The 219,038-nt window shown below is 66.7% G+C and carries 227 protein-coding genes, 3 tRNA genes and 1 riboswitch; of the genes, 111 read left to right on the forward strand and 119 right to left on the reverse strand.

Annotated elements, in window-relative coordinates:
• The 5 genes from BMZ21_RS24165 to BMZ21_RS24185 all read right to left on the reverse strand — a co-directional run.
• On the reverse strand, positions 1-418 hold a 418-nt coding region (locus BMZ21_RS24165; RefSeq protein WP_483065945.1), incomplete at its 3' end, for a flagellin N-terminal helical domain-containing protein.
• Between the two features lie 257 nt (positions 419-675).
• Positions 676-1,146: a hypothetical protein gene (locus tag BMZ21_RS24170; protein ID WP_091840791.1), complete on the reverse strand. Its 471-nt coding sequence runs from the start codon at positions 1,144-1,146 to the stop codon at positions 676-678.
• Positions 1,147-1,390: 244 nt separating this feature from the next.
• Complete coding sequence (locus BMZ21_RS24175) at positions 1,391-1,879, reverse strand: hypothetical protein (protein ID WP_091840793.1); 489 nt, start codon at positions 1,877-1,879, stop codon at positions 1,391-1,393.
• Positions 1,872-2,243: a rod-binding protein gene (locus BMZ21_RS24180; protein ID WP_091840796.1), complete on the reverse strand. Its 372-nt coding sequence runs from the start codon at positions 2,241-2,243 to the stop codon at positions 1,872-1,874. The genes BMZ21_RS24175 and BMZ21_RS24180 overlap by 8 nt, the downstream gene beginning before the upstream one ends.
• Positions 2,243-3,424, reverse strand: a complete 1,182-nt coding sequence (locus tag BMZ21_RS24185) for a flagellar basal body P-ring protein FlgI (RefSeq protein ID WP_425285472.1) — start codon at positions 3,422-3,424, stop codon at positions 2,243-2,245. The genes BMZ21_RS24180 and BMZ21_RS24185 overlap by 1 nt, the downstream gene beginning before the upstream one ends.
• 325 nt (positions 3,425-3,749) lie before the next feature.
• Between BMZ21_RS24185 and BMZ21_RS24190 the strand changes: the two genes are divergently transcribed.
• Entirely contained in the window at positions 3,750-4,157 is a 408-nt protein-coding gene (locus BMZ21_RS24190; protein WP_091840798.1) for a flagellar assembly protein FliX, read from the forward strand.
• A gap of 86 nt (positions 4,158-4,243) precedes the next feature.
• Here BMZ21_RS24190 and BMZ21_RS24195 read toward each other — a convergent pair whose 3' ends face one another.
• Together BMZ21_RS24195 and BMZ21_RS24200 are read right to left on the reverse strand one after the other, a co-directional pair.
• Positions 4,244-4,789, reverse strand: a complete 546-nt coding sequence (locus BMZ21_RS24195) for a 2,4'-dihydroxyacetophenone dioxygenase family protein (RefSeq protein WP_091840801.1) — start codon at positions 4,787-4,789, stop codon at positions 4,244-4,246.
• A gap of 89 nt (positions 4,790-4,878) precedes the next feature.
• Positions 4,879-5,598 (reverse strand): SDR family NAD(P)-dependent oxidoreductase, encoded by a 720-nt coding sequence (locus BMZ21_RS24200; protein ID WP_091840804.1) that lies wholly within the window; start codon positions 5,596-5,598, stop codon positions 4,879-4,881.
• 216 nt (positions 5,599-5,814) lie between these two features.
• Between BMZ21_RS24200 and BMZ21_RS24205 the strand changes: the two genes are divergently transcribed.
• The 3 genes from BMZ21_RS24205 (at position 5,815) to BMZ21_RS24215 (ending at position 8,059) form a co-directional block, all read left to right on the forward strand.
• Positions 5,815-7,029 (forward strand): NADP-dependent isocitrate dehydrogenase, encoded by a 1,215-nt coding sequence (locus BMZ21_RS24205; RefSeq protein ID WP_091840806.1) that lies wholly within the window; start codon positions 5,815-5,817, stop codon positions 7,027-7,029.
• A gap of 162 nt (positions 7,030-7,191) precedes the next feature.
• Positions 7,192-7,542 carry a hypothetical protein gene (locus BMZ21_RS30480; protein ID WP_091840808.1) on the forward strand — a complete coding sequence of 117 codons (351 nt, stop codon included), beginning with the start codon at positions 7,192-7,194 and terminating at the stop codon, positions 7,540-7,542.
• A gap of 55 nt (positions 7,543-7,597) precedes the next feature.
• A complete protein-coding gene (locus BMZ21_RS24215) occupies positions 7,598-8,059 on the forward strand; it encodes a GFA family protein (RefSeq protein ID WP_091841316.1) in 462 nt (153 codons plus the stop codon).
• Between the two features lie 3 nt (positions 8,060-8,062).
• Here the strand turns inward: BMZ21_RS24215 and BMZ21_RS24220 are convergent, their stop codons facing one another.
• The 4 genes from BMZ21_RS24220 to recA all read right to left on the reverse strand — a co-directional run bounded on the left by BMZ21_RS24220 (position 8,063) and on the right by recA (position 13,778).
• Positions 8,063-8,638, reverse strand: a complete 576-nt coding sequence (locus BMZ21_RS24220) for a hypothetical protein (RefSeq protein ID WP_143079785.1) — start codon at positions 8,636-8,638, stop codon at positions 8,063-8,065.
• Positions 8,639-8,691: 53 nt separating this feature from the next.
• A complete protein-coding gene (locus tag BMZ21_RS24225; RefSeq protein WP_244543989.1) occupies positions 8,692-9,849 on the reverse strand; it encodes a cyclic nucleotide-gated ion channel in 1,158 nt (385 codons plus the stop codon).
• A gap of 6 nt (positions 9,850-9,855) precedes the next feature.
• A complete protein-coding gene (alaS, locus tag BMZ21_RS24230) occupies positions 9,856-12,507 on the reverse strand; it encodes an alanine--tRNA ligase (protein WP_091840813.1) in 2,652 nt (883 codons plus the stop codon).
• A 185-nt stretch (positions 12,508-12,692) separates the two neighbouring features.
• Positions 12,693-13,778, reverse strand: coding sequence for a recombinase RecA (recA, locus tag BMZ21_RS24235; protein ID WP_091840815.1), 1,086 nt, complete (start codon positions 13,776-13,778; stop codon positions 12,693-12,695).
• Between the two features lie 170 nt (positions 13,779-13,948).
• Here recA and BMZ21_RS24240 point away from each other — a divergent pair, with 170 nt between their 5' ends.
• Positions 13,949-14,464, forward strand: a complete 516-nt coding sequence (locus BMZ21_RS24240) for a hypothetical protein (RefSeq protein WP_091840817.1) — start codon at positions 13,949-13,951, stop codon at positions 14,462-14,464.
• Between the two features lie 5 nt (positions 14,465-14,469).
• On the opposite strand, the gene BMZ21_RS24245 is transcribed toward BMZ21_RS24240, so the two are convergent.
• Together BMZ21_RS24245 and BMZ21_RS24250 are read right to left on the reverse strand one after the other, a co-directional pair.
• A complete protein-coding gene (locus tag BMZ21_RS24245; RefSeq protein ID WP_091840819.1) occupies positions 14,470-14,934 on the reverse strand; it encodes a hypothetical protein in 465 nt (154 codons plus the stop codon).
• A 32-nt stretch (positions 14,935-14,966) separates the two neighbouring features.
• Complete coding sequence (locus BMZ21_RS24250; RefSeq protein WP_091840822.1) at positions 14,967-15,551, reverse strand: TetR/AcrR family transcriptional regulator; 585 nt, start codon at positions 15,549-15,551, stop codon at positions 14,967-14,969.
• A gap of 86 nt (positions 15,552-15,637) precedes the next feature.
• Between BMZ21_RS24250 and BMZ21_RS24255 the strand changes: the two genes are divergently transcribed.
• Positions 15,638-16,459 carry a crotonase/enoyl-CoA hydratase family protein gene (locus BMZ21_RS24255; protein WP_091841321.1) on the forward strand — a complete coding sequence of 274 codons (822 nt, stop codon included), beginning with the start codon at positions 15,638-15,640 and terminating at the stop codon, positions 16,457-16,459.
• A gap of 10 nt (positions 16,460-16,469) precedes the next feature.
• A complete protein-coding gene (locus BMZ21_RS24260; RefSeq protein ID WP_091840824.1) occupies positions 16,470-16,889 on the forward strand; it encodes a DUF1330 domain-containing protein in 420 nt (139 codons plus the stop codon).
• 11 nt (positions 16,890-16,900) lie between these two features.
• Here BMZ21_RS24260 and BMZ21_RS24265 read toward each other — a convergent pair whose 3' ends face one another.
• The 3 genes from BMZ21_RS24265 to BMZ21_RS24275 form a co-directional block, all read right to left on the reverse strand.
• The gene (locus BMZ21_RS24265) at positions 16,901-17,374 is read right to left on the reverse strand and encodes an ester cyclase (protein ID WP_244543990.1); all 474 of its coding nucleotides are present in this window, start codon (positions 17,372-17,374) and stop codon (positions 16,901-16,903) included.
• Positions 17,375-17,500: 126 nt separating this feature from the next.
• The gene (locus tag BMZ21_RS24270) at positions 17,501-20,623 is read right to left on the reverse strand and encodes an efflux RND transporter permease subunit (protein WP_091840827.1); all 3,123 of its coding nucleotides are present in this window, start codon (positions 20,621-20,623) and stop codon (positions 17,501-17,503) included.
• A 9-nt stretch (positions 20,624-20,632) separates the two neighbouring features.
• On the reverse strand, positions 20,633-21,778 hold the full coding sequence (locus BMZ21_RS24275) for an efflux RND transporter periplasmic adaptor subunit (RefSeq protein WP_091840829.1): 1,146 nt from the start codon (positions 21,776-21,778) through the stop codon (positions 20,633-20,635).
• 300 nt (positions 21,779-22,078) lie between these two features.
• On the opposite strand from BMZ21_RS24275, the gene BMZ21_RS24280 reads away from it, so the two are divergent.
• A complete protein-coding gene (locus tag BMZ21_RS24280) occupies positions 22,079-22,843 on the forward strand; it encodes a class I SAM-dependent methyltransferase (RefSeq protein WP_091840831.1) in 765 nt (254 codons plus the stop codon).
• Here BMZ21_RS24280 and BMZ21_RS24285 read toward each other — a convergent pair.
• The 13 genes from BMZ21_RS24285 to flgB all read right to left on the reverse strand — a co-directional run bounded on the left by BMZ21_RS24285 (position 22,804) and on the right by flgB (position 33,074).
• Positions 22,804-23,016, reverse strand: coding sequence for a hypothetical protein (locus tag BMZ21_RS24285; protein ID WP_091840834.1), 213 nt, complete (start codon positions 23,014-23,016; stop codon positions 22,804-22,806). The genes BMZ21_RS24280 and BMZ21_RS24285 overlap by 40 nt on opposite strands.
• A 6-nt stretch (positions 23,017-23,022) precedes the next feature.
• Positions 23,023-23,307, reverse strand: a complete 285-nt coding sequence (locus BMZ21_RS24290; protein WP_091840837.1) for a hypothetical protein — start codon at positions 23,305-23,307, stop codon at positions 23,023-23,025.
• Positions 23,304-23,798, reverse strand: a complete 495-nt coding sequence (locus BMZ21_RS24295) for a hypothetical protein (RefSeq protein WP_091840840.1) — start codon at positions 23,796-23,798, stop codon at positions 23,304-23,306. The genes BMZ21_RS24290 and BMZ21_RS24295 overlap by 4 nt, the downstream gene beginning before the upstream one ends.
• Positions 23,795-24,346, reverse strand: coding sequence for a hypothetical protein (locus BMZ21_RS24300; protein WP_091840842.1), 552 nt, complete (start codon positions 24,344-24,346; stop codon positions 23,795-23,797). Before BMZ21_RS24300 ends, BMZ21_RS24295 begins: the two co-directional genes overlap by 4 nt.
• Entirely contained in the window at positions 24,343-24,672 is a 330-nt protein-coding gene (locus BMZ21_RS30070; RefSeq protein ID WP_143079786.1) for a hypothetical protein, read from the reverse strand. The genes BMZ21_RS24300 and BMZ21_RS30070 overlap by 4 nt, the downstream gene beginning before the upstream one ends.
• Positions 24,673-24,884: 212 nt before the next feature.
• Positions 24,885-26,945 (reverse strand): caspase family protein, encoded by a 2,061-nt coding sequence (locus BMZ21_RS24310; protein ID WP_091840848.1) that lies wholly within the window; start codon positions 26,943-26,945, stop codon positions 24,885-24,887.
• 96 nt (positions 26,946-27,041) lie between these two features.
• Positions 27,042-29,546 carry a cell cycle histidine kinase CckA gene (gene cckA, locus BMZ21_RS24315; RefSeq protein WP_091840850.1) on the reverse strand — a complete coding sequence of 835 codons (2,505 nt, stop codon included), beginning with the start codon at positions 29,544-29,546 and terminating at the stop codon, positions 27,042-27,044.
• 84 nt (positions 29,547-29,630) lie between these two features.
• A complete protein-coding gene (flhB, locus tag BMZ21_RS24320) occupies positions 29,631-30,698 on the reverse strand; it encodes a flagellar biosynthesis protein FlhB (protein WP_091840852.1) in 1,068 nt (355 codons plus the stop codon).
• Positions 30,699-30,710: 12 nt separating this feature from the next.
• Positions 30,711-31,469 carry a flagellar biosynthetic protein FliR gene (gene fliR, locus BMZ21_RS24325; protein ID WP_091840855.1) on the reverse strand — a complete coding sequence of 253 codons (759 nt, stop codon included), beginning with the start codon at positions 31,467-31,469 and terminating at the stop codon, positions 30,711-30,713.
• A gap of 77 nt (positions 31,470-31,546) precedes the next feature.
• Positions 31,547-31,813 (reverse strand): flagellar biosynthesis protein FliQ, encoded by a 267-nt coding sequence (gene fliQ, locus BMZ21_RS24330; RefSeq protein WP_091840857.1) that lies wholly within the window; start codon positions 31,811-31,813, stop codon positions 31,547-31,549.
• 40 nt (positions 31,814-31,853) lie between these two features.
• Positions 31,854-32,186 carry a flagellar hook-basal body complex protein FliE gene (gene fliE / locus BMZ21_RS24335; RefSeq protein WP_091840860.1) on the reverse strand — a complete coding sequence of 111 codons (333 nt, stop codon included), beginning with the start codon at positions 32,184-32,186 and terminating at the stop codon, positions 31,854-31,856.
• Positions 32,187-32,265: 79 nt separating this feature from the next.
• The gene (gene flgC / locus BMZ21_RS24340) at positions 32,266-32,676 is read right to left on the reverse strand and encodes a flagellar basal body rod protein FlgC (protein WP_091840862.1); all 411 of its coding nucleotides are present in this window, start codon (positions 32,674-32,676) and stop codon (positions 32,266-32,268) included.
• A gap of 11 nt (positions 32,677-32,687) precedes the next feature.
• Positions 32,688-33,074, reverse strand: a complete 387-nt coding sequence (gene flgB, locus BMZ21_RS24345; RefSeq protein ID WP_091840864.1) for a flagellar basal body rod protein FlgB — start codon at positions 33,072-33,074, stop codon at positions 32,688-32,690.
• A 219-nt stretch (positions 33,075-33,293) separates the two neighbouring features.
• On the opposite strand from flgB, the gene BMZ21_RS24350 reads away from it, so the two are divergent.
• The gene (locus BMZ21_RS24350; protein ID WP_091840867.1) at positions 33,294-34,688 is read left to right on the forward strand and encodes a flagellar biosynthetic protein FliO; all 1,395 of its coding nucleotides are present in this window, start codon (positions 33,294-33,296) and stop codon (positions 34,686-34,688) included.
• Between the two features lie 116 nt (positions 34,689-34,804).
• Entirely contained in the window at positions 34,805-35,563 is a 759-nt protein-coding gene (gene fliP, locus BMZ21_RS24355; protein WP_244543991.1) for a flagellar type III secretion system pore protein FliP, read from the forward strand.
• A 9-nt stretch (positions 35,564-35,572) separates the two neighbouring features.
• Here the strand turns inward: fliP and BMZ21_RS24360 are convergent, their stop codons facing one another.
• On the reverse strand, positions 35,573-38,974 hold the full coding sequence (locus BMZ21_RS24360; protein WP_091840871.1) for a hypothetical protein: 3,402 nt from the start codon (positions 38,972-38,974) through the stop codon (positions 35,573-35,575).
• A gap of 88 nt (positions 38,975-39,062) precedes the next feature.
• On the reverse strand, positions 39,063-40,007 hold the full coding sequence (locus BMZ21_RS24365) for a LysR family transcriptional regulator (RefSeq protein WP_091840874.1): 945 nt from the start codon (positions 40,005-40,007) through the stop codon (positions 39,063-39,065).
• A 141-nt stretch (positions 40,008-40,148) separates the two neighbouring features.
• Here BMZ21_RS24365 and cnbZ point away from each other — a divergent pair, with 141 nt between their 5' ends.
• Positions 40,149-40,910: a 2-amino-5-chloromuconate deaminase CnbZ gene (gene cnbZ / locus BMZ21_RS24370; protein ID WP_091840877.1), complete on the forward strand. Its 762-nt coding sequence runs from the start codon at positions 40,149-40,151 to the stop codon at positions 40,908-40,910.
• Positions 40,911-40,968: 58 nt separating this feature from the next.
• Complete coding sequence (locus tag BMZ21_RS24375; RefSeq protein ID WP_167561732.1) at positions 40,969-41,934, forward strand: Bug family tripartite tricarboxylate transporter substrate binding protein; 966 nt, start codon at positions 40,969-40,971, stop codon at positions 41,932-41,934.
• A gap of 9 nt (positions 41,935-41,943) precedes the next feature.
• On the opposite strand, the gene BMZ21_RS24380 is transcribed toward BMZ21_RS24375, so the two are convergent.
• The 4 genes from BMZ21_RS24380 to fliL are packed head-to-tail and all read right to left on the reverse strand — an operon-like array spanning position 41,944 to position 44,868.
• Complete coding sequence (locus BMZ21_RS24380) at positions 41,944-42,741, reverse strand: MotE family protein (protein WP_244543992.1); 798 nt, start codon at positions 42,739-42,741, stop codon at positions 41,944-41,946.
• Positions 42,738-43,184, reverse strand: a complete 447-nt coding sequence (locus tag BMZ21_RS24385; RefSeq protein WP_091840884.1) for a DUF6468 domain-containing protein — start codon at positions 43,182-43,184, stop codon at positions 42,738-42,740. Before BMZ21_RS24385 ends, BMZ21_RS24380 begins: the two co-directional genes overlap by 4 nt.
• A gap of 16 nt (positions 43,185-43,200) precedes the next feature.
• Positions 43,201-44,322: a flagellar motor switch protein FliM gene (gene fliM / locus BMZ21_RS24390; protein WP_091840886.1), complete on the reverse strand. Its 1,122-nt coding sequence runs from the start codon at positions 44,320-44,322 to the stop codon at positions 43,201-43,203.
• A 30-nt stretch (positions 44,323-44,352) separates the two neighbouring features.
• On the reverse strand, positions 44,353-44,868 hold the full coding sequence (fliL, locus tag BMZ21_RS24395) for a flagellar basal body-associated protein FliL (protein WP_091840888.1): 516 nt from the start codon (positions 44,866-44,868) through the stop codon (positions 44,353-44,355).
• A gap of 289 nt (positions 44,869-45,157) precedes the next feature.
• Between fliL and flgF the strand changes: the two genes are divergently transcribed.
• Genes flgF through flgH form a run of 4 tightly spaced genes read left to right on the forward strand, consistent with a single transcriptional unit; the run spans position 45,158 to position 48,527 of the window.
• A complete protein-coding gene (gene flgF / locus BMZ21_RS24400) occupies positions 45,158-45,901 on the forward strand; it encodes a flagellar basal-body rod protein FlgF (RefSeq protein WP_091840890.1) in 744 nt (247 codons plus the stop codon).
• A gap of 19 nt (positions 45,902-45,920) precedes the next feature.
• Positions 45,921-46,709 carry a flagellar basal-body rod protein FlgG gene (flgG, locus tag BMZ21_RS24405; RefSeq protein WP_091840892.1) on the forward strand — a complete coding sequence of 263 codons (789 nt, stop codon included), beginning with the start codon at positions 45,921-45,923 and terminating at the stop codon, positions 46,707-46,709.
• 15 nt (positions 46,710-46,724) lie between these two features.
• Positions 46,725-47,756 (forward strand): flagellar basal body P-ring formation chaperone FlgA, encoded by a 1,032-nt coding sequence (flgA, locus tag BMZ21_RS24410; RefSeq protein WP_167561733.1) that lies wholly within the window; start codon positions 46,725-46,727, stop codon positions 47,754-47,756.
• 30 nt (positions 47,757-47,786) lie between these two features.
• A complete protein-coding gene (flgH, locus tag BMZ21_RS24415; protein WP_091840897.1) occupies positions 47,787-48,527 on the forward strand; it encodes a flagellar basal body L-ring protein FlgH in 741 nt (246 codons plus the stop codon).
• Positions 48,528-48,724: 197 nt separating this feature from the next.
• Here flgH and BMZ21_RS24420 read toward each other — a convergent pair whose 3' ends face one another.
• Genes BMZ21_RS24420 through BMZ21_RS24455 form a run of 8 tightly spaced genes read right to left on the reverse strand, consistent with a single transcriptional unit; the run spans position 48,725 to position 55,782 of the window.
• Entirely contained in the window at positions 48,725-49,411 is a 687-nt protein-coding gene (locus tag BMZ21_RS24420; RefSeq protein ID WP_244543993.1) for a class II aldolase/adducin family protein, read from the reverse strand.
• Entirely contained in the window at positions 49,408-50,265 is an 858-nt protein-coding gene (locus BMZ21_RS24425) for a VOC family protein (RefSeq protein ID WP_091840903.1), read from the reverse strand. The genes BMZ21_RS24420 and BMZ21_RS24425 overlap by 4 nt, the downstream gene beginning before the upstream one ends.
• A gap of 40 nt (positions 50,266-50,305) precedes the next feature.
• Positions 50,306-51,163, reverse strand: a complete 858-nt coding sequence (locus tag BMZ21_RS24430) for a VOC family protein (RefSeq protein WP_091840906.1) — start codon at positions 51,161-51,163, stop codon at positions 50,306-50,308.
• On the reverse strand, positions 51,160-51,906 hold the full coding sequence (locus BMZ21_RS24435) for an ABC transporter ATP-binding protein (protein ID WP_091840909.1): 747 nt from the start codon (positions 51,904-51,906) through the stop codon (positions 51,160-51,162). The genes BMZ21_RS24430 and BMZ21_RS24435 overlap by 4 nt, the downstream gene beginning before the upstream one ends.
• Positions 51,906-52,676, reverse strand: coding sequence for an ABC transporter ATP-binding protein (locus BMZ21_RS24440; protein WP_091840912.1), 771 nt, complete (start codon positions 52,674-52,676; stop codon positions 51,906-51,908). The genes BMZ21_RS24435 and BMZ21_RS24440 overlap by 1 nt, the downstream gene beginning before the upstream one ends.
• Positions 52,673-53,692, reverse strand: a complete 1,020-nt coding sequence (locus tag BMZ21_RS24445; RefSeq protein ID WP_091840915.1) for a branched-chain amino acid ABC transporter permease — start codon at positions 53,690-53,692, stop codon at positions 52,673-52,675. Before BMZ21_RS24445 ends, BMZ21_RS24440 begins: the two co-directional genes overlap by 4 nt.
• A complete protein-coding gene (locus BMZ21_RS24450; RefSeq protein ID WP_091840918.1) occupies positions 53,689-54,558 on the reverse strand; it encodes a branched-chain amino acid ABC transporter permease in 870 nt (289 codons plus the stop codon). The genes BMZ21_RS24445 and BMZ21_RS24450 overlap by 4 nt, the downstream gene beginning before the upstream one ends.
• A gap of 21 nt (positions 54,559-54,579) precedes the next feature.
• The gene (locus BMZ21_RS24455) at positions 54,580-55,782 is read right to left on the reverse strand and encodes an ABC transporter substrate-binding protein (RefSeq protein WP_091840920.1); all 1,203 of its coding nucleotides are present in this window, start codon (positions 55,780-55,782) and stop codon (positions 54,580-54,582) included.
• A 255-nt stretch (positions 55,783-56,037) separates the two neighbouring features.
• Between BMZ21_RS24455 and BMZ21_RS24460 the strand changes: the two genes are divergently transcribed.
• The 5 genes from BMZ21_RS24460 (at position 56,038) to BMZ21_RS24480 (ending at position 60,676) form a co-directional block, all read left to right on the forward strand.
• A complete protein-coding gene (locus tag BMZ21_RS24460) occupies positions 56,038-56,754 on the forward strand; it encodes a GntR family transcriptional regulator (RefSeq protein ID WP_091840922.1) in 717 nt (238 codons plus the stop codon).
• Positions 56,751-57,491: an SDR family NAD(P)-dependent oxidoreductase gene (locus BMZ21_RS24465; protein ID WP_167561734.1), complete on the forward strand. Its 741-nt coding sequence runs from the start codon at positions 56,751-56,753 to the stop codon at positions 57,489-57,491. Before BMZ21_RS24460 ends, BMZ21_RS24465 begins: the two co-directional genes overlap by 4 nt.
• A gap of 27 nt (positions 57,492-57,518) precedes the next feature.
• Positions 57,519-59,024 (forward strand): 2-hydroxymuconic semialdehyde dehydrogenase, encoded by a 1,506-nt coding sequence (locus BMZ21_RS24470; RefSeq protein ID WP_091840926.1) that lies wholly within the window; start codon positions 57,519-57,521, stop codon positions 59,022-59,024.
• 93 nt (positions 59,025-59,117) lie between these two features.
• Complete coding sequence (gene hpaH, locus BMZ21_RS24475; protein ID WP_091840928.1) at positions 59,118-59,900, forward strand: 2-oxo-hept-4-ene-1,7-dioate hydratase; 783 nt, start codon at positions 59,118-59,120, stop codon at positions 59,898-59,900.
• 14 nt (positions 59,901-59,914) lie between these two features.
• On the forward strand, positions 59,915-60,676 hold the full coding sequence (locus tag BMZ21_RS24480) for an HpcH/HpaI aldolase family protein (protein WP_091840930.1): 762 nt from the start codon (positions 59,915-59,917) through the stop codon (positions 60,674-60,676).
• Between the two features lie 98 nt (positions 60,677-60,774).
• On the opposite strand, the gene dksA is transcribed toward BMZ21_RS24480, so the two are convergent.
• The 4 genes from dksA to BMZ21_RS24500 form a co-directional block, all read right to left on the reverse strand.
• Complete coding sequence (gene dksA / locus BMZ21_RS24485; protein WP_091840932.1) at positions 60,775-61,197, reverse strand: RNA polymerase-binding protein DksA; 423 nt, start codon at positions 61,195-61,197, stop codon at positions 60,775-60,777.
• 333 nt (positions 61,198-61,530) lie between these two features.
• Positions 61,531-62,904 (reverse strand): MBOAT family O-acyltransferase, encoded by a 1,374-nt coding sequence (locus BMZ21_RS24490; RefSeq protein WP_091840934.1) that lies wholly within the window; start codon positions 62,902-62,904, stop codon positions 61,531-61,533.
• A 95-nt stretch (positions 62,905-62,999) separates the two neighbouring features.
• Complete coding sequence (locus BMZ21_RS24495) at positions 63,000-64,076, reverse strand: tartrate dehydrogenase (protein ID WP_091841329.1); 1,077 nt, start codon at positions 64,074-64,076, stop codon at positions 63,000-63,002.
• 70 nt (positions 64,077-64,146) lie between these two features.
• A complete protein-coding gene (locus tag BMZ21_RS24500) occupies positions 64,147-65,121 on the reverse strand; it encodes a tripartite tricarboxylate transporter substrate-binding protein (protein WP_091840936.1) in 975 nt (324 codons plus the stop codon).
• A 170-nt stretch (positions 65,122-65,291) separates the two neighbouring features.
• Between BMZ21_RS24500 and BMZ21_RS24505 the strand changes: the two genes are divergently transcribed.
• The 3 genes from BMZ21_RS24505 (at position 65,292) to BMZ21_RS24515 (ending at position 67,173) form a co-directional block, all read left to right on the forward strand.
• Positions 65,292-65,999 carry a GntR family transcriptional regulator gene (locus BMZ21_RS24505; protein ID WP_244543994.1) on the forward strand — a complete coding sequence of 236 codons (708 nt, stop codon included), beginning with the start codon at positions 65,292-65,294 and terminating at the stop codon, positions 65,997-65,999.
• Between the two features lie 29 nt (positions 66,000-66,028).
• On the forward strand, positions 66,029-66,628 hold the full coding sequence (locus BMZ21_RS24510; protein WP_091841332.1) for a Crp/Fnr family transcriptional regulator: 600 nt from the start codon (positions 66,029-66,031) through the stop codon (positions 66,626-66,628).
• 137 nt (positions 66,629-66,765) lie between these two features.
• The gene (locus BMZ21_RS24515) at positions 66,766-67,173 is read left to right on the forward strand and encodes a VOC family protein (protein ID WP_091840942.1); all 408 of its coding nucleotides are present in this window, start codon (positions 66,766-66,768) and stop codon (positions 67,171-67,173) included.
• A 114-nt stretch (positions 67,174-67,287) separates the two neighbouring features.
• On the opposite strand, the gene BMZ21_RS24520 is transcribed toward BMZ21_RS24515, so the two are convergent.
• From BMZ21_RS24520 to BMZ21_RS24535, 4 genes are all read right to left on the reverse strand, one after another.
• Entirely contained in the window at positions 67,288-67,803 is a 516-nt protein-coding gene (locus BMZ21_RS24520) for a winged helix-turn-helix transcriptional regulator (protein WP_091840944.1), read from the reverse strand.
• A 154-nt stretch (positions 67,804-67,957) separates the two neighbouring features.
• Positions 67,958-68,470, reverse strand: a complete 513-nt coding sequence (locus BMZ21_RS24525) for a DUF3237 domain-containing protein (protein WP_091841334.1) — start codon at positions 68,468-68,470, stop codon at positions 67,958-67,960.
• Between the two features lie 11 nt (positions 68,471-68,481).
• Positions 68,482-68,925 (reverse strand): nuclear transport factor 2 family protein, encoded by a 444-nt coding sequence (locus tag BMZ21_RS24530; protein ID WP_208862367.1) that lies wholly within the window; start codon positions 68,923-68,925, stop codon positions 68,482-68,484.
• A 142-nt stretch (positions 68,926-69,067) separates the two neighbouring features.
• Positions 69,068-69,724, reverse strand: coding sequence for a TetR/AcrR family transcriptional regulator (locus BMZ21_RS24535; RefSeq protein ID WP_143079789.1), 657 nt, complete (start codon positions 69,722-69,724; stop codon positions 69,068-69,070).
• A 53-nt stretch (positions 69,725-69,777) separates the two neighbouring features.
• Here BMZ21_RS24535 and BMZ21_RS24540 point away from each other — a divergent pair, with 53 nt between their 5' ends.
• Positions 69,778-70,503, forward strand: coding sequence for an NIPSNAP family protein (locus BMZ21_RS24540; protein WP_091840952.1), 726 nt, complete (start codon positions 69,778-69,780; stop codon positions 70,501-70,503).
• A gap of 12 nt (positions 70,504-70,515) precedes the next feature.
• Here the strand turns inward: BMZ21_RS24540 and BMZ21_RS24545 are convergent, their stop codons facing one another.
• A complete protein-coding gene (locus BMZ21_RS24545; protein WP_091840955.1) occupies positions 70,516-70,809 on the reverse strand; it encodes a hypothetical protein in 294 nt (97 codons plus the stop codon).
• A 64-nt stretch (positions 70,810-70,873) separates the two neighbouring features.
• Here BMZ21_RS24545 and BMZ21_RS24550 point away from each other — a divergent pair, with 64 nt between their 5' ends.
• The 6 genes from BMZ21_RS24550 to fabF all read left to right on the forward strand — a co-directional run bounded on the left by BMZ21_RS24550 (position 70,874) and on the right by fabF (position 76,429).
• Entirely contained in the window at positions 70,874-71,545 is a 672-nt protein-coding gene (locus BMZ21_RS24550; protein WP_091840957.1) for a CerR family C-terminal domain-containing protein, read from the forward strand.
• Positions 71,542-72,498, forward strand: coding sequence for an HlyD family secretion protein (locus BMZ21_RS24555; protein WP_091840960.1), 957 nt, complete (start codon positions 71,542-71,544; stop codon positions 72,496-72,498). Before BMZ21_RS24550 ends, BMZ21_RS24555 begins: the two co-directional genes overlap by 4 nt.
• Positions 72,495-73,427, forward strand: coding sequence for an ABC transporter ATP-binding protein (locus tag BMZ21_RS24560; protein ID WP_091840963.1), 933 nt, complete (start codon positions 72,495-72,497; stop codon positions 73,425-73,427). Before BMZ21_RS24555 ends, BMZ21_RS24560 begins: the two co-directional genes overlap by 4 nt.
• A gap of 5 nt (positions 73,428-73,432) precedes the next feature.
• A complete protein-coding gene (locus BMZ21_RS24565; RefSeq protein WP_342029053.1) occupies positions 73,433-74,575 on the forward strand; it encodes an ABC transporter permease in 1,143 nt (380 codons plus the stop codon).
• 73 nt (positions 74,576-74,648) lie between these two features.
• The gene (locus BMZ21_RS24570; protein ID WP_091840966.1) at positions 74,649-75,152 is read left to right on the forward strand and encodes a winged helix-turn-helix transcriptional regulator; all 504 of its coding nucleotides are present in this window, start codon (positions 74,649-74,651) and stop codon (positions 75,150-75,152) included.
• Positions 75,153-75,163: 11 nt separating this feature from the next.
• Positions 75,164-76,429 (forward strand): beta-ketoacyl-ACP synthase II, encoded by a 1,266-nt coding sequence (gene fabF / locus BMZ21_RS24575; RefSeq protein ID WP_091840969.1) that lies wholly within the window; start codon positions 75,164-75,166, stop codon positions 76,427-76,429.
• A gap of 185 nt (positions 76,430-76,614) precedes the next feature.
• Here the strand turns inward: fabF and BMZ21_RS24580 are convergent, their stop codons facing one another.
• Positions 76,615-77,604, reverse strand: coding sequence for a zinc-dependent alcohol dehydrogenase family protein (locus BMZ21_RS24580; RefSeq protein ID WP_091840972.1), 990 nt, complete (start codon positions 77,602-77,604; stop codon positions 76,615-76,617).
• Between the two features lie 103 nt (positions 77,605-77,707).
• Here BMZ21_RS24580 and BMZ21_RS24585 point away from each other — a divergent pair, with 103 nt between their 5' ends.
• From BMZ21_RS24585 to BMZ21_RS24595, 3 genes are all read left to right on the forward strand, one after another.
• Positions 77,708-78,604 carry a LysR family transcriptional regulator gene (locus tag BMZ21_RS24585; RefSeq protein WP_091841339.1) on the forward strand — a complete coding sequence of 299 codons (897 nt, stop codon included), beginning with the start codon at positions 77,708-77,710 and terminating at the stop codon, positions 78,602-78,604.
• A 66-nt stretch (positions 78,605-78,670) separates the two neighbouring features.
• Complete coding sequence (locus BMZ21_RS24590) at positions 78,671-78,928, forward strand: type II toxin-antitoxin system Phd/YefM family antitoxin (RefSeq protein WP_091840975.1); 258 nt, start codon at positions 78,671-78,673, stop codon at positions 78,926-78,928.
• A 3-nt stretch (positions 78,929-78,931) separates the two neighbouring features.
• Complete coding sequence (locus tag BMZ21_RS24595; protein ID WP_091840977.1) at positions 78,932-79,339, forward strand: type II toxin-antitoxin system VapC family toxin; 408 nt, start codon at positions 78,932-78,934, stop codon at positions 79,337-79,339.
• A 60-nt stretch (positions 79,340-79,399) separates the two neighbouring features.
• Here the strand turns inward: BMZ21_RS24595 and BMZ21_RS24600 are convergent, their stop codons facing one another.
• Positions 79,400-80,929, reverse strand: coding sequence for an acyl-CoA carboxylase subunit beta (locus BMZ21_RS24600; RefSeq protein WP_091840980.1), 1,530 nt, complete (start codon positions 80,927-80,929; stop codon positions 79,400-79,402).
• A 118-nt stretch (positions 80,930-81,047) separates the two neighbouring features.
• The gene (locus tag BMZ21_RS24605) at positions 81,048-82,427 is read right to left on the reverse strand and encodes an aminotransferase-like domain-containing protein (RefSeq protein WP_091840982.1); all 1,380 of its coding nucleotides are present in this window, start codon (positions 82,425-82,427) and stop codon (positions 81,048-81,050) included.
• Between the two features lie 98 nt (positions 82,428-82,525).
• On the opposite strand from BMZ21_RS24605, the gene BMZ21_RS24610 reads away from it, so the two are divergent.
• The 4 genes from BMZ21_RS24610 to BMZ21_RS24625 are packed head-to-tail and all read left to right on the forward strand — an operon-like array spanning position 82,526 to position 84,493.
• The gene (locus BMZ21_RS24610) at positions 82,526-83,122 is read left to right on the forward strand and encodes a LysE family translocator (protein WP_091840984.1); all 597 of its coding nucleotides are present in this window, start codon (positions 82,526-82,528) and stop codon (positions 83,120-83,122) included.
• A 56-nt stretch (positions 83,123-83,178) separates the two neighbouring features.
• Positions 83,179-83,490, forward strand: coding sequence for an ArsR/SmtB family transcription factor (locus tag BMZ21_RS24615; RefSeq protein WP_091840987.1), 312 nt, complete (start codon positions 83,179-83,181; stop codon positions 83,488-83,490).
• Positions 83,487-83,828 (forward strand): SRPBCC family protein, encoded by a 342-nt coding sequence (locus BMZ21_RS24620; protein ID WP_091840990.1) that lies wholly within the window; start codon positions 83,487-83,489, stop codon positions 83,826-83,828. Before BMZ21_RS24615 ends, BMZ21_RS24620 begins: the two co-directional genes overlap by 4 nt.
• A 56-nt stretch (positions 83,829-83,884) precedes the next feature.
• Positions 83,885-84,493: an ATP-dependent Clp protease proteolytic subunit gene (locus BMZ21_RS24625; RefSeq protein ID WP_091840993.1), complete on the forward strand. Its 609-nt coding sequence runs from the start codon at positions 83,885-83,887 to the stop codon at positions 84,491-84,493.
• 170 nt (positions 84,494-84,663) lie between these two features.
• Here BMZ21_RS24625 and BMZ21_RS24630 read toward each other — a convergent pair whose 3' ends face one another.
• Genes BMZ21_RS24630 through BMZ21_RS24640 form a run of 3 tightly spaced genes read right to left on the reverse strand, consistent with a single transcriptional unit; the run spans position 84,664 to position 86,878 of the window.
• Entirely contained in the window at positions 84,664-85,053 is a 390-nt protein-coding gene (locus BMZ21_RS24630; protein ID WP_091840995.1) for a DUF1801 domain-containing protein, read from the reverse strand.
• A 5-nt stretch (positions 85,054-85,058) separates the two neighbouring features.
• Positions 85,059-85,847 carry an ATP12 family chaperone protein gene (locus tag BMZ21_RS24635; protein ID WP_091840997.1) on the reverse strand — a complete coding sequence of 263 codons (789 nt, stop codon included), beginning with the start codon at positions 85,845-85,847 and terminating at the stop codon, positions 85,059-85,061.
• Between the two features lie 32 nt (positions 85,848-85,879).
• Entirely contained in the window at positions 85,880-86,878 is a 999-nt protein-coding gene (locus BMZ21_RS24640; RefSeq protein ID WP_091840999.1) for a P1 family peptidase, read from the reverse strand.
• A 241-nt stretch (positions 86,879-87,119) separates the two neighbouring features.
• Here BMZ21_RS24640 and BMZ21_RS24645 point away from each other — a divergent pair, with 241 nt between their 5' ends.
• Positions 87,120-87,788 carry a Spy/CpxP family protein refolding chaperone gene (locus BMZ21_RS24645; protein ID WP_167561735.1) on the forward strand — a complete coding sequence of 223 codons (669 nt, stop codon included), beginning with the start codon at positions 87,120-87,122 and terminating at the stop codon, positions 87,786-87,788.
• Between the two features lie 204 nt (positions 87,789-87,992).
• Here the strand turns inward: BMZ21_RS24645 and BMZ21_RS24650 are convergent, their stop codons facing one another.
• Positions 87,993-88,238 (reverse strand): hypothetical protein, encoded by a 246-nt coding sequence (locus BMZ21_RS24650; RefSeq protein ID WP_091841005.1) that lies wholly within the window; start codon positions 88,236-88,238, stop codon positions 87,993-87,995.
• A 282-nt stretch (positions 88,239-88,520) separates the two neighbouring features.
• Here BMZ21_RS24650 and BMZ21_RS24655 point away from each other — a divergent pair, with 282 nt between their 5' ends.
• Positions 88,521-89,237 (forward strand): MgtC/SapB family protein, encoded by a 717-nt coding sequence (locus tag BMZ21_RS24655; protein ID WP_091841008.1) that lies wholly within the window; start codon positions 88,521-88,523, stop codon positions 89,235-89,237.
• A 9-nt stretch (positions 89,238-89,246) separates the two neighbouring features.
• Here BMZ21_RS24655 and BMZ21_RS24660 read toward each other — a convergent pair whose 3' ends face one another.
• Positions 89,247-89,753, reverse strand: coding sequence for a DUF3060 domain-containing protein (locus BMZ21_RS24660; protein ID WP_167561736.1), 507 nt, complete (start codon positions 89,751-89,753; stop codon positions 89,247-89,249).
• Positions 89,754-89,952: 199 nt separating this feature from the next.
• On the opposite strand from BMZ21_RS24660, the gene BMZ21_RS24665 reads away from it, so the two are divergent.
• Both BMZ21_RS24665 and BMZ21_RS24670 read left to right on the forward strand, forming a co-directional pair.
• Positions 89,953-90,891 carry a heparin lyase I family protein gene (locus BMZ21_RS24665; RefSeq protein ID WP_167561737.1) on the forward strand — a complete coding sequence of 313 codons (939 nt, stop codon included), beginning with the start codon at positions 89,953-89,955 and terminating at the stop codon, positions 90,889-90,891.
• A gap of 234 nt (positions 90,892-91,125) precedes the next feature.
• On the forward strand, positions 91,126-92,094 hold the full coding sequence (locus BMZ21_RS24670) for a hypothetical protein (RefSeq protein ID WP_143079791.1): 969 nt from the start codon (positions 91,126-91,128) through the stop codon (positions 92,092-92,094).
• A gap of 90 nt (positions 92,095-92,184) precedes the next feature.
• Here the strand turns inward: BMZ21_RS24670 and rpsD are convergent, their stop codons facing one another.
• Both rpsD and murI read right to left on the reverse strand, forming a co-directional pair.
• Positions 92,185-92,802 (reverse strand): 30S ribosomal protein S4, encoded by a 618-nt coding sequence (rpsD, locus tag BMZ21_RS24675; protein WP_091841016.1) that lies wholly within the window; start codon positions 92,800-92,802, stop codon positions 92,185-92,187.
• A gap of 185 nt (positions 92,803-92,987) precedes the next feature.
• A complete protein-coding gene (murI, locus tag BMZ21_RS24680; RefSeq protein ID WP_091841344.1) occupies positions 92,988-93,845 on the reverse strand; it encodes a glutamate racemase in 858 nt (285 codons plus the stop codon).
• Between the two features lie 148 nt (positions 93,846-93,993).
• Between murI and BMZ21_RS24685 the strand changes: the two genes are divergently transcribed.
• Positions 93,994-94,920: a bifunctional helix-turn-helix transcriptional regulator/GNAT family N-acetyltransferase gene (locus tag BMZ21_RS24685; protein ID WP_091841018.1), complete on the forward strand. Its 927-nt coding sequence runs from the start codon at positions 93,994-93,996 to the stop codon at positions 94,918-94,920.
• Here BMZ21_RS24685 and BMZ21_RS24690 read toward each other — a convergent pair.
• The 3 genes from BMZ21_RS24690 to BMZ21_RS24700 form a co-directional block, all read right to left on the reverse strand.
• Positions 94,844-95,341: a hypothetical protein gene (locus tag BMZ21_RS24690; RefSeq protein WP_091841020.1), complete on the reverse strand. Its 498-nt coding sequence runs from the start codon at positions 95,339-95,341 to the stop codon at positions 94,844-94,846. The genes BMZ21_RS24685 and BMZ21_RS24690 overlap by 77 nt on opposite strands.
• A gap of 10 nt (positions 95,342-95,351) precedes the next feature.
• Positions 95,352-96,362: a hypothetical protein gene (locus BMZ21_RS24695; protein ID WP_091841022.1), complete on the reverse strand. Its 1,011-nt coding sequence runs from the start codon at positions 96,360-96,362 to the stop codon at positions 95,352-95,354.
• Positions 96,363-96,458: 96 nt separating this feature from the next.
• Positions 96,459-97,775 carry a flavin monoamine oxidase family protein gene (locus BMZ21_RS24700; RefSeq protein ID WP_167561738.1) on the reverse strand — a complete coding sequence of 439 codons (1,317 nt, stop codon included), beginning with the start codon at positions 97,773-97,775 and terminating at the stop codon, positions 96,459-96,461.
• Between the two features lie 357 nt (positions 97,776-98,132).
• Here BMZ21_RS24700 and BMZ21_RS24705 point away from each other — a divergent pair, with 357 nt between their 5' ends.
• Positions 98,133-100,400: a TonB-dependent hemoglobin/transferrin/lactoferrin family receptor gene (locus tag BMZ21_RS24705; protein ID WP_091841027.1), complete on the forward strand. Its 2,268-nt coding sequence runs from the start codon at positions 98,133-98,135 to the stop codon at positions 100,398-100,400.
• 274 nt (positions 100,401-100,674) lie between these two features.
• Here BMZ21_RS24705 and BMZ21_RS24710 read toward each other — a convergent pair whose 3' ends face one another.
• From BMZ21_RS24710 to BMZ21_RS24725, 4 genes are all read right to left on the reverse strand, one after another.
• Entirely contained in the window at positions 100,675-101,475 is an 801-nt protein-coding gene (locus BMZ21_RS24710; RefSeq protein ID WP_091841029.1) for an RNA methyltransferase, read from the reverse strand.
• 76 nt (positions 101,476-101,551) lie between these two features.
• On the reverse strand, positions 101,552-103,729 hold the full coding sequence (locus tag BMZ21_RS24715; protein ID WP_091841032.1) for a methyl-accepting chemotaxis protein: 2,178 nt from the start codon (positions 103,727-103,729) through the stop codon (positions 101,552-101,554).
• Positions 103,730-103,855: 126 nt separating this feature from the next.
• Positions 103,856-106,372: a methyl-accepting chemotaxis protein gene (locus tag BMZ21_RS24720; RefSeq protein WP_143079792.1), complete on the reverse strand. Its 2,517-nt coding sequence runs from the start codon at positions 106,370-106,372 to the stop codon at positions 103,856-103,858.
• Positions 106,373-106,506: 134 nt separating this feature from the next.
• A complete protein-coding gene (locus tag BMZ21_RS24725) occupies positions 106,507-107,649 on the reverse strand; it encodes a dipeptidase (RefSeq protein ID WP_167561739.1) in 1,143 nt (380 codons plus the stop codon).
• 412 nt (positions 107,650-108,061) lie between these two features.
• Between BMZ21_RS24725 and BMZ21_RS24730 the strand changes: the two genes are divergently transcribed.
• The 8 genes from BMZ21_RS24730 to BMZ21_RS24765 all read left to right on the forward strand — a co-directional run bounded on the left by BMZ21_RS24730 (position 108,062) and on the right by BMZ21_RS24765 (position 115,624).
• Positions 108,062-108,979: a branched-chain amino acid ABC transporter permease gene (locus tag BMZ21_RS24730; RefSeq protein ID WP_091841039.1), complete on the forward strand. Its 918-nt coding sequence runs from the start codon at positions 108,062-108,064 to the stop codon at positions 108,977-108,979.
• A 5-nt stretch (positions 108,980-108,984) separates the two neighbouring features.
• Positions 108,985-110,367 (forward strand): high-affinity branched-chain amino acid ABC transporter permease LivM, encoded by a 1,383-nt coding sequence (gene livM / locus BMZ21_RS24735; protein ID WP_091841041.1) that lies wholly within the window; start codon positions 108,985-108,987, stop codon positions 110,365-110,367.
• Complete coding sequence (locus BMZ21_RS24740; protein ID WP_091841044.1) at positions 110,367-111,203, forward strand: ABC transporter ATP-binding protein; 837 nt, start codon at positions 110,367-110,369, stop codon at positions 111,201-111,203. The genes livM and BMZ21_RS24740 overlap by 1 nt, the downstream gene beginning before the upstream one ends.
• Positions 111,200-111,931, forward strand: a complete 732-nt coding sequence (locus BMZ21_RS24745; protein WP_091841047.1) for an ABC transporter ATP-binding protein — start codon at positions 111,200-111,202, stop codon at positions 111,929-111,931. The genes BMZ21_RS24740 and BMZ21_RS24745 overlap by 4 nt, the downstream gene beginning before the upstream one ends.
• A gap of 28 nt (positions 111,932-111,959) precedes the next feature.
• Positions 111,960-112,313, forward strand: a complete 354-nt coding sequence (locus BMZ21_RS24750) for a DUF6867 family protein (protein WP_091841347.1) — start codon at positions 111,960-111,962, stop codon at positions 112,311-112,313.
• Positions 112,314-112,459: 146 nt separating this feature from the next.
• Positions 112,460-113,575, forward strand: a complete 1,116-nt coding sequence (locus BMZ21_RS24755; protein ID WP_091841050.1) for a branched-chain amino acid ABC transporter substrate-binding protein — start codon at positions 112,460-112,462, stop codon at positions 113,573-113,575.
• Between the two features lie 190 nt (positions 113,576-113,765).
• Positions 113,766-114,416 carry a glutathione S-transferase family protein gene (locus BMZ21_RS24760; protein WP_091841052.1) on the forward strand — a complete coding sequence of 217 codons (651 nt, stop codon included), beginning with the start codon at positions 113,766-113,768 and terminating at the stop codon, positions 114,414-114,416.
• A gap of 113 nt (positions 114,417-114,529) precedes the next feature.
• Entirely contained in the window at positions 114,530-115,624 is a 1,095-nt protein-coding gene (locus BMZ21_RS24765; RefSeq protein WP_091841054.1) for a GGDEF domain-containing protein, read from the forward strand.
• Between the two features lie 51 nt (positions 115,625-115,675).
• Here the strand turns inward: BMZ21_RS24765 and BMZ21_RS24770 are convergent, their stop codons facing one another.
• Both BMZ21_RS24770 and purB read right to left on the reverse strand, forming a co-directional pair.
• A complete protein-coding gene (locus tag BMZ21_RS24770) occupies positions 115,676-116,236 on the reverse strand; it encodes an RBBP9/YdeN family alpha/beta hydrolase (RefSeq protein ID WP_091841056.1) in 561 nt (186 codons plus the stop codon).
• Between the two features lie 43 nt (positions 116,237-116,279).
• Complete coding sequence (purB, locus tag BMZ21_RS24775) at positions 116,280-117,587, reverse strand: adenylosuccinate lyase (RefSeq protein ID WP_091841058.1); 1,308 nt, start codon at positions 117,585-117,587, stop codon at positions 116,280-116,282.
• A gap of 181 nt (positions 117,588-117,768) precedes the next feature.
• On the opposite strand from purB, the gene BMZ21_RS24780 reads away from it, so the two are divergent.
• Complete coding sequence (locus BMZ21_RS24780; RefSeq protein ID WP_091841060.1) at positions 117,769-118,119, forward strand: DUF1428 domain-containing protein; 351 nt, start codon at positions 117,769-117,771, stop codon at positions 118,117-118,119.
• 126 nt (positions 118,120-118,245) lie between these two features.
• Here the strand turns inward: BMZ21_RS24780 and rpe are convergent, their stop codons facing one another.
• From rpe to BMZ21_RS24800, 4 genes are all read right to left on the reverse strand, one after another.
• Positions 118,246-118,926, reverse strand: coding sequence for a ribulose-phosphate 3-epimerase (gene rpe, locus BMZ21_RS24785; protein ID WP_091841063.1), 681 nt, complete (start codon positions 118,924-118,926; stop codon positions 118,246-118,248).
• Between the two features lie 52 nt (positions 118,927-118,978).
• The gene (locus BMZ21_RS24790) at positions 118,979-119,656 is read right to left on the reverse strand and encodes a glutathione S-transferase family protein (RefSeq protein WP_244543995.1); all 678 of its coding nucleotides are present in this window, start codon (positions 119,654-119,656) and stop codon (positions 118,979-118,981) included.
• Positions 119,657-119,703: 47 nt separating this feature from the next.
• Positions 119,704-120,702 (reverse strand): hypothetical protein, encoded by a 999-nt coding sequence (locus BMZ21_RS24795; protein WP_091841065.1) that lies wholly within the window; start codon positions 120,700-120,702, stop codon positions 119,704-119,706.
• 105 nt (positions 120,703-120,807) lie between these two features.
• The gene (locus tag BMZ21_RS24800; protein WP_091841068.1) at positions 120,808-121,251 is read right to left on the reverse strand and encodes an Lrp/AsnC family transcriptional regulator; all 444 of its coding nucleotides are present in this window, start codon (positions 121,249-121,251) and stop codon (positions 120,808-120,810) included.
• 139 nt (positions 121,252-121,390) lie between these two features.
• Here BMZ21_RS24800 and BMZ21_RS24805 point away from each other — a divergent pair, with 139 nt between their 5' ends.
• The 3 genes from BMZ21_RS24805 (at position 121,391) to BMZ21_RS24815 (ending at position 124,098) form a co-directional block, all read left to right on the forward strand.
• A complete protein-coding gene (locus tag BMZ21_RS24805; protein ID WP_091841071.1) occupies positions 121,391-122,443 on the forward strand; it encodes an ornithine cyclodeaminase in 1,053 nt (350 codons plus the stop codon).
• A gap of 12 nt (positions 122,444-122,455) precedes the next feature.
• Positions 122,456-122,662 (forward strand): arginine deiminase-related protein, encoded by a 207-nt coding sequence (locus BMZ21_RS24810; RefSeq protein ID WP_143079805.1) that lies wholly within the window; start codon positions 122,456-122,458, stop codon positions 122,660-122,662.
• Between the two features lie 188 nt (positions 122,663-122,850).
• Positions 122,851-124,098, forward strand: a complete 1,248-nt coding sequence (locus BMZ21_RS24815) for an NAD(P)/FAD-dependent oxidoreductase (RefSeq protein ID WP_091841073.1) — start codon at positions 122,851-122,853, stop codon at positions 124,096-124,098.
• A gap of 3 nt (positions 124,099-124,101) precedes the next feature.
• Here the strand turns inward: BMZ21_RS24815 and BMZ21_RS24820 are convergent, their stop codons facing one another.
• The 4 genes from BMZ21_RS24820 to BMZ21_RS24835 form a co-directional block, all read right to left on the reverse strand.
• Entirely contained in the window at positions 124,102-124,974 is an 873-nt protein-coding gene (locus tag BMZ21_RS24820; protein WP_091841075.1) for a bile acid:sodium symporter family protein, read from the reverse strand.
• A gap of 122 nt (positions 124,975-125,096) precedes the next feature.
• Entirely contained in the window at positions 125,097-125,507 is a 411-nt protein-coding gene (locus BMZ21_RS24825) for a DUF3574 domain-containing protein (RefSeq protein ID WP_091841078.1), read from the reverse strand.
• A 65-nt stretch (positions 125,508-125,572) separates the two neighbouring features.
• On the reverse strand, positions 125,573-126,805 hold the full coding sequence (locus BMZ21_RS24830) for an FAD-binding oxidoreductase (protein ID WP_091841080.1): 1,233 nt from the start codon (positions 126,803-126,805) through the stop codon (positions 125,573-125,575).
• The gene (locus BMZ21_RS24835) at positions 126,802-127,128 is read right to left on the reverse strand and encodes a cupin domain-containing protein (protein ID WP_091841083.1); all 327 of its coding nucleotides are present in this window, start codon (positions 127,126-127,128) and stop codon (positions 126,802-126,804) included. The genes BMZ21_RS24830 and BMZ21_RS24835 overlap by 4 nt, the downstream gene beginning before the upstream one ends.
• A gap of 118 nt (positions 127,129-127,246) precedes the next feature.
• Here BMZ21_RS24835 and BMZ21_RS24840 point away from each other — a divergent pair, with 118 nt between their 5' ends.
• Positions 127,247-127,933 carry a GntR family transcriptional regulator gene (locus BMZ21_RS24840; protein WP_167561740.1) on the forward strand — a complete coding sequence of 229 codons (687 nt, stop codon included), beginning with the start codon at positions 127,247-127,249 and terminating at the stop codon, positions 127,931-127,933.
• A 129-nt stretch (positions 127,934-128,062) separates the two neighbouring features.
• Positions 128,063-128,578, forward strand: coding sequence for a flavin reductase (locus BMZ21_RS24845; RefSeq protein ID WP_091841089.1), 516 nt, complete (start codon positions 128,063-128,065; stop codon positions 128,576-128,578).
• Between the two features lie 15 nt (positions 128,579-128,593).
• Here BMZ21_RS24845 and pcaB read toward each other — a convergent pair whose 3' ends face one another.
• A complete protein-coding gene (gene pcaB, locus BMZ21_RS24850) occupies positions 128,594-129,964 on the reverse strand; it encodes a 3-carboxy-cis,cis-muconate cycloisomerase (RefSeq protein WP_091841091.1) in 1,371 nt (456 codons plus the stop codon).
• Positions 129,965-130,131: 167 nt separating this feature from the next.
• Here pcaB and BMZ21_RS24855 point away from each other — a divergent pair, with 167 nt between their 5' ends.
• Positions 130,132-130,584 carry an SRPBCC family protein gene (locus tag BMZ21_RS24855; protein WP_091841093.1) on the forward strand — a complete coding sequence of 151 codons (453 nt, stop codon included), beginning with the start codon at positions 130,132-130,134 and terminating at the stop codon, positions 130,582-130,584.
• Between the two features lie 3 nt (positions 130,585-130,587).
• Here the strand turns inward: BMZ21_RS24855 and BMZ21_RS24860 are convergent, their stop codons facing one another.
• On the reverse strand, positions 130,588-131,931 hold the full coding sequence (locus BMZ21_RS24860) for a methyl-accepting chemotaxis protein (RefSeq protein WP_167561741.1): 1,344 nt from the start codon (positions 131,929-131,931) through the stop codon (positions 130,588-130,590).
• A 336-nt stretch (positions 131,932-132,267) separates the two neighbouring features.
• Between BMZ21_RS24860 and BMZ21_RS24865 the strand changes: the two genes are divergently transcribed.
• The 11 genes from BMZ21_RS24865 to BMZ21_RS24915 all read left to right on the forward strand — a co-directional run bounded on the left by BMZ21_RS24865 (position 132,268) and on the right by BMZ21_RS24915 (position 143,189).
• A complete protein-coding gene (locus tag BMZ21_RS24865; RefSeq protein ID WP_091841098.1) occupies positions 132,268-132,780 on the forward strand; it encodes a (2Fe-2S)-binding protein in 513 nt (170 codons plus the stop codon).
• A 98-nt stretch (positions 132,781-132,878) separates the two neighbouring features.
• Positions 132,879-135,242 carry a xanthine dehydrogenase family protein molybdopterin-binding subunit gene (locus tag BMZ21_RS24870; protein ID WP_091841100.1) on the forward strand — a complete coding sequence of 788 codons (2,364 nt, stop codon included), beginning with the start codon at positions 132,879-132,881 and terminating at the stop codon, positions 135,240-135,242.
• Between the two features lie 17 nt (positions 135,243-135,259).
• Positions 135,260-136,063, forward strand: a complete 804-nt coding sequence (locus BMZ21_RS24875; RefSeq protein ID WP_091841102.1) for an FAD binding domain-containing protein — start codon at positions 135,260-135,262, stop codon at positions 136,061-136,063.
• A gap of 22 nt (positions 136,064-136,085) precedes the next feature.
• Positions 136,086-136,673, forward strand: coding sequence for a LysE family translocator (locus BMZ21_RS24880; RefSeq protein WP_244543997.1), 588 nt, complete (start codon positions 136,086-136,088; stop codon positions 136,671-136,673).
• A 51-nt stretch (positions 136,674-136,724) separates the two neighbouring features.
• Positions 136,725-137,645, forward strand: a complete 921-nt coding sequence (locus tag BMZ21_RS24885; RefSeq protein WP_091841354.1) for an AAA family ATPase — start codon at positions 136,725-136,727, stop codon at positions 137,643-137,645.
• A gap of 120 nt (positions 137,646-137,765) precedes the next feature.
• A complete protein-coding gene (locus tag BMZ21_RS24890) occupies positions 137,766-138,140 on the forward strand; it encodes a nuclear transport factor 2 family protein (protein ID WP_091841105.1) in 375 nt (124 codons plus the stop codon).
• Between the two features lie 243 nt (positions 138,141-138,383).
• Positions 138,384-139,583, forward strand: coding sequence for a vWA domain-containing protein (locus BMZ21_RS24895; protein ID WP_091841108.1), 1,200 nt, complete (start codon positions 138,384-138,386; stop codon positions 139,581-139,583).
• Between the two features lie 141 nt (positions 139,584-139,724).
• On the forward strand, positions 139,725-140,051 hold the full coding sequence (locus BMZ21_RS24900) for an XdhC family protein (RefSeq protein ID WP_091841110.1): 327 nt from the start codon (positions 139,725-139,727) through the stop codon (positions 140,049-140,051).
• 12 nt (positions 140,052-140,063) lie between these two features.
• A complete protein-coding gene (locus BMZ21_RS24905) occupies positions 140,064-140,693 on the forward strand; it encodes a LysE family translocator (RefSeq protein WP_091841113.1) in 630 nt (209 codons plus the stop codon).
• A 4-nt stretch (positions 140,694-140,697) separates the two neighbouring features.
• Positions 140,698-141,390: an XdhC family protein gene (locus BMZ21_RS24910; protein WP_091841115.1), complete on the forward strand. Its 693-nt coding sequence runs from the start codon at positions 140,698-140,700 to the stop codon at positions 141,388-141,390.
• Positions 141,391-141,575: 185 nt separating this feature from the next.
• On the forward strand, positions 141,576-143,189 hold the full coding sequence (locus tag BMZ21_RS24915; RefSeq protein WP_091841118.1) for an NTP transferase domain-containing protein: 1,614 nt from the start codon (positions 141,576-141,578) through the stop codon (positions 143,187-143,189).
• 4 nt (positions 143,190-143,193) lie between these two features.
• Here BMZ21_RS24915 and bcsS read toward each other — a convergent pair whose 3' ends face one another.
• Positions 143,194-143,937, reverse strand: coding sequence for a cellulose biosynthesis protein BcsS (gene bcsS, locus BMZ21_RS24920; RefSeq protein WP_143079794.1), 744 nt, complete (start codon positions 143,935-143,937; stop codon positions 143,194-143,196).
• 152 nt (positions 143,938-144,089) lie between these two features.
• Here bcsS and BMZ21_RS24925 point away from each other — a divergent pair, with 152 nt between their 5' ends.
• Together BMZ21_RS24925 and BMZ21_RS24930 are read left to right on the forward strand one after the other, a co-directional pair.
• Positions 144,090-144,359 carry an usg protein gene (locus BMZ21_RS24925; protein ID WP_091841123.1) on the forward strand — a complete coding sequence of 90 codons (270 nt, stop codon included), beginning with the start codon at positions 144,090-144,092 and terminating at the stop codon, positions 144,357-144,359.
• Between the two features lie 81 nt (positions 144,360-144,440).
• Complete coding sequence (locus BMZ21_RS24930) at positions 144,441-145,037, forward strand: exopolysaccharide biosynthesis protein (protein WP_091841126.1); 597 nt, start codon at positions 144,441-144,443, stop codon at positions 145,035-145,037.
• Between the two features lie 9 nt (positions 145,038-145,046).
• Here the strand turns inward: BMZ21_RS24930 and BMZ21_RS24935 are convergent, their stop codons facing one another.
• The 6 genes from BMZ21_RS24935 to BMZ21_RS24960 all read right to left on the reverse strand — a co-directional run bounded on the left by BMZ21_RS24935 (position 145,047) and on the right by BMZ21_RS24960 (position 152,510).
• Positions 145,047-147,233 (reverse strand): putative bifunctional diguanylate cyclase/phosphodiesterase, encoded by a 2,187-nt coding sequence (locus BMZ21_RS24935; RefSeq protein ID WP_091841129.1) that lies wholly within the window; start codon positions 147,231-147,233, stop codon positions 145,047-145,049.
• A 142-nt stretch (positions 147,234-147,375) separates the two neighbouring features.
• Positions 147,376-148,125 (reverse strand): proteasome-type protease, encoded by a 750-nt coding sequence (locus BMZ21_RS24940; protein WP_091841132.1) that lies wholly within the window; start codon positions 148,123-148,125, stop codon positions 147,376-147,378.
• A gap of 81 nt (positions 148,126-148,206) precedes the next feature.
• Positions 148,207-149,034 carry a transglutaminase family protein gene (locus BMZ21_RS24945; protein ID WP_091841134.1) on the reverse strand — a complete coding sequence of 276 codons (828 nt, stop codon included), beginning with the start codon at positions 149,032-149,034 and terminating at the stop codon, positions 148,207-148,209.
• Positions 149,035-149,339: 305 nt separating this feature from the next.
• A complete protein-coding gene (locus tag BMZ21_RS24950; protein WP_091841137.1) occupies positions 149,340-150,281 on the reverse strand; it encodes an alpha-E domain-containing protein in 942 nt (313 codons plus the stop codon).
• A gap of 85 nt (positions 150,282-150,366) precedes the next feature.
• Positions 150,367-151,782, reverse strand: a complete 1,416-nt coding sequence (locus tag BMZ21_RS24955) for a circularly permuted type 2 ATP-grasp protein (RefSeq protein WP_091841139.1) — start codon at positions 151,780-151,782, stop codon at positions 150,367-150,369.
• Between the two features lie 107 nt (positions 151,783-151,889).
• Positions 151,890-152,510, reverse strand: a complete 621-nt coding sequence (locus tag BMZ21_RS24960; protein WP_091841142.1) for a TetR/AcrR family transcriptional regulator — start codon at positions 152,508-152,510, stop codon at positions 151,890-151,892.
• Between the two features lie 123 nt (positions 152,511-152,633).
• On the opposite strand from BMZ21_RS24960, the gene BMZ21_RS24965 reads away from it, so the two are divergent.
• Positions 152,634-153,650 carry an NAD(P)-dependent oxidoreductase gene (locus BMZ21_RS24965; protein WP_244543998.1) on the forward strand — a complete coding sequence of 339 codons (1,017 nt, stop codon included), beginning with the start codon at positions 152,634-152,636 and terminating at the stop codon, positions 153,648-153,650.
• Positions 153,643-154,650: a hypothetical protein gene (locus BMZ21_RS24970; RefSeq protein WP_091841145.1), complete on the forward strand. Its 1,008-nt coding sequence runs from the start codon at positions 153,643-153,645 to the stop codon at positions 154,648-154,650. Before BMZ21_RS24965 ends, BMZ21_RS24970 begins: the two co-directional genes overlap by 8 nt.
• Positions 154,651-154,690: 40 nt before the next feature.
• Here BMZ21_RS24970 and radC read toward each other — a convergent pair whose 3' ends face one another.
• Complete coding sequence (gene radC / locus BMZ21_RS24975) at positions 154,691-155,419, reverse strand: RadC family protein (protein ID WP_091841148.1); 729 nt, start codon at positions 155,417-155,419, stop codon at positions 154,691-154,693.
• Positions 155,416-156,240 (reverse strand): type I methionyl aminopeptidase, encoded by an 825-nt coding sequence (gene map, locus BMZ21_RS24980; protein ID WP_091841153.1) that lies wholly within the window; start codon positions 156,238-156,240, stop codon positions 155,416-155,418. The genes radC and map overlap by 4 nt, the downstream gene beginning before the upstream one ends.
• A gap of 125 nt (positions 156,241-156,365) precedes the next feature.
• Here map and BMZ21_RS24985 point away from each other — a divergent pair, with 125 nt between their 5' ends.
• The 4 genes from BMZ21_RS24985 to gpt all read left to right on the forward strand — a co-directional run bounded on the left by BMZ21_RS24985 (position 156,366) and on the right by gpt (position 161,002).
• The gene (locus BMZ21_RS24985) at positions 156,366-157,217 is read left to right on the forward strand and encodes an FkbM family methyltransferase (protein ID WP_091841156.1); all 852 of its coding nucleotides are present in this window, start codon (positions 156,366-156,368) and stop codon (positions 157,215-157,217) included.
• A 126-nt stretch (positions 157,218-157,343) separates the two neighbouring features.
• Positions 157,344-158,108: a competence/damage-inducible protein A gene (locus BMZ21_RS24990; protein WP_091841158.1), complete on the forward strand. Its 765-nt coding sequence runs from the start codon at positions 157,344-157,346 to the stop codon at positions 158,106-158,108.
• Positions 158,109-158,555: 447 nt separating this feature from the next.
• The gene (locus BMZ21_RS24995) at positions 158,556-160,382 is read left to right on the forward strand and encodes a methyl-accepting chemotaxis protein (RefSeq protein ID WP_167561742.1); all 1,827 of its coding nucleotides are present in this window, start codon (positions 158,556-158,558) and stop codon (positions 160,380-160,382) included.
• Positions 160,383-160,492: 110 nt separating this feature from the next.
• Positions 160,493-161,002, forward strand: a complete 510-nt coding sequence (gene gpt, locus BMZ21_RS25000; protein WP_091841164.1) for a xanthine phosphoribosyltransferase — start codon at positions 160,493-160,495, stop codon at positions 161,000-161,002.
• Positions 161,003-161,138: 136 nt separating this feature from the next.
• Here gpt and BMZ21_RS25005 read toward each other — a convergent pair whose 3' ends face one another.
• Positions 161,139-162,041 (reverse strand): DMT family transporter, encoded by a 903-nt coding sequence (locus BMZ21_RS25005; RefSeq protein ID WP_091841167.1) that lies wholly within the window; start codon positions 162,039-162,041, stop codon positions 161,139-161,141.
• A 239-nt stretch (positions 162,042-162,280) separates the two neighbouring features.
• A complete protein-coding gene (locus BMZ21_RS25010) occupies positions 162,281-163,351 on the reverse strand; it encodes a serine hydrolase domain-containing protein (protein WP_244543999.1) in 1,071 nt (356 codons plus the stop codon).
• A gap of 120 nt (positions 163,352-163,471) precedes the next feature.
• Here BMZ21_RS25010 and BMZ21_RS30075 point away from each other — a divergent pair, with 120 nt between their 5' ends.
• A complete protein-coding gene (locus tag BMZ21_RS30075) occupies positions 163,472-164,290 on the forward strand; it encodes a hypothetical protein (RefSeq protein ID WP_143079795.1) in 819 nt (272 codons plus the stop codon).
• A gap of 44 nt (positions 164,291-164,334) precedes the next feature.
• Here the strand turns inward: BMZ21_RS30075 and BMZ21_RS25015 are convergent, their stop codons facing one another.
• From BMZ21_RS25015 to BMZ21_RS25030, 4 genes are all read right to left on the reverse strand, one after another.
• A complete protein-coding gene (locus BMZ21_RS25015) occupies positions 164,335-165,084 on the reverse strand; it encodes an AAA family ATPase (RefSeq protein ID WP_091841173.1) in 750 nt (249 codons plus the stop codon).
• An 806-nt stretch (positions 165,085-165,890) separates the two neighbouring features.
• Positions 165,891-166,388, reverse strand: coding sequence for a DUF3859 domain-containing protein (locus BMZ21_RS25020; protein WP_167561743.1), 498 nt, complete (start codon positions 166,386-166,388; stop codon positions 165,891-165,893).
• 118 nt (positions 166,389-166,506) lie between these two features.
• Positions 166,507-166,722: a DUF4167 domain-containing protein gene (locus BMZ21_RS25025; protein WP_208862369.1), complete on the reverse strand. Its 216-nt coding sequence runs from the start codon at positions 166,720-166,722 to the stop codon at positions 166,507-166,509.
• A gap of 417 nt (positions 166,723-167,139) precedes the next feature.
• Entirely contained in the window at positions 167,140-167,544 is a 405-nt protein-coding gene (locus BMZ21_RS25030) for a hypothetical protein (RefSeq protein WP_143079796.1), read from the reverse strand.
• A gap of 178 nt (positions 167,545-167,722) precedes the next feature.
• Between BMZ21_RS25030 and BMZ21_RS25035 the strand changes: the two genes are divergently transcribed.
• A complete protein-coding gene (locus BMZ21_RS25035; protein ID WP_091841360.1) occupies positions 167,723-170,398 on the forward strand; it encodes a phosphoenolpyruvate carboxylase in 2,676 nt (891 codons plus the stop codon).
• A gap of 94 nt (positions 170,399-170,492) precedes the next feature.
• Here the strand turns inward: BMZ21_RS25035 and BMZ21_RS25040 are convergent, their stop codons facing one another.
• Complete coding sequence (locus BMZ21_RS25040) at positions 170,493-171,017, reverse strand: hypothetical protein (protein WP_143079797.1); 525 nt, start codon at positions 171,015-171,017, stop codon at positions 170,493-170,495.
• Between the two features lie 486 nt (positions 171,018-171,503).
• Here BMZ21_RS25040 and BMZ21_RS25045 point away from each other — a divergent pair, with 486 nt between their 5' ends.
• The 3 genes from BMZ21_RS25045 to BMZ21_RS25055 all read left to right on the forward strand — a co-directional run bounded on the left by BMZ21_RS25045 (position 171,504) and on the right by BMZ21_RS25055 (position 173,896).
• Positions 171,504-173,084: an AMP-binding protein gene (locus BMZ21_RS25045; protein WP_091841185.1), complete on the forward strand. Its 1,581-nt coding sequence runs from the start codon at positions 171,504-171,506 to the stop codon at positions 173,082-173,084.
• Between the two features lie 29 nt (positions 173,085-173,113).
• Positions 173,114-173,749 carry a DUF1190 domain-containing protein gene (locus BMZ21_RS25050; RefSeq protein WP_167561744.1) on the forward strand — a complete coding sequence of 212 codons (636 nt, stop codon included), beginning with the start codon at positions 173,114-173,116 and terminating at the stop codon, positions 173,747-173,749.
• A gap of 60 nt (positions 173,750-173,809) precedes the next feature.
• Positions 173,810-173,896 (forward strand) — tRNA-Leu (locus BMZ21_RS25055).
• Positions 173,897-173,976: 80 nt separating this feature from the next.
• On the opposite strand, the gene BMZ21_RS25060 is transcribed toward BMZ21_RS25055, so the two are convergent.
• The 10 genes from BMZ21_RS25060 to BMZ21_RS25105 form a co-directional block, all read right to left on the reverse strand.
• Positions 173,977-174,399 carry an STY0301 family protein gene (locus BMZ21_RS25060; RefSeq protein WP_143079798.1) on the reverse strand — a complete coding sequence of 141 codons (423 nt, stop codon included), beginning with the start codon at positions 174,397-174,399 and terminating at the stop codon, positions 173,977-173,979.
• 14 nt (positions 174,400-174,413) lie between these two features.
• Positions 174,414-174,815 carry a BPSL0067 family protein gene (locus BMZ21_RS30080; RefSeq protein WP_143079799.1) on the reverse strand — a complete coding sequence of 134 codons (402 nt, stop codon included), beginning with the start codon at positions 174,813-174,815 and terminating at the stop codon, positions 174,414-174,416.
• A 293-nt stretch (positions 174,816-175,108) separates the two neighbouring features.
• Complete coding sequence (locus BMZ21_RS25070; RefSeq protein WP_091841192.1) at positions 175,109-175,435, reverse strand: NIPSNAP family protein; 327 nt, start codon at positions 175,433-175,435, stop codon at positions 175,109-175,111.
• 92 nt (positions 175,436-175,527) lie between these two features.
• On the reverse strand, positions 175,528-176,751 hold the full coding sequence (locus BMZ21_RS25075; protein WP_091841195.1) for an MFS transporter: 1,224 nt from the start codon (positions 176,749-176,751) through the stop codon (positions 175,528-175,530).
• Between the two features lie 178 nt (positions 176,752-176,929).
• The gene (locus BMZ21_RS25080; RefSeq protein WP_091841198.1) at positions 176,930-177,889 is read right to left on the reverse strand and encodes an ABC transporter substrate-binding protein; all 960 of its coding nucleotides are present in this window, start codon (positions 177,887-177,889) and stop codon (positions 176,930-176,932) included.
• 43 nt (positions 177,890-177,932) lie between these two features.
• Positions 177,933-178,676 carry an ABC transporter permease gene (locus BMZ21_RS25085; RefSeq protein ID WP_091841201.1) on the reverse strand — a complete coding sequence of 248 codons (744 nt, stop codon included), beginning with the start codon at positions 178,674-178,676 and terminating at the stop codon, positions 177,933-177,935.
• Positions 178,677-178,773: 97 nt separating this feature from the next.
• Positions 178,774-178,870: riboswitch (TPP riboswitch) on the reverse strand.
• A 59-nt stretch (positions 178,871-178,929) separates the two neighbouring features.
• Positions 178,930-179,577, reverse strand: coding sequence for a TenA family protein (locus tag BMZ21_RS25090; protein ID WP_091841204.1), 648 nt, complete (start codon positions 179,575-179,577; stop codon positions 178,930-178,932).
• A gap of 58 nt (positions 179,578-179,635) precedes the next feature.
• Positions 179,636-180,808: a hypothetical protein gene (locus tag BMZ21_RS25095; protein WP_091841207.1), complete on the reverse strand. Its 1,173-nt coding sequence runs from the start codon at positions 180,806-180,808 to the stop codon at positions 179,636-179,638.
• 245 nt (positions 180,809-181,053) lie between these two features.
• Positions 181,054-181,425: a VanZ family protein gene (locus BMZ21_RS25100; protein WP_143079800.1), complete on the reverse strand. Its 372-nt coding sequence runs from the start codon at positions 181,423-181,425 to the stop codon at positions 181,054-181,056.
• A 115-nt stretch (positions 181,426-181,540) separates the two neighbouring features.
• A tRNA-Asn gene (locus BMZ21_RS25105) sits at positions 181,541-181,615 on the reverse strand.
• 192 nt (positions 181,616-181,807) lie between these two features.
• Here BMZ21_RS25105 and BMZ21_RS25110 point away from each other — a divergent pair.
• Positions 181,808-181,881, forward strand: a tRNA-Cys gene (locus BMZ21_RS25110).
• A gap of 10 nt (positions 181,882-181,891) precedes the next feature.
• On the opposite strand, the gene BMZ21_RS25115 is transcribed toward BMZ21_RS25110, so the two are convergent.
• Positions 181,892-182,200, reverse strand: a complete 309-nt coding sequence (locus BMZ21_RS25115; RefSeq protein ID WP_091841213.1) for a hypothetical protein — start codon at positions 182,198-182,200, stop codon at positions 181,892-181,894.
• A gap of 291 nt (positions 182,201-182,491) precedes the next feature.
• Between BMZ21_RS25115 and BMZ21_RS25120 the strand changes: the two genes are divergently transcribed.
• The 10 genes from BMZ21_RS25120 to BMZ21_RS25165 all read left to right on the forward strand — a co-directional run bounded on the left by BMZ21_RS25120 (position 182,492) and on the right by BMZ21_RS25165 (position 192,039).
• On the forward strand, positions 182,492-184,099 hold the full coding sequence (locus BMZ21_RS25120) for an amino acid adenylation domain-containing protein (protein WP_143079801.1): 1,608 nt from the start codon (positions 182,492-182,494) through the stop codon (positions 184,097-184,099).
• A gap of 130 nt (positions 184,100-184,229) precedes the next feature.
• Positions 184,230-184,922 carry a class I SAM-dependent methyltransferase gene (locus BMZ21_RS25125; protein WP_091841219.1) on the forward strand — a complete coding sequence of 231 codons (693 nt, stop codon included), beginning with the start codon at positions 184,230-184,232 and terminating at the stop codon, positions 184,920-184,922.
• Positions 184,923-184,987: 65 nt separating this feature from the next.
• Complete coding sequence (locus BMZ21_RS25130; protein WP_167561745.1) at positions 184,988-185,914, forward strand: class I SAM-dependent methyltransferase; 927 nt, start codon at positions 184,988-184,990, stop codon at positions 185,912-185,914.
• A 2-nt stretch (positions 185,915-185,916) separates the two neighbouring features.
• A complete protein-coding gene (locus BMZ21_RS25135) occupies positions 185,917-186,870 on the forward strand; it encodes a glycoside hydrolase family protein (RefSeq protein WP_143079802.1) in 954 nt (317 codons plus the stop codon).
• A gap of 23 nt (positions 186,871-186,893) precedes the next feature.
• A complete protein-coding gene (locus BMZ21_RS25140; protein ID WP_091841227.1) occupies positions 186,894-187,565 on the forward strand; it encodes an acetyltransferase in 672 nt (223 codons plus the stop codon).
• A gap of 1 nt (position 187,566) precedes the next feature.
• Positions 187,567-187,806 (forward strand): acyl carrier protein, encoded by a 240-nt coding sequence (locus BMZ21_RS25145; protein WP_091841230.1) that lies wholly within the window; start codon positions 187,567-187,569, stop codon positions 187,804-187,806.
• Complete coding sequence (locus tag BMZ21_RS25150) at positions 187,796-188,536, forward strand: SDR family NAD(P)-dependent oxidoreductase (protein ID WP_091841233.1); 741 nt, start codon at positions 187,796-187,798, stop codon at positions 188,534-188,536. The genes BMZ21_RS25145 and BMZ21_RS25150 overlap by 11 nt, the downstream gene beginning before the upstream one ends.
• Positions 188,537-188,547: 11 nt before the next feature.
• On the forward strand, positions 188,548-189,312 hold the full coding sequence (locus BMZ21_RS25155) for a GNAT family N-acetyltransferase (protein ID WP_167561746.1): 765 nt from the start codon (positions 188,548-188,550) through the stop codon (positions 189,310-189,312).
• Between the two features lie 108 nt (positions 189,313-189,420).
• Positions 189,421-190,965 (forward strand): tetratricopeptide repeat protein, encoded by a 1,545-nt coding sequence (locus BMZ21_RS25160; protein ID WP_091841239.1) that lies wholly within the window; start codon positions 189,421-189,423, stop codon positions 190,963-190,965.
• The gene (locus tag BMZ21_RS25165; protein ID WP_091841242.1) at positions 190,966-192,039 is read left to right on the forward strand and encodes a class I SAM-dependent methyltransferase; all 1,074 of its coding nucleotides are present in this window, start codon (positions 190,966-190,968) and stop codon (positions 192,037-192,039) included.
• A gap of 194 nt (positions 192,040-192,233) precedes the next feature.
• On the opposite strand, the gene BMZ21_RS25170 is transcribed toward BMZ21_RS25165, so the two are convergent.
• From BMZ21_RS25170 to BMZ21_RS25180, 3 genes are all read right to left on the reverse strand, one after another.
• Positions 192,234-192,743 carry a hypothetical protein gene (locus BMZ21_RS25170; RefSeq protein ID WP_091841245.1) on the reverse strand — a complete coding sequence of 170 codons (510 nt, stop codon included), beginning with the start codon at positions 192,741-192,743 and terminating at the stop codon, positions 192,234-192,236.
• A gap of 247 nt (positions 192,744-192,990) precedes the next feature.
• Positions 192,991-193,581, reverse strand: coding sequence for an acyloxyacyl hydrolase (locus BMZ21_RS25175; protein ID WP_091841248.1), 591 nt, complete (start codon positions 193,579-193,581; stop codon positions 192,991-192,993).
• A gap of 136 nt (positions 193,582-193,717) precedes the next feature.
• Positions 193,718-194,029: a hypothetical protein gene (locus BMZ21_RS25180; RefSeq protein WP_091841251.1), complete on the reverse strand. Its 312-nt coding sequence runs from the start codon at positions 194,027-194,029 to the stop codon at positions 193,718-193,720.
• A 351-nt stretch (positions 194,030-194,380) separates the two neighbouring features.
• Between BMZ21_RS25180 and BMZ21_RS25185 the strand changes: the two genes are divergently transcribed.
• From BMZ21_RS25185 to BMZ21_RS31025, 4 genes are all read left to right on the forward strand, one after another.
• Positions 194,381-195,505, forward strand: coding sequence for a helix-turn-helix transcriptional regulator (locus tag BMZ21_RS25185; protein WP_091841254.1), 1,125 nt, complete (start codon positions 194,381-194,383; stop codon positions 195,503-195,505).
• Positions 195,506-195,635: 130 nt separating this feature from the next.
• Positions 195,636-196,277 (forward strand): protein-L-isoaspartate O-methyltransferase family protein, encoded by a 642-nt coding sequence (locus tag BMZ21_RS25190; protein WP_091841257.1) that lies wholly within the window; start codon positions 195,636-195,638, stop codon positions 196,275-196,277.
• A gap of 240 nt (positions 196,278-196,517) precedes the next feature.
• Positions 196,518-197,909 carry a TolC family outer membrane protein gene (locus BMZ21_RS25195; RefSeq protein ID WP_244544000.1) on the forward strand — a complete coding sequence of 464 codons (1,392 nt, stop codon included), beginning with the start codon at positions 196,518-196,520 and terminating at the stop codon, positions 197,907-197,909.
• Between the two features lie 300 nt (positions 197,910-198,209).
• The gene (locus BMZ21_RS31025; RefSeq protein ID WP_091841367.1) at positions 198,210-198,788 is read left to right on the forward strand and encodes a PopZ family protein; all 579 of its coding nucleotides are present in this window, start codon (positions 198,210-198,212) and stop codon (positions 198,786-198,788) included.
• A 182-nt stretch (positions 198,789-198,970) separates the two neighbouring features.
• On the opposite strand, the gene BMZ21_RS25205 is transcribed toward BMZ21_RS31025, so the two are convergent.
• A complete protein-coding gene (locus BMZ21_RS25205) occupies positions 198,971-199,186 on the reverse strand; it encodes a hypothetical protein (protein WP_091841260.1) in 216 nt (71 codons plus the stop codon).
• A gap of 10 nt (positions 199,187-199,196) precedes the next feature.
• Positions 199,197-199,682 (reverse strand): pyridoxamine 5'-phosphate oxidase family protein, encoded by a 486-nt coding sequence (locus BMZ21_RS25210; RefSeq protein ID WP_091841263.1) that lies wholly within the window; start codon positions 199,680-199,682, stop codon positions 199,197-199,199.
• Between the two features lie 131 nt (positions 199,683-199,813).
• On the opposite strand from BMZ21_RS25210, the gene dps reads away from it, so the two are divergent.
• From dps to BMZ21_RS25240, 6 genes are all read left to right on the forward strand, one after another.
• A complete protein-coding gene (gene dps / locus BMZ21_RS25215) occupies positions 199,814-200,293 on the forward strand; it encodes a DNA starvation/stationary phase protection protein Dps (RefSeq protein ID WP_091841266.1) in 480 nt (159 codons plus the stop codon).
• Positions 200,294-200,428: 135 nt separating this feature from the next.
• Positions 200,429-203,257, forward strand: coding sequence for a valine--tRNA ligase (locus BMZ21_RS25220; protein ID WP_091841268.1), 2,829 nt, complete (start codon positions 200,429-200,431; stop codon positions 203,255-203,257).
• A 69-nt stretch (positions 203,258-203,326) separates the two neighbouring features.
• Entirely contained in the window at positions 203,327-204,955 is a 1,629-nt protein-coding gene (locus BMZ21_RS25225; protein ID WP_091841271.1) for an alkaline phosphatase D family protein, read from the forward strand.
• A 171-nt stretch (positions 204,956-205,126) separates the two neighbouring features.
• Positions 205,127-205,708 carry a YqaA family protein gene (locus BMZ21_RS25230; RefSeq protein WP_091841274.1) on the forward strand — a complete coding sequence of 194 codons (582 nt, stop codon included), beginning with the start codon at positions 205,127-205,129 and terminating at the stop codon, positions 205,706-205,708.
• Between the two features lie 147 nt (positions 205,709-205,855).
• Positions 205,856-206,800 (forward strand): hypothetical protein, encoded by a 945-nt coding sequence (locus tag BMZ21_RS25235; protein ID WP_091841277.1) that lies wholly within the window; start codon positions 205,856-205,858, stop codon positions 206,798-206,800.
• On the forward strand, positions 206,787-207,461 hold the full coding sequence (locus BMZ21_RS25240; protein ID WP_091841279.1) for an SH3 domain-containing protein: 675 nt from the start codon (positions 206,787-206,789) through the stop codon (positions 207,459-207,461). The genes BMZ21_RS25235 and BMZ21_RS25240 overlap by 14 nt, the downstream gene beginning before the upstream one ends.
• A 148-nt stretch (positions 207,462-207,609) precedes the next feature.
• Here BMZ21_RS25240 and BMZ21_RS25245 read toward each other — a convergent pair whose 3' ends face one another.
• Entirely contained in the window at positions 207,610-208,233 is a 624-nt protein-coding gene (locus tag BMZ21_RS25245) for a DUF938 domain-containing protein (protein ID WP_091841281.1), read from the reverse strand.
• Positions 208,234-208,326: 93 nt separating this feature from the next.
• Here BMZ21_RS25245 and BMZ21_RS25250 point away from each other — a divergent pair, with 93 nt between their 5' ends.
• The 4 genes from BMZ21_RS25250 (at position 208,327) to BMZ21_RS25265 (ending at position 212,888) form a co-directional block, all read left to right on the forward strand.
• Positions 208,327-209,604, forward strand: coding sequence for a hemolysin family protein (locus BMZ21_RS25250; protein ID WP_091841284.1), 1,278 nt, complete (start codon positions 208,327-208,329; stop codon positions 209,602-209,604).
• A gap of 328 nt (positions 209,605-209,932) precedes the next feature.
• Positions 209,933-210,751, forward strand: coding sequence for a chromate resistance protein ChrB domain-containing protein (locus BMZ21_RS25255; RefSeq protein ID WP_091841287.1), 819 nt, complete (start codon positions 209,933-209,935; stop codon positions 210,749-210,751).
• 10 nt (positions 210,752-210,761) lie between these two features.
• Positions 210,762-212,159: a chromate efflux transporter gene (gene chrA, locus BMZ21_RS25260; RefSeq protein WP_091841290.1), complete on the forward strand. Its 1,398-nt coding sequence runs from the start codon at positions 210,762-210,764 to the stop codon at positions 212,157-212,159.
• Between the two features lie 96 nt (positions 212,160-212,255).
• A complete protein-coding gene (locus BMZ21_RS25265; RefSeq protein ID WP_091841292.1) occupies positions 212,256-212,888 on the forward strand; it encodes a pyridoxamine 5'-phosphate oxidase family protein in 633 nt (210 codons plus the stop codon).
• Here BMZ21_RS25265 and BMZ21_RS25270 read toward each other — a convergent pair.
• From BMZ21_RS25270 to BMZ21_RS25285, 4 genes are all read right to left on the reverse strand, one after another.
• Complete coding sequence (locus BMZ21_RS25270) at positions 212,885-213,196, reverse strand: hypothetical protein (RefSeq protein ID WP_091841294.1); 312 nt, start codon at positions 213,194-213,196, stop codon at positions 212,885-212,887. The genes BMZ21_RS25265 and BMZ21_RS25270 overlap by 4 nt on opposite strands.
• Positions 213,197-213,287: 91 nt before the next feature.
• Positions 213,288-214,484, reverse strand: coding sequence for an FAD-dependent monooxygenase (locus BMZ21_RS25275; protein ID WP_091841297.1), 1,197 nt, complete (start codon positions 214,482-214,484; stop codon positions 213,288-213,290).
• A 36-nt stretch (positions 214,485-214,520) separates the two neighbouring features.
• Positions 214,521-214,775, reverse strand: a complete 255-nt coding sequence (locus BMZ21_RS25280) for a zinc-finger domain-containing protein (protein ID WP_091841300.1) — start codon at positions 214,773-214,775, stop codon at positions 214,521-214,523.
• A gap of 160 nt (positions 214,776-214,935) precedes the next feature.
• Positions 214,936-215,910: an acetyltransferase domain-containing protein gene (locus tag BMZ21_RS25285; RefSeq protein ID WP_091841303.1), complete on the reverse strand. Its 975-nt coding sequence runs from the start codon at positions 215,908-215,910 to the stop codon at positions 214,936-214,938.
• Positions 215,911-216,167: 257 nt separating this feature from the next.
• On the opposite strand from BMZ21_RS25285, the gene BMZ21_RS25290 reads away from it, so the two are divergent.
• Together BMZ21_RS25290 and cysE are read left to right on the forward strand one after the other, a co-directional pair.
• The gene (locus BMZ21_RS25290; protein ID WP_091841305.1) at positions 216,168-216,935 is read left to right on the forward strand and encodes an alpha/beta fold hydrolase; all 768 of its coding nucleotides are present in this window, start codon (positions 216,168-216,170) and stop codon (positions 216,933-216,935) included.
• A 173-nt stretch (positions 216,936-217,108) separates the two neighbouring features.
• Positions 217,109-217,957, forward strand: coding sequence for a serine O-acetyltransferase (gene cysE, locus BMZ21_RS25295; protein ID WP_091841308.1), 849 nt, complete (start codon positions 217,109-217,111; stop codon positions 217,955-217,957).
• Between the two features lie 153 nt (positions 217,958-218,110).
• Here cysE and BMZ21_RS25300 read toward each other — a convergent pair whose 3' ends face one another.
• Positions 218,111-218,422 carry an Rdx family protein gene (locus tag BMZ21_RS25300; protein WP_091841311.1) on the reverse strand — a complete coding sequence of 104 codons (312 nt, stop codon included), beginning with the start codon at positions 218,420-218,422 and terminating at the stop codon, positions 218,111-218,113.
• A 199-nt stretch (positions 218,423-218,621) separates the two neighbouring features.
• Here BMZ21_RS25300 and BMZ21_RS25305 point away from each other — a divergent pair.
• The coding region (locus tag BMZ21_RS25305; RefSeq protein WP_143079803.1) for a GTP-binding protein at positions 218,622-219,038 on the forward strand (417 nt) is incomplete at its 3' end.

Here is a 219,038-nt window from a genome sequence, read left to right on the forward strand (position 1 = left end):
CGTTGTCGTCGACCAGCTTCTTGTCGAGGGCAATGTCCTTCAGGCTCTTGCTGGTGGCGACGACTTCCGCCTGGGTGGCGATCGCCGTGCCGGCCTTGGTCGGCCTGTTCTGGGCCGCGTCGGCCTGGGCCTGCTTGAGCGTCGACTGCAGCGAGTTCACCAGCTTGGTGATGCCGTCGATACCCTTGGAGGCGGCCTGAATGGTCTGGATGCCGTTCGAGATGCCGTCGAGCAGGCCGGTCAGCTGGCTCGAACGATCATTCAGCGAGGCGGCGGTGAAGAAGTTGACCGGGCTGTCGATCGCGGAGTTGACCTTCTTGCCGGTGGCGAGACGGTTCTGGATCTGCGCGGACTGGGCGGCGGTCGATTGCAGCGTCGAGAGATTGTTGCGGACGCCGGCAGAGAGAGAAACGGCCATTTTATAATACCTTCCTGGTATGATGCCTTCTGGCGTCGAGACCGTTCTGGCCGCGACCGAAAGACGATGCAGCCGATTTCGTAACGAGCGGTGAATCCGGATCGGCGAATTGCCCGCAATTTGGGCGAAGTTGCGAACTAGTTAACGAGTGTAAAATACTGCCGTGGCCAGGCTTGTGCGATCGGATCTGGCTGGACGAACGAAAAACGCCGCCGGCCAATACCAGCGGCGTCGAATGATGAGTGAGGTCGCTAAGCCTAGGCGAGGCGCTCGACCTCGTGACTGCGAGGAGCTTCCGCCTCGCGATTACGCTCGACGATCTCGCGCGACCAGATGCGCAGCTTCAGCAGCGTCTCGTCAGGGAGTTGCTCGACAACTTCGCCGGTGTCGCGGTTGGTCTTGCGCAGGATGACGCTGCGCGTCTTGGGCTCGATATCGAGGCGCCGCTCGATCACGTCCCGCAATTCCTGCTGGCGGCGCTGCTCATCGAAGCGGCGTTGCTGGGCGGTATCGTCCTGCGCGCTCTGCTGGCGCTGCGCGTCGGAGCGGCGCTCCTCGGCACGGGCCCGGATGTCGAGCTGGACCGGTTCGCCGGCGGGGACCGAACGGACGGTCTTCTCCGGGGGGAGCTCGACCGGCGTCGCGCCGTTCTGGACGGAAATGTCGGTGCGGATCGTTGCCTGGACGGCACCGGTCGCGAACGTCTTTGGTGTCGCGCCGAAATCCATTCTGGACTCCTCTCGCAAGGGCGGACTTCTTCCAAGCCTGAGAGGATGCGGCAGAGAGTTGAATCCGCCGTTAGAGAAATTGGTAAATTGCAATGCGTTTTGCGCAATTCCCGCGCCTAGACAGCGTTAATGCTGCTTAGATCGAGTCTCGGTTCAGATTAACCATGCAGTCTTTCGCCTGCGGCGAATTCCTGATCTGGACATGCCGCAAGTGCTCGGATGTTTCTTCTTGCGGGCGGGGGGCTCACAGACTCTTCGAAATCACCATCGGGCCGGCATTGGGCCGCGCGAAGACTCCGGCGCCGACGGTCGCGGTCGGGCCGTAGCCGGGCGCCCTGTTCTGCTTGTTGGTGTCGACGGCCAGGTCGCGCATGATCGATTCCGAGATCGCCCGGGCCGTCGCCAGCACGGTCTGATTGAGGTCGATCAGCTCCTGGAAGGCGAGATGGGCGCTCTTCAGGCGCTTGACCCGCTCCGGGGCGAAGCGGGCGAGCGCCACCGCGTTCAGTTTCACCTGCTCGACGCCCTTCATATAGACGCCGGCGAGCTCGGCCTTGCGTGCTTCGCGCTCCATCGCATCCTTGAGGCGTCCGGCCTTGACCAGCCCGGTTTCCTCGCCGACGACATGGGAGAGCGCGCTCAGCGTCTCCATCACGGCCTCGATCAGGCGTTCGGCCTCGATGGCGTTCGAGACGCGCGGGCGTTCGTCGACGACGCGCATCCGCTCAAGCATTGCCGGCTCCCGCCGACGTGGCAGCGGACTTGCCGGCCGAAGCCTGGACCTGGATCAGGTCGCGCATGATCTGGTCGGAGAGGCCGACGCCGCCGGATTTCTGGATCTGCTTGGCGTATTCCTGCGTCAGCATCGACCGCCAGACGTCGCCGCCCGTGCCGTTCTCGCCGAGCGGGCCTTCGGTCCCGCTCGAGCTCATCATGGTCTGGGTGAAGTTCTCGAGGAAGACGGTCTCGAAATCGTCGGCGGTCTTCTTCGCCTTGGTGTTCTGCGTGGAGCTGAGCGCGTCGGCGATGCCGCCGGCCAGCTTGGTGGCGGCGCCGATGGCGAGCTTGGCGGCAGGAGCGGCGAGGAGGGCACTCATTACATCACCTCGATGTCGGCTTGCAGCGCGCCGGCTGCCTTGATGGCTTGCAGGATGGAGAGCAGGTCGCGCGGGCCGATGCCGAGCGCGTTCAGCCCGTCGACCAGTTCGCGCAAGGTGACGCTCTCCTTGACAAGGGCGAGCTTGTTGTTGCCCTCGGTGTCGACCTTGACGTTGCTGCGCGGGACGACGACGGTCCGGCCGTTGGAGAGCTCGTTGGGCTGGCTGACCTGCGGCTCCTCCGAGATCGTCACCGTCAGGTTGCCCTGAGCGACGGCCACGGTCGAGACGCGGACATCCTTGCCCATCACGATGATGCCGGAGCGCTCGTCGATGACGACACGGGCACCCTGATCGGGCTCGACCCGAAGCTGTTCGATATCGGTGAGCAGGCGGATCATGTTGCCCTGGAAGCGCGGCGGGATCTGCAGCACCACGGTCGACGGGTCGGTCGGCTCGGCCGAGTCGCCGCCGATGAAGTCGTTGATCGCGGCGGCGATGCGGCGGGCGGTGGTGAGGTCGGGATTGCGCAGCGACAGGCGCAGCGTCTTCAGCTTGTTCAGGGCGAAGTCGATCTCGCGCTCGACCAGGCCGCCATTGGCGATGCGCCCGACTGTCGGCACGCCGCGGGTGATCTTGGCGGCGTCGGCTTCAGCCGAGAAGCCGGCGATCGCGACCGGGCCCTGCGAAACGGCGTAGACCTCGCCATCGGCGCCGAGCAGCGGGGTCGCGAGCAATGTGCCGCCCTGCAGCGACTTGGCATCGCCCAGCGCCGAGACGGTGACGTCGAGGCGTGTGCCCTGGACGGCGAAAGGCGGCAGATTGGCGGTGATCATCACCGCCGCGACATTGGCGGTGCGCATGCTGGCGCCGCGGGTGTTGACGCCGAGGCGCTCCAGCATCGCCTGCAGCGACTGCTTGGTGAAAGGCGCGTTGTTGAGCGTATCGCCAGTGCCGTTGAGGCCGACGACGATGCCGTAGCCGAGGATCTGGTTGCTGCGCACGCCCTCGACCGAGGCGAGGTCCTTGATGCGCGAGAGCGCGGTGCCCATGCCGCCGCTGCCGGCGAAGGCGGTGCGCGAGACGCCGGCCTCGGCCGCGCCGTTGCGCGTCGGAGCGTGGCTGCTGACGCCATTGCCGCCCCGAGCCAAAGGCGGCGCCGGAGCAAGATCGGCCGCCATCGCGGCGCCAGCCAGCAGCAAGGCTGCGAGCGGCGTCAGCAGATGGTGGAGGCGGAGGAAGCTAGGCATATGGCACCGGGTGAATCTGATGTCGCCAAGCCGTTGCGAAGAGCGTGCCAATTCGGGAGAAAGCGAAAACGCTTTTTAATCAGTATTTTAGAGATGGGACGTCAGATTGCTCATGGCGTGGCGGCCGGTGCAAAGCTGCCGCCCCCGGCAAATCCTGCCGGGCGGTTTACCGCTCCTTAACCACGTTGCCGGCACAAGGAAGCGGGTCGGGCAGCGTCCCTGCAGCGCCTTTTCGGGCCGACCTTGCGAGAGCGTGATGATCCGCATCGACCAGCGCAGTCCGATCTCCTCGACGACGTCGACCAGTCGCAGCGGCACGACCGGCGGCTCGAGCTTCCGCCTGCCGGCCCGCGAGAGCGCCGGCGCGGCACAGGGCGCGGCCGTCAGCCATGCCGGTTCGCTCGACGGTTTGCTCGCGGTTCAGGCCGAGGAGGACGGGCAGGAGCGCAAGCGGCGCCAGGCCCGCCGCGGCCATGACTTGCTCGACGGGCTCGACCGGCTCAAGGCTGCCCTGCTGGCTGGGCGCGTCGCGCCGGCGGAGCTGGAGCGGCTGAAGGCGATGCTGTCGGCGCGGCGCGAGGCGACCGACGATCCCCGCCTCGACGAGGTCCTCGCCCATATCGAGTTGCGCGCGGCGGTCGAGCTGGCGAAGCTCGGGCGCTGAGCGAGGGGCATCCCCTTCTCCCGCGAGGGGAGAGGGGAGGCGCGCTTCAATCGGCGACCCCTTGTTCGAATGAACGGCGAGCCAAATCAGCGGATGAACTGATCGGCGTACTCCGCCCCGAGGCCGTTGGTGGCGTAGTGCGCCCGGCATTTGTCGAGCCGGGTGAAGACGTCGTCATAGCCGAGGCATTTGCCATCAGGATCGACATAGATCATCGCGCCGTTGACCTGGAACATGGTGATCATCTCCTCGACGTCGGGATCGACCACCAGCGTATGGGTCTCGCCGGGCGCCTCGTAGACATAGGAGCCCTCTGTCGCGGTCCAGTCATGCTCAAGATAGCGCCACTTTCCCCGCAGCACATAACCATGGACGGGCTGGGGATGGCGGTGGCGCGAGAGCACGCCGGCGCGGCGCACGCGCAGCAGGTTCATCCAGTAGCCACGCGTCACCGAGAGGCACAAAGGACGGAACCAGACATTGTCGTCGACCGGCACCCAGACGCGCTCATCCTCCGGGATGACGTTCGGCACGATCAGCTCCGGCGGGGAATCCTTGGGCTGGGGATGTCGATAGGGCGTCCAGCGCTCTTCGGTGCTGACCTGGACGGGGACCGGGCTGACCTTGTTCATCGCTGTTTCCTCCGGTTGAGTTTCTGATTCAGCTGGCTGGGCGATCGATTCAGGAAACGCTGCCAGATCGTTGATCTTTGTCACGTCTTTCAGACGGCGAGATAGCCGCCGTCGACCGGCAGAATCGTGCCGGTGATGAAGCGGGCGGCATCCGAGAGCAGGAACAGCACGGCCCCGCCGACATCGCCCGGCTCGCCCCAGCGGTTCATCGGGGTGCGCGACAGGATCGGGGCGGAGCGGGCTGCGTCCTCGACGAGAGGCCTGGTCAGTTCGGTCGCGATCCAGCCGGGCGCGACCGCGTTGACACGGATACCGTCCTGCGCCCAGGCGGCGGCGAGCGACTTGGTCAACTGGCCGACGCCGCCCTTCGAGGCGGAATAGCCCGGCGCATAGGCCGAGCCATGGAAGGTCAGCATCGAAGCGGTGTTGACGATCGCGCCTTTGCTCGCGGCGAGCTTGTCCTTCGCTGCTAGGCACATGCGCATCGAGCCGGTGAGATTGACCTCGAGCGTTAGCCGGAAGGCCTCGATCTCGAATTCCTTGCCGCCGCGCTGGATCATGCCGGCGCAGTTGACCAGCGCGTCGATGCGCTCGCAGCCGGCGACGATCGCTGCGACCTGCGCATCGCTGGTGACGTCGAGCCGGGCATGACGGATCGCAGCATGGGTGGGCGTCGCCGCGACCTCCTCCTGCGTGAGACCGGTGGCGAGGACCTGGTAGCCGGCCTCGGCGAGTGCAAGCGCGGCGCCGGCGCCGATGCCGCGGGTGCCGCCGGTGACGAGGGCGAGGGGAGAGGAGGAGCTTGTCATGGCTCCAATCTAAATCGGTTCGCAACATTGCCAACTGCGTTGCACAGCGGGGCGCCCTGCGTCGGGGCGCGGGGGACATCGGTCACGCCCCGCCCGTTGCCCAAAAGGCCGGCTTCCCCCTGGCAGCGGAACCCGCTAGGAAGCGCGCGGGCTGGTAGTGGCGCTAAGCTGCTGCCTGCAATCGTTCCAGACTGACCAGAGCAGGGGTCGCATCACATGAGCAAGATCAAGGTCGCCAACCCGGTCGTCGACATGGACGGCGACGAGATGACCCGCATCATCTGGCAGCACATCAAGGACAAGCTGATCTTCCCCTATCTCGACCTCGAGCTCGATTATTTCGACCTTTCGGTCCAGAACCGTGACGCGACCGACGACCAGGTCACGATCGACGCCGCCAACGCCACCAAGAAGCATGGCGTCGCGGTGAAGTGCGCCACCATCACGCCGGATGAGGCGCGCGTGAAGGAGTTCAACCTCAAGTCGATGTGGAAGAGCCCGAACGGAACGATCCGCAACATCCTGGGCGGCGTGATCTTCCGCGAGCCGATCATCTGCAAGAACGTCCCGCGCCTGGTGCCCGGCTGGACCCAGCCGATCGTCATCGGCCGCCATGCCTATGGCGACCAGTACCGCGCGACCGATTTCAAGTTCCCCGGCAAGGGCACGCTCTCGATCAAGTTCGTCGGCGAGGACGGCAACGTCATCGAGAAGGAGGTCTTCAAGGCCCCCGACGCCGGTGTCGCGATGGCGATGTACAATCTCGACGACTCGATCCGCGATTTCGCTCGGGCGTCGCTGAACTACGGCCTGATGCGCAAGTATCCGGTCTATCTCTCGACCAAGAACACCATCCTCAAGACCTATGACGGGCGCTTCAAGGACATCTTCCAGGAGATCTTCGACGCCGAGTTCAAGGCGGAGTTCGACAAGCTCGGCATCACCTATGAGCACCGCCTGATCGACGACATGGTGGCGTCGGCGATGAAGTGGTCGGGCGGCTATGTCTGGGCCTGCAAGAACTATGATGGCGACGTGCAGTCCGACACGGTGGCGCAGGGCTTCGGCTCGCTCGGCCTGATGACCTCGGTGCTGATGACGCCGGATGGCAAGACCGTCGAGGCCGAGGCCGCCCACGGCACAGTGACCCGCCACTACCGCGAGCACCAGAAGGGCAAGGAGACCTCGACCAACTCGATCGCCTCGATCTTCGCCTGGACCCGCGGCCTCGCCCACCGCGCCAAGCTCGACGACAATGCCGAACTCGCCAAGTTCGCGACCCTGCTCGAGAAGGTCACGGTCGACACCGTCGAGGCCGGCGACATGACCAAGGACCTGGCGCTGCTGGTCGGCCCCGACCAGAAGTTCCTCTCGACCACCGGCTTCCTCGACAAGGTCAGCGACAACCTGCGCAAGGCAATGGCGGCGTAAGCGACTTCCAGCGCTTACCTGCGATACGAAGCCCGGCCAGTCTGGCCGGGCTTTTTTCGTTGGGTGCGGTTCCGTGCGATGCGGAGAACGGAGCCTCCGATAGCGAGGTAATCAACCTTCGCGTGTAAGCTGTGCGCGATCCTTTTCAACTTGCGAGCGCGTATGAAAGTCCTCTTGAAATCCGGAGACTGGGAAAAATGGGGCACGATCGCCTATAGCTTGGTAATGCTGGTCGGCCTGGGCCTGATCTTCGGTGGGCTCTTTTGGCGTCATCAGTCGGATCAAAGCCGGTTGGCCACCGAGACGCACATTCCCGCAACCATCCTGTCCGTGCGGGAGATGAGGGGCGGCCCGCGCGCTTGGATTGCGTTTACGCGCATGGAGAACGGCGTTGCAATCCCTTGCCGGACCGAGGTCAACCTCGGACCTTACAGCGTCGCAGTCGGACAGGTCATATCCGTCGTTCCCCGTCCCGACTCCTGTGGTGAGCCGGCCGTCGCCGTGAGACGATAGGGCCGCATTGCGTCCCAGTCTCGAAGATGTCGAGACGCGTTCGAGGGCCGGCACGATGACAACAACGCCTCCTACTCTCACCGGTGGCTGCCAGTGCGGCGCGGTGCGCTACCGGCTGCTGAAGCCGCCGCACAAGGTTTCAGTCTGTTTCTGCCGGATGTGCCAGAAGGCGGTCGGCAATTATTTCGGCGCCTTCGCCTCCTCGCGCATCGAGAACGTCGTCTGGACGCGCGGGACGCCTTCGGTCTTCCGCTCGTCGGAGGTGGCCGAGCGCGGCTTCTGCAGGGAGTGCGGCACGCCGCTGAGCTTCAGCTATCCGGCCGCTGGCACGCTTGCGCTCGCGGTCGGCAGTCTCGACGATGCCACCGCCTTTTCCCCGACCCATGCCTATGGCGTCGAGGGCAGGGCCCCCTGGTTCGACGCGTTATGCCGCCTGGAGGGCACACGGACCGAGGACGACATCCCGGCGGATGAGCTGCCGGGTTATCGCTCGCGCCAGCATCCCGATCATGACTGAGCGCTACTCGACCAAAAGCTCGCGCCGCGCCAGCACGCGCGAGCCGGTGAGGGGCGCGTCCATCACATAGCGCAGCTCATAAGCCCCGGGCTCGGCCGGCGCCTCCAGCGTGCTCTCGACATTCTCGGCCGGGAAGAAATTCGGCCCCTGCGCCTCGGGCGGTGCATCCGGCTTGACCAGCACGACGCGGTCGCGGTCGCCATTGGGGCCGATGCCGCGCACGGGCAGCGGATTGCCGCGCGCGACGCGGGCAGGGGCGGCGAGCGTTGCGGCCGGCTCGGTCGTCACCAGCGGCTGGCGCAGCAGGACGACCGGCTTGCCGTCGCTCTCACCAAGCAGGCGCCATTCGAAGCTGCCGACCTCGCCCGGCGCCGGCAGCGACAGCGCCGGGACCTGGCCGAGCGGAGAGGCGACGATCGCCGCGTCCGGCGGATCGCCCGGCCGGCTGATGGCGAGGCGGGCATTGGCCGGGGCGCGGCTGACGAACACCGTCGCCATGGCGCCGGCCATCAGCGTGCGCGGCGCCGAGAGATTCGGGCCCTGCGGCTGGCGCTGCTGCGGCCGCGGCTGCTGGGCCATGGCAGGGCTGCCTGCGCAGAGGAGCAAAGCGAGGATCGTGCGGCGGGTCGGCATCATGCTGCTGCAAGTCGATGGAGATGGGCGGCGAGTTCCGGGTGACGCAGCATGAGCAGGCGAAAATCGGCAGGATCAAGGACGAGCAGCTTGGTCGCGACAGTGGCATGCGCCGCGATGCCGCCCTCTGCAGCCGCGAGCTCGGTCAGGCAGAGCTCGCCGAAATAGCAGCCTTCGTCGAGCCGGCGGCTGCCATCGGGCTCGACGAGCTCGACCTCGCCGCTGGCGACGAAATAGAGCGAGTGCGCCGGCTCGTGCGGGCGCAGCACGACGCCGCCACCGCGCACGGTCCGGGCGCGCAATGCGTTCATGATCTCGGCGATCTCGGCGGCGTCGAGCCCGCTGAAGAGCGGCACGCGCGCCAGCATGCTCCAGGTGACGACGAACTCACGCCGGTGGATCTCCTGGGCGAAGGCGGTGGCGATGATGCCGACCGGCAGCGCCAGCATGACGAGGCCCATCACGGCGGTCAGCGACGCGACGACCTTGCCGAGCGGGCTGACCGGGAAGGCATCGCCATAGCCGACGGTGGTCAGCGTCACGATCGCCCACCACATCGCGTCTGGAATGGTGCCGAACTTGTCCGGCTGCACGTCGTGCTCGACGAAATGCATCGCGGTCGCCGATAGCAGCATCACGCCGATCAGGATGACGACGCAGGCGGCGAGCGCCTTGCGCTCGGCATGCAGCGCCGCGCCGAGGGAAGCCATGCCGGGCGAATAGCGGCCGAGCTTGAAGAAGCGCAGCAGCCGGAACAGCAGCAGGATCTTGAGATCGCCATAGCCGAGCAGGGCGGCATAGAGCGGCACGGTGGCGAGGAAGTCGAGCAGGGCCGGCGGTGACAGCGCATAGGCGCGCCGCGCCGCCCAGTCGCTCAGCCCGCGGTAGCGCGCATGCTCGGGTGCGACCCAGAGCCGGACCCCATATTCGAGCGTGAACAGCACGGTCGAGACCAGCTCGATCCCATGGAACAGCCGTTCATGGGCGGTGGCGAAGCGCGGCACCGATTCCAGCACCAGCGCCGTGATGTTGACGACGATCAGCGCCACCAGCCCGCCATGGACGAGCCGCGCCGAGAGATCGTCGCCCGCGCCCCGGTCGATGATCAGATGCGCCCGCCGCCGCCAGCTCATGCCAGGCTGCGGGGCGGCGGACATGGTCGTTCAGCCCATCGCGGCGGCGACGGCTTCAAGCGCAGCTTCAGCCTGCGTGCCGTCCGGGCCGCCAGCCTGGGCCATGTCGCGGCGGCCGCCACCGCCCTTGCCGCCGAGGCGTTCGGAGGCCGCGCGCACCAGCGCGACCGCGTCGAAGCGCTCGGTCAGATCGGGTGTGACGCCGACGACAACGCCGGCCTTGCCGTCCTCGGCGACGCCGACGATGGCGACGACGCCGGAGCCGACGCGGGCCTTGGCCTCGTCGGCCAGGCTCTTCAGGTCCTTCATCTCGACGCCGGTGACGGCGCGGGCCAGGAGCTTGGCACCGGCAATCTCGCGGATCGGATCGCTGGCCTCGCCGCCACCGCCCATGGCGAGCTTCTTGCGAGCCTCGCTCAGCTCGCGCTCGAGCTTGCGCCGCTCCTCGACCAGGGTCGCGACGCGCGCCGGCAATTCAGCGATCGGCGCCTTCAGCAGGCCGGCCATCTCGTCGAGCGCGACGCTCTCCTCTCGCAGATGGCGACGGGCCGCCTCGCCGGTGAGCGCCTCGAGCCGGCGCACGCCGGCCGCGACGCCGGCCTCGGACAGGACGGTGACGAGGCCGATATCGCCGGTGCGGCTGGCATGGGTGCCGCCGCAGAGCTCGACCGAGAAGGCCTTCGGCGTCTCGGCATCGCGATCGGTGCCCATCGACACGACACGAACCTCGTCGCCGTATTTCTCGCCGAACAGCGCGCGCGCGCCGGAGGCGATGGCGTCGTCGACCGACATCAGCTTGGTGGTGATCGGCTCGTTCTGCAGCACGAGCCTGTTCGCCATCGCCTCGACTTTTGCCAGCTCCTCGCGCGAGATCGGCTTGGGGTGGCTGAAGTCGAAGCGCAGCCGTTCCGGCGCGACCTGCGAGCCCTTCTGCGCGACATGGTCGCCGAGCACGCGGCGCAGCGCCTCGTGCAACAGATGGGTGGCCGAATGGTTGGCGCGGATGGTGCCGCGCCGGCCATGGTCGACCGTCAGCTCGGCCGGCTTGCCGAGCTCGATAGCGCCGGAGACGACTTTGACCTGATGGGCGAAGACGTCGCCGAGCTTCTTCTGGACGTCGGTCACTTCAGCCTTGAAGCCGTTGCCGACCAGTGTTCCGGTATCGCCGACCTGGCCGCCGGATTCGCCATAGAACGGCGTCTGGTTGAGGATGACGGTGCCGCTCTCGCCTTCTTTCAGCGTCGCGACCTCGGCATTGTCCTTGACCAGCGCGGTGACCACGCCCTCGGCGCTCTCGGTGTCGTAGCCGAGGAACTCGGTCGCGCCGACGCGCTCGCGCAGCGGGAACCAGAGCGTCTCGGTCGCGGCCTCGCCGGTGCCGGCCCAGGCGGCGCGCGCCTTGGCCTTCTGCTGCGCCATCGCCGCATCGAAGCCCTCGATGTCGACGCCGACGCCGCGGGCGCGCAGCGCATCCTGGGTCAGGTCGAGCGGGAAGCCATAAGTGTCGTAGAGGGTGAAGGCGATGTCGCCCTTCAGCTTGTCGCCGGAGCCCAGGGCCTGCGTTTCCTGGTCGAGGATCGAGAGGCCGCGCGCCAGCGTGGTGCGGAAGCGGGTCTCCTCCAGCTTCAGCGTCTCCGAAATCAGCGCCTCGGCTCGGATCAGCTCGGGATAGGCCTGGCCCATCTCGCGCACCAGCGCCGGCACCAATTTGTGCATCAGCGGGTCCTTGGCGCCGAGCAGCTGCGCATGGCGCATGCCGCGCCGCATGATCCGGCGCAGCACATAGCCGCGGCCCTCGTTAGAGGGCAGCACGCCATCGGCGATCAGGAAGGCGGAGCAGCGCAGATGGTCGGCGATGACGCGGTGGCTCGCGCTCATCGGCCCGTCGGAGGGGACGTTGGTCAGATCGGCGATGGTGCGGATCAGCGTCGCGAACAGGTCGATCGCATAGTTGTCATGCGTGCCCTGGAGCACGGCGGCGATGCGCTCGAGGCCCATACCGGTGTCGATCGAGGGGCGGGGCAGGTTGGTGCGGATACCGCCCGCGGCCTCCTCATACTGCATAAACACGAGGTTCCAGATCTCGATGAAGCGGTCGCCATCCTCGTCGGGCGAGCCCGGAGGGCCGCCGGGGATGTGGTCGCCATGGTCGTAGAAGATCTCGGAGCATGGGCCGCAGGGGCCGACATCGCCCATGCGCCAGAAATTGTCGGAGGTCGCGATGCGGATGATGCGCGAATCCGGCAGGCCGGCGATCTTCTTCCAGAGCGTGTGCGCCTCGTCATCCTCGGAGTAGACCGTGACGGTCAGCTTGTCCTTGGGCAGGCCGAATTCGCGGGTGACCAGGGTCCAGGCATGGGTGATCGCCTGTTCCTTGAAATAGTCGCCGAAGGAGAAGTTCCCCAGCATCTCGAAGAAGGTGTGGTGGCGGGCGGTGTAGCCGACATTGTCGAGGTCGTTGTGCTTGCCGCCGGCGCGCACGCATTTCTGCGCCGTGGTGGCGCGCGCGTAGGGACGCTTCTCCTGGCCGGTAAAGACGTTCTTGAACTGCACCATGCCGGAATTGGCGAACATCAAGGTCGGGTCGTTGCGCGGCACGAGCGGGCTCGACGGCACCACTTCATGGCCGTTCGACTTGAAGTAATCGAGGAAGGTCGACCTGATCTCGTTGACGCCGCTCATCGCAATCTTGGCTCTGTTCTGGTGGGGCCGGCCGGCCCGGCGCAGTGGTTCTAGTCAGCCCATGTGCGCCTGTCCAGAAAGCGCCCGCAAGGACGCCATACCGGCAAGCTGCTGACCATAAAACGGAAACGGGCGGCCCGAAGGCCGCCCGTCGACTTAACTACTCCAAGCGCGGGTTTGAAGGCTCAGGCTTCGCCCTCGTCGAGGTCCTCGGCAGTCGGATCGGCGTTCTCCAGGATACGCTCGGCGACCAGGCCGGAATTCTGACGGATCGTCGTCTCGATCTTGGCGGCGACGTCGGGATTGGCCTTGAGGAAGGTCTTGGCGTTTTCGCGACCCTGCCCGAGGCGCTGGCTGTCGAAGGAGAACCAGGCGCCGGATTTCTCGACGATGCCGGCCTTGACGCCGAGATCGACCAGTTCGCCGGCCTTCGAGATGCCCTCGCCGAACATGATGTCGAACTCGACCTGCTTGAAGGGCGGCGCGACCTTGTTCTTGACGACCTTGACGCGGACCTGGTTGCCGGTCGCTTCGTCACGCTCCTTCAGCGTCGAGACGCGACGGATGTCGAGGCGGACCGAAGCGTAGAACTTGAGCGCATTGCCGCCGGTGGTCGTCTCGGGCGAGCCGTACATCACGCCGATCTTCATGCGGATCTGGTTGATGAAGATGACCATGCAGTTCGAGCGCGAGATCGAGGCGGTGAGCTTGCGCAGCGCCTGGCTCATCAGGCGGGCCTGCAGGCCGGGCTGGTTGTCGCCCATCTCGCCCTCGATCTCCGCACGCGGCGTCAGCGCCGCGACCGAATCGACGACGAGCACGTCGATCGCGCCGGAGCGGACCAGCGTGTCGGTGATCTCGAGCGCCTGCTCGCCGGTGTCGGGCTGCGAGATCAGCAGGTCGTCGAGGTTGACGCCGAGTTTGCGGGCATAGACCGGGTCGAGCGCGTGCTCGGCGTCGACGAAGGCGCAGACGCCGCCCTTCTTCTGGGCTTCGGCGATGGTGTGGAGCGCGAGCGTGGTCTTGCCGGAGGATTCAGGGCCGTAGATCTCGACGACGCGGCCGCGCGGCAGGCCGCCGACGCCCAGCGCGATGTCGAGCCCGAGCGAGCCGGTCGAGACCGTCTCGATCTCGATCGCCTGCTGGTTCTTGCCCAGGCGCATGATCGAGCCCTTGCCGAAAGCCCGTTCGATCTGCGAGAGCGCCGCATCGAGCGCCTTGGCCTTGTCCATCGAAGAGCCTTCCACGAGCCTGAGATTTGCCTGATTCACGACGTGCGCTCCTTATGGCAGGGGCGCGACCACATCTCAATCCGCGCCATGGAGATGACTATGGTCATGGTTTGTTCTCTCTCGCAAGTTCTTTTTTTGTTCTTGCTCCGGCGCGCCCCGGTTGTGCTCCGGCCGGATGATCGCGACCGGCTCTCAGGGTATAAGGCGTCATGCGCAAGTCCCTGATCAAGCTCCTCCTGATCCCGCTCGACCTCGTCGTCGGGTTCGTCATTCTGCTCGACGAACTGCTGCGGCCGCTCTACCGGCCGCTGATCGCCTGGTTCGCCTCGCTCAGGCTGGTGGGGCGGCTGGAAGATGCGATCGGGCGGTTGCCGCCCTATGGCGCGCTGGTCGCGCTGGCGATCCCCTTCGCCATCGTCGAGCCGCTGAAGCTGCTCGGCCTCGTGTTCCTGGCGCGCGGGGCGCTCACGGCCGGCATCGTCACGACCGCGGTCGGCCATCTCGCCGGCTTCCTGCTGGTCGAGCGCGTCTACCATGCCGGGCGAGCGCAACTCCTCACCATTCCCTGGTTCGCGCGGATCATGGGCTGGATCGATGCGATCCGTCAGGCGGTGATCGGGCGGATCAAGGCCAGCGCTGCCTGGCGGGGGGCGGTCGAACTCGTGCAGGTGGTGCGTGAGCGCCTGCGGGGGTTCAGGGGCTGGCTCGCCAGCCTGCGCGTCTGATGCGCTCAATCCTCCGGATCGGCCTGCCAGGCGGCGGCGAGCCGTTCCAGCTCCAGCGTGTAGCAATACAGCGCGAAGACGATGGCGAGCAGCAGGCCGGAGCGCCAGACCAGGCTGAAGCCGTCGCCGAGCTTGGTCAGCTCCGGTAGGTGACGCAGGAAATAGAGCGAGGCGAGCGCACCGCCGACGATCGCACCGAGGCGGGCGGCGAAAGCCAGCAGATGGCCGAGAGCCAGGCTGTGGAAGCCTGTGGGTACCGGCAGTCGGTACAGGCGGCTCCAGTAGCAAAACTGACCCAGCAACGCCGCCAAGCAGATCTGAATCAGGATCTCGGTCGGTAGCATCTGCTGCTCGCCGATATGCGCGACCAGCACGCGGAAGGCGATGTGGATGTGGAAGAGGATCACCAGCGCGCAGGCTGTCTGCACGATCAGCAACAGCGTGTAGGCGAGGACCGGCCTTTGCGTCATGCGGCTCACGATAGAGGGCCGTCAGGCGCCGATCAAACCGCCTGGCTTTGCGCCGTCGAAGCGAGCGAGGCGGCGGCGCGGCCGGCGGCCTCGACATAGGCGGGGTCGCGATGGACGAGCATGACCGAGAAGGCGCCGTCCATGAGCAGCACGACCTGGCGGGCGAGTTCGGCGGGGGCGACGGCGCCATGCTCGGCGCAGGCGCCGGCGAGCCAGCGCTCGAAGCCGGCCTTGTGGCGCGCGCCGATCCTGATCGCGGGATGGCCGGGCAGGTTGGCGAGCTCCGCGGCCGTGCGCAGGAAGCCGCAGCCCTTCCAGCGCGGATGGCGGGCGGAGCGTGCTAGGTTCTGGAAGATCGCCTCGATCTTCTGCGGCAGGCCACCCTCGGCCTTGTCGAACCAGCCGGCCATCAGCTTGAGGTTGGGCTGGTCGCGCGCCTCGAGATAGGCGGCGACGAGCTCGTCCTTGCTGTCGAAATGGTAGTAGAGCGTGCGCTTGGTGACGCCGGCCTTCTCAGCCACCGCATCGACGCTGACGGCACGGATGCCCTCGCCGTAGAAGAGCTTGCTGGCGGCCTCGATGATGCGGGTGCGCGTCGGCTTGTCGGGTTCGGTCATGCCTCGATGTATACCGTACAGATAGTATACATCGTCAAGCCGCGAGTGCAGCTTTGATCGGTCGAAACCGGAAGAAGGCCAAGGCCATGCCCGATAATGATCCCATCCTGATTCAACAGCGCGAGGCGATTGCGACGCTGACGCTGAACCGGCCCGAGAAGCTGAATGCGCTGAGCTACGGTTTGATCGACCGCCTGCTCGAAGTGCTCGATGCGATCGAGGTCGATCCTTCGGTCCGGGCGGTGATCCTGACCGGCGCGGGCGAGCGCGCCTTTTCGGCCGGCGGCGACATCCATGAATTCTCGCGGAGCGTCGCGGCCGGGCCGGAGCAGGCGGTGCGCGATTTCGTTCGCCGCGGGCAGAAGCTGACGGCGCGGCTGGAGGCCTTCGGCAAGCCGGTGATCGCGGCGGTGAACGGGCTCGCCTATGGCGGCGGCTGCGAGGTCACCGAGGCGGTGCCGCTCGCCATCGCCAGCGAGCGGGCGATGTTCGCCAAGCCGGAGATCAATCTCGGCATGCCGCCGACCTTCGGCGGGACACAGCGCCTGCCGCGCCTCGCCGGCCGCAAGCGCGCCATGGAGCTGCTGCTGACCGGCGATCCGTTCACGCCGCAGCGGGCGCTCGATATGGGGCTGATCAACGCGGTGGTGCCGCATGAGGAGCTGCTGCCGGCGGCGCAGGCGCTGGCGCAGCGCATCCTCAGGCATTCGTCCCTGGCTGCGGCGACCATCCTCACGGCGGTGACTCGCGGCATCAACGCCAGCATCGCCGAAGGGCTGCTGATCGAGAGCGAGCAGTTCGCCCGCATCGTGCCGACGGCCGATCTGCGCGAGGGGCTCGACGCCTGGATGGCGCGGCGCCAGCCGGTCTATTCCGGCGACTGGTCGCAGGTCGCCAAGGTCGGGTGAGGGAGCGGGCATGAGCGACCATTCGAGCTTCAGCCGCGAGGCCTTCGCCGCCTTCCGTGCCGATGACCGTCCGGGGCCGGTGCAGATGCTGAACCTGATCCGGCTCAATGCCGAGGCGCAGTATCCGGACGGACCGCATGGCGGCGGCCGCGAGGCATTCGCGGCCTATGGCCGGATCAGTGCGCCGGTGCTGACCCGGCTCGGCGGGCGGATCATCTGGCGCGGCGGCTTCGAGCAGATGCTGATCGGCCCGCGGGGCGAGCGCTGGGACATCTGCTTCATCGCCGAATATCCCAGTGTCGAGGCCTTTGCGGCAATGTTCCGCGATCCGATCTATCGCGAGGCGATGATGCATCGGCAGGCGGCGGTGAAGGATTGCCGCCTGATCCGGTTGGCGGCGCGGGAGGCGGGGGTGACCTTCGCCGGATAGGGCAGGGTCGCTCAGCCCTGCTTCAGGCGCCCGATCAGGCCGTGAATGTCGCCGAGCACGAAGAGGTCGCGCACCAGCCCGTCCTCGAAGGTGAAGGCCGGTGCGCCATGCCACCAGACATGGCGGCCGCTCGGCGGCACTCCGAACATCTCGCGGCGATGGAAGCCGTGGAAGCGCAAGCGCCCGAAGACGCGGTTGCCTTCCTCGACCATTGCCAGGATGTCCGAGGTGTACGCGTCGAGCGCGCCGGTGACCCAGTCGACATAACCCGCGAATTCGCGATGGCCGCGCAGGACCGGGCCGAGCGAGCCGCGAAAGGTGAAGTCCTCGTGGAAGATCCGCGGGATCAGCGACTTGTCGGCGTGGTCCCACATCTCCTTGTAGAAGACCCGAACGATCTCCTTCTGCGGCGAGAGCGTAACGCCGGCGAAGTCGAGGGCGGGCTCGTCGGGCGGCGCCTCGCGTCCCTGCGGCATCTCAGTCATGCTCGTCTTCTCCCTCCGGCGCGGTCCTCGAAAGCCCGCCTGATCAAGCTCGGACGAAGATGCACTGGAGGGCACAGCAAATTTCGCAAAGCGCCTTTGGCAGACGGCCCATGCCGAGCGCGCTGATCACCCCGCCGCGTGGGGCGTTTCCGCCGGGGCGGGTACGGCCGGTCTCTTGCCGCCCAGCCTGCGCGACAGCCCTTCCATGAACAGGAAGATCACCGGGGTGATGAACAGCGTCAGCACCTGCGAGACGATCAGCCCGCCGACGACGGCGAGGCCGAGCGGCTGGCGCAGTTCCGCGCTGGCGCCGGCGCCGATCGCGATCGGCAGGGCGCCGAGGATCGCCGCCAGCGTCGTCATGATGATCGGCCGGAAGCGGCGCAGGCAGGCTTCGCGGATCGCAGTGTCCGGCGGCTCGCCGGCGCGCTGCAGTTCGAGCGCAACGTCGATCATCATGATCGCGTTCTTCTTGACGATGCCGATCAGCATCAGGAGCCCGATCACGGCGATGACCGAGAGGTCGAGACCGAAGAGCTTCAGCGTCAGGAGCGCGCCGAGTGCCGCCGCCGGCAGGCCGGTCAGGATGGTCAGCGGGTGGATGAAGCTCTCGTAGAGGATGCCGAGCACGATATAGATCGTCAGCACCGCGCCGGCGATCAGCAGGCCCTGATTGCCGAGCGACTGCTCGAAGGTCTTGGCGACGCCGGCGAAGCTGGTGCCGATCTGAGCGGGCAGGCCGAGTTCGGCCTTGATCGCGTCGATGCGCTGCACGGCTTCGCCGAGCGCGCGGCCGGCCGGCAGGTTGAAGGAGAGGGTGACGGCCGGGAGCTGGCCGAGCTGGTTGACGGTGAGCGGGCCGGCCTTGCGCTCGATCCGGGCGAAGGTGCCCAGCGGGACGAGCGCGCCCGAGGAGGAGCGGAAGCGGACCTGGTCGAGCCGGTCGTTCGACCACTGGATGTCGGGATTGAACTCGATGATGACCTGGTAGCTGTCGCTGGTGGTGTAGATCGTCGAGATCTGGCGCACGCCGAAGCCGGAATAGAGGCTGGAGCGCAGCACGTCGGCGCTGATGCCGAGCGACTGCGCCTTGGCCCGGTCGACGACGAGGTTGGCGAGCAGGGCCTTGTTCTGCAGGTCGGTGGTGACGTCGACGAAGAGCGGGTCGTGCTGCAGCGCCTCCAACATCTTGCCCGACCAGTCGGACAGAGCGGCCTGGTCGATCGACTGCATCACGAACTGGTACTGGCTCTTCGATGACCGCGCGCCGATGTTGAGGTTCTGCACCGGCGACATATAGGTCGCGATGCCGGGGATGGCGGCGAGCTGTCGACGCAGTTCGCTAAGCATCTGCTGCAGCGGCGGGCGCTGGTCTTTCGGTTTCAACTCGACGAAGAGCCGCCCAGCATTGAGGCTGCTCGACTGGCCGCTGGAGCCAATGGTCGAGGCGACATGGCTGACATAGGGCGAGCTGCGGAAGACCTCCTCGACCTTTTGTTGTAGCGCCGACATGGCGTCGAAGGAGATGTCCTGGCGCGCCTCGGTCGCGACCTGGAGCTGGCCGATATCCTCCTGCGGGAAAAAGCCCTTGGGGATGGTCACCACCAGCCAGGCGCTGGCGGCGACGCTGGCGAGGAAAATCATCAGGACGGTGCGCCGGTATGTCAGGCTGAGGTCGAGCCCGGCGCGATAGGCGCCGAGCACGGCATCGAAGCCGCGTTCGAGGAATGCGAGCCGGTCCTTCTTGCCGGGTTCGGCATGGCCGGCTGCGCCGGCGCCGAGGCGGGCACACATCATCGGCGTCAGCGTCAGCGAGACGAAGGCCGAGGCGAGAATTGCGACCGTGACGACGACGGCGAACTCGTTGAAGACGCGCCCGATCACGCCGCCCATCAGCAGCACCGGGATGAAGACGGCGACCAGCGAGAGCGAGATCGAGATGATGGTGAAGCCGATCTCGCTCGAACCCTTCAGCGCCGCGTCGAAGGCCGAGAGCCCATCCTCCTCCATGTGCCGGACGATGTTCTCCAGCATCACGATCGCATCGTCGACGACGAGGCCGACCGCGAGCGTCAGGCCGAGCAGCGAGATGTTGTCGATCGAGAAATCGAGCAGGTACATCGCCCCCAGCGTGGCGATCAGCGAAATCGGCACCGCGACCGCCGGGATCAGCGTCGCGGTGAAGCGGCGCAGGAACAGGAAGATCACCGCGACGACCAGCACGATCGTCAGCCCCAGCGTGAACTGCACGTCCTCGACCGCCTGGCGGATCGAGGCGGAGCGGTCGTTGAGCAGGCCGAGCGTCGTCGCCGGCGGCAGCAGCGACTGCATCTGGCCGATCGCCGTCTTGACCTTGTCGACGACATCGACCGTGTTGGCGTCAGGCTGGCGGAAGACGGCGACGACGAGGGCGCGCGAGCCGTCATACCAGCTGGCGAGCTGCAGGTTCTCGACGGAATCGATCACCTTGGCGACGTCGCCGAGCCGGACCGGGCGGCCATCGCGGGTGGCGATGATGATGTCGGCGAAATGGCCGGCGTCGGCGAGCTGGGTCTGCGCCTCCAGCGTCAATTGCTGCGGGCCGGACTGCATGGTGCCGACCGGGGTGTTGACGTTGGCGGCGGTGATCGCCGCCTGCAATTCGTTGATGCCGATGCCGCGGGCGGCGAGCGCGGTCGGATCGACCTGGATGCGCACCGCGTATTTCTGGCTGCCGAAGATCTGGACCTGCGCCACGCCCTCGACCGTGGAGAGGGTGGGGGAGAGCACCTGCTGGACGAAGGCGTCGATCTTGGAGAGCGGGGTGACGTCGCTCTTCAGCGCCAGCAGCAGGATGGGGGCGTCGGCGGGATTGAACTTGCGGTAGCTCGGCGGCGTCGTCATGTCGACCGGGAGCTGGCGCTGGGTGCGGGCGATCGCCGCCTGGACGTCGGCCGCCGCTGCGTCGATGTCGCGGTCGAGCGCGAACTGGATCGCGATCGAGGTATTGCCGAGCGCGTTGGTGGTCGCGATCGAATCGATGCCGGCGATGGTGGCGAACTGCTTGATCAATGGCGTCGCCACCGAGGTCGCCATGATCTCGGGCGAGGCGCCGGGCAATTGAGCGGAGACGTTGACGACCGGGAACTCGGCGCGCGGCAGCGCCGCGACCGGCAGGGAGCGCCAGGCGAACAGGCCGCCGAGAATGAGCGCGCACGACATCAGGATCGTCGCGACGGGATGGCGGATGCAGAAAGCAGAGACCGACATGGCGCGCCCTCAGGGCTTGGCGGTTTGCGGGGCGGTCAGCCTGATCCTGGCGCCGGGAGAAAGCCGCGACTGGCCTTCGGTCACGACCTTCTCGTCCTGCGACAGGCCCGAGGCAATCGCGACGATGCCGTTCTCGTTGGAGGCGACCTTGACGGTCCTGGCCTCGACTGTGTCGTCGGCTTTGGCGACGTAGACGAACGGGCCCTTCTGCCCCTCCTGCAGCGCGACCGAGGGGACGGTGACGGAGCCCGGCAGCATGCCGAGCTGGACGACGACATCGACATATTGCCCCGGCCAGAGCCGATGCGGATCGTTCGCGAACAGCGCCTTGACGCTGACGGTGCCCGACGGGATGTCGACGGCGGAATCGATGAAGGAGAGGTCGCCGGTGGCGAGCTCCTCCCGCGTGCCGGAAGCGTAGGCGGTGACCTTCGCCGGCATCTGCGCCTTGGCCGCTTCCTGTAGCAAGGTCAGATCGCGTTCCGGCAAAGTGAAGGTGACCCGGATCGGGGCCAGCTGCGTCACCGTCACGAGGTTGCTGCTGGCATCGTTGGCGCGCACCGCATTGCCGGGCGTCGCGGCGATGGCGCCGAGCCGGCCGGAGATCGGAGCAGTGATCGTGGTGTAGCCGAGCCGGACCCGATCGAGCGCGAGCGTCGCTTCGTCCGCCTTGACGGCGGCGGTGGCGACGGCCTCGTCGGCGGTCGCCTGGTCGAGCGCCTGCTGCGTGCCGGCGCCCTTGTCGACCAGGCTCTTCTGGCGGGCGAGGTCGGCGCGCTTTTGCGCCACCGTCGCCTTGTCGCGCTCGACATTGGCTTCGTCGCGGGCGACCTGCGCCTTGAGCTCGCGATCGTCGAGGGTGAAGAGCAGGTCGCCCTGCTTGACCTCCTGGCCTTCCTTGACGTGCATATCGGCAATAATGCCGTCGAGGCGGGACTTGACCGCGACGATGGCGACCGGCTCGGCGAAGCCGATCGAGCGGCGCGTCACCGGAATGTCGGCGCGGCCCGCGAGCACGGTCGTGACCGGGCTCGCGATAGGGCCGGCGCGGCGCTCGGCATGGGCCTGCTCAGGGCCGTCCTGCGGCCTGATCACGCGCCACGCGGCAAAGACGGAGACAGCCACCAGAAGGGCTATGATCGCGTAACGTTTCATTGGTCACCACGGCGCAACGCTGTCCACGCGCTACTTTACCGCCTCCCGCCGCAGGGGGCCTGTCCGCCGCATGAACTCTTCGTAATGCTCGCGCGCCGGGGGGCGCGGCGGCTGGCCCGGCGCCTCGTCGTATCCGCGAGAGAGGGCGCAGCAGGGCAGCGCGTCGATGCCGGAGCAGGCGCCCGTTGATCATGCAGAATTCGTTGACCGGATAGTCGCCAATCCCGCGTAGCGGACGACGATTGTTTAATCTGTCCGCGCTATCAGCTGCACAGTGATCGCTTGAGAAGGTTAGAGTGGATGGCTGCGCTGACTCCGGACGAATTCCGATCGTCTATCGATCTGGAAAAGCGCAAGTTTCACATGAAGTCCTATTTCGAGAGCAGCTTCTACCGGCAGTATCGCTCGGCGAACATGGCGCTGCGCACGCTCGGACGCAGTCCGCGCGTCCTGTCGCTGGGCGCCGGTGGCGCTTTCGTGGAGGAAATCGTCCAGAAGCATCTGGACGCCTCCGTCTTCGTCGTCGATTTCGCCGAGACCTTGGCGATCGAGAGCGATCTCTACGGGAATTTCGCGGGGATGTTCGCCGGCGACATCTCCGCGCCCGACTGGGTCTCGCCGCTTGAGTCAGTCGATGCGGTGTTCTGGTTCGACAATATCGAGCATCTGCGCATCGACCCGACCAGGATCCTGCGCAAGCTGCGCTCGGCGCTGTCGGAGAACGGCCAGATCTTCATCACCACCGACAATTTCGCGCGGCTGCGGAACATCCTGAAGCTGATCTTCAACCGCTCGATCGTCGCCCTGCCGAAGGACCTGTTCGCGGAGGTCGATTTCGAGCACGAATACGTCCACCGGCGCGAATACACCCGGCCGGAGCTGGAAGCCTGCCTGCGCGAGGCCGGCCTGAAGCTGGCCGAGGTCGAGATGCTCTGGCAGAGCCCGTCGGAGAGCTTGAAGAAGCTGCCGTTCCGGAGCTTCGAATACCTGTTCCCGCGCTTCCGTCCGCATATGCTGATCCGGGCTCAGAAGGCCGAGCAGGACGTCCGATTGACGACGGGCTGACCGAATTCCACCGTGTCCTGCTCGCGTGGGTCCCATCTTTCATAGGTCTTGAAACCGGGCTTCAGCCGCCATTCCAACCTGACCGAGCAGGAGCCCTTGCCATCCGTGGTCAGCCAGATGGCAAAGGTGTGCGTGCGCTCGGCGGTGAGACGCACGAGCGTCCCTGCGTTCACGACCTTCTAGCGCCCCTTTACCCGTCCTTCGACGTCCTCGCCAAGAACGCCTTGCTGAGACAGCCCTGGTCGCCGTCGCCCGAGGCCATCGCGGCGAACTTGCTCCGCAACTTTCCCGTCCTTGCCGAGCGTGAGATAGATCGTCCGGACGATCTCGTTCGGCTCGCCATCGATCTCGGGCTCTGTCCACGCGAGATAAAGCTGGAAACGCGCCTCCTGAGCGAGCGCAGGACGAACTGCGCCCAACAGAACCAGGCAGGCGAACGTCACAAGCGCGACGTAGCGGCTCATAGAACCTCGCAGGTGGCTTGCTCAACCTTGGGCTGGCTGTATCGGATCGGGATGTCGCGGCGGCGGGCCCAGCCCTCATAAGCGGTGAAGCCGGACTTGAGCCGCCATTCGAGCGTGACCGAGCAGGAGCGTGTGCCGTCGGTCCGCAGCCAGATGGCGAAGGTGTGCGAGCGTTCCGCGACGAGGCGCAACAGCGTGTTCTCGTTGAGCACTTTCCAGCGCGCGCGAGCGTCGAGGTCGTCGCCGAGCGCACCCTCGCGAACGCGCCCGCGTCCGCCGCGATTGCGATTGACTTCCTCCCTGACCGCGCCGCCCTTTCCGAGGATGACCGTGAGCGTGCGGCTCGCCAGCCGGGTTCTTTGCTCCGGCGCGATCTCGGGGAGCGTCCAGGCCAGCGAGAGCCGGAAACGGGCCTCCTGGGCGAGGGCAGGACAGGCGGCCCCGATCAGGGCAAGGCAGGCGGTCGCGGCAAGGGCGAGATGCCGGCTCACAGCACGTCGCACCTTGCATTCGGCCAGCTCGGCTCGGTGAAGCGGACCGGCGGCTTACCCGGCTTCTTCGAACCCTCGTAGAGTGTGTGGCCGGGCTTCAGCCGCCACTCCAGGGTTGCGGTGCAGGACTGGTCGCCCTGGGTCCGCAACCAGATCGCGTAGGTGTGGGACGGGCGGGCCACCAGTCGCAGAAGCGTCGTTTCGTTGACGACCTTCCAGGCCTTGCGACGCGAGGTGCCGTCGCCTTCGCCGAGATCATTTTCCGTCTGCGTTACGGTCGAGCCCGCCCAGCCGTTTCCGACCCATGCCTCGAGCCGCTCCTCGATCTTTCCGTTGTCGCGCAGCGTCACGGTATAGCTGCGCCGGCTGAGCACCGAGCGCGTGCGCGGTTCGACATAGTTGGTGATCCAGGTCACCGTGATCCGAAAGCTCGCCTCTTTCGCCGAGACCCCCGACGGCCAGAGCAGCAGCGGCCCGAGCAGCCCGATGAAGGCGGCGCCGCGCAGGGTTGCCGAACCGGCCGAGATGACATGTCGAGTTAGCCTCACAGCACCTCGCACGAGGTTTTCAGGTCTGTCGGCTGCGAGAACAGCATCTTCGTTGCGCGCTTGGGGGCCCATGTCTCGTAGAGGCTGAAGCCGGGCTTGAGGCGCCATTCTGCCGAGACAGTGCAGGAGCGGCCACCATCGGTACGCAGCCAGATCGCATAGGTATGGGAGGGCCTGGCGGTGACGCGCAACAGGGTATGCTCGTTGAGGACCGTCCACTGCGTCGCAAAGCGGCCCTTCATGTCCTCGCCGAGCTCGGTCGCGCGCGAGGCGTGGCGGACCTGGCCGGCGCGCTGTCCATACTGCCGCGTGAACTCCTCGCTCACGCTCCCGCCGCCGCGAAGCGTCACCAGATAGGTGCTCGACGTCGGCCGCGAACGCTTCGTCGGTTCGACCTCGTGCTGGATCCATGAAATGGTCGCGCGGAACCGGACGTCCTGCGCCTGCGCGGCCGATGTCGCCAGCAGCGCCGCGCATGCGGTCGTCAGAGGTCCGAGTGCGCGGCAGCGTCCGGCCCCGGCGCGCCTCGCCCGCGCGCTCATTCGCAGAAGGACTGGCCGTTGAAGTTGAAGCAGCGTCCGCGTGCGGCAGGGGCGGGCGCACGGGCCGGAGCGGGCGGGCGCGCGGCCGCCGGGCGGACGGAGCGCTCCTGCGCGACGCGCTTGGGCTTGGGCGCGACGCAGTCGCCGTCCGAATCCAGCCGCTCGCCGCGCGGGCAGCTCTTGGCGACGCAGACGCCGTCGCGCTCGACCTGCCGTGCCGTGCAGGTCAGCGGGCAGATGCGGCCGCTCTGGCGCTTGAGGATGTCGAGGAAGTCGGTGGTCGGGGTGCCGGGAACATCGAGATTGGCGAGCCGCGCGAACTCGCGGACGGCGCGGCTGGTGGCCTTGCTCGTCCATTCGCCGTCCGGCTTGCCGCTGTAGCAGCCGACGCGGCCGAGCTCGAGGTTGATCGTGCGCGTCAGGCCGGCCAGGTCGATCACCGCCGGCGCCTTGGCTAGCTCCAGCGCACCACCGGGCAAGGCGGCCAGGCGCGGGCCCTCGTCGGGGCGCGCCGGAGCCGCCGCAGCCGCGCTCTGGACACGCTGCAGTTCCTCGGTGGCGCGCCGCCGCTCGGCCTCCAGCTCGGCCATGAGCCTGATGCGCTCGCGCTCACCGGCCTCGCGAATCTCCTGCTCGGCCTTGAGCCTCGCCGCGAGTTCGGCGGCAGCGCGCTTGTTTTCCTCTTCCAGCTTGGCGAGCCTTTCGGCGATGCGGCGGTCCTCGTCCTGCTTCTGGCGGTTGGCGTCGGTCTCCGCCGCCTTGAGCTTCTCGGTCTGGGCGAGGGAGAGGCGCTCCCGTTCGAGAGCCTGACGCTCGCGCTCCTTGTCGTCCCGGGCGCGGCGTGCCTGATCGTCCGTCCGCGCCGCCAGTTCGGCCTGAGCCTTGCGATTGTCGGCTTCGAGCTGCGCCAGGCGCTCGTCGAGCTTGCGGCGCTGCTCGGCCTGCTGCCTGGCCGCGTCCTCCTCGGCCTTGCGGCGCTGCTCGGCCTGGGCCGCAGCCAGCCGGTCCTGCTCAGCCCTGGCGGCGGCCAGGCGGGCGGCTTCGGCCTGGCGCGCGCTCTCGGCCGCCGCGGCGGCCTTGCGCCGCTCTTCCTCGTAGGTCGCGAGCTGGCGGCGTAGCGCCTCCTCGCGCTGGGCGCGCTCGACGGCCTCGATCCGGGCGCGCGCGGCATCGGCCAGATAGCTCTTCGGGAAGCGCGCGACGAAATCGCGCAGTGCCGGGCCGTCCTGGCTGTCGCGCAGCTTGGCCCAGGCCTGCTGGTCGGTTTCGCTGCGGTTGAAATAGAAGTCGCCGAGCAGGGAGATCGAGAGTTCCGGCGTCTGGCGGCCACCGGTACGCTGGTTCACGCCGGCGGCGACGCGCCGGAAGAGCTGGCCCACCTCCAGCCCCGGCTCGGCCAGCTGCTCGACAAGCGCGGCGCTGAAGGGGCTGTTGCGGCCTTTGCCATCCGCGGCGACATCGTTCGCCTGCGTCGCGTATGCGACGACCATGCCCCGGTTCTGGGCGATGCGGGCAAGGCCACGGCCGATCGACGAATCCCGCGAGCGGCCCGAGCTGGTGATCCGGTCGGCCAGCGGGTTGTTGCGGCACGCGTCGAGGATGAGCAGGCGCACGCCCTTGGCGTTCTGCAGCGCATCGATGACATCGGCGACCCGGGTCGTTTCGTAGGGGATGGAGAATTCGTCGCTCGGCGCGCTGTCGACCGGCAGCAGGAAGTTCTCGCCGCGAAACTGCAGGCCATGGCCGGCATAGAAGAAAAGGGCGGCGTCGGCGCCATCGGCGGCGCGGGCAAAGCGGCCGAGGGCCTCGCCCATGCCGCGACGGTCGAGATCGCGCCCCTCGATGACCTCGAAGCCGACAGCCCTCAACGCCGCCGCCACATCCTGCGCATCGTTGCCGGGGTTGGGCAAAGCCGGAGCGGCGCGATAGGCCGAATTGCCGATGACCAGCGCGACGCGCCGCTCGCCCGTCTCGGCTGCGACGGCGCCTGCCAGGCCGCAGAGGAAGGTCAGCGCGACCAGCAGAAATCGGAAAGAGATCTGTCGGGATGTCGGCACGGCCGCGAGTCCAGCTTATGTAATGAACATGTTTTAGCTGTTGGCGCGGTCAGTGCAATATCCGCTTGTGGGTAGAGGCTGCGACGGTCTCTATGCTCAGGCCATCGCCGCCTTCACCGTCTCGACGAGCTGCTTCATCGTGAACGGCTTGGGCAGGAAGTGGAAATCCTCCCCTTCCGGCAGGTTCTTGCGGAAGGCCTCCTCGGCATAGCCGGAAACGAAGACGACCTTGGTCGTCGGGCTGCGCTTGCGCAGTTCGCCGAGCAGGGTCGGGCCGTCCATCTCGGGCATGACCACGTCGGAGATGACGAGGTCGATCTTGCCCTCGTGCTTCTGGAACTGGTCGAGCGCCTCGACGCCCGAGGCGGCCTCGTGGACGGTGTAGCCGCGCGAGACCAGCATGCGGGCGTTGAGCGCGCGCACCGCGTCCTCGTCCTCGACCAGCAGGATGACGCCCGCGCCGGTATGGTCGGCGGCAGCCTTCTTCGGGGCTTCCCTAGCTGCGGCCTCGGCGGCGATGTCCTCTTCGGTCGGGATGTAACGCGGCAGGAAGATGCGGAAATTGGTGCCGCGTCCGACGACGGAATCGCAGAAGACGAAGCCGCCGGTCTGCTTGACGATGCCGTAGACCATCGACAGGCCGAGGCCTGTGCCCTTGCCGACATCCTTGGTGGTGAAGAACGGCTCGAAGATCTTCTCCAGATGCTCCGGCGAGATGCCGGTGCCGCTGTCCTCCACCTCGAGCAGCACGTAATCAGTCGCGGGGAGGGCGTCGTAGCCGAGCTCGCCGATCTCGGCCGCCGGCACGTTGCGGGTGCGGACCTGGAGCTTGCCGCCATTGGGCATGGCGTCGCGCGCGTTGACGGCGAGGTTGACCACGACCTGCTCGAGCTGGCCGAGATCGGCCTTGACCGGCCAGAGATCGCGGCCCTGGCGGACGTCGAGCGAAATCTTGTCGGCGACGACGCGCTTCAGCATCAGCGAGAGGTCGGAGAGCACGTCGCCGAGCGCCAGAACCTGCGGGCGCAGCGTCTGGCGACGCGAGAAGGCGAGCAATTGCCGGACCAGGGAGGCCGCCCGATAGGCGTTCTGCTTGATCTGCATGATGTCCGGGAAGGACGGGTCGGTCGGCTTGTGGCTGGCGAGCAGGAATTCCGAGGCGTTGATGATGACCTGCAGCACGTTGTTGAAGTCGTGCGCGATGCCGCCGGCGAGCTGGCCGACCGCCTGCATCTTGCCGGCCTGGTCCATATTGTCCTTGAGCTTGCGCTCGGCCGTAGTCTCCAGCGCATAGACGATGGCGCGCTCGCCATCGGCGTCCTCGCTGGCCGGAACCGGCGATAGGTAGAGCCTTGCCGAGCGGCCGTCCTCGCCGGCGAGCGCCACGTCGAGCGGGGCGATCTCGCCCTTGCCGGCGAGCGCCGCGTCGAAGGCCTGAGCGAAGGCGCCGTTGCCATTGACCAGCTCCTGGATGGTCGCTGGCTGGTTCTGGCCTTGCATCAGGCGGGCGAAGGACGCGTTCGAGCGCAGGATCGCGCCGTGGCGGTCGACGGTCGCGATCGCCATCGGCGTCGCATGGAAGAAGCGGGCGAAGCGCGCTTCGGCATCGGTGTGGCGGTCGGCCCCTGCTTCGCCGGCGGCGCGATTGAGCACGAGGGTGCGCGAGGCGCCGGCGCGCCCGTCCTGGCCGAAGGCGACCTGGTGGTGCAGCCGGACCGGTAGCGACTGGCCGTTGCGGCGGCGCAGGTCGACATCGAGCACCTCGATGCGGACATCGCCGGGCTGGCCGCGAATGGCCTGGATCAATGCTGCGGCGTTGGGCGAGGCGATATCGTCGAGCTGCAGGCCGCCGGAGCCGAAGCGGGCGAGATCATAGTCGAGCCAGCCGGCCAGCGTGGCGTTGAGGTAGGGCACTTCGCTGTCGGCGTCGATCGAGAGGAAGCCCGCCGGCGCGTGGTCGAGATAGTCGATCGCGTGCTGCAATTCCTGGAAGGCGTTTTCCTGGCGCTCGCGCTCCGGCGTGACGTCGGCGACGCTCCATTTGCAGGCCGGGCGGCCGGCGCGGGTGATCGGCGTGACGCGCACCCGGTACCAGCCGACGGCACCGCGCTCGTTCAGCGCCGGTTCGAGCCGGATCTCCTCGGAGAGGCGGCGGCCGGCGCGGGCGGCGGTGGCGAGGCGGTAGATCGCCTCGGAGACCTCGGCGCGGCCCTTGAACAAGCGCTCGACCGGGGCGATCTCGCTGGCGTTGCGAGCGCCGGCGAAGGCGAGGTAGGCCTCGTTGGCGTAGACGATGCGATTCTCACCCTCGGTGACGACGACGCCGTCCTCGGCGCTGTCGACGATCGCCTTGGTGAGGTCGTTGCGGGCCGAGCGCCCGGCGAACTGGACCAGCCCGATCGCGAAGGCGAACAGGCAGAACACCCCGACGACCGAGAGCAAGGCGAGCAGGCCGAGGATAAGCGGCTGCGCCCATTCATTGGCGATGAAGCCGAGCGCGATCGCGGCGCCGACCAGGAGGCCCGCAACCAAAAGAATGATGCCGACATGGCCGGGCCGGTCGGAGCGGTCGATCGCGCTCGGTGCCGTGCTTGCGCTCATTGCAGCGGGTCCGTTTCCTTCAGTCGCCCGTCGGTGATGGGTCGGCGCCGGGCATAGCGTAGAGAGATGTGCCCGACCAGCGAGTTAGGCGCGCCGACGCTTCAGGCGCAAGACGTATCCGATCACTTCGGCCACCGCCTGGTAGTGTTCGACAGGAATTTCATCGTCGACGTCGACGGTGGCATATAGCGCGCGGGCCAGAGGCGGGTTCTCGACGATCGGGATGCGGTGCTCGCCGGCGACCTCGCGGATCTTGAGTGCGATCGCATCGACGCCCTTGGCGAGGCAGAGCGGTGCGCCCTGACCGTTCTCGTATTGCAGGGCGATGGCGTAGTGCGTCGGGTTGGTGATGATCACCGTCGCCTTGGGGACCTGCGCCATCATGCGGGAGCGCGCGCGCTGGGCACGCAACTGCCTGAGCTTGGCCTTCACCTCCGGATTGCCTTCGGTGTTCTTGTATTCGTCCTTCAGCTCCTGCTTGGTCATGCGCTGGCGTTGGTACCAGGTGAAGCGCTGGTAGCCGAAGTCGCCGATGGCGATGACGGCGAAGATCGCGAGCACGCCGGCCATCAGCTTGATCGTCAGCACGAGCACGGCGGGCAACAGCGCGTGCACGTCCATCTGGGCAAAGCCCTGCAGACGGTCGCGCTCGCCCCAGAGCACGATCCAGACGCCGACGCCGACCACCAGGATCTTGGCGAGGCCCTTGGCGAAATTGACCCAGGCCTCCTTGCCGAAGATGCGCTTGGCGCCGGCCATCGGCGAGATCCGATCGAATTTCGGCATCATCGGCTCGGTGGTCCAGAGCGGCTTGTGCTGGATCAGGGCGCCGACGAAGGCGGCGATGAGGATAAAGCCGAGCGGCAGGGCCATGATGGCAAAGCCCGTCATCACGCCTTTGCTGGTCACGTGGAAGAGCGCGCCCGCATCGTCCGAGACCTGATGGGCGTTCATGAGGAAAGAGCGCAGCGAGAGCGTGGCGTCCCGGGCGGAGCTGCCGGCAGCGACCAGCAGCGCCAGGGTGAAGCCGCAGAGCACGAAGAAGGTGCCGATCTCCTGGGATCTCGCGACGTCGCCCTTCTCGACGGCTTCGTCGAGCTTTCGCTGGGTCGGTTCTTCTGTGCGATCTTCGTTCTCGACGTCTCCCGCCATCGCTCTGTGTCCTTACAGGCCGATGAACTGGCGCAGGAAGGCGCCGAGATCGTCGAGGAAGACGCCCATCATCACCCCGACCGAGGCCAGCAGCACCAGCATGCCGCCAAGGATCGAGGCGGGGACAGCGAGGAAGAAGACCTGGAGCTGCGGCATCAGCCGCGCCAGCACGCCGAGGCCGAGATTGAACAGCAGGCCGAAGACGATGAACGGCGCCGAGATCTGCACCGCGATCGAAAAGCCCTGCGCCATCGCCTTGACCGCGAGCGTCATCACGTCGCCGATTTCGGGGAAGCCGCCGGGCGGCAGCAGGCGATAGCTCTCATGGATGGCGGCGAGGGCCAGATGATGCAGGTCGGCCGCCAGGATCAACGTGATGCCGAGCATCGAGAGGAAGTTGGCGAGCGAGGGGTTCTGCAGGCCGCCGGTCGGGTCGACGGTGACGGCAAAGCCGAGGCCGAGCGTCTGGGCGATGATGAAACCTGCGGTCTGGAGTGCCCCCATCAGCAGGCGCGCGCTGGCGCCGATGACGAGCCCGACGAGGATCTCGCTGATCAAGAGCCCGCCCAGGGCCGCCGGGGTCTGGGGAATCGTGATCGTGCCGCGCGCCATCGGCAGGATCACGAGCGCGACGAAGAAGGCGAGGGCGAGCCGGCCGCGCGAGAGGATCAGGCGCTCGCCGATCCCCGGCATCAGCATGACGAGCGTGCCGACGCGCGCGAAGACCAGCACGAACAATGCGCTGATCTCGGGCAGAACGGAGATCTGCATCGGGCGGACCCGGCTCCCGCGCCAGCAAGGCGCGCCGGCCGGACTCCACGACGAGGAGGCGCTGGCTGGCGCTGGACTCATTCGCCCGTGGCGATTCGGACGGCGACCCTGCCCATATAACCCGCCAGAGCATCGCCCATGAACGGCAAAAACAGCAGCAAGGCGGCGAAGACAGCGATGATCTTGGGGACGTAGACCAGGGTCTGCTCCTGGATCTGGGTCAGCGCCTGAATAAGCGAGACGACGAGGCCGACCACGAGCGCGATCAGCATCAGCGGCGCGCCGGCCTTGAGGAAGACGACGATGCCGTCGCGGGCGACGTCGAGGATGGCTCCGGAGGTCATCAGCTTGCGTTCCGTTTTTCGCGTTCGGGGGATGGCGGCGTCAGACCGGCATCCGCATGATTTCCTCATAGGCGGCGATGACGCGGTCGCGTACGGCCACCAGCGTCTCGATCGCCGCCTCGCTCTCGGCCACTGCGGTGACGACGTCGACGACGTCGGAGCGGCCGGCGGCGACCTTACCGACTTGGGTATCGGCCTGGCGGGCGCTCTGCGCCGTCGAATCCAGCGCCTTGCTGACCAGCGAGGAGAAATCGGGCAGGCCGGCTCCGGCGCCGTCGAGGCCGCCGACCGAGGCCGGCTTCTTCAACAGGGCGCTCGTGCCCATTCCCTGCATCGAGGCATAGGCGCCGGCGGCAAAGCTCGAAGTGGTCATCGGTTTGGCTCCGCTGAGTGATTGGCGCGAACTCCTCTCGCTCGGCTGCCGTCAGCCGAACGGAAAGCGCGCTGGCGCGTCAGGCGCGCAGGATGTCGATGGTGCGCTGGATCATCCGGCGCGTGGACGAGATGACGTTTAGGTTCGCCTCGTAGCTGCGCTGGGCTTCGCGCATGTCCATCGTCTCGATCAGCGAGTTGACGTTGGGCAGCTTGACCTGGCCGCTGGCGTCGGCCGCGGGGTGACCGGGATCGTATTTGCTGCGGAAGTCGCTGCGGTCGCGGCTGACGCGGCCGAGCTCGACGACCTGGGCTTCGAGCTCGCGGTCGAGCTTGCCCTGGAAGGTCACGATCTTTCGCCGATAGGGGTCGGTGCCGGCGCGCTCCGGCGACGAATCGGCGTTGGCAAGGTTCTCGGCGATGACGCGCATGCGGCCGGCCTGGCCCTTCAGGCCGGAAGCGGCGACGGCGAGACTCTTGAGCAGGTCCATGATGAGGCTCCTTACCGGCCTTTGCCGATCGCGATCTTCATCAGCCCGAGGCTCTTGCTGTAGAGCGAGGCGGCGAGCTGATAGTCGGACTGGTTCTGCGCGACCTTCATCATCTCGTCCTCGAGATTGACGCTGTTGCCGCTCGGCGTGGTCTCGAAGCGCTTGGGATCGCGCGGGTCGAAGCCGCCGTTCTGGCCGGAAAGGCCCAGATGCTGCGGCGAGGTCTGCGCCAGCGTCACGCCGCCATTGCCGGCCGGGGACGGGGCACGCAGGTCATGCGGCTTGAAGCGCGGCGTATCGGCATTGGAGACGTTTTCGGCGAGCAGCTTCTGGCGCGCCTGGTGCCAGTGCATCCGCGTCTTCAGCGCCCCCATCAGGCCAAGGCCGTTGTTCGCCATGCCGCAATCTCCCGTCGGCTCCTGCCGAAGTGGGAAATTATTGCCGGGTGCATGGTTAATACCGGGTTAATTCACAGGGATCTGCACGATGGGGTTAACCATCCGCTAACCATGTTTCCCGAACTGGCGGGGCTTATGATATAGCCAGCTCCGTCTATCCGCCTGATCGCCCTTACAAAGAGCGGTCGGCGGCTGTCGCGTCGCTTCATGAGGCAGACCTTGCAGACTCTGTTTGGCTTCGAACTTTCCTCCGGCTTGCGTTGGATCATCGCCTTCGCCGTGGTGCTGCTCCTGGTCGCGCTGCTCGGCTTCTTCCTGCGGCGCATGAGCGGTGGTCGGCTGAAGTTCAAGGGGCAGGGCGGAGGCCGCACGCGCCAGCCGCGCCTCGGCGTGGTCGACGTCTACGATCTCGACCGGCAGCGCCAGCTGATCCTGGTGCGGCGCGACAATGTCGAGCACCTCGTGATGATCGGCGGCGCCTCCGACGTGGTTGTCGAGACCAACATCGTGCGGAGCGGCGGACGCGTCGCGGCGCCCCTGCCGAGCGAAGGCCTGGCGGAACGTCCGCTGGCGTTCGAGCCCGAATCGCGCCCGCAGCCCGCCGAAGACACCCGGCCGGCGTCGCCTCCGCCGGTGACGGCTCCGGCGGTACCGGTCGATCCCGTGCCGCCGCCGCGGCCGGTCTCGCCGCCGCCCCCGGCTCCGCCGCGCGCAGTCGTCCAGCCTCCGGTTCAACCGCAGCCGCCGCGGCCGGCCCAGGCGCCAAACGCGATTCCTCCGGCCGTCGCCGCGGGCGCTGGTGCCGGAATCGGCGCGACTTTGGCGCGCGATCCCGCTCCTTCCGCCAGCGCCAGCGAGCTCGGCGACATGGCCCGCCAGCTCGAAGAAGCGCTGAAGCGTCCGTTCTCGGCGGTGCGGCCCGGCTCCACTCCTGCGCGCACCGAGCCCGAGGCGCCGCCGGCGCCCAAGCCCGTCGTGCCGCCGCCTGCTCCTCCGGTACAGCAGGCTCCCGTCAAGCCTCCGGCGCCGACACCCGGGCCGGCGCGTCCGGCACTCGACATGGAAGCCGAGCTCGAAATGGCGCTGGGGCTGAAGCCTGCGCCGGCGCGTCCGGCCGCGTCTGAGGCGCCGCTGGTCGCCCCGCCGGTCTTCGCGCCGCCGAAGCCGCCCGCTCCCGCGCCGGTGAAGCTGGACGAGAAAAAGCCTGAGCCGGCGAAGGAGCAGGTGCTGCCGGTATCGGTCTCGGAAGCGGACAAGCCCGGCAAGTTCACGCCCGTCTTCGACGACGTGCTCGGCGCGGTCGAGAACGCCGCCAAGGCCGAAGGGCAGGGCAAGAACCAGCCCAAGCCGAACGAGCAGAAGCCTGCCGAAGGCAAGCCGGCCGAGGTAAAGCCTGCGGAGTCCAAGTCGACGGAAGCCAAGTCCACGGAAGCAAAGTCGGCGGAAACCAAGCCGGCGGATGCAAAGCCTGCCGACGCGAAGCCTGTCGAGGCCAAGCCTGCCGACGAGCCGAAGGCGGCCGCCAAGCCGCCCGAGGACGATCCGTTCTCGGTCGATGCGATCGAGGCCGAATTCGCCCGCCTGCTCGGGCGCGATCCCAAGCCGAAGGGCTGAGCCTGTTCCCCGGTGCGAAGGCGCCGGGGGATAGCCGCCGAAACCCTCTTCGCCCGGCAGTGAGCCTTGCTCTAGCGTTCCTCCTGCCCGCGCCGTGATTCGGGCGGGGACGGATGATGGGCAGGCGGATACCCACGGGACGCAGACTGCGCTGGTTGGCGGCGTTCGCAGCCGGGCTCGGCGCGCTCGGGATCGCCGCCGTGGCGCAGGCCCAGACCCTCTCGCTCGATCTCGGCCAGGGCGGCGTCACCGAGCGGGCGCTGCAGCTGATCGCCGCGATCACGGTGCTGTCGCTGGCGCCGTCGATCCTGATCATGGTGACCTCGTTTACCCGCATCGCCGTGGTGCTGTCGCTGTTGCGCTCGGCGCTCGGCACCCAGACCGCACCGCCCAATGCGGTGATCATCGGGCTCTCGCTGTTCCTGACCGGCTTCGTGATGGCGCCGACCCTGAAGGAGGCCTATCGCGTCGCAGGTGCGCCGCTGATCGCCGGGCAGATGCAGCCGCAGGAGGCGTTCGAGCGCGGCATCGTGCCGTTCCGCGAGTTCATGCTGAAGCATGTGCGCGAGAAGGACCTGGCGCTGTTCATGGAGATGTCGCGCGAGCCGAAGCCGGAGCGCCCGGAAGACATCCAGATCCAGGTGCTGGTGCCGGCCTTCATGATCTCGGAGCTCAGGCGCGCCTTCGAGATCGGCTTCCTGCTGTTCGTGCCCTTCCTGATCATCGACCTCGTGGTCGCGTCGATCCTGATGTCGGTCGGCATGATGATGCTGCCGCCGGTGACGGTGGCGCTGCCGTTCAAGCTGATCTTCTTCGTGCTGGTCGACGGCTGGGGACTGGTTGCCGGCTCGCTGGTGAAGAGTTACGGCAGCTGAAGCATCCGCTCAGCCCTGCCCCGGCCTTGGCCCGGCATTGGCGGCATCGGTCTCAGCCGGTTTCCGCCGCTCGCGCACGGTGCTGGAATAGGCCGGGTAGCGCTTGCGGTACTCCTTGAGGAAATCGCTCATCGTGTCGGAACCGGCGGCGGCGCGCGCGGCTTCGCGGATATCGGCGGCACTGGCCCGGCTGGCACCTGTGACGAAGCCGAACAGCCTGGCGTCGGCGCCCTGCGCCATCTTGGCGGCGAACTTGGTGCGCAGCCGGTCGAGCGAGAGCGCCTCGTCCGCCATGACATAGCCGATCGCGGCGCGCATCACGTCGGCGCGCTCGCCGTCGCCGAGCGGCGCCTGGCCGCGCCAGCTCTCGCCGAGGATGCGCTCCAGCGCCTCGCCGGCCTCGCGCCAGCGCCGGCCGTTCCAGAGGATGTCGGCGCCCAGCCGGTCGACCTCGGGGCCGCTCTCACCTTCTAGCAGATCGAGCGCCTGGTCGGTGCGCGACAGGTCGGAGAGCGCCTTGGATTCCAGCAGCAGGCGGGCACGCTTCACATCGGCCGGCAATTCGGCGAGCCGGGTCGAGACGATCGCCTGCAGCGCCTCCGCCGGCTTGCCGTTCATCAGCCGGATCATGGCGAGCCGTGTCGCGACGGTTGAGCGCGCGGCGCCGGTCAGGCGGCGGTCCATCTGGTACTGCAAGATCTCGCTGGCCTGGTCGAGCAGATCGAGCTCGACCAGCCGGTCGGCGAGCAGGCGGGTGATCTCGTCGCCGCGCCGGCCGATCGGCAGGTAGTCCTTGAAGTCGTAGAACAGCGCCAGGGCTTCGAGCCGCGGCAGCTTCTCCAGATCGGGATCGCTGAACAGCGCCTCGAAGCGCTGGGCGGTCTCGTCGTGCAGCAGCCGCGTCGCCGGATGTTCCGGGAAGACCTCGGTGGCGCGCCGCGCCGTCTGGAAGGCGTCGCGCCAGCGCTGTCGCTCGGCATAGAGGCGGCCGAGCTCGGCCAGGGCCTCGATCTCGATCTCGCCGCCCCGCCAGATCGCCGAGACGGTCTCGAGCCGGGCGATGGCTTCGTCGGCCGAGAAATCCGCGCGTTTCTCGGCGCGGGCGAGCTGGACGGCGCGCAACTGCGCCTCCGCTGCGATCGGCCTCGTCTTCGCATCGAAGAGCGGCTTGTAGCCGTTGATCGCCGCCTCCGGCCGACCGCTGACGTCGTCGAGCCTGGCGCGCAGCAGCGCCAGCTCCTCGGGATTGACCAGCTCCTCCGGCATGTCGGCGAGGCGGCCGATCTGCTTTTCCGCCACCGTGGTCTCGCCACTGGCGAATGCGGCCCGGGCCATCGCCGGGCGGAACTCGGCCTGGAGGTCGGCGGGATAGCGGTCGAGGATGCCTTCGGCCCGGCGGAAGCCGGCGAGCGCCTGGGCATTGCGGCCGAGCCTCTGTTCCGAGAGCGCGCGCCAGAGCCCGGTCTCGGCCTCGTCGCGGATCGGCGCCGCGTCGAACGCCTTCAGCGCCTCGGCGCTGCGATGCATGCGGGTGGCGATTAGGCCGCGCAGGAACAACGCTTCGCGATTGCCACGCATCGACGCATCGTCAGTCAGCAGCGCATTTAAGGGGCCGGCGGCTTCCGGCAGCATGCCGTTGGCGGCAAGGAAACGAGCCAGTGCCAGGCGGGTTTCGGATTTGCGGCCACGCGAAGCACCGGCTGTGTCACGCAGCATGGCGGCGGTGCGGTCGCGGATCTCAGGGGTGTGCAGGGCCGACCAGGCCTCGCTGTCGAGCAGCGGGCGGGCCGGTGCCTGTTCGCCCTTCTTCTCCGCCTCTTTCGGCTTGTCCGTGTCGAGGCTGACGATCAGCCCGGTCTGCCGGCCGATCCGGACCTCGTCGGTGTCGGCGCGCACGGCAAGATCATCCGCGACAGCGCTGACGACGACACCATGGGCACTCTGCGGCAGGCCGAACTCGAGGAAGCGATAGGGCTTGGCGACCGCCCGAGTCGGCCCGAGCGCAGTCGCGACGGCGAGACTGGGGCCGCCTTCGCTGTTCTCCAGCCAGTGCACGCCGGTCAGGCCCGGCACCGGTACAGCGACGATGGTCTGGCCGCGCTCGTCGGCGTCGCGGCGGGGCGTGAGGGCGCCGGCCGGCTTGCCGGCCTTGTCGCCGAAACTCAGCGACCATTGCGGGCCGTCGTCGGAAAGCCGCACGATCTGCTGGCGGCGCGTCTTCAGCCTGACGAGGGTGACCTTGGCCTCGCGCGTGACGGTGACGCCTTCGATCAGCGCCGGCAGCACGCCTTTGAGCTTGTCGGGATCGAGCGTGTCGCGCGTGTCGAAGACGAGCGTGATCCGGCCCGGTTCGGTAAAGGCGGCGGCGCCTGTCGGCCGCGAGAAGCGGAAATCGATGCGACCGCCATCGCCGTCGACGGCAGAGGCGATCTCGACATCGCGGGGAGGGCCGCCCGCCGCGATGGCGACCGCGGGCTTGGGCTGGGCCGCCGGCGTCTCGGTTTTCGGAGCGGGAGACGGCGGCGCCCCCGCGGTCTTCTGGTCGGGAGCCTTGGGGTCCGCCGCCTTGGCTTCGGCCGGCGCCGCAGCCTGAAGATCGGCCAGCGATAGCGGGTTGGCGGCGCCGGGGTGAGGCAGGTCGACGGTCCAGCCGGCCTCGTCGCGGAAGCTGCGGAGCTGGCGGTCCTTCGGCACGCTGAAGACGAGTTGCGTGCGGTCGTCCGCGATCGTCGCCTTCTCCAGCGTGAAGTCGGCTGGGAGCAGGCTGCGGATCTCCGACGGCGTCACCGCCAGCGCCTGGTCGAAACTCAGCGTCAGCTTGCCGTCATCGAGGCCGGAGGTGAGCATGGCTTCGGGCGGCGCCGAGAACATCAGCCGGTCGAGCGTCGGCAGCCGGGCGGTCCGGAAGCCGAGCGGCTTCGGCGCCGGAACCGGCATGCGGGCGATCTCGCGGGCGCGCGCCTCGGCCAGGCGCAGGCGCTGGGTGAGCTCGGCCAGGACCTCGGGCGGCAGACCGGGCAACTGGCCGGTCCAGTTCTCGGGCAGCAGGTCGACAAAGGCCTTGTCGCCGGCTTCGAGCAGATTGGCGCGATAGGGGCGGGCGAGCGCCAGGCGCAGGCCGCGCCCGTCGGGGTCGATCCTGATCACGGAGACATAGGCCGGCAGCTCGCCGGCAAGCCGGCTCGGATCGAGTTTCACCGGCTGGCTGAAGCCGATCACGACGACGCCGTTGGCGGTGCGGACCCGTGTGGTCACCGGCTCGTCGAAGGTGAAGGCGATGCGGCCGAAGCCGGCGCGCATGGCTTCGCCCCGCAAGGTCGCGGTGGCAGCCGTTGCCGGCGCGGCAAAGCCGGCAGCGAGGCTCAACGCCGCCAGGCCGATGCCGAAGCTCAGGGACCGCAGGATACGCACGACCGCTACTCAACCCGACGCGATAGGAAGAGCGGCGACAGGCTGCTCCAACCTGCGCGGAGGCTAGCCCGTCAAGGATAACGGGGGGTTAAGGAAGGGCCGCGTCTGGAGAGGGCGCCGCTCCCTGGATATGACCTATCGAGTAGGTCCGCGCACTGCGCGCCAGGTGCCGCGACAGGGCCCGCGCCGCTGGCGACAGCGTGCGGCCGTTGCGCACGCAGATCTTGAGGCAGGCCTTGCGCAGATTGCGACCCTGGAGCGGAACGGCGACCAGGCGTCCTTCGACGACGTCGCGCCGCGTCGCACAGCGCGTCAGGACGCTGACGCCGAGGCCGGCTCGCGCGAAGGAGCGCAGCGACTGGATCGAGTTGGTGACCAGCGCCGGCTTGAGCGCGACGCCACTGGCCGCGACCATGTCGTCGACGAGGCGGCGCAGGCCGAAGGTCCGGTCGGGCAGGGCAAGGCGCATCTCGCCGATCTCCGCGATCCTGACCGAGTGCCGCCCAGCGACGGCATCGCCGGGATGGGCGGCAAGGACCAGTGCGTCGGCGATCTCGGCGAGCGAGAGCACGCTGCGATGCAGGATCGGATTGAACGCGACGATCACCTCGGCCTCGTCGTCGAGCAGGCGCTGCACCAGCTGGTCTGAACTCGCCACCATGATGTCGAAGCTCACCGATGGATGGGCGGCCGAGAATTCGGCAAGCGCGGGATAGACGAAATCGTCCATCGCGCCCTCGACCGTCCAGACGCGGACATGCCCACGCTTCATGCCCTGGAGCTCGTCGACCGCGGCGCGCGCGGTCTGGACGCTGTCGAGGATGGTACGGGCCGTCTCCAGCACGGCCGCTCCCGCCGTGGTCAGCCGCATGCCGCGGGCCCTGCGCTCGAACAGGGCCGTGCCGTACTCCTCCTCGAGGCTGGCGATCTGGCGGCTGATCGCCGAGGGCGCGACGCTCAGCGCATCGGCCGCCTCGCGGATCGAACCGTGATCGGCGACGAGCGCGAAATAGCGATAGCGGGTGAGCGACATGGCAACTGGCCGCGGTCGATGCGAGGGTCTGGACCGTAGATGAGCGTTGCCGGATCGGCAACGAACTCTCCGCGAAACCGCACTGGCTGAGCCGCCTGCCCGCCCTCTACCACTAGGAAAACCAGGCAAGGAACCGACCCGATGTACTCCACCCGCACCAGCCAGGACGGCAGCTACAGGTTCATCCCGGCCGTCTATCAGTATTCCGGCGGGGTCGCGGCCGAGCCGGGCTTCCGCATCGAGCGGGCGCAACTGGCGAGCCCGGTTGCGCTGGACAAGGGCCTTGCGCTGATCGAGGCGCATCTTGAGCGGATCGACCGGCCGCTCACGGCGCTCTGCGCCTGCGAGCTGCGCTCGCCGGAGCCCTTCTCGGAAGGCGGCTTCGACGCCTTCAACCGGCTCTATGCGTCGCGGCTCGATCGATGGGGCATCCTCCAGGGGCAGGTGAATCCGGTCGCCCGCACCAATATCTGCCCCGAGATCGACAAGCCGGAGACCGTCTCGCTGCACGCCTTCAGCTATACCGTTCCGGATGCCGCGGCGAAGGCGAGCTTCGTGGTGGCGGGCAGCGGCGAGGCGCCCGAAGGCGGCGCGAGCTACGCCCAGGGTACGATCCGGCCGGGTGACGCCTCGCCCGAGGGCGTGCGGGCCAAGGCAAAATGGGTGATGGGTGAGATGGAGCGTCGCCTCGCCGGGCTCGGCCACGATTGGCGGGATGCCACGGTCGCGAACATCTACACGATCCGCGACATTCATCCGCTGCTGGCGGATGTCCTCCTGCCGATTACCAGCCTGGGCCGCGCCGTCACCTGGCACTTCTCGCGGCCGCCGGTGGCGGTGCTCGACTACGAGATGGATGTGCGCGGCCTGCCGCGGGAGATCGTAATCGAGGCGTCTGCCTGATCGCCACAGTGATGTGATGCGTTGCCAGAAATCGAACGGTCAAGTGGAGACGGTCCCGATGGTGCTCGATCGACGTGCGCTTCTCCTGGCGGGATTGACCCTGCCGACGCTGGCAAAGGCACAGTCTGTCTGGAAGCCGGAACGGCCGGTGCGTCTCATCCTGCCGTTCACGCCGGGCACTTCGATGGATCCGGTGGCGCGGCTGGCGCAGGAGAGCCTCAAGGACACGCTCGGCCAGAGCGTCGTGGTCGAGAACATCGCGGGAGCGGCGACGGTCATCGCCGGCGCCGAGACGCTGAAATCGCCGCCCGACGGGCACACCATGCTGATGATCGCCAACAGTTTCGCGGCGAACATCACGCTGCGGACACGAACCGCGGATTGGCAGCGCGCCTTCGTCCCGGTGGTGCAGGCGACGGTGGTGCCGCATGTGCTGACGGTCGCGCCGGCGCTGAAGGTGGACTGGGCCGGCTTCGTGAAGCATCTGCGCGACGGTGGGGGATCGATGACCTATGGCTCGCCGGGGATCGGCACCTCGCCGCATCTGGGTGCCGAGCATGTCCTGCGGCTCGTCGGCGGCAAGGCGGTGCACGCGCCCTATAACGGGACTTCGCAGCTTTTCGTCGACCTCTACGCCGGCCGGATCGATTTCGCGCTCAGCAACCTGCCCGATGTCGTGCAGCCGATCGCGGAGGGCAAGCTCGTCGCGCTCGCGGTCACCTCCGAGCAGCGGGTGCGGGAATTGCCTGATATCCCGACCTTCGCCGAGCTCGGCCTGCCGGGCCTGCTGTCGGACAGCTGGTTCGGCATCATGGTCCGCCGCGACACGCCGTCGGCTGCCCGCGAGGCGCTGGAGCGCGCCTGGCTCACGGCCCTGGCGCGCCCTGATGTGCGCGAGCGCCTGCAAGGCTTGGGCTTCACGGTGCTGGCACGGCCAGGCGCCGAGTTCGAAAAGGTGATCGACCGCTACGTTGCGACCTATGCGACGATCATCAAGGAGAGCGGCATCACCGTCCAGCAGTGACGGGCGGGGTCAGCGCTTCGGCGCGGGCTCGATCGCCGGCAACTCGTTGCCGGCCGGCGTCGGGGCCGGAGCGCGCTCGGTGGCGACAGCAGGGCGGCCGCGCACCGAGAGGGCGACGGTAAGGCGCTCGGCTGCTTCCGGCGACATGGCCGCGAGCACGTCCGACATCTTGCGCGGGCTCATCTGCTGGACGACGGGAACCAGGATGTCGAGCGCCAGCCGGTCGAAGACGCGGGCGGCGTCCTTCGGCTTCATCGTCTCGTACATGATCACCAGGTTCTTGACCGCCTGATTGGCCTCGCTCTCCTGCTTGCGCGGGCCTTCGACCTTATCTTCCAGCGCCTTGAGGTCATCGACCCGGCCGCCGAGCTTCTTTTCGGCCGTATCGAGCAATTTCTCGCGCATGTCGAGCTCGCGCATGCGCGCCTCGATTTCGTCGCGGCGCTGGCCGAGGCGTTCGAGCAGGGCTTTCTCGGCCGGCGAGACCGGCTGGGCGGTGCCGTTCATCAGCCCCGCCTTGTTGCTGGGATTGGCGTCGCGCTTGGCCTGTTCCTCGGGCAAGGCCTTCGGTTTCGGCGGGTCGATCGTGCCGGTGGTCTCGGGGTCCATCAACAGGTCGGGCTGATGGGCCTTGGCGATGATCCTGGCGAGGCCCCCGGCCTCCTTCTCCGGCTTCGCGGTGAACACCGGGGCGCTGGCGGGCACCTTCCCCGGATAGGGCTCCCCCGACCAGGCGAGCAGCTTCAGCGCCAGGAGGCCCATGGCGCCGAGGATGACGGCCGGGATGAGGCGGGGCGTCTGGATCACGCAGCCTGGCCCTCGAGCCTGCGGGCGGCGCGGGCGCGGATCGCGGCGGCCGCGTCGGCGGTGCTGGCCATGCGGGAGAGGGCGGGCTTTTCCGCGACGGGCTCGGCCTTGGGCGCGACCATGGTCGCGGCGCTGACGATCTGGCCGATGCGCTCCATCACGGTCTGGCCGGCCTCGATCTGCTGGGCGAGGTCGGCGGCATAGCGCTCGGCGGTCTGCAGGCGCTCGGCGAGGGTGCGATCGCAATCGCCCAGCGTCAGCTTCAGGCCGGCGATGGCGCGCTCGGCCGTGTCGGTGGCGGAGATCAGCGCGCCGATGGTCTGGCGCATCGCGCTCTCATCGGCCTTCAGCCGCTCGATGCGCTTGGAGAGCACGAAGCAGGTGACGATGGTGGCGACCAGCAGGCAGGCGACCAGGGCATCGGCGATCAGGGTGATGGTCATGGGCTGGTCTCCCTGATCAGGTCGGGCTGAGATGGCTGGTGTCGAAGGCGGCCATGGTCGTCTTGGAGCGCCGCAGCGGGCTGACGACCTGGACGGCGATCTTGTCGTCGACGCGGCCGATCCGGCCCTCGCTGACGATGAACTCGCCGCAGCGCAGCGAAGCGACCGAATCGGGACGGGCGTCGAACATCAGCGTGTCGCCGATTTCGAGCTTCATCACCCGCTTCAGGGGCATGGTGCATTCGTGGAGGACGCATTTCACGGCGACGTCCGCCTGCCAGACCTCGGTGGCGAGGTGGTTTTCCCAGATCGGGTCGCGCCCGAGCTTCTCACCCATGAAGCTCTCGAGGAGCAGCTCACGGATCGGTTCGATGGTGGCGTAGGGCAGGAGCAGATGGAGCGAGCCGCCGCGTCCTTCCATGTCGAAGCGCAGTTCGACGCGGATCGCGGCATTGGCCGGGCGCGAGATCGAGACGAAGCGCGGATTGGACTCGATCCGGTCGATTCTGAAGTTCACCGGCGAGAGCGGCCGGAAGGCTGCCTCGGCATCGCTGAGCACGACGCCGATCACGCGGCGCAGCAGGCTCATCTCGATCGAGGTGAAGGGGCGTCCGTCGACGCGTGCCGCCGCCTGGCCGCGCTTGCCGCCGAGCATGGTGTCGAGCACCGAATAGGTGAGGGCGGACTCGATGGTGACGAGGCCGAAATTGTCCCATTCCTCGGCCTTGAACACCGCCAGCATCGCCGGCAGCGAGATCGAGTTGATGTAGTCGCCGAAACGCACCGAGCGGATGCCTTCCAGCGTCACCTCGACATTGTCGCTGAACAGGTTGCGCAGGCTGGTGGAAAGCAGGCGGACCAGACGCTCGAAGATGATCTCGAGCATCGGCAGGCGTTCATAGGTGACCGAGCCCGAATCGACGATCGCCTGGATGCCGTTGCGGCCGCCCTTGCCGTCATCTCCGATGGAGAAGCCGAGCATGGTATCGATCTCTTCCTGATTCATCAGGCGATCGATATTGGCCTCTGCCTCGCTACCATCGTCCTCGATGATGTCGGACATGGTGGCCCACTCGGCCGCCATGCCTTCCGGCGTCAGCGGAACCTTGTCCTTGTCTTCGAGATCGTCGTTGGCCATGGCGGTCTGCTTTGCGCGATCGGGCTGCCGCTATTGCAGCAGCAATTCCTTGAAGAGGACGGCGTCGACCTTGGCCGGGTAGACGGTGACGTTGACCCGGCGCAGCAGCTCTTCCTTCAGGCGGTACATGCCGGCCGAGCCGTCGAGGTCGGAGGGGCGCAATTCGCGCATGAAGACCTGGAAGGCGTCCTCGACGCGCGGCAGCAGCGGCTTGACCTGGTCGGCGGTCTTGGGATCGGCGATCTCGAGCGCGACCTTGATCCTGACGATCGGCTGGCGGTCCTGCTGCGGGCCGGCGCTGATGCCGATCATCATGTCCTTCATCTCGACGAAGGTGATCAGCTTCTTGGCGGCCGCGGCAGCCTGCTCGGCGGTCACGTCGTCGGCCGGCTTCTTCTGGAGGAAGAAGAACCAGCCACCGCCGCCGAGCGCGGCGACGAGCGCCAGGGCGCCGCCGATGATGACGAGCTTCTTCTTGCCGGACTTCGGCGCCTCATCGGCGCCGCCCTCAGCGGCTTCCTCGTCCTTGTTCGCCTTCTTCGCCATCTCGGCCCGCCCACTCGGGACGGGCGCCGCCCCGGCCCGTCTCTCTGGCGTTAACCTTCGCCCGATCACGGTTAACGGCCCGTTAAGGGCGGCAATTCTTGCCGGGTCGTTTCTGCCGCGCGGGCGGTTTCCGTCCAGCGGTGGTGAAGGCCCGCTTTCAATCTATCTTCAATGATATCAATAATTTGTCCGGATTAACCATGCTGGCACGTCGCTTGCCACCTGTTTGCCGTGGCCACCGCGCTGGGGAGCGTCGGGGCGGCCACGGGACAGATCGGGAGCAGGAGCCGTGGAAAACGCGCTTCTCGTCAGCCTGTCGCGCCAGATGGCTCTGGCGCGCGAGCTCGACGTCATCGCCAACAACGTCGCCAATGTCGGCACGAACGGCTTCAAGGCCCGTTCCGCCCGCTTTGCCGAGTATATCTCGCCGACGGCGCGGGCCGACACCTTTCCGACCATGGATCGGCGGCTCTCCTATGTCATCGACAAGGGCACGCCGATCGACCTGTCCGGCGGCATGATCGAGCGCACCGGCAACCCGCTCGACGTCGCCCTGCAGGGCGACAACTACCTCGTCGTCCAGAGCGCGCAGGGCGAGCGCTACACCCGTGCCGGCTCACTCGAGATCAACGGCCGCGGCCAGCTCGTGACCCAGGCCGGCCAGCCGGTCATGGGCGATGGCGGGCCGATCGTGTTCGGCTCGACCGAGAGCAATGCCCGCATCGCCACCGACGGCACCGTCACCTCCGACCAGGGCCAGCGCGGCAAGCTCCGGATCGTGCGCTTCGACAATCCCCGGGCGCTGGCCAGCGACGGCGCCAACCTGTTCTCCTCGACCGCTGCCGCCCAGCCCGCCGGGCCACAGGCGCGGCTCGAGACCGGAGCGATCGAGCGCTCGAACGTCAAGGCCGTGGTCGAGATGACCCGGCTGGTCGAGGTCCAGCGGGCCTATCAGACGCTCTCGGCGATGATGGGCAAGACCGACGAACTACGCGCCAAGGCGATTTCGCGCCTGGCCGATCAGCAAGCCTGACGCGGAAGGAGCCTGATCCATGCGCGCACTCTACACCGCCGCCACCGGCATGATGGCCCAGGAACTCAACGTCCAGGTCATCTCCAACAACATCGCGAACGTCCGCACCACCGGCTACAAGCGCCAGCGCATCCATTTCCAGGACCTGCTCTACGAGCACGTCCGCCGCGCCGGTACGCAGACCTCGGACCAGAATACGCAGGTTCCGGCCGGCACCTTCGTCGGCTCGGGCGTCAAGACCGCCTCGACCGGGCGGGTGATGAGCCAGGGCAACCTGTCCCCGACGGAGAAGGAATACGACGTCGCCATCCGCGGCGAGGGCTTCTTCCGCATCCAGATGCCGGACGGGCGCACCGCCTATTCGCGCGACGGCTCGTTCGATCTCGACAGCCAGGGCCGGCTGGTCACCCGCGACGGCTATCTCGTCCAGCCGGGCATCACCGTCCCGAACAACGCGACCGGCGTCTCGATCAACGCGCAGGGCACCGTCGAGGTGAGCCTGCCCGGCCAGACCGCGCCGCAGCAGCTCGGCCAGATTCAGCTCTCGCGTTTCATCAACAAGGTCGGCCTCGAATCGATCGGCGACAACCTGTTCGTCGAGACGGCCGGCTCCGGCCCGGCGATCGACGGGCTCGGCGGCGAGGAAGGCTTCGGCACGCTGCAGCAGAACTATCTGGAAGAAGGCAACGTCCAGGCGGTCACCGAGCTCTCCTCGCTGATCGCGGCCCAGCGTGCCTACGAGATGAACTCGAAGGTCATCTCGGCCGCCGACCAGATGATGCAGTCCACCACCCAGATCATGCGCTGACGGAGGATGAGCCAGATGATCCGCTCCGCTTTCATCGTCGCGGCCCTGACGGCGTTTCCCGCCATGGCGCTCGCCCAGGCTCCGGCTCCGGTCGAAGAGCGCGCACCCACGGCTGCGCCTGCTGCAGCCGCCAAGCTCAAGCTGAAGGCCGATCTCACGCTGTCGCGCGACATCGTCGGCTTCGGCGACATTATCGCCGGACTCTCGCCGCAGGATGCGGCCTTGCCGGCCTTCCGGGCGCCTGCGCTCGGCGACACCGGCACCATCCAGGTCGCCCGCATCGTCGACGCCGCGGTGAAGCACGGGCTCTTGCGCGATGCCCAGGATCTCGACAGCCAGGGCGTCGCCCAGGTGGTCGTGACCCGCGCGGCGCGCCGGATCACCGGCCTCGATGTCGAAGCCGCGGTGAAATCGGCCCTGCTCGAGCGTTTCGGCTTCGACGGGCGTGCCTTCGCGCTGCTGCTCGACGGTGGCGCGCCGTCCGTCGTGGTCGAGCCGGAACTGACCGGAGACCTCGCGGCCCTCGACCTGAACTACGATGCGCGCACCCGCCGCGTCACCGGCCGGCTGACCATGCCGGGAAGCGCCGCGACCAGGCTGAAGCCGGTGCGCGTGTCGGGCCAGCTGGTCGAGACGGCCGAAGTGGTGGTGCCGCTGCGCACCATCGCCCGCGGCGAGACGCTCAAGCCCACCGACGTCACGGTCGAGCGCCGGCCGCGCGATGCGCAGTTCAACGACGTGCTCGGCGAGATGAAGGCGGCGGTCGGCAAGGTCGCCAAGCGGACCCTGATGGCCGGCTCGGTGCTGCGCAGCGGCGACGTCCAGCGCGAGGAGGTCGTCGGGCGCGGCGACATCGTCACCATCCTCTACGAGGCGCGCGGCATCGTGATCAGTATGCGCGGGCGCGCCAGCGAAGCCGGCGCGGTCGGCGACACCATCGCGATCACCAACATCCAGTCGAAGCGCGTGCTGCAGGGAACCGTCACCGGTCCCGGGCGCGTCAATGTCAGCCCGCATGGCGGCGGCCAGATCGCCGCCGCTCGCTGATCCCCATTGCTCAAGTTGCGGACCGTTGCCATGACCTCGACCAGCCCTCTCGCCCTCCCAGCCGTGCTTGGCCTCAGCCTGATGCTGGGCGCCTGCGGCGCCGTCGACCGGCTCGCCAATGTCGGCCAGGCGCCGGCGCTGTCGCCGATCGAGGACCCGACCGCAACGAAGGGCTACAAGCCGGTGCAGATGCCGATGCCGGCGGTGGAGCACGCCTCCTACGCGCCGAACTCGCTCTGGCGCACCGGCTCGCGTGCCTTCTTCAAGGACCAGCGCGCCCGGCTCGTCGGCGACCTCGTCACCGTCAAGGTCAAGGTCACCGATCGGGCCCAGCTCGACAACACCACCAAGCGCAGCCGCAAGAACGGCGAGGATCTCGGTGCCGAGAATTTCTTCGGGGCTGAGAGCAAGTGGAAGAAGAATGCCGATCCCAGCTCGTTCCTGAAACTCGACTCGGATTCTTCCAGCGAGGGCTCGGGCTCAGTGCGCCGGGCCGAGCAGCTCGCCACCAATGTCGCTGCCGTCGTCACCCAGACGCTGCCGAACGGCAACCTCGTCATCGAGGGCAAGCAGGAGATCAGGGTCAATTTCGAGGTGCGCGAACTGATCGTCGCCGGCGTGATCCGTCCGGAGGACATCGAATCCGACAACACGATCGATTCGGCCAAGATCGCCCAGGCCCGCATCGCCTATGGCGGCCGCGGCCAGATCACCGATGTGCAGCAGCCGCGCTACGGCCAGCAGGTGATGGATATCCTGCTGCCCTTCTGAACCGATCCCGAGTTTCCGGCGCGACGGCAACGCTCCCCACGTTCCATGCCTTCGCGCCGGCCCGGCGGTCTCTCCCGAGCCGCCATTCCTCCCGGCCGCCCGCCACGCTCCCCAAGCTACAAAAGCTGGCGGCCAGAAGCCCCGCGCCCTCCCGCGCGGGGCTTTGCTTTCCAAGATTGGATGGGCCTCGCCGGTGCTCAGCGCTGCGGCGTCGTCAGATAGGCCCACATGCGGTCGAGGATGGCGCCGGACCAGGTCGCGCGCTGGGCAACCTCTGCCTCGCCGAGGATGACCCCGCCCTCGGCGATCCCTGCCGCTCGCGCCTCGAACTCGACGCGCGCCGCGTCCTCGAGATACCAGGTCAGCACCACCGCCTCTTCCAGGCTTCCGCCGGCGGTGACCGCGCCGTTTCCGCGCATGACGATGGCGCGGGCCGCAGCCATCTGCTCTGCGAGGGCGGCGGCCTGCACGTCATCGCGCAGCAGTTGCGGATCGTCCCAAAGTGGCGGCTGCGGCGCGAAATAGCTGCCGAAGCCGTGCCGTGGCTTCGGGGTGATCCGGGCGGTGCCGAGCGTCATCACCCTGGGAGGCATCGAGCGCACGACGCCGCCGACCTCCGGCCGCCGCCGATAGATCTCGCGATGGATGCGGACCTCGCCGAGCACCCCATCGGGCAATGGCCCCTCGAGCGGGACGACGCTGCAGCTATCCTCATCCCCGACCAGTCCGAGCGGCTTGGCCGGGGAGACGAGGAAATGGCCCTGGTCGAGGCGCATGCTGCAATGGCCATAGGCATGGACGAGGCCATGGCGCGCCAGCGCACGCCCGGCCTGCCGGACCAGATTCTCCTGGGCGGCGCTCGGCCGCGGCGATGTCGGGCTCACTTGTTGAATTCGGTGATGTTGGGCTTGGCGCCCCATTTGCAGAAGCCCTTCGGCTCGAACATGAACTGGCGCTCGCGCCAGAGCAGCTCGTCGGCGATCTCGCGCACGCCGCTGGAATATTCGAAGACCATGCCCTCCGGCCCTTCGAAATAGAGGAATTTTGCCGAGGAGGTCGGGTGCCGGCCGGGGCCGAAGACCATGCGCACCTGCCGGTCCTTCAGGAACTGGTGCGAGCGCATGATGTCGTCGCCGGTCTCGACCTGGTGGTTGATGTGCTGGATGCCGGGCTTCGCCGAGGGAAACAGCGCGATGGTGTGATGGACCTCGTCAATGCGCAGCAGCGGCGCGTCGCCGATGCGGTCGGAGACCTGCGCATTGGTGACCTTGGTCCAGAAGGCTTCGTCGCGGGCGAGATCGCTGGAGCAGAGGCCGACATGGCTGAAGCCGGTGATGCCGGCATCGCGCGCGCCGTGATAGCGCCGCCCGCTATAGGCCGGGCGCCAGGCGAGCTCGATCGGATTGCCGGTCGGGTCGCGGAAGGCGATGAAATCGTGGACCTTGCGCAGCGCCGCCTCCGAGGCGGTGCCGCGCCGGACGGGATGGCCGAGGCTTTCGAGCTGGGCTGCGGCTTCATCGAGATGAGATTGTTCTTCCACCTCGAAACAGACGACCTGGTCGCCCGGGTCGCCCTCGAAATAGCAGAGCGTGTGCTCGCGCGCGTCCGACTTGAAATAGACCGAGCCCTTGGCGCGCTCGGCGACGTCGAGGCCGAGGTATTCGGTGGCGAAATGGGTCGCGCCCTCGAGGTCGCGGGTCCCGAGTCGGACATAGGAGACATCGGCTAGCTTGATCATGGTCGCTCCCTCCTGCCGGCGCGGCGCCGGCGAAGACGCTTCACTGGTATTCCGGAATCTGCGTGTCGCTGCCCCAGGCGCAGAAGGATTCGCGCTTGCGCGGGAACTGCCGGGCGCGGCGAGGGGAGGCGAGGCGCTCGCCTTCCGCGACATAGGAGAAGTTGACGCCGTCGGGGCCGGCGACGCTCAGGAAGAGCTGCTGCGAGGCGGTGCGCCGGCCGGGGCCATCCATGATGCGTGCCTGGGCGCCACGCAGATGGTAGGCGTTCTGCATGACGAGATCGACGTCCTCGACGCCGAACTCGACGGAGAGGATGCCCTTCTCCTGCGAGGGGTGCACGGCGATGCGGTGATGCGCCTCGTCGAAGCGGATATAGGCGGCGTCGCCGACCCAGTCGCTGACCTTGCCGCCGAGCAGTCTGGTCCAGACCTGCTGGTCGGAGGCATCCGGCGCGCCGCGCAAGGCGATCGCTTCCAGCCCGGTGATGCCGGCATCGCGCGGGCCGTGATAGCGCCAGCCGGACTCCAGCGGCCTGACCACAAGCTCGATGTCGTAGCCTGCCGCCATCCTGAAGGAGACGAACTGCCGGACTTTTCTGATCGCGCAGGCCTCGGCATCGCCAGGCGTGGTGGCGAAGCCGGCGCCCTGCAGCAGCTTTTCGGCATGGGCCAGCGCGTCGGGATCGCGCAGCTCGAAGCCGATCGCCTGGCCGGCATCGAGCCCGTCGACATAGACCAGCGTGTGGTCGCGATAGTCGGAGCGGAAATAGGCTGATGTCTCGGTGCGGTCGACGAGCTGGAGACCGAGGATGCGGGAGGCGAAATCGGCGGCGCCCTTCAGATCGGCGGTGCCGAGCCGGACATAGCGCAATTGCTCGATGGTGATCGCGTCGCTCATAGCCCGAGATGCTCTTTCTGGAGGTCCTTGTCGGCCAGCAGGGTCGCCGACGGTCCGTCGAAGACGACGCGGCCATGGTCGAGGACCAGCGCCCGTTCGGCGAGCGTCAGCGCCATGGCAAGGTTCTGCTCGGCGATCAGCAGGGTGTAGCCTTCGCCGCGCAGGCGCCCGACCGTGCCGATGATGACCTCTTCGATGGCGCGAGGCGAGAGGCCTTCGCTCGGCTCGTCGAGCACGATCAGATCGGCCTGCGTCAGCAGGGCCCGCGCGATCGCCAGCAATTGCCGCTCGCCGCCGCTGAGCGCGCCGCTGGAGAAGGAGCGCCGCTCGGCAAGGCGCGGGAAGTCCTCGTAGATGCTCTCCTTGACCCAGCGCCGGCTCGGCTGCTTGCGCGACCACAGCGCCGCCATGGTCAGGTTCTCGTCGACGGTGAGATTGGCGTAGACGCCGCGCCCCTGCGGCACCAGCGCGACGCCGAGCCGGGCGATGCGGTGCCCCGGCCAGCCGGCGACGTCCTGGCCCTTGATCGCGATCCGGCCGGAGATCTGCGGCTCCAGCCCGAACAGGGCCGAGCAGAGCGTGCTCTTGCCGGCACCGTTGCGGCCGAGCAGCGCCACGGCCTCGCCATGCGCCAGCGAGAAATCGACACCGTGCAGGACGCGCACGCCGTCATAGCCGGCATCAAGCCCGGCGACTTCGAGATAGGTGGCGGCTGCCGATTGTTGCTGTGCCTGCGCGGACATCATGCGGCCTCCCCAAGCGAGGCGCCGAGATAGGCGGCCTGCGCACCCTCATGCGCCTTGATCGCGTCGGGCGTATCGCAGGCGATCAAGCGGCCGAGATCGAGCACGGCGACGCGGTCGCAGACGCGAAAGACGATATCGAGATCATGCGCGATCAGGATGGTGGAGAGGTCCTCGCCGAGCGTTCGGACGACCTCGATCAGGTGCTCGCCCTCGGCGCGCGACAGGCCGGCGGTGGGCTCGTCGAGCAGGAGTACGCGCGGGCGCATCGCCAACGAGACCAGCACGTCGACGATGCGCTGCTCGCCGTAGGACAGGCCCGCGACCGGCAAGCCGGCCCGATCGCGCAACTGGGCGCGCGTCAGCAACGCGTCGGCGGCTTCATCCGCTGCGGCGACGGCCTTGCGGCTGCCGAACCAGCCATAGCCTTCGCCGCTTCGGGACCGTGCTGCCAAGGCAAGGTTCTCGCGGACGCTGAGCTCGGGGAAGGCCATGCTCTTCTGGAAGGTCCGCACCAGCCCGGCGCGGACACGCATGTCGGGCTTTGCCCGGGTGATGTCCTCGCCGGCGAAGGCGACGCGGCCCTGATCGGGGATCAGGAAGCCGGTGACGATGTTGAACAGGGTCGTCTTGCCGGCGCCGTTGGGGCCGATCAGGCCGAGGCATTCGCCCTGACCGAGCGTGACCGAGACATCGCTCAGCACCTTCAGCCCGCCGAAGGACTTGGCGACGCCCTCGATCGCGAGGGCGGGAACGGCGTTCGCGCTCATGAGCGGCCCTCCGCATCATTGCGCCGTCCAAAGGCCGCCTTCAGCCCGGCGACGACGCCCTTCGGCATGATCATCACGGTCAGCACGAAGACGAGGCCGACGATGAGCTGCCAGCGATCGGTGTAGGACGAGACATAGGTCTGGATGCCGAGATAGATCGCCGCGCCGATGAAGGCGCCGTAGAGCGAGCCGACGCCGCCGATCACCAGCATGATGATCATCATCGCCGACATCGTCCAATGCACGGCATTGGGGCCGACATACTGGTTGACGAAGGGATAGAGCGCCCCGGCCGCACCGGCGATGGCGCCGGAGGCGAGCAGCGCCATCAGGCGGATACGCGGGATCGAATAACCGAGCGCGCTCATCCGGAGCTGGCGCTCGCGGGTGCCGAGCAGGGCCCGGCCGATCGGCGCATCGACGAAGGAGCGGGCGGCAAGGAACGCGACGAGCGCCAGCACCAGTGCGGCGAGATAGAGCGCGACGCCGTTGTTGAGCGGGATCGTGGCGAAGCCGGTGTGCAGGGTCAGCACCGGGAAGCCGCGCAGGCCGTCGGCACCGCCGGTGACCTCCCGCCAGTGGAACACAACCTCCCAGACGATCTGGCCGACGATCAGGCTGAGGATCAGGAAGAATAGGGCGATGGTGCGCATCACCACGACGCCCATCAACAGCGCCGCCGCCATGCCGGTGGCGATGCCGACGGCGAGCATCACCACGACATCGGCGCCGAGCGTCTGCGCCGCGATCGCCGCGGCATAGGCCGCGCCGCCGAAGAAGACGGCATGGCCGAGCGAGACCAGCCCGCCGAAGCCGACCAGCAAATCGAGGCTGAGCACGGCCGTGCCGATGATCAGGATCTCGGCGAGGAAACGCAGCTGGTAGTCGCCGGCGAAGAGCAGGGGAGCCGCAGCGGCGAGCGCAAGCAATGCCAGCCTCGCGGCCATCGGCAGGCTGCGCCGCTCACTGGCGGGGCGCGCTTCCACGCGGCCGGTCCCGTCGGTGATCGAGCTCATACCTGCCTCACCTTCCTGGCGACCAGGCCTTCGGGCAGCGCGACCAGCAGCGCGGCCATGACGGCAAGGGCGACGACGTTTGAGAATTCCGGCACCCAGACCTTGGAGAAGGTCATGGCGAAGCCGAGCAGGAGCGCGCTCAGCACGGTGCCGCGGAAGGTGCCGAGCCCGCCGGCGACGACGACGATCAGCGCCAGGATCAGCACCTCCTCGTCGAGGCCGGGATAGGCGGAGAGGATGCCCGCCCCGAGCGCGCCGGAAATGCCGCCGAGACCCGCCGAGATCACCAGCACGGCGGTGAAGATCCGGCGCGTGTCGAGACCGAGCGTCTCGACGAAGCCGCGATCGGTAACGCAGGCCCTGACCACCGCGCCCCAGATGGTGCGGTCGATCACGAACCAGAGCGCGAAGGCGAGCGCCGCGCCGAAGCCGATGATGAAGAGCCGGTAGATCGGGAACGGCATGTCCATGATGAAGACGACGCCGCGCAGCGCTTCCGGGATTTCCGCCGAGAGGATCTGCGCGCCGAAACCCCAGCGCATCAGGTCGGCGAAGATCACCGACAGGCCGTAGGTCAAGAGCACCTGCATCAGATGGGTTCGTGCGTAGAACTGCCGGAACGGGAAGCGTTCCAGCAGGAAGCCGGCAAGGCCGGCGGCTACAAAGGCAACCGGAAAGGCGAGCCACCAGGGCGCGCCCGAAGCCAGCCAGTAGACGCCGATATAGGCGCCGAGCAGGAAGAAGGAGCCGTGGGTCAGGTTGACGAAATTCATCAGGTTGAGCACCACCGACAGGCCGAGCCCGGTCAGCAGCAGGAGCATCGAGAACGACAGCGCGTTCAGGCTCTGGACGGCGTAGAAGCCCACGGGAAAGCTCCTTCGTAGACCTCAGGCCACCGGGCCCGGATCGCGCACGGCCTTGTAGGTGTGAATCACCTGGTTGACCGGGCCGCCGGTGCTGTCCTTGATCTCGTTGACGTAGATGTCGAGGATCGCCTGGTTGTTGCGCGGATCGAACGGCATCGGCCCAAACACCGTCTCGACCTCCTTGGCGAGCAGCGCCTCCTTGACCTTCTCCTTGTTGGAGAGATCGCCCTGGACGCGCTCGATTGCGGCCTTGATCACCTGGCCGGTGACATAGCCGGCCGTGCCCATCTCGCCGGGCATGGCGTTGCGGGCGGCCTGATAGGCCCTGGTGAAGGCGGCCGAGCTCGGCGCCGTCGGCGACTGGTTGCAGGTGTTGAGCCCGCCCAGAGCCGCTTCCTTGACGGCCGAAACCACGTCTTCCTGATCGAACAGCGCGCCGCTGCCGATCAGCTTGACCTTGCCGTGCAGGCGATACTCGCGCATCTGACGCAGGAAGCGCACCGCGTCCGAGCCGGCGAAGAAGGAGAAGATGAATTCGGGCTTCTCGGCCGCGATCGTCGTCAGCAGCGGCCCGAAATCGGTGGTGCCCAGCGGCGCCCAGAGCTGCTTGCCGACCTTGCCGCCCTGCTGCTGGTAGCTCGCGACGAAATCGCCGACGGATTCGCGGCCGGCGGCGTAGTCGGCGGCGATGGTCAGGCAGCCGGACTTGCCGAGCTTCTCGAAAGCCCACTGGCCGGCGGTGTGGCCGAGCATCCAGTTGGTCTTGGTCGGCCGGAAGACGAAGGGGCTTGCCGCCTTGCGGGCAAGATCATTGGCCGAGCCGGCCGAGATGAAGGTCAGTGCCTTGGCCTCGGTCACCACGTCGCGGACGGCGAGCGCCACCGCCGAGGAAATCACCCCGGAGACGATGTCGACATTGTCCTGCCCGAGGAGCTTGCGGAACTTGCGCACGCCCTCGTCGGGCTTGGCCTGATCGTCCTCGACGATCAATTCGACGGCGCGGCCGGCGAGCTTGCCGCCATTCTCGGCCAGGAACATCTGCATGCCGGCGCGCATGCTCTCGCCGAGCGCCGTGAACGGCCCCGACAGCGAGGTCACCATGCCGATCTTCAGCGGCTCGCTGGCGCTCTGCGCCAAAGCCGGCGCGCCGATCGCGCCTGAGAGGGCGGTAGCGCCCGCAGTCGCGAGGAAGCTGCGGCGGGACAGCGGAAAGCGCTCGGTCATGGGACGTCCTCCAACGGGGCGATCTTGGTGCCACTCGATTGGCCGGCATCCGATCAGAACGGCTTTGGCCTGTCAATATTATTTCGATATTTTTTCGACGGACTGAATCCGCCTCCGCGCGGTCTCTTATAGAGAACCCCTTTAATTATAGGAATTAAAGAGATTTTGGTCGGCAATGATCAGTGCCATCAGGATTGTAATTTCGAAATTTGATGCTAGAGAGAGCTATCGACAACAGGAGCTGCGTGCTTCGGAATGTCCGCATCCGACAAGACCCTGGCCGACAGGACCTACCGCCAATTGCGCGGCGATATCGTCAACGGCCGGCTCGCGGCCGGTAGCAAGCTGAAGCTCGAAGGCCTGGCGCAGGACTACGAGGTCGGCATGTCGCCGCTGCGCGAGGCGCTCGCCCGCCTGATGGGCGACCTGCTCGTCGTCTCGGAAGGGCAGCGCGGCTTCTGGGTGGCGCCACTTTCGCTCGACGAGCTCGACGACGTGTCCCGCGTCCGTGCCCTGATCGAGACCGAGGCGCTCAACGCCGCGATCCGAAATGGCGATGCGGCGTGGGAGCGCGACGTCGCGGCAGCGTTCGAGGCGCTGGCGGCGGTCGAGGAGCATCTCCCGCATACCAGCGAGGCGCTGCCGCCGGAACAGCTTGAAACCTGGGAAGCGCGCAACCGCGCCTTCCATGCCGCTCTGGTCTCGGCCGCCGGCTCGCCGATGCTGATCAAGCTGCGCGACCTGCTCTACCAGCAGTCCGAGCGCTATCGCCGCGTCTCGCTCAACGTCTCGCGCGGTTGGCGCAACGTCCATGACGAGCACCGCGCCATCTACGACGCGACGATGCAGCGCAACGCGCTGCGGGCCTGCCGGATGACCGAGCTGCATCTCTCCCGCACGGCCGAAGAGGTGCGCAAGGCGATGGCCGCGCTGGCGCAGGACGACGACCAGGTTTCCGGAGGCAAAGCGTGAGCGGTTTTGATCTGAGCGGGAAGACCATTCTGGTCACTGGTGCGGCAGGCGGTATCGGCGCGGTGACGGCGCAGGTCCTGGCGGGCCTCGGCGCCAGGCTCGTCCTCACAGACCGCATCTCCTGCGAGGCGACGATCGCGGGGCTCGGCGAGAAGGCGGGCGGCGCCCGCGAGATCGTCATCGACCTGCTCGACGGCGATGCGCCCCGGCGCCTGTCGGAACTGGCCGGGCCGATCGATGCCGCCGTCCTCGGCGCCGGCATCTACCGCCCACTCGACTGGGATGACGATGGCTGGGACGAGGTCGCCGAGACGACGCTCTCGCTCAACCTGATGGCGCCGATGCGCCTGGCGCGCGAGCTCGTGCCCGCCATGGCGGCGCGTGGCGGTGGACGGGTTGTCCTCGTCGGCTCGATCGTCGCGGCGACCGGCGGCTCCTTCCCCGGCGTCGGCCCGCATTACGCGGCGTCGAAGGGCGGCCTGCACACGCTGGTGCGCTGGCTCGCCGCCCGCTTCGGAGGGCAGGGCGTGCTGGTCAACGGCGTTGCGCCGGGGATCACCGACACGGCCATGGTCGGCGTCCACGATCTCTCGGGCGCGCTGGCGAAGCATCCGCTCGGCCGGGCCGCCCGGCCGGAGGAGATCGCCTGGCCGATCGCCTTCCTCTGCTCACCGGCGGCGAGCTTCGTCTCCGGCGCCATCCTCGACGTGAACGGCGGCGCGATGATGCGCCCATGACGACATGACCAGACCGGGAGTGAGACGATGAACAGCGCCGTTCCGCGCTACCAGGGCGCTGCCGCCAGCGCCGAGACCGCCCGCCTGTCGCATTTCATCGACGGGCGCTTCGTGCCGGCCGGTCGCAGCAGCTTCGAGAACCGCCACCCGGCGACGGGCGAGCTGATCAACCTCGTGCCGGAGGCCGATTCGGCCGCGATCGACGATGCGGTCAAGGCGGCCAGGCGCGCGCTCAAGGGCCCGTGGGGCAAGATGAGCGAGCAGCAGCGCTCGGCCATCCTGCGCAAGGTCGCCGACGGGATCATGGCCCGCTTCGACGACTTCCTCGCCGCCGAGGTGCTCGACACCGGCAAGCCCAAGAGCCTCGCCTCGCATATCGACATTCCGCGCGGCGCCGCGAACTTCAACGTCTTCGCCGACCAGGTGCTGACGCTCTCGACCGAGACCTTCCGCATGGCGACGCCGGACGGGGCAGGGGCGCTGAACTATGCGATCCGCGGGCCGCGCGGCGTCATCGCCGTAGTCTGCCCGTGGAACCTGCCGCTGCTGCTGATGACCTGGAAGGTCGCGCCGGCGCTCGCCTGCGGCAACACCGTCGTGGTCAAGCCCTCCGAGGAGACGCCGACCACGGCGACCCTGCTCGGCGAGATCATGAACGAGGCCGGCGTGCCCCCCGGCGTCTACAATGTCGTGCACGGCTTCGGCGAGGACAGCGCCGGCGAATACCTGACCAGCCATCCGCTGGTGGATGGCATCACCTTCACCGGCGAGACCCGGACGGGCGAGGCGATCATGCGCGCCGCGTCGAGGGGCGTCCGTCCCGTCTCGCTCGAGCTCGGCGGCAAGAACGCCTCGCTGGTCTTCGCCGATTGCGACATGGACAAGGCGATCGAGGGCGTCGGTCGCGCCGTCTTCGCCAATTGCGGCCAGGTCTGCTTGGGTACCGAGCGCGTCTACGTGGAGCGGCCGATCTTCGATCAGTTCACCCAGCGGCTGAAGCAGGCGGCTGAAAAGCTGAAGCCGGGCAACCCGTTCGAGGCCGCGACCACGCTTGGCCCGCTGATCAGCCAGGTCCACCGCGATAAGGTGTTGTCCTACTACGCCAAGGCGAAGGCCGAGGGGGCTGAGATCGTCACCGGGGGAGGCATCCCCGAGCTGCCGGCGCCGTATTCCGCCGGCTCCTTCGTCGAGCCGACGATCTGGACCGGTCTCTCCGAGGCTTCGGCGGTGATGCGCGAGGAGATCTTCGGGCCATGCTGCAACATCGTGCCCTTCGACGAGGAGGATGCCGTGATCGCGCTGGCGAACGACAGCTCCTACGGCCTCGCCACCTCGATCTGGACGCAGAACCTGACGCGGGCTCATCGCGTCGCGGCGCAGGTCGAGGTCGGCATCACCTGGGTGAACTCCTGGTTTCTGCGCGATCTGCGCACCCCCTTCGGCGGCTCGAAGCAATCAGGCATCGGCCGCGAGGGCGGCGTGCACTCGATGGAGTTCTACACCGAGCTGCGCAACGTCTGCGTCAAGCTCTGAAGCTCCCGACGCTTTCACCCGCCACACCTGGCGGTCGCTTGCGACTGCCGTCTCCACACGCGCGATCAGCGCAACAGGTCATAGGAAGCGTCCATGCTGACGGAAGCCCAGCGCGCGCAGGTGGTGCGCTCCCTGCTCGAGAGCCATCGCACCAAGAAGCAGGGCGAGCGGCCCTCGCAGATGTTCCCGGAGATCGAGATCGCCGATTCCTATGCGATCTCCTCGGCGGTGGCGCAGGAGCGGGTCAAGGCCGGCGCCCGCATCATCGGCCACAAGATCGGCCTGACCTCGAAGGCGATGCAGGCCTCCTCGAAGATCGACGAGCCCGATTACGGCTATCTCTTCGACGACCTTCTCCTGAACGACGGTGCCAAGGTGAAGTTCGAGAATTTCTGCGTGCCGCGCGTCGAGCCGGAGCTGACCTTCATCCTGAAGGAGCCGCTGAAGGGGCCGGGCATCGGGCTGATCGACGTGCTGCGGGCGACCGAATATGTCGTGCCCTCGATCGAGATCATCGATGCGCGGGTCACCGAGCCGCGCAAGATCTTCGACACGGTCGCCGACAATGGCGCCGCCGCCGGCATCGTGCTGGGCGGGCGGCCGGTCCGGCCTGAAGATGTCGACCTGCGCTGGGTCGGCGCGATCTTCTACCGCAACTCCGAGATCGAGGAGACCGGCCTCGCCGCCGGCGTGCTCGGCCATCCCGCCATGGCGATCGCCTGGCTCGCCAACAAGCTCGCGCCCTTCGACATCACCCTACAGCCGGGCGACCTGATGCTGTCGGGTTCCTTCACTCGGCCGGTCTGGGCTAACAAGGGCGACACGCTGCATGCCGATTTCGGGCCGCTCGGTAGCGTCTCCGTGCAGTTCGTCTGAAGGATCGCTCGCCAATGGATCTGCCCCGCAACACCTTCAAGGCCGCGCTCGCCCGCGGCGAACTGCAGATCGGGCTGTGGAGCAGCCTGTGCAGCCCGATCGTCGCCGAGCTCATCGGCCATAGCGGCTTCGACTGGATCCTGGTCGACACCGAGCACTCGCCCAACGAGCCGCCGGCGGTTCTCGCCCAGCTCCAGGCGCTGCAGGCCGGCACTGCGACGCCGATTGTGCGCCCGGCCTGGAACGATCCGGTGCTGCTGAAGCGCCTGCTCGACATCGGCACGCAGGCCGTGCTGGTGCCCTTCGTCCAGACTGCCGAGGAAGCCGCCAAGGCGGTCGCCGCCTGCCGCTATCCGCCGGCCGGCATCCGCGGCATCACCGTGAGCGGGCGCGGCAGCCGTTATGGCCGCGTGCCCGACTATCTCAAGCGCGCCGATGCCGAGATCTGCGTGCTCGTCCAGGTCGAGACCGGCGAGGCCTTGGCGCAGCTCGAGGCGATCGCCTCGGTCGATGGCGTCGACGGCGTCTTCATCGGCCCGGCCGATCTCTCCGCCTCGCTCGGCCATATCGGCAACCCCGGCCACCCCGAAGTCCAGGCCGCGATCAAAGGCGCGGTCGAGAGGCTTACGGCCGTCGGCAAGCCGGCCGGCATTCTGACGCCGTCCGAAGCCGATGCACGGCGCTATATCGAATGGGGCTATCGCTTCGTCGCGGTCGGCTCGGATCTCGGCCTGCTGACCAAGCACGCCGACGCGCTGGCGAAGGCGTTCCGATAGGCAGCACCCCCCGCCCTGACCGGACATCAGCCTTCCATGCAAAGAGGCCCCGCAGTTGCCTGCGGGGCCTCTTTGCATGAGCGCGATGCGCGCATTCCTCAATCGTCCCGGAACACCCGCTCATTACGCTCGTGGCGCTCCTGCGCCTCCAGCGAAAGCGTCGCGATCGGGCGGGCTTCCAGGCGCTTCAGCGAGATCGGCTCGCCGGTCTCCTCGCAATAGCCGTAGGAGCCGTCCTCGATGCGGGAGAGCGCGGCGTCGATCTTCGAGATCAGCTTGCGCTGGCGATCGCGGGCGCGCAGCTCGATGGCGCGATCCGTCTCGGAGGAGGCGCGATCGGCGATGTCCGGATGGTTCTCGCTCTCGCTCTGCAAGGTGACCAGGGTCTCCTTGGCCTCCTTGAGAATCTCGTCCTTCCAGGCGAGCAGTTTGCTGCGGAAATACTCCCGCTGCCGCTCGTTCATGAACGGCTCGCTGTCGGAGGGCTTGTAGTCAGGGGCAAGACTAATCTGCTTCGACATGGCAGGCCTTCTGCATGAGCGTTCGATGGCCTCGCCGGCTTTGCCGTGTCGAGGCCGCCGATTTGGCGCCCTTATAGCGATTGGTCACACCGGGAACAATCGCTTTCGCGCAGCCGTGAACAAGCTGGCAAAGCGCTGGAAAATCAGCGCAATCCGGTACCGCAGTGGCGATGCCGGTGCCAGGCCATGCCGGAGCCTGCCGGGATGGCCGGGTCTGGCCGGGATCGTTGCCCGGCTCTCGATTCTCAGGGCGGGAGCGTGCGGGTCGCCTGGCAGGGTGCATGCCGGCTCGCGACGCGCTTCGCAGCATCCTGGTGCTGCCGCCGGGACGCCTCAGAACTGGAAGTAGATGAACTCGTAGTTGGCGTCGTCGCCGATCTTGAACAGGACCAGCACGAAGAGGATGGCGGTGAGGACGGCGAGCCAGCGCGCCGGCGTCGCCTTGTGCACCGCTGCCCAGGCGGTCGGGCCGATCATCGCGACCGCGATCGCCGGCAGGAAGGCGCGCCATTTGAAGCCGGAGCCGATGGGCGAGAGGCCGAGGAGCCCCTTGTAGATCGCCAGCGCCGCATCGAAGGAGGTGGCGCGGAACAGCACCCAGCAGACGGCGACGAAGAGGAACGTCAGCGCCCAGCCGAGCAGCTTGGGTATCGGCAGCCCGGCGCGCCGCCAGAGCACGCCGATGGCGAGCACGACGCCATGCGCCATGCCCCAGGCGACGAAGTTGAGGCCGGCGCCGTGCCAGAGGCCTCCGAGCGCCATGGTGGCGAACAGCGCCCAGAGCTGGAGCGGCAGGCCATGCCGCGAGCCGCCGAGCGGGATGTAGAGATAGTCGCGCAGGAAGCGCGACAGCGTCATGTGCCAGCGTCGCCAGAAATCCTGCAGGCTCGTCGCGCGATAGGGCACATCGAAGTTCTGCGGCAGCACGATGCCGAAGAGCAGGGCAAGGCCCAGCGCCATGTCGGTGTAGCCGGAGAAGTCGAAATAGATCTGGAATGTGAAGGCCAGCGTCCCCTGCCAGGCCTGCGCCATGCTGACCACTTCGCCGGCTGCCGCCGCCGCGAAGACTGGATTGGCATAGTCGGAAAGCGGGTCGCCGATCAGCACCTTCTTCGCCAGGCCGATCGTCAGCAGCATGATGCCGCGGGCGATGCGCTCGGCCGCATCGGACCTGAGGTAAGGCCGCTCGTCGAACTGGTGCATGATCTCGCGCCAGCGCACCAGCGGCCCGGCCAGCACCTGGGGGAAGAAGGCGATGTAGAGCGCGTAGCGCACGAGATCGTAGCGCGGTGCTTCGCCGCGGCGCAGATCGGTCAGGTACATCACGTGGTGGAAGGTGAAGAAGGAGATGCCGAGCGGCAGCGCGAGGTCGAGCCGCGTCGTGGGCAATCCCGGAATCATCGCAGCGAGATCGGCGAAGAAGTTGAAGTATTTGAACAGCGCCAGGATCGCGAGATTGATCGCGATGGCCAGCGTGATCAGGCCGCCGGCCCTGGTCTTCTGGAAGGCTTCGGCGATCAGCCAGTTGAGCAGGATCGAGAAGCCGAGCAGCGGCACGAAGCGCCAGTCCCACCAGCCATAGAAGGCGAAAGAGAGCACCGCCAGCAGCGGCAGCCGCCAGGCCGGCGCGAAGCGCTCGACCAGCCAGTGCAGGGCGAGTGCGAGCGGCAGGAAGCCGAGCAGGAAGGCGAAGGAGTTGAACAGCATCGAGCGGGCGAGGGCGGGAGAGCGCCGCCTTAGACGATTATCGCCGCCCTGTCATGGTCAGGACGTCGCACGCCACACTCGCCCGCGCCCGTCGCTCAGATGTTGTCGCCCCTGAGCGCCTCGCAGACGGCCTGCGTTACCTGTGCCGTCGTCGCGGTGCCGCCGAGATCGGGCGTGTGCAGGGCAGGGTCGGCGGTGACGCGCTCGACCGCGCGCATCAGCCGCGCCGCCGCGGCTCTCTCGCCGAGATGCTCCAGCATCATCGCCCCGGTCCAGAAGGTCGCGACCGGGTTGGCGATGCCCTTGCCGGTGATGTCGAAGGCCGAGCCATGGATCGGCTCGAACATCGAGGGCGTCTTGCGCTCGGGGTTGAGATTCGCGGTCGGCGCGATGCCGAGCGAGCCGGCCAGCGCCGCGGCGAGATCCGAGAGGATGTCGGCATGGAGATTGGTCGCGACGATGGTGTCGAGCGTCTCCGGCTTCAACGTCATGCGCATGGTCATCGCGTCGACCAGCATCTTGTCCCAGGCGACATCCGGGAATTCGCGCGCCACTTCGGCGGCGATCTCGTCCCACATCACCATGCCGTGGCGCTGGGCGTTCGACTTGGTGACGACGGTCAGCAGCTTGCGCGGCCGCGAGCGGGCGATCTCGAAGGCGTAGCGGAGGATCCGCGTCACGCCGGCGCGGGTGAACATCGCGACATCGGTCGCGACCTCCTCGGGCAGGCCCTTGTGGACGCGCCCGCCGACGCCGGAATACTCGCCTTCGGAGTTCTCGCGCACGATCACCCAGTCGAGCTCGGGGCCTGAAACATGGCGCAGCGGGCTGGTGATCCCCGGCAGGATGCGGGTCGGGCGGACATTGGCGTATTGGTCGAGGGGCTGGCAGATGGCTAGCCTGAGGCCCCAGAGCGTCAGATGGTCGGGAATGTCGGGCGCGCCGACGGCTCCGAAATAGATAGCGTCGAAAGCGCGCAACCGATCGGCCCCGTCGGACGGCATCATCACGCCATGCCTGCGGTAGTAGTCGGAACCCCAGTCGAAGGCTTCGATGTCGAGGCGGAAGCCGCCATCGCGCTCGGCGCAGGCATCCAGGGCCTGGAGCCCGGCGGCGATGACCTCGGGGCCGATCCCGTCCCCGCCGATGGCGGCGATCCTGTGCGTGCGCATGCTCTTGTCCGATGCTGTCATATTGCTGTGAGAGTTCGGCGCCCTATAGGACGGGACGCCGCCCTGGTGGCTACTGCGCCGTCACGCCGGCATTGCGGATGACCGGCACCCATTTGTCGATCTCGCTGCGGACGAGCTCGCCGAGCGCCGCCGGGGTCTGCCCGGCCTCGTCGGGCAATTCGGCGCCGAGATCGAGGAAGCGCTTGCGCGTCGGCTCGTCCTTGAGCGCGGCGCGGGCGGCGGCGTTCAGCCTGTCGACGATCTCCTTCGGCGTGCCCTTGGGTGCGAACATCGCGTTCCAGCCGGTGGCCTGGAACTGCGGCAGGCCCTGCTCGGCCGAGGTCGGGACATCGGGGATGACCGACAGACGGCTCTTGACCGCGACGACCAGGCCCTTGCCCTCTTTCGCCTGCACGCTCGGAACGATCGCGACGGTCTGGTCGCAGACATAATCGACCTGGCCGCCGAGCAGTGCGTTCAGCGCCGGGCCGGAGCCGCGGAAGGGGACGTGCTGCGGTTTGGTGCCGAGCAGCGAATCGAGGAAGAGGCAGGTCAGATGCGAGGTCGAGCCGACCCCGCCGGAGCCATAGTTCAACTTCTCGGCGTTGGCCTTGAGATAGGTGACGAATTCGCGGAAATCCTTGACCGGCAGGTCCTTCTTGGCGACCACCAGCATCGGCGTCGAGGCCGAGTTCATCACCGGCTCGAAATCGGTACGCGGGTCATAGGCAAGCCTGGGATAGAGCCCGACGCTGGCCGCCTGCGTGCCGAGATTGCCCATCAGCAGCGTGTAACCGTCCGGCGTCGCCTTCGCGACGCGGGCCGCGCCCGTGGTGCCGCCGGCGCCGGCGACGTTCTCGACCACGACGGACTGGCCGAGCGTGCGGCCCATATGGTCGGCCATCAGCCGGGCGACGATGTCGGTGGTGCCGCCGGCCGCGAAAGGCACGACCAGGGTGATCGCGCGGGTCGGGTAGGGGGCCTGAGCCATCGCCGGAGACGTCGCCGCCAGCCCGAGCGCCAGCGTCAGCAGCATTCGCTTCATCGGTTCTCTCCCTGTGCGAGCGCCGATCGGCGGCGCTTCGATCTGCTCTCCCATTTATCTTCCATGGAAGTTTGCATGGCTGATCGTCGCGACAGGGATGCACGCTGTCAAGCTTCCATTCTTGCTTGCATGGAAATAATCAAATGTGCTCAATCGGCCGTGGAGGAACCATGGCCGAGCTTGCGCGTCCCGATGTCGTTGAAGTTGGAGCCAGGCGCGGTTCGCTGGTCGACGAGGCCTATGCGGCGCTGAAGCAGGCGATCCGCGACACCGATTTCCCGCCGGGCTATCAGGGCTCTGAGCAGGAGATCGCGGTTCGCCTCGGCATGAGCCGCACGCCGGTGCACGAAGCGATCATCCGGCTGCAGGAAGACGGGCTTGTCCGCGTCCTCTCGAAGCGCGGGGTGCTGATCTGCCCGCTGGCGCCACAAGACATTCGCGAGATCTACGAGGTCGTGATTGCGGTCGAGTCGATGGCGGCGGAGCTGCTGGCGGGGTTGCCGGAGGCGACCCGCGCAACCGCTGCCGACGAACTGGAGGCGGCGACGGCCGCGATGGACGCAACGCTGGCTCAGGGCGACCTGCCGGGCTGGGCCGAAGCCGACGAGCTGTTCCATCGCCTGCTGGTCGAGCATTGCGGCAATGGCCGCCTGCGCCGCATCGCCCAGACGGTGACCGACCAGGCCCATCGCGCCCGCATGCTGACGCTGAAGCTGCGTGCCACGCCGACCGGCTCGGCGCAGGCGCATCGCACGATCATCGCGGCACTGCGTGCAGGCGATGCGGCGGAGGCACATCGCAGCGCGAGGGGGCACCGTGTCGCCGCCCGCGACGAGATCGTGCCCTTGATCGAGCATATCGGCCTAAGGCAGCTTTGAACGATGCCGCGCTGCTGCGGGACCGCCGAATGACGACGGATGCCTTCTTTGCGAAAATCCGGACCTATGCTGCGCTGTCGGAGGCGGCCGAGCGCGCCTGGACTGCCCTTCTGCGACCCAGGCACTATCGAAAGGACGACATCTTCATCAGGGCAGGGGATGTCCCGACCAGCTGCGCCTTCGTCGTCGAGGGTCTGTTCTACCAGCACTATGTCGGCCCGGATGGCGACCTGATCGTCAAATATTTCTTTCCGGAGAACCGCATCGCCGCCTCGGTCAGCGCCACGCTGCTGGGCGAGCCGAGCCTGTTCACCATCACCGCGATCGAGGACAGCACCGTTCTCGAATACGACTTCGCGGCCTTCAGGGCGCTCGCCGCGACGTTCCCCGATATCGCCGCCTTCTACATCCGCTACATGGAACGGCACTGGATCATCGAGAAGGAGCCGGGCGAGATCTCGTTCCGACACGATGATGCCATGAAGCGCTATCGCGACTTCATCCGCCGCGAGCCGGAACTGCACCGGCGGCTGAAACAGCACCACATCGCTGCCTGGCTCGGCATCACCCCGGAAAGCCTCAGCCGCCTGCGGCGCGCCATCGCCTACGGCCGGATGGAGCGCGGCTGAGGCGTTTCTTACCAAACATCAATTCGCCGGCGCCGCATCGCCCCTAGCACTCGCCATCAAGCAGCCGCGATGACGGTCATCGCGGCGCTTGTCGGACAGAGCGGGGCGCGCAGCGCGACGCTCGCGGGAGATGGCAAATGGTCAAGATGATTTTCGTGAACCTGCCGGTGGCGGAACTGGCGCGTGCCAGGGCCTTCTACGAGGCGCTGGGCTTCGTCAACAACGCCCAGTTCAGCGACGAAGGCTCCGCTTGCATGGTCTGGAGCGAAGCGATCCATGTGATGCTGCTTACCCATGCCAAATGGCAGGGCTTCACCAGCCGCCCGATTCCGCCGGCGGGCATGAGCGAGGTCATGCTGGCGGTCTCCTGCGAGAGCCGCGAGGCGGTCGACCGGATGAACGAGGCGGCGGCCAGCCATGGCGGCACCGCCGACGTCAATCCACAGCAGGATCTCGGCTTCCTGTTCAATCGCAGCCTGGCCGACCCCGACGGCCATGTCTGGGAGGCCGTGTGGATGGATCCGGCTGCGATCCCAGCGGGCTGAGACGCAGGTTCGCTCTTGTAAGGACCTTCCAATAGCCAAACCGGTCGAAAAGCCCGGCGGGGGACCGCCTGGCTTCTTTCAATCCGGTGCCAGGCGGCCGGTGAACAAGTCGCATCACCGCGGCTTGAAGTCCGCCCATCGCTTGTCCCGCTCAGCCGCATAGGCCTCGTCGAGGGTCGAGGTGAGATCGTCGCGGCGCATCACCTCGCCGCAGTTCTGGCAGGTCGGTCCAAGGCCAGGGTCGGCACCGCACGGATTGTGCACATAGCGGACCGCGACCTTCTCCTCGCCGGATTTGAGCCAGGTCTCGCCCCAGGCCCGCAGCGCCAGCAGGACAGGATGAAAGGCCAGGCCCATGGGGGTCAGGACGTATTCGTGCCGGAGCGGCCGCGTGCTGTAGGCGCGCCGCTCCAGCAAGCCCAGCGTCTCCAGCTTCTTCAGCCGGGTCGCCAGCATCTGCGGGGTAACGTCGGCCTGGCACTGAAGCTGCTCGAAGCGGCCATTCCCCATGAACAGCTCCCGCAGGATCACCACGGTGAAGCGATCCCCGACGAGCGCCTGGGCGCGTGCGACCGGACAGAGCGTCTGATCGGCCCCCGATGCTCCGGCTTCCATCGTGCAGCTATCCATCGGTCGCTCCCAATATGAAAACCATAGGGATCAAGGTCGGCTTGGCAATACATCAGCCAACAATCGCGGGCTCGCTCGCAGCCATCGTCCATGCGAGGGCGCAGCTCGGCACCGGACACTGCGCAGCGCTGTCCATGCACTGCGCAGCTGCGCCTCACAGGATGCGGTACATCCGATGATCGATGCGGCCCTGACCGTATTCGCCGTAGCCGACGGTGACGATGCCGCAAAGCCAGGCATAGCGCTCGTCCGATGTCTCGAACCTGGGCGTCGGGCGCACATAGCTCTCGTCGAAGGATATCCGCTCGCCCCTGGCCAGACGCTGACGGCCATCCGCCGGGAATTTGAGGATGCCGTGCGACTCGTAGTGGATGAGAACGCCATCATCGGTGCGCAGGGTTGCGCGGACATCCATGCGGCTGATGCCGTCTGCGCCGAGGGAGACCCAGTCGCCGCCGCCCGGCAGCATCTGGCCACGCAGCCGAGGCCCTTCAAGGCGGCCGCCCTTGACCACGAAGGTCAAGCGCGTGCCGACGGGCGTCGGGATCACCTGGCCGATTTCCAGATCGATGCTGAGATCGAACAGATGCTCGACCGGCAGCGCGTCGACCAGCGCCCGATCGAACAACGGCGCCACGCGGTCGGCGGCAGATGCTTCTTGGTTCATGGCCGTGTCCATCATGCCGCTTCGAACGCCGCCTTGACCTCAGCGAAATTGAAGAAGGTGTCCTTGCTCCTGACGAGCCCGTTGTGGTCGACCTCGACGACATCAAGGGCTCGGAAGCCTCGGCGATCCTTCCCGTCCGGCTTGAACGTCAGCGTCCAGTCGAGCGTCCAGTGACGGTCACCGAGCAAGAGCCGGTGCGTCTCCACGCCGAACTCGGGGTAACGCTCGAAAACCTGCGAGAACGCGGCGCGCAGTGCATCGCGACCTCGAACTTGGCCGACACGGCCATGGGCCTGGAAGGTGGAGTCCTCGGCATGCAGGGCGAGGATGGCATCGACATCATGGGACTTCCAGGCAGCCGCGTATCGCTCCGCGATCTCCGCAACGTTCAAATCGGCATGTGTGGACAAGGCGTCCTCCGGGGTTCGAGCGCGGCCGTCCGCGCTCCAGAACACTACCTATGATTTTCATAGAAGCAAGTGACTATGAAAAGAAAAGTAAATGTCGGCCGACCGCGGACGCGCGTTTCGGACCGTGGCGCTGGCGTGCGCGACATGGCATCGGCTAACTGGACTGGGACCGCCTCAGGCGTGGCACTCAGCTTGCGGCTAGTAACGAGCGAAGCCTTTGCCAGCTTCGCCGCAGTGGTTCGGAGGTCTGCGAGGCCTTCGCCATCGTGATTCCGCCCGTGAATGTCGCCACGACGAGCGTTGCGAGGCCGTCGGCGTCGCCTGGCCCGGCCGGGTCTTCGGAAGCGCGATGGGGAAGGCGCTCGGCTATGACCGCGCGCCATCGCGCATAGATCGCATCCATTTCCAGCCTGAGATCGTCGTCCTGCCGCGAGAGTTCGACGGCCAGGTTCCCGAGCGGGCAGCCGGACACCTTGCCGTTGGCGTCCAGCTCGTCGATCACCGACAAGAACACCGCATCGAGGCCGGAAATGGCGCTGGGTGCGCGGCGGAGCGGATCGATCCAGGTGGCTTCGATCGACGCTGCGACACGCTCGCGAATGACGGCGAGGCCCAATGCTTTCTTCGTCGGAAAATGATGCGAGAAAGCCCCGCCGGACACACCCATTGCGGCCTTCAGGTCGCCGATCGAGGTCGAGCCGAAGCCATGGACGGTGAACGCCTCGAACGCCTGGTCGATGATCGCGTTGCGCAGGCCATCGGGATCGTTGCGCTGTGCTCGGCGTCCCATGCCCTTCTCCCGTTCGTCCGATATCGAGCTCCCCGAAAAATAGGCGATTGACAAAACAGGTCAACTGTCCTGTAAAACAGGACAGTTGACCTGTTTGGAGGAATCCGGTGTCCATCCTTTTCGAGCTGCGGCGCTATCGGCTGAACCCGGGCGCTTTCGACGAGCTGCTCACCCTCTTCGAGCGCGAGTTCGTCCACACCCAGGAAGCTGTCGGAATGGACGTCCCGGCGATTTACCGCGACACTGGCGATCCAGACGCCTTCGTCTGGCTCCGCTCGTTCGAGAGCATCGATGCGCGCGCACAAGCTCTCGCGACCTTCTACACCGGCGATGTCTGGGACCGCTTCGGCCCTGCGGCGAACGCGACGATGGTCAACTCGGACAATGTGCTGCTGCTTGCTCCCGGCAGGCTCGATCCGGCACTGCTCCCAAGATCCGGCGCCGACCGAGAAGACGCATCGGGCACGGCCGGAAAAGGTCTGATCACCATCTCGATCTGCTCACTCGCCCCCGGCCGCGAGCAGGAATTCGCGACCTTTTTCGAGACAGAGGCGAGACCGCTCCTCGAGCAGGCGGGCGCCAGGATCGACGGGACTTTCGTCTCCGCAGCAGAAAGGAATTCGTTTCCCCGGCTTCCCGTGCGCGAAGGCGAACCCGTGTTCGTCTGGATCGCGGCCTTTGCGGACGCAGCGGCCGAAACAGCCTATCAGTCCAGGCTCGAGCGGGCAGCAGCGTGGCGGGATGCGGTGTTTCCCGCTCTGGACCGACGGCTATGGCGCCCGATCGAGACGGCGCGGCTCATCCCCACCGGGCGCTCGCGCCATCGCTGGTAGGCGATGCCAAGCTCACGGGCAGCGCAGGTGAAAAGCAGCTGACGGCTGGGCCTGCGCTGCGGTGACGACGATGTCCGTGTCGTCGGACGATACCTGCGCCACCGCTTCGATGGACCGCCGCAGGGGGTCGAAATTTTCTCCCGCCGCGCTGCGATGCCTGCGCCGGCTCGGCTGCAGAAAGATGTCCCGATGAAGCTGCCCCAGCGGCCTCTCGGGCCAGGTAATGGACCGGCTGCGTCGCACTGGCGGACCGCGCAGGCTGGAGAGAATCTCTTTGCGGATCGATACAAGGACGCCCGGATCCAATAACGCTCTCCTTGATTCAATCAATCGATTGATTAAATTCAGAAGCCATGCTATCGGCCTCGCCATGGCACGTACATCCATTCTCAAGGACGCCGAGGGCACGCGGCAGGCGCTGATCCGCGCCGGGCTCGACCTGTTCGGCCGCAATGGCTTCGATGCGACCTCGACGCGTGAGATCGCCCAGGCGGCGAAGGTCAACAGCGCCGGCATCGCCTATCATTTCGGCGGCAAGGATGGGCTCAGGCAGGCCTGCGCCGAGGCGATCATCGCCCGGATGCAGGCCGTGCTGGCAGGTGGGGCTCCCACGGTCTCGATCACGATCGATGCGGCGGATCGCGACGTCGCCACCGAGCAGCTGCTCGCGCTGATCGACCGGGTCGTCGCCTTTCTGACGACGGTTCCAGAGAGCGAGGTCGTCGCTCGCTTCGTCGTGCGCGAGATGCTGACGCCGAGCCCGGCCTTCGAGACGATCTATGGCGGACTGTTCGAACCGGTGCATCGCCGGGTCTGCCAAGTCTGGGCTGCAGCGACGGGTATGGAGCCGGAGGCGCCGGCAACCAAGCTCGCCGTCTTCGCCGCGATCGGCCAGGTCTTCTATTTCCGCATCGCGCGGCCGGCGGTCACCCGGCGCCTGGGCTGGGACGCGATCGGCCCGGAGGAGGCGCGCGCCATAGCTGAAACAGTCAGGCGCTCGGTTCGCGCCAGCATCCTCGCATGCAGGGGAGAGGCGTCATGATCCTCGATTTCATCTGCTCCTTCGCCATCGCCGCTTCGCTCGGAATCTGCGCGCCGCCGACCACTCGCGTCGTCGGCTATGTCGAGGGCGAATATGTCCGCCTCGGCCCGATCGACACGGCGCGGATCGAGAACGTCTCGGTCCGCCGCGGCGAGCGCGTCGCGCCCGGTGCGCTGCTTGCCGAACTGCAGGCCGACGATGCCCGCAACGCTGTCGCCGAGAGCGAGGCGCGGCTGGTGCAGGCGCAGGCGCAGCTCGCCAACCTGCTCAGCGGCAAAAGGCCGGAGGAGATCGCGGTGATCGAGGCGACAGCCGTCTCCGCCAAGGCGCAGGAGCGCGAGGCCGAGCGGGCGCTGGAGCGGCGGCAGGATCTCTTCCGGCGCGGCGTCTCGACCCAGGCCGATCTCGATCAGGCCCAGACCGCGCGCGACGTCGCCGCGGCGAATGTGCGCCAGAGCGCCGCCAATCTCGCCGTCGCCCGGCTGGCGGCGCGCGAAGAGGAGATCAAGGCGGCGCAGAACCAGGTGGCGCAGGCGCAGGCCGCGCTCGACCAGGCCAAGTGGCGGCTCGGCCAGCGCAAGCTGATGGCGCCGGCGGCCGGGATCGTCACCGATCTGGTGCGCCATCCCGGCGAGCTCGCCGGCCCGTCGGCGCCGGCGTTGACGATCCTGCCCGACGGTGCGGTCAAGCTGATGCTCTACGTGCCGGAGGCACTGCTGTTCGGCACCAGCGTTGGCACGCAGCTCGACGTGCGCTGCTCGGGCTGTCCACAGGGGATGGCGGCCACCGTGTCCTATGTCTCGCAGGAGCCGGAATTCACCCCGCCGGTGATCTATTCGGCCGAAACGCGGCAGAAGCTGGTCTATCTCGTCGAGGCGCGGCCCGAGGGCGCCCCTGCGACGCGGCTCCAGCCTGGGCAGATCGTCGACGTCATGCTGCGGGGGCGGCGGTGAGCGAGCGCAACGTCATCGACGTGCGCGGCCTGACCAAGCGCTTCGGCACGCGCACGGTCGTCGACAATGTCGATCTCGCGGTCAGGGAAGGCGAGATCGTCGGCTTCCTTGGGCCCAACGGCTCCGGCAAGACCACGACGATCCGGCTGATCTGCGGCCTGCTCACGCCCGATGCCGGGGAGGGGACGGTGCTCGGGCTGGATGTCCGCACCCAGAGCGCCGAGATCAAGCTCCAGGTCGGCTACATGACGCAGAAGTTCTCGTTCTACGAGGACCTGACGATCGAGGAGAACCTGACCTTCGTCGCCCGGCTCTATGCGCTCAAGCCGGTCGAGGATGCCGTGGCGCGCACGCTCGACAGTCTTGGCCTGACCTCGCGCAAGGACCAGCTCGCCGGCACGCTGTCGGGGGGCTGGAAGCAGCGCCTCGCACTCGCCGCCTGCATCATGCACCAGCCGAAGCTGCTTTTGCTCGACGAGCCGACCGCCGGCGTCGACCCCAAGGCGCGGCGCGAGTTCTGGGATGAAATCCACCGCCTCGCCGGCGACGGGCTGACCGTGCTGGTCTCGACCCATTACATGGACGAGGCCGAGCGCTGCCACCGCATCGGCTACATCGCCTATGGCCGCATGCTGGCGACCGGCACGGTCGACGAGGTGGTGAAAGGCTCGGGCCTTTCGACCTATGTCGTCCATGGCGCACTGAAGCCGGCCGAGATCGCCGCGCTGGCGAAGACCGATGGCGTCGAGCAGGTCGCGCCCTTCGGGACGACATTGCACGTTGTCGGCACCGACAAGGCTAGGCTCGAAGCCGCGCTGGCGCATCTCAAGGACCGTCCCGGCATCCGTGTCGAGCCCGACGCGACCAGCCTGGAGGATGTCTTCATCCAGTTCATGGCGAAGGCGCAAGCCGAGGGGAGGGCGGCATGAGCACGATGGCGCTGGCATCCCTGTTCTCGCCCGGCCGGCTCGGCGCGGTGCTGGCCAAGGAGTTCGTCCAGATGCGGCGCGACCGCATCACCTTCGCGATGATGCTGGTGGTGCCGATCGTCCAGCTGCTGCTGTTCGGCTACGCGATCAACAACGATCCCAAGGGCTTGCCGGCGGCGGTTTTGGCGCTGGGCCAGGATCGCTACACCCGTTCGGTCGTCGCGGCATTGGAGGTCTCCGGCTATTACCGCTTCGCCAAGCGGCCGGAGAGCGCGGCGGAGGCGCAGAGCCTGATGGCGCGCGGCGCGATCTCCTTCCTCGTCACCATTCCCAGCGATTTCGGCATGCGGGTCGAACGCGGGGACGAGCCGCGCATTCTGGTCGAGGCCGATGCGACCGATCCGGCGGCCTCAAGCAATGCCGTCGGTGCGCTCCAGACCATCGCCAGCCGGGCATTGACGCGGGCGCTCGGTACCGAGGAGCTCAAGCGCGAGCAGAGCGAGAGCGCGCTCTCGTTCGTCATCCACCGGCGCTACAATCCCGAGGGCATCACCCAATACAACATTGTGCCCGGCCTGCTCGGCGTCATCCTGCAGATGACCATGGTTATGATGACGGCGATGGCGCTGACCCGCGAGATCGAGCGCGGCACCATGGAGAACCTGCTGGCGATGCCGGCGACGCCGGGCGAGATCATGCTCGGCAAGGTGCTGCCCTATCTCGCGGTCGGCAGCATCCAGGTCGCGGTGGTGCTCTCGGCGGCGAAGCTGCTGTTCGGCGTGCCCTTCCTCGGCAGCCTCGGACTGCTCTTGACCAGCGTCACCATCTTCGTGCTGGCGCTGGTGCTGCTCGGCTACACGATCTCGACCATGGCGCGCACGCAGCTCCAGGCGATGCAATTGACCTTCTTCTTCTTCCTGCCCTCGCTGCTGCTGTCCGGCTTCATGTTCCCCTATGCCGGCATGCCGCTGTGGGCGCAGTGGCTCGGCGAGATCTTCCCGCTGACGCATTTTCTGCGCGTCGTCCGCGCCATCATGCTGAAGGGGGCGGATCTCGGCGATATCGGGCTGGAGGTGTTCTACCTCTCGATCTTCGTGCCGCTCTATGCCGGCATCGCGCTGCTGCGGTTCAGGAGCACGCTGGATTGACGGGCGGGGCGCCGTGCGTCGTTCGGCGTTGTTGCTTGCAAAATAATAGTGACTGCTGTAGCGAGCCTGGGCCATGCAACCCAAGCTCGCTCCTCTCACCGAATGCCCCTGCGCACTTGCCGTCGAGACCGTCGGTGAGTGGTGGAGCATCCTGATCCTGCGCGATGCGCTGCAGGGGCTGACTCGCTTCGACGAGTTCGAGCGCAGCCTCGGCATCGCGCCGAACATGCTGACGCGCCGGCTGAAGCATCTCACCGAGAGCGGGCTGTTCGAGCGGCGGCTCTATAGCGAGCGGCCGAAGCGCTACGAATATGTCCTGACCGAGAAGGGCCGCGACGTCTTCCCGGTCGTCGTGGCGCTGATCGGCTTCGCCAATCGGCATCTTGCTCCCGAAGGCGCCTCGCTGCTGCTGGCCGAGCGCGGGACCGGCCGGCCAATCACCCCGATCGTCGTCGACGCGGCGACCCTGCAACCAGTCACCGCGGAAAGCGCTACCGTCATCGCCGGGCCGCGCGCCAGCAACGACCTGCGCGAGCGCCTCGCGGCGCGCCAGGCCGCTACGCGAGCCAGATCGTAATAGGAGCCGCCATGCGCCGCATTGTCGTCACCGGACTGGGCGTCGTCTCGCCTCTGGGCTGCGGCACCGAGCTCGCCTGGCAGCGCCTGCTCGCCGGTCGCTCGGGCTTGCGCCGCCTGCCGGACGCGGTCGCCGAGACCCTGCCGGCCAAGATCGCTGGCATCGTGCCGGGGAAGGCCGAGGACAATGAGGGTGGCTTCGATCCGGATGTCGCGATCGCGCCGAAGGACCAGCGCAAGATGGACCGGTTCATCCAGTTCGCGCTGGTTGCGGCCAAGGAGGCGCTGGCGCAGGCCGGTTGGCAGCCGCAGGACGAAGCCGAGCGCGAACGCACCGCGACCGTGATCGCCTCCGGCATCGGCGGCTTTCCGGCGATCGCCGAGGCGGTCCGCACGACCGACCAGCGCGGTGTGCGCCGGCTCTCGCCTTTCACCGTGCCATCCTTCCTGGTCAATCTCGCGGCCGGCCATGTCTCGATCGATCATGGCTTCAAGGGGCCGATCGGCGCGCCCGTCACCGCCTGCGCCGCCGGCGTCCAGGCGATCGGCGATGCTGCCAGGATGATCCGGGCCGGCGAGGTCGACATCGCACTCTGCGGCGGCAGCGAAGCCTGCGTCGATCTCGTCTCGCTCGGTGGCTTCGCCGCGGCGCGGGCGCTTTCGACTGGGTTCAACGACGAGCCGGAGAAGGCCTCGCGTCCTTTCGACCGTGATCGCGACGGCTTCGTCATGGGCGAGGGCGCCGGGATCCTGGTGATCGAGGCGCTGGAGCATGCACAGGCGCGTGGCGCGACGATCCTCGCCGAACTGACCGGCTACGGCACCAGCGCCGACGCCTATCACATCACCTCCGGCCCCGAGGACGGCTCGGGCGCACGCCGGGCGATGGAGACGGCGCTGAAGCAGGCGGGTCTCAAGCCCGGCGATGTCGCCCATCTCAACGCCCATTCGACTTCGACGCCGGTCGGCGATCGCGGCGAGCTCGCCGCGATCAAGGCGGTGTTCGGCAGCGAAGGCGGCATCGCGATCAGCGCGACGAAATCGGCGACCGGTCATCTGCTCGGCGCCGCCGGCGGGCTGGAGGCGGTCTTCACCATCCTCGCTTTGCGTGACCAGATCGCGCCGCCGACGCTCAATCTCGAGAACCCGGACGAGGATGCCGCCGGGCTCGACCTCGTGGCAAAGACGGCGAGACCGATGGCGATGGAGCACGCCATCTCGAACGGCTTCGGCTTCGGCGGCGTCAATGCCAGCGTGGTGTTCAGGCGCTGGGCCTGAGAGGGTTCCGGAGTTCGCAAAAAAAGCGCGAGTCGTCCCGGGCGACCGCAGGGAGACCCGGGACCCATGCTGGAATCTCAATCGGAAAGGCTCAGGCATGGATCCCGGATCGGCGCTGCTTCGCGGATTGTCCGGGATGACATCCGTTTTGATGGCGAAGCCTGGCGGGTTGGCGATTCAGACCCTCAAAGCGTCACCACGACCTTGCCGAACTGCTCGTTCGATTCGAGGTAGCGATGCGCCTCGACGATCTGCTCGAACGGGAAAGTTCGGGCGATGATCGGCTTCAGCGAGCCGTCGTTCAGGCCGTCCAGGATGAAGGCCTTGGCGGCGGCGAGCCGAGCCGGGTCGCCTGCGATTTCGTGGACGAGATAGCCGCGCAGCGTCAGGCTCTTGCTCAGGACGTTGAAGAGCGGGAAGGGCGTCGTCTGCGGGCTGAGGCCGCCATACTCGAACAGGATGCCGCCGCGCGCCATCGCGGCAGTCAGTGGGATGAAGGCTGGGCCCCCGACCGCGTCGAACACCACCCTGACGCCGTCTTCGCCTGCGATCTCCTTCAATCGGGCTTCCAAGCCATCTTCGGCCAGGGCAATGACATGGGCGGCGCCGGCCTCGCGCAGCGCCTGCGCCTTGCGCGAAGTCCGCGTCACCGCAATCGCGATCGCGCCGATCCGGTTGGCGATCTGGATCGCGGCGAGGCCGACGCTGCTCGACGCGGCGGTGATAACCACATGCTCGCCCTGTGCGAGCCGGGCGATGTCGACCAGCGCGCCATAGGCGGTCAGGTACTGCATCCAGCTGGCTGCAGCCGCCTCCCAGCCGAGCGTCGGCGGGTGCTTCACCACCAATTCGGCCGCGACGGTGACGAGTTCGCCATGCACCGGCGAGCTCACCATCGAGCGCGGTGGCACCAGGCTGACGGCATCGCCCGGCGAGAGGCCTTCGACGCCGGCGCCGATGCTCTCGATCAGGCCCGCGGCTTCGAGGCCGATGCCGGATGGAAACCGCGCCTGCTCGATATAGCTGCCCGAGCGAAACAGGACCTCGGCCCGGTTGAGGCCGAGCGCCTTGGTCCGAATTCGGACTTCGCCAGAGCCGGGCGGCGGGACGTCGATGTCCTCGATGGTCAGAACCTCGGGGCCGCCATGGCGGTGAAAGCGGATCGTGCGGGCCATGCTCATGACTCCAAAACAGAGCGAATGAATGAGCTATGGCAGCGCGCCGTCCTGCGATAAATTGCGCGCCACGATCGATAATCGGAACCGTTGATTTCGGATGATGGACCGCCTCACCAGCATGGCCGTATTCGTCAGGGCGGTCGATCTCGGCTCCTTCGCAGCGGCAGCGGCGGCGCTCGGCCTGTCCGCGCCGATGGTCGGCAAGCATGTCCGTTTCCTGGAAGAGCGGCTCGGCGTGCGCCTGCTCAACCGCACGACGCGGCGGCAGAGCCTGACCGAGTTCGGCCTTGCCTATTACGAACGCTGCCGGACGGTCCTCGCCGAGGCCGAGGCGGCCGATGCGCTCGCCGCCGACCAATTCGGCGAGCCGCGCGGCAAGCTTCGGGTGGCGCTGCCGGTGCTGTTCGGCCGGTGCTGCGTCATGCCGATCCTGCTCGACCTTGCCCGCCGGCACCCGCAGCTGGAACTCGACCTTGCCTTCGGTGACGGCTTCGTCGATCTCGCCGAAGGCGGGCATGATCTCGCCATCCGCACCGGCGAGCTGCACGATGCGGCGCACCTCGTGACGCGCCGGCTCGCCCGCCAGCATATGATCGTCTGCGCCGCGCCGTCCTATCTCGACGCCCGGGGAACGCCGACGCGGCTGGCCGATCTCGCCGATCATGACGCGCTGATCTATCGCCGTTCCGGTGGCGTGCGTCCCTGGCTGTTCCCTTGCGAGGATGGGCCGGCGGCGGAGGTGATGCCGCGGCACCGCTTGCGGTTCGACGATCTCGAGGCGATCGCCGATGCGGCCTTGCTCGGCATGGGGCTCGCCTGGCTGCCGTCCTGGCTGGTGCGCGAGCGCCTGAAAGCCGGCGCGCTCGTCGAATTGCTGCCGGGCGAGGGGCGACTACCCTATGACGTCCACGCGCTCTGGCTGCAGACGCCGCACCTGCCGCCGAAGGTGCGCGTCGCCATCGACGCGCTGGCGGCGGAGCTGCCGGGACTGATGTGAGGCGCTTGCGCAGCGGCTGGAAAAGACTAGTTATCTGACTAGGTTGATTTGAGCGTGGAGGGCGGAATGAAGAGCTGGCCGGTGCAGGATGCGAAGGCGCGCTTCAGCGAGTTGCTCGAGACCTGTCTCAAAGAAGGCCCCCAGATCGTCAGCAAGCGAGGTGCTGACGCCGCGGTTCTGGTCCCGCTGAAGGAGTGGGAACGGCTTCAGCGAAGTGCGAAGCCGACATTGAAGGACTTATTGCTCGCGGACGAGGCTCGGGTCGATCTGGATTTGCCCAGGCGTGGCCGGCTCCGCCGGCGCGAGCCCGGCGAGCTGGTGTGAAACATGTATCTCCTCGATACCAATGTCGTCTCCGAACTGCGCCGCCTGCGGCCGCATGGCGCCGTGCTGGCTTGGCTGGATGGCGTGGCCGATGCCGACCTGCATCTGTCCGCGGTCACCATCGGAGAGATACAGGCCGGTATCGAGATGACTCGTGAGCAAGACGTTGCCAAGGCGGCGGAGATCGAGGCTTGGCTGGATCAGGTCGCGCGGACCTACAACGTCCTCGACATGAATGCCGACGTCTTTCGCGCCTGGGCAAGGCTGATGCACCGAAAGTCGGGTGAGATCATCGAGGACGCGATGATCGCAGCAACCGCCTCCGTCCACGGGTTGACGGTGGTCACGCGCAACACCCGCGATTTCGAGGGGCTGAACGTCCCGCTCCTCAACCCGTTTGCAGCCACCTGAGCGGTGATCAGCTTCGGTTTGCCGGGGCTGATGTGAGGCGGCCCCGGCGTCAGGTTCCGCTCAGAGCGGGATGTTGTCGTGCTTGCGCCAGGGACGCTCGACGCTCTTGGTGCGCAGCATGGCGAGGGCCCGCGCGATCCGGCGGCGGGTCGAATGCGGCATGATCACCTCGTCGATATAGCCGCGCTCGGCCGCGACGAAGGGGGACATGAACCGGTCCTCGTACTCCTTGGTCTGGCGCGCGATCGTCTCGGCGTCGCCGCCGCGGAAGATGATCTCGACCGCGCCCTTGGCGCCCATCACCGCGATCTGCGCCGTCGGCCAGGCATAGTTGACGTCGGCGCCGATATGCTTGGAGGCCATGACGTCATAGGCGCCGCCATAGGCCTTGCGCGTGATGATCGTGACCAGCGGCACGGTGCATTCGCTATAGGCGAAGAGCAGCTTGGCGCCGTGCTTGATCAGACCGCCATATTCCTGCGCCGTGCCGGGCAGGAAGCCGGGAACGTCGACCAGCGTGACGATCGGGATCTCGAAGGCGTCGCAATAGCGCACGAAGCGGGCGCCCTTGCGGCTGGCGTCGGAATCGAGCACGCCGGCCAGCACCATCGGCTGGTTGGCGACGATGCCGACGGTGCGGCCCTCGATCCGGGCGAAGCCGGTGACGATGTTCCTGGCGTAAGCTTCCTGGATCTCGAAGAAATCGCCCTCGTCGACGACCTTCAGGATCAGCTCCTTGATGTCGTATGGCTTGTTCGGATTGTCCGGGACCAGCGTGTCCAGGCTCATGTCGACGCGATCGGGCACGTCGAAGCTCGGCCATTCCGGCACGCCGACGGTGTTATTGGCCGGCAGGAAGTCGATCAGGCGGCGCACCTGCAAGAGCGCCTCGACATCGTTCTCGAACGAGCCGTCGGCGACCGAGGATTTGCTGGTGTGGACCTTGGCGCCCCCCAGCTCTTCGGAGGTCACGGTCTCGTTGGTGACGGTCTTCACCACCTCGGGGCCGGTGACGAACATGTAGCTGGTGTCACGGACCATGAAGATGAAGTCGGTCATCGCCGGCGAATAGACGTCGCCGCCGGCGCAGGGACCCATGATCACCGAGATCTGGGGGATGACGCCCGAAGCCTGAACGTTGCGCTTGAAGACCTCGCCGTAGCCGCCGAGCGCCGCGACGCCCTCCTGGATGCGGGCGCCGCCGGCGTCGAACAGGCCGACGATCGGCGCGCGCATCTTCAGCGCCATGTCCTGGATCTTGATGATCTTCTGGGCGTGGGTCTCGGAGAGCGAGCCGCCGAAGACGGTGAAGTCCTTGGAGAAGACGAAGACGGTGCGGCCATTGACCGTGCCCCAGCCGGTGACGACGCCGTCGCCGGGGATCTTCTCGGCCTTGTCCATGCCGAAATCGACGGCGCGGTGCTGCACGAACATGTCGAACTCCTCGAAGGAGTCCTTGTCGAGCAGCAGCTCGATGCGCTCGCGGGCAGTGAGCTTGCCGCGCTTGTGCTGCGCCGCGATGCGCTTTTCGCCGCCGCCGAGGCGTGCGCCCGCGCGCCGGTCTTCGAGCTGTTCGAGAATGTCCTTCATCAAGAGCCTCCCGGGGCGCAGTCTTTAAAGGTCCTGTTCCCGCTTAAGCGGCGCTGCGGGCGAAGTCCATTGCGGCCTTCGCAGCATGCGGCTGGCGTTTTGTGCACCGCGGTGTCGGTCACGGCATCGCCCGGCTCTGCGGGCCGCTGCCGCCATCGAGAAGCAGGGTCCGCAGGCCTGCGAGTGCATCCTGCAGCCTGTCGAGCTTCGGGCCGCCGAGACTGAGCCGCACGCCCCATGACGGTGCGTGCGCATCGGCCAGGAAAATCTCGGGAGCCGGCAGGAGGATGCCCGAAGCGGCGGCGCGCGCCGGCAGCGCCGTGGCCCGCTCCGGTGCCATCGGCAGCCAGACATGGAAGCCATTGCCCGAGTTCAAGGCGGTCCCGGGCGGCAGCAGCTCGCGCGCCAGGGCGACGCGACGGCTCGCCTCATCGCGAATCGAACGGGCGACCGAAGCGGCGGTGTCCTCGCTGAGCCAGCGCTCCATGATCAGGCAAGAGAGCAGGGACGCCATGGTGCAGGTCGCGGCAAGTTCGGCGAGGGCGTGCGCCAGCCAGGGCTCGGGGACGAGCAGCGAGCCGATGCGCAGGCCCGGGCTCAGCACCTTCGACAGGCCGGAGACATGCAGCGTCCGCTCCGGCGCGAGCGCGGCGATCGCGATCGTGCCCGGCTTGGCGAGGGCGGCGTGAATATCGTCCTCGATGATCACGGCATCATGGGCGCGGCAGAGCCTTGCGATGTCCTGACGCCGGGCTTCGCCCATCGTCGCCGTGGTCGGATTGTGCAGGGTCGGCGTGATGTAGAGCACGGCGCGCCGCCCCGCCGTTTTCGCCTCATGCAAGGCCTTGTCGAGCGCCTGCGGGACGAGGCCCTGCTCGTCGATGGCGAGGCCGGTCAGCCGCAGGCCACGTCGGCGGGCCAGGGCGATCGCCCCGGGATAGCTCAACGCCTCCGTCAGCAATTCGGTGTCCGGCCCACAGGTGATCGCGAATGCGATCGCCAGGGCATGCTGGGCTCCGTGGCAGATCAGCAGCCGCTCGGGGGCAGCGGCAATGCCTGTCGGCGCGAGCCAGCGGGCCAGCAGAGCACGATGGTCGAGCCTGCCGGCGGGCGCCGCATAGGCTCCGAAGCTGTCGGCATCGAGCCGCCTTGCGAGGTCGGACAGGCTGGCGGCGAGCAGGCGGTCGCTCAGCTGCTGCGGGGGCACGTTCACGCTGAGATCGATCGTGCGACCGGCCGCTCGGGGCAAGCCGGCGACGAACATGCCGCGGCCGCGGACGCTACGCACCAGGCCGCGACGTTCGAGCTGGGCATAGGCCTTGGTCACCGTGCCGATGCCGATATCGAGCTGCCAGGCGAGGGGGCGGTGAGCCGGCAGGCGCGCGCCCGATGGCAGCGAGCCGTCGGCGATATCGCGAGCGAGGGCCTCGACCAGCCTTTCGCTGGCCGAGCCACGGCCCTCCGCGAGGCGCGGTTGCCAGGGTGAAGCGAGGAGCATGTGACCTAACAAATTGCGTCACGGGACACTTTTCACTCTATGCAAGAAGTGTCACATCCACAATCACCAGCGCGACGCTTGCTAACGCTGGACCGGACATGACACCGCAATTGCTGCTCGCCTTCATCGGCTATGCCTTCGTGACCTCGATCACGCCCGGGCCGAACAACACGCTGCTGCTCGCCTCCGGCGCCAATCACGGTTTTCGTGCGAGCCTGCCGCTGCTGCTGGGGATCAATCTCGGCTTCTCCGGCCTCGTCCTTGCGGTAGGCCTCGGGCTAGGGGGCCTTTTCAGCGCGATCCCTGTCCTGCACGACATCCTGCGCTATGCGGGCAGCGCCTATCTTCTTTATCTCGCCTGGAAGATCGCGCGTTCGGCTCCGCTGGAGCCCGGCGCAGAGGCGGCGGCGCCGCTCAGCTTTCCGGCGGCCGCGGCGTTCCAGTGGGTCAATCCGAAGGCCTGGATCATGGCGGTCGGAGCGGTTGCGGCCTACACGCCGACGGAGGGCTACTTCCTCAATCTCGCGATCGTCGTGATCGCCTATGCGCTGGTGAACGGGCCCTGCATCGCGGTCTGGGCCATCGGCGGCACGCTGCTGCGGGGCCTGCTCTCTGACCCGGCGCGGCAGCGCGTGTTCAACGTCGTGATGGGGCTGCTGCTGGCTGCTTCGCTCTACCCCATTCTGGCGAGCTGACAGGCGCTTTCGTCAGCCGCTTGCGAATGAAATAAGTATATGCTTATGTGTCTGACATGGAGCAGGACATCTTCAAAGCGCTGGCCGATCCGACCCGGCGGGCGATCTTCGAGAAGCTCGCTGTCGGCGGCATGAACGCCAGTGCCTTGCGCGAGGGCATGGCGATCAGCCAGCCGGCGATGTCGCAGCACCTCGCCGTACTGCGGACCGCCGGGCTGGTGCGCGAGGAACGGCAGGGGCGCTTCGTCAATTACGAAGTCGACCCGAACGGCCTTGCCCTGATCGCGCAATGGCTGGCGAAATACCGGGCCTACTGGCCGGCGCGCATTGATGCCCTCAAGGATCTGCTGCGGGACATGGACCAATGAGCGAGAGCGAGACGCAGGAGCGCACCAAGGAGCTGGTGTTAGCATATCAGCTCGATGCGCCGCCCGAGAAGGTCTGGCGGGCGCTCAGCATTCCCGCCTTCCGCGAGCGCTGGCTGCCGGCGCAGGTCGAGGCGTTGTCCAGCGTGCCGGGCGAAGAGCTGCGCTACCGCTTGAGGGAGGACGAGCCGCCCTTCCTCGAGAGCGTCGTGACCTTCCAGCTCGCGCCGAACGACGCGGGGACCGAGCTGCGGATCATCCATAGCCTGACCGATGCGCGGTTGAGCGCGTCGCCGGCACCTGCAAACAGCAACCAGCCGCTGATGCTGCGCGCCGCCTGACGGCGCGGGCCCAGTCCGCAAGCACCATCAACAATCCGGAACTGAGGAGGTCGTCGATGCACGGCACGATGCAGCTCGTCCCCATGGTCGTCGAACAGTCGACGCGCGGGGAACGCTCCTTCGACATCTACTCGCGGCTGCTGCGCGAGCGGATCGTCTTCCTGAACGGCGAGGTCAACGATGCCAGCGCCGCGCTGGTCTGCGCGCAATTGCTGTTCCTGGAGGCTGAGAACCCGAAGCGGCCGGTCCATTTCTACATCAACTCGCCCGGCGGCGTGGTCACCAGCGGCCTCGCGATCTACGATACGATGCAGTACATCGGCTCGCCGGTGCATACGCTCTGCATGGGCACGGCCCGCTCGATGGGCTCCTTCCTCCTGATGGCGGGCGAGCCGGGCGAGCGCGCGGCCTTGCCCAATGCCAGCCTGCATGTCCACCAGCCGCTCGGCGGGGCGCAGGGGCAGGCGTCCGATATCCTGATCCATGCCGAGGAGATCCAGAAGACCAAGCGGCGGATGATCCGGCTCTATGCCGAGCATTGCGGACGCAGCGAGGAAGAGGTCGAGCGCACGCTCGACCGCGACCGCTTCATGACCGCCGAGGAAGGCAAGGACTGGGGGCTGATCGACCGCGTGCTGACCGAGGCTCCGGCAGTGGAGGCATGAGGTATTTGCGGGATGTTGGTTCGGGACCTTTTCCCGTGCGCGAGTCGTCCCGGGCGTAAGGCCCGGAACCTCTCTCGGAAAGGCTCAGGCATGGGTCCCGGATCGGCGCCGCTTCGCGGCTTGTCCGGGATGACATGAAATGAGCAGAGCGACTTTGGCCGGGCAGACCGTCAGGCGTTCGGCTTGCTCGGATCGCCGAGCTCGCGGTTGAGGTCGACCGCGGCGCGCACGAGCTCGGTCGCGATCTTCGTATCGACCGCATCGCCCGCGCGCAACACCATGGTCGCGAGCTCGAACTTGCCGCCCGGCTTCAGCCGCGGCTCGATATGGCGCAGGCGCTTGCCGCGCCAGAAGCCGAAGAGCACGCGCTCGGCCTCGGCCCGGATCAGCAGCACCGGCCCGTTCGAGAAATAGACCAGATGCGTCCACTTGATCCGCTCGTCGAGCGGAGCTGCCGCCTTCACGGCAGCGCGCAGGGCCTCGACCGCCTTGAGTCGCCAGCCATCGAGCTGGGCGATATAGTCTTCCGGGTTGTCAGCCTTGGGCGCGCCCGGGATCATCGCCTCTAGCCCTTCGTCAGCAGCAGCACGGCGGCGTCGTATTCCTTGCGGCGGATGGCGCGGCGCTCGGCCGCTTCCTCGTCCTGACCCCAGATCTCGATCTGGTAGTCCTCGTCGAGATGGGCGGCGGCCCAGGCCGCCTCGGCGTCGATCAGCCGCTCAGTCAACGCGAGCATCAGGATGGTCGAGCCGGTCAGCGTCATGACGTTGTGGGCGCCGGCGAGCGCGACCGGGGAGGTGATCACGGCGACGCGCTTGGCCACGGCGTCGAGCACCGTCTGCGGCTGCTGCGTGAAGATCACGCCCTGCGCCATGACGAAGCGACCGCCGATACGGTCTTCGAGCGCCACGATCAGCGGGTTCCAGACCGCATCCTGCCGCTCGACCAGCGCTTCGGGCTCGCCGGCGCGATAGCAGAGCGCATCGCTGCCGGCATAGCGGACGATCTCGGCGCGGACGGCCCCATGCTGGTCGGCCACGCCGTCGAGCGCCGAATTGACCAGCCGGGTCAGCGGCATGCGGGCCGGGTCGATCTCACCGGTCTGGGCGTCCCATTCCGCCGCCAGCGCTTCGGCGACAGTGCGCGATGCTACGGCTAGCGGCTTGCGGGCCGGGGTGCGGGCGGTGCGGCCGTCGAGCGCGACATGGAACAGGTCGTCACGCTCCAGCACGCCCGCCTTCTCGTAGAAGCGCTTGGGCAGCGGGTTGCGCATCGCCTGCTGGGCGGCGGCGACGGGATCGGGCTGGCGCTGGCCGGCTGCACCGAAGCGGGCGAGGAAATCATCGGTCGACATGGGCCGGGGTCTAACACGACGCCGAGCGCTGGTCAGCCACCGAACCTGTCGCGCCAGGCCGGCTTGGCGCCCGCAAAGGGCAGGGCGCTGGCTGAGTATACCGCCCGCGCCACGGCGCGCGCCAGCACGTCGGCGGCGGTGGCACAGAGTTCGGTCAGGGCATAGGCATCCGACGGGGCGCCGCTATGGCCGGTCGCGGCGGCGAAGACGACGTCGCCGTCGAGCGGGGCGTGCACGGGGCGCAGTGCCCGCGCCAGCCCGTCATGGGCGCAGAGCGCCATACGCTTGGCCTGTGCCTTGGTCAGCACGGCGTCGGTCGCGACCAAGGCGATGGTGGTGTTGGCGCCGGGCCCACCTTTGAAACGCAGGCCGAGGTCCTCAGGTGGGATCGTAGTCGGCCAGCCGCGGCCGCCGAACTCGGCGCCTTGCTCGTAAGGCGCGGCCCAGAAATGCGGGCTATCGCCGATCGTCGCCGTGCCGACGGCGTTGACCGCGACCAGCGCGCCGACGACCTGGCCGGTCGCCGCCCTCGCACTGGCCGAGCCGAGCCCGCCCTTGAGATTGGCTGTGGTCGCGCCGAAGCCGGCGCCGACGCTGCCGAGCGTGAACTCGGCCGCAGCGGCGGCGCTCGCAGTCTCTGCAAGCGCGCGATAGGGCGCCTCGCCCTCGCCGCGGGCGAAGGGCTTGTCGCCGCCATTGGCGAGGTCGAACAGGATCGCCTGCGGCACGATCGGCACGCGATACCCGCCGATCGGGAAGCCGCGTCCTTGCCGCGCCAGCCAGCTCAGGGCGCCATCGGCAGCGGATAGGCCCCAGATCGAGCCGCCGGAGAGGACGATCCCGTCGACATGCTCGACCGTCATGCCCGGCTCGAGCAAGGCCGTGTCGCGCGTGCCGGGCGCGCCGCCGAGCACGGCGACGGAAGCGATGCTCGGCCGCTCGAACAGGGCGACGGTGACCCCGGTCGCGGCAGCGGAATCCTCGGCATTGCCCACGAGGACGCCCCGAACATCGGTGATGAGATTGCGCATGGCTGAAGCTCGTTGCGGATTCGGCGCGGTGATCATTGCCGGCATGCTGCGCCGATTCGGCGTAGCGCGGCGACCCTGATGGAACTTACCGCTCGTCGGCGCGTCGTGCCGACATTACGATCTTGTCATGCGTGCGCCATGGCCGGGTCAGGCCGTCCGAGGCATCGTGGCGACATCGCGACCCGGCTTCGAGACCCGCAAAGCGACCCGTTGTTGTAGACACCACAATCGGAGACCTCGCATGAAACGTATCGCCCTCATCGTCGCCTCCAGCGCTGCGGCTGTCGCTGCGACCCTGGCGATCGCACAGCCGCAGCCGATCCCGCCCGCTCCGGGCAGCAATCCGCCGGGTCAGCAGCAGAACGAGACGCGCGGTGATCGTGCGGATCGCGGTGACCGCACCGACCGGCGCGAGGAATGGCGCCAGCGCCGCGCCGAGCGGGCGACCGCACGGATGAACGAGCGCCTCGCCCAGCTGCGCACCGACCTCAAGCTCAAGCCCGAGCAGGTGCCGGCCTTCGAGAAGCTGGAAGCGCTGATCAAGCGCAATGCCGAGCAGCGCCAGGAGCGCTTTGCCAAGATGCGCGAGCAGCGCGAGACCTTCCGCGACGCCGACATCATGGAGCGGCTCGACATGATGGCGAACCGCCAGGGCGAGCGCGCGGCCCGCAGCAAGGAGATGGCGGATGCGGTGCGCCCGCTCTGGTCGACGCTGTCGGACGAGCAGAAGACCGTGGCACGCCGGGCCGTGCGCCAGGCGATGTCGGAAGGCCGCGAGCGGATGCGCGAGATGCGTGGGCGCTCGATGGAATGGCATGGCCGGGGCGGCGATCGTGACCGCTATGGCGATGACGATCGGGGACCGCGCCGCTGGCGCGACCGCGGCCATGACGACGACGATCGCGGCTGATTGCCTGCTGTCGGAAATGAGAAGGGCGGCCGCGGGGCCGCCCTTTTTTGTTTGAGCCCCTCAAGCCCTCATCTTGAGGAGATCGCGTCAGCGGCCGTCTCGAAGGATGCTCCAGCTGGTTCCGGAGCTTCCTGGACGATCCTTCGAGACGCAGCCCGAAGCCTGCTCCTCAGGATGAGGGCTCGAGGTGAGTATTCGGACTGCTCAGGTGCCGACGGCGTCCTTGACGCATTTCGTCGTGAAGCTGGTCTTGGCGGCGCCCGCCAGCTTCTTGTCGGCCGCCTGCTTGTCGCAAGCCGCGCCGGCGTCCTTCTCGCATTTGGTCACGAAGCTGGTCTTGGCCGCACCGGCGAGCTTCTTCGCTCCGGCCTGCGCATTGCAGCTCGGGCTCTGGGCGACGGCGGCACTGGACAGGCCGATGGCGAGGGCAGCGAGGATAAGCGTCTTCATGGCGGGATGATCCCTGTGGCGGGACAAGGATGCTAACCTGAGTCGCGACGCAGCGTCATCGCGCAGGCAGAATGTGCAGGTCGTCGGTCCAGCGCGCCGATTTCGCGAATCGGGCCAGAGCGTTGCCGCGCTCGGCTGAGAGGTTGAATCAATGCCCGAGGCGCAAGCGACCGCGCCTGCCGGCGAGATCGGGTCCCCTTCATTGAACCGTCACATCCTGCCCGCTATAGGCGGCCGGGTTGCGGCAGTCGGAAGCGCGCCGCCGTTACCGGGGGCAGGCGCATGCGCTTCATCCAGACCTTCGAGCTCTATCCCTTCCTCGATTCGGTCGTCAGCCTGCTTGCCGCCTTCGTGCTGGGCGCGCTGATCGGGGCCGAGCGTCAATATCGCCAGCGAACCGCGGGCCTGCGCACCACCGTGCTGGTCGCGGTCGGCGCCGCCGCCTTCGTCGATCTCGCCGTGCGGCTCGCCGGGGCGGATGGCGCGATCCGCGTCATCGCCTATGTCGTCTCCGGCATCGGCTTCCTGGGCGCCGGCGTGATCATGAAGGAGGGGATGAACGTCCGCGGCCTCAACACCGCGGCGACGCTCTGGTGCGCGGCCGCGGTCGGCGCCTGTACCGGCGCCGACATGGTGGCGGAAGGGGCGCTGGCGACGGTCTTCGTCATCGCCGGCAACACCTTGCTGCGGCCGCTGGTCAACGCGATCAACCGCATCCCGATCAACGAAAAGGCCTCGGAGGCGACCTATGAGGTCGTCGTCACCACCAATCCGGAAGCGCTGCCGTCCGTGCGCGAAAAGATGGTCGAGCTGCTCGAGCAGGCCAATTACCCGGTCGGCGACGTCAAGACCGTCGAGCGCGGCGAGGATGCCATCGAGATCGTCGCGACGCTGATCAGCACGGCGGTCGAGCGCAAGGAGCTCGATGCCGTCGTCGAGCGGATCGAACGCGTGGCTGGCGTGACCCACGCGACCTGGGAGAGCAGCACCAGCGATTGAGCGCTGCCCTCAGCGCCTGACGATGCGGTTCTCGACGCCCGAGGTCGAGATGCTCGGCTCCCGGACATCGGCGGCGGACGTCCAGCTCAGGCTGTTCTTGACGCCGCCGACCTGGATCTTCGCCGGTCCGGTCAGCTCCAGATCGATCGTATGATCGGCGCCTGAGACATCGATCTCGGCCGCGGTCTCGCCGGCGTGGACCTTGGTCGAGACCGTGTTCTCGGCCGTCTCGACGGTGAGGCTGCCGGTCGAGCCGCCGTTCGCCTTGTTCTGAGCGCCGCTGACCGCGAGCGAGGTGGAATCCTCGAAACTGACCTTGTGGCCGCTGCCGTGGATGCCGATCGCGCCGCAGCTTCCCTTGAGCTCGACCGTATGGCCCTGGCCGGTGATGGCGACATCTTCGCCATTGCAGGTGAAGTCGCGCGACTGGCCGACGCCGGCGATGCTGATTTCGCCTGCAACAGCGAGTGTCGGGGCGGCGAGCACAACGAGCAGAATGGGAAGGGTCGGTTTCAAGGGCCTTCTCCTTTGGCGACCACCAGGCAGCCCAGGGCGGCTGCCATCAGCCTGCCTGACGGCGAACTATGGCCGTGATGAGGAGGCTCCCGAGCAGGCGGGTGGCGCTCGCTGTCGGGTGCGCCGGCGCAATCGGAGGTTGATCGGCGTGGGAACGACGGTAACGTCCGCTCCGTGGCATTCGGGAGGCGGGGACGGAATGAAGCCTATCGCGCAGGACTGCAGCCTGGCAGCTGCGGCTCTCCTTTTCGGCTTGGTTCTTGCCCCGGGCGCGAGCCTCGCAGACGGCCCGCTCCCTGCGTTCCGGACGAGCTTCGCGACGAACTGCCTGAGCTCGAAAGACTGGAAGATTTCCGGGCAGCTCGACAAGGCGGTGCGGGCCGATCGCATCCGCTGCGTCGACGCCGAGCGGGCCGGGCAGGAGAGGCCGGCGCTCGCGATCACGGTGAAGCCCGGCGACGCCTACGACCCCAATCCCGGCTCGACGCCGACCGAGCGGTCGGAAGTCCAGATGACCGCCGAGCTGATCCGTTTCGACGCGACGAGCTGGTACAGCTTCCGTTTCCGGGTCGAGAGCCCGTGGGCGCCGCGGCGCAACCGCACGGTGATCCAGCAGATCAAGCAGAACATCGACCTGCGCTACGAGAAGGGCCGGGGCGGCGAGGAGATCTGCGACGCCGCGAACCCGCTGTTCAAGATCGAAGTCGACTCGGACAACGGCAAGCCGGTGTTCCGGACCAAGACGGCGGGGACCGAAATCTGCGGCGACAGTGTCGGCCAGGCGCAGCTCTGCGGCGACTGGCCGGTCGAGCCGGATCGCTGGCACCGCGTCAACGTCATGATCCGGCCGAGCCAGCAGGCAGGCGACAGCCGCCTCAGGCTCTGGCTCGACGGGCGCGCCTGCCCGGAGTTCCGCGGCGTGCTCGGCTATCCGCGCTATGGCACGGTGAAGGACGGCAAGCCCTTCATCGACACGCAGCCGCGCTTCGGCATCTATCGCGACGCGCTGCCCGATGTCAGCCAGACGATCCTGTTCGACGACATCGCCTTCTGGACGCAGGACCCGGCCGGCCATCCGGGCTGGGACGGGATCGCCGATACGCGTCCCGATCAGCCGATGGTGCAGGCCAATCGCTAGCTCGCATCGCGGCTAGAGCGGTCATCCACCATGCAGGATCGCCCGCGCCCTCGACCGGGTGCGAGGCGGCGGTCCTCCCTTGCCGGAAGAGCGACATGCCAAAATGAGGAGTCCACATTCCGGCTCGATGCTCTAGCATTCCGTTGGGTCCGGGGCGGATCGATCGTGGAAAAACGGCTTCGTTAGACGGCTGCTGCGTATCGAGACCGAATATGCTTCACGTGGAGTCTCGTCATGGGCAACATCGCGCAGTTCACGCCGGTCGACTACATCAAGCGCCTGCATAGTCTTTCAGTTCCTGGTTATGATGGAACTGTCGCAATAACGCGATACATGTCGGCTAATCCTGCCTATGGCGGTAATGCCCGCCCGGCCGACTTGCTGAACGCAATCGCCGCCGCGGTGAAGAAGCGTACCGATCTGGCAGCGAAGACGAAGGTCGACGGCTATGCTCGCGTCTTCACCGGGCAGGGCGATCCCGACGGTTTCATCAATGTCATGAGCCTCGTCGTCGAGCTGCGCGAGGAGCTCATGAAGACCAAGGCCCTGGCCGAGCCGCTGAAGAAGGGCAACTATCTGCAGGAGCTCTGCGACAGGGGCGTCTTCGGCATGGACTGCATCGGCTTCGTCGGGACGTACATGTCGGAATCCTGCCTCGAGCCGAGCTATCCCGGCGGGCGACCGCTCGACTACACGGCCAAGTTTCCGCCGATCAAGGATGTCGACGAGATCGAGCAGTACAGCGTCGTGATGAAGGCTGACGGCCAGCATATCCAGATGATCAACGACTATGAGCTTCTGGCGAACGGTACGCTGAAGGTCGATCTCTGCCAGTCGGCCAGCTGGGCTGGTCCATTTGATTCGAAGAAGGGATACGGGCCGCAGTTCAATGGCGGCGTCCTGCTCCGCCCCGGGGGCGGCAGCTACCTCCCCGTCGAAGCATTCCGGGCCGCGATGGCCAAGTTCAAGCAGCAGAACAGCGATCCCAAGGCGATCGTGGCCAAGGAGAAGGAACTCCGCAAGGAAATGACGGAAACGAACCGGAAGTTCGGCTTCTGTGGTGGCGCGATCTTCCAGCTTGGCGGAGACGGCAGCCCGCCGAACCCGGTTTCCGGCTCGGTCTATATCGGCGTGATGAAGGGCGGCGGAATCCGGATCAAGACACCGCGGGACTGGTCGGCCGTGGAATACCAGCAGCGCTGAGACAGCGAGCCGATAAAAAAGGAGAGGGCGATGTTTCGCCCTCTCCTGAAACGTTGACAGCAGCCGGACCGTGCAAACCGGTCCGAACGATCAGCGCGAGTAGAACTCGATGACCAGGTTCGGCTCCATCTGCACCGCATAGGGCACGTCCGACAGGGTCGGGGTGCGGGTGTAGGTGGCGGTCGACTTGGTGTGGTCGGCGTCGATGTAGTCAGGCACGTCGCGCTCGGCGAGGGCGGCCGACTCGATGACGATGGCGAGCTGGCGCGAGCTCTCCTTGATCGCGATCACGTCGCCCGGCTTGACCTGGTACGAGGCGATGTTGACGCGCTTGCCGTTCACGGTGATGTGGCCGTGATTGATGAACTGGCGGGCGGCGAAGACGGTCGGGACGAACTTGGCGCGGTAGATCACCGCGTCGAGACGGCGCTCGAGCAGGCCGACCAGGTTCTCGCCCGAGTCGCCCTTGAGGCGGATCGCCTCGGCGTAGTAGCGGCGGAACTGCTTCTCGGAGATCGAGCCGTAGTAGCCCTTCAGCTTCTGCTTGGCGCGCAGCTGGGTGCCGAAGTCGGACGGCTTGCCCTTGCGGCGCTGGCCGTGCTGGCCGGGGCCGTATTCGCGGCGGTTGACCGGGGACTTCGGGCGGCCCCAGATGTTCTGACCGAGACGGCGGTCAATCTTGTACTTCGCCTCATGGCGCTTCGACATGTCGCGTGTCCTCTATGGTTCGCGAGTTGAGGACCGCGCCCTCCTCCTCCCCGTCTCCGGGGCGACAGATCCGGCTCGAGAAGACGAGCGGATCACGGGTGCGGAAAAAGCCACGCGGCCCCATGAGGAGCCGCGCGACGCCGGCTTACAAGCACTGCCGGCGTGATTTGTCAAACCTTTCCGCGTCAGAGCGGCAGCGGCTCGGTGTCGATGCGCGCCAGGCCGAAGCCGGCGAGCGCGATATGGGCCGGGCCGGAGAGGCTGGTACCGTCGGTGAAGACGGCGACCGTCGAAGCCGCCTCCGGGCGCGGCTGCGCCGGTCCGAGCAATTGCTCCGTGCGCCGCGCGATCGCAGGGGCGGGGTCGATCCATTCGACCGGCCAGGGCGCAAGACGCTGCAGGCGCGGCAGCAGCAGCGGGTAATGCGTGCAGGCGAGCGTCACCACATCGGTGCGCCGGCCGTCGCGTGCGAAGAAGCAGGGCGCGATCTCGGCGGCGATCATGGCATCGTCGACCGGCTCGCCCTTCAGCGCCGCTTCCGCCAGGGCGGCGAGGTTGCCGGCGCCGACCAGAATGACCTCGCAGCCGGCGGCATAGCGCTCGATCAGGTCGTGCGTGTAGTCGCGGGCGACGGTGCCGGGCGTCGCCAGCACCGAGATCAGTCCGCTGCGCGTGCGCTCCGCCGCGGATTTCACTGCCGGGACCGTGCCGACAAAGGGGATGGCGAAGCGGGCCCGGAGCGCCGGCAGCACCAAAGTGGAGGCGGTGTTGCAGGCGATGACGACGAGATCGGGATGGAAGCGGTCGACCAGACGCTCCATCACAGACAGTACTCGATCGACCAGCGCCTGCTCGCCGAGGCGGCCATAGGGGAAGGCGGCATCGTCCGCAGCGTAGACGATGTCGGCATCGGGGCGCTGGCGCATAACCTCGCGCAGCACGGTGAGGCCGCCGAGACCGGAATCGAAGACGAGGATGGTCGGGGTTCGCAAGCAGAGCACCGGCGCGGCATAGCCGGCTCCGGCCAGAAGATCGACCCGCATCGCACTCATACCCGTCGCGCCCGGTAAGCTCTCGATTGGACGCCTGGCGAGTTAAGGAGCGGTGAACGCTTCGCTACGCGCCGTTTGATAATTTAGTTGACTCTGTCCGTTAATTGGCATTTCTCATCGCGGGATGAGTAGGTCAGCCATGCCCGCCACAGACACGCCTGCCATCGCGGCGATCCGCCGTTTCGGCCGCTTCCACACCCGCTTCATCGGAGCGCTGGGCGGCGACCTGCATGGCTCCGGATTCGGGCTGACGGAAGGGCGCGTGCTCTACGAGCTGGCGCAGCGCGATGGCTGGCGGGCCTGCGAACTGGCGCGTGAGCTTGGGCTCGACCCGGCCTATCTCTCGCGATTGCTGAAGCGCTTCACCGCACTGGGCTGGCTGGAGCGGGCGAGGGCGGACGGCGATGGGCGCGCCTATGAGCTGAAGCTGACGGCCGCAGGGCACGACGCCTTCGCGCCGCTCGACGAGGCCTCGCGCCGGCAGGCCGACATGATCCTGTGCCGACTCGGCACGGGCGAGCAGGCGAGCCTCGTCTGCGCGCTGGAGCGGGCGCAGACGCTGCTGTCGGGCGCCGCCGGCCCGCAGCAGACGGTTGTGATCCGCGAGCATCGTCCGGGCGATATCGGCTGGGTGATCTCGGCGCATGGCCGGCTCTATTCCGAGGTCTATGGCTGGGACATCAGCTTCGAGGCGCTGGTCGCCGAGATCGCGGCGAAGTTCCTGCACGAGTTCAAGCCGGGGCAGGAGCGCTGCTTCATCGCCGAGCTCGATGGCGAGCCGGTCGGCTCGGCTGTCGTGGTGCAGGAGAGCGAGGAGGTGGCGAAGCTACGGCTCGTGCTGGTCGAGACGCGGGCGCAGGGGCTCGGCCTCGGCAAGCAGCTGGTGCGCGAGGCGATCGCTTTCGCCCGTACGGCCGGCTATCGCCGCATGGTCCTGTGGACGAACGACATCCTGCACGCCGCCCGCGCCATCTACATCGCCGAGGGCTTCAGGCTGGTGGCGGAGGAGCAGCATCACTCCTTCGGGAAGGACCTGGTTGGGCAGAACTGGGAGCGCGATCTGTAGCGCTAGGCCAGAGCAGCAGGAACAGCAGGGAGGCGATCGAGAGCGCGCCGCCGACCGGCGTCATCGTCTCGAGCGGCGCCGGCAGGCGCGCCTGCATCAGCATCGGCAGCACGGCATATTCGAGCAGCTCGATCGCAGCCATCACGGCGATGACAGGCAGGACCGGAAAGGCGGTGTCACGAATGCGCTGGATCGCAAGCGCCAGCAGCGTCCAATAGAGCAGGATCTGGATCGCGGCGTTGGGGATTGGCTCGACGAAGAGGCGTGGGTCGGCGTCTTCCGCCCAGGTCAGGCCGAGAAGCCGCTCGGCGATGACGGCGACGACGAGCAGCAGCGCGCAAGCCAGCAGCAGATAGCCCGCGAATGTGCCTCGCCCGAGCCTGCCATCGAGCCGCCACAGGCAGGAGAAGCCGGAGAGCATGCGTTCGCCGTCACTGCACCGAGGTCAGCGCCGCCCGCTGGAAGTCGGTGCGGCGCTGCTGGTGCAGCGCGCCGTCTCCCGTCGTCACGACCGAGAACATCACGAAGCCGCCCTGCTTGCGCGGCAGCACATAAAATTCGGAATACTTGGCATCGCCGCCATTCTCGCAGGACGAGAAGCCGCGCAGCACGCTCGCCCCTTCGACGGTGTCGGTGGTCCGGCCCGAAGCGAACCGGCCCTGGCAGCCGCGCGCGTCGGCGGCGGAGACCGCGGCGGCGACGTCGACATCCTTCTGGTTCGGATTGGAGAGGACGCGCACGAGCCCGGTCGCGCCCTTGGCCTGCCAGCCGGCGCCGTTGCCGCCGATGCCGGAGGGCGCCTCCGCGCCGCTCAGCACCTTCGGCTCGGGCAGTTGTGCCTTGAGCAGGAAATTGGTCGCGAGCGTCACCGCCTCGAGCTGGATCGCCGGATCGGTTGCCGCGGTGGTCGTGGTGCCGCCGCCCTGCGCGGGCGCCGGCGTGCCGGGCGCGACCTTCAGGCTGGCGTTGGCCTTCACGCAGTCGAGCAGCGCCGGCATGATCTCGGCGGTCGCGGTCAGGCGAAAGGTGTAGCGCGCGCCGAGCATGTTGGCTTCGAGGAACTGCGCGCCGCGGAAGGCGCGGACGATGTTTGAGTTCGCCGGCATGGTGACGACGACGAGCTGCGGCTGCACCGCCTTGGCGTTGATGCGGACGATGTCGTTGCGGTCGAAGGCCATCTCCATCGGCAGGTCCGTGCCGGGCTTCAGACCCCAGGAGCGGTTGGAGAAGCCGAGGTTCCAGCCGTAATTGCCGTTGAGCGAGGCGTGCATGGTGACGCCGCTCTTGTAGCTCGCCGAGACCGCGCAATGCGAGAACACGCCGGTTTCGTTGTTGGTGAAGGCGCCGCCGGCCCAGTTGCCGACCGAGAATTTCGCATAAGGCCCGGCAGCCAGCACAGGCGAGGCCAGCAGGACACCGGCAAGAACGAGCGACAGGCGCATTATCAGGCTCCGCATCGATCCCCAGCGCAGCCATGGTGGCAAAAACCTGCCGGGTTGGGCAAGCCTTGTCCGTGCCAGAGCCGGTCTCGGGAGCGCCTAGACCTTGAGGCGGGCCACCGCCGCGGCGGCTGTGCGCCCGGCGAGAGTCGCGCCGCCCGCGGTCATGGCGCCGCCGTCGGCGGTCGCCTCGCCGGCGAGCCAGAGCTTGCCGCCGATCGGCTCGGCCAGGATCTCGCGCGCATCGGCATGGCCCGGCCGGCAGACGGAATAGGAGCCGTGCGAGAACGGGTCGGTCCACCAGGCCGGGAAGGAGACTGGGCCGGCCGCCTTGCGGAATTCGGTCCCGACCATCGCGGCGAGCAGGTCGACGACCTGCTCGCGGGCGGCAGCGGGGCCGGCGCTCGAGAGATCGCGGGCGAAATCGCCGCCGCAATAGCCGATGACCAGGTCGCGATCGTCGGGGAAGAGATCGAAGCTGATCAGCCGCTCCGCCGAGCCGGCCTCGAAATAGGTCGTACCCGGGACGATGCCGAAACGATCGCCTGCGACCTTGAGCGCGATCTTGGTGAGCGCGCCCATGCCGATGCCGGCGAGTGCGTCACGGGTGCGGGCGGGAAGCTGGGGCGTGAAGCGGATCGCGCCCGATTTCAGCACGCCGACCGCCACGGTGACGATGCAGGCGCGCGCCCGGAGCGTTCCCGCGGCGGTGGTGATGGCGACGCGCGAGCCGCTCCAGTCGATCGCCGTGACCGGCTGGCCGAGGCGGATGTCGAGACCTTCGGCATAGCGGGCGACGAGATTGCCGTAGCCGCTCGGCACGACGTAGTCCTCGCCCGCCCAGAGCCGCTGATAGTCGCGGGCCGAGATGCGCGCCGATTCCTCGCCGATCGAGAGCAGCATGCCGGAGGCCGCGACCGGCGCGAGATCGGGGCCGAGATCGGCCAGCACCTGCGCGACCGAGAGGTCGCGATCGTCCAGGTCGGCATTGTCTAGCCGCCGGTCGATCTCGCCGAAGGCGCCGCGGCGGCGGGCACGGTCGCCGGCGGGCATGGGCTTGCCGCTCTGGAAGAGCTGGAAGCCGCCGCCGCGGCTCTCGCTCGGGGTCTGTACGCCGAGCTCGCGGGCGATCTCGGTCCACGGGTTGCGCTCGGCCCAGTGGATGAACATCGCCCCGGCGTCATAGGCCGGGCCGAGCGAGGAATCGGTGAAGGTGCGCCCGCCGAGGCGATCGCGGGCTTCGAGCACGACAACGGAGCGCCCGGCGGCCTGGAGCTGTTTCGCCGCGGCGATGCCGGCCGCTCCGGCGCCGATCACCACCGCGTCCGGCTCGGCGGCGCGGGCGGGCGAGTGCGCGCTGGCGGCGCTCATCGCCAGCGCGCCAGCGCCTGTCAGCAATGTCCGGCGGTCGAGCATGAACAAAAGTCCGTGTGTCTGCGGCGGGCCGATGATGCCAGCCGCTTTTCGCGCTGCAATACACGAGCACGCGCGTGGCGGGAGCAGGGCCATCACAGCTTTGCGAGGCCGATCGCGTGTCCGTCTCGGCCGCTCTCCGCCTTTCAGTTTAGACCAATGATAAACTCAGTTTAGAATTCCAATAAATAAGTAATCTATCACGCAACCGCGAGTCTATTGACAGTTAAATTGAGCTTTAATAACCGCTGATGGTGAAAGTAAGGCGCAAGGCCTAGTTTTCATGGATTATAAAAAGCATTTCGACTTGGCAAGTCAGTTTGACGGGTCGATCTGCTTCTCAGCGACAGGACATGGGCGATGGGGACGAATGGCAGTGGGCTGCGCCGGGGCGTAGCGCTTGGAGCCTTGATGCTGGCGGCAGCGCCGGCGCTGGCGCAGCAGCAACGCAATTCCGCTCCGCCCGCGGCCACCGAGCAGCTGCAGCTCGACCAGATCAACGTGCAGGGCGAGCGTGAGGCTGCGCCGCTGCTGCAAGGGCCGACGACCACGACGACGACGCGCGCCGAGCTCGACCGCCAGCAGGTGCAGAGCCTGACGGACCTGTCGAACCGGGTCGAGGCGGGCATCACCTTCAATCGCCAGAACGGCTCGCTCAACATTCGCGGCCTCGACGGCGCGCGCGTGCTGACGACGATCGACGGCATCCGCCAGCCCTTCCTGATCGACACCCGCATCAACCGCGCCGGCACGAACGCCTTCGACTTCGACTCGCTGTCCTCGCTCGACCTGCTGCGCGGCGGCAGCGGCGGCGCCACGCTGGGTGGCGGCGCGCTGGGCGGCGCGCTGGCGGTGCGCACGCTCGACCCCGAGGACATCATCCGCAATGGCCGCTCCTATGGCGCGCTCGCCAAGACCGGCTATGACAGCACCGATCGGGCCTGGTTCGGCAGCGCTGCCGCGGCGGCCCGCATGGGCGGCACTTCAGTGCTGCTGCAGGGCGGTTTCCGCAACGGCAACGAGATCGACAGCAAGGGCAATGACAAGTCGATCGGCGCGACCCGCACCGCGCCGAACCCGGCCGACTTCAACCAGTACAGCTTCCTCGGCAAGATCTACCAGCAAGTCGGCGAAGCCCATCGCTTCGGCATCACCGGCGAGTTCTTCAAGCGCGCCGACCGGATCCAGACCCGGACCAGCACGGTGTCGCTGACCGGCAATTTCCGCCCGGGCGCCTATCAGACCGGCGAGGATGTCGAGCGCAACCGCGTCTCGCTGACCTATGACTACAAGCAGCCCGGCGGCCTCCTGATCGACGAGGCGCACGCCAATCTCTACTGGCAGCGGCTGAAGCGCAACGACCTGGTCAGCGCCTATCGCTACACCAGCATCGTCGGGCCCTATGGCCGCGACAACGAGAACGAGCAGACCGCCTACGGCTTCAATGGCCACGTCATCAAGAACCTGCAGACCGGCGGGCTCTCGCATCGCGTCCTTCTCGGCACCGAGCTTCGCATGTCGTCGCTGAAGCAGTATTCCTCCGGCGTGGACAACTGCCCGGCGCGGCCGGCGAGCGGCTCCTATACGGGGGCGTTCACCACCTGCAACAACCTCTTCACCAACCAGTCGGACCAGCCCGACATCGATGGGCGGCTCGTCGGCGTCTACGTCCAGGACGAGATCGGCCTGCTTGAAAACCGCCTGCGCGTCACGCCCGGCGTGCGCTTCGACTGGTATGAGGAGAAGCCGCAGTCGACGCCGGCCTATTCGGCCGGCGGCTCGCGCCCGGTCGGCCTGCCGCCGTCCTCGAGCGACTCGGCCTGGTCGCCGCGCATCAGGCTGGAATACGACATCCTGAAGAACGCGCCTTGGGTGAAGGATGTCACCGTGTTCGCGCAATGGGCCAAGAGCTTCCGCGCGCCGACGGCAGATGAGCTCTATGGCCGGTTCGGCGGACCAAGCACCTATCTGCGCGCCGGCAATCCGCTCCTGCGTCCGGAGGAGGGCAATGGCGTGGATGTCGGGCTGCGCTTCGGCGACAAGCAGCTCGGCGGCTCGATCACCTATTTCCACACCAGCTACCGCAACTATATCGAGCAGTACCAGCAGCAGGCCGCGGGCGTGGGCGGGCTTTACCCGCAGGGCGGCATCGTCGGCCTGCGCAACATCCCGCGCGCCGAGATCCAGGGCGTCGAGGTCAACGGGCAATACGGTTTCGCGCCGAACTGGCTGGTGCGCGGCTCGTTCGCCTATACCCGCGGCCGCAACAAGACCGACGACATCTTCCTGAATTCGATCCCGCCGATGCAGGGCATCGTCGCCATCGCCTACGGCACGGATCGCTGGGGCGCCGAGGTCTCGGCAAAGATGGCCGGCAAGCGCGACGACGTCTCGACGGTCCAGGCTGGAACCGGCTTCAAGGCACCGGGCTATACGATCTTCAACGCGTCGGCCTGGTGGCGCCCGATGCCGGAGATCGCCGACCTCGAATTGCAGATCGGCGTCTACAACATCTTCGACCGCAAGTACTGGGATGCCGCCAACGTGCCGCTCTCCCGCCCGCAGCCGCGCGACTACTACAGCGAGCCCGGCCGCACCGTGAAGGCGACGCTCAAATACCAGTTCTGAGCGTCGGAGGTTTCGAGGCCTGACTTAGGCCGGTCCTTCGGGGCCGGCCTTTTTTCGTCGGGCAAGTTGAATCAAGACTTCCGAAGCAGCGAATGCCTCGATCGGGGAGAGAGTGGCTCGCAATGGCATGGGATCGGAGCGGATCATCGTCGTGGATCCGTCCGATGCCGGCACATCGACATTCGGTCCTCGCCCAGGATGACGACAGTGGTTCGGTGGAAAGTCAGCCCGCTTGCGCCGCCGCAGGACCTGCGGCGGCGGAGCCATAGGATGATCAGGCTTTCGGCTCGCTGCGGCCGGCTCTCGGTCCCTCGGCCAATGATTTGAACACGCCGCGCAAGGTCCGTGCCTCCTGCTCGGTCATGTCGAGCCGGTGCAGGATGTCGCGCAGATTGGCGGTCATGATCGGCTTCTTGCCGGGTGGAAAGAAACCGCAGCGATCGAGCTCGCCTTCGAGATAGTCGAACATCGACAGGACGGTAGCGCGGCTTGCCGGCGGGGAGGGGTTGTTCTCGCGGAAGGGCGGCTCGCCGCCACTCGCCTTCAGCCATTCATAGCCGCAGAGCAGCACGGCCTGCGCCAGGTTGAGCGAGGCGAAGGCGGGGTTGACCGGAAAGGTCAGGATCGCGTCGGCGAAGCTGATCTCCTCATTGGTCAGCCCGATGCGCTCGCGCCCGAACAGGATGCCGACGCGTTCTCCTGTGCCGATGCGCTCGGAGAGGCCGGGCATCGCCTCGGCCGGCGTGACGACACGCTTCATCTGGCCGCGCTCGCGCGCCGTCGTCGCCAGCACATGGTTGAGGTCGGCGATCGCCGCGGCGGCATCGGGGAAGAGCCGGGCATTGTCGAGGATATGGGTGGCGCCGGAGGCAGCCGCCGTCGCGCCCTTCTTCAGGCCGCCGCCGCTCGGCCAGCCGTCGCGCGGCGCTACCAGCCGCAGCTCGGTCAGGCCGAAATTCGCCATGGCGCGGGCGCACATGCCGATATTCTCCGCGAGCTGCGGTTCGACGAGGATGACGATGGGGGCCTGTCCCGCGATGGACGGGCGTGTGCGGTCGGTGCCGGAACCGGTCATGTGATCAAGGCTGCGTCCTGAAAGAGCGCGCAGCCATGCGCCGGCTGTGCCGCTCCCGTCAACCGCTTCGCCGGGATCAGGCGCGGCGGCGCTCGCGGGAGAAGTCGACGACCGGGCCGCCCCGGCCGCTGTCATGGGTCCGGAAGGCCGCAACCAGGCTGTTCAACCGCTCGATCTGCTGCCCCAGCGCCGTGGCCGACGCGGCGCTCTGCTCGGCGAGCGCGGCGTTCGCCTGGGTCATCTCGTCCATATGGGCAATGGTCTGGCTCATTTCGTCGATTCCGCTGGCCTGCTCGGACGAGGCCGAGGAGACCTCGGTGACCGTCGTCGCGACGCGTTGCGAGGCCTCGACGATCTGGCCGAGCACGGCGCCGGCCGAGCGCACCAGCTCGACGCCGTCGCTTACTTGCGTGTTCGAGGCCTTGATCAGCGCGGAAATGCTCTTGGCGGCGTCCGCCGAACGCTGGGCGAGGGTGCGCACCTCGCTGGCGACGACGGCGAAGCCCTTGCCGGCATCGCCGGCGCGGGCGGCTTCGACCGCGGCATTTAGCGCCAGCAGATTGGTCTGGAAGGCGATCTCGTCGATGACTGAGGTGATGTCGGAGATCTTCTTCGAGGCGTCCTCGATCCGGGTCATCGCCTGGACCGCGTCGTCGACGATGGCGCCGCCCTTGCGGGCGATGCCGCTCGCCTCGTGGGAAAGATTGGCGGCCTGGCGCGAGGCGTCGGCCGCGGCCTTGACCGAGGCGGCGAGCTCCTCGGTCGTGGCGGCGCTCTCCTCCAGCGAGGAGGCCTGTTCCTCGGTGCGCTTGGAGAGATCGTCGGCGCCGCTGGTGATCTCGCGGCCGGCAATCGCGACCTCGGCCGAGGTCGCCTTGATCGCGTCGACGGTGGCGGCGAGGCGCTCGATCGCGCTGTTGAAGTCCTGCTTCAGCGTCTCGTAGTCGGGCGCGACGGCATCCTCGATCCGCACGGTGAGGTCGCCCTGCGAGAGACGGGCGAGCGCATCGGCCAGCAAGGCGACGACTTCGCGCTGCTCGGCGAGCAGCGAGCCTTGCGCCGCGGCGGCCTCCTCGCGCTGCCGCGCAATGGCGAGGTTCTGGCGCTCGGCTGCGGCCCGGCCCTCGCTTGTCTCGGCCTCCAGCCGCTGCACGGCAAGCCCGTTATCCTTGAACACCTGCACGGCCTGCGCCATCTGGCCGATCTCGTCGCGGCGCGACAGGCCGGAAATCGCGACCTCGTAGTCGCCGGCGGCGAGCTTCAGCATGGCATCGCGCAGGCGGCGCAGCGGTACGGCGGTGGTGCGGCCGACGATGTAGGCGGCGATCAGCCCGAGCACCAGCGCGGCCGCGATCGTCCCCAGGATGATCCCTTGCGTCCAGCGCTGCGCTTCGGCGAGGCGGGCGCCCGCCTGGGCCTCCTCCGTAGAGAGCCGGGTTTCGAGCTCCTGCAGCGGCGGCGCGATCAGGTCGAATTCGCCGGAGAGCTTCTCGCCGGCAAGCATGAAGTCCTTCTCGGCCTTGCTCCAGGCGGGAACGATCTCGGCATAGGCCTTGAAGGCCGGCTCGATCTCGGCCTTGGCTTCGGCTGGAACGCCCTGGCGGCCGAGCGCGCGCTCGAAGCGGCCCTGCTCGACCTCCCATTGCCCGAGCAGGCTCTCGTCGAGGGAGAGTCGATAGGCGGCGTCGATGCGGCGCAGGGCCGCGAGGATGCCGGGAAGGCGCGCAAGGTCGGGCGAATCAGAGCCCATGCTGTTGGATCGGACCTTGGTCTCCAGAGCCTCGGCGGCGTCTTCCAGCCTGGCGGCGAGACCGTCCGGAGCAGCCGAGCGGAGGGCGAGCTGCATCGTGCTGATCGCCTGGAAATCGGCTTCGATCGCCTTCATCGGCGTATCGAGCGCGGCGATGCTGTCGCGCACGCGCTCGGCGCCATTGGCGTTGCCGAGGCGCGCGATCGCCTCCTTCAGTGATTCAAGACCGGTGCCGAAGTCCTTGAGATCGGTGGCTTCCTGGCGGAAGCGGACATCGCGGCTCTGCGCTTTCAGCGCGAAGCTCGCAGCACGCACCTCGCGCGAGCGGGCGGCGAGGGCGGAATAGGCCTTGTAATCCTCGAAGGCGGCGGTAAGCCGGCCGCTGCCGGTCCAGGATGCGGCGCCGATCAGCACGAGGCCGAGAACGAAGACGACGCTGACCAGCGCGATCCGGAACTGGATCGTCAGGCGCGATGCGGCCGAGCGCGAGTGTTCGGTAGACAACGCAATGCCCTCACGCCTGTCGAGATCGGGCGAGAGCCTGCCAAAACAGGCTTAATGTTCCCCTAAACGAAGACGGGCGCGGCCTCGCGGCTGCGCCCGCTTTTTCTATGAGACGGCCTGCGTGCCTCAGAACTCTTCCCAGCCGGACTCGTCCGAGCGGGTATTGACCTGCCTGCGGGCGGGAGCCTGGCGCGGCGCTGCCTTTTTCTGTTCGGCGATCGCAGCCGCGAGTTTGCGCAGCCGCTGCGGCTCAGCGCCCTGGCCGGTGGCGATCGCCGCGAGGTCGGCGGTGCGCAGGGGCGGGGGCGCATAGGGAGCGGCCGCGGCCGGTGCCCTGGCAGCCGGCGCAAGCTCGTCGCCGGTCCTGAACGTCGCGACCAGTGCATTGAGCTCGGCGATCTTGCCGGCGAGCGCATTGGCCGAGGCGGCGCTCTGCTCGGCGAGCGCGGCGTTGGCCTGGGTCATCTCGTCCATATGCGCGACGGTCTGGCTCATCTCCTCGATGCCGTTCGCCTGTTCGGCCGAGGCGGTCGCGACCTCGGAGATGGTGGTCTGGACGCCGCGCGAGGCTTCGACGATGCGGGTCAGGGCATCGCCGGCCTGACGGACCAGCTTCACGCCGGCCTCGACCTCATTGTTCGAGGAGGAGATCAGGCCGGAGATGTCCTTGGCCGCCTCGCCGGAGCGCTGGGCGAGGGTGCGGACCTCGGAGGCGACGACCGCGAAGCCCTTGCCGGCGTCGCCGGCGCGGGCGGCCTCGACCGCGGCGTTGAGCGCCAGCAGGTTTGTCTGGAAGGCGATGCCGTCGATCACCGAGACGATCTCGGAGATCTTCTTCGAGGCCTCCTCGATCCGGGCCATGGCGGCGACCGCCTCGCCGGCGATCACGCCGCCATCCTGTGCGACCTGCATCGCCTGGCCGGCCTGGCGTACGGCCTGCTGCGAAGACTGCGCGGATGCCTTGACCGAGGCGGCGAGCTCCTCGGTGGTCGCAGCGCTCTCCTCCAGCGACGAGGCCTGCTCCTCGGTGCGCTTGGAGAGATCGTCAGCGCCGGTCGATATCTCGCGGGCGGAGAGGCCGACATCGGAGGCGTTGGCCTGGATCGTCCGCATCGTGGTCGAGAGCCGCTCGGCGGTCTGGTTGATCGCCTCCTGCAGCGCGGCGAAGCGGCCGCGATAGCCGGTCGTCACGCGATGGGTGAGGTCGCCGGCGGCGAGCGACTGCATCGCATCGGCGAACTCGGTGGTCGCGGCATCGACGACGGCGTTGATCTCGTTGACGCCCTCGACCAGCTCGCGCAGCGGGCCCTCGACATCGCCGGCCTCGGCCTGGCCGGAGAAATCGCCGGCGCGGGCCGCCGCGACGATGCCTGCGACCTCGCCGACGAGGGTGCGGACCTTGGCCGCCTGCTCGGCGTCGGCCAGCATGGCAACCTCGCGGTCGCGCCGGTTGGTTTCGAGCGCGAGCGCGTTCTGGCGATAGTCCTCGAGCGCGCCGCTCAGCGTGCCGATCTCGTCGGGGCAGGGCGGGGCCGGGATCTTCTGGGCGAAGTCACCGGCCTGCATGCCGGCCAAGGCGGTCTGCAGCTGGACCAGCGGCCGGGCGATGCGGCGCTGCACGCCGCGCCAGCTCACGACGCAGATGGCGAGCAGGGCGAGGAAGAGGCCGCCGGTGATCGCGAGCCGGGTCCAGGCCCGCGTCAGCGTCGCCCGGGTCACGTTCTCCATCTCGTCGAAGGACTGGCCTACGGCCGCGAGGATGGTGTTGAACGGGCCGTTGCACTGCTTGGTCCAGTCCTCGGCGCCGACGACCGGGCTGCTGCCCTGGCCGACGCGGCCGAGCTGCTCGTCCATCAGGCGGTTGGCGGCGGTGACCTCGCTGTTCATGGCGCCGACCTTGCGCACAAGCTCTGGGCTGACGCCCGGGCGCGCCGCCAGCTGGGTCAGCTGCGCGACGCTGGAGTCGGACGCGCCGCGCATCTCGCCGAGCCGACGCAGCTGCGCGGCGTCCATCGGCTTGTTGCTGCCGAAGACGGGGCGGAGCAGCGAGCACTGCGTGCCGTAGCTCGAACGCACGCGCCAGCCGGCCGCCTTGAAGTTCTGCAGGTCGGCGAGCGCCGGATCGGACATGCGGACTGCGGTCGAGGTCGCGTCGGAGGCCGTCGTCATTGCGGTCTCGATATCGCCGACGCCGTTGTACCAGGGCATCGTCGCCGCAAGGCTGCGCTGCGCCTTCGGCTTGCCAGCCTCGGCGTACATCTCCGGCAGCTTGGCGGCAGTCGCCTTCTCCTTCTGGTCGATCGCGTCGGCGAGCGCCTTGCGGTCGGCGAGATCGGTGCTGCGCAGCAGGGTCATGGCGCTGGCGAGCGCGTCGCGATTGGCCTGCTCGATCTTCTTCAGCGTCGGCGCCGGATCGTCGGCGACCTGGATCGCGGTCTGGGCCTGGCCGCGATTGGAGCGGATCGTGTTGCCGGCGTTGAGGAGGGCTTCGTCGGCGGCGACGAGCTCGACGAGCCGCCTGCTGGTCAGGACGTCATCGACGGCCTGCCCGGCGAGAAAGGCTAGCGCGCCGAGGCCGGGCACGCACAGGCAGGCCATGGTGGCGACGAGGTAGTTCCTGATCGAAGCGGGGAAAAGATTCACTGGCACTGTCCGGGCTGTTCTGGCGCGGACAGGGAGGAGTTAGCGCTCCGCCCCCGTTCGCAATGTCGGGTCCGGCAGCGTTGCCAGCATACCTTTAAAATTTTGCCTCATTTCGGCCTTGCCGATTGCCGCGCTCAGCGCGCGGCAGCGCTCGCGACCGAGCGCATCACCCGGAGCATGTTGCCACCGGCGAGCTTGGCGAGGTTCTCATCCGACCAGCCGCGCCGGATCAGCTCGGCGATCACGCGCGGGAAAGTCGAGGCATCCTCGAGGCCCTCGGGATTGAGGCCGCCGAAGAAATCGGAGCCGATACCGACATGGTCGTTGCCGATCCGCTTGGCGAGGTATTCGACATGGTCGCAGTATTCAGCCAGCGTCGCCTTCGGGCGGGGGCCGGCGGTGCGGACGATCTCGGCCTCGGCCTTCTTGTAGTCGAGCCCGTCCGGCGTCTTGCCGTACTGATCCTTGGCCGGACGATGCCAGTCGCGCGAGGCCTGGCTGATGAAGTCGGGCACGAAGGTCGCCATCACCAGCCCGTCGTTCCCTGCGACCCGGTCAAGCACATCGTCCGGGACGTTGCGCGGGTGGTCGCAGAGCGAGAAGGCGTTGGAATGCGACCAGACCACCGGGGCCGTGCTGACGTCGAGCACGTCGTGCATCACCTTGGGCGAGACATGGGCGAGGTCGACGATCATGCCGAGCCGGTTCATCCGGCCGATGACTTCCTTGCCGAAGGCGGCGAGCCCGTTGTGGCGCGGGGCGTCTGTGGCCGAGTCGCACCAGTCATGAGTGTCGTTGTGGCAGAGCGTCATCAGCCGGACGCCGAGATCCCAATAGGCGTCGAGCGCGTCGAGCTCGTTGTCGAGCGCCGAGCCGTTCTCGATCGTCATGAACAGGGCGATGCGGCCTTCCTTCCTGGCGGCCTCGACGTCGTCGGCCGACAGGCCCGGCCTGAAGACATCGGCATGGCGCTCCCAGATCCGGCGCATCAGCGCGATTTGCGCCAGCGCGAAGCCGGCGGGCTTGGGGTGATTCGGCGGGACATAGGCCGCGAAGAACTGCCCGGCGAGCTTGCCGGCCTGCATGCGCGGGATGTCGGTGTCGGTCTCGGGATGAACCTTGCCAAGGTCATAGGCGGAGAGATCGCCCTTCGCCGTCCGGTCGAGCCGCACGACATAGGGAAGGTCGTTGTGGCCGTCGATCAGCGGGACGCGGTCGAGCAAAGCGAGCGCCATGTCATAGGCGGCATCGGTGACGGGAGCGGCGGCGAGGACCATGGCGCACCTGGGAAGCAGGTTTCGGGAAGCGGGATTCGCAAGGGGTGATCGTGGCAGCGCCCGGTCACCGGCGCGAGGCCAAAAGCGCATGCCTTGAATGCGATCGAAGCCGCCATTCCGGTATCTCGCGCTGGGGTGGTGCGACATCGGGACCATAAGGGGCCGGTATCGCAGGATCGTGTACTGCATGCCGAGCAATCATCTTGCGCCGAATGCGCGCAGGGCCGCAGCATTGGCTGCCTATTGCATATGCAATGTGACGCAGATTGCTTTTGACAGAAATGTGGCGCGGAGTGATTGTCGAGCGCGCAGACGGTTGGTAGCTCTGCGCCGTAATCGCATCCCGCATGCGCCGGTATCATATCGCGCAAAAAAGAACGGGTAACTGATTCGAGGGGTTAGGCGTCGTTCAATGGAAGTATTCGTCCAGCAGCTCATCAACGGGCTGACCCTGGGGTCAATCTACGGCCTCATCGCCATCGGCTACACGATGGTCTTCGGCATCATCGGCATGGTGAACTTCGCGCATGGCGACGTCTTCATGCTGTCGGCGTTCATCGCGTTGATCTTCTTCATGCTGATCTCGGCCTGGTTCGGGGCCGGCCTGATCGTGCTGGCGCTGATCTTCGTCCTGATCCTTGCGATGTTCTTCACCTCGCTGTGGAACTGGACGATCGAGCGCGTCGCCTACAGGCCGCTGCGCGGTTCGTTCCGCCTGGCGCCGCTGATCTCGGCGATCGGCATGTCGATCTTCCTGATGAACTTCGTCCAGGTCGTGCAGGGGCCGCGCAACAAGCCGACCCCGCCGATGCTGAACCAGTCGATCCTGCTGATCGACAGCGCGACCTATCCAGTCTCGATCTCCTACAAGCAGATCGTCATCATCGTGACCACGATCGTGCTGCTCGCAGCCTTCTGGTACCTGGTGCAGAAGACGCCGCTCGGCCGGGCCCAGCGCGCCTGCGAGCAGGACCGCAAGATGGCTTCGCTGCTTGGCGTGGACGTCGATCGCACGATCTCGATCACCTTCGTGATGGGCGCGGCGCTCGCGGCGGTCGCCGGCGTCATGTACCTCGTGCTCTACGGTGTCGTGAACTTCGCCGACGGCTTCACGCCCGGCGTCAAGGCCTTCACCGCGGCCGTGCTGGGCGGCATCGGCTCATTGCCCGGCGCGGTGCTCGGCGGGCTGCTGATCGGCCTGATCGAGGTGATGTGGTCGGCCTATTTCACCATCGACTACAAGGACGTCGCCGCCTTCTGCATCCTCGCGGTCGTCCTCGTGTTCATGCCCTCCGGCATCCTCGGCCGGCCGGAAGTCGAGAAGGTCTGACGCTCATGGCAGGAGAGGCATCGACCCCGGCCAAGCGCCAGGCTGACATGATGAAGGCATTGAAGGAGGCGGCCTTCGCGGCGCTGGTCACCTTCGGCCTGTGCATTCCGATCATCGCCTGGGGCACGCGCCAGAATCTCGACAACCAGCTCGTGCTCGATCCGCGTTGGGACGCGGTGGCCTGGGCCGTGGCAATCATCTTCGTCGGCCGCTTCCTGATGGCGCTGCGCCAGCAGAAGCGAGGTGAAGGCAAGTCGGCGGTGCGGCTGCTGCCGCATGGCACGATCGGCTTCTTCCAGCGCCATTCGCGAATCTTCTCGGTGTTCGGCCTGGGCTTCCTGCTCACCTTCCCGATCATCGCGATCACCCTCGCGGGCTGGGGCGGGGCGCTGAAATGGATCGACAATTTCGGCGTCCAGATCCTGATCTACGTCATGCTCGGCTGGGGGCTGAACATCGTCGTCGGCCTCGCCGGCCTGCTCGACCTCGGCTATGTCGCCTTCTATGCGGTCGGCGCCTATTCCTACGCGCTGCTCGCCAAGAATTTCGGCCTGTCCTTCTGGATCCTGCTGCCGCTCTCCGGCATCCTCGCCGCCTTCTGGGGCATGCTGCTCGGCTTCCCCGTGCTGCGGCTGCGCGGCGATTATCTCGCCATCGTGACGCTGGCCTTCGGCGAGATCATCCGCCTCGTCCTGATCAACTGGACGGACTTCTCGAACGGCTATGCCGGCATCTCCGGCATCCCGCGGCCGAGCTTCTTCGGGATACCGTTCACGGCCGGCGATGACGGCTTCGCGGCGGTATTCGGGCTCGAATTCTCGCCGCTCTACCGGACGATCTTCCTCTACTATGTCATTCTGTGCCTGGCGCTGCTCACCGCCTACGTCAGCCTGCGCCTGCGCCGTCTGCCGGTCGGGCGCGCCTGGGAGGCGCTGCGCGAGGACGAGATCGCCTGCCGCTCGCTCGGCATCAACACCACCAATACCAAGCTGACGGCCTTCTCGCTTGGCGCCATGTTCGGCGGTTTCGCCGGCTCGTTCTTCGCGGCGCGGCAGGGCTTCATCTCCCCTGAATCCTTCGTCTTCATGGAATCGGCGGTGATCCTCGCCATCGTCGTGCTCGGCGGCATGGGCTCGCTCTGGGGCTGCGCCATCGCCGCGATCGCGATGATCGGCGGCACCGAGCTCTTGCGCGAACTCGACTGGCTGAAGCAGATCTTCGGTCCCGATTTCGACCCGACCAAGTACCGCATGCTGATCTTCGGCTTCGCCATGGTGGTGATCATGATCTGGAAGCCGCGCGGGCTGATCTCGACCCGCGAGCCGACCGCCTTCCTCAAGGAGAAGAAGGTCATCTCGGCGGACATGGTCCAGGAGGGGCACGGCTGATGACGACCAAGCCGCTTCTTCAGGTCGAGCATGTCACCATGCGCTTCGGCGGCCTGACCGCCGTCAACGACCTCTCCTTCGAGGCCCGCAAAGGCGACATCACCGCGCTGATCGGCCCCAACGGCGCCGGCAAGACCACGGTGTTCAACTGCATCACCGGCTTCTACAAGCCGACCGAAGGCATGATGACGCTGACGCAGGACAGCGGGGACAGCTATCTGCTCGAGCGCATGCCGGACTTCCGCATCGCCTGGAAGGCCAAGGTCGCCCGCACCTTCCAGAACATCCGCCTGTTCGGCGGCATGACGGTGCTGGAGAACCTGCTGGTCGCGCAGCACAACCCGCTGATGATCGCCTCGGGCTTCACCTTCCTCGGCGTGCTCGGCATCGGCGGCTACAAGGCGCGCGAGAAGGAAGCGATCGAGAAGGCCAAATTCTGGCTGGAGAAGATCAATCTGATCGATCGCGCCGACGACCCGGCCGCCGACCTGCCCTATGGCGATCAGCGGCGCCTCGAGATCGCCCGGGCGATGTGCACCGATCCTGTGCTGCTCTGCCTCGACGAGCCGGCCGCGGGCCTCAACCCGCGCGAGAGCCTCGACCTCAACAATCTGCTCCTGTCGATCCGCAAGGACCACGGCACGGCGCTGCTCCTGATCGAACACGACATGTCGGTGGTGATGGAAATCTCTGATCATGTCGTGGTGCTCGACTACGGCACCAAGATCGCGGACGGCACGCCGGCCGAAGTCCAGGCCGATCCGAAGGTGATCGCGGCCTATCTCGGCGTCGACGACGAAGAGGTCGAGGCGGTGGAAGCGGAGGTCGGCCTATGAGCGAAGCAGGGGCGCTTCTCTCCGTCCGCGGCGTCAAGACCTATTACGGCAAGATCATCGCGCTGAAGGGCGTCGACGTCGACGTCCGCCAGGGCGAGATCGTGACCATGATCGGTGCCAACGGCGCGGGCAAGTCGACGCTGATGATGACGATCTTCGGCACTCCGCAGGCGCGCGAAGGTACCATCACCTATGAGGGGCGCGACATCACCAAGATGCCGAGCCATCAGATCTCGCGCCTCGGCATCGCGCAATCGCCGGAAGGCCGCCGCATCTTCCCGCGCATGACGGTGTTCGAGAACCTGCAGATGGGTGCGGCCGTCGCCGGCATGCAGCATTTCGACGAGGATCTCGAGAAGATCTGCGCGCTCTTTCCGCGCGTGAAGGAGCGGCTGCAGCAGCGCGGCGGCACGCTCTCGGGCGGCGAGCAGCAGATGGTCGCGATCGCCCGCGCGCTGATGGCGCGGCCGAAGCTCCTGATGCTCGACGAGCCCTCGCTCGGCCTCGCCCCGCTGATCGTCAAGCAGATCTTCGAGGCGATCAAGGAGCTCAACCGCAGCCAGGGGCTGACCGTGTTCCTGGTCGAGCAGAACGCCTTCCATGCGCTCAAGCTCGCCCATCGCGGCTATGTCATGGTCAACGGCGTCATCACCATGAGCGGCTCCGGCAAGGAGCTGCTCGCCAATCCGCAGGTGCGGGCGGCCTATCTCGAAGGCGGACGGCATTGAGCGCCGCGAGCTTGAACGGAGCACGATGATGCAGGGCATTCTCTACGAGGAGCCGACCATCTGGCTCTTCCTGCTAGTGACGGTGGTGATGGGCGGCTGGGCCGCCTGGATGGCCGGCCGGGCAGTAGCGATCACCTGGCGCCCGCCGGTCCAGCTCGTCTTCTACACGCTGATCCTCGGGCTGGTGATCCGCTTCATCCATTTCGCTTTGTTCGAGGCGACGCTGCTGACGCTGCACTACTACATCGTCGACACGCTGGTCCTGTTCGCCTTCGCCGTCGCAGGCTGGCGCTACAACCGGGCACGGCAGATGACGACGCAGTATCGCTGGCTCTACGAGCGCACCGGGCCCTTCAGCTGGAGGGCTCGCGAGAGCTCCTGACGCCGCGCAAACACCACGAAAGTTCACCGGGCTTGCCGCGTGACAGCACCTCGAAAAAGCGCAAGACTGCGCATTCCGGTGGCACCACGCGCCGAGACGGGACGGCTAGGCCGACCCGTAATATACTCACAGGGGAGTCACAACGCATGAAGAAGCTGCTCTTGGGCGGTATTGCCCTTGGCGCGGTCCTCGCCTTTTCGGGCGTAGCGAACGCACAGATCAAGCTTGGCGTCGGCGGCCCGATCACGGGGCCGAATGCGGCCTTCGGCGCGCAGCTGAAGAACGGGGCGGAACAGGCTGCCGAAGACATCAACGCGGCCGGCGGCATCCTCGGCCAGAAGATCCAGGTCGTGGTCGGTGACGACGTCTCGGATCCGAAGCAGGGCGTCTCCGTCGCCAACAAGTTCGTCGGCGACGGCGTCAAGTTGGTGCTCGGCCACTTCAACTCGGGCGTCACCATGCCGGCGTCGGAAGTCTATGCCGAGAACGGCATCCTGATGATCAGCCCGTCGGCGACCAACCCGAAGATCACCGAGCGCGGGCTGTGGAACGTGTTCCGCACCTGCGGTCGTGACGATCAGCAGGGCTCGGTGGCGGCCGAGTACATTGCCAAGAATCTCAAGGGCAAGAAGATCGCCATCGTCCACGACAAGACGACCTATGGCCAGGGCCTCGCCGACGAGACCCGCAAGGGCCTGACCAAGGCCGGCGTCAAGGACGTGCTCTATGAAGGCGTCAACGCCGGCGAGAAGGACTTCTCGGCGCTGATCTCGAAGCTGAAGTCGACGGGTGCCGACTACCTCTACTGGGGTGGCCTGCACACCGAGGGCGGCCTGATCGTGCGCCAGATGCGCGACCAGGGCCTGAAGACCGTTATGATCTCCGGCGACGGCATCACCACCGACGAGTTCGCCACGATTGGCGGCCCGGGCGTCGAAGGCACGCTGATGACCTTCCCGCCGGATCCGCAGAAGCGTCCCGAGGCGGCTGCGGTCCTGAAGAAGTTCGAGGCCCGCAAGTTCAAGCCGGAAGCCTACACGCTGTACAGCTACGCCGCTGTCCAGATCATGGCCGAAGGCGCCAAGCGCGCGAACTCGGTCGATCCCAAGAAGATCGCTGCGGCGCTCCACGGCGGCCAGCCGGTCGACACGGTCATCGGCAAGATCGGCTTCGACAAGAAGGGCGACATCACCCGCCCGGACTACACCGTCTACACCTGGAAGAAGGGTGCCGACGGCAAGATCGGCTACGTCGAGAACTGATCGGCGCTGATCGCCGCAAGGCATGAGACGAGCCCGCTCCGGAGCGATCCGGGGCGGGTTTTTTTAGGGCTGCCTTCCATCGGATCACGGGGCCACGAAGCAGAAAAAGAACGCGCGGATTGTCGGGACCCGCGATGGCTTTTCGTCCTTTGGATGCCAAGCCCGTCAAGCAGTCCGTGGGAGCCTGCCGATGACCGTCACAATCACCGCCTTTGAACGCTCGCCCGACCGGGGCAATGGCCTGGCGCGCGATATGCGCGTGCGTTGGGCGCTTGAGGAGGCCGGCCAGCCCTACGAGGTCCGGCTGCTGTCGTTCAAGACGATGAAGGAGCCCGCGCATCTCGCGATTCAGCCCTTCGGGCAGATTCCGACCTATGAGGACGGCGAGCTCACCCTGTTCGAGTCGGGGGCGATCGTGCTTCATGTCGCGGAGCGCGGTCCCGGCCTGCTGCCGGACGAGGCGAAGGCCCGGGCGCGGGCGATCATGTGGATGTTCGCGGCGCTCAACACGCTGGAGCCGCCGATCTTCGACCGCAGCCTGGTCAGGATCCTCGAGCGCGACAAGCCCTGGTACGAGGAGCGCCTGAGCGCCCTCGACGAGATCATACGCAAGCGGCTAGAGGGCCTCTCCAGCCATCTCGGCGATGCGGATTGGCTCGACGGTGCATTCAGTGCGGGGGATCTCCTGATGGTGACGGTGCTGCGCCGGCTGCAGGGTTTGGGCCTGCTGGAGGAGCGGCCGAACCTTGCCGCCTATGTCGCCCGCGCCGAGGCGCGGCCGGCTTACCAGCGCGCTTTCGAGGCTCAGCGAGCAGTGTTCGCGGCCTCATCGGCGGGTTGAAGCAGCGCTGGGACGGGACGTCGCGCGGCTCTGCCGGTGCGGGATTTGAAGCTAAATCGAAGCCGGGTTCTTAACGTCTGTCGAGTATCGAGCCCTCGAGACGTGGGAGCGCGATGTTCAACAAGCAGAGTCATCCCCTGCCGGCAGCGGTCGAAGCCGAGATCATTTCTCGTCTGTTCAACGCTCTGCCCCAGATCGGCTTCGTAACCACCTGTTTCGTCGCCGGGACGATTTTCATCGCCTGGGAAACCGGCGATGCCTGGACGTGGGCGATCCTGGGCGTCGCGATCGCGACGAGCGTCGCACGCATCGCTGGCATTCTGGCCTATCGGCGCTGGGCGCCGAAACCGATGACGCTGGAGCAGGCGCGGCGCTGGGAGCGTGCCTATTCGCTTCCGGCCCTCGCGTTCACGGTCGGCATTGCCCTTCTGACCGTCAGGGTCTTCGCTGCCGGCTGGACCAATGGTGAAATCCTCGCGGTCGGCCTGACGATGGCGCTGACGGCCGGCTCCTGCGCGCGGACCTTGCGCTACTGGCTCTGCGCAACGCTTTCGACCATCGCGTTGACCGTGTTGATCGTGATGCTTCTTCTGTCTGCCGATCCGGTCCGGATCGGCATTGCCGCATTGTTCGCGCTCTACCTGTTTTCGATCTTCGAGTCGTCGCGCCATATCGTCGGCCAGGTCGAGGCGCTTCTCATCGCAGAACGGGAACTCGAGGCTGCGGCAAGACGAGATCCCCTGACCGGCCTCGCCAACAGGCGCGCTTTCGACGAGGCGCTCGCCGAGGCTTCAGCCACCGGGGGCTTCGCTTTGCTGCTGCTCGATCTCGATGGCTTCAAGGCGGTGAACGATCGCCTGGGCCACGCCGCCGGCGACGAACTTCTGCACCAGGTCGCGGCACGGTTGTCCGGCATGCTGAGGACTGGCGACCTGCTGGCACGCCTCGGCGGGGACGAATTTGCCGCGATCTTGCCCACCGCCGACACGGCTGCGGTGAAAGCGATTGCCGATCGGGCGGTGGCGCTGGTCGGGCTACCCTACGCCGTGCTTGGCGCGCCGGCGATCGTCGGGATCTCGATCGGCTTCGAGGTCGTGGAGATCGGGCACGCCGTCGATGGACAGCAGGTCAAGGAGGCGGCAGACCGCGCGCTGTATTCTGCCAAGGCGGCGGGCAAGGGCCAGGCGGTCTTTGCCAGAGCCGCCTGAACCTGAGGAGCGAGGCTCGCTCCTTTGACGGCCAGCACAGCCCTGCGTCGATCAGATCGCGGTCAGGTTCTTCATGAAGCCGGCGAAGCGCAGCAGCCCGTCCGGCCAGGGACCATGGCCGGATTCGGTGTTGATATGGCCGCTGTCGCCGGCATCCACGAACTCCGAGCCCCAGGCTTCGGCCAACGCCCTGGCCTCGTCCGGCGTGCAATAGGGGTCGGTCGCGCTGGCGATCAGCACCGAGCGGAAGGGCAGGGGCTTTTGCGGGATCGCGCTGAAATCGTCGGCCATGCCGGGGATGGCGCGCTTGGCGCGCTCGGAGGCCGGGGCGACCAGGAAGGCGCCGGCGACCTCATGCGGTTTCAGATGCTCGGCCGCATGCGCGACGGCGCTGCAGCCGGCCGAATGGGCGACGATGACGACGGGCTTCGTCGCGGCGCGCACGGCGGCGACGATGCGGTTTGCCCAGCCGTCGCGGGTCGGCTTGTACCAGTCCTCCTGCTCGACGCGGCGGGCGGTGGGCAGCTTGGCTTCCCAACGGCTCTGCCAATGGTCGGGGCCGGAGCCCGACCAGCCGGGGACAATCAGGATGTCGGTGTCGGAGGTTTTCATAGCCGCTAGATAGCGCTCGGTTCCGTGAAATCCAGCAGGCGCCTCACGCTTCCCCGAACACCCGGCGGAAGATCGTGTCGACGTGCTTGAAGTGATAGCCTTCGTCGAACATCGCCTCCAACTGCGCCACGGAGAGCTTGGCGGTGACGTCCTTGTCGGCCTTGAGGTTTGTGAGGAAATCCTCGCCATGCTCCCAGGTGCGCATCGCATTGCGCTGGACCATGGAGTAGCTGTCCTCGCGGCTGGCGCCGGCCTGAGTCAGAGCGAGCAGGACGCGCTGCGAATTGTGCAGGCCGCCGAGCTTGTCGAGGTTCTTCCTCATGTTCTGCGGATAGATCAGCAGCTTGTCGACGACGCCGGTGAGGCGGGCCAGCGCGAAATCGAGCGTCACAGTCGCATCGGGGCCGATCATGCGTTCGACGCTGGAATGCGAGATGTCGCGCTCGTGCCAGAGCGCGACGTTCTCCAGCGCAGGCGTCACCATGCCGCGCACCAGCCGGGCGAGGCCGGTCAGGTTCTCGGTCAGGACGGGGTTGCGCTTGTGCGGCATCGCCGAGGAGCCCTTCTGGCCCGGCGAGAAATACTCCTCCGCCTCGTAGACCTCGGTGCGCTGGAGATGGCGGATCTCGGTGGCGAGGCGCTCGACGCTGGAGGCCACGACGCCGAGCGTGGCGAAGAACATGGCGTGGCGGTCGCGCGGGATGACCTGGGTCGAGACCGGCTCGGGCGTCAGCCCCATCTTCTGCGCGACGTATTCCTCAACCTGCGGGTCGATATTGGCGAAGGTGCCGACGGCGCCGGAGATGGCGCAGGTCGCGATCTCGGCGCGGGCGGCGACCAGCCGGGCGCGGCAGCGGTCGAACTCGGCATAGGCCTGGGCGAGCTTCAGGCCGAAGGTCACCGGCTCGGCATGGATGCCGTGCGAGCGGCCGATGGTCGGGGTCAGCTTGTGCTCGAAGGCGCGGCGCCTGATGGCGGCGAGCAGGGCGTCGACATCGGCGATCAGGATGTCGGTGGCGCGCGCCAACTGCACCGAGAGCGTGGTGTCGAGCACATCCGAGGAGGTCATGCCCTGGTGGACGAAGCGCGCCTCGGGGCCGACGATCTCGGCGAGATGGGTCAGGAAGGCGATGACGTCATGCTTGGTGACGCGCTCGATCTCGTCGATGCGGGCGACGTCGAAGGTGGCGTCCCTGGCCTTGGCCCAGATCGTCGCCGCCGCTTCCTTGGGCACGACGCCGAGCTCGGCGAGCTTGTCGGTGGCGTGCGCCTCGATCTCGAACCAGATGCGGAAGCGCGTCTGCGGCTCCCAGATCGCGACCATCTCGGGGCGGGAATAACGGGGGATCATAGCGGGCTCGCGACGTGACGATGAAAGGCTCGCCGGCTCGCTAGCACGGACGGGCCGCCGACGGAATGCCGCAGGCCCGCTGCTGACAGCTTCGGACCCCCGTCCTGCCTAGCGTCCGCGCCGGCTGGGCGGGACGCTCTTCGGATTTGGAGCGCCGACAGACCCAAGGAGGAAAAGACCGATGTCCTATGTCGATGGTTTCGTTGCGGCCGTGCCTGCCGCCAATCGCGACGCTTATGCCGAGCACGCCCGGAAGATGGCGCCGATCTTCAAGGAATTCGGCGCGACGCGGGTCGCCGAGAACTGGGGCGACGATGTCCAGCACGGCAAGCAGACCGACTTCTATCGCGCCGTCGCGGCCAAGGAGGACGAGGTCGTGGTCTTCGCCTGGGTCGAATGGCCAAGCAAGGAGGCGCGCGACGCCGCCTGGCAGAAGATGATGGAGGATCCCCGCATGGCGCCGGGCGCCAACCCGATGCCCTTCGACGGTGCCCGGATGATCTATGGCGGCTTCGCCGGTATTGATTTGTAGAAGACGCCGTCATTCTCGGGCGGAGCGTAGCGCAGACCCGAGAATCTCATGACGAGAAGGCGCCGGCTGGAGCCTCTTTCGGCTTGAGATGCTCGGGGCAAGCCCGAGCATGACGCGTGGCCACTATCAGACCCAGTCGCCGCGCGCCGCCTCCGCCGCCTTGCGGATGGCGGCGATGTTGCCGGCATAGGCCGAGGGGCCGCCCTTGAACACCGCCGAGCCGGCGACCAGCGTATCGGCGCCGGCCTTGATACAGAGCGGCGCCGTCTCCGGTGTGACGCCGCCGTCGATCTCGAGCGCGATCGGCCGCTCGCCGATCAAGGCGCGCACCTGCGCGATCTTCTCGACCACCGAATGGATGAAGCTCTGGCCGCCGAAGCCGGGGTTGACCGTCATCAGCAGGATCAGGTCGACATCGCCGATCAGCGGCTCGGCCGCGCTCGCCGGCGTGCCCGGGTTGAGCACGATGCCGGCCTGCTTGCCCTGGGCCTTGATCGCCTGCAGCGTCCGGTGCGGATGCGCGCCGGCCTCGACATGGAAGGAGATCAGGTCGGCGCCGGCCTTGGCGAAGGCCTCGATGTAGGGATCGACCGGCGCGATCATCAGATGGACGTCGAAGAACTTCCTCGTATGCGGGCGGATCGCCTTCAGCACGTCGGGGCCGAAGGTGATGTTGGGCACGAAATGCCCGTCCATCACGTCGCAATGGATCCAGTCGGCGCCGGCCTCGTCGACGGCGCGGACCTCCTCGCCGAGCTTGGCGAAGTCGGCGGAGAGAATGGAAGGGGCGATGCGGATCGTGCTCATGCGGCGTGGTCTAGCGCCGCGCTGCTGCTCTCGCAATCGCGAAAGGCTGCCGTCAGGCCCGCTTCAGCGGAAACGACAGGCGTCGGTCGGCCTCGGCGATCTCGACGGCGGCCTGGGTGAAGGCGGGACGCAGCTTCAGCCGCTCAAACCAGCGTGACAGGCCGTCGAACGGCGCGAGCGAGGGGCCGCCGAGCCGAAGCGAGAACAGCACGCTCATGAACAGGGCGATATCCGCCACCGAGACGGCATCGCCGAAGAACTCGCGGCCGGCGAGCCGGTCTTCGAGCTCGGCATAGTGCTTTTCCAGGGCGTGCTCGGCGATCAGCGCATCGGCTTCCTGAGCGAGGCGCCTGGTCTGGTCGCTGCTCGGCGGGCTGGTGCGGTGCATCAGCGGCTTCAGCGCCTGCAGCATGATCTCGTCGGCATAGAGCTCGTCGAGCCGGCAGCGGGCGCGGGCGCCGGGGCAGACCGGCAAGAGCGGCGGCTCAGGATAGGCGTCTTCGAGATATTCGAGGATTATCGTGGAATCGTAGAGCACGATTCCGTCATCGTTCAGCACCGGGACCTGCCGCTTGGGGTTGAGAGCGACGACTTCGGGATGCTTGGGGTCGTAGCCGGTCGTCTGGTTGAACGGCACCATGATGCGCTCGAAAGCTAGACCTTTCTCGCGCAGCGCGATCTCGACCTTGCGCGAGAACAGGCTGAGCGGCCCCGAATAGAGCGTGATCATAACAGGAACTCCGGTTTTGCTTGCCGGAACTCTGACAAAGCTTGCAGTCAGCTCGCGTCAGCAGGGGCTTCCCTGCGCCTGATCCGCGCTGCGACACCGCGCAGCAGCCAGGGCAGCAGATAGATCGGGAACTGGGCCAGCGCGAAATACAGATAGGTGGTCGGCGGCACGCCGGCGCCGAGCGCCGCAACCAGCAGGCCCATGTTCCGCTGCCCGGTGCCGTAGCCGATCATGAAGCGCTCGGAGATCGGGAAGCGGCGCAAGGCGAGCCAGGCGCTGGCGAGGCCGACCGCGGAGACCAGGAAGGCGACGGCCAGGAACAGCGCGACCTGGCCCGGCCGGTCCATTGCCGCTTTGGTCACTCCGTCCATCGCCGCGATGGCGAAGACGAAATACATCAGCACGCCGAAGCCATCGAGATTGGGCTTGAGCTCCCGGATGCGCTCCGCCCCGAGCCAACGCCTTATCGCGAAGGCGACGGCCATGCCGCCGCCGATGAACATGACGAGCCGCAGGGCCAGCGCCAGCCGGTCGAGCGGGACGGCGGCCCCCGCCAGCCAGTCCACCAGGAACGGCGCAATGATCGGGCTCACGATGGTGGTGACGATCACCCCTGCGATGATCAGCGAAGGCTCGAAGCCGTAGAGGATGGCGACCGCAGGCGACGACATGATCGGCGGCGCCGCGCCCATGATAGCGATGCCGAGCAGAAGGCCGGGGTCGAGCGCCTCGCGCCCGAGCACAGCGAGGGCTGCGGCGATCAGCAGCGCGGGGACGAACAGCAGCCAGAGGCAGGTCACGACCAGCTTGGCCGGCCGGCGCACCAGGCCGCCGATGACGCGCAGGTCGGCGCGCATGAACACGACGGTGGTGAAGCAGAAGATCGTGATCGGCAGGAGCGGGCGCGCCGCCGCGGAGAATTGCGGCAGAGCGAGGCCAAGGAAGATCGAGAGCGCGAAGCCCTGCGTGCCGTAGCGGCCGAGCAGAGCGAGGGCGGAGGCGAGGGCGGCGAGCATCGAGACCGGAGAAGCGAAACGGGGCGCCACACTGGCCGATCCGAAGGGCGGCGTCATCTGGGGGCGGCGCAGGGCGGTACGTCGTCAGTGCGCGACCGTGGCCACAAACCGGCGTCCACTTCGCTCGGAATTGCTCTAGACGCTGCTCAGCAACAGGCTGGTTTCGCTGTTCGCGACACCGTCGATCATCCGCACCTCGCGCAGGACCCTGTCGAACTCGGCGAGGCTGCCGGCGCGGATATTGGCGACCAGGTCCCAATTGCCGTTGGTGGTGTGCAGCGTATAGACCTCCGGCAGCCCGCGCAGCTTGCGGATGACCTGCGTCGTCGACTTGCCGACGACCTCGACCATCATCACCGCATGCACGGCATTCTCATCGTAGTCGTCGCGGACGCGGGCGGTGAAGCCGAGCAGCGTTCCCGTCTCGAGCAGCCGTTCCAGCCGGTTCTGGACGGTGCCGCGGGCGACCCCCAGCACGATCGCAAGCTTGGAGAGCGAGGCCCGGCCATCGGCCCGCAGATGCGTGATCAACGCGCGATCGAGCGTGTCGGGGACATATTTGGCGATCTCTGCGACCATCGAGGCTCCTGACCGAAAGAGCAATTCAGGTAAGCAATCTGTTCAATTGATTGTCGAAAATAACACAGTTCTGATCTTTCGGCCAACATGCCGCCAGCTGTAGAATCGCCTCTCAACAGCACGGGACCTGGCACTGCCGATGACCGCATTACCTCCCTCCGCGAAGGCGATGGTGCCGTTCGTCAGCGTCGACAACATGATGCGCCTCGTCCATCGGGTCGGCATCGAGACAATGCTGCGCGAGCTCACTGACCGCATCGAGGAGGATTTCCGGCGCTGGGAGAGCTTCGACAAGACACCGCGCATCGCCAGCCATTCGCGCGACGGCGTGATCGAGCTGATGCCGACTTCGGACGGCACGATCTACGGCTGCAAATACGTCAACGGTCATCCCAAGAACGTCGCCTCCGGCTTGCAGACGGTCACTGCCTTCGGCCTGCTGGCCGAGGTCGCCAGCGGCTATCCAGTCCTGCTCACCGAGATGACGCTGCTGACCGCGCTGCGCACCGCCGCCACCTCCGCCATGGCGGCCCGGTACCTGGCGCCGAAGGGCGCCCGCACCATGGCGATGATCGGCAATGGCGCGCAAGCCGAGTTCCAGGCGCTGGCGATGAAGGCGGTCATCGGCATCGAGGCGGTCAGGCTCTACGACATCGATCCCGCCGCCACCGAGAAGACGCGGCGCAACCTGCAGGGGAGCGGGCTGTCGGTCACCGCCTGCGGCACCGCGCAAGCAGCCGTCGAGGGGGCTGAGATCATCACCACCTGCACCGCCGACAAGCAGTTCGCGACGATCCTGACCGACAACATGGTCGGGCGCGGCGTCCACCTCAACGCCATCGGCGGCGACTGCCCGGGCAAGACCGAACTCCACCGCGACATCCTGCTGCGCGCCGACACCTTCGTCGAATACCCGCCACAAACCTGGATCGAGGGCGAGATCCAGCAGATGGACAAGGATTATCCGATCACCGAGCTCTGGCGCGTCGTCACCGGGCAGGCGCCGGGCCGGCGCGATCCCACGCAGATCACGCTGTTCGACAGCGTCGGCTTCGCGATCGAGGACTTCTCGGCGCTGCGCTATCTGCGCGAGCGCATCGCCGGCACGGACCTCTACCAGAACCTCGACATGATCGCCGATCCCGACGAGCCGCGCGATCTCTTCGGCATGCTGCAGCGCGCTGCCGACTGACCTTCCAATGCGATCGAGCTCCAGGGCCGGAACGGGCGCGTCCTCGCCTTCCCGACGATGGCCTTTTCCGCTTTGACCTCCGAACAGCTCCGCATCATCGGCGAGAGTGCGCGGCCGCTGCCGCTCGCGCTCCCGACGATCGAGCGGGCCGGTGGTTCGACCCGCTGTACGATCGCCGGAGTGCATCTGAATCCGCGTTCTTTCCCGTCATCGGAATGACGAGTGCAAGCCTGTGCAGAAAATTGCGCAGGATCAGCTTGGATTCCCACTCGGGTCGCTGCACTGCGACAAGTGCGGCAGAAGCTGCGAAATTTTGCCGGTTTATCCGCAACATTCAACGAAATGGCTGACAGCGCTGCGGCTGGCGCTATTCTTGCTGGCGGGGAAGGCTGGCGGAGACAGGGCCGATGCGTACGGACGCGATCGTTGTTGGGGCGGGCATCGTCGGGATTTCGGTGGCGCTGCATCTGCAAAAGGCAGGCCGCTCGGTGCTGCTGGTCGATCGCGGTCAGCCCGGCGGTGAGACCAGCTACGGCAATGCCGGCCTGATCCAGCGCGAAGGCGTCTACCCCTACGGCTTCCCGCATGATTTCGGCGCGCTCATCCGCTATGCGATGAACAACACCATCGATGCGCACTACCATTGGAACGCGATCCCCAAGCTCGCCCCCTTCCTGTGGTCGTACTGGATGCATTCGCGCGCCTCGCAGCACGAGGCGATCGCCCATAAATACGCGACCCTGATCGAGCATTGTGTCACCGAGCACGACGCGCTGGCGCAGGAAGCCGGCGCGACCGATCTCCTGCGCCGCAAGGGCTGGATGAAGGTCTTCCGCACGCAAGCGCAGCAGGATGAACGGCTCGCCGAGGCCGAACGCTGGAAGCGCGATTACGGCTTGAACCATCGCGCACTCGACGTTGCGGCCTTGCGGGCCGAGGAGCCGCATCTCGACCAGAGCCTGATCGGCGGCCTGCATTGGACCGATCCGGTGACGGTGATCGACCCGCTCGGCCTGTCCAAGGCCTATCTGGCGCTGTTCGAAAAGCTCGGCGGGCGCTTCGCCCAGGGCGATGCCGGCACGCTCGCGCAGGACGGCGATCGCTGGAGCGTGACACTGGCCGATGGCACCAAGGCGCTCGGCATGGACGCGATCGTGGCGCTCGGCCCCTGGGCCGACGTGCTGACGAACCGGCTCGGCTACCGTCTGCCGCTGGCGGTCAAGCGCGGCTATCACATGCATTACAAGCCGCTCGGCAACGCCGTGCTGAATCATCCGGTGCTCGACACCGAGCGCGGCTATTTCCTGGCGCCGATGCGCCAGGGCGTGCGCCTCACCACCGGCGCCGAATTCGCCAATCGCGGCGCGCCGAAGACGCCGGTGCAGCTCGCCCGGGCCGAGCCGATCGCTAAGACCCTATTCCCGCTGGGCGAGCGGCTCGACGCCGAGCCCTGGCTCGGCAATCGGCCGTGCACGCCGGACATGATGCCGATCATCGGTCCGGCGCCGAAGCACAGGAACCTGTGGTTCTCCTTCGGCCACGCCCATCACGGGCTGACGCTGGCAGCGGTGACCGGCCGCATGGTCGCCGAGATGGTGAGCGGCCAGAAGGTCTTCGTCGATCCCACGCCGTTCGCGCCGGCGCGGTTCGGCTGAATCTCAGGCGGGGCGCAGCGCCGCGTTCCGCCGCACCAGCCAGACGGCGAAGGCCGAGGCGGTCACGTACATGATCAGGCTGTAGATGCCGGGCACCACGGCTGCGGCCGGATTGCGCAGCACGTTGAGGGCGATGAAGATCGCCAGCGCAGCATTGTGGATGCCGATCTCCATGGCGATCGCCACCGCCTGGCCCTTGGGCAGGCGCAGCGCCAGCGGGGCGAGGTAGCCGGTGAGCATGCTGACCAAGTTGAAGGCGAGGCAGGCGCCGCCGACCGCGATCAGGCTCGGCAGCAGTGCCTTGCGCTCGATATAGATCGCACCGGCGATCAGGATGGCGAGGACCAGGATCGAGAAGATCTTGATAGGTTTCTCGGCGCGAATGGCGAAGCGTTCGGCGCGCGCCCGCAGCAGCATACCGAGCGCGACCGGGATCAGGATGATCGCGCCGACCTCGATCACCTTGCGATGCGGCGGCGGCACGTACTGGCCATTGCCGAGGAAATAGCTCAGCGAGAGATCGAGCACGATCGGCAGCGTCAGCAGGCAGAGCAGGCTGTTGACCGCCGTCAGCGTGATGTTGAGAGCGACGTCGCCGCGGGCGAGGTGGCTGTAGATGTTGGCCGTCGCGCCGCCCGGCGCGGCCGCGAGCAGCATCAGGCCGACGGCATGATCGGGCGACAGCTTGAGGCCGATCGCGATCGCGAAGGCGGCGAGGGGCAGCAGCAGGACCTGAAGGAAGAGACCGAAGCCGACCGCCAGCGGATAGCGTGCAACACGGCGGAAGTCCCCGATCGTCAGGCTCAAGCCCAGTCCGAGCATGACGATGCCAATGGCGAGCGGCAACAGCAGATCGGTCACGATCGAACCCTGCATTGCGCGCTTCCCCTTGTCGGCCTTTTCTATGCCGTTGCGTCAGGCTAGTTGAGGAATGGATCCTACGCCACTGACTGGGTTGGATCTTTTCGTAGCAAGGTTTCCGATTCTTTCGATGATGCTCAGAAAGACGCGCAGACCGGCTTGAGGATCACTCCGACCGATTGCTGGTGGAAGCGGTGCTTGTAGGCTTCGGCGATGGCGGCGAGCTTGTCACGATTCGCAGGTTCATCCGAGATCGCGATCTGGACGAGCTTGCTGGGCTCGCGGATCAATCGGCCACGCTCGCGGTCACGATATTGCCCGCTGGCGTCGAGAATGGTCAGTCCGTCAGGGAAGCGCGGCGTCAGCTCTTCATCGACGAAGCGGCGGAAGGCCGCTTCGCTGATGCCGATACGGTCGCCGATCTTGCGGCCGAAGAGCAGCTCGGCTGAGAGCATTGCCTGTTGGCCGGACAGGCAGGAATGGGGCGCAAGGCCGGCGCAGCCGGCGAGGGTGCTTGCAATCAGAAGCGCAAAGCTGAGTCGGATCATGGCCTTGCCCCTGTCGGCTGAGAGATCGATTCAGTCAGCCGAGCTATGCGCCGGGCATTGCCGCCTCAGAAGCGCTGTGGGCTGAAATGGCCGACGTCGATCGCCGGCGAACGGCCGGCGATCAGCGCGGCGACGAGATCGGCCGTCGCGGTCGACTGGGTCATGCCGTAATGGCCATGGCCGAAGGCGTAGACGACATTGGGGTTGCGGCTTGCCTTGCCGATCACCGGCAAGGAATCCGGCAGCGAGGGGCGGAAGCCCATCCAGACCCTGCCGCTGTCGAAAGCCGGCAGGCCGTCCACCAGCCTCGTTGCCTTGTCGTAGAGCGCCCTTGTGCGGGCATGGTTGGGCGGCGCCTTGAGACCGCCGAACTCGACCGCACCGCCGATGCGCAAGCCGCTTTCCAGCGGGGTCATGACGAAGCCGTCATCCTTGAAGCCGATCGGGCGGCTGGTCAGGCCGGTCACGCCCGGGAAGCTGACATTGTAGCCGCGCTCGGTGTCGAGGGGGATGGTATCGCCCATTGCCGCTGCTAACGGCTTCGACCAGGCGCCGGCCGCGACGACGACGCGATCGACGACGCGCTGCCAGCCATCGGGGCCGACCAAGGCAGGGCGCTCGCCCAGCGAGATGTTGGTGACCTTCGCCTTCTCGAAGCTGGCGCCGCGCGCGAGCGCCGTCTCGAACAGGGCCATGGTGAGGGCGAGCGGGTCGCTGATATGGGCGCAATCGGGATGGAAGGCGGCGCCCGCGAAGCGATCCCTGAGCGCCGGCTCGAGCTGGCGCAGCTCCTGCGGGGGCAGCATGTCGACGGCGATGCCGGCGGCGCGCTGGCGCCGGGCGAGCGCTTCGAGGCCGGCGGTGTCGCCCGGATTGCTGTAGGTGTAGAGCGCGCCGCGGCGATGGATATGGTTGCTGATGCCGGCCTTTTCGGCACGCGCCAGCCAGGCCGGCAGCGCCAATTGCTGGATCGCGATCATGCCGGCGATCGAGCGCTCATAGGCGGCCGGGCGGGCCGCGAGCAGGAAACGCGCCAGCCAGGGCAGCAATTGCGGGAGATAGCCGAGGCGGATCGCCAGCGGCCCGAGAGGATCGAGCAGGAAGCCCGGCACCTTGCGCAGCATGTTCGGGCTGGCGATCGGCAGCACGTCGGTATGCGCGATGATGCCGGCATTGCCGCGCGAGGGACCGAAGGCCGGTCCCTCCTTGTCGAGGATCAGGACCTCGTGGCCCTCGTCGAGCAGGGCGTGGGCGGTCGCCGTGCCGACGATACCGGCGCCGATGATCGCGATCTTCATGGGGTGGGCAGCAGCTTGAGGGCGGCCGGCTGCTTCACCTCGATCTCGACGAAGGCGATCGGGTGGGGCGAGCCGTTCATCACGTCGTGCTGGATGCCGGCCTCGCGCATATAGGCCTGGCCCTGTGCCAGCGGCACGTCTGTTTCCTTGGTGCCGTCGTGGATGCGCAAGGTCCCGGCGACCAGCATGATCACGAAATAGGGCCAGCCATGACTGTGCCAGCCAGTGACCGCGCCGGGTTCGAAGTCCCAGCGGGTGATCCGGACGGTGTCGTCGTCCTGCTGAAGCGTGGCGACGGCGGGGATCGTGCAGGTGAACGCCATGTCGCCTCCATGCGCGGATTATTTACCGTCGATCGGCCGGCTTGCCCGCCTTGCGGTTCTGGTGAAAGTTCTGATATATCAATGCTGTCCGACGCGTCAAGCATCACGGGGGCTGCCCATGACTGAGGATGCCCGCGTTGCCGGCGAGGATTCCGTCGGCGGCCGCGCCTCCGCCAGCCTGTCCGACCTGGCCTATCGCCGCCTCGAGGAAGCGATCGTGACGCTGTCGCTGCGGCCGGGCGCAGTGCTGACCGAGGCGCAGATGATCGATCTCGTTGGCGTCGGCCGCACGCCGGTCCGCGAGGCGTTGATCCGGCTGGCGCAGCAGGGGCTGGTCGAGATTTTGCCGCGCAAGGGCGTCGCCGTCACCGCCATCGACGCGATCGACGTGATGGCCGCGCTCGATGCCCGCGAAGTGCTGGAGCGCCTGATCGCGGCCGAGGCGGCCAGGCGCGCCGGCCCGTCCGAGCGCAGTGCCATCCTGGCCAAGGCCCGGGCGATGCGCGAGGCGGCGCAGGCCGACGACGTCAACGCCTATATGCGCCTCGACAAGGAGCTCGATACGCTGGTCGCGGCGGCGGCACGCAGCCCTTATGCCAGCCGGGCCGTCGAGCCGCTGCAGGCGCTGATCCGCCGAGCCTGGTATTTCTTCGACCGGCAGATCGATCTGGTGCCGGCCGCGCAGCATCATGTGATCCTTGCCCAGGCGGTGGTCGCAGGTGAGGCGGAGGCGGCCACCGAGGCGAGCGATGCGTTGATGGGACATCTGCGTGCCGGGCTGCTCGCCGCCCTGAGGCGCGAGTGAGCGCGTTCCGCCAACGTGATATATCTTAACCTTCCTGCAGAATCGCCGGGAATGTCGACAATTGATGCAACTGGCCTTTTACACCTGCGCGCTTAGATAAAAGGCGGTAACCTCGCGCAGAGTTGGGCGATGAACAGCATGGTCGATGCCGCCTTACGCGCCGCGCTCCCCGATGCGCAGGCCTTCCGCGAGGCGATGGCGCAGGTCCCGAGCGCTACTCATATCGTGACGACCCTCGGCGCTGCCGGCCGCTCGGGGCTGACGGCGACTGCGTTCAGCTCGGTTTCGGTTGCGCCGCCGACCGTTCTGGTCTGCATCGAGGCCGCCAGCCGGACGCTGGCGGCGATCGAGGAGAGCGGCATCTTCTGCGTCAACACGCTGGCGGCGGCCGATCATGAGCTCGCCACGGTGTTCTCGGGCCGGCGCGGCCTGACAGGTGAAGAGCGCTTCGCTATGGGCGAATGGGGCGAGCTTTCGACCGGGGCGCCCGTGCTGGCGAGCGCGCTCGCCAGCTTCGATTGCCGGGTGGCGGCGGTTCACCGCGTCACCACCCACCGCATCCTGATCGGCCAGGTGGTCGCGCTCGGCGGCGGCGGCTCCGGCCCAGGCCTGGTCTACCGCCATCGCCGTTTCGGCGGCTTCTGAGGCAGGCCTCTCGGCTCAGCCATTGCCGCCCATGTATTCCCGTTCTTCCTCGTAGAGCACGAGGATCCGGTCGATGATCGCATCGGTCGCGCCGCGATAGGTGGTCGGGTCGAACAGGTCGTCGAGTTCCTCGCCGGTGAGCCTGCCTGCCAATGTCGGATGCTCGGCCAGGACATCCCTGAGATGGCGGCCGCTGGCGATGCAGTCGCGGCTGGCCTCCTCCAGCAGATGATGGGCCTCGCCGCGGCCGATCGTCTGCGCCAATGCAAGCGAGACGCGTTCGGCCATGACGAGGCCGTTGGTGAGGTCGAGATTGTACTGCATCTGCTCCGGGAAGACCTGCAGCCCCTCGACCAGGGCGACCGCATGGTTCAGCGCTCCGCCCGCGACCAGAAAGAGCTCGCGCAAGGTCGGCCATTCGGCATGCCAGCCGCCCATAGCGCGCTCATGCTCCTGCGGCATCGCCGCGAGCATGGTCGCGACCAATCCTGGGGCGCGCTTGGCCGCGGTCAGGATCAGCGTGCACAGGACCGGATTGCGCTTGTGCGGCATGGCGGAGGAGCCGCCTTTGCCCGGCGCCTCCGGCTCGGCCAGCTCGCCGATCTCGGTCTGCGCCATCAGGGCGATGTCCCCGGCCATCTTGCCGAGATGGCCCAGCAGCAGGCCGAGCTCGGTCGCGATCCGGGCCGGGCGCCGGCGCTGGGTGTGCCAGGGCACGCGCACGGCGCCGATCGAGGGCATGATGCGGGCGAAGGCTTCCGAGACCGCATCGGCCTTGTCGCCGAGCGAGGCGAGGCTGCCGGCGGCGCCGCCGAACTGATGCGCCGACTCCCCCCAGATCATGAAGTCGTCATGGAAGGAGACGATCGGGTCCAGCCAGTTGGCCGCCTTGAGCCCGAATGAGATCGGGACCGCATGCTGGAGGAAGGTGCGGCCGATCATCGGCGTGCGGCGATGATCGCGAGCGAGGGCGGCAAGGGCATGGGCGAGGCGGGCGGAGCGGGCGAGGATCAGCTCCTGCGCCGCCCGGTACTGCTGGGCCTGGCCGGAATCGATCACGTCCTGGCTGGTCGCGCCGTAATGCACCCATTTCGCCGCGTCGGCATGGGCAGCGGCGACGCGGGCCGTCAGTGCCTTGACCAGTGGGATCGCCGGATTGCCGGCGAGCGTGGCGGCCTTGCCGATCGCGGCGATGTCGTAGAGTTCGGCCTTGCACTGCGGAGCGATCGCCTCGGCTGCGGCGGGCGGAATGACCCCGACCTCCGCTTCGGCCCGGGCGAGGGCAGCCTCGAAATCGAGCATGCCCTGCAGCGCGGCGCGATCGTCGAGGACGGCTGCCATCTCGCGGTCGGCGAAGAGCTCGCCATAGAGGCCGGCCTCAGCCATGTCGGCGCGCGCCCTGGTGCGGAGCGGTCATTGCAACCCACATCCCAGCTTCGTCCTCTTGTGCGCGCCGGTCATTTCCGGCCATGGATTAAGGGAACTTGGATAGACCCGAGGCGGGGCCGGCTGCAACCTGCCGGCCATCCTGGGAACGGTGAGGAGCTCAGCCCATGGCGATGACGATGAACGGCGAGGCGACGCTGCCCGCGGCCAAGCAGGTGGTCTGGGAAAAGCTCAACGACGCCGAGGTGCTGAAGGCCTGCATCCCTGGCTGCGAACAGCTCAACAAGGATGACGACACGCATTTCTCGGCGGTGGTGAAGGTCAAGCTCGGCCCGGTGAAGGCGACCTTCAAGGGCAAGGTCGAATTGCAGGACCTCGACCCGCCGAACGGCTATCGCATCGTCGGCGAAGGCGAGGGCGGCATCGCCGGCTTCGCCAAGGGCGGCGCCAAGGTCATGCTCGAGGATGCCGAAGGCGGGCAGACCCTGCTGCGCTATGAGGTCGATGCGCAGGTCGGCGGCAAGCTGATGCAGCTCGGCTCGCGCCTGATCGATTCGGTCTCGAAGAAGCTGGCAGACGAGTTCTTCGCCAATTTCGCCAAGGCGGTCAGCGAGGGCTGACGATCACGAGGCCCGCCGGAGCGCTGCCAGCGCCTCGCTGACCGTCGCCTCGGCCGCGCCGACCTGGAGGGCGATGTCGGCCGCGGCGGCATTGGCGCGTTCCAGCGCCTTCTCGGTCGTGCCGAGGCTGTCGTTGACGCGGGTCGCGCTGCCGATCGCCTCGTCCGAGCCGTGCGCGACCTCGGCGGCGTGCCGGGCGATGCCGCCGGTGACGCTGCTCTGCTGGGCGACCGCGTCCGAGATCGCCTCCGAATCCGACTTGATCTCGCCGATGGTCGCGCCGATCGAGGCGGCACGGACGCCGCAGGCTTCGGCGCTGGCCGAGAGTTCGGCGATCTGGGCGGCGATCTCCTGCGTCGCCGAGGCGGTCTGCGTCGCCAGCGACTTCACCTCGGCCGCCACCACGGCGAAGCCCCGGCCGGATTCGCCGGCGCGGGCCGCCTCGATGGTGGCGTTGAGGGCGAGGAGATTGGTCTGCGCGGCGATGTCGGCGATCATGCCGACAACGGTGCCGATGCTGCTGGTGACGTGGCGCAGCCGGGCGATCGCCTCGTCCATCGCCTCGGCATCGGCGACGGCGCGGTTGGCGATCTCGAGGCTCTGGCGGGCGCGCTGGCCGATCTCCGCGATGTTCGCCGACATTTCCTCGGTCGCGGCCGCGGTCTGCATCGCCTTCTCGCGGACAAGCAGCGATGTCTGGGTGACCGAACCGACCTGATCCTTGATGAAGCTGCTGGCCGCCGAGGTCTCGCCGGCGGTTTCGACAAAGAGATCGACCGCCTTGCTGATCGCGCCGTCGAGCTGGCCGATCCGCGAGGTCAGCGTCGCGGCGACCTCGTCGAGCGCGACGCCGCGGCGGCGGGCCTCCGCCGCCTCGAATTCGCGGTCGAGCGACATGGCGGTGTTGACGTCGTAGGTCAGCACCCGCTCGATGATGAAGAGGTCGTGCGGGATGTCGCGCCGCGAGAAGACGAGGCGCGTGCGGCTCTCCTGCAGGAAGATCCGGAACAGGGTGAAGGCAATGGAGGCGCGGGCACGGGCGCCGACCTGGCCGTGCCGCTCGAGAATGGTGAGCCGCTCGAGCGAATCGCAATAGCGCTGGTCGAAATCGCCGTCGAAGAGCAGGCGGAAGTGGTCGGCTTCGGCGGCGTAGAGCTCGGTGGCGGCCGGCTCGACCGCGAGCTTCAGCATCGGATGGATGGCGAAGGCGCGCGCGAAATCCTGCTCGACGACCTCGGTGATGACCCGCTCGACAATGACGCGATAGCGGCGCAGGCGCTGCCGCTGGCGCTCGTCATAGCCGATCGCCTTGAGGCGACGCTGGACGTGTTCGAGGATCGAGGCCAACCGCGCCATCCGTGAGCGCGACGATCGGAGATCGTCATTCCAGTCCACGAGGTTGCATGGGCGTGGTTAAGAATCGGCAAAGGGGATGACGCCGCGGTGGTGCATCGCGAAGCGGCTGTTCAGGTGTCCTTCGTCAAAACCATGCAAAAACATCGCCAAAACAGCAGGCTTCCGGAATGGCGGTGCGCTTGACCGCGGAAAATCCCGGGTCCACATTGGTTTTTGAAGTTGTTCCAAGGAAATTCTCCGCCGGCCCGTGACGGGCCGGCGCATGGATCGTGCGGTCTTCGAGATGTCGTGGGCCGTTCAGAAAACAGGCTTTCGGAGGAGTGCCCCATGGCCAATCTGTCCATGACGGTGAACGGCAAAGCCGTCACCGCGACTGTCGATCCGCGCACCCTCCTGGTGCAGTTCCTCAGGGAAAATCTCCGGCTGACCGGAACGCATGTCGGCTGCGACACCAGCCAGTGCGGCGCCTGCGTCGTGCATCTCGACGGCAAGGCGGTGAAGGCCTGCACCACGCTGGCGCTGTCCTGCGAGGGCGCCTCGGTGACGACGATCGAGGGGCTGGCCAATGGCGGGGCGCTGCATCCGATGCAGGAGGCCTTCCGCGAGCATCACGGCCTGCAATGCGGCTTCTGCACGCCTGGGATGATCATGGCGGCGGTCGATATCGTGAACCGGCGCGGCAACCACCTCGACGAGAAGACGATCCGCGAAGATCTCGATGGCAATATCTGCCGCTGCACCGGCTACCACAACATCGTCAAGGCGATCGCCGCCGGCGCCGAGGCAATGGCGGGAGGCTCGACCAAGGACCGTGAGCCGCCGCGGCAGGCCGCCGAGTAAGCGCCGTCTCGGGCCGCGCCGTGATGCGGGCCTTGCCGATGTGATCCAGCCATAGTCGCTTCAACGCCCAATAAGAGGCGTCACGCCAGGAGGAATCCATGTCCGCTACCGGAATCGGCGCTTCTGTCCGCCGCAAGGAAGACCATCGCTTCATCACCGGCCAGGGTCGCTATACCGACGACATCAACCGGCCGGGCCAGGCCCACGCCTATTTCCTGCGCTCGCCGCATGCGCATGCAACGCTGAAGACGATCGATACGAAAGCTGCCGCGGCGATGCCGGGCGTGCTGGGGATCTTCACCGGCGATGATCTTGCTGCCGACAAGGTCGGCGGGCTGATCTGCGGCTGGATGATCCACAACAAGGACGGCTCGCCGATGAGGGCAGGCCCGCATCCGGCGCTCGCCCAGGGCAAGGTCCGCTATGTCGGCGACCATGTCGCGGTGGTGGTGGCCGAGACGCTGGCCCAGGCGCGCGACGCGGCCGAGGCGATCATCGTCGACTATGGCGTGCTGCCGGCGGTGGTCGACACCGCGACCGCGGCGAAGTCCAAGACGCAGGTCCACGCCGAGGCGCCGGACAATACGGTGTTCAACTGGCATCTCGGCGACAAGGGGGCGACCGATGTCGCCTTCAAGGCGGCCAAGCACGTCACAAAGCTCGACATCGTCAACAACCGGCTGGTGCCGAACCCGATGGAGCCGCGCGCCGCGGTCGGCGATTACGACCAGGGCGAGGGCGCCTTCACCCTCTATACGACGAGCCAGAACCCGCATGTGGCGCGCCTCGTGCTCTCGGCCTTCATCGGCATCGCGCCGGAGAATAAGCTGCGCGTGATCGCCCCCGATGTCGGCGGCGGCTTCGGTTCGAAGATCTTCATCTATGCCGAGGAGACCGTCTGCGTCTGGGCGGCGAAGAAGGTCGGCCGTCCCGTGAAATGGACCTCGGACCGGACCGAAGCCTTCCTCTCCGACGCGCATGGCCGCGACCATGTCACCCATGCCGAGCTCGCCATGGACGGCGACGGCAAGATGCTGGCGATGCGGGTGCACACCACCGCCAATCTCGGCGCCTATCTCTCGACCTTCTCGTCCTCGGTGCCGACCTATCTCTACGCGCCGCTGCTGTCGGGCCAATACGACATCCCGGCGATCTATTGCGAGGTCGACGCGGTCTACACCAACACCGCTCCAGTCGATGCCTACAGGGGCGCCGGCCGTCCGGAAGCGACCTTTGTGGTCGAGCGGCTGGTCGAGGTCGCGGCACGCGAGCTCGGCAAGGACCCGGCCAAGTTCCGCACGCAGAACTTCGTCAGGAAGTTCCCGCACCAGACGCCGGTGATCATGATGTACGACACCGGCAACTACAGCGCCTCGCTGAAGAAGGCGCTGGAGATCATCGACTACAAGGGCTTCGGCAAGCGCCGGCGCGATTCCGCCCGCAATGGCAAGCTGCGCGGCATCGGTTTCTCCGCCTATATCGAGGCTTGCGGCATCGCCCCGTCGGCTGCGGTCGGCTCGCTCGGGGCCGGCGTCGGCTTATGGGAATCGGCCGAGGTCCGGGTCAATCCGGTCGGCACGATCGAGGTCCTGACCGGCTCGCACAGCCACGGCCAGGGCCATGAGACGACCTTCGCCCAGCTCGTCTCCGATCGGCTCGGTGTGCCCCTTGAGAATGTCTCGATCGTCCATGGCGACACCGACAAGGTGCAGATGGGCATGGGCACCTATGGCTCGCGCTCCGGAGCGGTCGGCATGTCCGCCATCTTCAAGGCGATCGACAAGGTGATCGCCAAGGGCAAGAAGGTCGCGGCCTATGTGCTGGAGGCCGACGAGGCCGATATCGACTTCAAGGATGGCAACTTCACCGTCAAGGGCACCGACCGTAAGCTCGATTTCGGTTCCTGCGCGCTGCAGGCCTATGTCGCGCACAAGTTCAACGGCCAGGACCTCGAGCCGGGCCTGAAGGAGGGGGCGTTCTACGACCCGACCAACTTCACCTTCCCGGCCGGCGTCCATATCTGCGAGCTCGAGATCGACCCCGACACCGGCGTGACCAGGATCGAGCGCTGGGCCGCGGTCGACGATTTCGGCAATGTCATCAATCCGATGATCGTCGAGGGCCAGGTCCATGGCGGCATCGCCCAGGGCGTCGGCCAGGCGCTGCTCGAAGGCGCCCGCTACAACGCCGACGGCCAGCTCGTGACCGCGAGCTTCATGGACTACTGCATGCCGCGCGCCGACGATCTGCCGTCCTTCGAGGTCGGCATGACCGTCACGCCCTGCCCGTCGAATCCGCTGGGCATCAAGGGGTGCGGCGAGGCCGGCGCCATCGCCGCGCCGCCCGCGGTCATCAACGCCATCACCGACGCGCTCGGCCATGAGGACATCGCCATGCCGGCGACGCCGCAGGCCGTCTGGCGCGCCGCGCAGAAAACGCTCAGCCGCATGGCTGCCGAGTGATCTGAAAGGACGAGACCATGTACGCCTTCAACTATCACCGCCCGGCGACCGCGCGCCAGGCCGCCAGCCTCCTCGCCAAGAAGGAGGACGCCAAGCTGCTCGCCGGCGGCCACACTTTGCTGCCGACGATGAAGCAGCGCCTGGCCTCGCCCGGCGCGCTGGTCGACCTGTCGTCCTGCGCCGACCTCAAGGGCATCGCCCGCAAGGGCCGCAACCTCGTCATCGGCGCGATGACGACCCATGCCGAGGTCGCATCGTCCCCCGAGGTACAGCAGGCGATTCCGGCGCTGGCCTATCTCGCCAGCCATATCGGTGATCCGCATGTGCGCCATCGCGGCACGATCGGCGGCTCGGTCGCCAACAACGACCCGGCGGCCGATTATCCGGCAGCTCTGCTGGCGCTCGGCGCGACGGTGGTGACCAACAAGCGCAAGCTGCCGGCGGACGAGTTCTTCAGCGGCCTCTACGAGACTGCACTGGACGAGGGTGAGATCATCATCAAGGTCTCGTTCCCGGTCGCGTCCAAGGCAGGCTATGCCAAGTTCCGCAATCCGGCCTCGCGCTATGCGCTGGTCGGCGTCTTCGTCGCCAAGCGCGGCAGCGAGGTCGCTGTCGCCATCATCGGCGCCGGCGAAGGCGGCGTCTTCCGCTGGCCGGAGGCGGAAGCGGCTCTGAAGGCGCGCTTTGCGGTGAAATCGCTCGACGGGCTCAAGCACACCGCCAAGGGCATCAACGGCGACATCCACGCCGATGCCGAATACCGCGCCCATCTCATCGGCGTGATGGCGAAGCAGGCGGTGGCGCAGGCGACGGGGAAATAGGTGGCGCCGCCGGCCAGGTCGGGTGCGCTTCTGGGAGTTCCTGCTGACCGCGGTCATCGCCGAGCTCACGCCCGGGCCGAACATGGGCTATCTCGTCGCGCTCAGCCTGGCGCGCGGTCAGCGCGCGGGACTTGCCGCGGTTGCCGGTGTAGCGCTCGGTCTTGCGCTCCTCGGCTTGGCGGCGGCGTTCGGGTTCGCCTTCGTCAGCGCGCAGGCGCCGCTCGCTGCGCAGGCTCTGCGCTGGGCCGGCATCGCCTATCTGCTCTGGCTCGCCTATGACGCTTGGCGCGATCCGCCGCCCGGGGCGGGTGACGAACTCGGCCCGTCCTTTCGGCGCGGCCTCGTTACCAATCTGCTCAATCCCAAGGCGGCAATCTTCTATGTCGCGGTGATTCCGCTGTTCCTGCCGGTGCCGGCACCGCGCGACCAGCTCCTGCTGCTCACCGGTTGCTTCGTGGTGATCGCAACCGTGATCCACGTCGCACTTGTGCTCGGTGCCTCCGCCTCGCGCGCGCTGCTCTTCCATCCATCGCGCGAGCGTGCGATCCGTCGCGGCGCGGCAGTGGGAATGGCGCTTGTCGCGCTATGGTTCGCTTGGTCGACGCGCTGATCCGCGTCCGGCCGTGTCGCTCGTCGAGATGAGTTTCTAGACTGGATGCCGATGTCCGCAAGCCGCTCCCTTCCGTCTTCCATCGACGCCACGCTGTCCCTGCTGCAGTCCCAGGGCTATGTCGCCGACCGGGCGCTGGCGACCGTGCTCTTCCTGGCGCTCAGGATGAAGCGGCCGCTGCTGCTCGAGGGCGAGGCCGGCACCGGCAAGACCGAGATCGCCAAGGTGCTGTCCGCCGCGCTCGGGCGCCGGCTGATCCGGCTGCAATGCTATGAGGGGCTCGATCTCGCCTCGGCCGTCTACGAGTGGAACTATGCCGGCCAGATGATGGCGATCCGTCTCGCTGAGGCCGGCGGCGTCGCCGGCGACCGCGAACGGCTGGAGAGCGACCTGTTCTCCGAGCGCTATCTGGTCAAGCGCCCGCTGCTGCAGGCGCTGGAGCCGCAGGAGGGCGGGGCGCCGATCCTGCTGATCGACGAGCTCGACCGCACCGACGAGGCCTTCGAGGCCTTCCTGCTCGAAGTGCTGGCCGATGCGCAGGTGACGATCCCCGAGCTCGGCACGATCAAGGCAGCCGAGCCGCCGATCGTGATCCTGACCTCGAACCGCACCCGCGAGATTCATGACGCGCTGAAGCGCCGCTGCCTCTATCACTGGGTCGGCTATCCCGACGCCGCCCGCGAGCTCGCGATCCTGAAGGCGAAGGCGCCGGGCGCTCCCGCCAAGCTCGCCAAGCAGGTCGTGTCCTTCGTGCAGGCGATCCGCAAGGAAGAATTGTTCAAGGCGCCGGGCGTCGCCGAGACGCTCGACTGGGCGAGCGCACTGGTCGAGCTCGACGCGGTGGCGCTCGACCCGGCCATCGTCTCCGACACGCTCGGCGCGCTGCTGAAGTACCAGGACGACATCCAGGCGATGCAGGGTTCTAAGGTGGGGGAACTGCTCGACCAGGCCAAGCAGGCGGCGCGGGGATGAGCTTTCGCCGTCATTCTCGGGCGAAGCGAAGCGCAGACCCGAGAATCTCAGGCAAGATGAAACTGGTTTCCGAGGTGCTCGGGACGAGCCGAGCATGACGCGCTACGACGGGAGCAAGCGATGAACGACGACATCAAGGCGATCGAGGCCGCGACCTGGACCTATCTCGATGGGCTCTACGAGGGCGATGTCGACAAGCTCGCCTCGGTCTTTCATCCGACCAGCGCGCTCACCCAATCGCTCGACGGCGAGCTCAAGGTCGTGCCGCGCGCGCAGTGGTTTGAGGCGGTGCGCGGGCGCAAGTCGCCGCAGGAGACCGGACTGGAGCGCGGCGACCATATCCTGGCGATCGATCTGGTGGGGCCATCCATGGCGCTGGTCAAGGTCAAGTGCCAGATGCCGCCGCGTTATTTCACCGACCTTCTGTCCTTCCTGAAGGTCGACGGCAAATGGGTCGTGGCCCAGAAGGTGTTCATGACCGAGACAGCGGCGTGAGCTGCTGTCCTGTCAGGAAGGGCGCGGGGAACCCCTCTCCCGAGTGGGGCAGGGGCAGGGGTGAGGGACCGCCGCCGACGAGGGCAAGACGGTTGCCGCCGCGCCTTCCGTGGAAAGGGCAGGCCCGCATCCGGCGCTCCGCGCCACCTTCTCCCCTCCGGGAGAAGGAAGAGGGCGGCTCGTGCTTCATCGGCGATGCGAGACGTGGATGCTCGCCACAGGGTCGAGCATGACGGTGGAGAGATGACCGGCAAGCTGCCCGAGAACGTCGCCTATTTTGCCCGCGCTTTGCGCGGTGCCGGCCTGCGCGTCGGGCCGGGCGCCGTGGTCGAGGCAGTCGAGGCGCTGGCCGATGGCGCGCTGGGGCAGCGCGACGACGTCTATTGGGCGTTGCATGCGATCTTCGTGAAGAAGCACGAGGATTCGGCGGTCTACGACCAGGCCTTCCGGCTATTCTGGCGCCGGCGCGGGCTGATCGAGAAATTGATGGCGCAGATGTCGCCGGTGACGCCGCGGGTCGACGGCGAGCCGCAGAAGCCGGAAGCCGGCGCCCTGCGCGTCGCCGAGGCCTTCACCCCGCCGCCTCGGGAGGAGGAGCCCCCGGTCGAACTGACTGAGCTTAGCGCCAGGCTCACCGTCTCCGAGCGCGAGACGCTGAAATCGCGCGACTTCGCCCAGATGAGCGCAGCCGAGATCGCCAGAGCGCGCCAGCTGATCGCCGAGCTGCGATTGCCCAACGATGCCGTGCCGACGCGGCGCTTCCAGCCCGCCCATGTCGGGGCGCGGATCGATCCGCGCCGCACCTTCCGGCGCTCGCTCAGGGGTGGCGGCGCCTCGATCGACCTGGCCTTCCGCGAGCGCGCCGAGGTCCATCCGCCTGTTGTCGCGCTCGTCGACATCTCCGGCTCGATGGCGGAGTATTCGCGGATCTTCCTGCATTTCCTGCATGCCGTCACCGAGCAGCGCCGGCGCGTGCATTCCTTCGTCTTCGGCACGCGGCTGACCAATGTGACGCGCATGCTCCGCGCCCGCGACCCGGACGAGGCGCTGGCGCTCGCCGGCAAGGCAGCGCCGGACTGGGAGGGCGGCACGCGCATCGCCTCGGCGCTGCACGCCTTCAACAGGGTCTGGTCGCGCCGGGTGCTCGCGGGCGGGGCGGTGGTGCTGCTCTTCACCGACGGGCTGGAGCGCCATCTTGGCCCGGATCTTTCCTTCGAGATGGACCGCCTGCATCGCTCCTGCCGGCAGCTGACCTGGCTCAACCCGCTCTTGCGCTACGACGCCTTCGAGGCGCGGGCCAGCGGCATCCGAGCGATGCTGCCCCATGTCGACCAGTTCCGGCCGATCCACAATCTCGCGGCGATGGCTGATCTCTGCGCCGCGCTGTCCTCCGACGCACGGCAGATCACAGATCCGCGCCAGTGGTTGAAGAAGGCAGGTTGAGGCATGATCTGTTTTGGAACCAGCCCTCATCCTGAGGAGCGATCGCAGATCGCGTCTCGAAGGATGCTCCAGTCGCCTCCTGAAGCATCCTTCGAGACGCCGCTGGGCCGCCCTCAGGATGAGGGCTGAGGGAGGCAATTCATGATCAGCACCGACACCGACATCCTCGCCACCGCCGAGGCCTGGGCCAAGGCCGGGCGCGGCGTCGCGCTCGCCACCGTGGTCGAGACCTGGGGCTCGGCCCCACGGCCGGTCGGCTCGCATCTCGTCATCGACGGCGAGGGCAATTTCCTCGGCTCGGTCTCCGGCGGCTGCGTCGAGGGCGCGGTCGTCGCCGAAGCGGGCGACGTCATTGCCGAAGGCAAGCCGCGCACGCTCGAATTCGGCGTCGCCGACGAGACGGCCTGGCAGGTCGGCCTCTCCTGCGGTGGGCGGATCAAGGTCTATGTCGAGCCGGTCCGGGCGTAAGGGAAACCGTCGATGGCCTCCTGGGAAACGCTCCTCGCCTTCGCGACGGTGACGCTGCTGATCGCCTATTTTCCAGGTCCGGCGCTGCTCTATACGGCGGCGCAGACCATTGCCCATGGCCGCAAGGCCGGGCTGATGGCGATGCTTGGCATCCATCTCGGCTGCTATGTCCATGTCGTCGCCGCGGCCTTCGGCCTGTCTGCCGTATTCAAGCACGTGCCTGAGCTCTATCTCGCAGTGAAGATCGTCGGCGCGCTCTACCTGGTCTGGCTCGGCATCGGCATGATCCGCTCCAGGCTCGGCGGCGAGGTGCAGGCGGTCGCGCCGGCCAAGACGGTCCGGCGCGCGCTGATCGATTCCTTCATCGTCGAGGTGCTGAACCCGAAGGTCGCGCTGTTCTTCATCGCGCTCCTGCCGCAGTTCGTCGATCCCACGGCGGCGCTGCCGGTCTGGGCACAGTTCCTGATCCTCGGCACCATAGTCAATTTCGCCTTCTCGTCGGCCGACCTCGTTACCGTTCTGGCCGCCAGCCTGGTGATAAGGACGATGAAGGCGAGCCGCGCCGGCTTCGCCTTCGGGCGCTGGCTCGGCGGCTCGCTGATGATCGGGCTCGGCCTCAAGCTCGCCACCGACAAGGGTTGACGCCGTGGATATCAAGCTTCTCTCCACGCTCAACAGCGAGCGCGCCGCCCGCCGCGCGACGGTCCTCATCACCGAGCTCGGCTCGGGCGAGCAGCGGCTGGTCAAGGAGGCCGATCTCGCCGGCGATGAGATGGCGGAGGCGCTCGACAATCAGTTGCGCAGCGGCAAGAGCGGCACTGTCGAGGTCGACGGCAAAGCCTGGTTCCTGACCGTGCAGGCGCCGCCGCCGCGCATCATCGTCACAGGCGCCGTCCACATCTCGCAGGCGCTGGCACCGATGGCCAAGCTGCTCGATCTCGACGTCACTGTCATCGATCCGCGCACCGCTTTCGCCACGCAGGAGCGCTTTCCGGACGTGACGCTGCTGGCGGAGTGGCCGGAGGAAGCGCTGCAGAGCGTGCCGTTCGACGGCTATACCGCCTTCGTCGCGCTGACGCATGACCCCAAGATCGACGATCCCGCCTTGCAGGCGGCGCTGCGCTCGAGCTGCTTCTATATCGGCGCGCTCGGCAGCCGGAAGACGCATGGCAAGCGGCTGGAGCGGCTCGCCGCGGCCGGCTTCGGCGAGGCCGATGTGAAACGCATCCATGCGCCGATCGGGCTCGACATCGGCGCGGTCTCGCCGGCCGAGATCGCGCTCGCGATCCTCGGCGAGATCGTGCAGGCACTGCGTGGCCCGCGCCGCAAGCCGGTTTGAATGTAGCGACTTGGCTGTTCCCCGGGTTCATTCGCGAGTCGTCCCGAACGGAGCGCAGCGGAGATCCGGGACCCATTCCGGAACCTCTTTCGGAAAGGCTCCGGAATGGATTCCGGGTCTCCCTGCGGTCGCCCGGTACAACCTGAGAGGGCGGGCGGAGGACGGACTTTGAGGATGATAGTGCGATGAAGTTCGGTCCCATTCCCATCGCTGAAGCCGCCGGCGCGGTCGCGGCCCATACGGTGCGCGCCGGTGAGGCGATCGTGCGCAAGGGCGCGACGATCGGCGAGGAGGATGTGCGCAAGCTCGCCGCCGCCGGCCTGACCGAGGTCGTCGCGGTGCAGCTCGAAACCGGCGACATCGACGAGAACGCGGCCGCAGAACAACTGGCGCGGGCGCTGGCCGGCCGGGCGGTGGTGACCGAGGCGCCGTTCACCGGCCGGGTCAACCTGTTCGCAGCTGCGCCGGGCGTGCTGCAGATCGATGCGGGCGTGATCGATGCGCTCAACGCCGTCGATGAGGCGATCACGGTCGCGACCCTGCCGGCCCTGAAGCCGGTGGTCGCCGGCGAGATGGTCGGCACGGTCAAGATCATCCCCTATGCCGTGCCGGAGAAGCGGATCGCCGAGGCGCTCGAACGGCTCGGCGCCGCCAAGCCGATCGCGATCGCCGAATACAAACTGACATCGGTCGCGGTGATCTCGACGCTGCTGCCGGGCCTCAAGACCAGTGTGGTCGACAAGACGCTGCGGACCATCGCCGAGCGGCTGGAGCCGGCCGGCGCCGCGATCGAACGCGACGCCCGCGTCCCGCATGAAGGCCCGCCACTGGCGCAGGCGATCCGCGAGGCGGTCGCCGGGCCGGCCGATCTCGTCGTCGTCTTCGGCGCTTCCGCCATCACCGACCGGCGCGACGTCGTGCCGAAGGCGCTGGTCGAAGCGGGCGGCACGGTCGAGCATCTCGGCATGCCGGTCGATCCCGGCAACCTGCTGATGCTGGGCGAACTCGACGGCAAGCCGGTGATCGGCGCGCCGGGCTGCGCCCGCTCGCCCAAGGAGAACGGCTTCGACTGGGTGCTGCAGCGCTGCCTCGCCACGGTGCCGGTAACGCGCGCCGAGATCCAGAAGATGGGCGTCGGCGGGCTCTTGATGGAGATCGTCTCGCGGCCGCAGCCGCGCGCGCCCGGCCGGGGCGAGGTGGCTCCGATCGCGGGTATCGTGCTGGCGGCCGGGCGCTCGACCCGGATGGGCGCCGGCAACAAGCTGCTGCAGGAGGTGCGTGGCAAGCCGCTGGTGCGCCATGCCGTCGAGGCCCAACTCGCCTCGCGCGCCGCGCCGGTCATCGTTGTCACCGGTCATCAGCAGGACGAGGTCCGTGCCGCACTCGCCGGGCTCGACGTCACGCTCGTGCACAATCCGTCCTTCGCCGACGGACTCGCCGGCTCGCTCAAGGCCGGGCTCGCGGCGCTGCCGAAGGATGTGCCCGGCGTCGTCGTCTCGCTCGGTGACATGCCGAACGTCACCGCCGGGGTGATCGACCGGCTGGCCCAGGCCTTCGCCGACCGTGCCGATGCGCTCGCCGTGGCGCCTACGCTACTCGGCCAGCGCGGCAACCCGGTGCTGTTGGCGCGAAAGCTCTTCCCGGAGGTCGCCAAGCTCGATGGCGATCAGGGTGCACGCCGCCTGCTCGATGCCGCCGGCGACGCGGTCGAGGAGATCGCGCTCGACGATCCCGCCATCGCGCTCGACATCGATACACCCGAAGCGCTTCGGGCTCTGACGGGGCAGGGGCCGCGCTGAGGGCTCACCGCTTCCAGAGCAGCCCGAGCGTGACATAGGCGCCGGCCTTGTCGTCGCGCGTCTTCTGGACGCCACTGGCGAGGCGCCAGTCGAGGCCGAAGAGCTGCAGGCCAGTGAGATGCAGGCCGAGCCGGAGCTTGTGATAGTCGCGCTCGCGGTATCCCTCTATCTCGGGGCCGAAATAGAGCTCATCCATCAGCCGCCAGCCCCCGGCCAGGCGCGCCCAATAGCGGCTGCGGTCGCCGGGGATCGCATAGGCATTGGCCTGCACGAGCCAGTTCTCGGCGAGTTTCGACCAGAGGTCGGCCTGCAGGCGCAACATGCCGCGTTGCTCGAAGCTGCGCTCGCCGCGGTTCTCGCTGTAGCGCGCCTCGATCTCGGGACCGGCCGAGAACGACAGGAAGGTATCGTCGATCCGCCATTCATAGCCGAGCAGGGCGCTGAACTCGGTCTTGTAGAGGCGACCCTGCGTCGGCTTGCGCCGGGCCGGCTCGACGCTTTCGCCCCATTTCAGGCCGAGGCGGAAGCCACTGGCATCGAGCCCGCCGCTATTGCCAAACGCCCATTTCAGCCCGACGGAGCCGTAGGTCTTGCTGGCGTCGGCTTCGAGCGAGCCGAAGATCGCCAGCGAGAGCGGGCTGCGCTCCATCAGCGCCGGATCGGCCTTCCGGGGCGATGAGGCGACCGCAACCGCCGCGCCAATGGCGCGGGCGAGCACGCCCGAACGCTTCGCGACCCCCAACGCCACGCCCACGCCCCCTCCGTCGCATACTCAGACGGCGCCAGTACACGTCATGAGTGTGGCAGTTGGCAGAATTCCTGCAAGTGTTTGTTAACCATCGCGGCGCAGCCTGATGGCAGCCGGCTCATCGTCTTCCTGGGTCAAGGAGGGTATAGGTCATGGTTTCGCAGGATTTCCTTCGCCAGTTGGCGGGTTACGGGCTGACGACCGCCAAGATTCTCTACCGGATGCCCGACCACCCCGACTTCCTCCAGACCTATGTCTGGCAGGACTACGACCTCGCCCCGCGTTTTCCGGAACTGCACCGGTTCCTCGATTTCTGGCGGCGCGAGCTCGACGGGCCGCTGCATTCGATCACGGTGGCGCATTCGCAGCTCATCCGCCCGGCCGAGATCGTCAATGTGAACGGCGTGCTGACCTTGCACTGACGGGCATGCAGCCGGTGGGGTTGTTGGCCTGGCGCGGGGCATGCTAGGCCGCAGGCCCTGCTCATCGCCTGGCGAGCCTGCTTGTCCTCCCCTTTGCGCACTTCCGGATTGCTGATCGCGCTGACCCATCTGCCGGGTCCGCGCGTGGCCATCCGCGACATCGTCGCGGCGCTGCGCGACCGGGCCTATGCGCTGCTGGTCGTGCTGCTCGGCCTGCCGAACTGCCTGCCGATGCCGCCGCCGATTCCGCTGGTCTGCGGCCTGGTGCTCGCCTTCGTCGCCGCGCAGATGCTGATGGCGCGGGCGACGCCCTGGTTGCCGCAACGGCTGCTGAACCGCAGCATCGCCCAGACGGACCTCGCGCGCGCTGTCGGACGCGCCTTGCCGCCGCTGATCCGGCTCGAGCGTTTCTCGAAGCCGCGGCTGACCATGCTCGGCGGCCCTTTCGCGCTGCCGGTGCTCGGCGCGGTGCTGCTGTTCCTGGCGCTTGGGCTGATCGTGGCCGCGCCCTTCATCGGCCAGATCCCGCTCGGGCTCGCGGTCTGCCTGGTCGGGCTCGGCCTGGTCGAGCGTGACGGCGTGCTGATCATTGCCGGGGCCGTGGTCGGCGCGGTCGGTCTCGCTTTGTCGGCGGGCTTCGCCTATGCGCTGGTGAGCTGGCTGGCGAGCTTCTTCTGAGCGTTTCGCTCAGGCTGCGAGCGCCTGCTCGAACGGCCGGTCGAGTGTCAGCAGGCGGTCGATCTCCTCGGGCGGCACGCCCTTGGAGAACAGGAAGCCCTGCAATTCGTGGCAGCCGATCGCCTGCAGGAAGCGGTGCTGCTCGGCCGTCTCGACGCCCTCGGCGCAGACGCGCAGGCCGAGCGCCCGGCCGAGATGCACGACCGAATGGACGAGGATCGCCGACTCGCCGGTCGCCTCCATGTATTCGAGGAAGGAGCGGTCGATCTTGATCTTGTCGAAGGCGAAGCGGCGCAGATAGATCAGGCTCGAATAGCCGGTGCCGAAATCGTCGAGCGCCAGGCTGACGCCATGGGCACGCAGGTCCATCATCGCGGCTTCGGCAGCATCGGCATCCTCGACCACGACGCCCTCGGTCAGCTCCAGCTCGAGCCGCTCGGGGTCGAAGCCGGTTTCCTCGAGGACGCGGATCACGCTCGCGACGAAGTCCTTGTGGCGGAACTGAATCGGCGAGACGTTGACGGCCAGCTTGATGCCGGGCCATTGCCGGGCCTGCTCGCAGGCGCGGCGTAGCACCCATTCGCTGAGCGGCACGATCAGGCCGCGCTCTTCGGCGATGCCGATGAACTCGGACGGCGGGATCATCCCGTGCTCGGGATGCGGCCAGCGCACCAGCGCCTCGACACCGACGATGCTGGAGCCGTCGATCGAGACCTGCGGCTGGTAGTGCAGCAGCAGCTGGTCGCGGGCGATGGCGTTGCGCAGATCCTCTTCGACCATGCGCTTGAGATGCAGCGCCCGGTTCATCTGCGGCTCGAAGAAGGAGTAGCGGTTCCGGCCTTCGTTCTTGGCCTGATAGAGCGCGGTGTCGGCAAGGCGCAGCAGCGTGCTGCGGTCGGCGCCGTCGCGCGGTGCATGGGCGATGCCGATCGAGCAGCCGATGCTGACGGCGACGCCGCCGATCTCGAAAGGCTCGGTCAGCGCGTCGAGGATGCGCTGGCCGAGCACGGCACTGGCGTTCGGCGCCTCCATATGGGTCTGGATGATGCCGAACTCGTCGCCGCCGAGGCGAGCCACCGTGTCGCCCAGCCGCAGGACGGTGGTCAGGCGCTTGGCGGCCTGACGGATCAGCTCGTCGCCGGCATTGTGGCCGTAGGTGTCGTTCACGGCCTTGAAGCGATCGAGGTCGAGCAGCAGTACGGCGAGCCCGCTCTTGGTCCGACCAAGCTGGGCGATCTCCTGGTCGAGCCGGAGGTCGAAGGTGCGCCGGTTGGGCAGGCCGGAGAGTTCGTCCTGGCCGGCGAGGCGATGGATCTGGCTCTCGCGTGCGGCGATCTGCTGGGCGGCGCTCCGCAGGCGATGGAAGACATAGGCGAACAGAGCGACGAACAGCAGGACGACCGCGCCGAGTGCCCAGGCGAACTGGTGGATCATCGCATCGCCCGGCCGCTCCGGCGTCCAGCTCAGCCAGGCGTTGACGGAGCCGTCGGGCGAGGCGATGTCGCGCCGTCCCAGCGGGTTGACGGGGCGTTCGGTCACGACTGCCAGCTGGGGGAGGCGATAGCGCAGGCCGATCTCGTTGAGTTGGGCCTGCGTCACCTTGCGATAGCCGACGATGAAGGCTGCCGCCTCGGGAAACTGGGGACGGCCGGTCTGCTCGCCCTTGCGCAGGTCGGCGGTCATGACGCCGACGGTGTCGGCGCCGTTCTGGATCAGCCTGGCCGTGACCGGACCTTCGCCGATGCCATGTGGTTCCGTCTGAGCCGTGCCGCCAGGCAGGTCCGGCCTGATCCGGACCAGGGCGTCGTAGTCGGCCTGGGTTGCGGTTTCGCCATGTAGGACGCCGGCGAGGATGCGGCCGGAGGCGGTCACCAGATAGGTGCCGTCGAAATCGAGGAAGCGATTGCTGACCTGGGCGAAGGCCCATTGCAGTGTGACGCTCGGCAGGAGGCTGTTGAGGATCGGCTGCAGCACGCCCGCGGCCTGCAGATTTTCGAAGCGCAACTGGCGCAGGCGCACCTGCGTCGCCAGTGCCGTCTCGACACGGTCGCGCTGGCGGGTAGCTTCGAGCTGGTTGGTGTCGTTCACCATGGCCGACATCACGCCGAGTACCGCCGCCAGAACCAGCGCGAACGCACCGGCCAAGGTCGCCAGCGTGCGTGTCAGCATGCGTGCCGACGATTCGGTGTTCGTCATCTTAACGTTCGTCGGCAAGACTCAGACCTGTAGCGGCACGCTGACAGCGGACCTTGGCAGGGGAATCTTGCTATCCGGTTTCCAGAACCGCCGAGAAATCAGCGAAGCTGCGGATTCTTCAGCCGAAATCGCCGCGCCGAGACTATTCGCCGGTCGGCTCGTAGGGCGGGCGCGGGATCGCCATATGGGCGGCGCGTAGAGCCGCCGACCAGCGCTCGCGCAGATCATGGAAATAGGGCTCGCCGGCCTCGATGCGGCGGTTCAGCTCAGGCGCTGCAGCATCGCGCCTGAGCACGATGATATCGATCGGCAAGCCGACGCCGAGATTGGAGCGCATGGTCGAATCCATCGAGATCAGCCCGACCTTGAGCGCGTCGTAGAGATGCGACCTGAAGGTGACGGCGCGGTCGAGGATCGGCTTGCCGTATTTGTGCTCGCCGATCTGCAGGAAGGGCGCGTCCATGCCGCATTCGATGAAGTTTCCGGCCGAATAGACCATGAAGAGCCGCATCGGCTGGCCGACGATCTGGCCGCCGAACAGCAGCGACATGTCGTATTTGAGACCGGCCTCGCGCAGCGCCTCGCCATCGGTCTCGCGCACGATGCGCACGGCGCGGCCGACGAGCTGTGCGGCGCGGAACATCGAGGGCGCGTTCTGCAGCGTCTCGGCCTCGCCCGTCTCCGGATTGGGAATGCCTTCGTGGAGCAGGCTGACGATCGACTGCGTGAGCGAGAGGTTGCCGGCGGTGGCGAGCGCCATCGTCCGCTCGCCCGGCCAGGAGAAGACGTGCAGCTTGCGGAAGGTCGAGATGTCGTCGAGCCCGGCATTGGTGCGGGTGTCGGCGATCATCACGAGCCCGTCCTGGACGAGGATACCGGCGCAATAGGTCACGATGATCTCCGCAGCGCGCCGACATGGCACGCGAGAGGCTGGGTATCAGGCCGCCATGACAGCGGCAATGCGGTGGTGCCGCTACTGCCCCTGGAAACGGGGCTTGGCTGCCTGGGCGCTGACCTCGATCAGGAGGCTCTCGCCCTGACCGCCCGTACGGGCGCCGCGGACCGGGGCGGCGTCGGCGAAGTCGAGCCCGGCGGCGACGCGCACATGGGTGTCGATCGGGCAGAGTCCATTGGCGGCATCGAAACCGATCCAGCCGTAATCCGGCAGCCAGGCCTCGGCCCAGGCATGGGCGCCGTCGGCGTGAGGCAGGGTGTCCGAGGCCGCAACATAGCCGGAGACATAACGCGCGGGTGCGCCGAGCAGGCGGGCGCAGGTCATGAAGACATGGGCGACGTCCTGCGGGATGCCTTCGCCGGCCTCGACGCAGGCGGCGGCGCCGATGCCGAGATGGTCGGCGGTCGGCACGCAACGGATCTCGGCGTTGATCGTCTCCATCAGGGCGTGCAGCTTGGTGAGGTCGCTGCCGTCGCGACTGGCAGCCTTGTCGGCGAGTGCACGCAAAGCCTCGCTGCCTTGCGTCAGGTGGGTGTCGCGCATGAACACGTCCGGCGGCACCTTCTCGGTCACGCCGCGGACCACGCCGGCAAGGTCGACGGTCTCGACCAGGCCGTTGATCTCGATCGTGTAGTCGTCGATCGACCCTTCGGCCGAGAAGTCGTGGGTGATGTTACCGAACGGGTCCTGTCCGGCATGCAGGCGCCCATCGATATTGGGCGCTATGCGCCATGACATGACATGCTGCCCGTCATGGTCGCGCGGGGTCAGCCGCAGAACCTGCCTGAGCTGGCGCACCGGCTCGGCATAGGAATACGCGATGCTGTGGGAGATCCGGATCCGCATGCGGTGAGGAATCCAAATTCGAGCGCGGAAGGGAAGCTCTAAGAGCCTCTAACAGAATCTGAGCAGGTCTGGACGTCGGCAATTCGTCCGATCCGCCAGGAGCGGCGTGAAGCCGATACCGTTGGTATCGGCAAGCGACGCGACGCCGCGGGCGGGCGAATTCCCGGCGCCGGAGGTGGGCCTTGGAGGGCCGCCTGCGGCGTCGGACCGACTTGCCGATATCGAAGGATATCGGCTGCGCGTTCCTCCTGGCATTCGGCTCCTCCAAGACCCATCCAGACCTGCTCAGATTCTGTTAGAGACTCTTATTGCAGGTATTGTTCGACAATGACGTTTCCGAGGCGGTTGTTCTCGGTGATGAAGTCCTCGATGAACTCGTGCAGCCCGCGCTGGAACACTGCTTCGATCGGCGTGTTGGCGAGATTGGTCAGGGTCTTGCGCGCCTGGCGCTGGGCCGGACCGTGCCGGTTGTAGGCGTCGCCGATCTGGTCGAGGAAGCGCGAGATGTTTTCGTAGCAGCTCGCCAGCGAGCGCGGCATGCGCCGGTTGAGGATCAGGAGGTCGGCGATCAGCACGGGCTTCACCGCCTGGCGATAAACCCAGTGATAGGCTGTGAGCGCCGAGACCTCGCGCAGCATCGTCGTCCACTGGAAATAATCGAGCGATCCGCCGACCTGCTCGGTCTCCGGCAGCAGCACATGGTATTTCACGTCGAGGATGCGGGCAGTGTTGTCGGCGCGCTCGACATTGACGCCGAGCCGCGAGAACCAGTAGCCGTCGTCGCGCAGCATGGTCCGGTAGGCCGAGCCGTCGAAGGTCAGCGAAACATTCTTCACCCAGTCGAGGAAGCGGGCGAACTCCTCGCGGTCCATGCGCTTGCGCTCGAAGCGCTGCAGTTCGAGCCAGGCGCCGTTGAGCGCGTCCCACATCTCCGAGGTCAGCGCGGTGCGGACCGCGCGGGCGTTGGAGCGGGCGAGGGCGAAGCAGTTGCGGATCGAGGTGGGATTGTCCGGATTGAAGCTGAGGAAATCGCAGACATTGCGCTCGTTCGCCTCGCCATAGGCCTTGGCGAAGGTATCCTCGCAGCCGGCGGTGGCGACCGCACTCTGCCATTCGGTGCCGGCGCCGCCATAGGCGGAGGGGAGGTTGGTCAGGCGGGTCGTGGCGTCGAGGATGCGGGCGAGGTATTCGGCCCGTTCGACATAACGCGAGACCCAGTAGAGGCTGTCGGCGGTACGGGAAAGCATGATCAGGTCCGGTCTCTTGGCGTGATGTAGTTCGCGCGAGCGCCTGGCGTCGGGGGCAGGTTGGATCGAGGTCGCTCCCGTTCGCTCATGCATCGAGAACCCATGTGTCCTTTGTGCCGCCGCCCTGGCTGGAATTGACCACGAGCGAGCCCTCCTTGAGCGCGACGCGGGTCAGCCCGCCCGGGACGCAGGAAATGCCGTTGGCTCCCGACAGCACATAGGGTCGCAGATCGACATGGCGCGGCGCAACGCCCGAGGCGACAAAGGTCGGGCAGGTCGAGAGCGCCAGCGTCGGCTGGGCTATGAAGCCCTCGGGCTGCGCCTTCAGCTTCTTGCGGAAGGTCTCGATCTGCTGCTTGCTGGCATGCGGGCCGACCAGCATGCCGTAGCCGCCGGAGCCGTTGACCTCCTTGACGACGAGCTTGTCGAGATTGTCGAGCACATAAGCGTTGGCCTCGCGCTCACGGCAGCGGTAGGTCGGCACGTTCTTCAGGATCGGCTCCTCGCCGGTGAAGAACTTCACGATCTCCGGCATGTAGCTGTAGACGGCCTTGTCGTCGGCGACGCCGGTGCCGACCGCGTTGGCGAGCGTAACGTTGCCGGCCTTGTAGGCGCCGATGATGCCGGGCACGCCGAGCACCGAGTCGCTGCGGAAGACAAGCGGGTCGATGAAGTCGTCGTCGATGCGGCGGTAGATTACGTCGACGCGCTTCGGCCCCTGCGTCGTGCGCATGTAGACGACGTCGTCCTTGACCAGCAGGTCCGAGCCCTCGACCAGTTCGACGCCGAGCTTGTCGGCCAGGAAGGAGTGCTCGTAGAAGGCCGAATTGTACTGGCCGGGGGTCAGGAGGCAGATCGTCGGATCGGAGGACGCCGAGTGCGGGGCGACCGAGCGCAAGGTCGCCAGCAGCTGGTCGGGATAATTGTCGACCGGCGCGACGCGGTGGGTGGCGAACAGCTCCGGGAAGAGCCGCAGCATCACCTCGCGGTTCTCCATCATGTAGGAGACGCCCGACGGCGTGCGGGCATTGTCCTCGAGCACATAGAAAGTGTCGGCGTCGACGCGGACGATGTCGATGCCGGCGATGTGGCAGTAGATGCCGTGCGGCACCTGGAAATCGACCATCTGCAGCTGGTAGCAGGCGTTGCGATAGACCAGCTCCGGCGGGATGATCCCCGCCTTCAGGCACTCCTTCTTCCCGTAGACGTCGGCCAGGAACATGTTGAGCGCGGTGACGCGCTGGCGCAGGCCCTTTTCCAGCTTTGTCCATTCCGGCTTGGTCAGCACGCGCGGGATGATGTCGAAGGGGATCAGGCGCTCGGTCGATTCCTCGTCGCCGTAGACGGCGAAGGTTATGCCGATCCGGCGGAAGAACAGCTCGGCCTGTGAGCGGCGCAGCGCCAGCATCTCGGGTGGCGCCTCCTTCAGCCAGCGATCGAGCTCGCCATAGGCCGCCCGCAGGCCGCCTTCTCCCCCGGTCATCTCGTCGAATGCGACCATGCAGCCGTCTTCCCCTGTTTCGGCTAGCCTATGCGTATTCGCTCGCGTTCGGAAAGGGGTTCTTTGCCAAGCACTTTGGCTAGACTTGCCTCTTTCTTGGGCAGAGATCAGCTCGCCGCAGCAGCGGCCGGCGCGCCAATGGTCGCCGCGATCAGGGTCGCCAGCGTCGCCGCGGCCCGTGCTTCGGTGACATGGCCGCGTAGCAGCTCGATCGAGATCGCCTCGCCTGCGCCGAGGATGCCGACGCAGCGCAGCTGCAACTCGTCAGCGGGAAGGTGGCCTGCACACCGGGCAAAAGCGCCCTGCCAGATCCCGACATAGCGGGCGGTGAGCTCGCGCTGCACCGCCTCCATCGTCTCGCTGCCTCTCAATGCGGCCGAGAGCGCGTACCATTCGGTGCCGACCTCGCGGGCGCAGCTCATATAGGCTGCGGCGATCGTCGCGGCCACGGCACCGAGCTCGTCGGCGGTCGCCTTCAGCGTCTCCACGAGAATGGCGGTCTGCCGATCGTCGATGCGCCGGAAGAGTTCGGCCATCAGCGCCTCGCGCGTGCCGAAATGATCGTAAGCGACAGGCTTGGTAACCCCTGCGCGTTCGGCCACCCGTGCCAGCGTCAGCGCATCGGTGCCCTCTTCGCGCACCATTTCCTGGGCGCAATCGAGCAGCTGCTCGCGGCGTTCCTGCTTCGGCAGCTTGCGGCTTGAGGCGACGGCGAAGGGCTCTGGCATGGCGATTCAAGAATCCCGGCGAAGGCGCGCTTGACAAGAGGGAAATTGCATTCCTACTTATAGTAAGTTACTTCTAGTAATAAAGCTGGCGCTTCGGCGTTGGCTTCGTGACGGAGGCCTCCTGTGCCCAATATCCAAAATCCAGTCCTCATCATCGGCGGTTCCGGCGTCGTCGGCGCGCAGGCCGCTGCGGCGATCCGCCGTCTGCATCCCGGCCTGCCAGTCACGATCGCCGGCCGCGACCTCGGCAAGGCGCAGGCCGTCGCCGAGAAGCTCGGCGTCGAGGCGCTTACCGCCGATCTCTCCAAGCCCGATCTCGGCCTGCCGGAGAGCGGCCGCTTCAGCGCCATCATCGTCTTCGTCAAGGACGATTGGAGCAACGGGCTGCGTTTCGCGCAGCGCCAGGGCATCCCGCATCTCAGCGTTTCCAGCGGCGCCTTCGAGATCGGCATCGAGGCCGCCGGCTTCATCCATCAGCCGCAGGCGGCGCCGGTCGTGCTCGCCAGCCAGTGGCTGGCTGGCGCGGCGCTGTTTCCGGCGCTGGAGTACGCCAAGGCGTTCCGTTCGATCGATCGGATTCATGTCGGGGTGCTGCTCGACGAGCATGATATGGGCGGGCAGGCGGCGCTGGCCGATTACGAACGCATCACGCAGTCGGGCTCGGCGACGTTGACGCTGAAGGACGGCCGATTCGCCTGGATCGCGGGCGAGGAGGCCAAGGCGCGCTATCGCAGCGTCGACGGCGTCGAGCTGCCGGCCACGGCCTATGGTCCGCTCGATGTACTCAGCCTCGCCACCGCGACCGACGCGAAGGATATCCGTTTCGATCTGGCCTTCGACGTTTCGGCCAGCCGCCGGGCCGGCGGGCCGTTCTCGACCGAGAGCGTGATCACGATCGAGGGCGTGCTGTACTCCGGCGAGCGCGCCGCCCGGACCTATGAGGTCGTGCATCCGCAGGGCCAGGCGCCGCTGACGGCGCTCGGCGTCGCGCTCGCAACCGAACGCGCGCTCGGGCTAGCCGGCGGCGAGGCATTGAAGCCCGGCCTCTACTTCCCCGACAGCATCATCGAGCCGGCCTATTGCCTCGCCCGGATGAAGGAATTCGGCGCGGTCTTCACGGAGCGCAACGCCAATGGCTGAAGTCGTTTTCGGCCCCGTCCTCATCCTGGGCGGCTATGGCAGCGTCGGCTCACGCACGGCCCGCGCCCTGCGTCAGCTTCATCCTGAACTGCCGCTGGTGATTGCCGGGCGCGACACAGCGAAGGCGGAAGCGCTGGCAGCAGAGCTTGGTCACGCAATCAGCGCTCCGCTCGATCTCGAACGCGACGATCTCGGCCTGCCGGCTGATCTCGAGCCGGCGGTCGTGCTGACGGCGGTGCGCGATCTGTCGCTGCGCACGCAGAACTGGGCCGCCGCGCAGGGCGCGGCCTATATCGCGCTCTCGGACGGCGTCTTCGAAATCGGCCCTGCGATCGCCGGCTTCATCCGCCAGCCCAAAGCTGCGCCGGTCGTCCTGCTCGGACACAGCATGGGCTCGGTGCCAGCCCTCGCGGCACTGCACGCCGCATCCGATTTCGAGCGCATCGAGGCGATCGAGGTCGGCCTCGTCTTCGATCCGGCCGATCCGCTGGGGCTGGCCTCGCAGGAGGACATGGAGCGGATCGGCGCGATCGGCCCGGCGCCTCTCGTCAGATCGCAAGGGCTGTGGCGCTGGATCGGCGCGCCGCAAACCGAGCGCAGCTTTACCGGTATCGACGGCCGCACACATCAGGGCGCGACGGTCGGCCTGGTCGACGTCTTCAGCCTGTCGGCGAGCGCGGCCAAGAGCGTTCGCGTCGATTTCGCCGAGGGGCAGACGGCGAGCACCTTGCGTGGCGAGAAGCCCTCGCATGAGGTGATCATCGAGATCGCGGGGCAGCGCAAGGATGGTCGCGAGGGCCGCTTCCGCTGGGAGCTCGTCGACCTGGACGGCTATGCCGCGCTCAGCGCCAAGGGCATCGCCGTGGTGATCGAGGGCCTGTTCGGATTGGCCGGCAAGCCGCGGCCGACCTCGGGGCTGCATCTGCCGGAGACGCTGGTCGATACGGGGCACCTGATGCGGCGGCTGGCCGGGTTCGGCATCGTCATGCGGGAGACGTGACCGGCCACGTCAACCCCGGCGTGCTGCGCCTGGGGCAGCCTCAGATCAGCCCCAGGCCCTTGAAGCTGGCATGGCCGTCGCGGCCGACGATGATGTGGTCGTGGATGGCGATGCCGAGCGGCTTGGCGATATCAACCAATTCGCGGGTCATGCGCATGTCGGCGCCGGACGGTGTCGGGTCGCCGGAGGGGTGGTTGTGCACCAGGATCAACGCGGTCGCCGAGAGCTCCAGCGCGCGGCGCATCACCTCGCGCGGATACACCGGCGTGTGGTCGACCGTCCCGGTCTGCTGCACCTCGTCGGCGATCAGAGCGTTCTTCTTGTCGAGGAAGAGAATGCGGAACTGCTCGCGCTCGGCGAAGGCCATGGCGAGGCGGCAATAATCGATCACCGAGGACCAGGAGGACAGAACCGGCTTCTTGGCGACCTGGCCCTTCATCGTGCGCTTCAGCGCTGCCTCGACGATCTTGAGGTCGAGCGCAACACTCTCGCCGATGCCCTTGACCTCCGTGAGCCGCGAGATGGGCGCGCCGATCACCTCCGCGAAGGAGCCGAAGTGCTGGATCAATTGCTTGGCGAGCGGCTTAACGTCGCGTTGCGGGATCGAGCGGAAGAGCAGGAGCTCGAGCAGTTCGTAATCGGGCAGTGCGCCGTCGCCGGCGTCGAGGAAGCGCTGGCGCAGGCGGTCGCGATGGCCGAGATGATGCGGCAGGGCATCGTCCGGGGCAGCGGCAAGCGGGGCTGATTTTCCGTTGCCGCTGGTCTTCATGGGCGCGGCGCGAGCGGGTTGTCGAGGCCGGCGGGCGAGAGCGTGAAGATCTCGCAGCCCGTATCGGTGACGCCGACCGTATGCTCGAACTGGGCCGAGAGCGAACGATCGCGCGTTACCGCCGTCCAGCCATCGGAGAGCACCTTCACGCTGGCCTTGCCGAGATTGATCATCGGCTCGATGGTGAAGAGCATGCCGGGCTTGAGCTCGACGCCTTCGCCGGGGCTGCCATAGTGCAGGATGTTCGGCGCGTCGTGGAAGACCTGGCCGAGGCCATGCCCGCAGAAGTCGCGAACCACCGAGCAGCGCTCGCCCTCGGCATAGCGCTGGATGGCGAAGCCGATATCACCGGTGGTCGCCCCCGGGCGCGTGGCGCGGATGCCGCGCAGCAGGCTCTCATAGGTGATTTCGACCAACCGCTCGGCCTTGCGCGGGATATCGCCGACCGCAAACATCCGGCTGGAATCGCCGTGCCAGCCATCGACGATCAGGGTGTAGTCGATGTTGATGATGTCGCCCTCGCGCATCGGCTTGTCGTCGGGGATGCCGTGACAGACGACGTGGTTGACCGAGGTGCAGATCGACTTGGTGTAGCCGCGATAGAACAGTGTCGCCGGGTAGGCGCCGTTGTCCATGGCGAACTGGAAGGCGAGGTCGTCGAGTCGCTGCGTGGTGACACCCGGCTTGACCTCGCCGGCGAGCATGTCGAGTCCGCGCGCGGTCAGCTGCCCGGCCTTGCGCATTGCCGCGAAGGCTTCGGGTCCATGCAGCTTGATGGCGGGATCGCGCCGCCCGCGCGAGATCGATTCGTTCAGGGTCATTCCGGAAGGCCGCTCCTTGGCTTCCTTATCTATTGGGTTTGGGGTGCGGTGCAAGGCGGATGCGCCGCCGGGATCGCCGACGAAGCCGCTGGCGCCATCCGCGCTTGGGGTGTATCAGCCCGCCGATGGCACTCAATGAGATCAGGTCGGTCGAGGACCAGCCTTTCGGCACTTTCGCGCCGCAGGGGCTCATCGCCCGCATCATCGGCTGGACGCGCTGCGCCTCCGGCTCCTTCCTCGGTCGCAAGCTCGCCTTCGCGCTGCGCCGCCTCGGGCTGAACCGGCTCAAGGGCCAGCCTGTCGACATCGAGGCCCTCGGTGCGCAGATGCGGCTCTATCCCGAGGGCAATGTCTGCGAGAAGCGTGTGCTGTTCACGCCGCAATATTTCGATGCGCAGGAGCGCGAGCTCCTGGCCGCGCGCATCCGCGACGGTTTCAGCTTCATCGATGTCGGTGCCAATATCGGCGCCTACTCGCTGTTCGTCGCGGCGCGGGCGGGGCGGAGCGCGCGCATCCTCGCGGTCGAGCCGCAGCCCGACATCTTCGCGCGGCTGACCTACAACATCGCCCAGAACCCGTTCGGCACGGTCAAGGCGGTCGCCTGCGCGCTCGCCGACAAGCCGGGCGAGCTGACGCTCTTCCTCGACCCCGCCAACAAGGGCGAATCGAGCGTGCGCATCCTGCGCTCCAGCAATGCGAACTCGGTCCGCGTGCCGGCGACGACCCTGCTCGCTCTGGTGCAGAGCGAGGGCTATGAGCGGATCGATGCGATCAAGCTCGATGTCGAAGGCGCCGAGGACCTGATCCTCGAACCCTTCCTGCACGATGCGCCCGAGGCGCTCTGGCCCGGCTTCATCATCGTCGAGGATTCGCGCGGCCGCTGGCAGGCGGACCTGCCGGCCCTGCTGGAAAGCAAGGGCTACAGGCTGATCGCCCAGACCCGGCTCAACCTGGTCTACGAGCGCACGACCTCGTGAGCCGCTGCGCCGCGCGCGCATGGCCGCTCCGACTGGCGCGGTGCTTGAGCACTTGTGCGCAAGCGGCTTAGCTCGCTGGCGTATCGGGGCACGCATGCGGCGAAATCAAACAGCAAGGAAAAGCCCATGACGGCAGAGCCATCGCCCGCCTTCCAGCCGGTGATCACCGCCGCGATCCTTGTGATCGGCGACGAGATCCTGTCCGGACGGACCAAGGACAAGAACATCGGCTACATCGCCGAGTACCTGACCAATATCGGCATCGAGCTGCGCGAGGTCCGGGTCGTGCCCGACCTGACCGACGAGATCGTCTCGGCGCTCAACGCGCTGCGCTCGCGCTACACCTATGTCTTCACCACCGGCGGCATCGGCCCGACCCATGACGACATCACGGCAGATGCGGTCGCGGCCGCCTTCGGCGTGCCGATCGATTACGACCAGCGCGCGATCGACATGCTGCTGGAGCGCTTCCCCAAGGATCAACTCAACGAGGCCAGGATGCGGATGACGCGCATTCCGGCCGGCGCCGACCTGATCGCCAATTCCGTGTCGAAGGCCCCGGGCTTCAAGATCGGCAACGTCCATGTCATGGCCGGCGTGCCGGCGATCATGCAGGCCATGCTCGACGTCGTCGGACCGACTTTGAAGACCGGTGCCAAGATCCTGTCGGAGACGGTGCAGGCGGGCCTGCGCGAGGGCGATATCGGCACGCCGCTCGCCGAGATCGCCAAAGCCCATCCCGACTGCTCGATAGGCTCCTACCCGTTCTGGTCGGAAACCGGGCCGGACACCAATATCGTCGTCCGCTCGCGCGATCCGGAGAAGCTGGCGCTGGCAACGGCAGCCGTGAAGGCGATGGTCGAGGCAGAGCGGTCGCGGCTGCGCCATTAGAGACGTCGCGTGCTGGGCGGAACCATCATTCCCGCGCGCGTTGCGATGCGGCGGGAGTGACATTGTCGTTCTGACCAAAAGCACTCTGGCTCAGGTCAATTCAACCCAGGCGAGCGAACTTCTCGATGGTTGTGTCGTATAAAAATACACTTTTTACGAGTATGACGTACTGCTCATGAACGATCGAGTGCCGCGCTACTAGTCCAGCCGGTCAGTATTCCCGGCAGCCACCGCCGCGCGTCCTGGATATCGAGGCTTAATCTTCCATACAATCTGCATGTTACTGTCTCATTTGCATACACACGAAAGCTCTTGCCTTGGGAGCCAGCGCAGGTGCAAGCGTTTTCGTCAGGCTCCAGCGCTGCCGTATCAAGCATTCGCGCTGTCATTATCAGTCCGTAAACGAATTAATTGCATTCTTGACCTGTTCAAATGGGGGCAAGAGGCATGCGGCTCAATCCTTTCAGGAGCGGCGCCTCGCGCCGCGACCTCGCGGCGGAAATGGCGGCGCTGAACCGCTCGACGGCGGTGATCGGCTTCGCGCTCGATGGTACGATCCTCGACGCCAACGAGAACTTCCTGAAGGCGATGGGCTATACGCTCGATCAGGTACGCGGGCGCCATCACAGCATCTTCGTAACCAAGGAAGAAGCCGCAAGCGCCGAATACAAGGACTTCTGGGCGCGGCTGGCGCGCGGCGAATACGAGGCGCGGCAGTTCCTGCGCGTCGGCGCCGATGGCCGCGAGCTCTGGATCGAAGCGAGCTACAACCCTGTCCTCAACTCCAGCGGCAAGCCGGTCAAGGTCGTCAAGTTCGCGACCGTCATCACCGACCAGAAGAACCGGGAAGCCGACATGGGCGGGCAGGTCTCGGCGATCCGCAAGGCGATGGCAGTGATCGAGTTCACGCTCGACGGCCATATCCTCGACGCCAACGAGAACTTCCTTGCCGTCACCGGCTATTCGCTCGACGAGATCAAGGGCAAGCATCATTCCATGTTCTGCGACGCGGCTTATCGCAGCTCGGCGGAATACCGCGCCTTCTGGGAGAAGCTCGGCCGCGGCGAGTATGATTCCGGCCAGTACCAGCGCTTCGGCAGGGGCGGCCGCGAAGTCTGGATCCAGGCGAGCTACAACCCGATCATGGACGCCAAGGGGCGGCCGCTGAAAGTGGTGAAATACGCCACCGACATCACCGAGCAGAAGGCGGCGCGCCAGCTCGCCAAGGCGGTGGGCGAGGCGCAGAGCGTGATCGGTCGGGCCAAGGACAAGGACCTGACCCCGCGCATCGAAATGGCCGGCAAGGAGGGCGAGGTCGCCGTCCTCTGCGGCGGCATCAATGAGCTGATCGAGACGATGGCGCAGATGATCAGCGCCGTCGGCGTGATCTCCGGCAAGGTCGGCGCTGCTGCCGACAAGATGGCGAGCGAGAGCGTCGAGCTCGCCGAACGGGCCGAATCCCAGGCGTCGAGCCTGCAGGAAACGGCAGCGACGACCGAGGAGCTCGCCGCCTCGATCAAGACCAGCGCCGGCAATTCGCGCCAGGCGGCGGCGCTCGGTGACGAGGCGAAGACCGTCGCCTCGCGCGGCGGGGCGATCGTCACCGATGCGGTGGCGGCGATGGGCCGGATCGAGCAGGCCTCGGCCTCGATCGCCGACATCATCTCGATGATCGACGAGATCTCCTTCCAGACCAACCTGCTCGCTCTCAATGCCGCGGTCGAGGCGGCGCGGGCCGGCGATGCCGGGCGGGGCTTCGCGGTCGTCGCCTCGGAGGTCAGGGCGCTCGCCGGCCGCTCCAGCGAGTCCGCCAACGGCATCAAGTCGCTGATCGCCAATTCCAGCGAGCAGGTCCGCTCCGGTGTCCAGCTGGTCAAGGATGCCGGCCGCACGCTCGACGAGATCGTCGATGCGGCCAACCGGGTCGCCGGCACCATCGCCGAGATCTCGAGCGCGGCGACCGAGCAGGCCAATGGCGTCGAGGAAATGGCCAAGACCGTCGCCCATATGGACGAGATCACCCAGCGCAACTCGCTGATGGCCGACGCCAGCTCGAAGCTGTCGCGCGACCTGCAGGGCGAGACGCAGGCGCTGGCGGCGCTGGTCGGCGCCTTCCGGCTCGGCGGCGGCGACCAGCCTGCGCGACTGGCCGCGGATCTGCGCTCGGTCCTGCCGGCGATGAAGGCTGCAGCCGCGCCGGGCAAACCCGTGCCGTTCCCGCGTGCCAGGGTGGCCAATGGTGGCCGGGGCGACGACGGCTGGGCCGAGTTCTAGGCGATTTAGGAGCTGCGCGGCGGGGATTATCGCTGCACGGCTCTTGCCAGCGCCGGCCGAATGCGCTTTGCGGAAAGCCTCTTGTTCAGACTGCCGCAGGACCCGCCGCCATGGCTGACGCTTCCGCCAACAAGGCCTTTCCCGTCTCCTGGGACCAGTTCCACCGTGATGCCCGCGCGCTCGCCTGGCGCCTGTCCGATGCCGGCCCGTTCGAGGCGATGGTCTGCATCACCCGCGGCGGTCTGGTGCCGGCGGCGATCATCTGCCGCGAGCTCGGCCTGCGCCTGATCGAGACGGTCTGCATCGCTAGCTATCACGACTACAAGAACCAGTCGGAGCTCAAGGTGATGAAGGAGATCGCCCCCTCGATCCGCGCCATCGGCGACGGCAAGGGCAAGGGCGTGCTCGTCGTCGACGACCTGACCGACACCGGCAAGACCGCCCGGGTCGTGCGCGAGATGCTGCCGAACGCGCATTTCGCCACGGTCTACGCCAAGCCGGCCGGCGTGCCGGTGGTCGACACCTTCGTCACCGAGGTCAGCCAGGACACCTGGATCTATTTCCCCTGGGACATGGGCCTGGCCTATGTCGAGCCGATCGCCAAGGACCACAAGGGCTGAGGATATCCTCAGCCCTCATCCTGAGGAGCAGCCTTCAGGCTGCGTCTCGAAGGATGCTTCAGGAGGCTCCGGAACCAGGTCGAGCATCCTTCGAGACGCCGCTGCGCGGCTCCTCAGGATGAGGGCTGCGATTGGTTCACGCGCTGCTCGGCGCCCTCAGCGCCACCACCATGCCGGTGACGGCGAGCGCCATGCCGGCGATCTCCAGCGTCGACGCCTGCTCGCCGAGCATGATCGCGCCCGACAGCGCCGTGACCACCGGCACCAGCGGCAGGAACAGCGCTGCGCGGGCGGCGCCGAGGATCGTGACCGCTTCCGTATAGAGGAAGAGCGCGACCGCGCCGACCAGAACGCCCTGATAGAGCGCCTGCAGCGCGATCGCCGGCAGCGGCACCGAGAGCAGGTTGACCGGCTGGACCAGCGCCAGCAGCGGCAGGAGCGGCACCGAGAGCAGGCAGGTTGCCATGGTGACCTCGACCGCGTCCGCCCCCCAGCGCCGGGCGAGCAGTCCGAACACCGACCAGAGCAGGGCGATCAGGACAAAGAGCAGGTCGCCGATCCAGGCGCCCTCGCGCGTCGGGGTGTTCGCCATCGCCTCGAAGGAGAAGACCACGATCCCGGCGACGATGATGGCAAGGCCGATCACCCTGAGCGGGCTGATCCGGTCGCCGAGGACGAAGACGGCGAGCAGCGCGGTCGCGACCGGGATCAGCCCGGGCGAGATCACCGAGGAGTGCAGCGCCGGGGCGAAATGCGCGCCGCCGACCAGGATCAGGCTGTAGCTCGGGCCGACGATGGCGGTGAGGATCAGCGCCCGCTTCCAGCCGAGCTTGCCGACCGGGAAGGGTTTCAGTCGCGCGATGGCGAAGGGCAGCAGCACCAGCGAGGCGGCGAGGAAGCGCAGGATCGTGACGTCGCCGGCCGAGAGCCCGTCGACCACCGATTGCCGCGAGACCACCGACTGCACGCCCCAGATCACGGCCGAGAGGATGCCGAAGGCAAAGCCGATGGCGAGGCGGGAGGAGGCGGGATTGGACACTGTTCAAGGCCTTGCGGGAGCAGGGCGGCTTATGGGCTCAAGCGGGAGGTTGCGGCAAGGGTGGGCGCGGCGGGAGGCTCTACGCCGGACGCATGGGCGGGAATCGCGGGGAACCCTTCTCCCCTCGGGGGAGAAGGTGGCAGCGCGAAGCGCTGACGGATGAGGGAAGGATGGCTCACCCGGTCGAACCGCCCTCATCCCCTGCCGGACCTTCTCCCCCGAGGGGAGAAGGGAGCCGCCTACTCCACCGCCGCGACCAGCCGCTCCAGGAAGCCGTCGATCGCGGCCTTGTCGATCCAGCGCAGCACGGCGACGAGTTCGTGCTCGGGGTCGATCCAGATCAGGTTGTTGCCCGCTCCCTGCGCGCTGAAGCCGCTCGCCGGCAGCTTGGGGTTGGCCGCCGGGCCGCGGTTCAGCCACCAGAGGAAGCCGTAATTCGGCAGGGTCGGCGAGGGCACGACCGATTGCGCCAGCCACGCGGGCGGGATCAGTTCGCGCCCGTCCCAGACGCCGTTCTGCGCGATCAGCTGGCCGAAGCGGGCATGGTCGCGGGCGCTGATGAAGAGGCCGCCGCCCCAATGGCCGCCGCCGGGGACCGACTGCATGCGCTGCCCGTCGATCTCGACCCACGAGGTCTCGTAGCCCTCCCAGCGCCAGCCTTGCGAGGCGCCGACCTTGTCCATGATGCGCTCGCGCAGCACGTCGGGAAGCGGCTTGCGGAAGCGGCGCAGCAGCGCGTAGCCGAGCGCGTTCACCCGGACGTCGTTGTATTCGTAGAGGCTGCCGGGCTCGCGCAATTCGCGGCGCTGGCCTTTTCGGCTGTTGTCGGCGCCGATGCCGATCTGCCTGAAATGGTCGACCTGGTCGGATTTGCCGAAGATCTCGCCCTGCCATTCGCTGTTCATGTTGAGCAGATGGCGCCAGGTGATCTTGGCGTTGTGCGGGCTGGAGAAATACGGCCCGTCGACGCTTTTGCCGACCGGCTCGTCGATATCGGCGATCAGCCCGTCGGCGACGGCAAGGCCGGCCAGCACCGAGAGATAGCTCTTGGCGATCGAGAAGGTCATGTCGGCGCGCTCGACATCGCCCCATTCGGCCACGACCCTGCCGCCCTTGAGCACGACGCCGGCCGGCCCGCCGCGCGGCTCGACCGGCCCGACGATCTCGGTCCACGGACCCGTCTCGTCCCATTCGCGATTCCCGACATAGGCGCCGTCCGGATAGAACATGCTGTGCGGCCAGGGGGAATCATGCGCCTGCGCGAAGTCGACGGCGGCCTGGAGGCGGGCGGGGGAGAGGGAGCTGGACAAGGCGGGGACTCGGGGAGATGAGGGCTAATGAGACAGGCTTAGCATTGGCTCTGGGAGACGTCTTCGCCTGCTGGCGCAGGTCGAACCTCATAGGGCGGAATAGCAGCTAGCAGTGGAAATTTGGCACTTTGGATGCGTCGGAAACGAAATGAGATTGCAGCTCAACAAGTGCTAATCCATTATCTTTCTGTTGGGATTAACCTGTTGCGAGAGCATCCTGTGATAGAATACGCAACAAAACATTTTCTCGTAATTTCTGCGATCGCTACGATATTAGGTGCGGCTATGGCCGCTTTGTTCGCCTATGGTTATTTAATAGTATTTGGCTCTGGGCTGGTCTGGATATTAGAGTATTCAGATTTATTAAAACTCGCTCTGATTGGAGTGCTTTTTGTTCTGGCTTATATCTCAATCATAACTGTTTTCGCTCAAGAAATTCCAAAAATAATGAACTATAATAATAAATTACTAAGGAATATTGTCTTGATTTTGTTAATATTGGCATTGTTATTAATTTATATTTTGCCGGAATATAAATTATTTATTGATGGCGATGTTTGGATTAAACTTAGAATTATAGCGGTTTCCTCCTTGATTGTATTCTCAATGATATCACTGCTTATGACTATTGATATTACCAGTAGACTGATCGAAGGTCGGTTTATTGCTTTACAGATGTTTATAAGCTTTGGCGTTAGTTTTATGCTTGTTGTATTTATTTTTGGGGTTTGCCGAGGTTTGTACGTAAAAACTTCTAAGGAATCTTTTGTTGAAATTTTAGCCAGAGATAAAGGCAACGTCGAAACGCTCTATAAGAATAGTAAAATAATCATGATGTTATCGCATCATGCGATATTCCAGACTTCAGATAGCATTATAGTCATTCCAGCATCTGATGTTGTTCGGATCACGGCGGGAAGCAAAGGGTGGTCGCATTAGCCCTCATGATGGCGAGCAGGCAGTCCAAATCGCGACCGAGACCCTCACTCCTCCATCATCGTTTCCACGAATGTCGCCGGGTCCAGGCAGAACTCGCGGATCAGGCGGAAATGCTGGGTCTGCTCGATCGTCACGGGATCGAGCCCGTATTTGGTCAGGCCGAGCAGGCGGGCGCCCGGATAGGCCATCAGGATCGGGGCGTGGGTCGCCATGATCACCTGGCACTGGCCGAGCCGGTCCATGCGGCGCAGCAGCTTGAGGAATTCGATCTGGCGGGCCGGCGACAGCGCCGATTCCGGCTCGTCGACAATGAAGATGCCGCGGCGCTGGCAGCGCTCCTCGAAGAAGCGCAGAAAACCCTCGCCATGCGAATGGGAGAGGAAATCGGGGCCGTCCGCGCCGCCGACGGCGTCGAGATAGCGCGCCACCGAGAAGAAGCTCTCGGCCCGGAAGAACCAGCCATCGGTGACTTTCGGCAGCCAGCTCGCCTTGAGCGCGCTGGAGAGCCGGCCGCCCGTGGCTTCGCGCGCCAGCGCATGGTCGACCGGGCGATAGCCCTTGCCGCCGCCGGCCTCGTCATAGCCGGCGAGCACGGCGATGCCTTCGAGCAGCGTCGATTTTCCGGTGCCGTTCTCGCCGACGATGATGGTGATCGGCTTGTCGAAGGAGAGCTCGAAGTCCTCGCGCAGGAAGGGCAGGCACCAGGGATAGGCGTCGGCGTCCGGCACGGCGTCGCGGTCGAGCCAGATGCGCCGGAGAAAAGGCGCGGGCAGGCGGGTCTGGGTTCGTCGCATCGGGGCTCGCGGGCGGGGGTGGGGCAGTCAGTGGGTACCATGTTTGACGAAACCGCGAGTCATCCCGGACAAGCGGCGAAGCCGCGCCGATCCGGGATCCATGCCTGAACCTCTATCGGGACTGTTCCGGAATGGGTCCCGGGTCTGCGCTGCGCTCCGCCCGGGACGACCTGCGCTGAAACAGTGAAGGCCACGAAACGATCGACCATGCGTGATGCCCCGCCGGCTCGGCGCCGCGAGGGTTCGATTGGTCGCCATCCGAGGGAGGGCGCGGGGTCAAGGCGGCGTCGCAGTCGACGGCTGCGTGCCGAATGTCGATGTCGAAATGTCGAGGCAGCGCCACTGGCCACTGCCCAACCCCGCGCCGCGGTTCTCTTCAGGTGTTCTCGCCGTCTGGTTACGTCCGGCAGGACTGGGAGGGCCTCTCCCATCGACGAAAACCCCTCCGTGGTGGAAGGAGTCGGCTCGGATCGCAGAAGTGGGTCGCACTTGTGCCGAACCGGGCTCCTTCGGGCTCGCAAGGCCCTGTCGCCACGAAACACCGCTCTCCCGCCCGGCCTCATGATGCCTCGCGAAGCCCCCTCGGTTCGGGCGGGACAGGAGGAAGCATAAGCCGGGTTTCGGGGGCGGGGATTGATAGGTGAGTTATCCCCGCTTCGCCCGGCCGTCATGTTCGCCCTTATGGCGGGCATCGGCGTCTTGAACTCCGCATTGCAGGAAGACGTGGATGGTCGGGACAAGCCCGACCATGACGGAAAGGCGTGGGACCCCAGGCAAACACGCGCGGCGGCGCCGGCCTTGCATGGTCAGCCTATGCCGCAATCGGACTTGGGCGCGCCGGGGGGCGGCAGCGTGACGCTGAAATCCTTGCGGGCGATCTCGTCTCCACGCAACGAGACGATCATCGTCCACGGGCCGGGCGCCATTTCCCAGTCATGCTCGAAGGTGAAGCCGGCATGGCTGAGACCATCAACCACATAGCTGGGAAAGCGCGTCTCGGCGCTCTGCCTGCCGTCGGGGCGCGTCAGGTCCGGGTGCAGAACCCGCACCTCGACACGGTCCGGCATGCGGAACGGCGGCGTGGGAACCAGCCTCACCGTGATTCCGAAATTCCGGCAGAGCCGAGCCTCGATCTGGTCGCTGCGCTCGATATAGCGCAGCTTCTGCATGGCGCGGACCGGTTCCAGAGCACGTTGACCGGCTTCCGGCTGGCTGTCGACGAGGCGCCCGGCGACCACGCCGAAGTCGACGATCTCAGCCTTGGGGCCGGCAACCGCAGGCCCCGCCATGGTGATGAGCGCCATGGCAGCGCCAGTCGTCGCGATCCGTCGCATTCGCATGATCACGTCAAAGCGCGATCTGATGGAGAGATTGTGGCGGGGGCAGCGCGGCATCGCCCGACACGGCGCGAGCCCCGGCTTTTCAGGCTGCCGAGCCGGTGATCAGGCGCAGATAATGCTCGGCATGCTGATAGTAGCGCTCGGCCTCGATCCGGTCGCCGGCGAGGGCCTTGGCCTTGGCCAGAGCGAGGTAGCGCTCGTAACTGGCCCGCGCGGATGAGCCCCGCCTTGGCTGCGTGGCGTTGGTCCGGGGGACATGATCGTCGAAGGCGGTGGATCCGGGTTGGCGCGTGGGCATGACCGGCCTCCTCATCCCAGCATCTTCCTGACGATGCGCCGCAGCTCCTGGCGGCTGAGGCCGCAGGGCTCCGGCTTCCAATCAGGGGCGGATTTCGGCGTAAGCGTGGTGGCGATCGCGTCGGCGACGTACCTGGTCTCGGGTGACTTCAGTTCGGTTGATACTAGCATTGATATCCGTTTGCCGCTCGGCCGGGGCCGGGCGGTCTCGTGTGTGAAATCGCCGGGCACGCTGTGCGTGCAGCGATGGTGCTGCCGAGGGCAGCAATCGGTTTTCGACGATAGGAGTAAGGCGCGCCGCAGGGTCCAATCAGAGGAGCCAGTCGGTCAATCGTCGCCTCTACATTCTGTCTATAGAAACAATGCGGCCAAAACAAGTTGGCCAGCGGCGCTTTTATTTTTGGGGCCCGCCGAGATCCTACGGGAAATAGTTGGTCGGCACAGTCGCCGTACGATGGCGGCAGGGTCCATTGAGATTTTTCGCGATGGCCGTCATGGCAGCATCCACCGACAGGAACGGCCCTTTCCGGATATCGGTCAGGCGCGCGACCTGGTCCTGCCCTAGAACGATCCAGCAACTGCCATGCGGGTCGCGAATGATCGAGCAGATCGAGCGTTCGAGCAGGTCGGAGACGCCCCAGTTGCCGGAGAGATCACGCCGCACCGTCGTATCCATGAATTCCTCCGGGTCCATGCCGATATGGCTATGGAAACGGTGATTGTAAGGGCGGGCTGCGGATTGCGACGCAGGCGTCACGTCCGCCATCGCGCTGCTGAGCCGCATTTCATTTCGCAGTTGCAGCAAAATCCAAATCCTGCTCACCTGCTCCCGCTCATCACACGATTGAAAAGCGGAGAGCGGCGTGGCGGGTGCGGAGGAATTGTCGCCATCGGCGCTGGCGGGCGAATTGTCGGCGGCGATCGTGCAGGCGCGCTCGGATGCGCGCGAGGACCCGTTCGGCAATCCGGTGCTGCGCGTCACGCTCTGGCTGACCCGCAAGATGGATCGCGGCGAGGTGACGCTTGCCGATACCGCCGCGCTGATCCGCCAGCTCGGCCGCGCAGCCCTCGCCGACCGGGCAGCGCGCGTCGCCGCCTATGTCGGGCTGGAGCGCAACGAGAGCGAAGCCTATGCCGCGCTGGCCCGGCGTGTCGCGGACGAGGCGAGCGCTTCGGCGCAGCCCTTCGAGGCCTATGCGGCGGCGCTGGCGCGGGTACGCTTCGCCGCCGTCTTCACCGCGCATCCGACCTTCGGCATGAGCCGGGCGGTGGCGCATGCGCTGGCCGAACTCGCCTCGAACGAGGGCGAGGCGACGGCGCTGAGGGCCGCTGACCTGTCCTTCCGGCCGGATGCGGCGATCACCCTGCAGGACGAGTTCGAGCAGGCGCGCTTTTCGGTGCGCAACGCCCGCGATGCGATCGATCGGCTGAATGCCGCCTTCCTGGCCGAGGCGAGGGCGCGCTGGCCGCAGCGCTGGCGCGAGCTCAGGCCGCGCGCCCTGCTGCTCGCCTCCTGGGTCGGCTGCGACACCGATGGACGCACCGATATCGGTTGGTGGGACACGCTGCGCTACCGGCTGGAATCGAAGCGCGGCCAGTTCTTCCGCCTGCTGGAGAAGCTGCCGGAGGCGCCGGCGACCGCCGAGGTGAGGGCGCTGGTCGAGGATGCGCTCGCCGCGGTGGAGCGGCAGCTGGCGCTCTGCCCGCCGCTCAACAGCAAGCCGGAGATCGCGGCCCTGCAGGCATTCTCGCTGGCGCTCGTCGGCGAGCGGGAGGCGGCGCTGCCGGAAGCGTCGAAGCTGGTGGCGGCGCTCGACAAGGCGATCGTGCTGGCCGAGGACGAGGCGACGGCGGAAGCTCTGATCCTGGCGCGGGCGGGCGCCATCGCCCACGGCGTCTCGATCGCGCTGCCGCATTTCCGGCTGAACGCCTCGCAGCTTCACAACGCCATGCGCGGGGTGATCTCGCTCGACGAGGAACCGGCCCAGCCGGCACAGCGGCGCGCCTTCCTCGCAGCCGTCAACCAGGCACTCGCCAAAGTGAAGCCGACGCCGGTCGATTTCGGCGCGCTGGCGGTCGAGCGCGCCTCGGCGGCGCGAATGATGATGATGGTCGCGCAGATCGTGAAGCATGTCGACGGCTCGCGGCCGGTGCGCTTCCTGATCGCCGAAACCGAGACGGGCTACACGCTCCTGTCGGCGCTCTATCTCGCCAGGCGCTTCGGCATCGCCGATCTCGTCGAGATCTCGCCGCTCTTCGAGACGTCGGACGCGCTCGAACAGGGGCCCCGCATCATCGACGAGGCGCTGCGCAGCCCGCATTGGCGCGACTATCTCAAGCGTCATGGCCGGCTCTGCGTCCAGTTCGGCTATTCCGATTCCGGCCGCTATATCGGCCAGGTCGCGGCGACCTTCTGGGTCGAGCGGCTGAGGAGCCGCATCCTCGAGCTGCTGCAGCGCTACGGGCTCACCGATATCGAGCTGGTGATCTTCGACACGCATGGCGAGTCGGCCGGGCGCGGCGCCCATCCCGACAGCCTCAGCGACCGGCTCGCCTATCTCGATCCGGAATGGCCGCGACGCGCCTTCGCCAAGGCCGGCGTCAAGGTCACGCGCGAGACCAGCTTCCAGGGCAGCGACGGCTATCTGCTCTTCGGCACCAAGGGGCTTGCGGGCGCGACGGTGGCGCGCATCGCCGAAGCCGTCTTCGCGGACGCGGCTGCCGGCGCAGACGATCCGATCTATGCCGAGCCGGACTTTGCCACCGAGTTCTTCCAGACCGTGCGCGAGGAGATGACCCATCTCGTCGACGATCCCGGCTATGCGGCGCTGATCGGCACGTTCGGCCCCTCTCTGCTCGACAAGACCGGCTCGCGCCCGGCGGCACGGCAGAGCGATGCCGGCGGGCCGACGGTGATCCGCCATCCCCGTGAGCTGCGCGCCATTCCCAACAATGCGATCCTGCAGCAGCTCGGCTGGCTGGCGAACAGCGTGCACGGCATCGGCCAGGCGGCAGCGCGGGCGCCGGAGCTGTTCGCCAGCATGCGCGAGAGCTCCGAACGCTTCGGCCGGGCCTATCGGCTTGCGGCCAATGCCATGGCGAACAGCGATCTCGACGTGCTGCGCGCCTATCTCGACACGCTCGATGCCGGCTCCTGGTTCGACCGGGCCCGGCGTACCGAGAAGGAGGGTCGCCGCGACGAGTTGCTCGCTGTCGCCGAGACGCTGGCGCGGCTCGATCTTGCGCCTTCGCTGCGAAGGCTGTTCTGGCGCTTCGCATCCGATCGGCTGAAGCTGAAGGAGGCGGCGGGCGAGCCGCCGGCGATGCCGGTCCGGCTGGTGGCGCTGCATACGCTGCGCCTCTCGCTGCTGCACCGGATCTGGCTGTCGGCGACGCATATCCCGGACTTCCGGCCATATGCCGGGGTGACGCGCGAACTCCTGCTCGAGCGTATCCTGCGGCTCGACATGGCCGGGGCGCTCGCGCTGCTCGGCCAGATCTTCCCGCTCAATCCCGACCCGGCGCTGGGGCTCGATTTCGGCGAGCCTGCCGGCCCTCGCGAGGGCGGCGCCTATGCCGCCTTCCATCGCGACGTGGTCGAGCCGATGCGGGAGTGCTTTGGGCTGCTACGCGAGGTCTCGGGCGCGATCCAGCATGAGATCGGGGCGTTTGGGTGAGGGGTGTGGGCGTCATGGTCGACCTTGAGCCGACCATCTCCTGAAAGAGATTCCCGGGTCCGCGCTGCGCTTCGCCCGAGAATGACGAATTGTCTCAGCGTGTCCGTTCCGAGAGCTCGGCCGAAGCGCTGATGTTGCGGTCGGAGATCGACTGGACCGGCTCCCAGACGGTGTGGCTGTCCCGCGGGGTCGAGACCAGATATTTGAGCTGGCTCTTGGCCTTGGCCGAAAGCAGCGGGCTCGACTGGAAACTGGCGAAGTTGGAATAGGCGCGCGAGCCGCCGTCGAAGACCACGACGCGATCCTTCAGGACGATGATGTCGCCCTTTTTCAGCGTCTCGTCCTTGAGGTACCAGAACGGGTCGTTGGCATACTCCATCGGCTTGACGAGCTTCGGCTTCGGGCCGTCCTTGCCGGCATCGAGCGTCGTCCCGGCCTTCTTCTGCTTTGGCCGCACCGTCATGTGCAGCGAATTGTCGGGCACGGGCGCGTAGGTCGGCCGCTGCGGGACGCCGAACAGCGTCTCCCAGAACCCCGCCGCGCTAGCAGGCGAGGCGAGGGCGACGGAAGCCGCTGCGAGTGCAGCAGCGGCGATGATCGGTTTCGACATGGTCGGCACGGCTGCAATCCCCAGCTCCGCAACCGGAGATAGCGATGAACGTCCCCGATCTCAATGACGGAAGCGCGACGTGATGAACGGCTTCTTCGTCAAATTTCAGCGATTGCGCGGTAGCCATTTCGAGATTGGTGATCGGGAGCCGGATTCGGGCGATTCCTTGCTGCAATGCAGCGTGTTAGCGGCGTTTCGCACATCTCAGTCATGCGCCGGCAAAGGGGTCAAGGCTGTGGATGCTCGAGCGCCGCGGGCAAGACCGCAAGGGTCGCGAACGCGAAGGCCGGGCGCTCGCGCCACGCCGACGCGTTCGGCTGTCACAATGAGGGGCGATGACAGGAGCAGGCGCAGTCGAGGCATCGCAGCAGTCTCCAGTCGCGGCACAACCCAGCGTGCCGGATGATGATGGGGAAGTTGCCGCCAGCGGATTGTATCGCGGCCCGTTCGCCTTAGGTTGCGCGCAAGAGGAACGCTGAAGGGAGCACGAGCCGAATGGCCGCGACCGAACTGCGGGCACAGCCCTTCGATGTCGAAGCCGCCCGGACCACGCTGTTCCAAGCGCTGCTGGCCGCCGCGGGCAGGCACGGCAAGAGCCGCATCGCGCTGGAGGATCCCGAGCGCAAGCCACTCAGCTATGGCAATCTGGTGCTGGGCGCGCTGGTGCTCGGCCGCAAGCTTTCGGCGCTGACCAGGCCCGGCGAAAAGGTCGGGCTGATGCTGCCCAACGTGCAGGGCATGGCGGTGACGCTGTTCGGGCTCTCGGCGTTCGGCCGCGTGCCGGCGCTGCTCAACTTCACTGCCGGTCTGAAGAACCTCACCGCGGCCTGCGAGATCGGGCCGATCTCGACCATCGTCACCTCGCGCCGCTTCATCGACCAGGCCAAGCTCGACGACATCGTCGAGGCGCTGGCGCCGGGGCGGCGGGTGATCTATCTCGAAGACGTCCGCAAGGAATTGACCAGCCTCGACAAGGCGATCGGTGCGCTCGCCTCGCTGGCGCCCGGGCTGGCGCTTCGCAGCCATGCGGCGAAGCCCGACGATCCGGCCGTGGTGCTGTTCACCTCCGGCACCGAGGGCAAGCCCAAGGGCGTGGTGCTGAGCCATGCCAATCTGGTCTCCAACGCCAACCAAATCTTCCAGCTCGCCGCCGGCTTCCTCAGCGAGCGCGACATCGTCATGAACCCGCTGCCGGCCTTCCACTCCTTCGGGCTCACCGCAGCGCTGCTGATGCCGCTGACCCACGGCATGAAGGTCGTGCTCTATCCGAGCCCGCTGCACTACAAGCAGGTGCCCAAGCTGATCGGCGAGACCGGGGCGACCTTCCTGTTCGCCACCGACACGTTCCTTCAGGGCTACGCACGCGCCGCCGACGAGGGCGACCTCAAGAGCGTGCGCTATGTCGTCGCCGGGGCCGAGCGGGTGAAGCTGGAGACACGCAAGCTCTGGGAGCCCTATGGCACCACCATCCTCGAAGGCTATGGCTGCACCGAATGCTCGCCGGTGCTGGCCTGCAATACGCCGGTGGCGATGCGCGACGGCACGGTCGGGCGGCTCCTACCGGGTATCACGGCGAAGCTCGTGCCGGTCGAGGGGATCAGCGAGGGCGGGCGGCTCTGCGTCAAGGGGCCGAACGTGATGCTCGGCTATCTCAACGCCGACAATCCCGGCGCGATCATGCCGCCGGAGGGCGGCTGGCACGACACCGGCGACATCGTTTCGATCGATGACGGCTTCGTCGCGATCAAGGGCCGGGCCAAGCGCTTCGCCAAGCTCGGCGGCGAAATGGTCTCGCTGGCAGCGGTCGAATCGATGGTAGCCGGCCTCTGGCCCGGTCACAATCACGTGGTCGTGGCGCTGCCCGACATGCGCAAGGGCGAGCAGCTCGTGCTCGTCACCGAGAAGCCCGACGCCGAGAAGAAGGCGCTGCAGGACGAGGCCAAGCGCCAGGGTTTCCCGGAGCTATGGCTGCCCAAGGCCATCCTCGTTACGGCCACGATTCCAGTGCTCGGCAACGGCAAGATCGATTATGGTGGCACGCGCGAGCTCGCCATCATGATGAGGCCGCTGCTGTGACGCCACAATCGCATGCTCTGGGAAGCCGCATGATCACGCTTCTTCCCCTCGTCTTCGCCCGCGCGGCGGCCTTCGCCGTGGCCGGGATCGCCCTTGCACCTGCCGATCTTGCCGCCCAGGCCGCCGGCCAGACCTATGTTCGCCGCGACGAATGCATCGAAGCCGGCAAGCTCTCGGCCGAACAGTGCGAGCACGCCTATCGCAACGCCCGCGCCGAATTCGAGCAGAAGGCGCCGCGCTATGCTTCGCGCAGCGCCTGCGAGCGCGTCCATAAGCGCTGCGGCGCCCAGGTCTCGACCACTGGCGGCTGGGACGCGCTGGCGCGTGGCGGCGGCGGGCAGTCCTACGTGCCGCGCTTCGTCGGCATCCGGGTCACTGGCGAGGGCGCCCAGGGCAAGGCCTTTCCGATCATCGAGGGCACGGGCAAGGTCGCCTTCTCGGCGCGTCAGGTCGCGGCGCTTGACGACCAGGTCGCGGCCCGCCGGGCGGTGATGGGCGGCGGCGGCCAGCACCAGCAGGCGAGCGGCCCCTATGTCCGCCGCGGCGACCGCGACGATACGGTGCGCGTGCCGATGCAGGAGAAGAAGATCGGCTCCGACGTCGCGCCCGGGCTCTATGTCGATCCGGACGGGGTCGAATGGTACAAGCCGGCACATCGGCGCTGAGGACAGGTGCGCAACCGGCGCTTGTCGCCGGGCGCTGGTATCGCTAACCAGTCTCGCCGCGCGGACGTGGCGAAACTGGTAGACGCAAGGCACTTAAAATGCCTCACCGGAAACGGTATGCGGGTTCGATCCCCGCCGTCCGCACCATCATGCCCCTTTGCGGGAGGGCCAGCCCGAGACGAAGAGGCCAGCCCATACGCGCGGGAACCCTTTGGCCCACCGGAAGCCTACTTGCAGTCCAGCTGCTCGATCCGCGGCAGGCCCGACAGGCGGACTTTTGGATTGTAGGTGACGGAACAGCTCTTCGTGCCGGCCGGAAGCTCCTGGGCCAATGAGATCGAGGTGCCGGCATAGCCGCATTCGATCCAGGTTCGGCGCTCGGACGTGCTCGCGAACTGCCAGGTGGAGACCTCGCGATCCCTGACCTTCCGTGTCGCATCCGGGGCCAGGCTGACCTGCTCGCTCGGCTGGCCGTCATAGAAGGTGACCTGGCTGACGCGATGCGGCGTCTTGCTGCGCAGATCGCGCCAGCCCGGAATGGCCGCGGTGAGCTGCTGCTGCGTCTCAACTTCGGCCGGGCATTGCGGCGCCGCGAGCGCCTCGCCGGCGAGGACCACGAACAGTCCCGCTGCCATCAAAATCCTGCTCATGCCGTATCGCCCCGCTACCATTCGATCGCTGAAAACGCGTTGCCGTCGTTGCTCAATCCCGATTTCGTCGGTGTCCAGCGAATTGTACGACGCCTGACCTCCCCTTGCGCGCGCCATTGATCGAGGACCTGAATCCCGGTGGCATCCTGGCCCAGATAGATCGCCGCGTGCTTGCCGGTGCTGCCGGTCTGCGGATATTTTCCGTCGACGAATGTCGCGATGGCCGTGCCGACCGGAAGCACGGGGCCGTCCTTGGTGACCTTGCGCCCCTCAATCCAGAACTTGGTCTGCGGGGCTTTGAGCGTCTGCTGGATGAACTCAACGCATTCTGCATTGCCTTTTGCGTTGGTATAGGAGGTCCCAGCATAGCTTTGCTCGAGCGTCTTGCCGCTCTCTGGTTTTAGAATGTGCTCCATGCTGGACCTCGTGAAATACTTAAATCGAGGGGCGCTCTGAGCCGGCGCATTCCTTCATAAGGAAACTACGTAACTTTGCGCCCGGCCCTCGGAGCCATTGTGCACATTTGACCGACTATCGGCAGTAACCGCCGCTGGGACGCGAAATTTATACCTCCGCGGGCGAGTTCAAAATTTGGATTGATTTGCATGGGCCGAACGGCGTAACCGCCAGGCCTTCAACTCACCTGGCAGCAGGGGCGGTATCGCCCTTGCTGCTTTTGTCCTGGCACTGGCAATCGCCTGTCCGGAGCTTATTTGACCGCGGAGAAGGCCGTCGGCGCCAAAATCTGGCTGACGACGTTTTCGATGATCTGGCCGTCCGCTTCGCTCCTGGTGCGTGCCTCGGTCCACTCCGGATCGGTCGCGAACGCCGTCCATTTCGTCTCGCGCTCGGCGAGCGATTCCCAGGCCAGGAAATAGGTCAGGTCGCGATTGGACTCCCCGATCAGCGTGGTGAAGAATCCGGCTTGCCGGATACCGTGCTTGTCCCACAGCTTCAGCGTGGCCTTGTCAAAGCGGTCGAGCAAAGCCGGAAGCCGACCAGGCAGGCAGCGATACACGCGCATTTCGTAGATCATCGAAAATCACGTCCTGTCATTGGTTTTGCTGCGAGCAACTGGCCGCAAGGTTAGTCTGTCCCGATAGAGTGGCCCAGCCCCGGTCGCGCGGTCTAGCCCCGCTTGTGCTCCACCTTCGGCAGGAACCAGGCCAGGAGGCCGATCGCCGGCAGGAAGGCGCAGATCCGGTAGACCGCCTCGATGCCGATCCAGTCGGCGACCTCGCCGAGGATCGCCGCCGCGAGGCCGCCGAGCCCGAAGGAGAGTCCGTAGAACAGGCCGCCGATCAGGCCGATCCGGCCCGGCATCAGCTCCATCGCGTAGATCAGGATCGCGGCGAAGGAGCTCGCCATGATCAGGTTGATCACCACCGTCAGCACGCCGGTCCAGAACAGGTCGGCAAAGGGCAGCATCAGCGAGAAGGGCAGGGCGCCGAGGATCGAGAACCAGAGGATGCGGTTGCGGCCGATCCGGTCGCCGATGATGCCGCCGGCGAGCGCCCCGACGGCGGCGGCCGCGAGGAAGAGGAACAGCATCAGCTGCGAGCCCTGCACGGAGATGCCGAACTTCCCGATCAGGTAGAAGGTGTAATAGGAGCTGAAGCTCGACGAATAGGCGTTCTTCGAGAACAGCAGGATCACCAGGATGGTGATCGCGAAGGCGATCTGGCCATTGGTGTGCGCAGGCGCCGCCGGGGCGGGTGCCGCGGCCTTGGCGGGCTTCGCTGCAGCGGCGGCAGCGGCCGCCTTGCTCAGCTCGGCATAGCGGCGCGCCGTCCACACCATCAGGATCATGGCGAGCAGGGCCGCGGCCGAGAACCAGGCGACGCTGGCCTGGCCGCGCGGGACGATGATGAAGGCGGCGAGCAGCGGGCCGAGGGCGCCGCCGCTCTGGCCGCCGACCTGGAAGATGCCCTGCGCCAGTCCCTGCTGGCCGCCCGAGGCGTTGCGGGCCATGCGGGTGGCTTCCGGATGGAAGATGGACGAGCCGAGGCCGACGCAGGCAGCCGAGATCAGCAGCAACGCATAGCTGCCGGCATAGGCTAGGCCGATCAGCCCGGTCAGCGTGCAGCCCATGCCGACGACCATCGAATAGGGCATCGGGTTCTTGTCGGTGTAATGGCCGACGACCGGCTGCAGCAGCGAGGCGGTGATCTGGAAGGTCAGCGTGATCAGGCCGATCTGGCCGAAATCGAGCGCATAGGCCGTCTTGATGATCGGATAGATCGCCGGGATCAGCGACTGGATCATGTCGTTGAGCAGATGCGTCGCGCTGAGCACGAACAGCACCGGCAGGTCGGCGCGGCGGGTCTGTGCGATCGGCTGGCTGACGTTCATGCGGATGATCGATCCGGGCGCAAGCTTGGATGGCGGGCGAGGGCCGCCCGATAGCTGCAAAGCCGGCTCATACCACCGTGTTCGGCTGAAAACCCAGAGCCCACAGCACAGGTCCGCCCTGATGTGGACGCGGGATCGGGCGCGGCGGCCGTCGAGAGCGGCCGTCGCGATCCGCCCGCTATTTCACTTCGCCGGCGATCTCGGCGAGCGCCGGGGCCTTCTGGATCAGGCCGCGCTCGACGAGGAAGGTGCCGAAGCGCTCATAGCGGCCCTGGTCGAGGGCGCGCGGGCGCTTGGCGAAGCGCGGCAGCGTGTCGGTCCAAGCCTGGCGATTGAGCGCGTCGTCGAGATCGGGGTGGGCGGCGATGAAGAGCTTCCAGGCTTCCTGCGGGTGGTTGGTGAGATAGAGCGCCGCTTTCTCGATGGCGGCGAGGAAGCGAGGCAGGCGGCTGTCACCGACGGCGTCGCGGCGGGTGATCAGGATCAATTCGTCATAGGCGGGAACGCCGTGCTCCTCCGGATAGAAGGCGGTGCCGGGATGGCCTTCGAGCCTCATCTGGGTCAGCTCGAAATTGCGGTAGCCGCCGATAGTGGCGTCGACCTTGCCGCCGATCAGCGCGGCCGAGAGCGCGAAGTTGACGTTGACCAGCTTGACGTCGTCGAGCTTCAGGCCGGCCTTGGCCAGCATCTGGCCGAGCAGGGTGGTCTCGGTGCCGGAGACGGCATAGCCGATCGTCTTGCCCTTGAGATCGGCGAGGCTCTTGATCGGGCCATCGGCCTTGACGATGACGCTGTTGAGCGGCGTCTCGACCAAGGTGCCGACGCGGGCGATCGGGATGCCGGCGGCATGGTCGAGATAGAGATTGGGCTGGTAGTGGATGCCGATATCGGCCTGGCCGGCGGCGACGAGGCGCGGCACGGCCGAGGGGTCGGATGGCGGCACCATGGTGACCTCGAGCCCGGCCTCCTTGAACAGCCCAAGCTTGTCGGCGACGACCAGCGGCGCGTGGTCCGGATTGACGAACCATTCGAGCATCACGGTGAGCTTATCGGCGGCGCGGGCCGGGCTGGCGAGGCCGGCGGCCAAAGCGAGGCCGGTGGCGAGCAGAGCGCGTCGGGTGAGGGCGCGGAGGGTCATCGGGCGAAATCCTTCTGCGTGATCGATTTGAAGCGGAGTGACGTCACGGCTCGCTCGCCCAGGGAATGAGGCGCGGGCCGAGCGCATCGACGAGATGGCGCAGGACGAGGCTGAGCACGGCGAGCACGGTCATCGCGGCGAAGACCGTGTCGGTCTGCATGCGGGCATTGGCCTGGACCATGACGAAGCCGAGCCCGGCCGAGGCACCGACCCATTCGCCGATCACCGCGCCGAGCGGCGCGAGCGGGGCCGCGACCCTGAGGCCGGTGAGCAGGCTCGGCATCGCCAGCGGCAGGCGGACATAGCGCAGCGTCTGCCAGTGCGTCGCCGTGGTCAGCGCCGTGGCGTCGATCAGCTCCGGGTCGGTCCGGCGCAGGCCGTCGGTGAAGGCGGAGGCGACGGGAAAGAAGATGATGATCGTCGCCATGATCACCTTCGAGCCCATGCCGAAGCCGAACCAGACGACCAGCAGCGGCGCGATGACGAAGACCGGGAAGGATTGCAGCACCAGCAGGATCGGCCAGAGCAGGCGCCCGAGCCGCGGCAGTGCCACGATCGCTAGCCCCGTCAGCGCGCCGAACGCCGAGCCGAGCACGAAGCCGAGCGCCATCTCGGCGATGGTCGTCAGGCTATGGCCGAAGAGGAAGCCGGGCTGGCGCTGGAAAGCCAGGGCGACATCGAGCGGCGAGGGCAGGATGTAGCGCGGCGGCTGGAACAGCCAGATCGCACTTTGCCAGACGAGCAGCAGGACGAGAACCGTGCGCAAGGCAAGGGCGAGCGCGGCCATCACCGGTCTCGCGGAAGCCGAGCTGCGCTCTATCGCGTCCTGCGTCGTCAAAATCCGCCTTTCGGGTGGAAGGCGGGCGCGGGGAAAAGCGTTTGCGAGGCTGCCCCGAGCGACTCCCTCCGCCAGCATGATCTGGTTCAGGTTCGAAGGGTGCTTCTCAGCTCGCCCTGCGGCGAACGCCCCCGTCTCTCGACCGTCCTTGTGACAGAGCGGCCGGCGGCTGTCACGCCTGTCTCAGAACAGCCGGTGCGGGTCAGGCTTTGCCGTCATAGGCCGAATCGAAGAACGCCTTCTCCAGCGCGACCGCGCGCAGGAAGAAGTCCCGGCTCGTTTCCGCCTCGCTTGGGCCAACGCGATCGAGCTCGCTCCGCAGGAAGCCGACGAAGTCGCGGAAGTCGGGATTGTCGTGCAGGGTGATCCATTCGGCATGGATGAAGTTCGCCGGCAGCGGCTGCGAGGCCTGCTGCGCCCAGTCGAGATAGAGCCATTCGGCGACGACCAGCACGGAGAGGGCGGCGGCGTAGGAGCGCGTCGCGGCGGCCTCGCGCATGATCGCCTTGAAGCCGGCGGTCGCCTTGCTGTCCGGCGGAGCCGTGCGATCCTGCTCGCTCACGCCGAGCGCCTCGAAGGAGCGCAGGAAATAGGTGTTCTCCTCGCCGCTGACCATGCCGATGAAGCGGCCGAAGCGGATGCGGGCCTCGAAGCTGTCGGCGCTGGCGAGCGCGCCGCCGAGCAGGCTCAGGAAGCTGTCGATGAAGCGGTGATCCTGGACGAGATAACGGATCATGACCGCGTCGGAGACCGAGCCGTCCAGCAATTCGCGCACGAAGCGATGGCCGACGGATTGCGACCAGGCCGGCTGGCTGGCCTGGCGCAGGGTCTCGGTGAAACGTTCGGTCATGAGGTCGGCCTTTCGCTGATCGGGCTCTCCCTATCAGCGTCGCCGCTACTACCGCACGCTATTTCAGCCGCGCCGCGACGATCTTGGCGAGCTCGCCGACGCGCTGCTTCGCCTGATCATGCAAGGCCTGATCGCGCTCGCCGCCGGAGACACGGACCTCGACCGTCGTCAGGCCCTTGCGGATATGGATGCGGTTCATGATGTCGAGCGCCGCCTCGTCGCCCAGGCCCGCAACCGGCGTCTTCGCCTCGGACACCTTGATCGCGCTCTGGAACCAGCGCTTCGAGAGATCCTCATTGGCGGCGACATTGCGGACGCTGACCTGGATCTGGTTGAGCTCGATCGTACGCTTGCCGTCCTTCTCGACAGTGCGCTTGGCGTCGAACTGGCAGCCGATCGGGTTCGGCAGCGCTTCCTGCCGGTTCTCGCGGCTCTCATGGGTGATCTTGCCCATCAGCTTGCGGGCATCGCCGATGGTCATGCCGGGGAAGGTGGCCTTGATCTCCTCGGGCGTCAGCAGCGCGCAGGCATCCGGCCACTGCTCGACCGGGGCGACGGAGGAGGGGCGGGTGTCCGTCGGCACGGTCACGGCACTGTTCGTCGCCACCTGCAGGGTCGTGTCGACCATGCCGGTGCCGCCCTGCCAGCGTGCAGCGGCCTGCTTCGCCAAAGCGAGCGCGTTCGGCGCGGTCTGCTCGGAATAGAGGTCGAGCGAGACGGCATAGATCAGGTCGTCCTTGCGGGCGCGGATCACCACGCTCGAGGAGTTGGTTTCCTGGAAAGCCTCGTCGCCGATGCCGCTTACCGGCTCGAGCTTGAGCGTGATCTTGGGATCGGCCGCGACCTTCTCTCGCGTCGCCTTGATCGAGGCGAAGGCCTGAGCCGGCGTCTCGCGGCCCCTGGCGACGCCATCCCAGCGGATCACCGTGACCGAGGCGAAGCGGGCATGGTCGAGCTTCGAAGTCGGGCTCGGCAGCTTCACCGAGTACATGCAGCTCTCGGCATATTGCGGGCCGCGGCTGATCGGGCTCAGCGTCGGCCCCTTGGCGGTTATCGGGCGGCCGGGAAAGAGCGCCTCCAGATCGGCCTGCGGCAGCAGGCGGCAGGCGTCGGGCGCCCTGCCCGCAGCAGTGGCCGGTTCGGTGGCGGGTGTCGTCGTGGTGGTCTGGGCGAGGGCGGGGCCGGCGAGCGCCAGCAGCAGCGGGGTCACGAGCACGGAACGGGCGAGCATCGGATCAGGTCTCCAGGGACGGGCGCGCCACGGTCGATCGCGGCTGCGCCGTTCGGGGACGCGTCAATCTAGGGGGAGGGTGGCGCGATCATGGCGCCGCACGGGCCGCGACAATGGTTGCTGACAAGGACTGTCAGCCGGAAGGACAGCCCGCCGAGCCTGCGGCACGCCGGACATCCGATCGAATCATCGGTCCAGGGTGTGCTGTTTTGCGAGCGCTGCGCCGTGCGCGGACGCGCCGGGATTCAGTTCGGCCGGCGGGCCAGCGCCAGAGCGGCGCGCTTCGACCAGAGCCGCTCGCACAGGCTCACGACGGCAAGCCCGCTGACGCCGCCCATGATCTTGACCAGCGCATCCAGCCCGCGGGCATGCCGGCTCGCCTCGAAATGCTGGGCGATCTCGAGGCCGGCGGCGCCGGCGACGATGCACAGGAGAATCGCGCCCTTGCGGGCCGGATAGGCGATAGCGAGCGCCGCCGCGGCGACCAGATAGGCGATGAAGCGTTCGAGCTGCGGACCCATATGCGCAAGATGCGGGCGCGCGCCGATCGGTGACAGCGTCGCGAACACGACGAGGGCGACGGCGCCCCAGCCGATCAGCGCAGCCCAGCGGCGCATGGAACGCTCGTCCCCGAAGAACCGCATCGCCGCCTTCTGCGTCTGCCGTTGCACCATTCCGTCCCCGGAAAGCAGAAAGGGCCCAAGCGGTCATCGCTCAAGCCCTCGAAAATGCTGGCTCCCGGAGCAGGATTCGAACCTGCGACCAATCGATTAACAGTCGATTGCTCTACCGCTGAGCTATCCGGGATCGGTGGGCGGCGTATACCGACGCTGCCGGGAACACGCAACCCCTTTGCTGGCATCTGACCGGAGAAAATCGTGGGAAGACGATCTGCCCTATCGTCAATTCACAGTGGCGCGAGAGTTTCGGTTGCGGCGCGCCGCGGCATGTGGTTATAGGCCCAGCCGTGGAGCGCGCCTTTGGTCACGCTCCCTGGATGGCCTCGTGGCGGAGTGGTTACGCAGAGGACTGCAAATCCTTGCACCCCGGTTCGATTCCGGGCGAGGCCTCCAATCCCATTTATCATGCGCCGATTTCCTTACGGTTTTCGGCCTTGTTGTCCCGCTGGGTTTCCACACCCTCTGACGCCGGGACAATCTTGTTCGCCTTTCCACCCTTTGACAGGGCGATTTTGGCCACTCCGAAGGGCGTTACGCGGCGCCAATTGGCTGTCTTCATGTAGATTGCGGCCTGCTTTGGCGATTCCCATCCGAAGGTCGCCATGAGCTCGCGCTCGGATGCTGCGTTGACCGCTGCGGTCGTCGCGCCGGCCTTGCGGATGCCGTGAATGGAGCAATGCTTCTGCGCGATCGAATCGCACCACTTGCGCATGCGCTGACCAAAGCGCTACCGGAGACAAGGAGTAATGGAAACCAGCCGGGAACTGGGACAATAGCTATGTCCACTCCCGCACGATGCGTCGCTCCGCATATCACAGTATGGCCCCCCGCCGGGCAAAGGCTCCTGACTATCGGGGGGCATTGCAGGCGAGGCGTGTATGCGGCTGGCGCTGGCCGGCGACATCAAAAGAGAAGGACCAGGCCCCGTGCGAGCAAGATCGCGCCATTCATTGTGGGTCTCTTGCGGCCTGCGTTTCGGTTGGTCGTGCTCTCCTGACAATCCGTGCTATATGCGCCGCGCGCGGGTTGGCGCGTCGGCTTGGTCGAAGCAGGGCGTATGGCTTTATATCACTACAATCTTGGCACGCTGTTCGCCGAGCGCGCGACGACGGCGGGCGACAAACCCGCACTGCGTTATGAGGCGGGGTCAATCAGTTACAGGCGCTTGGCTGACCAAGTCGATCAGCTCTCGGCTATGCTGCTCCGACATGGCCACGTGCGGGGCGAGGTCATTGCCATTGCACACAACAAGGCGGCCTTGTCCTATGCGTTGATGTTGGCCGCCCTGCGCCTGGGCATCGCGTATGTAAATATCGATACCGCCTCGCCCCAGGCCCGAAACGGGCATATCGTTAAAATCTGCGCAGCGCGGACGATCTTCGTCGACGATGAAGAGCATCTGTCGGCAATGCGAGCGTTGGCCGCCTCCGTCGGCGCGAATGCCGTGCTGTTGTCCGAAACCGATCTTGAGCCTTTAACTGAGCATGATCGCCTCCAGCAGGCGGCAGCCATGGCGCAAGTCGACGGTGCCTGCATAGCCTACATCATGTTCACGTCGGGTTCGACAGGCCTGCCGAAGGGCGTGGCTGTCACACATCAGAATCTGATACATTTCATTCACTGGGGGATCGAACGCTTCGAGATTAGCGACGAGGATAATTTCGCAAATCTCAGCCCCATGTATTTCGATAATTCGGTTTTCGATTTTTATATTGCCCTGTTCTCTGGCGCATCCTTGACGCCCATCCACCGCAAGCTGCTCAATGCGCCTGCGGCTCTGATCGCCTATATCGAGGGCATGGCCTGCACGATCTGGTTTTCTGTTCCGTCTTTGCTGATCTATGTCATCGCGATGAAGGCATTGACGGTGAGCTCACTCTCGACGATCCGATATATAGTTTTCGGCGGCGAAGGGTACCCAAAGATCGAGCTGATCAAGCTCTATCGAATGTTCAAGGGAAGGGCCAAGCTGGTCAATGTCTACGGCCCGACCGAATGCACCTGTATCTGCAGCGCCTATGACCTGTCCGACGATGATTTCCTGGAGCTGACGGGCCTGCCACCCTTGGGTCGGCTCAACCCCAATTTCGACCATCTCATCCTTGACGATGACGGCCTCGCCGCAGATCTGGGAGAGCTCTGCCTGATCGGTCCCAATGTTGCGTCGGGCTATTTCAACGATCCCGATCGTAGCGCGGCCTCATTCATCACTTTGACCGAGCCGGAGCGCTTCATGAAGCGCATGTACCGAACCGGCGACCTCGTCCGACGGGATGCGGGGAACCTCTTTTTCATCGGGCGCAAAGATAATCAGATCAAACATTTAGGATACAGGATTGAACTCGAAGAGGTCGAGCACGGCCTCGCCAAGCTGCACGGCGTGATCCAGGCTGCGGTCATTTATCAGCGGTCCGGGACCGCCTATGGAAAGCTCATAGGATTTGTGTCGGCCAGCGAGGCTTTGGATGAAGCGACGCTGCGGCGGCAACTGGCAGATCACGTGCCGGACTACATGGTGCCGAGCCGCATCGTTGTCACTGATAATCTGCCCAAAAGCGCGAACGGCAAAATTGACCGTCAAAATCTCGCCGCGCTGCTGATGAGCATGTGAATGGACAGCTTGCAGATGCGCGACCGACCTGTGGGCGGATTGAGCAGGGCGTTCATTGCTATCATTGGCTTTTTGGACCTGAGCGGATCCCAGATTCTCTGTGTTATGCCGAACTAGTGGTGATGTGACGATGGTCGAGGCAAGCGATATCAATACGAATTACGAGGCGTTTTACTCCGCGCGCTCCGGGCAAAGAGTTTATCCGACCGAATTCGTGGTGCGGATATTTCTAGCGCAGTATCCCAATCTGGATTTCTCCAAACCAAAACCGGGTGCGAAAATCCTGGATATTGCATTTGGTGATGGCCGCAACACTGCATTTTTATGCGAACAGGGTTTCGACGTTAGCGGAATAGAGATCACGCAGGGTATCGTCGATCAAACGCATGCAAGGATGACGTCTCTAGGCCATAAGGCCGATCTCCGCGTTGGAAGGAACAGCAATATTCCATTCAACGACGACGAGTTCGATGTGATAGTGGCGTGCTCTTGCTGCTATTATTGCGACGAAGGCGAGTCCATGCATGATAATTTAAATGAGTATGCTAGAGTCCTCAAGAAAGGCGGAATTCTGATAGCCTCTGTCGCAGACAGCTCCTCGTTTATTTTTGATTCGGCGGAGCAATTGGAAGATGGATCCTTCAGAATCTCGCGCGATCCCTATAACAATCGTGTCGGGTATAGGCTGCACGGATTCTCGAATAGAGACGATTTGGAGCGCTACTTCTCAGTCAATTTCAAAAACTTTTCCGTCGGCCAATCGAGCAGTAACTACTTTGGTATTCATGAAAAGCTCTTTTGGGTGGTTTGCCAGAAACTATAAGGTCCATACCCGTGACTTCAACTAGGACTATTCCCTTTCGGTGCCCGCACCCCGAATGCGGCAACTTGCAAGAGACGGCGGATCGGACGGGTCTGGCTTGCGACAAGGGCCATGTCTATCCGTATGCGCCCGGAACGCAGATTCCTGTTTTTGCCGATGCCCCCGCGGGGAGCAGTGAGTACTCGATCGTTGACGCGGCGGAGATTCACGACAACGCTCTTCGGTGGTTGTTCGCGACCTTCTGCACGGATGAGGACACGCTACGAGAGAACCTGATCTCGCGTCTCGGCCTCGTCCCGGGACAGTCGCTGCTCGTGACAGGTGCGGGCGCGGGAAACGACCTGCCCTATATCGCCGAAAAGATGGAGGGCCGCGGGACAATTCACGCCCAGGATATCGCCAGTCAGATGCTTCTCGCCGGCGCGTCGCGCCATGGTGATGCTCTGTCCGCCATCGGCATCGACATCCGCTTCTCGGTCTGCGACGCGACTCAGCTTCCCTACGCAGATCGGGTTTTCGATGCTGCTTATCACTATGGCGGCATCAATCTGTTCTCGAGCGTCGGGCAAGGAATTGCCGAGATGAATCGGGTTGTGAAACCCGGCGGCAAGATCGTGATATCGGACGAAGGGTTGGCGCCCTGGTTGCTGAACAGCGAGATCGGCAAGCAGCTCGTCGCCAACAACCACCTTTACGCTTGTCAGGCACCGATCGCGCTGTTGCCTGAGACCGCACGCGACGTGAAGCTGTCCTTCGAGCTCCACAACTGCTTTTACGTCATCGAGTTCAGCGTCGGCGATGGGCCGTTGCCGATCAATATCGACGTGCCTCATGTCGGGCGCAGGGGCGGCAGCATTCGAAAGAGATACGCGGGTCGGCTCGAAGGAATCGATCCCGCATTGAAGGAGGCCGTGTACGCCGAGGCGGAGCGGGTCGGCGAAAGCCGAGTCGATTTCCTGGAAAAGGCCCTGCGAGCCGCCCTGAGGACATAGACATGCATCCACTACTGAAACCCATTGAGACCGGGCGCCCGTACAGGTGGCGGAAGACTGGTCGCATTTTCGAACCCAATCTTGCAGGGTTCAGCCACGGCTCGCTTCCCTGCGCCGTGCATTACGAGGGCGATCGTTTCGTCATTTTCTTCACCTGTCGCGATGCCGAGCAGCGCTCGCAGGGGTTCATGTCCTATGCCACTCTCGCAAACGGGCGGATGGAGCTGATCGGCACGCCGAAGCTCGTCATGACCCACGGGGCTCCCGCCAGATTCGATTGCGACGGCGCCATCGGCGTATGTATCGTCACACATGGCGGACGGCACTATCTGTACTATGTAGGCTGGCAGAATCTCCCTGACGGCTTGTGGAAATGCGATACGGGCCGCGCAATACTGGATTTGGACCATCTGACTTGTGAGAAGGAGTTCGTGGGTCCGGTGCTGGGCCGCGATAAGGTCAATCCACTCTTCGCTGCCGCCACCGCCATGTACGTAGAAGGCGACCACTGGCGCACGTGGTACAATTCGGGCATCAGCTGGACCAAGACTGACAGCGGGTGGCTGCATCATTACGGCATTCACCACGCGCATTCCGCTAATGGCGTGGATTGGACCTGCGATCCTGGCCTCGTACTGCCTTTCAAGGATGAATATGAGTACGCCTTCGGGCGCCCCACGGTGATGCGCCAAGATGGGGTCTATTTGATGTGGTTCGCCCACAGAGCCTCGAAGGACATTGCGACGTATCGCATCGGTTTCGCCTATTCGCATGATGGCTTCGCCTGGAATCGGCGCGACGATCTTTCCGGGATCGACGTTGCGGGCGAAGGATGGGATAGCGAGATGATTTGCTACCCCTACGTTTTCGAGCACAAGGGCGAATATTATATGCTTTATAATGGTAACGGCTATGGCAAGACCGGCTTCGGGCTTGCTGTTCTGGATGCTGCGTAAGTTACCGGAGCCCCAGTGACGCCATGAGACGCATCGTTTTAGCAGGAAACGCCGTAACCGCCGAGATCATCTACGCATACTTGGCGAATGACCCGCGATACAGCGTTGCAGGATTTACCGTCGACGACGACTATGTCGACAAAGGCTCTTCTTTTCCCCTGCCAACTGTCGGCCTTTCAGAACTGTCGGGGCGCTTCGCGCCGGGCGAGCACCGCATCGTTATGGCGATGGGCTATAGTGGCGTGAATGCACATCGGCGCTCGATGTTCGAGCGCCTGAAAAGCATGGGATATGCGATCGAGACCTACATCCATCCGGACGCCATGATCCACACTTCTCACCCGATTGGCGAAGGAAGTGTTGTACTGCCGGGGGCACTCGTCGAACCGGAGGTCCGCGTCGGCATCGACACCATATTGTGGGGTAATGTGACGCTCGCCCATCATGCGACGGTAGGCGACCATGCTTGGATCGCTTCTGGGGCCGTAGTTTCAGGAAAGGCCCGAATTGGGGACCAGTGTTTCATTGGCGTGAACGCGACGATCGTCAACGCTGTGACGGTAGGCGATAATGCGATCGTAGGCGGCGGAGCATTGATCACCAAGGACGTCAAGCCATCTACCGTTCATCTGGCCCGCTCGGCAGAGCAGATCCGTTTCAGCGCGCAAGACTACGCCAAGCATTTTGGGGTTTGAGATGAATAAGCGACTGCGGCAGGTGCTGTCGGAGGTGCTCGGGCTGCGCGCCAGCGAGCTCTCATTCGAGATGTCCAAGGCCGACATCGCAAGTTGGGATTCACTCAAGCAGATGGATCTCATCATGTCGATCGAGCGGGAATATGACATCGAGCTGGAGTTGGGCGATATCGTTCGTATGAGCTCGCTCAAGAACATCGCGGCGGTCCTGGCCGAGAAGGGGATCGACGTTGCAGATTGAAGGCAAGGTCGTATTGGTCACCGGCGGCGCCAAAGGGTTGGGGCTTGCCATTGCCTCCCACCTGCTGACGCGAGGTGCGATGGTGATTGCTGCCGATATCGATCAGGACGCCTTGATGACTCTTCCTGATGGTATAGAATCGGCTGAAGTCGACATTACTGATCCTACAGCGGTAAATGCGCTGGTCGATCGGATTGTTGCTCTGCACGGCCGCATCGACGTTCTGGTCAACAATGCAGGAGCGATTCATTCCGAGCCGATGATCAATATTATGCGTCCCGATCAGATGATGCACGATCTTGGCCGGTTTCGCCGCTGTATTTCTGCCAATCTCGAGTCCGTCTTTATCGTGACCGCTGCCGTCGTCGAAACTATGGCGCGTCGGCGCCTCCGCGGCTCGATCGTGAACATCAGCTCCATCAGCGCCCGCGGCAACGAAGGGCAGACGGCGTATTCAGCTGCGAAAGCGGGTGTCAACGCGATGACGGTGACCTGGTCCAAAGAGTTAGGGCGTTTCGGTATCCGGTGTAACGCCGTGGCGCCAGGCTTCATGGACACACCTGCGACCCGGGCCTCCCTTTCCGCGACGAACATCAAACACATCGAGTCCAATACGCCGCTGCGCCGGCTGGGCACGGCGGAGGATGTGGCCCGGGCGGTCGCGAGCCTGATCGACAACGATTTTATCAATGGCACCATTTTGGACGTCAATGGCGGCTTGGTAATCTAAGAATGATACGTTTGGAGGCCGATAAATTTGATCGAGTATTGCAACAATACCTGAGCGAGACGGCTTTCTTTCCGTTGATCGCGGCTGTCTTGAATCTTAGCCAGGATGGTGCGGTTTGGGTGGATGAACCAGCGAAGCCGCGGCAGGTTTATGTCGAACATTCCTTTGGCTTCGCCCAGATATTCGGCGAGTCGGTGTCGACGTTCGAGTCCGATCTCGAGGCCTATTTGTCCGAGCGCCGGGATTTCACTGTCGAGAAGGTGCGCTTGTATGGGCCGCAGGCGCCGGCTTTCTTCCGGACGCCAGCGTTCTCGGCTTACCGTTCAGAACGACAGAGATTTACCCTTGGACGAGATGCGCCACGCGGTGCCCTGCCGTTGGAAATATTGAAATCGTCACCCGCCGTTGCCGCGGATGTCGATGAGATCCAGGCACGCTTTGGAGTCGTTTCGCGATTCTGGCGTTCCGCTGATGACTTCTTACGCTTTTCGCAGGCCTGCGTCGTCCGCGAGGCAGGAGCAATTGCTGCTGTCTGTTATGCAGCTGCGATTGGTGGGGAGAAGGCCGAGATCGACGTCGTGACGGATCCTCATTTCCGACGGCGGGGGTTGGCGCACCAGGTCGTCGCCGGCTTCGCAGCATCGTGCTTCGCGTCGAGGCTTGAGCCGGTATGGGACTGTTTTACCAACAACATTCCTTCTGTGAGAACTGCGCTTTCCCTCGGCTTCAGTCCGAAAAATGCACCCTATGCCTTCTTCACCATCCCCAGAGCTTGACTACCGGATCGTGGCCATGCTGCTCGCGCGCCCATCCGCAATGAAGCTGATTGTCCGAGGACTTGACGTCAGGCAGATCTGGCCGGCTTCCTCTAGACGAGACGATACATGCCCCAGACACTAGAGGCCGACATCCTGACGCTGACCAGCCTCGGTGGCGACGCAGTCCGTGAGCGCCATGATGAATTCGCAAGCTGTCTTGTCCGGATTTTGAGCGTCGACCCAGCCAGTGTTGAAGATATAGATAGTTACAAGGCTGCAATTCATCACGGTTTTTCCTATTATTATTGGAAATGGGATCCGCGCGCGGCAGACCTCTACGAGGTGACAACGGTCGCGATAACCCGTTGGGATGCGGACGTCGACCAGTGCATCAACGTCATGTGTGAGCTGGTCGATTTCGTCTTCTTTCTAGTCTGGTTCTCCGAAGAGTCCAATATCAGGCAAAGTGAACGCCTGATTCAGCCTCTGCGCGTCGCGTCGGCAAAATTCGCCAAGAGTGCCCCGCGACGCAGTTTACCGCGGCCGGCGCGCAAAGGGCCATACCGCGTTGCTTGGCTGGGCATGTTTGTCCAGAGCGACAATCCGATGAGCACGGCACTGTATCAGATCGCCCCTGCATTGCTCGCCTCCGATCATCAACTCGATGTCTACGCGTGGCGCTTCTGCGATGACGCATTCCGCTCCTATTTGGAGGCAAAGGGCGCTCGCGTTCACGAACTCGCCCATGCCACCCCGTTGGAAACGATTTTGGCGATCGAGGCGCGGTCGCGGCAGGATCACCCCGATATCGCCATTTCCGATATGAACAATGGCATACCGACGGCGCTGTTTTCCCGCAGGCTCGCACCGGTCCAGATATTCCTGCAGGCTGGCATGCCGGCTTGGCCGGTGCAGCACCTTGATGGCGTGTTCAACAGTTTTGGCTTTGATCCGCAGAAGGCAGGTTGGGGTGACGCCCAAATGCTGCGGACAAACGCGCCGTGGGATGGTGCGGCGCTTGATCCGGCCGTGGCCGAAACCGAAATTGCAGCAGAGCGTGCGCTTTTGCCAAAGGGTATAAGGCTCATCGGTAGCTATGGCCGCTTCTCAAAGATAACTCTACCATACTTGGAGGCGGTCGAGAAAATTCTCCTGCGCTGCCCTGACGTTGGCTTTGCGCTGGGCGGGACGGGCGACGCCGCCCACATCAGGACGTTTATCGCAAATAGCGCTGCCGGGTCGCGCATAACGGTGGAGGAGCGCTACGTCTCCGGTCATGTCTGGGGGCATATTCTCGAGCTGATGCTTGACACCTGGCCTGTGACCGGTGGCATTGCCGCCCGCGAAATGTTGGCGAAGTCCAAGCCGGTTGTAACGCTCCACAGCGAGGAAATGCCTGCTATGGACCTGCAGCGCGATCCTGCTTTGGTCGCCAGGTCATGGGAGGGCTTTGTGGACATGGCGGTACACCTGCTGCAGAACAAGGACGCCTATGGCGAAGCATCCGCGCGGGCTGGGGCACTTGTCCGGCGCTTGAGCGAGATCCGCACATTTGAGCAGGAACTGGATGTGGACATAGAGCGCACAGTCCAACGCGTACGCTCAAAGCGCTCCTTTATCGGGAGGCTGAATTCGATGGTTGGTCGCGTGGCGAGCCACAAGAGAAAGTAGATGGTTGGCGAGATGACATCTCTTGATCGCCGCATGCTCTTTGACGCGGGGCTCATTCCTGGAATGCGGGAACGCCTGGCGGACGGCTATGCCCGGTTTCGAACAGCGCAGGCGCACGCTATCGCAGTGGCGGCACCGCCGGAGGTTGGCGGCCAACTCGGGGATTATCGAGTACGTGATTGTCCTTGCTGCGGTGCCGCCCCGCCCGAGGAAGCGGTGTTGCGCAACCACGGAATCGATGTCGTGACATGCCGCGAATGCAGTCTGACCTATTCTAAGCAAGTTATGGATGAACGCGCAGACGCGGCGCGGTATCAGGCCTCCGACCTCGATATAGAGTCTATGCGCCTGCGTTGTTCGGGGCCCTATCTCGAGCTGGAAAGCGCGCGCGCCCAGTATTACCTGGATTGCCTGGAGCAATGGTCGCCAGGTATCGGTACGCTTCTCGACATTGGCTGCGGGACAGGGACAACTCTGGTCGAAGCAAAGGCGCGGGGATGGAAAGTGTTGGGCCTGGAGCCCGGCAACGCGCCTGTCCAGGTGGCGCGTGAAAGGCTGGGCGAGGGTTCTGGTCACTCTGTTATTCAGGGCTATTTTCCCAAAGACCTGCCCGCGGACCGGCCGTTATTCGATGCCATTTCGATTCTGGATGTGCTTGAGCACTTCGTCGACCCGATCGGCTTTTTGAAGTTGATCAGGCGCCATCTTCTGCCTAGCGGACGGTTATTCGTGCAGGTGCCGAACTGGGACAGTCTGCTTGTTCAACTTGAAGGCACGGCCAGTTCGGTTATCTGCACGGGCCACTGGACCTATTTTAACCCGACGACATTGCCAGACGTGCTGGCACGGGCCGGATTCGACACTCTTCATGTCGAAACGGTGGTCAGCGAGATCGATCGGATCGCTGCGTTTTCGGACGAAGCCAAGAGCGCAGCGGTTGGAAAGCTGAGGCCGACCGAAGGCAACATAGCGTGGCCAGATGACAATGGCCCCCAAAGCGCGGCGCTGCTACATCGACTGGGGCTGGGCTATAAGTTGATCGGCGTTTTTGCACCGTCGACGCAGCGCGGGTAGCTGCGTTATCCCTGGTTCATGATCCATTTGAAGTTCATTCTCCGCTCTCGCGTGAATCAGGCATCAAGTGCAGCCGCGTTCGGGCACGCGAACTATCGCGTTATTGAAGCGACCTGAGTGAGAGGTCGCAGGTCACCTTTCGTCCAAGGCCTCCAAATTCCATTGCGGCGACGACAGATGCGCTGCGTTGATGCTCAGACTCCGTAGACGAGATAGAGTATCGCCAGGGCCCCGCCCGAGAGCAGGCTGAGCTTGCCTGTCCGGCTGCGCAGGAAGGCCTCCACTGCGCGTGCGAGCGCCGCAAGGGCGAAGGCCGCGGCGATGAACGATCCAACCGCGAGCGCGGTGAAGGCGATGACCTTCCAGGCGGGGGCGGCGCCACCGGCGATCAGCAGCCAGTCCACCACGATGCAGAGCGCCAGCAGTTTCAGCGCGGCCTGCCAGCGCTCGGCCCGGGTCGGCGGCTTGCGTATCGTGGTCCGTTTGCGGGCGCGTGAGGAGGCGCTGCGAGCAGGAGAGCCGAAGGCGGGCAACGCTGCGGGCGCCCTGTCGGGGATGGCCCGAATATCCCGGGCCCAGCTCTCGGATATGCGGGCCTGATCGCGGAGGATCTGGTCGTTGACCCGGTTCAGGTCGTCGAAGAAGCGATCCTGCCGGTTGATCTCCGGGCTCTTGTAGGGATCTTCGCCAGGCGCATACCACATGCTCGGCCCCCGTCGTTCGGTTCTGTCGCGAATCCTCGATATCGGCAGTCGAACGAGGCTTGCGGGCGGCAGAGGCGGTTTCGCACGTTTCGCACTGCGGCTATTCCCGCCGCTGTCCGCCGATGCCGGCGCGCTCGCAGATGGGGCTGGCCGGATCGACCGGGCGTAGATGGGAAACTCCGGCTCGCGGCGGCCGGCTTGCCTGCCGAGGTGACATGCTTCCCGCCTCCTTAGCCTCGGCCTGCTGTCAGAAGGTATAGCCGATGCGGATGCCGTAATTGGTCAGACCCTGGTTTGCATGGCAGGTGTTCGCATTGGAGATATGCTCCACCGTCGCCATGATCGACCAGTTAGCGTCTAAACGGTAGCCGAGCGACCCCGTCGCGCGGATGAGCGGCGAGCAGCCGAGGCTCAAGCGGTCGAACCGCGGGAAACGGCCGGTCTCGCCGTTGTGCAGGGCACCGCCGAGACTGCCCTCGACGAAGACGGAGCGCGTGATGTCATAGGTCCAGGTGAAACCGGCATAGAGCTGGCTGGTGTCACCGGCCGTATTCAGCGTTCCGCCGAGATGCAGACGCGGGACCAGGAAAGCCATCAACGGATCGGCGGGCTGGAACGGCTTCGAAAACAGCAGCTCGCCATTGATGTCGACCGAGCCGCTTTCCCGCGTTCCTGGCCCATGTGCGAAGACGCCGCCCCGGATTTCGGAAACCAGCGATCGAGCGACGGCCGGCGGAGCGTAGGCAAGCGGGTTCGCCAAATCCGCGGCGGAGACGTCGAAAGACAGACCAGTCAGCAGGCAAAGACAGACCACAAGGCAAGTGAGCGCATGGCGCATCGGCAGAATCCCGGTGAGCCCCCCGAGGGAAGGTTAACGCGGCTTCCGGCCAAGGGAATCCTCGTAGAGGCTGGCAGATCCTATTGCGCTCACCTGTTGCCGATTTGCCGCGCCGGCGGTGGCCGGACACAACTGCTTAACTTTGGCGCCGCCGCCTGACGCGCTCCAGCAACCCAAGGCACCAGTGGGCGAAACGTGCCATCGGCCGCTGCAGCGGCGGTATGTCGGCCGCCAGCAGCATCAGGCCGAGCGGCAGCATCCAGGCGCCGAGAATCGGCAGGAACGAGAAGACGCCGCCGATCATCAGCGCGAGCCCGGCCGGAAGCCTGATCAGGCGTGAATCGGGATGGCGTAGCCAGCGCATCGCCCTGGCGAGTCGGGGAGGAAGCTCGGCCTCGATCCGCCTGAAGGCGATCCGCAGTTCCTGCCGCGCGGTTGGAGAACTCATGTCACCTCGGTCATGCCGCCACCCGACGCAAACGCGCGGCCGAGGCGATGGTTCGTCGCTTACCATCATGCAGGCGATTTGGCTCGGCGACACGATCGACGCCCCGAAGGTCCATGACTTCGCGCTTGCGATGGGCGGCCGACACGTGAAGACGGGGCGGGGGCCGGTCCGAGACGGGAGGTCTCGCCAGACCGATGACTTTGGGGAAGATTTGGGCTTTTCCTTGCGGGATCGCGAGGTTAGCCTTGCTATCCGGCCAGCATTCCGTGGTCGGTGCCGTAGCGGACGATGCCGGGCCGAGGGGGAAGGCCGGGGCACGCCGGCAAATCGCGTGGCTGGCCGAGGACTTTGATGGCGCGGGCGAATCTCGACACGGTGACCAGCGCTGTCGATGGACTTTTGGATGCGGCGCTCGATTTCGAGCAGATGCCCGGCGCGATCGAGCAGGTGCGCAAGCTGTTCAACGGCTCGAAGGCTTGTCTTGGCCACTTTGGCCCAGACACCCACCCAGCGGACTCGATCACCAACAATTCCGATCCGGAGCTCGATGCGTTCTGCTACCGCGAACTGATGACTGAAGCGCAGTCCTTCATCGCTCAAGTGGCAGGGGTGCCTGTAGGGACCGTCTATCGGGATCATGCCCTGTTCGGTGATGAGCTTCGCTCAAACCGCTTCTGGCGGGAATGGATGGCGCCGCAGGACATGTATGGCGGGATGGCCAGCCGCGTGCTGGAGGCCGGTCCCTCCTTCTGGCTTTGTGACGTGCAGCGTGGGCGCGGGCAAGAGCCCTTCGATGCCGCCGACATCGCGCTGTTCGAGCGACTGATGCCGGTGATGCGGCGCGTGACGCAGCTGCGCCAGCAACTCGGTCGCCTCAGCATCGAGCGTGACATGGCGCGGCGGGCGCTCGACGAGCTGTCGCTCGCCATCATCATCGTCGATCGTAGTCTGCAGCTGGCCTATGCGAACGCCGTTGGCGAAGAGTTGCTGGCCACTCCCGACAGCCCGCTCGGTCTGCGCGGCGGCAAGCTGCATGCGCGTGCGCCCTCCGAGCAAGGTCGCCTGAAGGATCTGGTAACCGAGGCAGGCGACCGCACTGCCATGCGGGGGCAGATGCTGCTGACGGCGCGCAATCCGGACGCGCGCGACATTTCCCTCGCGGTGACGCCGCTGTCCCCGGCTTACGCCCTGTCCGGGCGCGTGAACGATGTGATGATCGTGGCGCGCGCGGTCGAGCCGGCCAGCGGCGGTCTCATCGCGGCAAGGCAGATGTTCGACCTGACGGAGGCCGAGGCCAAGCTGGCGCTGGGGCTGGCCTCAGGACTGTCATTGGCCGAGGTCGCACAGGGACAGGGCATCAGGATGACGACGGCGCGCACCCATCTGGCGCGAGTCTTCTCAAAGACGGGGACTCGGCAGCAAAGTCAGGTCGCCGCCCTGCTGCGTGCGGCGGAGCTGCCGCTTCGCAGGCCATAGGGCGGGGCCTCCACCGCGGCTGAGGCCGGCTTGCGCTACCGCGGCGACTTGCCTTTTGCCGCCGCCTCGCCCAAAACCCGCGGGCAGGGTCGAGGCGTTCGTTCGGGCGCCTTCCTCCGGAGATTTGAGCATGAGCAGCTTCGCCGAACTGCGGCGCATGATGGTCGATTGCCAGTTGCGCACCTATGACGTGACCGATCGGGCCGTGCTCGCCGCGGCCGACACGGTGCCGCGCGAGGCATTCCTGCCGGGCGAACTCTCGCATCTGGCCTATCTCGACCGTCAGGAGCCGCTGCCGGGGACGAGCCGGGCCTTGCCGGCGCCGATGGTGACGGCGCGGATGATCCAGGTGCTCGACCTGCAGCCTGGCGAGGAAGCCCTCGAATACGGCGGTGGCTCGGGCTATGGCGCGGCGCTGATGGCGGCGATGGGCGCCAAGACGACGCTGCTGGAGCCGGACGAGGCTGCCCTGGCACTGGCGCGCGCCGCTTTCGCGCAGCCTGGCGTGCCGGCTGTCGAACTGCTCGCGAAGCTGCCGGAGCACAGGCAGTTCGACGCGGTGCTGGTCAGCGGTGCCTGCGAGACGCAGCCAGAGGCGCTCTTCCGTCATGTCCGCCAGGACGGACGGCTGATCGTCGTCGAAGGAGTGGGGCGCGCGGCGCGCGTCATGCTCCACCGCAAGGTGGGCGAATCGCTCTCCGGCAGGCCGGTCTTCGACGCGGCAGCGCCGATTCTTCGCGAGTTCCGCAAGGCTGAGGTGTTCGCGCTGTGAAGGCAAGGCCGGCCTCGAGGCCGGTTTTCCCCAGAAGGGCTAGCCCGTCGGTACTAATCCCGGCGGGAGTGTCGCATTTTTGCGGCAGTTGCGAATTGAAAAGCGGCCGGTTCCTCTCGCATCATTGGCGAGACGGGCTGCGAAGCTTATGATTTTAAATCGAGTGCCGAGGCTGGGGCGATGCCTGGGCGTGACTAGAGTCCGCACAAGAGGCGTCCAGTGATTGTAACGCGACCGACCTTGAAGAAGACCGCGAGCCGGCTGCTGCTCGCCGGCATGCTGGGAGCCGTGACGGGCTCGCCGGCGCTGGCGCAGACGATGGAAGCGGCGCTGGGGCGTGCCTATGCGTCCAATCCGACGCTGAACGCACAGCGCGCCGCAGTGCGCGCCACCAACGAGAACGTGCCGCAGGCGCTCTCCGGTTACCGGCCGCGCATCACCGCATCCGCCGATATCGGCGCCAGCATCACCGAGAGCGACACGCCGGCCGGCGCACAGAGCAGCACGCACAGCCGCAATCTCTCCCGCCTCAACCCACGTGGCGCCGGCGTCCAGATCGACCAGAACATTTTCGACAGCGGCAAGACCCGCAGCTCCGTCAGCCAGGCCGAATCGCAGGTGCTGGCGGCGCGCGCGACGCTGCGCAACACGGAACAGAACGTCCTGCTCGACGCGGCGACGTCCTATATGAACGTGCTGCGCGACACGGCGATCCTCAACCTCAACCGGAACAACGTCGAGGTTCTGGAGGAGCAGCTGCGTCAGACCAGGGATCGCTTCCAGGTCGGCGAGGTGACACGTACCGACGTGGCCCAGGCCGAGGCGCGCCTGTCCTCGGCGCAGTCGCAGGCGATCCTGGCCGAATCCAATCTCAAGACCTCGATCGCGCGCTTCCGCCAGAATGTCGGTACCGAGCCCAGGCAGCTCGCGCCCGGCCGTCCGGTCGAGAACCTGCTGCCGAAGTCGCTGCCGGCCGCGCTGAACGGCGCCTTGCAGGCGCATCCGGCGATCATCGCGGCGCTGCACGGCGTCGATGCGGCAGAGCTGCAGGTCAAGGTCACCGAGGCGGATCTCGGTCCCACGGTTGGCGTACGCGGTCTGGTGACGCAGCGCTACGACAACCAGTTCTTCGGCGACAACCGCACCTCGGCCAGCGCGGTCGCGACCCTGACGATCCCGATCTATGAGGGCGGGCAGGTCTATTCGCGCACCCGGCAGGCCAAGGAGACGGCCGGGCAGCGCCGGATCGAGGTCGACACCTCGCGCGACACGGTGCGTGCCGCCGTCGTCTCGGCCTGGGGCGCGCATGATGCGGCCAAGGCGCAGATCACCGCCGCGCAGGCACAGGTGCAGGCTGCCGAGACTGCACTCGCCGGCGTGCGCGAAGAGGCCAAGGTCGGCCAGCGCACCACGCTCGACGTGCTGAACGCCCAGCAGGAACTGGTCAGCGCCCGCTCGACGCTGGTCACGGCACAGCGCGACCGGGTCGTGGCGTCCTACGCCGTCCTCTCCGCGATCGGCAAGCTTTCGTCCGAAACGTTGAAGCTCAGGGCCGAGCACTACGATGCGCGCAAGCACTATGATCAGGTCAGGGGCCTGCTCTGGGGCACGCAGACGCCGGACGGACGCTGAGCCGGCGCGCTCGAGCATGTCCGCGCGTCTTCGAAACGCGGACATGCTTCCGCGCTTTGCAGCGCCGTAACCTTCCCCGCGCGTCCGGTATCCGCTTCGCTCGATCATGCTCTGAAGCCGGCGCGGCGCAGCGCCGGAGCAACACTCCGGATTTCTCCTGTGGGCCGGCCTTCAGGCGCCTTGCCTGCCGGTTTTCCGATGAAATACTCATGCAGCGGGGCGCACTGATTCCTGAGGCGTCTCTTGCGTCGAGTGACCGGAATCAGCATGAGCGCGCAGCCCAAGGCCAATGAACCTTCGATGGAGGAGATTCTCGCCTCCATCCGGCGGATCATCGCCGATGACGAGAAGCCTGCCGCGCCGCCGGAGGAAGCTGCTCCGGAGCCGGTCGCACTGGCGCCGCAGCCCGAGCCGGAACCCGAACCAGAGCCGGAGCTGATCGAGGACGACGTGCTCGACCTCGGTGCCGAGGCCGAGCGCATCGTCGAAGAGCCGGTTGACGAGCCGGTTGCGGCAGCTGCGGACGACATCGACTTCGTCGAGCCGCAGGCAGCGGCATTGCCCGAGCCCGAACCGGAGCCGCCTCAGCCCCAGGCCTTCGTGCCGCCGCCGATCCAGCAGCCGCCGTTCCAGCAGCAGCCGGCACCGCCGATGGACATGGCAGCGCTGATTTCCGACCAGACCGGCGCAGCCGTGCACAACGCCTTCGGCGCGCTCGCCAACACCGTGCTCAGCAACAATGCGCGCACGCTGGAGGATCTGGTCAAGGACATGCTCAAGCCGATGCTCAAGACCTGGCTCGACGACAACCTGCCGGCCATGGTCGAGCGGCTGGTGCGTGCGGAGATCGAGCGCGTCGCCCGCGGCGGGCGACGCTGAGGCTTCTTGAGAATTGCCGCGCCTCTCCGAAGCACTGCAATTCTCCCGGTCTTTGCTTTATCGGAGTTTCTTCACGCGAGCCGGTGCCGCTTCACGCGAGCCGGTGCCGCTTCGTTCGAAAATCCGACGCGATAACGACGTGATAGATCATCGTGATCGCGTCGGATCAGACGTGCGATGATCTAGCGGCGCCCTTTCCGGACGGGTGCCCGGCGCGGCCCGAAGGCCCCGCCTTCGTTGAGACTCTGGATAGCGTAGCCGGCGAGCGCCATCAGCGCGGTCTGAGGGCCGAGCCGCGAGACCAGAAGCTGCATGCCGAGCGACAGGGGACGGGGGTAGCGGCCGGACGCCGCTTCCGACGCGACCCAGGCGCCGACCAGGTGAACGAGAAGTCTCATTGTCGCCCCCTCAGAGCAGGACTTTGCGGTTGCTGCCGAGATCGGGCCGCGAGCCGGTGATCGCCGCGGCCGCCATCTTGACCGACGTCACGATCTTGCCAGGACTGTCCCAGAATTCAGCCAAGGTGGGCCGCACCTTGAGGACGCGAATGTTGGGATCGTCCTTGCTCTCCCAAAAGGCGCGGGCCGCCGGCGACCAGAGCTCGGCCACGCGATCGCGGTCATCCAGCAGGTTGCCCGTGCCGGTGACGGAGACATATTTGTACGATCCGTTGTCGCCGAAGCAGAGGCAGACATTCTCGTTGATCTCGATCTCGTCGTCCTTGTGGGAGCGCAGATCGGTGAGGAAATAGATCGCATCCTCGTCGCGGTGGGCGTGGGCGCTCATCGGGCGGGCGCGCAGCTGGTCGCCATTGCCGTCATGGCTGACGAGCATGCACAGGCCGATCTCCTCGATCAGCTCCCAGGCGCGGTCCTGGTCGGTCTTCCTGGTCATCGGGGCCTCCTTACATGGTTCTATGCCCAACTGGCGTCGGGCCGGTCTGTTCCCGCGGAACGCTTGGGCAGGATCCGCGTTCGAGAGGGCATGCGGCGCCAAAGCGCGCGCCTCGTCTGGAGTGTCCCCCAATGAAGAAGCCCGCCTCGCGGATCGACATGCCGTCGAACGCCAAGAACGAAGTGATCGCCATTCTCAACGAGCGCCTGCAGGACGGCATCGATCTGGCGCTCGCCACCAAGCAGGCGCACTGGAACCTGAAGGGGCCTGGCTTCATCGGCGTGCATCTGATGCTCGACGGCTTTCGCAAGGAACTGGACGAGCATGTCGACACCGTCGCCGAGCGCGTGGCCCAGCTGGGCGGCACCGCCCTTGGCACGACCCAGACGGTGGCGTCCGGCAGTAGCCTGAAGCCCTATCCGACGGACATCCTTTCCGTGAAGGATCATCTCGATGCGCTGATCGAGCGCTACGCCGGCGCGGCGAACAGCGTTCGCGATGCGATCGACAAGACCGACGAGGCGGGGGATGCCGGCACCGCCGATCTGCTCACCGCCTACTCGCAGAGCCTCGACAAGGCGCTGTGGTTCCTGCAATCGAGCGCCGCCTGAACACCGACAAGGCCGCCATGCATCGAAATCGTTGACGGGACGCCCGTCGGTGCGCTCTTAAGACCGCAGACCTTTTTGGCTTTCGTTTTCGCGGCCGGGGCAGGTTCCCCGGCCGTTTGGCGTTCGAGCAGAGCGATGATGGACAAGACATTCGAGCCGGCCTCCGTCGAGGCGCGCATCAACAAGGCCTGGGAGGAGGCGGACGCCTTCAAGGCGGGTCGCGGCGCTGCGCCCGGGGCCGAGCCCTATTGCATCGTGATCCCGCCTCCGAACGTCACCGGCTCGCTGCATATGGGCCATGCGCTCAACAACACGCTGCAGGACCTCCTTTGCCGCTTCGAGCGCCTGCGCGGCAAGGACGTGCTCTGGCAGCCCGGCACCGACCATGCCGGCATCGCGACGCAGATGGTGGTCGAGCGCAAGCTCGCGGCCGAGAACAAGACCGATCGTCGGACCATGGGTCGCGAGGCCTTCCTGGCCGAGGTCTGGAAGTGGAAGGAGGAGTCGGGCGGGACGATCGTCAACCAGCTCAAGCGCCTCGGCGCCTCCTGCGACTGGTCGCGCGAGCGCTTCACCATGGACGAGGGGCTCTCGGCCGCCGTCCTCAAGGTCTTCGTCGGCCTGCACAAGCAGGGGCTGATCTACCGCGCCAAGCGGCTGGTGAACTGGGATCCGAAATTCCAGACGGCGATCTCCGACATCGAGGTGCTGCAGCTCGAGAAGACCGGCTCGTTCAAGTGGCAACGCGGCGGCGAGGAGGCGTTCGACGCCGGCAAGCTGGAGAAGGCGCTGGCCAAGGACCCGAACGGCCATCTCTACTATTTCGACTATCCGATCGCGGGCGCCGCCTACGATCCGGAGAATCCTGCGACCTACATCACTGTCGCGACGACCCGGCCGGAGACGATGCTGGGCGACACCGGCGTCGCGGTGCATCCGGAGAACGACAAGCTCAAGGGGCTGATCGGCAAGAACGCCGTCCTGCCGCTGGTCGGCCGCGTCATCCCGATCTTCGGCGACGACTATGCCGATCCGGAGAAGGGCACCGGCGCGGTCAAGATCACCCCGGCGCACGACTTCAACGACTTCGACGTCGGCAAGCGCAATTCGCTGAGGGTCGTCAATATCCTGGACGGGGAAGCTCGCATCCTGATTCAGGACAATGCCGACTTCCTGGAAGGCGCTGCGCCCGAAGCCGAGACGCTGGCGCTGCACGGTCTGGACCGCTTCGCGGCGCGCAAGGCCGTGGTCGGGCTGATGGAGGCGCGCGGCCTGCTGCGCAAGGTCGAGCCGAACACCCACACGGTGCCGCATGGCGACCGCTCGGACGTTGTGATCGAACCCTGGCTGACCGACCAGTGGTATGTCGACGTCCAGCCGCTGGCGCAGCGCGCGCTCGCTGCGGTCAGGGACGGCAAGACCCGGATCACGCCGGAAAGCTGGACCAAGACCTACAATGACTGGCTTGAGAACATCGAGCCCTGGTGCGTCTCGCGCCAGCTCTGGTGGGGCCACCAGATCCCGGCCTGGTACGGGCCGGACGGCGAATGCTTCGTCGCCGAGTCGGAGGCAGCGGCGCAGGCGCTGGCGCTTAGCCATTATGGCGGGCCGGTCGAGCTCAAGCGCGACGACGACGTGCTCGACACCTGGTTCTCGTCGGCGCTGTGGCCGTTCTCGACGCTGGGCTGGCCGGAGGAGACGCCGGAGCTCAAGCGCTACTATCCGACTGCCACCCTGGTCACCGGCTTCGACATCATCTTCTTCTGGGTCGCCCGGATGATGATGATGGGCCTCAATTTCATGGACGAGGTGCCGTTCCGCGACGTCTATCTCCACGCGATGGTTCGCGACGAGAAGGGCGCGAAGATGTCGAAGTCGAAAGGCAACGTCATCGACCCGCTGGTGCTCATCGACACCTATGGCGCGGATGCGCTGCGCTTCACCTTCGCCGCGATGGCGGCGCAGGGGCGCGACATCAAGCTGGCGACCTCGCGCGTCGAGGGCTACCGCAATTTCGCGACCAAGATCTGGAACGCGGCCCGCTTCGCCGAGATCAATGGCTGCCTGCGGGCGGAGGGCTTCGACCCGGCGACGGTGACGCTGCCGCTGAACCGCTGGATCCTGTCCGAGGCGGCCCGGACGGCCGAGACGGTCGCCGCCGGCATCGAGAGCTTCAAGTTCAACGAGGCGGCCGATGCGGCCTATCGCTTCGTCTGGGGCCAGTTCTGCGACTGGTATCTCGAACTGTCGAAGCCGGTGCTGCAGGCCGAGGAACTGGACGCGGCCGGCACTGCGGCGCGGGCGGAGACGCAGGCGACGGTGGCGCATGTCATCGACCTGATCTGCCAGCTGCTGCACCCGTTCATGCCGTTCCTGACCGAGGAGCTCTGGGCGCAGAAGGCCCATGCCGGTGCGGCGCGTGCAGTGCCGGCCGGGGAGGCGGGTCTGGTCTGCCTGACGCGCTGGCCGGAGTTGTCGGCGCTGGTCGACGAGACGGCCGAGGCCGAGATCGGCTTCGTCGTCGATCTCATCTCAGACATCCGCTCGATCCGCTCGGAGACCAATGTGCCGGGTGGGACGCAGGTGCCGCTGGTGCTGGTCAAGGCGAGCGCCGCGACGAAGGCCGCGGTCGAGGCCTGGGCGCCGATGATCGAGCGGCTGGCGCGGCTTTCCGCGATCGAGTTCGCCGATGAGGCGCCCGGCCAGTCGGCGCAGATCATCGTGCGCGGCGAGGTCGCGGCGCTGCCGCTGGCCGGGATCATCGATCTCGACGCCGAGCGCGGGCGTCTCAACAAGGAGCTTGCCAAGCTCGACCAGGATATCGCCGCGGTCGAGAGGAAGCTCGGCAATCCCGACTTCATGGCGCGCGCGCCGGAGGAGATCGTCGAGGAGAACCGTGAGCGCAAGGCAGCGGCGGAAGCGCGCAAGCTCAAGATCGCGGAGGCACTGGAACGGCTCGCCTGATCCGCTTCTGTCACGTGCGCGTCAGGCGAAACTTGGTAGGGTTCCAGGCAACGAGCCTGGAGCCCTGCCATGTTCCGCCGCAACGCCTTCGGTCAGTTCAGCGTCGATGATTTCCTGACCGAGGCCGGCACGCCGTCGCGGCGGCGCTTCCTGACCGGGCTCGCGGCCTCCGGCCTCCTGCTGACGAGCGGTGGCGTCATCGACCAGCGCGTCTGGGCCAATCCGGTCTTCGCTGCCTATCCGTTCGGGCTCGGCATTGCCTCGGGCGACCCTTCCGCCGATGGGTTCGTGATCTGGACCAGGCTGGCGCCGCTGCCGCTCGCCCGCAATGGCGGCATGCCGATGAAGGCGGTCGAGGTCGCCTATGAGATTGCGACCGAAGCCAATATGCGCGGCAATGTCCAGCGCGGTACGGCACTGGCGCGGCCCGAGCTCGGGCATGCGGTCCATGTCGAGATCGCCGGACTCCAACCCAATCGCGACTATTTCTACCGCTTCAGCTGCGGCGGCGAGCGGACCATGATCGGCCGCGCCCGGACGCTGCCGGCTGCCGGCGCGAGCCTCGAGCGCGTCAATTTCGGCGTGCTCGGCTGCCAGCGCTACGAGGACGGCTTATTCACCGCCTTCCGCCATGTCGCCGACGAGCGCTTCGACTTCGTCTTCCACTATGGCGACTACATCTACGAGTACCGCATGGTGAGGCCGAACGAGCGGCCGCTGCCGGTGGCACGGGTGATGCCGGGCGAACCCGACGAGATCTACGCGCTCGCCGACTATCGCCAGCGCTACGCCATCTACAAGATGGACCCCGATCTCCAGCTCGCCCATGCCTCGGCGCCCTGGATCGTCTCGTTCGACGACCACGAGGTCGACAACAACTTCGCCGGGATGGTCTCGGAGGAGAACATCCCGCCGGAGATCTTCGCGCTGCGCCGCGCCGCCGGCTTCCAGGCCTGGTACGAGCACATGCCGCTGCGCCGGACCTCGCTGCCGAACGGGCCGTGGATCCAGGCCTATCGTCGCTTCCAGTTTGGCGATCTCGCCCAGATGGACGTGCTCGACACCCGCCAGTTCCGCAGCGACCAGCCTTGCGGCGACGGCTCGCACGCAGCCTGCGCCGACGCGCTGAAGCCCGAGAACACCATGCTCGGCGAGAAGCAGGAGGCCTGGCTCGGAGAAGGCCTGCGCGCCTCACAGGCGCGTTGGAACGTTCTGGCGCAGCAGGTCATGCTCATGCGCCACGACCGCGATCCGGACCCGGAGAAGACCGGCTACAGCATGGACAAGTGGGACGGCGCGATCGCAGCCCGCAAGCGGTTGTTCGACACGCTGGAAAGCGCCCGGATCGGCAATGCCGTGGTGCTGACCGGCGACATCCACCAGAACTGGGCGGGCGAGCTCAAGGCCGATTTCGATGATCCGAGATCGAAGACGCTCGGCGTCGAGTTCGTGTCGACCTCGATCACCTCGGGCGGTGATGGCGCCGACATGACCAAGGCGGGGCAGGCGGGGCTGAAGAAGAACCCGCATATCGGCTTTTTCAACAACCAGCGCGGCTATATGCGCCACAGCCTGTCGAAGGATCGCTGGCAGGCGGATTACCGCGTTCTCGACAAGGTCACAGTGGCCGGCGCTGCGGTTTCGACCCGGGCGAGCTTCGTTGTCGAGGCGGGGCAGCCGGGTATGAGGCCGGCTTAGTGAACCGCTTGCGAGGCGCGGCAACCATCATGCCTCTGCGACGCCATGAACCTGTCGTCATATTGACTCTAGCCCAAGAGATTAGTGGCCTGACCGCGACAATTGAATTAATGCATGGGACGCAGGGCAGCCCTGCAACCGGCGCGAGAACCCAGGAACGGTTTCCCCTACATGCTCAAGCGTGCTTACGACTGGTGCGTTTCCTACGCGTCTCACCCTGCCGCGCCCTGGCTGCTCTTCGCCATCACCTTCGTCGAAAGTTCGGTGAGCCCGCTGCCACCGCTCCCGTTGCTGATCCCGATGTGCATCGCGCGGCCCGACCGCGCCTGGGTCTATGCCGGCGTTTGCTCGCTCGGCGCCGTCACCGGCGGCTATCTCGGCTATGCGATCGGGGCGCTGCTCTATGAATCGGTCGGCGCCTGGCTGATCGGCATCTACGGCCTGCAGGAGAAGGCGGCCCACCTGATCCACACCTCGCAGGACTACTGGTTCTGGGTGCTGCTGACCAAGGGCCTGACCCCGATCCCGTTCAAGATCGTCACGATCATGTCCGGCTTCCTGCATTTCGACATCTGGAAGTTCACCGTCGGCATGGTGATCTCGCGCGTCACCTTCTTCGCGATGATTGCGGTGGCGCTGCGCTATTACGGCGACGACATCCGCATCTTCATCGAGAAGCACCTGCCGATGACGGCGCTGGCGCTGGTGGTGGTCGTCGTCGGCGGCTTCTTCGTGCTGCCGATGGTGCTCTGAGCGGACAAAAAGCCCTCAGACCTCCGCAAGCGCTGATCGACTGGCTGCTCGCCGCCTGACCTTCGGGCGGCGATGCCTTATGGTCGCCCTGAACGATGCAGCGCTGGAGGGTTCGATGCGCCCACTCCAACGATCGGATGGCGAGGCATGAGCGCCCGCCGCCCGGATCTCGCCGAACTCGATTTCGCCAATTTCGCCCGGCAGTTCGACCGTTGCCTGCGGCAGGACAAGGTCATCGCCTTCTCGCGCTGGCGCGACATCGTCGAAGCGGTGCCGCCCGGCCTGAAGGATTTCTTCTGGCGGGTGGTCGAGGCCCATCTCAGCCCGGCCGCAGAGACGCGGCTGCGCGGCCTGCGCGACTGGCGCGACTTCCATGGCGAGGTCCTCGACACCCGCTTCCGACGCCCCTCCGCCGAGCGCCCGCAGTTCCGCACGCCGAAGCAGGAATTCGATTCCTATTCGGCGATCTTCTGGCGCTTCGGCTCGACCGATGCGCGCTTCGACCAGAGGTTCGGCCGCCTCGTCCTGCTGGCATTGCGCAAGGAAAGCAGCACGATCGCCAATCGCGGCAAGGGCTCCTATGACGACCTCGTCGTGGTGATGCGCCGGACCGGGCGCTTTCGCGAGCTCGCGAGCTTCCCGATCTGCACCGAGCCGGGCGCCCAGTACTCGCAGCGCGCCAGCGGCGGCGATGCGCGCTACAAGGGCGTCAAGTTCAGCAAGGCCGACGGCGTCGACATCAACAAGGACGGCATCAAGGATGCCGGGCGCCTGACCGAGGGCACCTACCAGTATTTCGAGAAGAAGGGCGGCTTCCTGGGCGACCGCGCCTTCCAGGTGAAGAGCACGCAGGTCGCCGAGCGCGACACCGACGGCGACGGGCGCTTCACGCAGGACGATAAGAGCCGGATCGACCCGTCGGGGGCTGGGACCAGCATGTACATTCACCGCGGCGGGGCGGACAATGTGCTGGAGCCCAACACCTGGTCGGCCGGCTGCCAGACCATCCCGAAGAATCGCTACCCGACCTTCCTCAAGGCGGTCGGGACCCCCGGCGCCTTCTACTACGTGCTGGTCAATGCTGCGTCCTGAAGCCCTTGCCGCCGGCCTGGCCATCGTCCTGCTCGCCGTTCCTGCCGTGCGGGCGCAGTCGGAGGGCGTCATGCCGGCGCCGGCCGGGCAGGTCGCCTGCTCCTTCGGCGCCTTCGTCAGCGAGACCGACCCGGCGGGGCTGAACGTCCGCGCCGGCCCGGGCACCAATCACAAGGTGGTCGGCACGCTGCCGCCGGTGAAGCTCAGCGGCGACGATCCGCCGGTGCGCGCCATGGTCGAGGTCGAGGTTTCGGCCGGGGCCAATGGCTGGTTCAGGATCGCCAAGGCGCGCGACAATGAGATGCTGACCGACGCGCCGCCCCGGCCGATGTTCAAGGGTTCGGGCTGGGTCAGCGGGCGCAAGCTGACGGCGAAGTCGCAGGCTGCCGCCGGCCGGCTGCGCCCGGACACCAAGGCGCCGGCTGTCCTCTCCGGCCAGGACGGGCTGAGCTTCGACGGCGACACCTTCGTCCAGAACGGCCGCCTTCTCGGCTGCAGCGGCAAATGGGTGCTGGTCGAGTACGGCTTGCCGGCGGATAGCGAGGCCCTGTCGGGGCTTGAGATCAAGCCGGCGGCTAAGGCAGGGGCCGAGGCCGGCCGCTTCCGCGCCTGGGTCGACCGGATCTGCGCGACGCAGGAAACCAGCTGCGACGGCGGCTGACGCGCGACCTTTCCGCGTCATGGTCGGGCTTGTCCCGACCATCCACGTCTTCACATCACTGATCGCTTGTGGTGTCGAAGACGTGGATGCTCGCCACAAGGGCGAGCATGACGGAAAGGTCGCGCCACTTCGCACTAACTTTTTCCCGCTAAAGCTTCCGGAACACCACGCTGAGATTGTTCGCCGGCATCGGCGTCACCTGCGGCTCGCCGAAGCCGGCGGCTCGCGCGAGTTCGGCGACGGCTTCCAGCTCGCGCAGGCCCCATTTCGGATTGCGCCGGCGCAGGCTGTCGTCGAAGACGGCGTTGCTCGCCGCCAGTGGCACGTCGTGCTGGCGATAGGGACCGTAGAGATAGAGCGGCCCCCCTGCCGGCAGCAGTTCCGCCGCGTGCCGAATCAGCCCCTCGGTGGCGGCCCAGGGCGAGATATGGATCATGTTGATGCACAAGATCGCATCCGCCTGCGTGACCGGCCAACGTGGCGCCATCGTATCGAGCCGGATGGCCGGGCGCAGGTTCGGCAGGGTGCTTGTGCGCGCCCAGGCATCGATGCTGGCCAGCGCAGCCGGATCGGGGTCGCTCGGCTGGAAGCTCAGGTCCGGAAAAGCGCCGGCGAAATGGACGGCATGCTCGCCGGAGCCGCTGGCGACCTCCAGCACGAGCCCTTGATGCGGAAGCACTTGGCGGAGCACGGCAAGGATCGGCTCGCGGTTGCGCTGCGTCGCCGGGGCCAGCTGGCGGGGATCACGGTGATGGAGATCGTCCTGGGGCATCGTCTTCTCCCATCGCGTTCGGCCGTCAATGCGTTATAAGCGGCAAAGAAGCAGGCCGATAGCGAGCGCGGTCCTGCAGCACCCGAGCTGGTTTTGTTAACGGAGATTCTGGTCGTCATCGTCCTCACCGTCATCAACGGTGTGCTTGCCATGTCGGAGCTTGCGGTCGTCTCATCCCGCCCGGCACGGCTGAAAGTCCTGAGCGATCAAGGCAGCAAAGGCGCCGCGAAGGCGATCCGGCTCGCCGAGAATCCGGGCCGCTTCCTCTCGACCGTGCAGATCGGCATCACGCTGGTCGGCGTGCTGTCCGGCGCCTTCTCGGGCGCAACGCTTGGTGCGCGCCTGTCGGAATGGCTCGGAACGCACGGATTCTCGAGTACGGCTGCCGATGCACTCGGCGTCGGCACCGTCGTCGTCCTCATCACCTATCTCTCGCTGATCATCGGCGAGCTGGTGCCCAAGCAGATCGCCTTGCGCGATGCCGAGCGCGTCGCCGCGCGCGTCGCGCCGGCGATGGTGGTGCTGGCCAAGGTTGCCTCGCCACTGGTCTGGTTGCTCGACACGTCGGGCAAGCTGGTGCTGGCGCTGCTCGGCCAGAAGGGCGAGCCGGAGGAGACGGTGACCGAGGAGGAGGTCCGCACCATCATCGCCGAAGCCGAGAATGCCGGCGTGCTGGAGCGCGACGAGCGCGAGATGATCTCCGGGGTCATGCGCTTTGCCGACCGCTCGGCCCGCGCATTGATGACGCCGCGGCGCGAGGTCGAGGTGATCGACCTTGCCGATGCGACCGACGAGATCAAGGCCCAGGTCCGGGCCACCAAGCGCTCGCGCCTGCCGGTGCAGGACGGGGAGGCCGACGCGATCATCGGCGTCGTCACTGTCAAGGACATGTTCGACGCGCTCTCGGACGGTGATGGCCGCGACCTGCGCAGCCTCGTGCATGAGGCCCCGGTGGTGCTCGACACCAGCGGGGCGCTCGACGTGCTGCGCGCCATTCGCGCGTCGAATGTCCATCTCGCGCTGGTCTTCGACGAATACGGCCATTTCGAGGGGATCATCACCTCGAGCGATGTGCTCGAGGCGATCACCGGCGCCTTCCAGGAGGACGAGGCCGACGAGCCGGCGATCGTCCCGCGTGCCGACGGCTCCTTCCTGGTCGCCGGCTGGATGCAGGTCGACGAGTTCTCGCACGAGCTCGGCATCCATGTGCCGCGCGACGCCGACTACCAGACCGTTGCCGGCTTCGTGCTGGCCGAGATGAACCGGCTGCCGAATGTCGGCGAGAGCTTCGAAAAAGGCCATTGGCGCTTCGAGGTGGTCGATCTCGACGGCCGGCGGATCGACAAGCTGCTGGTCAGCCGGGTGGATTGAGAAGCTCTCGTAATCCTCATCCTGAGCGGCCAGCCGAAACGAGGTTGGGCTCCGACATTCATCACGGTGTCATCCCGGACAAGCCGCGGAGCGGCGCCGATCCGGGATCCGTTCCGGAGCCTATCCGATAAAGGTTCCGGAATGGGTCCCGGGTCTCCCTCCGGTCGCCCGGGACGACCCGCGTTTATTTTAGCAAGAGGGAAGCGAGCGATTGTTGACCCTATCTCAATGCAGTGATCTAAACTTCCCGCAGGGGCTTATCGCGACCGCCCCGTGAGGCGTCAGCCCAAGGATCGCGTCCACACTCCTTGCTCAAGGATGGACGCTCATGTCTTCCAACATCCAGATCACGCCTGCGCAATTGTCCCGGCTCGTCGGCCTGCCCGATGTACCCGTGCTGGTCGATGTCCGCATCGACGAGGACGTCGCCGCCGATCCGCGCCTGCTGCCGGCGAGCGAACGGCGCAGCCATCGCGACGTTGCCGCCTGGGCCTCGGCCTATGCCGGCCGCAAGGTCGTCGTCATCTGCCAGCGCGGGCAGAAGCTCAGCGAGGGCGTCGCCGCCTGGCTGAGGCATGAGGGCGTCGCGGCGGAGAATCTCGCGGGGGGCTTCGAGGCCTGGCGCGAGGCGGGCGGGCTGCTGGTCGAGACCGGCAAGCTGCCGCAGCGGGATGCAGCCGGGCGCACGCTCTGGGTGACGCGGGCACGGCCGAAGGTCGACCGCATCGCCTGTCCCTGGCTGATCCGCCGCTTCGTCGATCCTCACGCCGTCTTCCTGTTCGTCTCGGCCTCGGAAGTCGCGGATGTCGCCGACCGCTTCGGGGCGACGCCCTTCGATATCGACGGCGTGTTCTGGAGCCATCGCGGCGAGCGCTGCAGCTTCGACACGATGATCGAGCAGTTCGGGCTGTCGTCGCCGGCGCTCGACCAGCTCGCCATGATCGTGCGGGCGGCCGATACCGCGCGGCTCGATCTCGTGCCGCAAGCGGCCGGCTTCCTCGCGGCGTCGCTCGGCCTGTCACGGATGTATCGCGACGATCTGGCACAGCTCGAGGCCGGCATGCTGCTCTACGACGCCTTCTATCGCTGGTGCCGCGACGCGGGCGACGAAACCCATAACTGGCCGTCCGCGCCGGCAAAGATCTGAGGACCGGGCGATGACGACTGTGACGAATGAAGGGGCGGCGATGGCCGCCCCCGCCACTCCGACCCTCACCGAGGCGACGCGGGTCTGGCTCAAGATCGGCCTGCTCTCCTTCGGCGGGCCGGCCGGGCAAATCGCGCTGATGCACAAGGAACTGGTCGACGAGCGCCGCTGGATCGGCGAGCGCCGTTTCCTGCATGCGCTCAACTACTGCATGCTGCTGCCGGGCCCCGAGGCGCAGCAGCTCGCCACCTATATCGGCTGGCTGATGCACCGCACGGTCGGCGGGCTGATCGCCGGCCTGCTCTTCATCCTGCCGGGCGCGCTGGTGATGTGGGGCCTCTCGCTGCTCTATGTGCTCTATCGCCAGGTGCCGCTGGTCGATGCGCTCTTCTTCGGCGTCAAGGCGGCGGTGCTCGCCATCGTCATCGAGGCCGGCCTGAGGATCAGCAAGCGGGCGCTGAAAAACCGGGCGATGATCGTGATCGCGATCGCCGCCTTCCTGGCGCTCTTCCTGCTCAAGGCGCCTTTCCCGCTGGTGATCTTCGGCGCCGGGCTCGTCGGCTGGCTGGGCAACCGCTGGGCGCCGGCCCTGTTCGGTGGCGGTGGCCATGCCGGCAAGGACGGCGCGCCGGAGTTCAAGGGCGTGGTCGACCTGATGTTCGAGCGCGGCGAGCTCACCCATACCGAGCCCTCGGCGGGGAGGGCGCTGCGGGTGCTGGCGCTCTGGTTGCCGCTCTGGCTCGGGCCGGTCGCGCTGCTCTGGGTGCTGCTCGGCGGCGGCAATGTCTTCACCCAGATCGGCGCCTTCTTCAGCGCCATGGCGGTCGTCACCTTCGGCGGCGCCTATGCCGTGCTCGCCTATGTCGCGCAGGCGGCGGTCGAGACCTATGGCTGGCTCGTCGCCGGCGAGATGGTCGACGGGCTCGGTCTGGCCGAGACGACACCGGGGCCGCTGATCCTGGTGCTGCAGTTCACCGGCTTCCTCGCCGCCTGGCGCGGGCATGGCGGGCTCGACCCACTGGTCGCCGGCAGCCTGGGCGGCCTGCTGACGGTCTGGGTGACCTTCGCGCCCTGCTTCCTCTGGATTTTCCTCGGCGCGCCCTACATCGAGGCGCTGCGCGGTAACAAGGCACTCTCGGCGGCGCTGACGGCGATCACCGCCGCTGTCGTCGGCGTCATCGCCAATCTCGCGCTCTGGTTCGGCCTGCATGTGCTGTTCAAGGCCGTGCGGCCGGTCGTGATCGGCCCGCTCGCGCCGGATTTGCCGGTTTTGGCTTCGCTCGACTGGCGGGCGGCGCTGCTGGCGGCTTTCGCGATGATCGCGCTGCTTCGCTTCAAGCTCGGCATGGTGCCGGTGCTGGCGGCCAGTGCGGCAGCGGGCGCTGTGCTGGTGCGGCTGACGGCGTGATCGGGACTGTTGCGCAGGTTGGAATTCTGAACTGCCCGCAGCGGTGATTGCGATCCATCGCTGAAATGGTCATCTCGACCGGCGGAGGCACCCGAGATGACCCACCGTTTCCTAGAGATCGCGACGACACCGGCCGTGAAGGCTGCCCAGGAAGCACAGGGCAGCCGGCGCAGCTATGCAAGGCAGGAGGCGGGCGAGCCGCATCATGACCGGCTCGGTGAGGCCGAGGCCGGTTTCATCGCGGCGCGCGACTCCTTCTACCTGGCGAGCGTGTCGGAGACGGGCTGGCCCTATCTGCAGCATCGCGGCGGTCCGGAGGGCTTTCTGCGCGTGCTCGACGAGACGACGCTCGGCTTCGCCGACCTGCGCGGCAACCGGCAATATCTCAGCCTCGGCAACCTATCGGCCGATGACCGGCTCTGCCTGTTCCTGATGGACTACGGCCATCGGGCGCGATTGAAGATCTTCGGCCGGGCCAGCTTTCACGATCTCGCCGCCGAGCCGGAGCTGGCGCAGCGCCTGATCGTGCCGGGCTATCGCGCCGTGCCGGAGCGCGGCGTCACCATCAAGGTCGAGGCCTTTGACTGGAACTGCCCGCAGCACATCACGCCGCGCTTCAGCGAGGCCGAATTGGCGCCGGCGCTCGCGCCGGTGCGGCAGCGTCTGGAAGAGCTGGAGGCGGAGAATGCCCGGCTGCGGGCCGAACTTGGGGCCCGCGCCGGCGCTTAACGGCGTTCGCCCGGCTCGATCACCCGGTATTCGGCGTCGACGATCTCGCCACGCGCCGTCTCGGGCCGCCTGCGCTCGAATGGGTTCTGCGGATCGATGCCGGCCGCGCGCATACGGCGGCGCATCTGCCAGGCGGCGAAGGCACCGCCGGCGATGACGAGCGGCACGAGGATCAGTGCCAGGCTGGCCGCGACCAGGAAAATCAGCACGCCGACGACAAAGGCACCGGCCATGACCAGCCAGCTCGCCCAGCGGGGCAAGCGGACCAGGCGGGCGCTGGCGGCGTTGTTGAGGTCGATACGGATCATTGGCTCGTTTCGTTTCGTGTCACCCACCGGTAATCTAGGAAGCGAATGCGGCGTTGACGAGATCGGCCGTGCCCGGGCGATGACGATTTCGTCAGGACGGCGTGCGCCAGTCATAGATCCAGGCGTGGCGCTTGCGCATGCCGTCTGGACCCATGCGGCGCATGGCGAAGTCGCGGGCGAAGCTCCAGGGCCGGCCGAGATGATAGGCCTCGCCGTTCTTGCGGCTGGCCTGCTGGACCCGCGTGGCACGTTCGGTCCGCGCCTCGGCATAGGCTGCCAGCGCCGCCGGTACCGCGGCTGATCCTTCGCGCGCCAGCCGCATCGCAAGCTCATGCGCCAGCACGGCAGCGTCCTCGATGGCGAGCGCCGCGCCCTGGGCCAGGAAGGGCAGGATCGGATGGGCGGCGTCGCCGAGCAAAGCGATGCGGCCCTTCGACATCCTTGCGGGCGCGCGGTCGTAGAGCGACCAGATCCGCCAGTTCGGCGCGCGCTCGATCAGGTCGCGCAGGCCAGGGCCGGCAGTGCGGGCGATCTCGGTCAACTGCGAGGCGTCGCCCTCGCGCGACCAGCCGGGCCGTGCCTCGCGCGCCGCGCGAATCAGGACGAGGTTGATCTCCTTGCCGCCGGAGACAGGGTAGTGCACCGCATGGCGGGCCGGGCCGAGATGCAGCGCCACCGCCGGGCGGCGCAGCGCGTCGGGCAAGCCTTCCGCCGGGATCAGCGAGCGCCAGGCCTCCCAGCCGGTGAAGCCGGGCTCGCCCGCATCGCCGACGAGGGCGCGGGCGCGCGACCAGAGCCCGTCGGCGCCGATCAGGGCCATGGCCTCGACCGTCTCGGTTCCACCGCTTTCGCTGCCGAGCGTGACGGATACGCCTTCCTCGGTCTCATGCGCATCGACGAGGCCGCGGCCGATGATCCAGCGGATGTTCGGCAGGGTTCTGGCCGAATCGAGCAGGAGCTGATGCAGATCGGCCCGCTTCAGGGAGCGCGAGGGCGTCGCGCCTTCGACCGGCGGCGCGAAGGGCATGGCGAGCAGCGGCTTGCCGCCGCCCCAATGGCCGATCGCCAGCGCCTCGGGCCGAATCGCGGCGCGGCGCAGCGCCAGGCCGAGATCGAGCGATTCGAGCACGCGCCCGGCATTGGGCGAGACCTGGATGCCGGCGCCGGCCTCGTCGAAACGGGTGCGCTTTTCGGCGATCGCGACGGGAATGCCGCGGCGGGCAAGCGCGATCGCGGCGGTCAAGCCGCCGATGCCGGCGCCCGCGATGAGGATCGGGAGAGTGGCCACGATGTCATGTCCTGCCGCGCCCCCGGCAGGATATCCTCACGCCGCCTTGGCGGGGGTGTCGTGGTATTCGCACTCGGCCGGCTTGCTGTGGCCATGGCCGACCGACGGCTCGTATTTGAACAGCGTCGAGCAATAGGGGCAGACGATCTCGTCGTCGGAACCCATGTCGAGGAAGACATGCGGGTGGTCGAAGGGCGGCTTGGCGCCGATGCACATGAACTCGCGCGCGCCGACATGGATCACGGCGACGCCGGGATCATTGTGGAAATGCGGGGTGCCGTGATCGGCCATGGTTCTCGTCCTTGCAAATTCGGCGGCACCATAATCGTTCGCCGCGGGCTGCGCCAGCGCGCGTGCACCATAATCGTTCGCCGCGGGCTGCGCCAGCGCGCGTGAAGCAGACCGACATCGCTGCTGCCGTGACCTGTCGCCGCTGCGCGCGGCGAGGCGATCAGGGTTGGCGGGCGCAGCTTTGGCCGATCCCGCGCGCCTGCTCGGTTTCCGCCGGACTGAGCGCATCGGCGAGCGCCTTGACCCAGAGATTCGCCTGCTTGAGCCCGTCCATCGAGCAGCCGCAGACGCGCTCGCAGATCTCCTTCGGCGTGCCGGTACCGGTGCAGGAGCGCTGGCAGGCGGTCAGGAACGGCGCGGCCTCGGCATCCGGAAGCTTCTGCGTGGCCACTTGGCCGGTCGCCTGCATGAACAGGAACAGCGCGCCGATGAAGAGCGGCTGGTGGACGAGGTAGACGAAGAGGCTGTTGCGGCCGCCGAGGACGATGACCTTGGCGGGGGCGGACGTCGCCCGCCAGTTCGCCCAGAAGCTGCCCGGCGCTTTCGGCGGAGCTGTCCGCGCCAGCACCATGCCGGCGAGCACGCAGCCGAACCAGGGGAAGACCGGGACGAAATCGGCAGTGAGCGGCCAGGGGCCGAAGCCGAGGAAGGAGAGCCAGTCCTGGGTGAAGACGTTGTGACCCAGGATGAAGGGCAGGGCGAACACGATGACTGCCGTGATGGCGATGACCAGCGTCGGCAGGAACAGGAAGGGCAGGGCCAGCACGCTCGCCAGCGCGATGTGATGCAGGATGCCGAAGAAGATGAAGACATCCGGCAGCGCGAACCAGGTGGCGGAGGTGACGAGGATCGCGGCACAGGCGATGAGTGCGACGCGGCGCAGATAATTGCCGCGGTCGAAGCCCTTTTGTGTCGCCAGGACCAGGCTGAAGCCGACGATCACTAGGAAGGAACCGGCGATCAACCGGGCGAAGGCGCGCCAGGCCGGGTCGCTGACGACATCGACCCGGATCAGCCGGAAATAGGAGAGATCATAGGCGAAGTGGTAGACGAACATCGCGAGCAACGCGATGCCGCGGGCCAGATCGACCAGTTCGATACGGCCGCCGGCCGAGGATTGGGCTTGCTCGCTCATGGTCTCGTCATAAGCGGCGCGCGGCGTCGCGGGAAGGGGCGGCCCTTCCTCATCAACTTGCGCGAGTCATCCCGGACGTAGCGAAGCGGAGATTCGGGATCCATTCCGGAGCCTTTCCGATAGAGGGTCCGGAATGGGTCCCGGGTCTCCCTCCGGTCGCCCGGGACGACCAGCGCCCAGGTGAGAGGATGCTACCCAAAGCCGCGCCGCCATGGCAGACCAACCCGACGATCAAAGCAAGCTTGGCGGCAGGGCCGATGCAGACATTCGATTCCGACGGCGTGCAGATCGCCTATCTCGACCTCGCCCCGACCGGCGAAGGCACCGGCGATCCGATCGTGCTGATCCATGGCTTCGCTTCGAGCCATGCGGTGAACTGGGTCAACACGCAGTGGACGAAGACGCTGACCCATGCCGGCCGGCGCGTCGTGCTCTACGACAATCGTGGCCATGGCCGCAGCCAGAAGCTCTACGATCCCGAGGCCTACCATTCCAACATCATGGCCGAGGATGCGCGCCGGCTGATGGACCATCTCTCGATCGAGCGCGCCGACATCATGGGCTATTCGATGGGGGCGCGGATCTCCTCGCACCTGACGCTCGCCCATCCCAAGCGCGTGCGCTCGCTGCTGCTGGGGGGGCTCGGCATCCATCTGGTCGAGGGTGTCGGGCTGCCGCTCGGCATCGCCGACGCGATGGAGGCGCCTTCGCTCGCCGACCTGACCGATCCGATGCAGCGCATGTTCCGCGCCTTCGCCGAGAACACCGGCAGCGATCTGCGGGCCCTCGCGGCGTGCATACGCGGCACGCGCCAGACGCTGAGCAAGGAGGAGGTCGGCCATATCGCGGTGCCGACCCTGGTCAGCGTCGGCACGAAGGACGACGTCTCAGGCTCCGGCCCGGAGCTGGCGGCGCTGATCCCGGGCGCGCAAAGCTTCGCCATCGAGGGGCGTGATCATAATCTCGCGGTGGGCGATCGTACGCACAAGCAGGCAGTCGTCGAGTTCCTGGCTCGCCGACCGTAGAACAACGTTCTCCTCAGGTAGAATATTATTCTACGCCAATGGCTTGCGACACTTGCCTCGCAAATCGATTCTTGTTCTTTGCGGCTTGATTCAGCTAGAAGGCGGCACCACGTGCTCTGGCGCGAGCTGATCGCACCAGATTGATCTACGAGCGAACCGTAGCGGAGAACGCCATGCCATCCGGGCGCCCGAATATCGAGATCCGCGATCCAGCCACCGGCCTCGACCGTGTCGATCCCGTCTGGTCCCGCCTGCGCAACGAAGCCGAGCTGGCGATCGCGAGCGAGCCGGCGATGGCGAGCTTCGTCCTGGCGACGATCTCGAACCAGCCGAGCTTCGAGGCCGCGGTCGCCCATCGCATCGCGGCGCGGCTCGGCCATGGCGCCGTGCCGGCAGAGCTGATCGCGCAGGCCTTCGACGAGGCGATCGACGCCGATCCCGAGATCGGGCAGGGCATCCGCGCCGACGTGCTCGCCGTGCTCGACCGCGATCCCGCCTGCTACCGGCTGATCGAGCCGGTGCTCTATTTCAAGGGTTTCCACGCGCTGCAGACGCACCGCCTGGCGCATTGGCTGTGGCGGCAGGACCGGCGCGACTTCGCGCTCTATCTGCAGAGCCGCTCGTCGGAAGTGTTCCAGACCGACATCAACCCGGCTGCCAAGATCGGCAAGGGCATCTTCCTCGACCACGCCACCGGCCTCGTTGTCGGCGAGACAACGGTGATCGAGGACAATGTCTCGATGCTGCAGGACGTGACGCTGGGCGGCACCGGCAAGCAGGGCGGCGACCGCCATCCCAAGATCCGCAAGGGCGTGCTGATCGGCGCCGGCGCCAAGATCCTCGGGAACATCGAGGTCGGGCAATGCGCCCGCGTCGCCGCCGGTTCGGTCGTGCTCGCGGCGGTGCCGCGCAACACCACGGTCGCCGGCGTGCCGGCCAAGGTGGTGGGCGAGGCCGGCTGCGCCGAGCCCTCGCGCTCGATGGACCAGATCCTGGCCGGCGATTGCGGCGGCGGCATCTGAGGCCGCGCCGAAACTCTATTCCAGCCCTCATCCTGAGGAGCGGACGTCAGTCCGCGTCTCGAAGGATGGTCCAGCTGTTTCCGGAGCTTCCTGAAGCATCCTTCGAGACTCCGCTGCGCGGCTCCTCAGGATGAGGGCTGCAGGCGGGGCCCCTCAGCCCTGCACGAGTTTCTTCTTGTGGTCGTCGAGATGGCCGAGATCGCGCTCGGGATCGAGCCGGTCGCGCACGCGCTGCTTGAGCTGCTTCACATCCGGGAAGCCGCCATCGACGGTGCGATCCCAGATCAGATCGCCATTGTAGTGGATCTGGAAGATGCCGCCGGTGCGCGGGATCAGCACGACCTCGCCGAGGTCCTGGCCGAAGGTCTGGAGCAGCTCCTGCGCCATCCAGGCTGAACGGAGCAGCCAGTTGCACATGCTGCAATAGGTGATGGCGATGCGTGGGCCGGGCTGGGGTTCGGTCATAGTCCACTCCGAAGCGGTGCCGGGCGAGGGCCGGCGGGTTCGAAAACGCTTCTGCCGCCATGGCATCGCCAGGGCAAGCGGCCCGCGCGGGCGACGCTCTGGCGCGATACTTTGCCTTTGGCTTGCATCCTGCCCCAAAACCCCCTAATGCGACCGCGTTTTCCGGCCCTGCGCGGGCGTCGTCAGGAACTAAGGTGTCATGGCCAAAGAGAAGTTTGCTCGGACGAAGCCGCACTGCAACATTGGAACGATTGGTCACGTTGACCATGGCAAGACGTCGTTGACGGCTGCGATCACGAAGGTTCTGGCTGAGTCTGGCGGCGCGTCGTTCACGGCGTATGACCAGATCGACAAGGCGCCTGAGGAGAAGGCGCGCGGCATCACGATCTCGACGGCTCACGTCGAGTACGAGACGCCGGCCCGTCACTATGCGCACGTCGACTGCCCCGGGCACGCCGACTATGTGAAGAACATGATCACGGGCGCGGCGCAGATGGACGGCGCGATCCTGGTTGTGTCGGCTGCCGACGGCCCGATGCCGCAGACCCGCGAGCACATCCTGCTGGCGCGCCAGGTCGGCGTTCCCGCGCTGGTGGTGTTCATGAACAAGGTGGAT

Source organism: Allobosea lupini (genome assembly GCF_900109525.1).
GTDB lineage: Bacteria > Pseudomonadota > Alphaproteobacteria > Rhizobiales > Beijerinckiaceae > Allobosea > Allobosea lupini.

What these genes read in the sequence shown, in the direction of transcription:
- fliR (WP_091840855.1), bottom strand. Translation starts at nt 31,469, where the DNA reads ATGCAGATCTCCGTTCTGCCCGAGATCAGCGCATTGTTCGTGCTGGTC.
- BMZ21_RS24470 (WP_091840926.1), top strand. Translation starts at nt 57,519, where the DNA reads ATGAACAGCGCCGTTCCGCGCTACCAGGGCGCTGCCGCCAGCGCCGAG.
- BMZ21_RS30080 (WP_143079799.1), bottom strand. Translation starts at nt 174,815, where the DNA reads ATGGAGCACATTCTAAAACCAGAGAGCGGCAAGACGCTCGAGCAAAGC.
- BMZ21_RS24915 (WP_091841118.1), top strand. Translation starts at nt 141,576, where the DNA reads ATGAAGTTCGGTCCCATTCCCATCGCTGAAGCCGCCGGCGCGGTCGCG.
- BMZ21_RS24750 (WP_091841347.1), top strand. Translation starts at nt 111,960, where the DNA reads ATGCAGGGCATTCTCTACGAGGAGCCGACCATCTGGCTCTTCCTGCTA.
- BMZ21_RS24870 (WP_091841100.1), top strand. Translation starts at nt 132,879, where the DNA reads ATGTCCGCTACCGGAATCGGCGCTTCTGTCCGCCGCAAGGAAGACCAT.
- BMZ21_RS24590 (WP_091840975.1), top strand. Translation starts at nt 78,671, where the DNA reads ATGAAGAGCTGGCCGGTGCAGGATGCGAAGGCGCGCTTCAGCGAGTTG.
- BMZ21_RS25165 (WP_091841242.1), top strand. Translation starts at nt 190,966, where the DNA reads ATGGTTGGCGAGATGACATCTCTTGATCGCCGCATGCTCTTTGACGCG.
- BMZ21_RS25175 (WP_091841248.1), bottom strand. Translation starts at nt 193,581, where the DNA reads ATGCGCCATGCGCTCACTTGCCTTGTGGTCTGTCTTTGCCTGCTGACT.
- BMZ21_RS24630 (WP_091840995.1), bottom strand. Translation starts at nt 85,053, where the DNA reads ATGATCCCGGGCGCGCCCAAGGCTGACAACCCGGAAGACTATATCGCC.
- radC (WP_091841148.1), bottom strand. Translation starts at nt 155,419, where the DNA reads ATGAAGACCAGCGGCAACGGAAAATCAGCCCCGCTTGCCGCTGCCCCG.
- BMZ21_RS24580 (WP_091840972.1), bottom strand. Translation starts at nt 77,604, where the DNA reads ATGGCCCGCACGATCCGCTTTCACCGCCATGGCGGCCCCGAGGTTCTG.
- BMZ21_RS25225 (WP_091841271.1), top strand. Translation starts at nt 203,327, where the DNA reads ATGTTCCGCCGCAACGCCTTCGGTCAGTTCAGCGTCGATGATTTCCTG.
- BMZ21_RS24490 (WP_091840934.1), bottom strand. Translation starts at nt 62,904, where the DNA reads ATGCTGTTCAACTCCTTCGCCTTCCTGCTCGGCTTCCTGCCGCTCGCA.
- BMZ21_RS24520 (WP_091840944.1), bottom strand. Translation starts at nt 67,803, where the DNA reads ATGGATAGCTGCACGATGGAAGCCGGAGCATCGGGGGCCGATCAGACG.
- BMZ21_RS24925 (WP_091841123.1), top strand. Translation starts at nt 144,090, where the DNA reads ATGGTTTCGCAGGATTTCCTTCGCCAGTTGGCGGGTTACGGGCTGACG.
- BMZ21_RS24275 (WP_091840829.1), bottom strand. Translation starts at nt 21,778, where the DNA reads ATGAAACGTTACGCGATCATAGCCCTTCTGGTGGCTGTCTCCGTCTTT.
- BMZ21_RS24745 (WP_091841047.1), top strand. Translation starts at nt 111,200, where the DNA reads ATGAGCGAAGCAGGGGCGCTTCTCTCCGTCCGCGGCGTCAAGACCTAT.
- flgH (WP_091840897.1), top strand. Translation starts at nt 47,787, where the DNA reads ATGACCTCGACCAGCCCTCTCGCCCTCCCAGCCGTGCTTGGCCTCAGC.
- BMZ21_RS24550 (WP_091840957.1), top strand. Translation starts at nt 70,874, where the DNA reads ATGGCACGTACATCCATTCTCAAGGACGCCGAGGGCACGCGGCAGGCG.
- BMZ21_RS24620 (WP_091840990.1), top strand. Translation starts at nt 83,487, where the DNA reads ATGAGCGAGAGCGAGACGCAGGAGCGCACCAAGGAGCTGGTGTTAGCA.
- purB (WP_091841058.1), bottom strand. Translation starts at nt 117,587, where the DNA reads ATGATCCCCCGTTATTCCCGCCCCGAGATGGTCGCGATCTGGGAGCCG.
- BMZ21_RS24220 (WP_143079785.1), bottom strand. Translation starts at nt 8,638, where the DNA reads ATGGCCCAGCAGCCGCGGCCGCAGCAGCGCCAGCCGCAGGGCCCGAAT.
- BMZ21_RS25300 (WP_091841311.1), bottom strand. Translation starts at nt 218,422, where the DNA reads ATGACCGAACCCCAGCCCGGCCCACGCATCGCCATCACCTATTGCAGC.
- BMZ21_RS24430 (WP_091840906.1), bottom strand. Translation starts at nt 51,163, where the DNA reads ATGAGCGACGCGATCACCATCGAGCAATTGCGCTATGTCCGGCTCGGC.
- BMZ21_RS24510 (WP_091841332.1), top strand. Translation starts at nt 66,029, where the DNA reads ATGACGACGGATGCCTTCTTTGCGAAAATCCGGACCTATGCTGCGCTG.
- BMZ21_RS24215 (WP_091841316.1), top strand. Translation starts at nt 7,598, where the DNA reads ATGACAACAACGCCTCCTACTCTCACCGGTGGCTGCCAGTGCGGCGCG.
- BMZ21_RS24890 (WP_091841105.1), top strand. Translation starts at nt 137,766, where the DNA reads ATGAACGACGACATCAAGGCGATCGAGGCCGCGACCTGGACCTATCTC.
- BMZ21_RS24885 (WP_091841354.1), top strand. Translation starts at nt 136,725, where the DNA reads ATGTCCGCAAGCCGCTCCCTTCCGTCTTCCATCGACGCCACGCTGTCC.
- BMZ21_RS25070 (WP_091841192.1), bottom strand. Translation starts at nt 175,435, where the DNA reads ATGATCTACGAAATGCGCGTGTATCGCTGCCTGCCTGGTCGGCTTCCG.
- BMZ21_RS24570 (WP_091840966.1), top strand. Translation starts at nt 74,649, where the DNA reads ATGCAACCCAAGCTCGCTCCTCTCACCGAATGCCCCTGCGCACTTGCC.
- BMZ21_RS25100 (WP_143079800.1), bottom strand. Translation starts at nt 181,425, where the DNA reads ATGCGCCGCTGGGCTGCGCTGATCGGCTGGGGCGCCGTCGCCCTCGTC.
- BMZ21_RS25085 (WP_091841201.1), bottom strand. Translation starts at nt 178,676, where the DNA reads ATGGCCGCGCTCGCCCTTGCCTTGCGCACGGTTCTCGTCCTGCTGCTC.
- BMZ21_RS24685 (WP_091841018.1), top strand. Translation starts at nt 93,994, where the DNA reads ATGCCCGCCACAGACACGCCTGCCATCGCGGCGATCCGCCGTTTCGGC.
- alaS (WP_091840813.1), bottom strand. Translation starts at nt 12,507, where the DNA reads ATGAGCGGCGTCAACGAGATCAGGTCGACCTTCCTCGATTACTTCAAG.
- BMZ21_RS24695 (WP_091841022.1), bottom strand. Translation starts at nt 96,362, where the DNA reads ATGCGCCTGTCGCTCGTTCTTGCCGGTGTCCTGCTGGCCTCGCCTGTG.
- murI (WP_091841344.1), bottom strand. Translation starts at nt 93,845, where the DNA reads ATGCGGGTCGATCTTCTGGCCGGAGCCGGCTATGCCGCGCCGGTGCTC.
- fliE (WP_091840860.1), bottom strand. Translation starts at nt 32,186, where the DNA reads ATGACCACTTCGAGCTTTGCCGCCGGCGCCTATGCCTCGATGCAGGGA.
- fliP (WP_244543991.1), top strand. Translation starts at nt 34,805, where the DNA reads ATGGGCAGGCGGATACCCACGGGACGCAGACTGCGCTGGTTGGCGGCG.
- BMZ21_RS24650 (WP_091841005.1), bottom strand. Translation starts at nt 88,238, where the DNA reads ATGAAGACGCTTATCCTCGCTGCCCTCGCCATCGGCCTGTCCAGTGCC.
- BMZ21_RS24440 (WP_091840912.1), bottom strand. Translation starts at nt 52,676, where the DNA reads ATGAGCGCGAACGCCGTTCCCGCCCTCGCGATCGAGGGCGTCGCCAAG.
- BMZ21_RS25230 (WP_091841274.1), top strand. Translation starts at nt 205,127, where the DNA reads ATGCTCAAGCGTGCTTACGACTGGTGCGTTTCCTACGCGTCTCACCCT.
- BMZ21_RS24225 (WP_244543989.1), bottom strand. Translation starts at nt 9,849, where the DNA reads ATGTCCGCCGCCCCGCAGCCTGGCATGAGCTGGCGGCGGCGGGCGCAT.
- BMZ21_RS25020 (WP_167561743.1), bottom strand. Translation starts at nt 166,388, where the DNA reads ATGGCGCTCATCACCATGGCGGGGCCTGCGGTTGCCGGCCCCAAGGCT.
- BMZ21_RS24175 (WP_091840793.1), bottom strand. Translation starts at nt 1,879, where the DNA reads ATGCTTGAGCGGATGCGCGTCGTCGACGAACGCCCGCGCGTCTCGAAC.
- BMZ21_RS24195 (WP_091840801.1), bottom strand. Translation starts at nt 4,789, where the DNA reads ATGAACAAGGTCAGCCCGGTCCCCGTCCAGGTCAGCACCGAAGAGCGC.
- BMZ21_RS24655 (WP_091841008.1), top strand. Translation starts at nt 88,521, where the DNA reads ATGCGCTTCATCCAGACCTTCGAGCTCTATCCCTTCCTCGATTCGGTC.
- BMZ21_RS24830 (WP_091841080.1), bottom strand. Translation starts at nt 126,805, where the DNA reads ATGAAGATCGCGATCATCGGCGCCGGTATCGTCGGCACGGCGACCGCC.
- BMZ21_RS24445 (WP_091840915.1), bottom strand. Translation starts at nt 53,692, where the DNA reads ATGAGCTCGATCACCGACGGGACCGGCCGCGTGGAAGCGCGCCCCGCC.
- flgA (WP_167561733.1), top strand. Translation starts at nt 46,725, where the DNA reads ATGATCCGCTCCGCTTTCATCGTCGCGGCCCTGACGGCGTTTCCCGCC.
- dps (WP_091841266.1), top strand. Translation starts at nt 199,814, where the DNA reads ATGAAGAAGCCCGCCTCGCGGATCGACATGCCGTCGAACGCCAAGAAC.
- pcaB (WP_091841091.1), bottom strand. Translation starts at nt 129,964, where the DNA reads ATGGCTGAGGCCGGCCTCTATGGCGAGCTCTTCGCCGACCGCGAGATG.
- BMZ21_RS25080 (WP_091841198.1), bottom strand. Translation starts at nt 177,889, where the DNA reads ATGACCCTCCGCGCCCTCACCCGACGCGCTCTGCTCGCCACCGGCCTC.
- BMZ21_RS25050 (WP_167561744.1), top strand. Translation starts at nt 173,114, where the DNA reads ATGATCACGCTTCTTCCCCTCGTCTTCGCCCGCGCGGCGGCCTTCGCC.
- BMZ21_RS24855 (WP_091841093.1), top strand. Translation starts at nt 130,132, where the DNA reads ATGGCGATGACGATGAACGGCGAGGCGACGCTGCCCGCGGCCAAGCAG.
- BMZ21_RS24365 (WP_091840874.1), bottom strand. Translation starts at nt 40,007, where the DNA reads ATGTCGCTCACCCGCTATCGCTATTTCGCGCTCGTCGCCGATCACGGT.
- cysE (WP_091841308.1), top strand. Translation starts at nt 217,109, where the DNA reads ATGCCATCCGGGCGCCCGAATATCGAGATCCGCGATCCAGCCACCGGC.
- BMZ21_RS25145 (WP_091841230.1), top strand. Translation starts at nt 187,567, where the DNA reads ATGAATAAGCGACTGCGGCAGGTGCTGTCGGAGGTGCTCGGGCTGCGC.
- BMZ21_RS25170 (WP_091841245.1), bottom strand. Translation starts at nt 192,743, where the DNA reads ATGTGGTATGCGCCTGGCGAAGATCCCTACAAGAGCCCGGAGATCAAC.
- BMZ21_RS24670 (WP_143079791.1), top strand. Translation starts at nt 91,126, where the DNA reads ATGGGCAACATCGCGCAGTTCACGCCGGTCGACTACATCAAGCGCCTG.
- BMZ21_RS25140 (WP_091841227.1), top strand. Translation starts at nt 186,894, where the DNA reads ATGAGACGCATCGTTTTAGCAGGAAACGCCGTAACCGCCGAGATCATC.
- BMZ21_RS24895 (WP_091841108.1), top strand. Translation starts at nt 138,384, where the DNA reads ATGACCGGCAAGCTGCCCGAGAACGTCGCCTATTTTGCCCGCGCTTTG.
- hpaH (WP_091840928.1), top strand. Translation starts at nt 59,118, where the DNA reads ATGCTGACGGAAGCCCAGCGCGCGCAGGTGGTGCGCTCCCTGCTCGAG.
- BMZ21_RS24770 (WP_091841056.1), bottom strand. Translation starts at nt 116,236, where the DNA reads ATGAAAACCTCCGACACCGACATCCTGATTGTCCCCGGCTGGTCGGGC.
- flgB (WP_091840864.1), bottom strand. Translation starts at nt 33,074, where the DNA reads ATGGCGAACAACGGCCTTGGCCTGATGGGGGCGCTGAAGACGCGGATG.
- BMZ21_RS24455 (WP_091840920.1), bottom strand. Translation starts at nt 55,782, where the DNA reads ATGACCGAGCGCTTTCCGCTGTCCCGCCGCAGCTTCCTCGCGACTGCG.
- BMZ21_RS24615 (WP_091840987.1), top strand. Translation starts at nt 83,179, where the DNA reads ATGGAGCAGGACATCTTCAAAGCGCTGGCCGATCCGACCCGGCGGGCG.
- BMZ21_RS25270 (WP_091841294.1), bottom strand. Translation starts at nt 213,196, where the DNA reads ATGATCCGTATCGACCTCAACAACGCCGCCAGCGCCCGCCTGGTCCGC.
- BMZ21_RS24435 (WP_091840909.1), bottom strand. Translation starts at nt 51,906, where the DNA reads ATGTCCGCGCAGGCACAGCAACAATCGGCAGCCGCCACCTATCTCGAA.
- BMZ21_RS24820 (WP_091841075.1), bottom strand. Translation starts at nt 124,974, where the DNA reads ATGCAGGGTTCGATCGTGACCGATCTGCTGTTGCCGCTCGCCATTGGC.
- BMZ21_RS24205 (WP_091840806.1), top strand. Translation starts at nt 5,815, where the DNA reads ATGAGCAAGATCAAGGTCGCCAACCCGGTCGTCGACATGGACGGCGAC.
- BMZ21_RS24825 (WP_091841078.1), bottom strand. Translation starts at nt 125,507, where the DNA reads ATGATCCGACTCAGCTTTGCGCTTCTGATTGCAAGCACCCTCGCCGGC.
- BMZ21_RS24500 (WP_091840936.1), bottom strand. Translation starts at nt 65,121, where the DNA reads ATGAAGCGAATGCTGCTGACGCTGGCGCTCGGGCTGGCGGCGACGTCT.
- BMZ21_RS24260 (WP_091840824.1), top strand. Translation starts at nt 16,470, where the DNA reads ATGAGCGACCATTCGAGCTTCAGCCGCGAGGCCTTCGCCGCCTTCCGT.
- BMZ21_RS24875 (WP_091841102.1), top strand. Translation starts at nt 135,260, where the DNA reads ATGTACGCCTTCAACTATCACCGCCCGGCGACCGCGCGCCAGGCCGCC.
- cckA (WP_091840850.1), bottom strand. Translation starts at nt 29,546, where the DNA reads ATGAGCGCAAGCACGGCACCGAGCGCGATCGACCGCTCCGACCGGCCC.
- BMZ21_RS25035 (WP_091841360.1), top strand. Translation starts at nt 167,723, where the DNA reads ATGGATCGCGGCGAGGTGACGCTTGCCGATACCGCCGCGCTGATCCGC.
- BMZ21_RS24610 (WP_091840984.1), top strand. Translation starts at nt 82,526, where the DNA reads ATGACACCGCAATTGCTGCTCGCCTTCATCGGCTATGCCTTCGTGACC.
- BMZ21_RS25095 (WP_091841207.1), bottom strand. Translation starts at nt 180,808, where the DNA reads ATGCTCGCCCGTTCCGTGCTCGTGACCCCGCTGCTGCTGGCGCTCGCC.
- BMZ21_RS24250 (WP_091840822.1), bottom strand. Translation starts at nt 15,551, where the DNA reads ATGACCGAACCCGACAAGCCGACGCGCACCCGCATCATCGAGGCCGCC.
- rpsD (WP_091841016.1), bottom strand. Translation starts at nt 92,802, where the DNA reads ATGTCGAAGCGCCATGAGGCGAAGTACAAGATTGACCGCCGTCTCGGT.
- BMZ21_RS24290 (WP_091840837.1), bottom strand. Translation starts at nt 23,307, where the DNA reads ATGAGCCGCTACGTCGCGCTTGTGACGTTCGCCTGCCTGGTTCTGTTG.
- BMZ21_RS25160 (WP_091841239.1), top strand. Translation starts at nt 189,421, where the DNA reads ATGCCCCAGACACTAGAGGCCGACATCCTGACGCTGACCAGCCTCGGT.
- BMZ21_RS24505 (WP_244543994.1), top strand. Translation starts at nt 65,292, where the DNA reads ATGGCCGAGCTTGCGCGTCCCGATGTCGTTGAAGTTGGAGCCAGGCGC.
- BMZ21_RS24840 (WP_167561740.1), top strand. Translation starts at nt 127,247, where the DNA reads ATGACTGAGGATGCCCGCGTTGCCGGCGAGGATTCCGTCGGCGGCCGC.
- BMZ21_RS24200 (WP_091840804.1), bottom strand. Translation starts at nt 5,598, where the DNA reads ATGACAAGCTCCTCCTCTCCCCTCGCCCTCGTCACCGGCGGCACCCGC.
- BMZ21_RS24705 (WP_091841027.1), top strand. Translation starts at nt 98,133, where the DNA reads ATGGGGACGAATGGCAGTGGGCTGCGCCGGGGCGTAGCGCTTGGAGCC.
- BMZ21_RS24730 (WP_091841039.1), top strand. Translation starts at nt 108,062, where the DNA reads ATGGAAGTATTCGTCCAGCAGCTCATCAACGGGCTGACCCTGGGGTCA.
- BMZ21_RS24495 (WP_091841329.1), bottom strand. Translation starts at nt 64,076, where the DNA reads ATGCGCACGCACAGGATCGCCGCCATCGGCGGGGACGGGATCGGCCCC.
- BMZ21_RS24595 (WP_091840977.1), top strand. Translation starts at nt 78,932, where the DNA reads ATGTATCTCCTCGATACCAATGTCGTCTCCGAACTGCGCCGCCTGCGG.
- BMZ21_RS24585 (WP_091841339.1), top strand. Translation starts at nt 77,708, where the DNA reads ATGGACCGCCTCACCAGCATGGCCGTATTCGTCAGGGCGGTCGATCTC.
- BMZ21_RS24725 (WP_167561739.1), bottom strand. Translation starts at nt 107,649, where the DNA reads ATGGTCCTCGCCGCCGCTCCCGTCACCGATGCCGCCTATGACATGGCG.
- BMZ21_RS24645 (WP_167561735.1), top strand. Translation starts at nt 87,120, where the DNA reads ATGAAACGTATCGCCCTCATCGTCGCCTCCAGCGCTGCGGCTGTCGCT.
- BMZ21_RS30480 (WP_091840808.1), top strand. Translation starts at nt 7,192, where the DNA reads ATGAAAGTCCTCTTGAAATCCGGAGACTGGGAAAAATGGGGCACGATC.
- livM (WP_091841041.1), top strand. Translation starts at nt 108,985, where the DNA reads ATGGCAGGAGAGGCATCGACCCCGGCCAAGCGCCAGGCTGACATGATG.
- BMZ21_RS24515 (WP_091840942.1), top strand. Translation starts at nt 66,766, where the DNA reads ATGGTCAAGATGATTTTCGTGAACCTGCCGGTGGCGGAACTGGCGCGT.
- BMZ21_RS24480 (WP_091840930.1), top strand. Translation starts at nt 59,915, where the DNA reads ATGGATCTGCCCCGCAACACCTTCAAGGCCGCGCTCGCCCGCGGCGAA.
- BMZ21_RS24970 (WP_091841145.1), top strand. Translation starts at nt 153,643, where the DNA reads ATGGCTGAAGTCGTTTTCGGCCCCGTCCTCATCCTGGGCGGCTATGGC.
- BMZ21_RS25245 (WP_091841281.1), bottom strand. Translation starts at nt 208,233, where the DNA reads ATGCCCCAGGACGATCTCCATCACCGTGATCCCCGCCAGCTGGCCCCG.
- BMZ21_RS24280 (WP_091840831.1), top strand. Translation starts at nt 22,079, where the DNA reads ATGGCTGCGCTGACTCCGGACGAATTCCGATCGTCTATCGATCTGGAA.
- BMZ21_RS24665 (WP_167561737.1), top strand. Translation starts at nt 89,953, where the DNA reads ATGAAGCCTATCGCGCAGGACTGCAGCCTGGCAGCTGCGGCTCTCCTT.
- BMZ21_RS25075 (WP_091841195.1), bottom strand. Translation starts at nt 176,751, where the DNA reads ATGAACGTCAGCCAGCCGATCGCACAGACCCGCCGCGCCGACCTGCCG.
- BMZ21_RS24900 (WP_091841110.1), top strand. Translation starts at nt 139,725, where the DNA reads ATGATCAGCACCGACACCGACATCCTCGCCACCGCCGAGGCCTGGGCC.
- BMZ21_RS25240 (WP_091841279.1), top strand. Translation starts at nt 206,787, where the DNA reads ATGCTGCGTCCTGAAGCCCTTGCCGCCGGCCTGGCCATCGTCCTGCTC.
- BMZ21_RS25280 (WP_091841300.1), bottom strand. Translation starts at nt 214,775, where the DNA reads ATGGCCGATCACGGCACCCCGCATTTCCACAATGATCCCGGCGTCGCC.
- BMZ21_RS24375 (WP_167561732.1), top strand. Translation starts at nt 40,969, where the DNA reads ATGGTGCTCGATCGACGTGCGCTTCTCCTGGCGGGATTGACCCTGCCG.
- BMZ21_RS25180 (WP_091841251.1), bottom strand. Translation starts at nt 194,029, where the DNA reads ATGAGTTCTCCAACCGCGCGGCAGGAACTGCGGATCGCCTTCAGGCGG.
- BMZ21_RS24755 (WP_091841050.1), top strand. Translation starts at nt 112,460, where the DNA reads ATGAAGAAGCTGCTCTTGGGCGGTATTGCCCTTGGCGCGGTCCTCGCC.
- BMZ21_RS25135 (WP_143079802.1), top strand. Translation starts at nt 185,917, where the DNA reads ATGCATCCACTACTGAAACCCATTGAGACCGGGCGCCCGTACAGGTGG.
- BMZ21_RS24815 (WP_091841073.1), top strand. Translation starts at nt 122,851, where the DNA reads ATGCGTACGGACGCGATCGTTGTTGGGGCGGGCATCGTCGGGATTTCG.
- fliM (WP_091840886.1), bottom strand. Translation starts at nt 44,322, where the DNA reads ATGGCCAACGACGATCTCGAAGACAAGGACAAGGTTCCGCTGACGCCG.
- BMZ21_RS24740 (WP_091841044.1), top strand. Translation starts at nt 110,367, where the DNA reads ATGACGACCAAGCCGCTTCTTCAGGTCGAGCATGTCACCATGCGCTTC.
- flgC (WP_091840862.1), bottom strand. Translation starts at nt 32,676, where the DNA reads ATGGACCTGCTCAAGAGTCTCGCCGTCGCCGCTTCCGGCCTGAAGGGC.
- BMZ21_RS24690 (WP_091841020.1), bottom strand. Translation starts at nt 95,341, where the DNA reads ATGCTCTCCGGCTTCTCCTGCCTGTGGCGGCTCGATGGCAGGCTCGGG.
- BMZ21_RS25220 (WP_091841268.1), top strand. Translation starts at nt 200,429, where the DNA reads ATGATGGACAAGACATTCGAGCCGGCCTCCGTCGAGGCGCGCATCAAC.
- BMZ21_RS24460 (WP_091840922.1), top strand. Translation starts at nt 56,038, where the DNA reads ATGTCCGCATCCGACAAGACCCTGGCCGACAGGACCTACCGCCAATTG.
- BMZ21_RS24995 (WP_167561742.1), top strand. Translation starts at nt 158,556, where the DNA reads ATGCGGCTCAATCCTTTCAGGAGCGGCGCCTCGCGCCGCGACCTCGCG.
- BMZ21_RS24800 (WP_091841068.1), bottom strand. Translation starts at nt 121,251, where the DNA reads ATGGTCGCAGAGATCGCCAAATATGTCCCCGACACGCTCGATCGCGCG.
- BMZ21_RS24525 (WP_091841334.1), bottom strand. Translation starts at nt 68,470, where the DNA reads ATGAACCAAGAAGCATCTGCCGCCGACCGCGTGGCGCCGTTGTTCGAT.
- BMZ21_RS24935 (WP_091841129.1), bottom strand. Translation starts at nt 147,233, where the DNA reads ATGACGAACACCGAATCGTCGGCACGCATGCTGACACGCACGCTGGCG.
- BMZ21_RS25205 (WP_091841260.1), bottom strand. Translation starts at nt 199,186, where the DNA reads ATGAGACTTCTCGTTCACCTGGTCGGCGCCTGGGTCGCGTCGGAAGCG.
- map (WP_091841153.1), bottom strand. Translation starts at nt 156,240, where the DNA reads ATGACCCTGAACGAATCGATCTCGCGCGGGCGGCGCGATCCCGCCATC.
- BMZ21_RS24180 (WP_091840796.1), bottom strand. Translation starts at nt 2,243, where the DNA reads ATGAGTGCCCTCCTCGCCGCTCCTGCCGCCAAGCTCGCCATCGGCGCC.
- BMZ21_RS25090 (WP_091841204.1), bottom strand. Translation starts at nt 179,577, where the DNA reads ATGACCGAACGTTTCACCGAGACCCTGCGCCAGGCCAGCCAGCCGGCC.
- BMZ21_RS24835 (WP_091841083.1), bottom strand. Translation starts at nt 127,128, where the DNA reads ATGGCGTTCACCTGCACGATCCCCGCCGTCGCCACGCTTCAGCAGGAC.
- BMZ21_RS24190 (WP_091840798.1), top strand. Translation starts at nt 3,750, where the DNA reads ATGATCCGCATCGACCAGCGCAGTCCGATCTCCTCGACGACGTCGACC.
- BMZ21_RS25265 (WP_091841292.1), top strand. Translation starts at nt 212,256, where the DNA reads ATGACCCACCGTTTCCTAGAGATCGCGACGACACCGGCCGTGAAGGCT.
- BMZ21_RS25115 (WP_091841213.1), bottom strand. Translation starts at nt 182,200, where the DNA reads ATGCGCAAGTGGTGCGATTCGATCGCGCAGAAGCATTGCTCCATTCAC.
- BMZ21_RS24555 (WP_091840960.1), top strand. Translation starts at nt 71,542, where the DNA reads ATGATCCTCGATTTCATCTGCTCCTTCGCCATCGCCGCTTCGCTCGGA.
- BMZ21_RS25045 (WP_091841185.1), top strand. Translation starts at nt 171,504, where the DNA reads ATGGCCGCGACCGAACTGCGGGCACAGCCCTTCGATGTCGAAGCCGCC.
- BMZ21_RS24865 (WP_091841098.1), top strand. Translation starts at nt 132,268, where the DNA reads ATGGCCAATCTGTCCATGACGGTGAACGGCAAAGCCGTCACCGCGACT.
- BMZ21_RS25025 (WP_208862369.1), bottom strand. Translation starts at nt 166,722, where the DNA reads ATGCCCACGCGCCAACCCGGATCCACCGCCTTCGACGATCATGTCCCC.
- BMZ21_RS24780 (WP_091841060.1), top strand. Translation starts at nt 117,769, where the DNA reads ATGTCCTATGTCGATGGTTTCGTTGCGGCCGTGCCTGCCGCCAATCGC.
- BMZ21_RS24845 (WP_091841089.1), top strand. Translation starts at nt 128,063, where the DNA reads ATGAACAGCATGGTCGATGCCGCCTTACGCGCCGCGCTCCCCGATGCG.
- BMZ21_RS25190 (WP_091841257.1), top strand. Translation starts at nt 195,636, where the DNA reads ATGAGCAGCTTCGCCGAACTGCGGCGCATGATGGTCGATTGCCAGTTG.
- BMZ21_RS25210 (WP_091841263.1), bottom strand. Translation starts at nt 199,682, where the DNA reads ATGACCAGGAAGACCGACCAGGACCGCGCCTGGGAGCTGATCGAGGAG.
- fabF (WP_091840969.1), top strand. Translation starts at nt 75,164, where the DNA reads ATGCGCCGCATTGTCGTCACCGGACTGGGCGTCGTCTCGCCTCTGGGC.
- BMZ21_RS24565 (WP_342029053.1), top strand. Translation starts at nt 73,433, where the DNA reads ATGGCGCTGGCATCCCTGTTCTCGCCCGGCCGGCTCGGCGCGGTGCTG.
- BMZ21_RS24950 (WP_091841137.1), bottom strand. Translation starts at nt 150,281, where the DNA reads ATGCTTTCCCGTACCGCCGACAGCCTCTACTGGGTCTCGCGTTATGTC.
- BMZ21_RS25060 (WP_143079798.1), bottom strand. Translation starts at nt 174,399, where the DNA reads ATGAGCAGGATTTTGATGGCAGCGGGACTGTTCGTGGTCCTCGCCGGC.
- BMZ21_RS24960 (WP_091841142.1), bottom strand. Translation starts at nt 152,510, where the DNA reads ATGCCAGAGCCCTTCGCCGTCGCCTCAAGCCGCAAGCTGCCGAAGCAG.
- rpe (WP_091841063.1), bottom strand. Translation starts at nt 118,926, where the DNA reads ATGAGCACGATCCGCATCGCCCCTTCCATTCTCTCCGCCGACTTCGCC.
- gpt (WP_091841164.1), top strand. Translation starts at nt 160,493, where the DNA reads ATGGCTGACGCTTCCGCCAACAAGGCCTTTCCCGTCTCCTGGGACCAG.
- BMZ21_RS24245 (WP_091840819.1), bottom strand. Translation starts at nt 14,934, where the DNA reads ATGACGCAAAGGCCGGTCCTCGCCTACACGCTGTTGCTGATCGTGCAG.
- BMZ21_RS24985 (WP_091841156.1), top strand. Translation starts at nt 156,366, where the DNA reads ATGGCACTCAATGAGATCAGGTCGGTCGAGGACCAGCCTTTCGGCACT.
- BMZ21_RS24625 (WP_091840993.1), top strand. Translation starts at nt 83,885, where the DNA reads ATGCACGGCACGATGCAGCTCGTCCCCATGGTCGTCGAACAGTCGACG.
- BMZ21_RS25255 (WP_091841287.1), top strand. Translation starts at nt 209,933, where the DNA reads ATGTCTTCCAACATCCAGATCACGCCTGCGCAATTGTCCCGGCTCGTC.
- BMZ21_RS24600 (WP_091840980.1), bottom strand. Translation starts at nt 80,929, where the DNA reads ATGAAGGACATTCTCGAACAGCTCGAAGACCGGCGCGCGGGCGCACGC.
- BMZ21_RS24805 (WP_091841071.1), top strand. Translation starts at nt 121,391, where the DNA reads ATGACCGCATTACCTCCCTCCGCGAAGGCGATGGTGCCGTTCGTCAGC.
- BMZ21_RS24760 (WP_091841052.1), top strand. Translation starts at nt 113,766, where the DNA reads ATGACCGTCACAATCACCGCCTTTGAACGCTCGCCCGACCGGGGCAAT.
- BMZ21_RS24185 (WP_425285472.1), bottom strand. Translation starts at nt 3,424, where the DNA reads ATGGCGGCCGATCTTGCTCCGGCGCCGCCTTTGGCTCGGGGCGGCAAT.
- BMZ21_RS24905 (WP_091841113.1), top strand. Translation starts at nt 140,064, where the DNA reads ATGGCCTCCTGGGAAACGCTCCTCGCCTTCGCGACGGTGACGCTGCTG.
- BMZ21_RS25185 (WP_091841254.1), top strand. Translation starts at nt 194,381, where the DNA reads ATGGCGCGGGCGAATCTCGACACGGTGACCAGCGCTGTCGATGGACTT.
- BMZ21_RS24385 (WP_091840884.1), bottom strand. Translation starts at nt 43,184, where the DNA reads ATGACCATCACCCTGATCGCCGATGCCCTGGTCGCCTGCCTGCTGGTC.
- BMZ21_RS24425 (WP_091840903.1), bottom strand. Translation starts at nt 50,265, where the DNA reads ATGATCAAGCTAGCCGATGTCTCCTATGTCCGACTCGGGACCCGCGAC.
- flgG (WP_091840892.1), top strand. Translation starts at nt 45,921, where the DNA reads ATGCGCGCACTCTACACCGCCGCCACCGGCATGATGGCCCAGGAACTC.
- flhB (WP_091840852.1), bottom strand. Translation starts at nt 30,698, where the DNA reads ATGGCGGGAGACGTCGAGAACGAAGATCGCACAGAAGAACCGACCCAG.
- BMZ21_RS25290 (WP_091841305.1), top strand. Translation starts at nt 216,168, where the DNA reads ATGCAGACATTCGATTCCGACGGCGTGCAGATCGCCTATCTCGACCTC.
- BMZ21_RS25235 (WP_091841277.1), top strand. Translation starts at nt 205,856, where the DNA reads ATGAGCGCCCGCCGCCCGGATCTCGCCGAACTCGATTTCGCCAATTTC.
- BMZ21_RS24605 (WP_091840982.1), bottom strand. Translation starts at nt 82,427, where the DNA reads ATGCTCCTCGCTTCACCCTGGCAACCGCGCCTCGCGGAGGGCCGTGGC.
- cnbZ (WP_091840877.1), top strand. Translation starts at nt 40,149, where the DNA reads ATGTACTCCACCCGCACCAGCCAGGACGGCAGCTACAGGTTCATCCCG.
- BMZ21_RS24635 (WP_091840997.1), bottom strand. Translation starts at nt 85,847, where the DNA reads ATGTCGACCGATGATTTCCTCGCCCGCTTCGGTGCAGCCGGCCAGCGC.
- chrA (WP_091841290.1), top strand. Translation starts at nt 210,762, where the DNA reads ATGACGACTGTGACGAATGAAGGGGCGGCGATGGCCGCCCCCGCCACT.
- BMZ21_RS25285 (WP_091841303.1), bottom strand. Translation starts at nt 215,910, where the DNA reads ATGAGCGAGCAAGCCCAATCCTCGGCCGGCGGCCGTATCGAACTGGTC.
- BMZ21_RS24990 (WP_091841158.1), top strand. Translation starts at nt 157,344, where the DNA reads ATGACGGCAGAGCCATCGCCCGCCTTCCAGCCGGTGATCACCGCCGCG.
- fliL (WP_091840888.1), bottom strand. Translation starts at nt 44,868, where the DNA reads ATGGCGAAGAAGGCGAACAAGGACGAGGAAGCCGCTGAGGGCGGCGCC.
- BMZ21_RS24240 (WP_091840817.1), top strand. Translation starts at nt 13,949, where the DNA reads ATGCGCAAGTCCCTGATCAAGCTCCTCCTGATCCCGCTCGACCTCGTC.
- dksA (WP_091840932.1), bottom strand. Translation starts at nt 61,197, where the DNA reads ATGTCGAAGCAGATTAGTCTTGCCCCTGACTACAAGCCCTCCGACAGC.
- BMZ21_RS24170 (WP_091840791.1), bottom strand. Translation starts at nt 1,146, where the DNA reads ATGGATTTCGGCGCGACACCAAAGACGTTCGCGACCGGTGCCGTCCAG.
- BMZ21_RS24790 (WP_244543995.1), bottom strand. Translation starts at nt 119,656, where the DNA reads ATGATCACGCTCTATTCGGGGCCGCTCAGCCTGTTCTCGCGCAAGGTC.
- BMZ21_RS31025 (WP_091841367.1), top strand. Translation starts at nt 198,210, where the DNA reads ATGGAGGAGATTCTCGCCTCCATCCGGCGGATCATCGCCGATGACGAG.
- BMZ21_RS24255 (WP_091841321.1), top strand. Translation starts at nt 15,638, where the DNA reads ATGCCCGATAATGATCCCATCCTGATTCAACAGCGCGAGGCGATTGCG.
- BMZ21_RS24710 (WP_091841029.1), bottom strand. Translation starts at nt 101,475, where the DNA reads ATGACCGGTTCCGGCACCGACCGCACACGCCCGTCCATCGCGGGACAG.
- BMZ21_RS24700 (WP_167561738.1), bottom strand. Translation starts at nt 97,775, where the DNA reads ATGCTCGACCGCCGGACATTGCTGACAGGCGCTGGCGCGCTGGCGATG.
- fliQ (WP_091840857.1), bottom strand. Translation starts at nt 31,813, where the DNA reads ATGACCTCCGGAGCCATCCTCGACGTCGCCCGCGACGGCATCGTCGTC.
- BMZ21_RS24955 (WP_091841139.1), bottom strand. Translation starts at nt 151,782, where the DNA reads ATGGTCGCATTCGACGAGATGACCGGGGGAGAAGGCGGCCTGCGGGCG.
- BMZ21_RS25015 (WP_091841173.1), bottom strand. Translation starts at nt 165,084, where the DNA reads ATGCGACGAACCCAGACCCGCCTGCCCGCGCCTTTTCTCCGGCGCATC.
- BMZ21_RS24270 (WP_091840827.1), bottom strand. Translation starts at nt 20,623, where the DNA reads ATGTCGGTCTCTGCTTTCTGCATCCGCCATCCCGTCGCGACGATCCTG.
- BMZ21_RS24265 (WP_244543990.1), bottom strand. Translation starts at nt 17,374, where the DNA reads ATGACTGAGATGCCGCAGGGACGCGAGGCGCCGCCCGACGAGCCCGCC.
- BMZ21_RS25125 (WP_091841219.1), top strand. Translation starts at nt 184,230, where the DNA reads ATGGTCGAGGCAAGCGATATCAATACGAATTACGAGGCGTTTTACTCC.
- BMZ21_RS24765 (WP_091841054.1), top strand. Translation starts at nt 114,530, where the DNA reads ATGTTCAACAAGCAGAGTCATCCCCTGCCGGCAGCGGTCGAAGCCGAG.
- BMZ21_RS24640 (WP_091840999.1), bottom strand. Translation starts at nt 86,878, where the DNA reads ATGCGCAATCTCATCACCGATGTTCGGGGCGTCCTCGTGGGCAATGCC.
- BMZ21_RS24945 (WP_091841134.1), bottom strand. Translation starts at nt 149,034, where the DNA reads ATGCGGATCCGGATCTCCCACAGCATCGCGTATTCCTATGCCGAGCCG.